Consider the following 222,219-nt stretch of genomic DNA (forward strand, 5'->3'; position numbering starts at 1 on the left):
GATATCGATCAAGCGAAACAATCCAAAAGCCATGGCCGTTACGGCAAGGCATGGTTATAGCCTTGCCCAATATGCAGGCGCGCGTCAGACGCGCCGGAAACCGCAGGAGTCGAGCCTTGAGGGCCATCGAGACATTTCCCAACCTCGTCACCATGTTCTTCGCCCGCGCGCAAGAAAAGGGCGACGCACCTTTCCTTTGGCGCAAGAGCGGCGGCCAATGGCACTCGCTGAGCTGGACGGAAACGGCGCGTCAGATCGCCGCGCTCGCCGCCGCCCTCAGGGCGCAGGGGCTGAAGCCCGGCGATCCGGTGATGCTGGTCAGCGAGAATCGCCCAGAATTCTGCATCGCCGACCTCGCCATCATGGCGGCGGGCTGCATCACCGTGCCGACCTACACCACCAACACAACGCGCGATCACCAGCATATCCTGACCGACAGCGGCGCGCGCGCCGTGATCGTCTCGACCGCCAAGCTGGCGCAGGTGCTGATGCCCGCCGTGATCCGCTCCCAGGCCAGCTTCGTCATCGGCATGGAGCCGCTGCGCGGTGCGCAGGGCACATGCGCCTGCCATCTCTGGAGCGACCTGCTCGCGGCGCATGAAAACGATCCGGCGGCGGACGTGGACGCCATCGCCGCCGTCCAGACCGCGACCCGCAATGACCAGGCCTGCATCATCTACACCAGCGGCACCGGCGGCGCGCCGCGCGGCGTAATGCAGCATCATGGCGCGATCCTCGCCAATATAGAGGGCGCGGGCAAGATCGTGGCGGAGGATTTCGGCTGGGGCGACGAGGTGTTCCTCTCCTTCCTTCCCCTCTCCCACGCCTATGAGCATAGCGGCGGCCAGTTCCTCCCGATATTGCTGGGCGGGCAGATATATTATTCGGAGGGGCTGGAAAAGCTCGCCTCCAATATCGAGGAAGCGCGGCCAACCATCATGGTCGTCGTCCCCCGCCTGTTCGAAGTGCTGCGCACCCGCATCATCAAGTCGATCGAGAAACAGGGCAAATTTCCTTCCTATCTGCTGGGCCAGGCGCTGCGCATCGCGGCGAAGGAGCAGGCGGGCAAGGGATCGATCCTCGACCTGCCGATGAAGGCGCTGCTCTCGCGCACCCTCGTCCCCAAGATTCGCGCACGCTTCGGCGGCCGGATGAAGGCGCTGGTGTCGGGCGGCGCGCCGCTCAATCCCGATGTGGGCCTGTTCTTCGACGCCATGGGCCTGATGCTGCTCCAGGGCTATGGCCAGACCGAGGCCGGGCCGGTGGTAAGCTGCAACCGCCCCGCCGCCGGCATCGCCATGGACACGGTCGGCCCGCCGCTCGACGGCGTCGAGGTCCGAATCGCCGAGGATGGCGAGATTCTGGTGCGCGGCGAACTGGTCATGCACGGCTATTGGCGCAATCCAGCGGAAACCGAAAAGGCGCTCAAGGACGGCTGGCTTCATACCGGCGATATCGGCGAGATCGACGAACGCGGGCGCATCCGCATCACCGACCGCAAGAAGGATCTGATCGTCAACGACAAGGGCGACAATGTCTCGCCGCAGAAGGTCGAGGGCATGTTGACGCTCCAGGCGGAGATAGGCCAGGCCATGGTCCATGGCGACCGGCGCCCCTATCTGGTCGGGCTGATCGTCCCCGACGCCGAATGGACCCGCGAATGGGCAGAAGAACAGGGCATTGCGGCGGATGCGGTTGCGTCCAACGCGGCCTATCTGGCGGCGCTGCGCGCGGCGGTGGACCGGGTGAATGACGACCTGTCGGTGATCGAGCGCGTCCGCCGCTTCATCCTGGCCGACGAGCCCTTCACCATCGAGAATGAGGAAATGACCCCCTCAATGAAGATTCGCCGTCATGTGATCCGCAAGCGTTACGCGGATCGGCTGGATGGGCTATATAGGGGGTGAGCGTCAAATAGGCCGGTTGCACCGGCCGCATTGCCGAAAAATGGTGGTTTTCGGGTGAGCTTCACACCATGGTTTTTGCCGGCCCTGTGGCGAATAGGATAAGGGTCTGGAGCGGAAATAGTCAGTCGATTACGACCGGAAGCGGACGTAAGAGAACCGTTCGGCCCTTCGACTTTGCTCGGGAGAGCCTGTCGAAGCCCCACCCTTTTCTTCAAGCCCTGTGTTTTGAAGAGGAAGAGAAGCCCTTCGACAAGCTCTGGGCGAACGGAGGATAGAAAGCCGGTCCGTCCCCTAATCCAGCCCTTTCCGTCATGCTGACGGAAGTCAGCATCCAGGATTGTGGAGAGCGATTCTGGACCCCGATATGCGCCAGGACGACAGAGCTGGGCAAGCATCGCTCCCCACCCTACCCAGCAGCCAGAGGTACCCGTGCGCTCTAACTCCGGTGCGGCCAGGCGCCGGATGCGTTGCCCGGACAGTCATGCGCCGCCTCGCGCGGATGGGGCAGGCCGCAGGTGCGGCAGGTGGTGTAGTCGCCGGGCTTCAAACCATGGCCCACCGTCACCCGCTCGTCGAAGACATAGCAATCGCCCTGCCAGCGGCTGTCGGCCTCCGGCATTTCCTCCAGATAGCGCAGGATGCCGCCCTTGAGGTGATAGACGTCGTTGAAGCCGCGCGCCTTCACCAGCGCGGTCGACTTCTCGCAGCGTATGCCGCCGGTGCAGAACATCGCGATTTTCGGCGTGCGGCCCTGCGCCTTCAGGTCGGCGGCGAAATCGTCGAACCAGCCGGGAAATTCGCGGAAGGATCGGGTGGCCGGGTCGATCGCATTTTCGAACGTGCCACAGGCGACTTCATAGGCATTGCGGGTGTCGATGAGAATCGTGTCGGGATCGGCGATCAGCGCGTTCCAGTCGGCCGGGTCGAGATGGGTGCCCGCTTGGGTTGCGGGGTCGAGGTCGCCCGCCCCCAGCGTCACGATCTCCGCCTTCACCTTGATCTTCATCCGGGCGAAGGGCGCCCTGGGCGCTTGCGCATATTTGACGTCGAGGTCGGCGCAGCCGGGCAGGGCGCGGATATGGGTGATCAGTGCAGCGACGGCGTCGGCGCTGCCCGCGACCGTGCCGTTGATCCCTTCTCCCGCCACGATCAGCGTGCCGCAGGTGCCAAGGTCGGCGCACAGCGCCTTGAGGGTGGCGGCAATGGCCTGCGGATCGGCAAAGCGGGTGAAATGATAGAGGGCGGCGACGCTATGGGACATGGCGGTTCCTATAGGCGCTCGGCCCGCCTCTTGAAAGCCGGGGCGGACGGGCGCATAGGCGGGACATGGTTCCCCTTTCGTTCGCAGGCCACGCCTTCATGGCGCTGCCCGAAGCCGCGCTTTACTGGCCGGATCGGAGCGCGTTGCTGGTCGCCGATCTGCATTTCGAGAAGGCGAGTTGGTATGCCCGTTTCGGCCAGTTCCTGCCTCCGCATGACAGCCAGGCGACGCTGGATCTGATCGAGGCGCTGGTCGCGCGGACCGGCGCGCGCGCGGTCTATTCGCTGGGGGACAGCTTTCATGACGATGATGGCGCTGCCCGACTCGACCCAAAAGCGCGGGATCGGTTGATTTCCCTTACGGAAATGCTGGACTGGACCTGGATAACCGGTAATCATGATGCCGGTGTCACGATCATGCCGGGGGGACGGCGCGTGGCGGAGGCGGAGGTCGAGGGAATCTGGTTGCGGCATGAGGCGGACCCGGACGATCCACGACCCGAAATTTCCGGCCATTTCCACCCCAAGCTGCGCCTGTCCTTACGCGGCCGGCATGTGTCGCGGCGCTGCTTCGTGGGATCGGCGACCAAGCTGATTCTGCCCGCGCTCGGCGCGCTGACGGGGGGACTGGATGCGGGTCATGGGGAAATTCGCCGCGTGGTGGGACCGGATGCGACTGCTTTGGTGCCGGTCGCGGACCGGCTGCTGCGCTTTCCCCTATCGTAAGCCGACGCTACGGAAACCGGAAATTAATGCGTTGCCGTTGGGCAACAAGACATGATTATCTGGCCGCTTCGCCTTTCGGAACGCGCTGAAAAGCTGGGCTATCTTGCCTTGTGCCTGCTGTGGCAGCATAATCACCCACATCCCGACGTGGCACAAAGTCATGCGGGCCAGGAGAGGATCGGACCATCATGACAGACAAGAGTCTCTGGCTGACGACCGTTGGCGCCGTTGCACTGGGCATGACGGCGCCCGCACTGGCGCAGGATAATCCCGCCCCCCAGACCGCTGCGGAGGAGCCGGGCGCCGACATCATCGTAACCGCCACCCGCCGCGCCAGTCCCCTGTCCGACGTGCCGATCGCCGTGTCGGCCGTGGGCGCACAGGCGATGCAGAATAGCGGCGCCAGCGACATCCGCACCCTGAACCAGCTGGCTCCCTCGCTGCTCGTGTCCTCGACCGGGTCCGAAGCCAACGCCTCCGCCCGCGTGCGCGGCATCGGCACGGTCGGCGACAATCCAGGCCTGGAAAGCTCGGTCGCGGTGTTCATCGACGGCGTCTATCGCTCGCGCACCGGCGCGGGTCTCAACGAACTGGGCGAGATCGAACGGGTCGAGGTGCTGCGCGGGCCGCAGGGCACTTTGTTCGGCCGCAACGCATCGGCGGGCCTTATCAACATCATCAGCAAGGCGCCGGAAAGCACGTTCCACGCCAAGGGCGAAGTCACTTACGGCAATTATGACTATTGGCGCCTGTCAGGCCGCGTCACCGGTCCGGTCGCCGACGGCATCGCCCTGGCGCTGGACGGCGTCTGGAGCAAGCGTGACGGCTTCTACAAGCTGGTCGACGGCACCGGCGCCAAAGTCGGCGACACCAATGACCGCGACCGCTATTTCCTGCGCGGGCAGGCGCTGATCGAACCGAATGACGCCCTCTCGATTCGCCTGATCGGCGACTATACCAATCGCGACGAAAGCTGCTGCGGCGCGGCCTTTATCGAAACGCGCGAGCGGCGCCCGGCGGCGGGTGGCGGCTACAACACCGCCCCGTTCAACCGCATCGCGACGCTTCTGGCCGCACAGGGCGCGGTCTTCGCCGCCGATCCCTATGATCGCGACCTGACGATCACGCCGGGCCGCAACTATGTGAGCAAGCTCAAGGACTGGGGCGTGTCGGGCGAGATCAACTATGATCTGGGCGGCGCCAAGCTGACCAGCATCACCGCCTATCGCGATTACAAGAGCCGGGACTATGGCGATTATGACTATGGCGGCGCCGACCTGCTGTATCGCAGCCCCGAAAATTATCGCCAGTTCAAGACGTTCACGCAGGAACTGAGGGCGCAGGGTTCGGCCTTCAACGATGTGCTCGACTGGCTGATCGGCGGCTATTACGCCCATGAAAAGCTGACGCTGGAGGACAATATCGTCTTCGGCGCCGATTATGGCCGCTTCACCGCCTGCCGCCTGATGGCGGGGGCGGGGGTCAACAGCAATCTGACCCCGGCGCAACTGGCCGCCTGCGGCAGCGGGCTGGCGACGCAGGCGCTGATCACCGGCACGCAGGCGCAGCTCAATGCGGGCCTGATCGCGGCCGGTCTTCCGGGCGCGCAGGCGGGCGCGATCTCCACCGGCCTCGGCAACGGGTTGCGTGCGCTGGCGGCGATCCCCTCGGGCACGGGCGACGTCGCTTCCATCTATCGGCAAAAGAGCGAGAACTGGGCGCTCTTCACCCATAATATCATCCATGTCACCAAGCGGCTCGATCTGACGCTCGGCCTGCGCTACACCCATGAAAGCAAGCGTTTCTCGGCGGATTTCAACAACAACAACGCGACCTGCGCGGCGTTGCAGGCGTCCAGCCTGCGCGCCATCGCGACCAATCCCCAATTGGGCAGCGCAGCGGCGCTGGCGGGCGGCATATTGACGCTGGGCTGCCTGGGTAACAGCTCGACCGGCCTCAACGCGCTCGACCTTAACGACAAGATCACCGACGGCGAATTTTCCGGCACGGCAGTGCTGTCCTGGAAGCCGATCGACGACCTGCTGCTTTATGGCAGCTATTCAAAGGGCTATAAGGCGGGCGGCTATAATCTCGATCGCTTCCAGCTCGGCTCGACCGGCCTCAACCCGGTTCCCGCTGTGTTCGCACCGCGCAGCAATGCCGATGTGACCAGCCTGCGCTTCGCCGCAGAGAAGGTCGACGCCTTCGAGATCGGCCTGAAATACAGCCAGCCCAAATGGAGCGCGAACATCGCCGCCTTCCGGCAGGAGTTCAAGAATTTCCAGCTCAATACCTTCAACGGCACCGGCTTCGTCGTGCAGAATATCAACGGCTGTGACAGCGCGCTGAGCGCCGCGCGCACCTGCGACAGCGGTGATGTGGGGCCGGGGCTGATCAGCCAGGGCGTGGAACTGGAACTGTCGGCGACGCCGGTGCGCAACTTCCGCGTGTCGGGCGGCTTCACCTATGCCCGCGCCAAATTCGCCAACCGGCTGGTCGGCAGCAGCGACGGCAGCGTGCCGCTCGACCCGGCGCTGTTCCTGTTGCCCGGATCGATCAACAGCAACGCGCCCAAGCTGGTGACGACCGCCAGCGCCGCCTGGACGCCGGAGATCGGTTCATCGGGCCTGTCCGCGCTCTTCTATGTCGATGGCCGCATGACCAGCGACTATAATACGGGTTCCGACCTGTTCCCCGAAAAGCGGCAGGAAGGTTATGCCATTGTCAACGCCCGCGTCGGGCTGCGCGGGCCGGACCAGCGCTGGTCGATCGAATTCTGGGGTCAGAATATCTTCAACCAGGATTATACCCAGGTCGCTTTCTCCAGCCCGCTCCAGTCGAGCAGTCCGGCGACTTCCACCACCGGCCAGTTCGCATTGGGCGCGCCGATGGCGAACCAGCTCATCTCGGCCTATCTGGCCGAGCCACGCACCTACGGCATCACCCTGCGCGGGAGTTTCTGACCATTCCTCTCCCGCTCGCCGGATCCTTGCGAGAGGATTGGAGGCGAGCGGGAGACGGCCTTTCCCCGAACAAGGCGGTGCCGACGCGAATGTCGGTCGCGCCCAGCATGATCGCGGTTTCATAATCGCCCGACATGCCCATGGAAAGGCGCGGCAGCCCTTCCTCCCGCGCCATCTTCGCCAGCAGCGCAAAGAAGGGCGCAGCCTCGATATCGGCGGGCGGCACGCACATCAGGCCCAACAGAGGGATATCGGCATCGCGCGTGGCGGCGATCAGCGCGGGCGTATCGGCGATGGCACAACCGCCCTTCTGCGCCTCCCCGCCGATATTGACCTGGATGAAGCAGGGGATGCGCTTGCCCGCCGCGTCCATCGCCTTGACGAGCGCGGTCAGCAGCGAGGGGCGATCGAGACTATGGATGACATCGAACAGGGCGACCGCCTCGGCCGCCTTGTTGGACTGGAGCTGGCCGACCAGATGCAGTTCGATGTCGGGATATTCCTCGCGCAGCGCGGGCCATTTCTCCTGGCTTTCCTGCACCCGATTTTCACCGAAGACGCGCTGCCCGGCTTCGATCAGCGGACGGATGGCATCGGCGCCGTGCGTCTTGGACACGGCGATCAGGCGGATGTCGTCGGCGGTCCGCTGCGTCAGGCGCGCGGCACGGTCGATGCTCTCGCGCAGCGTGGCGAAGCGCTCGGCGGCTTCGTCAAAGGCAGGAGAAGTGGCGGTGGTCATGCGCGCTGCTATAGGGATGGCCATGCACCACCGCCACCGCAAAAAGCTGCCCGAGCTCTGGCTGATCACCGACGAGCGGGTGCCGGACGATGTGCTGCTGGCGGCGGCGGCGCGGCTGCCAAAGGGGCGGGCGGGCATCATCTTCCGCCATTATCGGACCGGGGCCGGTGCGCGCCGGCGATTGTTCGAAGCGCTGCGTGGCATAGCCCGGCGGCGACGGCTGGCGCTGCTGCTGGCGGGCGACAGGCGGGACGCGGCGGCATGGAAGGCGGACGGCTGGCACGGACATGGTATGAAGCCGCTGCACCGGCGCATGATCCGCAGCGCGCCCGCGCATGACAGGCGAGAGATGGCAGCGGCACGGCGGGCGCGGGCGGCCATGATCCTGTTGTCGCCACTCTTCCCCACCCGATCGCATCCCGGCGCGCCAGCACTGGGCCGGGTGCGCTTTGCGGCCCTGGCGCAACAGGCCAACGAAGCGGTCATGGCGCTGGGTGGCGTGAGGGCAGAGCATCGCGCGATGTTGCGCGGCATCGGCGCGGATGGCTGGGCGGCGATCGACGGCTTGGTATAGGGTAGCACGAAGGAAGGATGGACCTTCCCCGATTTCGTCGTTTCCGCCCTATGGCAGGCTCAGAGACCGCAAATATCTTGCCGTTTGGCACAGGGCAGAATCCCGGCATCCGAATCGAACTCAGAAACAGGAGTTCAAGAACAGCAATTCTAAGATTTTACACGGATTGTGACGCCCCACTTCCTTGTTTAGGGAAAAACCCATAAAATCAAGGCTTTGGATAGGAAAGTTGGCGGAGACGGAGGGATTCGAACCCTCGGTAGCCCCTTAAGGCTACGACGGTTTAGCAAACCGCTGGTTTCAGCCACTCACCCACGTCTCCGCACGGATTTGCCCATCTCTTGCGGAGAGGAGCAGTGGCTAGGGCGCGGCTATAGCGAGGGCTTTGCGGCATGGCAACGGTCCTCAGTGTCGATTTTTTTCGCTATGCGGCGATAATCGGATTCGATCCGGCGTGGAATCGACTCGGGTCGCCGTTCGTTCATTGTCGTTTCAGCTTCGGGGCCGATAATCTGGACTATGGTTTCAAGAGCGGGCTTCCGGGGAGTATCGGGCATGATCGGCATCAATGGGCGCACAGGCGTCCGCATCGCACGCGCCGCGGCATTGGTCGCCGCGCTGGCGGGCATGGCGCTGACGCCGGTCGCGGCCTCGGCCCAGGTGCGCACCGTCGATCCCAACACCGCGATCGACGCCGACCTTGCCCCGCCGCCGCCCGCCAACAGCGCGCCGACTGATCCGGGAGTCGACCCCAGCGTCAGCACGGACAGCGGCGCCAGCTATGATCCGCCGCCGCCCGCCACCGCGCCGTCTGTCGCCACCCCGCCGTCCAGCGGCACCACCGCAACGGGCGCTCCGGTCACGGCGGATTCGCCGCCCGCCACCATTGCGCCGGGCGAGTCCTATCAACAGGACGATCTGATCGGCGCGGCTGAAGGCGTATTCGGCAAGGGCGCCGAAGGGCTGGCCGGCATCATCGAGAAGATATTGAAGGATCAGGGGCGCCCCAACGCCTATATCGCCGGGCGCGAGGCGTCGGGCGCGTTCGTCGTGGGCCTGCGCTATGGATCGGGCACGCTCAACCACAAGATCGAGGGCAAGCGCGAAGTCTATTGGACCGGCCCGTCGATCGGCTTCGATGTCGGCGGCAATGCAGCCAACACCTTCGTCCTGGTCTATAATCTCTACGACACGCAGGATCTCTATCACCGCTTCCCGGCAGCGGAGGGCACCGCTTACCTGGTAGGCGGCTTCACGGCCAGCTATCTGCGCTGGGGCAATGTGGTGCTGATCCCGATCCGCCTGGGCGTCGGCTATCGCCTGGGCGTCAACGCCGGCTATATGAAGTTCACCGAAAAGCGGAACTGGCTGCCTTTCTGACGGGTCGTCACAGCGACAGGGCGAGTTGCTCGCCCTGTTCGCCCTCCTCTTCCGCTTCCAGATTATGCACGCCCAGCCCCAGCAGCCGCGCGCCCATGCGCAGCGGCAACTGGGCCAGCAGCAAGTCCCGCCCCGCCTGTGCCAGCAGGTCCGGGGACCGCACCGGCGCTGAAAAGCTGCGCGACCGGGTGATGATGCGGAAATCCGCGAACTTCACCTTCAGCACTACCGTCCGGCCCCAGGCCTGCGCCTTTTCGATCCGGGCCCAGAGATTGGCGGCGATCCGGTCCAGTTCCGCCACCAGTGCCGCCTCCTCCACCAGATCGTCGAAGAAGGTGTCCTCGACGCTCACCGACTTGCGTTCCTGCCGCTCGCACACCGGCCGGTCGTCCTCGCCCCGCGACGCGTGATAATAATAATCGGCCGAACTGCCGAAATGCGCCTGAAGAAAGCGCATATCGCGATCGCGCAGGTCCGCCCCCGTCTCGATCCCCAATTCCTGCATCCGCCGCGCCGTCACCGGCCCCACCCCATGGATGCGCCGCACCGGCATGGCGGCGATGAAGGCCGCGCCCTCGCTTGGCCGGACCACGCAGATGCCGTCGGGCTTGTTCTGGTCCGACGCCAGCTTGGCGATCAACTTGTTGTACGAGACCCCGGCCGAGGCCGTAAGGCCGGTTTCCTCGCGGATCATCCGCCTGATCTCCTGCGCCACCTGCGTCGCCGATGCGATGCCCGGCTTGTTCAGCGTAACGTCGAGATAGGCCTCATCCAGCGACAGTGGCTGGATGATGTCGGTGAAACGGCCGAAGATGGCGCGCACCTGCGCGGAAACGGCGCGATACACATCGAAACGGGGCCTGACGAAAAGCAGATCGGGACAGAGCCGTCGCGCCCGCACGCCGGGCATGGCCGATCGCACGCCGAATTTGCGCGCCTCATAGCTGCATGTCGCCACCACCCCGCGCGGGCCACCGCCGCCCACCGCGATCGGCTTTCCGCGCAGCGACGGGTCGTCGCGCTGCTCCACCGACGCATAGAAGGCGTCCATATCGATATGGATGATCTTGCGCGGCGGCGACGGCGGCGAGTCCATGGCACCCCCCTATGCCACAGACGAGAACGAAGGGGAAACGCCAGAGTCGCGATCAGCGCAGGACGCGCAGATTATCGAGCAGCGATTCGAGATGGTCGCGGCTGAGACGGCTCCAGACATTATAGGTGCAGCGCTGACCGCCGATCCGCAGATAGGCCAGAGACTCCAGCCCCTTACCCGACGGATTCATCGCCGGATAAGGCTGCGCGCCCATCAGCCCATAGCCGGCAAAGGCGGGCGCGGGCAATTTGGGCAGATCGCGCATCGACGGCCATTGCTTCGTCAGCCGCTCACGCTGAACCCTATCGGACAGCGCGTCATCGGGCAGCAGGCCGGTCCCGGCAAAACCATAGGCGCTGCGCATACCCGGCAGGTCGAAGGCCACCGCCCAGCCACCGCCGAAATGCGCCGCCCGGGCGACGCCGCGCGCACGCCCGTCCGACACCAGGCCCAGCGGCGCGCATCGGGCGCGATTCTCCGCCCTGGCCCATTGGTCGCGGACGATCGCCTCGCCGATCAGCGGCGCCGGCCGGGCCTGCGCGCTCGGGGCTGCGCCGCACAGGACCGCCGCAAGAATCAGCCGCCGCATCGCGCCTATTTCTTGTCCTTGAGGCTGAGCAAAGCGGCGAAGGGGCTGGCCTGCTCCTCGCTCAGCACGCCGGCCTCCTTCAGATAGGCGTCGGCGTCGGGCGAGCGGGGATAGGGCGTCATCGCCAGCGCGACCGTTTCGGCCACCGCCTCGCCCATGTCGACCACCTGCCCGTCATAGCCGATCGTGTCGCAATCCTCCGCGTCCAGTTCCAGCTCCTCGCCCTCGGGCGCTGCTTCGCCTTCCACCACGAAGCGCAGCACGAAATCGGTGTCGATCGTCTCGGGCACCGGCACGCCGGTCGCGACGCAGGGCTGGGCCAGCGCCGCGCGCACCCGGCCGCGCGCCATGATCGCACCGCTTTCCTCGGTCAGGGCATAATCCGCCTCCAGCTGGTCAAGCGCCGACAGGCCGAAGCGCTGCGCCAGCGCCGCGCGCTCGGCCGCGTCGGCCTCTATATGGGTCTCGCCGGTCAGTCGCTTGACCTGGTCGGCCTTCACGGGACGGGAAAATTCGGGGCTGTTCGTCATCCAAGATCTCCTGCCAGCAGGGCGTCGCGCGTCAGGCAGCCCAGCCGGGTCCAGCGCGCGCGCAGACAGCCCTCCACATGGGCAACCGCCGCATCGGCTACATCGACGCCGCGATAGAGGTTGCGACGCAGCGCCTCGGCAAAGTCCGCGCCTTGCGTCAACGCCGCACGATAGGCGCTGATCCGTCCGCCCAGCGCGCTCATCATCCGGCCGACATGCTTGCCGACCACCACATCGCCCACGCCCTCCTGCCGCAACTGCCCGTCCATGTCGTCGACAAACAGCTCAGTGAGCCACACGCTTTCCTGCGTCGCGCCCAGTTGCTCCAGCCGGATCAGCGCCTGCGCCAATATGGCGACGATCATGTCGAAACGGCCGTCCAGCGTGTCGGGCACCGCGCCGTCCAGATACCAGTGCGGCTGCCGGCCTTCGCCGACCACGGCATGATAGAGCGGCCGCAGCCCTTCCCGCAGATCGGTGCGGCCGAAGAAGCGCTGGAGAAAGGAGGAGGAACTGGACATGGGCAAAGCGGCTTTTCATGACGGATCGGCCGTGCGCGCGCCGTCCGATGTTTTGCGCCCCTTGCCGGGGCTTGCGCATTTCCATATTGATCGCTGCGCCGCCCAATGCAATGGCGGCATCAGTTTTATCGGGTTCGCGGGACATGCCCCCGCAGGAGACGTTCATGCCTCAGTTCAGCCGCCAAAACCGCCGTGGGCGCGTCTTGATCGCCGTCGGCCTCAGCGCGCTGCTGCTCGGCACGTCCGCCTGCACCCGCATCCGCACCCATCAGGGCTATCAGGTCGACAAGCTGCTGGTGGATTCGGTCCAGCCCGGCATCGACAATCGCGCGTCGGTGGAAGGGACGCTGGGCCGCCCCAGCTTCGCTTCGCAGTTCGGTGAGCAGGACTGGTATTATGTCTCGCGCAATATGCGCGCGCTTGCCTTCTCCAATCCCAAGCCGGTGGACCAGACGGTGCTGCGCGTGCGATTCGACGCGGCCGGCAATGTCGTGGCGGTCGACCGCATGGGTCTGGAGCAGGTCGCACGCATCTCGCCGTCGGGTGACAAGACCCCGACGCTCGGCCGCCATCGCAGCCTGTTCGACGAGATTTTCGGCAATATCGGCGCAGTCGGCGCCGGCGGCATGGGCGGCCAGGGCGGTGGACCCGGCAGCGGTGGCCCGAACGGCAGCTAACCAACAAAACGCCCGGCCTCGACAGAGACCGGGCGTTTTCTTTTGGGTGCTATCAGGCAGGCAGCGGGATGAACTCGCTTTCCTCCGGCACCGGGGCGAAGCGCTGGGACTGCCAGTCGGCTTTGGCCTGCTCGATCCGGTCGGTCGAGGAGGAGACGAAGTTCCAGTAGATGTTACGCTTTTCGGGCAGCGGTTCGCCGCCCAACAGCATCAGCCGCGCGCCGCCCTTCGCCCGCAGGACGATCTCCGCGCCGGGCTTGAACAGCACCAGTTCGCCGGTCGCGAAGCCGCCGGTCTGGCCGATCACCTCGACCGCACCCGCCACGACATAGATGGCGCGTTCGACATGCTCTGCCTTGAGCTGGTAGCGCGCGCCGTCCTGCAACGCGATGTCGGCATAGACCATGTCGGAATAGGTTTTCACCGGCGACGCCAGCCCGTCGGAGCTGCCCGCGATCAGGGTGAGGCGCGCGCCTGCATCCTCGATCGTCGGAATCTCGTGCACCTTGTGATGGGCGAAGCTGGGATCGGTTTCCTCATAGCGGGTCGGCAGCGCGACCCAGGTCTGGAGGCCGAACAGCTTGCCGCCCCTGGCGCGATTCTCGTCGGAGGTGCGCTCGGAATGGACGATGCCGCTGCCTGCCGTCATCCAGTTCACCTCGCCCGGCCGGATCGGCTGGATCGACCCCACCGAGTCACGGTGCAGAATCTCGCCCTTCAGCAGATAGGTAACAGTGGCGAGACCGATATGCGGGTGCGGCCGGACGTCCAGCCCCTCGCCGCTGTCGAAGACCGCCTCGCCCATCTGGTCGAAGAAGATGAAGGGGCCGACCATGCGGCGATGCGCGGACGGGAGCGCTCGGCGCACGGAAAAGCCGTCGCCCAGATCGCGAACCGGCGGCAGGATGATCATGTCGACGCCGTCGACCTCGGAAGTGCGGATGGACATGGGTCTGGACCTTTTCGAAACGGGACTGGGAGATCAGGCGCCGAGCAGCGCCAGCGCTTCGATCTGGGCGCGGGAAAAGCCCTGCGCGGCGAGGGTAGGCACATGGCGTTCGGCGATCCGGCGGGTGCGGCCGGTTTCGCAGAGGAAATCGCGCACCGGCAGCAGATGGGTCGGCAGGGCCACCAGGGCATCCTTCTTCGGACCGATCAGCGCATCGACCGCGTGGCCGATCCGCGAGCGCAGCGAACCGGTGGCGGCGGGCTGGCCGCAACCGCAATCGGCAACGGCGGAGAGGGTGGCCTGCACGTCCTGCCATTCGGCAGGGCTGAGGCGCGGGGTTGCGATGGTCAGCATAAGCAGGGCCTCCTTTTTCGTCCTGATGCAATCCTTCTAGCCTGTCGATGCTTTGCGGATCAGAGGGATAAAATCGGTCGATTTATTCTATGAAGTTGAAAAGGGCGCGCGGGATACGCGCCCTTCCCTGATCGTCAGGCTGCGTCGACCAGCACGATCTCGCTATCCTCCAGCGCGGTGACGCGGATCACGTCGAGGTCACTGATCGCCGCCCCGTCGCGGGCATTGACGCGGACGTCGTCGATCTGGATCGCGCCGGTGGCGGGGACCAGATAGGCCTTGCGATCGCGACCGATCGGATATTCGGCGGTCTCGCCGGCCTTCAGCGTCGCCGCGACGATCCGCGCATCCGTACGGATGGGGAGCGCGTCATTGTCATTGTCATAGCCCGACGCCAGCGTCACGAACTGGCCGGACCGTTCTCCCCTGGGGAAGGGCCGGGCGCCCCAGCTGGGCGCTTCGCCGTCGCGGGTGGGGAGGATCCAGATCTGGAAGATCTTCGTCGTCACATCCTCCAGATTATATTCCGAATGGCGGATGCCGGTGCCCGCGCTCATCACCTGGACGTCGCCCGCCTCGGTGCGCCCCTTGTTGCCCAGGCTGTCCTGATGGGTGATCGCGCCTTCGCGGACATAGGTGATGATCTCCATGTCGCGATGCGGGTGCGGCGGGAAACCGGATTGCGGCGCAATGGTGTCGTCGTTCCAGACGCGCAGATTGCCCCAGTGCATCCGCTTCGGGTCATGATAGCCGGCGAACGAGAAGTGATGCTTGGCGTCGAGCCAGCCATGGTTGGCGCCGCCGAGGCTGTCGAAAGGGCGAAGTTCGATCATGTCCGTATCTCCTGCGGAACGCCGAAGGGCGACGTCCCTGTTGGAGATGGCTCTAGACCTTGCCAGCTTTCTCGTTCAGACAGATAAAATCAGTCGAACTGTTCGAGGAAATGGAAAAGTGAACAATCCCGGCACACCGACCTTCGACCAGTTGCGCATCTTCCTGACGATCGTCGACACGGGCAGCTTCGCCGGGGCGGGGCGCAAGCTCAACCGCGCCGTGTCGGTCATCAGCTATGGCATCGCCAATCTGGAGGCGCAGCTGGGCCTCAGCCTGTTCGACCGCGAAGGCACGAAGAAGCCGCAGCTGACGGTCGCCGGGCGCGCGCTGCTGGCGGAAGTCCGTTCCATCTCACACGGGATCGACGGGCTGCGCGCCAAGGTGAAGGGGCTGCTCGACGGGCTGGAGGCGGAGGTCAATCTGGCCGTCGACGTCATGCTGCCCGCTGAGCGGCTGGGCAAGGTGCTGCGCGCCTTCGCGAAGGAATTTCCCACGGTGCAGTTGCGCCTCCATGCCGAAGCGCTGGGCGCGATCGTTGCGATGGTGCTGGACAAGGACGCGGTGATCGGCCTGTCCGGCCCGCTGTCGGCCGGGGTCGAGGGAATAGAAAGCATGATGGCCGGGTCGGTGCCGATGGTGCCGGTCGCCGCGCCCGACCATCCGCTGGGTCGGATGGAAACGATTTCGCCGGGTGCAGGACGGGACCATATCCAGCTTGTGCTGACCGACCGGTCGCGCTTCACCGAGGGGCAGGATTATTCGGTATCCAGCCCCAAGACCTGGCGTCTCGCCGATCTGGGCGCGAAACATGCGCTGCTGCGCGAGGGGATAGGCTGGGGCAACATGCCGCTGCCGATGATCGAGCCGGATCTGATGGCGGGGACGCTGGTGCGGCTTGCCATGCCCGATCATAGCGGCGGCACCTATCGCTTTTCGGGCATCTGGCGGCGCGACACACCGCCCGGCCCCGCCGCCTCCTGGCTGCTCGACCAGTTCGTGTCGCTGGGCCGGGACGACCGGGAGCTGGATGGCATGGCCGATGTCTGACCAGCCGCTCGCCCGATCACTCAGGCCCATCACCCAAGGAAAGCGTCAACATGCCCGGCCGTGGCAATTGATCGGCAACCTTCTATCGTTATCAGGAAGCGATGTTTGCCCTTTTTCTCCATCCTCGATGATCCGACACCGCTTTGGCACCTTTCGCGGACTGGTGCGCCTCGCCCTTTCCTACCCGCAACTGATGCTGGGGCTTTCAGCCAGCCGCCGGCCCGATCCCGGCCGCGTGCGCCGGCTGGTGTTCGTGTGCCAGGGCAATATCTGCCGCAGCGCCTTTGCCGATGTCGCCGCACGGCGGGCAGGCCTGCGCACCGCCTCCTTCGGCCTGTCGACCACGACCGGGCGCGCGGCCCATCCGCCTGCCATCGCGGCGGCCAAGGGGCTAGGGCATGATCTTTCCGCGCATCGCGCCGTCGATCTGGCCGATTATGTGCCGGAGGAGGGCGATCTGCTGCTGGCGATGGAGGTGCGGCAATTGCATCGGCTGGCGGCCGATCCGCGCCTGGATGGCCTGCCGCGCATGTTGCTGGGCCGCTGGACCCGGCCCATGCTCCTCCATCTCCACGATCCCTATGGTCTCGACGATCCCTATATGGCGCAATGCCTGCGCCGCATCGACGCAGCGGTAACGCGGCTGGCCGTCAGTTTCCCCGGCGCACGGCTTTCCTGATCATCTGCGCCATGTCCCGCAGCCAGGGGCGGGGATCGGTCGGGCTGAAGACATAATAGCGGGTGCGCGGATCGAAAAATCCCAACAGATAGTCGAGCAGATCCGCGCCCGGCCGCCGGCGGAAAAAGGGATCGCCGATCCGGCCGGGCGTCAGCAGAACCCGAACCAGCCGCTTGGTTTCCGGCACCATATAGCGGGCGCGCAGGTCGTGGCGTGGGGCAGGCGGCGGATCGTCCTGTCCCAATATCGTGCGCCGATAGGCTTCCCACGCGAAATGGGCGCCGCAATGCCAGGCGAGCGGCAGGCTCCCCCAATAGCGGCCATTGACCTCCATCAGCCAATAATCCCCGGTCGCAGCGTCATAGCGATATTCAACCATCGCCGGCCCTTCCCATACGAGCGCCTGCAGCAGCTTTTCGGACAGCGCCATCTGCGCGGCATGATCACCCGCCGGTTCAGCCCGGCACAGGGTGGAAACTCCGCCTTCGGGCGGCCATTCGTGCAGGCGACGATGCTGGAAACGCAGGGTGGCGCGTCCTTCCTGCATGTAGAGCATCTGGCCAAGGCCCACCCCACGGCAATATTGCTGGATCATCGGCCACCGGCCCACCGGCGCATAGCGATCCAGCAGCGCCATGAGCTGCTCGGGCGTGTGGATATATTCGGTCTTCAGCCATTCCAGCCCGGCGTCGGCCAGAACCGGCATGATGTCCGGCGGATTGGCCCATTTCGCCACCAGCGGATAGCGCCTCTCCGCGATGCGGGCGGCGAAATCCTCGCCCGCCTGCGGCTGCCAGGTCTGGGGAACGCGCAGTCCCGCCCGTTCCGCCAGATCGAGCGTCTGCCGCTTGTCGATTACCCGCTCCAGCCGGTCCGGCCGCGGCACCAGCAGATGGCAGTCGCCGATGCGCGGCGGCAAAGCCGCCAGATCGATCAGGTCATTTTCGGAAATGGCGAATACGGCGCTGGCGCCGGTGCGCGCAATCAGGTCGGGCAGCCAAGTCGAGGCGGGACCGTCAGGCCGCGGGATCACCGCCGCGCAATGGCGCGACGCGGCGGCCACGGCCGTGGGATCGCGCGCGATCCCATGCACGCACACGCCATGCTCGCCCAGTTCCCGGACGATCGTTAGGCTGATCGCATTTTCCAGGCCGACGACCAGCGCAATGGGAGGATTCGTCACGCAGGAACCAGCCGTCGCTCATAGCGCCATGTCGCCCAGGCCTGCTCCGCCAGGCGCAGGCCGGTCCGCAGTCGGCTCGGCTCGACGCGCGTGATACCTGGCTTGGGCGCATCCGCGATCTCGGGCGAAAGATCGCGAAAGCCCGCGCCGCGCAGGGCGGGGATCGCCGCCGCTTCCCGGCAAAGCGCTTCGAACCGGGCCTTGACCGAGCCATTGGGGCGGCAGCGGTCGCGCGAAAGCATTTCGAAACTATGGGTCACGACGACATAGGCGTCATGCCCCTGCCGGGCGGCGTGGCGCATCCCGGCCCGCATTTCCGCCGCCGACATGGCGCAGACCTGCGCGGGACGAAAACCGCCGGGCCGATCGGCGATACCTGACACCGGCAGTTCGATCACCCCGTCCCTGCGCGACGCGCCGATCTGCCGGGGATCGGCCGATATGCGACAATCCCCGCCGATATAGGCCGGATTGACGCTGCTGTCCCAGAGGATGCCAATCGCCGCAAGCGCCCGCAACGTGTCGTCATTGGCGCCGAAATTCCCCGCCCGGAACGCCGTGATCGGCGGCGCGCCGGCGTCCTCCAGCATCCGCTTGGCGAGGTCCAGCAGGACGATCTGGTCCGCGAGCGCGAAGTCGCCGATATTGCGGCCCTGCCGTCCCTCGACCGGCGACGGCTTCGCCCAGGCGAGCCATTCGGTATGGATGTGCAATTGCACCTCATGCCCGCGTCGGACGATTGCCTGCACGACCGGCTTCAGGAAATCGGCGCCATGGACCAGCGCCGGCATCGGATCGAGGAAGAAAACCCCTTTGAGGCCATGACGATCGAGCAGATCCATCTGCCAGCCGATCCCGACCGCCTGCCCCTGCGCCTCCGCCCAGATCGACCGGCGCAGATTTTCCTCCAGGCTGATCCCCCGCTGGTGCAGCGAAGCCGAAAGTTCCGTGTCGACGGTGATGAGCAGCACGGTCATGCAGCGATCCGGTCAAGGGGCGACGCGCCCGACATAAGCAATATCGGTTAAGGAGCAGTAATATGTCCCCCGCATGTCCGACGGGTCACATATCGGAAAGATGCCGGAGCGCGTCAATCGGTCCTTTCGCCGGTCAACGCCGGCGGGCGCCGACTTCCCTCACTCCAGTTGGGAAAATTCGCCATAATTGCCCTGGAAAAAGAGCAGGGGCCGTCCCGGCCGCTCCACCTCCAGCGCGATCACCTGGCCCAGCACGATATAATGATCACCCGCCTCGTGGACCGCATCGAGCGTGCAGTCGATCCAGGCGACGACATCGTCCAGGATCGGCGACCCGTTGGCCGACACGCGATGGGCGATGCCGGCGAACTTGTCCGGTCCCGGCCCGGCGATCTGCCGACAGAGCTGCTTCTGGTCGCTGGCGAGGACGTTGACGCAGAAACGGCCGACCGTCTCGATGCGCGGCCAGCTGCTCGATGTCTTGGCGGGAAAGAAGGCGACCAGCGGCGGATCGAGCGACACGGAGGTGAAGGAGCCGACCACCATGCCCACCGGCGCGCCGTCCGCCTCCACCGCGGTCACGACGCAGACGCCGGTCGGATAGTGGCCCAGAACGCGGCGGAAGGTCGCACTATCGAAACTGGTGGCCGCGCTCATGTTCCTGGTCGCTCCCTTGGCGGATCATCGCCCTTCCCTGTGGTGCGGGACGGGAACGTTGCAAGCGAAAAAACATGGCCGACCGACAAGCAACGCTTATCTGATCGGTCGGGATCGCAGCCTCAAAGCGCGACGCCACCCGCCGCCAGCACCGCCAGGGTCAGCAGTTCCGACGCATTGGAGGACATGGTGGCGATCTGGACCGATTTTTCCATACCCACCAGCACCGGCCCGATCATGGACGTGCCGCCCAGCTCGCGCAGCAGCTTGGCCGAAATATTGGCCGATTGCAGCCCCGGCATCACCAGCACATTGGCCGGGCCGGACAGGCGGCTGAACGGATAATTTTTCATGACGGCGGGATTGAGCGCCGCGTCGGGGGTCATTTCGCCTTCATATTCGAAGTCGACGTCCCGCTTGTCCAGCACCTTCACCGCGTCGCGCACATTGTCGAGGAAGCCGCCCGGCGGATTGCCGAAATTGGAATAGGAGAGGAAGGCGATGCGCGGATCATGGCCCATGCGCCGGGCGACGGCGGCCGTGCCCTCGGCAATATCGGCCAGCTCGGCGGCCGAAGGCCGTTCATGCACCGTCGTGTCGGCCAGGAATACCGTCTTGTCCTTGGACACCATGACATGGATGCCAAAGGGGATGCGGCCCGCCACTGGGTCCATCACCCGCTTCACCTCGCGCAGGGTTTGCGCATAGGGGCGGGTCACGCCGGTGATCATGGCGTCGGCCACGCCCATTTTGACCAGCAGCGATCCGAAGATATTGCGATCGCGATTGACCATCCGTTCGCAGTCGCGGCGCAGATAGCCGCGCCGCTGGAGCCGCCCGTAAAGCAGATCGACCATGTCGGGCACCAGCGGCGAATTGACGCTGTTGTGCAGTTCGAAACTCTCCGGGTCGCGCACGCCCAGTTCCTTGAGCTTGTCCAGCACATGGGCGCGGCCGACCAGCACGGGGATGCCATAGCCATGTTCGCGGAACTGGATCGCCGCGCGCAGCACAACTTCCTCCTCCGCCTCGGCGAAGACGACGCGCTTGGGATTGGCGCGCGCCACCTCATAGGCGGTGGTGAGAACGGTGGTGGTCGGGTTGAGCCGGGCCTTGAGCGACTGGCGATAGGCGGCCATGTCCTCGATCGGCTTCTGCGCCACGCCGGTCGCCATTGCCGCTTCGGCAACCGCGGCGGGCACCACTTCCATCAGGCGCGGGTCGAACGGCGCGGGGATGATATAGTCGGGGCCGAAGCTGTGCGATCGGCCATAGGCCTTGGCGACTTCCTCGGGCACCTGTTCGCGGGCCAGATCGGCGATCGCCTTGGCCGCCGCCAGCTTCATCGCCTCGTTGATCCCCGTCGCCCGCACATCCAGCGCGCCGCGGAAGATGAAAGGGAAGCCCAGCACATTGTTGACCTGGTTGGGGAAGTCCGACCGGCCGGTGGCGACGATCGCGTCCGGGCGCACCGCCTTGGCGTCGGGCGGCAGAATTTCAGGATCGGGATTGGCCATGGCGAAGATGATCGGCCTGTCAGCCATCGACTTGACCATCTCCTGCGACATGGCGCCCGCGACGGAGAGGCCCAGGAACACGTCGGCGCCCCTGACCGCCTCGGCCAGCGTGCGCGCATCGGTCCTGACGGCATGGGCCGACTTCCACTGGTTCATGCCCTCGGTGCGGCCCTGGTAGATGACGCCCTTGCTGTCGCACATGATGACATTGTCATTCTGCACGCCCAGCGCCTTGATCAGCTCGGTGCAGGAGATGGAGGCGGCGCCCGCGCCGTTCACCACCACCTTCATATCCTTCATGTCGCGCCCGGTCAGCAGCGCGGCGTTGATCACGCCCGCCGCCGCGATGATCGCGGTGCCATGCTGATCGTCGTGGAAGACCGGGATGTTCATCCGCTCCTTCAGCGTCTGTTCGATGATGAAGCATTCGGGCGCCTTGATATCCTCAAGGTTGATGCCGCCAAAGCTCGGCTCCATCAGTTCCACCGCGTCGATGAAGCGGTCGACATCCTCGGTCTTCAGTTCGATATCGATCGAATCGACGTCGGCGAAGCGCTTGAACAGCACCGCCTTGCCTTCCATCACCGGCTTGGACGCCAGCGCCCCCAGATTCCCCAGGCCCAGGATCGCCGTGCCGTTGGAGATGACCGCGACCAGATTTCCCTTGGCGGTATAGTCATAGGCGGTCGCCGGATCGGCGGCGATGGCGCGCACCGGCACCGCGACGCCCGGTGAATAAGCGAGGGAAAGGTCGCGCTGGGTCGCCATCGGCTTCGACGCGATGATCTCGATCTTGCCGGGGCGGCCGGTCGAGTGGAAGAACAGCGCCTCGCGCTCCGAAAATTCCACATTCGACTTATCGGTCATGGCGGCCACCCATATATTGGAACGATAAGGCCGCCCTAGCGGTAAGATTATCTTGTGGGCAAGTGCGAGAAGCGCAATTTTCCTGCCACTTTGCGAAGCTCTGGTTTCGGCGGAGCGATCAGGCTATCGCCTTTGGTCCATGGCGAAATCGACCGACAACCCGGCCCCTTCCCCCGGCCAGCCGACCCCGATGATGGCGCAATATCTGGCGCTCAAGGCGGAAGCGCAGGATTGCCTGCTCTTCTACCGGATGGGCGATTTTTTCGAGCTGTTCTTCGACGACGCGAAAATGGCGGCCGCGACGCTGGACATCGCGCTCACCAGCCGGGGCGAACATGGCGGCGCGCCGATCCCGATGTGCGGCGTGCCGGTGCATAGTGCGGAAGGCTATCTGGCGCGGCTGATCAAGGGCGGGCATCGCGTCGCCATCGCCGAGCAGACCGAAACCCCGGCCCAGGCCAAGGCCCAAGCCAAGGAAAGGGGCGGCAAGGCGCTCGTGGCGCGCGCGATCGTCCGCTACGTCACCGCCGGCACGCTGACCGAGGAGACTTTGCTCGACAGCCGGCGCGACAATATGCTGGTCGCGCTGGCGCAGGTCGGCGGCGAAGGATCGGGCGAGATCGGCATCGCCGCCGCCGACATTTCCACCGGCCGGTTCGAAACGATGACCTGCCCCATCGGCGACCTGCCCGCCGAACTGGCGCGGCTGCGGCCGAGCGAGACGGTGGTGGCGGAAGGATCGACCATCGACGTCGGAGGGACGCATCCTTTCGACCGCGCCGCCTTCTCCAGCAGCCGCGCCGAAGAATCGCTCAAGCGCCTGTTCGGGGTCGCAACCCTCGACGGCTTCGGCCAGTTCGGCCGCGCCGAACTGGCGGCGATGGGCGGGCTGATCGCCTATCTCGACCATGCGGGCAAGGGCGCCCTCCCCTTTCTGGCCCCGCCGCTGCGCAAGACCAGCGGCGGCCATGTCGCGATCGACGCAGCCACGCGCGAAAGTCTGGAGATCGTCGCGACCATGGCGGGCACGCGCGCGGGCAGCCTGCTCGGCGCGATCGACCGCACCGTGACGGGCGCGGGCGCGCGCCTGTTGGGGCAGGATCTGTCGGCGCCGCTGATGGACCTCGCGACCATCGAGGCGCGGCTGGGCCTGGTCCAGCTGTTCCACGATGATATGATCCTGCGCGACCAGCTTCGCGCCGCCCTGCGCGCCCTGCCCGATATCGGCCGCGCGCTGGGCCGCGTGGCGGTGGGACGGGGCAGTCCCCGCGACCTTGGCCAGTTGCGCGATGGCCTTGGCGAGGCGCGGCTGCTGCGCGAGCGGCTGGGTCGGTTCATCGACGCGCCGCAACTCCTGCTGCAACTCCTGCCCGCGCTCGACGGCCATGGCGAACTGGTCGACGCCCTGTCGCGCGCGCTGGTGCCCGCGCCGCCGACCGAGACGGCAAGCGGCGGCTATATCGCCGACGGCTATGATCCCGCGCTCGACGAGTTGCGCCGCATGGCCGGCGACGGCCGCCGCGCCATCGCCGCACTGGAGGCGAAGTATCGTGAGCAGACCGGCATTTCCTCGCTCAAGATCCGCCATAATGGCGTGCTCGGCTATCATGTCGAGGTGCCGGCGCGCGCCGCCGATGCGCTGATGGCGCCCGACAGCGGCTTCACCCATCGCCAGACGCTGGCCGGCGTGGTGCGCTTCAACTCGATCGACCTGCATGAGGAAGCCGGGCGCGTCGCGCAGGCCGGCGCCCACGCACTGGTCGCCGAAGCCGCGCATCTGGAGGAGCTGATCAATGCGGTGCTTGACCGCAAGGCCGACATCGCCCGCGCCGCCGATGCGCTCGCGCGGCTCGACGTCGCCGCCGCGCTCGCCGAACGCGCGGCCGAAGGCGGCTGGCAGCGCCCGCATTTCGTCTCCGACCATGGCGCGGGCCAGTGCCTCGACATTGTCGGCGGCCGCCATCCGGTGGTCGAGGATGCGCTCCGCCGCGAGGGCCAGCCCTTCGTCGCCAATGACTGCCGCCTTGCCGAAAGCGACCGGCTCTGGCTCGTCACCGGCCCGAACATGGGCGGCAAGTCGACCTTCCTGCGGCAGAACGCCCTGATCGTCATCCTGGCCCAGGCAGGCGGCTATGTCCCGGCCGAGGCGGCGACGCTGACACTGGTCGACCGTCTGTTCAGCCGCGTCGGCGCATCGGACAATCTCGCCAGGGGCCGCTCCACCTTCATGGTCGAGATGGTGGAGACGGCGGCGATCCTGGCGCAGGCCACGACACGCAGCTTCGTCATCCTCGACGAGGTCGGACGCGGCACCTCCACCTATGATGGCCTTGCCCTCGCCTGGGCGGTGGTGGAGGCGGTGCATGAGGTCAATCGCTGCCGTTGCCTGTTCGCGACCCATTATCATGAGCTGACCCGGCTCGCCGAAACCCTTTCCGCGCTGTCGCTGCACCATGTCCGGGCGCGCGAGTGGAAGGGCGACCTCATCCTGCTGCATGAACTGGCGGAGGGACCGGCCGATCGCAGCTATGGCCTGGCGGTGGCGCGGCTCGCGGGCCTGCCCCCCGCCGTGCTGAAGCGCGCCAAGGACGTGCTGGCGCGGCTGGAGGCAGGCAAGGCGAAGACCGGCGGGATCGCCGCCGGCCTGGACGACCTGCCCCTGTTCGCGGCCGTCGCGGCGCAGGAGGAGGACAAAATCGATCCGCTGCGCGCGGCCATTGACGCGATCGACGCCGACGCCCTCTCGCCGCGTGACGCACTCGATCATATATATCGACTGAAACAACTGGCCGCCGACGCGGCGCACGACTAGAGACTATATATGGTCATGCAGTTTCCCGCCCTGGGAGCGCGCCGCGCGATCATCGACCGGCGCGCAATTTCCGACACGGTCAACGCCCTGGCGCTGGATCATCGGGGCGATCCGATGCGGCTGCGCGGCCTGATCGTCAAGGAATTGAAGGCGGCGCTGGACCATGGCCGGGACGAAGTGGCACGGCGGCTGGAGGCCAAGCCGACGCGCGGGCGCGAGGCGGTAAGCGCCTTCGCCTTCCTCATCGACCAGATCTTGCGCCTGCTCTACGACGCGACCACCCATCATCTCTATCCGGCGGGCAATCGCAGCACCGGCGAGCGGATCGTGCTGATCGCCGTGGGTGGTTATGGCCGGGGCGAGATGGCGCCGCACAGCGATGTCGACATCGGCTTCATCACCCCCTGGAAGCCGACCGGCTGGACCGAGCAGGTGATCGAATCCATGCTCTATTCCCTATGGGATCTGGGGTTGAAGGTCGGCCATAGCAGCCGTTCGGTCGACGAAACTATGCGCATGGCGAAGGCAGACCTCACCGTCCGCACCGCCCTGCTGGAAGCCCGCTATATCTGGGGCGACCGTATATTATATGAGGAAACCGCCAAGCGCTTCGACTGCGAGGTGATGCAGGGCAACGCCCGCGCCTTCGTCACCGAAAAGCTGGAGGAGCGCGACGAACGGCACCGGCGCATGGGCGACAGCCGCTATGTCGTCGAACCCAATGTGAAGGAGGGCAAGGGCGGTTTGCGCGATCTCCACACGCTCTTCTGGATCGGCAAATATGTGAACCGGGTGCGATCGGTGGCCGAGCTGGTCGATGTCGGCCTGCTGACCCAGGCCGAGCTGCGCCAGTTCCAGAAGGCCGAGGATTTCCTCTGGGCGGTCCGTTGCCACCTGCACACCATCACCGGACGCGCCGAGGACCGGCTGACCTTCGATCTGCAACTTGAAACCGCGACGCGGATGCACTTCACCGGACGCGCCGGCCGGTCGGGGGTCGAACGCTTCATGCGCTATTATTTCCTCAACGCGAAGACGGTGGGCGACCTCACCGCCGTGTTTCTGGCGCATCTGGACGACCAGATGGGGCCGAAGGGGCGGCGCTATATCCCGTCCATCTTCCGCAGGCCCAAGAAGCTGGACGGCTTCGTGCTGGAACGGGGTCGGCTGGCCCTGCCCAGCGACGATTTCTTTCAGGCCGACCCGGTGCGGCTGCTGGAAATCTTCGCCGCGGCGGACAAGCATGGGCTTCAGATCCATCCCAGCGCGATGCGCGCGGCCAGCCGCGACGCCGGCCTCATCACCGCGAAGGTGCGCAAGGATGCGCGCGCCAATGCCGCCTTCATGGAGGTGCTGACCTCCCCGCGCGATCCCGAGACGGTGCTGCGCTGGATGAATGAATCGACCGTGTTCGGCCGTTTCATCCCCGATTTCCGCCGCGTCGTGGCGCAGATGCAGTTCGACATGTATCATCATTATACGGTCGACGAACATACGATCCGCGCGGTCGGACTACTGGCCCGGATCGAGAAGGGCGAACTCGGGCAGGATCATCCGCTTTCGACCGAACTGATGGGGCGCCTCATCTCGCGCCGGGTTCTCTATGTCGCGGTGCTGCTGCACGACATCGCCAAGGGGCGCAGCGGCGACCACAGCATATTGGGGGCGGAAGTGGCGGAACATCTCTGCCCGCGCCTGGGCCTGACCCCCGCCGAGACCGAGACGGTCGCCTGGCTGGTGCGTTATCATCTGCTCATGTCGGCGACCGCCTTCAAGCGCGACCTCGCCGATTACAAGACCATCCTCGATTTCGTCGACGTGGTGCAGAGTCCCGAACGTCTGCGCCTGCTGCTCTGCCTGACCGTGGTGGACATCCGGGCCGTGGGTCCGGGCGTATGGAACAGCTGGAAGCGGCAGTTGCTGGGCGACCTCTATGAATCGGCCGAGGAAGTGCTGCGGCTGGGCCACAAGCAGAAGGGCCGAGGCGAGCGCGTCACCGCCAAGCAGGCGGCGTTGCGCGACGCGCTGGGCATGGACGAGGCCGCGTTCGAGGCGTTCAGCAAGCGGCTGCCCGAATCCTACTGGATCGCCGAGCCGGAGGACATTCTCGTCCACAATGCCCAGCATATTTTGGAATCGGGCGACGCCCCGCTGTCGATCGCGGCGCAATATTATCCGCAGCGCGGCGCGACCCTGGTCACGGTCTATGCGACCGACCATCCGGGCCTTTTCTACCGCGTCGCCGGCGCCATCCATCTGGCCGGCGGCAACATCATCGACGCGCGCATCCACACGACGCGCGACGGCGTGGCGATCGACAATTTCCTGGTGCAGGACCCACTCGGCGGCGCTTTCCACAGTCCCGAGCAGCTGACGCGCATCCGCAACGCGATCGAGGATTCGCTGTCCAACCGGCATCGCCTCATCACCAAATTGTCGGCGCGCCCCCTGCCCCGCACCCGCGCCGAAGCCTTCCGCATCGAACCCAATGTGCTGATCGACAACAAGGCGTCCAACCGCTTCACTGTGGTCGAGGTGAATGCGCGCGACCGGCCCGCGCTGCTGTTCAGCCTCGCCAATGCGCTGTTCCAGTCGAAGGTGACGGTCCACAGCGCCCATGTCGCCACCTATGGCGAGCGCGCGGTCGATACTTTCTACATTACCGACCTTCTGGGCGGAAAGATCGAGAGCAGGGGCCGCTTGCAGACGCTCGAACGCCGCCTGCTGGAAGCGGCCGGCGGCGAAGTGGGCGAAGCGCTGGAAATGGCATAGGGCGATAGAAATCCGTTCGTTTCGAGCGAAGTCGAGAAACGTTCTTGATGCGCTATCTGCTTCTCGACCGCGTTCGAAGCGAACGGGCGTTAAGCGGAAATCTCCATCACATCCCCCAGCGCGAGCAAGGGCAACAGCCGCAGCATGTCGTCCCACTCCACCGCGACGCACCCCGCCGTCGGACGCCCTTCGGACAGATGGAAGAAGATCGCGCTGCCCTGCCCCGGCACCGGCGGCGCGTCATTATGGCCCAGCACGACGATAATGTCATAGGCATCATCACAGCGGATCAGGCTTTCGGCGGAAAAGGGCCGCGGCAGGCGGACGGGACGATTATAGGCCGGGTCTGCAACATCGTCCGACCAGCCATCACCAGCGCGCACCCAGCGCCACGGCAGACGGATTCCCCTCGCTGTGAGCTTGCCCGGCCGCAGCAGCACGCCCCGGACCGGCCATGTCCCGATCGGCGTGCAACCGTCGCCCTCGCGCTTGTCCGCCGCCGCGCAGGCGCCGCTGCGGCCGATGGCGCAAGGCATCACGATATCGCCAAAGCTCAGGCGTCCCGCGCCACATTGGACGCGGATGACGCTCATAGCTGATGGCCGGTGCGGTCGCGCTTGGTGGCGAGATAGCGTTCATTATGCGGATTGGTGGGCAGGATGATCGGCAGCCGCTCGACCACCCTGATGCCGGCCGCTTCCAGCCCGACCACCTTGTTGGGATTGTTGGTGAGAAGACGCACCGCCCCCACGCCCAGCAGATCGAGCATCCGCGCCGCGACGGAAAAATCGCGCGCATCGATGGCGAAGCCCAGCCGCACATTGGCATCGACCGTATCGAACCCCTGATCCTGCATCGCATAGGCGCGCAGCTTGTTGACCAGGCCGATGCCGCGTCCTTCCTGCCGCAGATAGAGCAATATGCCCCAGGGCGCGTCGGCGATTCTGTGCAGCGCCTCATGCAGTTGCGGCCCGCAGTCGCATTTCAGACTGCCCAGCACGTCGCCGGTCAGGCATTCGCTGTGCAGGCGAATGACCGGCGGGGAGCTATCCCGCTTGCCGACGATCAGCGCGACATGCTCGCGCGGCTCGTCGGGGCTGCGGAAGGCCACGATCTCGGCCGTTTCGCTCGCGGAAACGGGCAGACGCGCGCGCGTCGCGACAGCGAGATGGACAGCATCATCATAGGCGGCGATGTCGTCGGCGCCGACCTCCACTTCGGCCGGGCCGTCACCCTGACGCAGGAAATAGGCGGGCAATATGCCGGCCAGCCGCGCCAGGCGCAGCGCCGCCTTGGCGGCCTGGGGGCTAGGCAGCGGACGGGCGCGGAACGGTCCCTTGAGCGGAGAAGCGAGGTCCAGCACCGGATCGGCGATCGCCGTCGCCACGTCCGCATCGATCCAGGGCGTGCGCTCGATCAGCACCGGCAGCTCGGGGTCGGCCGCCGCCAGCTGGTTGGCGAGCTTCAGCGTCTCGGCCCGCGCGGCGGAGATGAGTATGTCGGCTTCGCTGTCGGGATCGAAGCCGCCCAGCGTCACCGCGTCGGCCCCCTCGATCGCCATCAGCCGGATTGCGCCATCGGGCGCGGTCAGGCGCACCGCCCAGCCCCGGCGCAGCGCATCGATGGCGCGGGCGGCGTTACGGGCGGCGGGATCGGCGGGCATCAGAAGGCGAACTCGGTGATGATCGGGATATGATCGGACGGCTTCACCCAGTTGCGGGCCGGTTCGACCACGCGATGACTGATCGCCTTGTCCGCGACATCCTTCGTCATCCACATATGGTCGAGGCGGCGGCCGCGATCCGACGCCAGCCAGTCCTTCGCCCGATAGCTCCACCAGGTATAGAGCCGCGCCGGGGCGGGGTGGAAATGGCGGCCGATATCGACCCAGTCGTTCGACGCCTGCAAACGGCCCAATATCTCGCACTCGATCGGCGTATGGCTGACCACGTCGAGCAGTTGCTTGTGGCTCCACACGTCGCATTCCAGCGGCGCGATGTTGAAATCGCCGGTCAGGATGGTCGGCTTGTCGTCCAGGTCCGACGACCATTGGATCATCCGCTCCAGGAAATCGAGTTTCTGGCCGAACTTGGGATTGACCGCCCGGTCGGGCACATCGCCGCCGGCGGGCACATAGACATTCTCGATCCGCACCCCATTGTCGAGCCGCACGCCGACATGCCGCGCTTCGCCATTGGCCTGCCAGTCGAGCCGGTCGTCCTCATGGATCGGCACCTTGCTCATGATCGCGACGCCGTGATGCATCCGCTGCCCGTTCAGCACCTGATGGACATAGCCCAGACGCCTGAACATCTCGGTGGGGAAAATCTCGTTCACCACCTTGGTTTCCTGCAAACACAATATGTCGGGCGCTTCCTCTCGCAGCAGCTGCTCGACGATGTCGATCCGCGCGCGGACGCTGTTGATGTTCCAGGAGCAAATGGAGAGCGTATCGGCCATGCTGCTGCCCTAGGAGGCGAAGCGCCCGCGCGCAAGCGCCAGACCGACAGGACCGGCAAAGTAAGACCCCCGCTCCGGGGGCGTGGAACGGGGGTCTCGATCGCGCCCTTGAAGCGCTTCGCGGCTGGAGCTGGGGACCGGGTAACAGGGGGGAAATCCCGGTTTTGTCTCCCGCCGTGGATTTCTGATTAACCGCCCCGACATGAGCGGCGGATGAACGAAAATGAAAGTTTTTCGAACCGTCCCGCCGTGCGCTCGGACCAACCCGCCGATCGCGAGAATCAGCCGCCCGCCGAACGGCCCTTCGGCCGGGGATCGGTCCAGCGGAAGGCGGACTCGGCCACCGGCACGCCATAGCGCTGGTTGGTCAACCGCACCGCCGTCCGGTTGTTCTGCGAATCGAGCGCCACCCAGCCGTAAAGCTGAAGGCCCGCCGGGCTGCCCGGATCGCGCTTGAAGATCATGCTGATCGTGCCGAATTCGGGCCGCTTGGGATCGCGCGCCTCGATGCTCAGGATAGACGGGTCGCCGGTGGGGACCACCTTGCCATATTTCGACAGATCCTTGTTCGGGTCGAGCAGCGCGCCCAGCGGCGAATTGCCGATCGGCCAGCGCTGCACCTGCCGCACCTCATAATCGATCATGGTCAGCGCCTTACCGTCGCCCACGATCAGCAGCGGCACCCCCTTCTGATATTGGAAACGGATCTTGCCCGGCTGCTTGATGGTGAGCTGGCCGGTCAGCGTCTGACCGTTGCGGTCGGTCTGTGCGAAATCGGCCGTCATGGTCGTGACCGCGCGGATATAGGCATTGACCTGGGTCAGATCGGATTGTGTTTGACCTCCTTGGCCCGGTTGCGCGGCGACGGGCAAGGTCGGCACGACCAGGGGCGCGGCGGCAAGGGCAAGCGCGAGGGGCGCAATCATGCGCTTCATGGCGTTCAACTCCGGTTGTTCTGGAAGAGGATGGTTAGGAAATCAGGCTTGAACCCGCTGTGAACCCGGCTGTTCCGAAAATGCAAGGATTTGGGTGATGGAGGAGAGCATATGCGAACCTCGGGGCAAGCTCCATCCCCCCGCTCCCACCTCGCTTTCGGCGCCAAAAAAAAAGGCCGATCTGACGACCGGCCTGGAAAGTTTTTAGGAGAGGATGCCTGAAAGGCCCGCTCTCTATGCCGTCGGTCGGCTTATGCTGCAAATGCGAAGGACGAAATGACGATTGCGTGACATGCAATCGTCCGACTTTTCAATCGATTCAGAGAGGATTCCCATTTTCGTCGCGCAACACTTCGCGGCGGCCGACATGGTTGGGCGGGCCGACCAGCCCCTCCTCCTCCATCCGCTCGATCAGACGCGCCGCGCTGTTATAGCCGACCCGCAACTGGCGCTGGAGCCAGCTGGTCGACGCCTTCTGATTCTCGAACACTAGCTGGCACGCCTTGCGGAAGAGCTGGGCGTCGGGGCTATCGTCGCCCAGATCGACGCCGTCGAGCGCGAAGCTGCCTTCCTCCGGCTCCTCGGTGACGGCGGAGATATAGTCGGGCTGGCCCTGCGCGCGCCAATGGTCGGCGACCACGCGCACCTCGTCGTCCGAGACGAAGGGACCATGGACGCGCGTCAGCCCCTTGCCGCCGTGCATGTAGAGCATGTCGCCCTTGCCCAGCAGTTGCTCGGCGCCCTGCTCGCCCAAAATGGTGCGGCTATCGATCTTGCTGGTCACGAAGAAGCTGATGCGGGTCGGCAGATTCGCCTTGATGACGCCGGTGATGACGTCGACCGAGGGGCGCTGCGTCGCCAGGATCAGGTGGATGCCCGCCGCACGGGCCTTCTGCGCCAGCCGCTGGATCAGGAATTCGACTTCCTTGCCCGCCGTCATCATCAGGTCGGCCAGTTCGTCCACCACCACCACGATCTGCGGCAGCGGCTGGAAATCGAGCTGTTCCTCCTCATAGATGGGCTTGCCGGTTTCCGGGTCGTAGCCGGTCTGCACCCGGCGACCGAGCGGCTTGCCCTTGGCCTTGGCGGCGCGGACCTTCTCATTATAATTGGCGAGGTTGCGGACCGAGATGGACGCCATCATGCGATAGCGGTCCTCCATCTGCTCCACCGCCCATTTGAGTGCGCGGATCGCCTTGGCCGGCTCGGTGACGACCGGCGAGAGCAGGTGCGGGATGTCGTCATAGGTCGACAGTTCCAGCATCTTGGGATCGATCATGATCAGGCGTAGCTGGTCCGGCGTCATGCGGTAGAGCAGCGACAGGATCATCGCGTTCAGACCGACCGACTTGCCCGAACCGGTGGTGCCCGCGATCAGCAGGTGCGGCATCGGCGCAAGGTCGGCGATGATCGGCTCGCCGGAGATATTCTTGCCCAGGATGATCGGCAGCGTCGCTTCCTGCCCGAACTGCTCGCTGGTGATGAGTTCGCGGAAGGACACGCCCTCGCGATTGGCGTTGGGCAGTTCGATGCCGATGACGGTGCGGCCCGGAATCGTCGCGACGCGCGCCGATAGCGCCGACATGTTGCGGGCGATGTCATCCGCCAGCGCGATGACGCGGCTCGCCTTGATGCCCGGCGCCGGCTCCAGTTCATACATGGTCACGACCGGGCCGGGGCGGACCTCGACGATATTGCCCTTCACATGGAAGTCGTCGAGCACGGACTCCAGCAGGCGCGCGTTGCGCTCCAGCGCCGCCTTGTCGATCTTGCCGCCCTGGCTGGCCGGAATGGGGTTGAGCAGATCGGGCGAGGGCAGCGAGCTGTTGCCGAACAGGTCGTCCTGCGACACCGGCGCCATGGCGCGCTGTGCCGGGGCCGGCTTGGGCGTCTGGATGGTGATCGGCGGCTTGGGTTCGTTCGACACCTGCTTGCGCGGGGCGATGACGCGATCGGCCGGTTCGTCCTCCTCCTCACCGTCGGCCGCGGCAACGCCCCCGGCAAAGGCCAGGCTGGGACGCGGCAGACTGAACCGGGGCAGTGCCGGGCGGCGCAGCGCGATGATCGGCTTTTCGAGCGCCAGACTGCGATAACAGGTGAAAAGGCCGACGATCAGTGCGATGATGACGACGATGCCCTTGATCCAGGGGGCAGCGGTGGGCGTCTGCGCGATCAGGCTGGCAATGCCCTTGGCGGTGACGAGACCGATCACTCCACCCCAGCCGGCCGGTAGGCCGACCAGCGGATCGGTCTGGAACAGCGCCAGGGCGATGCCGATCAGGATGATGCCGAACAGGCATTTGCCGAACTGCGCCTTCCACCCGCTCATATCCTGGTCGCCCCAGAGGCGGCGCGCGGTGATCGCCATCAGCGGCAGGATCAACGCCACCGGCACGCCCAGCAGCCAGAGCAGGAAATCGGCGGCCCAGGCGCCGGGCGTCTGCATGATATTGGCGACATGATCGCCCGCGACCGTATTCATCGATGGATCGCTGGGGGCATAGCTCAGCAGCGCCAGCGCGAGAAACAGGGTCGCCAGCAGAAGCGTGATCGCGCCGATCAGCGCACCGCTGCGGATCAGGCTGCGCTTCAGCATTTCGCGCCATTCCGGCGAACGTTTCACGGTGCGGCCGACGGCCATAAAATTGCATGTCCCCCAAATGTTCCGGATCGGCACAATGCCTCCGGGGGTGACTCCGCGTCAAGTCTGCCGCCCTTCGGCTCGTCCCGAAGGCTTTGTTCAGGAGGCAGCCAGTGCCGTCAGCGCGTCTCCATCGACCCGCTGCACCGTCCATTCGTCCATCGGTTTCGCGCCGATCGCCCGGTAGAAGGCGATGGCCGGCGCGTTCCAGTCGAGCACCGACCATTCCAGACGGGCACAGTCACGCGCGATCGCCAGCGCGGCCAGACGCGCCAGCAGCGCCTTGCCCGCGCCCAGCCCCCGCGCCTGCGGCAGCACGAACAGATCCTCCAGATAGAGGCCCGGCCGTCCCTCGAAGGTCGAGAAATTATGGAAGAAGAGGGCGAAGCCGATCGCCGCGCCGTCATGCTCGGCGATCAGCACCTCCGCCATCGGGCGCGGGCCGAACAGGTAACGCGCCAGCGTCTCGCGATCGGTCTTCACCTCATGCGCCAGCCGCTCATAATCGGCCAGCGCGCGGATGAAGGCGATGATGATGTCCAGATCGTCCGCCCGTGCTTCCCGAATGATGATGCTCATGCCGTTCCCGCTTCCACATGGGGGATGTCCGCCCGTTTCGAACGCGCGGCGATAAGGCAGCCGGCGACGATCAGCAACGCCCCCGCGACGGTCGTGACAGTCAGCCTGTCGCCAAACACCAGCCAGCCGATGATCGCCGCCCAGACAAAGGCGCTATATTCGACCGGGATCAGCCGCTGCGCCTCCGCCCGCGCATAGGCCCAGGCCAGCGCCGCCAGCGAGGTGAAGGCGAGGGCCGCGGCGAGCAGGACCAGCGGAACGGCCTTGACGGGGGGCAGGATCGCCAGCATCGGCGCGCCCAGCGCGAAGACGCCCAGCATGACCAGATGCTGGAAGAAGGCGACCTCGATCGGGGACGCGACCTGCGCCTGCTGCCGCTGGATGACGAGGTTCCAGGCGAACAGCACCGCAGAGCCAAGGACGGCGAACGCACCGAGCAGCGCATCGCCATCATATTCGCCGCGCAGCCGGCCCGACAGGATCACGGCGACGCCCGCCAGCCCCAGCAGCGACGCGCCGATCGCTTCCCGCCCGACGCTTTCCTTGAGCAGCAGGGCAGCGAGATAAAGCGCGATGAGCGGCGCGATGAAGGACAGGGCAATGGCTTCGGCCAAAGGCAAGCGCATGATCGCCCAAAAGAACATCGCCGCCATGAAAGCCACCACCACGCCGCGCAGCAGATGAATACGCAGCACCGCCCGCGACGGCCAGCGCTGGCGGGTCAACAGCATCAGCGCGAGACCCAGCACGGTGCCGGTCACGGCGCGCCAGAAAAGAGCGTTATAGAGTCCGATGGACAGGCTCAGCCCCTTCATCGCCGCATCCATCACGGAGAAAAGCGCGACGCCGAGGCAGCAGACGGCGAAGGGAATCGCGATACCGCGAGACGACCCGTTCATGATCCGGTGGCCCGGCTTATTCCGCCGCCTCGACCTTGCCCGCGTCGGTGGTTTCGGCTTCCAGCTTCTCCGCCTCGATCGCCGCCGCCTTGGCTTCGACCAGCTTCACGATATGGTCGACCATATCGGCATCCTGGATCGTGTGGTCGGTGACGCCCGACAGATAGACCATATGCTTGCCATTGCCGCCGCCGGTCAGACCGATATCGGTTTCGCGCGCCTCGCCGGGACCGTTGACGACGCAGCCCAGCACCGACAGCGACAGCGGCGTATGGATATGCTGGAGCCGCTCCTCCAGCGCCTGCACCGTGCGGATCACGTCGAATCCCTGACGCGCGCAGGAGGGGCAGGAAATGACCTTCACGCCGCGGGTGCGGATACCCAGCGACTTCAATATCTCATAGCCGACCCGCACTTCCTCTTCCGGTTCGGCGGACAGCGACACGCGGATCGTGTCGCCGATGCCGGCCCAAAGCAGGTTGCCGATGCCGATCGCGCTCTTCACCGTGCCGCCGATCAGTCCACCCGCCTCGGTAATGCCCAGATGCAGCGGGCAATCGACCGCCTCGGCGAGCTGCATATAGGCCGCGACCGCGAGAAACACGTCGCTCGCCTTCACGGCGACCTTATAGTCGTGGAAATCCTGATCCTGGAGCAGCTTGATATGGTCGAGCGCGCTTTCGACCAGCGCCTCGGGGCATGGCTCGCCATATTTTTCGAGCAGATCCTTCTCCAGGCTGCCCGCATTGACGCCGATGCGGATCGAGCAGCCATTGGCCTTGGCCGCGTCGATCACTTCCTTCACCCGCTTTTCCGAACCGATATTGCCCGGATTGATCCGCAGGCAGGCCGCGCCGGCATCGGCGGCTTCCAGCGCGCGCTTGTAGTGAAAATGGATGTCGGCGACGATCGGCACGCGCATAGCGCGGACGATCTGCTTCAAAGCCGCAGTCGATTCCTCGTCCGGGCAGGACACGCGGATGATGTCGACGCCGGCCTCTTCGCAGCGGCGGATCTGGTCGATCGTCGCCTTCGCGTCGGAGGTCAGCGTGTTGGTCATGGTCTGGACCGTGACCGGCGCGCCCCCGCCGACGGGGACATTGCCGACCATGATCTGCCGCGACTGCCGCCGCGCAATGTCGCGCCAGGGGCGCAGGCCGGGATTATGGTCGGACATGAAAAAGGGGCTCCGTGTTCACGAAGCCCCTATAGGGATTTTTGACGCCGGTTAGAAGCTTAAGTCCTTCGTGTTTCAGCTTCGCTGAAACGTGCCGCACCGGCCCGCACCCTCACTCGGCCGCCCATCCAGGATATTCTGTGGGCGGCCGGCCGGGGGTGCGGGCCGGTGCGGTAACGTTCAAAAGCGCAGGGTTAGCGATGCGGCGACCTGGTCCGCATTGCCGCTGGTCTGCGCCAGGGTCGTCGCGGTCACGGTCGCCGGCGCGGGGAAATAGCTGTCGGGGCGGATGATGTTCGCCTTCTCGACGAAGGTATGGGCATAGCTGAGGTTGAGCGCCATCGCCTCCGACATGTTCCAGGTCGCGCCGCCGGTCAGCCACACGCGGTCGCCGTCGGGCACGCGGGTCGTGAGGTGCTGCGGATTGGTGGGCGACCGATCGAACATCGTGCCGGCACGCAGGGTCAGCGCCGGGCTGACATCATATTCGCCGCCCAGGCTGACCGAATAGCTGTCCTTATAATCCAGTTCCTTGTTGGTCGTGCCGGTGGCGGAGGTGACGGCGATGCCCTTGAACCGCGACCAGTTATACCATTTGCCGGTGATCATCGCGCGCAGTTGCGGCGTCAGCTTGTGCATCATGCTGACGGTCACGATGTCGGGCAGGTCCAGCGGCGCGGTCGCGGCAAATTCGCCATTGCCCGCCGCGATCGGACCGAGCAGGCCGGATATGGTTTGCGTGCCCTGTAATTTGTGGCTGATGCCCGATCGATAATGGACGCCGAAATTGGTGTCGCCCAGCGTGTAGAACAGGCCGGCATTCCAGCCGACCGACCAGTCGTCGCCCTTCAGCTTGGCAAAGCCGTCGGCAGGCGCGAGCGGGGAAAGCTGCGGCAGCGCGTTGGTCAGCGTCGCCTTCACATATTGGACGTCGACGCCGCCGCCGATCGACAGATTGTCGGTCAGCTTATAGGCGGCGGAAGGCTGGATATTATAGGTTTTGAGGTCGGTGTAGAGCGAGTCATAGCGACCGAAAAAGCCGTCATCATATTCCAGCTTCAGACCGAAGGGCGCGTTGACGCCCAGGCCGACCCACAGCCGGTCGCTGACCTGCGCGCTGGCGTAGAAGCTGGGGATCGGAATCACGCTTTCGAACGGCTGGCCGCCGTCATTGCCGCCGACCGGCACGCGCGCGACCGAACCGGGGATCGACCGATAGCTGCCGCGATTGGTCTGGCGCGCCGACGCCATCAACGCCGATCCACCGATCGACGTCTGGATGCCCGATAGCTGCGTCATCGCGGCCGGGTTGAAATAGATGGTCGACGGATCATCGCCCGCCGCCGCGCCGCCGGACAGCGCGCGGCCGGTTTCGATCGGCGATTGTTCCTGCAGATAGAAGCCGCCGGCGAAGGCGGGAAACGGTGCGGCCATGACCCCGGTAACAAGAAGGAAACGGCTCAGACGGCGGCTAAGGGACATGGAAAATCCTCTGCTAATGGCGACTCTATCTCATCCGGACGGTGGCGGTCCAACGCGTCTGCCCGGCTTATGAGCCATGCGGATTATCAAAGATGTCGTTAATTTCCAGTGTCAAAGCGCAGAAAATGGCCGTTCCTGCCGAGGCTTTAATGGTTAGCGCCGATTGGACGCTACGGCACTCGATGAAAGCGGCGCGCGAAAAAAACAAAAAAAAGCCGCCCGGAAGGCGGCTATGAAGTTTTAGGAGAGGATGCCTGAAAGGCCCGTTCCTTCTGCAGTGCAGCACCATTTGTCGCAAATGCGAAACATGATGGCCTGATTGCGTTTCCTGCAACCATCCGAAAAATCCAATGTTTCCCTAGCGGAAAAGTTGCATCCTGAAATGATAGCGATATTCGAAAAATCCGCCTGAAGACCGGATCAGCCCTTGATCAACCCTTTCAAGCCCGAATCAGCGAGCTGCGAATCAATTTGCGCCAGCAGCCGCGCCAGACCGGTTTCGTTCGCCGCTTCGGCGCGGGCCACCAGCGCCGCCTCCGTATTGGACGCCCGCAACAGCCACCAGCCATCGTCGGTGCGCACCCGCGCGCCGTCGATGGCGCAAACATCGGCGCCCATCGCGCGCAGCCGGGCCAGCACCTCCTCCACGACAGCGAACTTGCGCGCCTCCGGCACGGGAAAGCGCAATTCGGGGGTGATCATGCTGGCCGGCAGATCGTCGCACAGGGCGGTCACGCTGCGCGCCAGGGTCGCCACCAGGCGGATCAGGCGGACGGCCGCATAGAGGCCGTCGTCATAGCCGGGATAATCGTCGGCGAAGAAGAGATGGCCGGTCGTCTCGCCGCCCAGCGGACTACCTATCTGCTTCATTCTGGACTTTATATGGCTGTGGCCGGTCTTCCACATCTCGGGCCGGCCACCCAGCGCAGCGATACGGTCGAAGACCGTCTGGCTGGCCTTCACATCGGCGACGATCGGCGCGCCGGGGCGGTTTTCAAGCACGCCTTGGGCAAACAGGCCAAGCAGTTGATCCCCGGCGATCGTCCGGCCCAGTCCGTCGATCACGCCGATCCGGTCGCCGTCACCATCGAAAGCCACGCCGAAATCGAGCTGCTTCCCAAGGACAAGCGCGCGCAGGTCGACCAGATTCCGCTCTTTGGAAGGATCGGGATGATGATGGGGAAAATGACCGTCCACCTGGGTGAAAAGCAGATGATGCTCACCGGGCAGGAGCTGCGTCAGCTTCTCCACCACCGGGCCGGCTGCGCCATTGCCCGCATCCCAGCCGATGCGGCAGGCCGCCCCGTCGAAGCCCTGCACCAGGCGCGCGGCATAGCGGTCCATGACCTCGACCGTCTCAACGCGGCCCATGCCCGATTCCCAGTCGCCCGCCGCCGCCATGACGCCCAGGGTCTGGATGTCGGCGCCAAAGAAGGGCGCATGGGCCTGCACCAGTTTGAAGCCGTTCTGGTCGCCGGGATTATGGCTGCCGGTTATCTGTATGGCGCCGTCCACATCGCCCGTCATTTCGGCATGATATAGCATCGGCGTCGGACCGAGACCGATGCGCACGACATCGATGCCGCTTTGGATCAGCCCGTCGACCAGCGCCGTTTCCAGCATCGGCGAACTCAGCCGCCCGTCATAGCCGACCGCGATCCGTCCACCGCCACAACGGGCAATGACCGTGCCGAAACTGCGGCCCAGCGCCCAGGCGTCGGCGACATGGAGCGTTTCCCCCACCGTGCCGCGCAGATCATAATCCCGCAGCAGGCTCGGATCGAAACGATGCGTCACCGCCGCTTCTGTTCCGCGAGCAGCATATCGCGTGCGGCATTGATCTGCGCGGCGAGCGCCTCGGTCCCACCCCTGTCGGGATGAACCGAGGCGATCAGGCGGCGATGCGCGGCGCGGATCGTCTTGGCGTCGGCGTCAGGCGCCACGCCCAGCAAGGTGCGGGCCTTGGCCAGATCATCCGCACCCGGCGCGACTGGCGGCACGGCGGGACGTCTGCGCATCCTTGCCGTGGCATTGCCCTGTTTGGCGAAGAAAAGCGCCGCGCCGATCAGCAATGGGGCACCAATCACCGGTTTGCCCTTTGCCGCCAGCACCGCGCCCACCAGCGCCGCGCCCAGCGCCATGCCATCCTTTGCCGTCATGCGTTGCAGCCTTCCCGTCCAGATCAGCCAGATCGCAAGCCCGGCCAGCAACAGCGCAAGCGCGCCCATCAGGCAGCGCCGAGCATGTCCAGCGACGCAACACCGTCGCGCGTCGGCAAGGCGAAGCCCGACACCATCTCGCGCAATTCCTGCCGCGCGGCGATATGGCTGACGCCCAGCTCGCCCAGATGCCCCTTGTCGAGCAAGGTCAGGCCCGAAGGGAAAAGCTCGCGGAAGATAACACGTTCCGAAAGACCAGGTATCACGCGGAATCCCACCCGGCGCGACAATTCCATCAGCGCATCGCCCACGCGCTTCTTGTTGCGCGCGTCATGATGCTGGACACGATTGCGCAGCACCACCCAGTCGATCGTGACGCCATCCACCTTCGCCCGGGTCTTGCGCGCTTCGAAGATGAGTTCGGAATAGAAGGACAGGCGGCGGACCTTGAAGGTTTCCGGATCGACCTGACCGATCAGGTCGAAATCGACGAAACTGTCGTTCATCGGCGTGACCAGCGTATTGGCGTGCGGCGCCAGATGACGGGCATAGTCATCGTCGCGGCCGGGTGTGTCGACCACCAGGAAATCCTTGCCCTGCGCCAGCATGATGACCTGATCGTCCAGCGCGGCGATGCTGTCGCCGGTGAACACGGTATAATCGGGAATCGGCAGTTCGATGCCGCGCCGCCGCGCGGTTTCGCCGCGATTTTCCATATAGCGGGTGACGGTGCGCTGGCGCGGGTCGAGGTCGATCATACCGACACGATGGCCGAGCGTGGAAAGCGCGATGGCGGTATGGACAGCCGTGGTCGACTTGCCCGTGCCGCCCTTTTCATTGGCGAAGACGATGAGATGCGGCTGCGGATTCGCCATCGGACCCTGATAACCCCGTTGATTGTCGCAATGCGTGTTGACGGTCATGCTGGCTCAAGCCTAGCAGGACGCCCATATCATCCTGCCCTTATCGGAGCCCTTCCTCCCGTGCAAACGCTGCGTGACCTCCCCGCCCTCCGCGCCGCCGTCGACAGGCTGAAAAGCGACGGAAAACCGCTGGTTCTGGTGCCCACCATGGGGGCGCTGCACGACGGACACATGGCCCTGGTGGAGGAAGCCCGGCAGCATGGCCGTCATGTCGTGGTCTCGATCTTCGTAAACCCCAGGCAATTCGGACCGAATGAGGATCTGGCCGCCTATCCGCGGCGCGAATCCAAGGATGCGCAGATGTTGCAGGCGGCGGGCGTCGACATCCTCTGGATGCCGGGCGTCGACGTCATGTATCCTGCGGGCTACGCCACCAATATCAGCGTGTCCGGGATCAGCGAGGGACTGGACGGCGCGGCGCGGCCGGGCCATTTCGACGGTGTAGCGACCGTCGTCACCAAATTGTTCAACCAGGTGCGGCCCGACGTCGCCATCTTCGGCGAGAAAGATTATCAGCAGCTTGCTGTGATCCGCCGCTTTGTGACGGACCTCGACCTGCCGATCGAGATCATCGGTATGCCGACCCAGCGCGCCGAGGACGGCCTCGCACTCTCCTCACGCAACGCCTATCTGAGCGAGGATGAGCGCAAGGCGGCGCTGGCCCTGCCCCGCGCCCTGGGCGAGGCGAAGCGGCAGATCGAGAAGGGCGAGTCCGTAGAGGGCGCGATCGCCAGGGCGATCGCCTCGCTCGCGGCGCATGGCTTCGACCCGATCGATTATGTGAGCTTGTGCGACGCGACGACGCTGGAGCCGATGGTGGTGCTGGACCGGCCCGCGCGGTTGCTCGGCGCGGCGAAACTCGGCGCGACCCGCCTCATCGACAATATCGCGGTCGATCCGGCCTGATCTCAGGTCAGACGCTTGAGCAGGATGCAGGCGAGGACGAACAGACCGATCACGGCCCAGCCCTCCCAAGTACGCGGACCATATCCCCAGCCGATACGTTTGGGGCCAAACCAGATCCGCGGATCATTCATGCGTATCTCCACTTAACTTCGCACATTTCCCGCATATTTCGACATATAGTTCCGCGGGGCGATCCTATCTGTGAATCACCCCGCGATCATAATCGCATTTGTCCCTATAGGACAGTGGCCTGTCAGAAGGGCTTCACGATCACGCAGATCACGATCACCGCGGCGGCGACGCCGGGGATTTCGTTCAGCATCCGCAGCTTTTTGTCGCTGAAGGGACGCTCTCCCCTGGCGAGCTTCTTCGCATAGCCCGCGATCCAGCCATGATAGCCTGACAGAGCCAGCACGAAGAGCAGCTTCAGGTGGAACCAGCCGAAATGCCAGGCGCCGATCTCCACCATCAGCATCAGGCCGAAAATCCAGACCAGCGCCAGGGACGGGTTGAGGATGATCTTGAGCAGGCGCGTCTCCCGCTCGATCCAGCGCTTGTCTTCCGGTGATCCCGGCAATGTTTCCTGATGATAGACGAAAAAGCGCGGCATCATGAACAGCCCCGCCATCAGGAAGATGACGAAGATGACATGGGCGGCCTTCACCCAGAGATAAGCAGCACCAAGATAGGCCATCAGACGGAAACTCCCTGCTGCCGCACATGGCGGACGAGCGCCTCGACATGCGATATCGGCGTGTCGGGCAGAATGCCATGACCAAGGTTGAAGATATGGGGACGGTCGGCGAAGGCGGTGCGGATATTGTCGACTGCTTCCTCCACCGCGCGGCCGCCGGCGATCAGCGCCAGCGGATCGAGATTGCCCTGCACCGGCATACCCTGCGGCAGCGCCCGGTTGGCCCAATGGGGGTCGATCGTTTCATCGATGCCAACCGCATCGATCCCGGTCTCCGCGGCATAGTCGGCAAGCTTCGCGCCCGCGCCCTTGGGAAAGCCGATCACCGGAACAGCGGGATGGAGCGCCTTCAGCCTTTCGACGATACGCCTGTTGGGATGAATCACCCAGCGGTCGAACTGGAGCGGAGCCAGGCTGCCGGCCCAGCTGTCGAACAGCTGCACCGCCTCCACTCCAGCCTGAATCTGACCCGACAGATAGACCACGGTCGCATCGACGATGGCATCGATCAGCGCGGCGAAACTGTCGGTTTCGTTGTAGGCCATGCGCCGGGCCGCGCCATGATCCTTGCTGCCCTGACCCGCCACCATATAGGTGGCGACCGTCCAGGGGCTGCCGGCAAAGCCCAGGAAAGTGACATTGGGGTCCAGAGCGGCTCTCACCTGCCGGACGGTCTCGTAGACGGCCTCGAAACGGCTGAAATCGGGTTTCAGCGTCGACAGGTCGGTTTCGGCAAGGATCGGCGCGAGCCGCGGGCCTTCACCGGCCTCGAACCAGAGATGCTGCCCCATCGCATAGGGGACGATCAATATGTCGGAAAAGAGGATCGCGCCGTCGAAGCCGAAACGGCGGAGCGGCTGGAGCGTGACCTCGGCGGCGGCCGCGCTGTCATAGACGAGTTCGAGGAAACCGCCCTTCCTGGCGCGCAGTTCACGATATTCGGGAAGATAACGGCCGGCCTGGCGCATCAGCCATATGGGCGGGACGGTGGGACGATCGCCATTGAGCACGCCCAGGAGGGGCTTGTCGGCAGCGGGCGCCGGGGCGTCGAAGCTCATCAGACTCTCTCTTTAATTTAGATTCAAAGGATGATGGAGATTGTTGGTCCGTTGGCAGCGGGGTTTATGCGCTGTGCCCGCTTTTGCCAACAGCTTGACTCCAAAGGGTCACGGAACAGGGCGCGAGTCAGAGTCATTGTCCCCGTTATCCACAGGCTGTGGAAGAAAATCCGGGCCTGTTGGAGGGGTGTGGATAAGAATCCGGGCAATGGGGACGGGAAAAAGGCGGCAATTTATCCACAGATTCATCCCTTGCTTTATCCCCATGCCTCCAACAGAGATGTGCCCATGGCGCGTATCCACCTCCATCTCCTGTCCGACTCCACCGGCGAAACGCTGGAGAATATCGCCAAGGCGGCGATCGGGCTGTTCGAGAATGTCGAGGCGATCCGCCATTTTTGGCCGATGGTGCGGTCCGAGGTCCATCTCGACCGGATCATGGAGGAAATCGCCGCCAATCCGGGGCTGGTGCTCTTCACCCTGACCAATCACATGCTGCGTCGCCGGCTGGAGACGCGCTGCCGCGCGCTCGGCCTGCCGCATGTCGCCGCGCTCGACAGCGTCGCGGACGCCCTGTCCAACATATTGGGGCAGGAAACACGCACCCGGCCGGGGCGAAAGCATATATTGGACGAAGCCTATTTCGCGCGGATCGAGGCGATCCAGTTCACCATCGCCCATGATGACGGCGTGGGCCATGAAAATTGGGAGGAGGCGGATATCATGCTGGCGGGCGTGTCGCGCGCATCCAAGACGCCGACCTCCATCTATCTCGCCAATCGCGGCTACAAGACCGCCAATATCCCACTGGTGCCGGAATCGCCGCCGCCGCGCAGCCTTTTTTCCCTGCGGCATCCGATGGTCGTGGGCCTGACCGTCAGCCCCGAACGGCTGGTCCAGATAAGGCGTAACCGGCTCTTGTCGCTCAACCAGGCACCCGAAACCGCCTATGTCGACATCGACAAGGTGCAGGACGAACTGGCCTTCGCCCGGCGCATGTTCGCCGACAATGGCTGGCCGGTGATCGACATGACCCGCCGCTCGATCGAGGAGGCCGCCGCGGCGATCATCAACCTCTTCAACGACCGTGTGCTGGCGGAAGGAGAAAATGCGTGATCGTGCTGGCGTCGCAGAGCGCAAGCCGCAAGGCGCTGCTGACCGCGGCGCAGGTGCCGTTCGAGGCGCTTTCGCCGGGCGTGGACGAGGAGGCCGCCAAGGAGGCACTGCGCGCCGACGGCCTCGATGCGCGAGGACTGGCGGATGCGCTCGCCGAATTGAAGGCGCTCAAGGTGTCGCGGCGGGTGCCGGGGGGATTGGTGCTAGGGTGCGACCAGACGCTGAGCATCGGCGACGGTGAAGACCGGGGCGCGATGATCGACAAGGCGGTCGACCGCGCGGATGCCGAGCGCATCCTGCATCTGCTGTCGGGCCGGGTCCATCACCTGCACAGCGCGGCGGTGATTGCCTTGAATGGCGAGGCGATCTGGCGCCATGTCGAGCGGGTGCGGATGACGGTGCGGCCCTTGTCCGACGCCTTCATCGCTTCCTATCTCGATTCAGACTGGGACGAACTGCGCTGGTGCGTGGGCTGTTACCGGATCGAAGGGCCGGGGGTGCAGATTTTCAGCAAGGTGGAAGGCAGCCAGTTCGCGATTCAGGGCCTGCCGCTGCTACCTTTGCTTGACTTTCTGCGCGTCCGGGGCGTTTTGGCGGCATGACCGACGCCCTCCCTTACGCCGAAGTGATCGGCGATCCGATCGCGCACAGCAAATCGCCGCTGATCCATAATTTTTGGCTCAAGGCGCTGGATATCGAGGCGGAGTATAAGAAGACGCATGTGACGCCGGAGGGGCTGGCGGCCTATTTCCTGGCCAGGCGGGCCGATCCCGACTGGCTGGGCTGCAACGTCACCCTGCCTCACAAGATTGCGGTGATGGACTATACCGACGATCCGGGCGGGGTGCGCGAACGGATTGGGGCGATGAATACGATCGCTTCGGAAACCGGCGGACCGCTGATCGGCACCAATACCGATGCGGGCGGTTTCCTCCAGCCGTTGCTGCGTGACAAATGGAAGGGGCAGAGCGCAGTGCTGGTCGGCGCGGGCGGCGCGGCGCGGGCGATCCTGTTCGCCTTGACCAGCCTCGGCGTGCCCGACATCACTATCATGGCGCGCGATCCCGCCAAGGGGCAGGCGCTGCTCGACCATGCGGGGACGAAGGGTCGGGTGATCGGCATGGGTGATGCGCTCCCCGCCGCCGACCTGCTGGTCAATTCGACCTCGCTCGGCATGGTGGGTCAACCGCTGCTGGACCTCGACCTGGCGCCGTTGCCGGAGGGTGCGACCGTCTATGACATCGTCTATGCGCCGCTGGAGACGGCGTTGCTAAAGGCGGCGCGGGCGCGGGGCCTGAAAACGCTCGACGGCCTCGAAATGCTGATCGGGCAGGCAGCGCTGGCGTTCGACATCTTCTTCGACGCCGAGGCGCCCCGCGATCTGGACGAGGAATTGCGCGCGCTGCTGCTCGCGGCCGGGGAATGAAGGTCTACGGCCTCACCGGTTCGATCGGCATGGGCAAGTCGGCGGTCGCGGCGATGTTCCGGCGCGAGGGCGTGCCGCTGTTCGACGCCGACGCGGAGGTGCATCGGCTCCAGGGACCGGGCGGCCGGCTGCTCCCCGCGATCGAGGCGCGCTTTCCCGGCACTACCGGTCCTGAAGGCGTCGACCGGGCGAAGCTGGGCGCAGCGGTATTCGGCCATCCCGAGGCGCGCAAGGCGCTGGAGGGCATCGTCCATCCCGCCGTCCGGGAAGCGCGGGCGCGTTTCCTGCGCCGCCACCGCTCGCGTCCGTTCGTGATCCTCGACGTTCCGCTGCTGTTCGAGACGGGCGGGCAGAAGAGGCTGGCGGGCGTGATCGTCGTCAGCGCGCCCGCCTGGAAGCAGCGCAAGCGCGTCCTGGCGCGGCCAGGCATGAGCGTGGCGAAATTCCGCCAGATCGTCCATCTGCAAACCCCCGATGCTGAAAAGCGGCGTCGGGCGGACTATATCATCCATACGGGTACGACATTTGCCGCGACCCGCGCACAGGTCAGGCGTCTGGTCGCTTGCCTTGGCGCGAAGACAGGCAGATAAGGGTTGGCCCACAGAGTCGAATGAAGAGGGCGATGCGCGAGGTCATTTTCGATACCGAAACGACGGGATTCGATCCCGCTTCCGGCGACCGACTGGTCGAAATCGGCTGTATCGAACTCATCAACCGCGTGCCGAGTGGTCGGACCTTCCACGCTTATTATCATCCCGAGCGCGACATGCCCGTCGCAGCTTATAATGTGCACGGCTTGTCAGCAGACTTTCTGTCGAAATATCCCGTGTTCGCAAAGGGTGCGCTCGAACTGCTGGAATTTATCGAGGACAGCCCGCTGGTCGCGCATAATGCACGTTTCGACTTCGGATTCCTCAATCACGAACTGAGGCTGTGCGGCCATCCCGAAGTGGGGATGGACCGGATGATCGATACGGTCGCGATCGCGCGGCAATTGCATCCGGGCGCCAAGCATAGCCTGGATGCGCTCTGCACCCGCTACGGCATCGATCGCAGCCATCGCGTCAAGCATGGCGCGCTGCTCGACGCGGAGTTGCTGGCGCAGCTTTACATCGAACTGACCGGCGGCCGGCAGATCGGCCTTGGTCTGGCACAGGAGGAAGCGAAAGAGATCGTCAGGGTGGAACGGATGGAAATCCCCGTGGTTCGCCCTGTTCGTCCTGCGCGGGTCTTCACGGCCAGCGCGCAGGAGCTGGAACGGCACGCAGCGTTTGTCGCGACGCTGAAGGAGCCGCTCTGGCTGCAGGAGGCATAGGCCGCAGCCACGCTGCCGGCCATATGGCTCCAGGCCAACCGGGTTGCCCTCCCGGCGACCCGGCAAGAATAAGGAGAAGGCATATGGATATTCGCGTTTCCGGGCATCAGGTCGAAACGGGTGACGCCCTCAAGGAGCATGTCACCGAACGGCTGGAAACGATGGCCGAGAAATATTTCTCCCGCACGATTTCCGCCCAGGTCACGTTCCGGCCGGCCCCGCATGGCGCCTTCCATTGCGATATCGTGTGCCATGTCATGACCGGCCTGATCCTGAAGGGGGCGGGTGAAGCGCAGGAAGCGCACCCGGCCTTCGACCAGGCGTCGGACCGTATCGAAAAGCAGCTTCGCCGTTATATGCGCCGCCTGAAGGACCGCAGCATCCAGGCCGCCGCCGCGGAGGCGCAGCGGTCGAACGGTTACAGCGTCGATGATATCGACGGGGCGGGCTACACCATCTTCGCCACCGCCGCCGAGGAGGAGGAACCGGCGGATGCACCGCTGATCGTGGCCGAAACCCGGGTCGACATTCCCGAGGCCAGCGTATCCGACGCGGTGATGATGCTGGATCTGCGCAACACCAATGCGCTGCTGTTCCTCAATGCCGGCACATCGGCCTATAATATGGTCTATCGTCGTCATGACGGCACCATCGGCTGGGTCGAACCCCGCACCTGACCAAGTTTGCCCGGCCCCGTCGCCTTGACCTCAAGGGGCAGGCGGCTTATGGGGCCGGGCTTTCATTGTCCGAGGATCGCGCGAAGGAACGAACGGCGCGGCTTGGCCATTTCGGATTGACCATGGTTAACTTCAACGACATCGTTTCGCCGGAAGCGCTTGCGACAGGGCTGGCGGCGAACGGCAAGAAGGCGCTTTTTCAGAAGGTCGCTGCCCTGGCGGCTTGCGCCTATGATCTGGAAGCCGACGAAGTGGGGGATGCCCTGTTCGAACGGGAGCGGCTGGGATCGACCGGGTTCGGCGGCGGCGTCGCCATTCCCCATGCGAAGATCCCGGGTCTGGACAAGATGTGCGGTGTGGTCGTGCTGCTTGATCCCGCAGTGCCGTTCGACGCGGTGGACGAGGCGCCGGTCGATGTCGTCTTCGCCCTGCTGTCGCCCGTCGACAGCGGCGCCGAACATCTCAAGACGCTGGCGCGCGTATCGCGCTATCTGCGCGACGAAAATAACGTCGCGCGCCTGCGTGGCGCCAAGTCGACCGAAGCGCTGCACGCGCTGCTGGCGGGCGGCGAGGCGCGTGACGCTGCCTGAGGCGCCGAGCGGCGAGACGGCGCATTTTCGTGCGCTCGAAAATCTCTACCGCTCCGCCCCGATCAACGCGCTGTTCCGGTCGGAACTGACGATCCCGGAAGCCGGCCGGTCGGTCATCGATTTCGATGTCGACGAAAGCCAGTTCCACGCCGCCGGCGCGGTGCATGGCACCGTCTATTTCAAGATGCTGGACGATGCGGCCTTCTACGCGGCCAACAGCCTGGTCAGCGACCGTTTCTTGCTCACCACCGCCTTCAACCTGCTCTTCACCCGGCCGATCGGTCCGGGCCGCATCCGGGCCGAAGGGCGCTGGATCAGCGGCAAGCGCCGCGTCTATGTGGCCGAGGCGAGCCTGATCGACGACAGCGGCGAGGAAGTCGGGCGAGGCACCGGCACTTTCATGCGCTCGCAATTTCCGCTGTCATCGCTCCCCGGCTATGTCGGCTGACGCGCGGCTGACCAGCGCCATGCTGGTCGGCGCGTTGCGCAAGCGGGTCGCGACGGCGGGGGGCTTTGCCGCCATCCTTGCCAAGGGCGACGAGATCAGCGGTGTGATCCTGATCCAAACGCTTGAAAAGGGACAGGAAACAGGCCTTTTTGAGCGCGTGCCGAACTTCGACGGCGGTTATGCGTTGATGCGCTGCGGACCCTCTCCTGAAGAGGGGCCGGACGCGCTCGATCAATATATCGCGCGGCGGCGCAGGGCGGACCCCGACCTGTGGCTGATCGAACTCGACATCCCGGAAGCGGAACGCTTCGCCGCTGAAACAATCTGCTGATCGTTGACTCATCGTCACGAGCCGTGCAGAGGCGCCCAACGCCAACGCGCAGGTTGCCGAATTCGCCCATTGGGGGGCGGGCGCGGTAAACACGCAGACGGGGGGCGGCCGGTCGTCGCGAAGAATATGGGTTGAATGCGACGCCCCGGCCAAGAACCGCACGATTTTGAACCGGAATGAGTTTTCGTCTGAAAGCTGCCATCATGGCGGCCTTTGCCCTGTCCGCTGCCGCAGCGGTTTCGGCCTCTGATATGTCGGTCGCGAGCGAGACGCTCGTCACCTCTTCCTCGCTTCCCATCGAAGCCCTGAACGGACCCAAGTCCGTCACCTTCGCCGCGCCGCGCGAAGTCGCGCAGCCGCTGGCCATCGCCCCCAAGGGCGAAAACGGTTTTTCGACCGATCCCGATTTCCAGGCGAATAGCCTCGCTGCTCTGGTCGACGCCCATGGCGCACCCGAGGAGTTGGACGGCGACATGAAGTGCCTGGCCGGAGCGGTCTATTTCGAATCCAAGGGCGAAAGCCTGGAAGGCCAGCTGGCCGTTGCGCGCGTGATCATCAACCGCGCCAGGTCGGGTCGCTTCGCCGACAGCCTGTGCGGCGTCGTCTACCAGCCGAGCCAGTTCAGCTTCGTGCGCGGCCATGGTATGCCGCCGATCCGCATGGGCAGCGACAGCTGGCGCGAAGCGGTCGCCATCGCCCAAATCGCTATGGACGACAGCTGGGACAGCCGGGCCGAAGGCGCGCTCTTCTTCCACGCCCGTCGCGTGTCGCCGGGCTGGGGCAAGACCAAGCTGGCGTCGATCGACAACCACATCTTCTATCGCTGATATCGTCGCCACGTTGGCGTGGCGTGGCGTGGCGTGAAACAAGTTCAGGGCCGGTTCGGGGCATCCGAATCGGCCTTTTCTTTTGTTCCCATAATGTTCTATTATCGGGCTTATGGATACCGCCTCTCCCGACGCCTGCTCACCCTTGACCGACGGCACCGCGCTGGCGGTGGCGCGGGGGACGCTGCGTCTCTTCTTCCGCCATGACATGAGCGGCATATTAGAAGTGCCGCTGCCCAACGGCCGGCGCGCCGACATCATGGCCATCGACAGCGCCGGGCGCCTGACCATCGTCGAGATCAAGTGCAGCCGCGCCGACCTGTTGGGCGACATGAAGTGGCCCGACTATTTCGATTATTGCGACCGTTTCTTCTGGGCCGTGCCGGCGGGTTTCGACCTCAGCCCGTTCGAAAGCGAAGCTTTATGGCCAACGCGGACCGGGCTGATCGTCGCCGATCAATATGATGCCGAACTGGTGCGCCCCGCGCCGGTGGAGCCGCTGGCGGCGGCCCGGCGCAAGGCGGAGACGCTGCGCTTCGCCCGGCGTGCCGCCCGGCGATTGACGGCGCTCGGCGACCCGGACCATGCTGCGGAGCTAGGCTGGTAGCGGATCAGGGAGCGGGATGCGGACCCATCTTGAATTTCGATCGGGAGCGCTGCGCGATCTGCCGGGGACAGGACCGGCGGGCGAATTGCTGGCGCGGCAACTGGCGATCGCGCTGCCGGTTCATGGCTATCGCATCCGGAAAATCGTCGCCGAAGATTGGGGATGGTGCGTGATGCTGGAGAATTCGGGCTTCTCGCTCTGGATCGGATGCGGACCCCATGCGGATCATCCTGACGGCCATCTCTGTTTCATCACGCCGTCGAAGCCACGCATATGGAGCTGGCTTGGCCGCGTCAACACGAGCGAGGTGGTGGAGCGGCTGGCGGACGCACTCGAATCCTGCGTGCGGAAAAGCGGGGTCGCGCATCATCTGCGCTGGTGGAGCGAGGCGGAGGTGCGGGCCGGGCGAGGGTAAAATCGTCGGCCCGCACAAGAGTCAGAATACCGGACCCTGCACCGGACCTGCCGGCTTGGCCGCGCTCTTGGCGGCGTCCAGTGCTTCGATGAGGCCGGGGGTGCGGCTGTCGCGCTGGGCATAGTCGCGCGCCGACATGCCGGCGAGCGTATCGCGCTTGTCGGGGCTGGCGCCCTGTGCCACCAACAGGCGGACGATGCCGACATCGCGCAACTGCACCGCGCGGATCAGCGGAGTCTCGCCGCTGCCATTGGCCTTATCGACCTGCGCCTTGTAGCTGAGCAGCGTGCGCACGCCTTCCTCGAACCGGCCCTGCACCGCATCCATTAGCGGCGTATTGCCGTCATTGTCGGTCAGGTTGGGGTTCGCGCCCTTGGCCAGCAGGAAGGTCAGCCAGGTCGCGTCGCGGCGCGCGACGATGATATGCAGCGCATTTTCGCCGGTGGTGACGTCGCGGCTGTTGATGACGGTCGAGCCGGGCTTCTGGATCAGGTCGGTGACTTTCTGCCCGTCCTTGTCCTTTACAGCCTTCAAAAAGTTGTAATTGTCCGAAAACTGGGCCTGGGCGGGTCCGGGGACCAGCAGCGCCAGCGCGATCGAACCAAGGATAGCGGAAACATAGCTCTTCTTCATCATCGCGCCCCGTTGCATTGCAAATCGTGTCCTAGCAAGGCATGGCTAGCCATGCCATGAACAAAGACGTCGCACTTGCTGCTTTGCCGCTGCTCGCCCTGCTCGCTGCCTGCAATATGGGCGCGGGGGGCGGGGGATCAAGCGCCGACAGTGCGCAAGGCGAACTGGTCGGCGCCCGGATCGGCGCGCCTTTCACGCTCACCAATCAGGACGGCGAGCCGACCAACTGGGACGATTATAAGGGCCAGTATCGGCTGGTCTATTTCGGCTATACCTATTGCCCGGACGTCTGCCCGGTCGACCTGCAACGGATCATGCAGGCCTTCGCAAAATTCGAGAAGGATAAGCCGGCGCTGGCGGCCAAAGTGCAGCCGATGCTGATCAGCGTCGATCCCGATCGCGATACGCCCGCCGTGCTCAAAACCTATGTCGCCGCCTTCCATCCGCGCCTCATCGGCCTCACTGGCACGAAGGAGCAGATCGCCCGGGTCGCCAAGGATTTCGTGGTGATCTACAATCCCGAAAAGACCGGGCCGGAAAAGGCGGGCGGAACGACCGACTATCTGGTAAGCCACAGCCGCACGCCCTATTTGTTCGATGGCGACGGCAAGCCGGTGGCGCTGGTGCCGGTGGATGATCCGGGCACGCCGGACGCGGATGAAGGCGCGCCCGACAAGGTGCTCGCCTTCCTTGAAAAATGGGTCAAGTGACGCACTTCTGGGAAAAAACCCTCGACAAGCTCGACCGCGCCGAATGGGAAGCGCTGTGCGACGGCTGCGGCAAATGCTGCCTGCACAAGGCCGAGGATGAGGATAGCGGGCATATCTATCCCACCAACGTCGCCTGCCGCCTGCTCGACCGGCAAAGCGGCCAGTGCAGCAATTACAAGGATCGGCGCAGGTTCGTGCCCGACTGCGTGCGGCTGACTCCGACCAAGGTGAAGCAGATCAGCTGGCTGCCCCGCACCTGCGCCTATCGGCTGCGGGGCGAGGGGCTGCCATTGCCGGAATGGCATTATCTGATCTGCGGCGACCGCGAGGCGGTGCATCGTGCCGGGGAATCGGTGCGTGGCTGGACCGTGGCCGAAGCGGATGCGGGCGACTGGGAAAATCATCTTGTCGACCGCGAACTTTGAGTCCGATGCCGCGATTCTGGTCGATGGCGTCGCCGTGCCGGTGCGGGTGCGGCGATCGGCACGGGCGCGCGCCTATCGGCTGACGATCGATGGCGCGCGCGGGGAACTGCGCCTGTCGCTGCCGGTGCGGGCGAACCTCAAAAAGGCGCTGGGCTGGGCGCAGGACCATGAAGCCTGGGTCAGCGTGCAGATGGCGAAGCAGCCGGCGCTGACCCGGTTGGCGCATGGCGTGATCTTCCCGCTGGAAGGGCGCGAGGTGGAGATCATCTGGGTCGAAGGCGCGACGCGCACGATCCGGCTGGAGGGGAATCAATTGCTGCTGGGCGGCGCGGCGGAATCGGTCGGGGCGCGGGTGCAACGTTGGCTTGTCGGTCGCGCCAGGGCCGTGCTGGAGACCGAAAGCCACGAACTGGCGCGCGAACATGGGCTGATCGTCGCGTCGGTCGGCGTGGGCGATCCGCGCAGCCGCTGGGGCAGTTGCGCCTCGTCCGGCGCGATCCGCTACAGCTGGCGGCTGATCCTCTGCCCGCCGGACGTGCGGCGCGCGACGGTGGCGCATGAGCTGGCGCATTTGCTGCACATGGACCATAGCCCCGCCTTCCATGCCACGCACCGGCGCATCTATGGCGCCGATCCCCGACCCGCGCGTGACTGGCTGCGCGTCCATGGGACGGGCCTGCACCGCTATCGGGCATAGCGGCGGATGGCGCGCCGGAAACGCTATCTGACCGCAACCATGCCCGATGGCTATGTGAAGACGATCGGGCCGACGGCGGACGCCCTCACCCATTATTGGCGGATCGTCGCCGTGCTGGACAATGGTAAGACCGAGGTGTTCTGGGGCCATAGCCGCTCGCTCGCCGAAGCGAAGAAACTGAAGGGGCCGGCGGCCGACGGCGCGCGGATGCGCGGTTGGAAAAGCTATGTGTTCGAAATAGCCGAGCTGGTCGAAACACCGGATTGAGGTGGCATGGATGAGGTCTGGGAGTCTTGAGGCTGTCGGTTCGCAAGGAACGCCATCTCGGTTCGACCAATAAGGCTTCGAACGTTACGCGGAATGCGGCGACGATAGTCGAACTGATCCGACCGCTGGCACAGCCCGACAGGCCACTTGTGTAACACCGTTTGTCGAGGTTTTTCGGGAAGTTGCGGACGCATTGTGATCCGAACTATATAGCAGATACGCATTGGAAACCCTCTTCCGACGATCCCTCAACGTTCTCAATAGACTGAGAAAAATGGTGCCCAGAAGAGGACTCGAACCTCCACGACCTTGCGATCGCCAGCACCTGAAGCTGGTGCGTCTACCAATTCCGCCATCTGGGCACGGGGTAGGAGGGCGCCTCTAACGGGTGCCCCTGGGGCTGTCAACGCATTGTCCGCATTATTTTTTGGGTTCCGCGAAAAAGGCGGTTTAAGGACGGGCGGCACCGTCTGATCTAGGATATGAGCAGCTCCATGACGATCCATGATCCCGCTCCGCCTGCCCTTTTTTCCCGTCCCGACGGACTGCGTCTGGCCTATCGCCATAGCGAAGGGGCGGGGCCAACCCTGGTCTTCCTGCCGGGCTATATGTCCGACATGGAGGGGGGCAAGGCGGTCGCGCTGCACAATTGGGCGAAAGCGCAGGGGCGGGCGATGCTGCGGCTCGACTATGCCGGCAATGGCGCGAGCGACGGGCGCTTTGCCGACGGCACGCTGGCGAGTTGGCGCGACGATGTGCTGCTGCTGATCGATTCCCTGATTGCGGGACCGGTGCTGCTGGTCGGATCGTCGATGGGCGGCTGGCTGGCGCTGCTGGTCGCGCAGGCGCGGCCGGAGCGGGTGGCGGGCATCGTCGGCATCGCCGCTGCGCCGGATTTCACCCAATGGGGCTTTACCGATGCGGACAAGGCGCTGCTGCAAACCGAGGGGCGGATCGAGGAGCCGACCCCCTATGGCGACCAGCCCTATGTGACGACGCTCGGCTTCTGGGAATCGGGTCAGGCGCTGCGGCTGCTGGAGCAGGAGATCATGATCGATTGCCCGGTGCGGCTGCTCCATGGGCAGGCGGACCCCGATGTGCCGTGGGAGATCGCGTTGCAAACCGCGGCGCGGCTGCGTTCATCCGATGTGCAGACGCTGCTCGTTAAGGACGGCGACCATCGTCTTTCCCGCGACGCCGACATCGCCCTGCTGATCCGCACCGTCGCCAGCCTGCTGGACATAGTCTGATGCCCTTTTTTCTGCCGCTCCTGCTCCAGGCCTATGATCCCGAGATCGAGGCGGTGATGAACCGCAGTCGAAAGCAGAAGCAGGAGGAGCGGGCCGCCGCCGCGGCGGCGGCAACCGCGCCGACGGCTGCGAATGCGCCGGCGCGCGAGGATGGCAGGATTCCCGTGCCCGCCAAATTCGCCGCGCCGTTCCAGGCCTGTCTCGACCGGGCGATCGAATCGCCCGATGCCGGGATCGCCTTTGCGCAGAAATGGCGGATCGAAGGCGGTAGCTTCTATGCCCGTCACTGCATGGGCTTTGCCTATGCGCGCGCCGAGCGCTGGGCGCCGGCCATCGTCGCCTATGAGCAGGCGGCGGAGGAGGCCGAGCGCGGCAACGACATGGCGCAGGGCGCGCGGCTGTGGGCGCAGGCGGGCAATGCCGCACTGGCGAGCGGGGATGCGGCCAAGGCGCGGACCGATTTCGACGCGGCGCTGGCGCGCGGCCTGCCCGACGGGCTGGAGAAGGGCGAGGTGCATCTCGACCGGGCGCGGGCGCTGGTGGCGCTGGGCGACATGGAGGCGGCGCGCGATTCGCTGGATGTGGCGCTGGCGCAGGCGCCGAAGGACCCGCTGGGCTGGCTGTTGTCGGCGACGCTGGCGCGACGGTCGGGCGAGATGAGCCTGGCGCAGGCGCATATCGCCCGCGCGGTGCAATTGTCGCCCGATGACGCGTCGGTCGCGCTGGAGGAGGGCAATGTCGCCATCCTGACCGACCATGAGGATGTGGCGCGATCCGCCTGGCAGCGGGCGGTCAGGCTGGCGCCGGATTCGCCGGCGGGCAAGGCGGCGGCGGACAACCTGACGCGCCTTCCCGCCGACAGGCCGCCGAACAAGCCGGCAGGCTGATCCGGCAAGGCTTTGCCGCGAAATTCCCGGCGTCCGGCCGGTTCGCTTCGATGCGGGCCGGAAAAGACGACAGCGACATGGACAATCAAAGGCAAAAGCGCTTGCGCGATCGGCCTGCCTGTCGACGGCGCGACCGAAAGCGCTTCGCCTATTTCAGGTAGAAGTCGACGGTCGTGACGACACGCACCTTCTTGTAGGGGGTGTCGCTGCCGCCGTCGCCGCCGCCTTCGCCATCGCGCGCGTCGATCGAGAAATAGCCCTGGGTCGCGCTCTTGATGCCGCCCACGGCCGCCCCTGAATCCTTGGCGAACTGTTCGGCGGCGGCGCGCGCATCCCTGGTCGCGGCGGCGACCATGGGTGGCTTGACGTCATTGAGCTTGGTGAAGCTGTAGCGCATCCCGGACCCTTCCTGCAGCGTCACGCCGCGCCGGACGAGGTCGAATTGTTGCGTCACCGCCTTTTGCGCGCGGGCGATGTCGGTGGTGCGCAGCAGCATCCGCTGGGTGATGGTGATGGTGTTGACGCCGTTGTTGAGCCACTGGTTCACGCCCGCGCCCACCGGCTTCAGCTCGTCGGGCTTGAAGCCGAGGCTTTTGAAATAGGCCTGCAATTCTCGGGTGTTGGCGTCGATCTCCCCGCGCACCGTGGGCAGGTCGAAGCCGGTCGCCGCATAGCTGATCGACCAGGTGGCGAGGTCGGCCGTCACATCCTTTTCGGCGAGGCCCCGCACCGTGACCGAGCGATCCGCCGCCTTGGCGCGCTTGAGCCCGTCGCCCAGCAGATAGCCGCCGGCGACCACGCCGAACGCGAGCAGCGCCGCGCTGCCCAGAAGAACCTTGTCCCGCATGTCCAATGCCATGTGTCTTTCCTCTTCCGTCCGATGATGCGCGACCCTATCTATGAAGCGTATCTGACACTCCTGAGATGAACCGTTGCTTTATGGCGACGAATGGAGATTATTTTGCCCAAATATCTGCACACCATGATCCGGGTCGCCGACGTCGACAAGACCAAGGCCTTTTTCGAGCTGCTGGGCCTGAAGGAAGTGAAACGCTTCGACAGCGATCAGGGCCGGTTCACGCTCGTCTATCTGGCCGCGCCGGGCGACGAGGATGCGCAGGTCGAGCTGACCTACAACTGGCCGGCCGAGGATGGCACGCCCGCCGAGGTCTATGGCGAAGGGCGCAATTTCGGCCATATCGCCTATCGGGTCGAGAATATCTACGACACCTGCCAGACGCTGATGGACGCGGGCGTGACGATCAACCGGCCGCCGCGCGACGGTCACATGGCCTTCATCCGCACCCCCGACAATATCTCGATCGAGCTGTTGCAGGACGGGCGGCTGGAGCCGGCGGAACCCTGGGCGTCGATGCCCAATGTCGGAGCCTGGTGAGCGCCATGCTGGAGGTCGTCCGCATTCCCGTCCTCAACGACAATTATGTCTGGCTGCTGCACGACGACGCCAGCGGAGAGACAGTGGCGGTCGACCCCGCGGTGGCGGAGCCGGTGCTGGCGGCGGCGCAGGAGCGCGGCTGGGCCATCGACCAGATCTGGAACACCCACTGGCATGGCGATCATGTCGGCGGCAATGCGGCGATCAAGGCGGCGACGGGCTGCATCATTACCGGTCCGCGTGCGGAGGCCGAGAAGATCGGCACGCTCGACCGGATGGTGGAGGAGGGGGACAGCGTCCGCATCGGCGATCATGTCGCGACGGTGATGGCGGTGCCCGCGCATACGGCGGGCCATATCGCCTATCATCTGGCGCAGGATCATATCGTCTTCGTCGGCGACACCCTCTTCGCCATGGGATGCGGCCGGCTGTTCGAAGGGACGGCGGCGCAGATGTTCGACAATATGGCGCGGCTTGCGGCCCTGCCGGACGACACGAGCGTCTATTGCGCGCATGAATATACGCTCTCCAACGGCCGCTTCGCGCTGACGGTGGAGCCGGACAATGAAGCGCTGGCCGCGCGTGTCGCGGCCGTCGAGGGCGCGCGAGCGCGGGGCGAACCGACCGTGCCGACCAGCATCGGCGAGGAGCGCGAAACCAACATCTTCATGCGCGCGCGCGACGTGGCCGAACTGGCCGGGCGACGTGCGGCAAAGGATGCGGCCTGACGGTTTTTGGCCTATGATGCCGTCTTACAGGCGACAAGAGATTTGGAGAATCGCGATGCGCGCGTGGATGTGGATGGCGCCGTTGCTGCTGACGGGTTGCACCGGCAGCTATGAGGCCAAACCCCTGACGGACAAGCAGGCCGCCAAACTGGACAAGGCGCTGGCCGGCAAAGTGCCGGGCGAGAAGATGAGCTGCATCAATCGCGAGCCGCAGACCAACCTGACCGTCATCAGCAATAATGTCCTGCTCTATCGGGTCAGCAGGAAACTGGTCTACAAGAATGAGCTGATCGGCAGCTGCAACGGCCTGACCTATGGCGACACGATGATCGTGCGCAGCTTCGGGTCGCAATTGTGCCGTGGCGATTTCACGACGACCGCCAATCTGCAGACCGGGATGACGTCCGGCGCATGTGCGCTGGGCGACTTCATCCCCTATCGCGCGCCGCCCAAGTGACGCCCGGCGCCCGGCCGGCGCATTGACCGGCCTGCGCCCGCAGGATCAAAATATCGCGACCTGGCCCGGCGGGAAGGCTTGCAACGCCTTCCCTTTGCCCCTTTGATGACGGACATGCGGTCCTCGCCCCTCTTCCCCTGGCGCTATGGCATGTTCCTGGCGCTGCTCGCGATCATCGCGCCGCTGGCGCTGGTCCTGCCCTGGCATGGGGCGGTGATGGCCGGGTTCGACATTGCCGCGCTGGCCTTCATGCTCTCGGTCGTGCCGCTGATCGACGCCGATGCCGAATCGATGCGGCGCAAGGCGCAGGCGAACGACGCCAATCGCGAATTGATGCTGCTTTTGACCGGGGTCGTCAGCCTTGTGATACTGGTCGCGGTGGGCGTTGCGATCAGCCAGCATGGCGGCCCGGACGGGAAGACGATCGCGCTGCTGCTCGCGACCCTGCTGATCGCCTGGCTTTTTTCCAACCTCGTCTATGCGATGCATTATGCGCATATTTTTTACCTGCCCGGTGACAGGGGGGCAGGATCGGGGCGGGCTGGAGTTCCCGGAGACGGACGAGCCGGGCTATTGGGATTTCCTCTATTTCGCCTTCACGCTGGGCATGACCTTCCAGACGTCGGACGTGTCGGTGACGGCGACGGACATGCGCAGGACCGTGCTGTTCCAATGTCTGGCGGCGTTCCTGTTCAACCTCGGCATCCTGGCCTTCACCATCAACGTGCTGGGCGGGTGATCCCCGGCGATCGGACTTCGCCTGCCGCCTTACCGTTGATGCCGCGATGCGCGGAAAATGCCCCCGCCGCCGCCCTATTGCCTTCATGGCTTGCTTACCAATTTCTGCTAGAGACTGGCGGCCATGAGCAAGGCCGATCCCTGTCCCAAATCCGCCGTCAGCCATGGCGTCGGCGTCGCCGGCCTCATCGGGCTTGTCCTCTGGACGCTGGTGGCGCGCCATTATGGCATGAACGGCCCCAATGCGGGGCTGGCCGCCGTCGTCGCCTGCGGCCTGCCCATGGTGCTGTGGTCGCTGATCATCGACAAGGTGCATCGCCATGCGTCGACCGGGATCGACTGGCGGGCCGCGCCGCGCCCGGTGCGGGAGGTGCTGGACATCAGCATCGTCAAGGTCGCCGGGCTGTGGGGGACCTGGCTCGCGATCGCCATCTTCTACTGCATCGCGCGCTGGTACTGGAGCGGCAATTACCGCTTTTCCATGGACCTGTTCATGAATGCCGCGCCCTGGCTGCTGGCCGTGTCCATTCCCTATATATTGTGGATCGACCGGCGGCTGGTGAAGCCGAAGGATGCGTCCTACAGCTTCGGCCAATGGGTGATCGGCGGCGTGGCGGGGCAGGCGGACATGGTCCAGGTCGCGCACCATGCCCGCGCCTGGGCGGTGAAGGGCTTCTTCCTCGCCTTCATGCTGTCGATCGTGCCGGGCAATTTCACCAATGTCGTCAATTGGCGGCTGTCCGACGCGCTTGCCCATCCGGTGGCGCTGGCCGGATTCCTGATCGCGGTCATGTTCATGATCGACGTCTGCCTGGCGACGGTCGGCTATATCCTGACCTTCAAGCCGCTGGATTCGCATATCCGTACAGCCAATCCCTATCTGGGCGGCTGGCTGGCGGCGCTGATCTGCTATCCGCCCTTCGTGCTGATGGGCGGCGGCGGGCCGCTCGACTATCATGCCGGCGGCGCGGAATGGGATGTGTGGACTCAAGGGTCGACGGTGCTGCAATGGCTGCTGGGCGGCTGGCTGGTGCTGCTGACCGCCATCTATGCCTGGGCGACGGTGGCGTTCGGCATCCGTTTTTCGAACCTCACCCATCGCGGCATATTGACCCACGGTCCCTATCGCTGGACGCGGCACCCGGCCTATCTCTCCAAGAATCTCTTCTGGTGGTTTTCGGCGCTGCCCTTCCTGACCGTCAGCGGGTCGCTGACCGACATGGTGCGCAATTGCGCGATGCTGACGCTGACCAACGCGGTCTATTACTGGCGTGCGAAGACCGAGGAGCAGCATCTGTCGGCCGACCCGGATTATCGCGCCTATAGCGACTGGATGGAGCGCAACGCACCGGTCCCGCGCTTCTTCGCCTGGCTGACCGGGCGGAAGCGTGAGACGGACACAGTGGCGCAGCCGGCGGAATAGTCGCCCTCATCCAACTGCGCCTAGGCCGCAATGCGGCCAAGGCTTCGTATCCTTCTCCCGCAGGGAGAAGGATTTTCAGAAACTCTCTTCCGTGTAGATGCGGCTGAGATCGCCCTGCCATTCGCCATGATAGCGGTCGAGCAATCGTTCGGCATGGGTCTTGCCCGATGCGATCACTTCGTCCAGCGCGGAGAGATAGCCGGTTTCATTGTCGCCCGCGCTGTTGAGGCGCCCGCGCGCGGCGAGGCCCGACCGGGCGATGTCCACCACCTGCCCGGCAATGTCGCGCAACCTGCGCCCGCCGCCGATCGGCGCGTCGAGGCCCAGCTTCGGCACGGAATCGCGCAGGATCTGCCGTTCCTCCATGCTCCAGTCCTTGACCACGTCCCACGCCGCGTCGAGCGCGCCCTGGTCGTAGAGCAGGCCGACCCAGAGCGCCGGCAGCGCGCAAATGCGGTTCCACGGGCCGCCGTCGGCGCCGCGCATTTCGAGGAAGCTCTTCATCCGCACTTCGGGGAAGGCGGTGGAGAGATGATCCTCCCAATCCTTCTCGGTCGGCTTCTCGCCGGGCAGGACGGACAGCCTGCCGTCGAGGAAATCGCGGAAGGAAAGGCCCGCCGCGTCGATATATTTGCCGTCGCGGTAGACGAAATACATCGGCACATCGAGCGCATAGTCGGCATAGCGCTCATAGCCGAAGCCGTCCTCGAACACGAAGGGCAGCATACCGGTGCGGTGCGGATCGGTGTCCGACCAGATATGGCTGCGATAGGAGAGGAAGCCGTTGGGCTTGCCGTCGGTAAAGGGCGAATTGGCGAAGAGCGCGGTGGCGAGCGGCTGAAGCGCGAGGCTTACGCGGAACTTCTGCGCCATGTCTGCCTCGCTGCCATAGTCGAGGTTGGTCTGGATGGTGCAGGTGCGCAGCATCATGTCGAGGCCCAGCGACCCCACGCGCGGCATGTGCCGCAACATGATGTCGTAGCGGCCCTTGGGCATGATCGGCAGGTCTTCGCGGCCCTTGTCGGGCCACATGCCGAGCCCCAGGAAACCCAGGCCCAGCATGTCGCCGACATATTTGACCTGCTCCAGATGACGGCCGGTTTCGGCGCAGGTCTGGTGCAGATTGTCGAGCGGCGCGCCGGACAGTTCAAGCTGGCCCGCCGGCTCCAGGCTGATGGTGCCGTCGCTGCCGGACAGGGCGATGATATTCTCGCCCTCGAACACCGGACTCCAGCCATAGCGGGTCAGGCCGATCAGCAGCGTGTGGATGCCGCCCATTTCCTCATAGGAGGGGGCGTGATGATCCTTGCGATTGTAGACGAATTTCTCATGCTCGGTGCCGATGCGCCAGCGTTCCTTGGGCTTTTCGCCCTTGGAAAAGGCCGCGATCAGCTGGTCGCGGCTCTCGATGACGGGATCAACTCCCCCGGTGTCGGTTCTGGTGCTCATGCCCCGCCTTACTGCTTCCCCCACGCGCGTCAAACAAGAGCGCGCGGCCGACAGATAAGTTGCGCCTATGATCTGCGCAATAACATAGCGGAATGAAACTTAGCACCAATCTCCATTGATGGTCATCCAGGCCGCCATGGCGGCAATTGCGGCCGTTTCCGCACGCAGGATGCGCGGGCCGAGCGACACCGGCACCGCACCCGGAGTCGCGCGGATCGCCTCGCGCTCGGCGGGATCGAAACCACCCTCCGGCCCGACCAGGAAAGCGGCGGGACCGGGATGGGTGCGCAGGCTTTGTTCCAGTGGCGCACCGCCGGTTTCGTCGGCGAAAAAGAGATGGCGATCGGCGGGCCAACCTTTGAGCAGCGCGTCGAGCTTCACCATGTCGGCGAGGTCGGGCAAGGCGGTGCGACCGCATTGCTCCGCCGCCTCGACCAGATGGGCGTGCAGCCGGTCGAGATTGAGCCTGTCCACCACCGCGCGCCGGGTGAGCACGGGCTGGAGCCGGGCGACGCCCAGTTCGCACGCCTTTTCCGCGATCAGATCGATCCGGCCCTTCTTGATCGGCGCGCAGCAGAGCCAGAAATCGGGCACATGCTCCGGCGGCCTGGTCTGGCTGATGCACTCCAGCACGAGGTCGCGCTTGCGGATGTCGCGGGCGCGCGCCGCCCATTCGCCCGAACGGCCGTCGAACAGCAGGACGATATCGTCCGGCTTCACCCGCATGACGCTGATCAGATAATGCGCCGGGTTGCCGTCGACCGGCACGGCGACCCCTTCCCCCAGCTGGGTTTCGACATGGAGGCGCGGGGCGCTTTGCGGCGGCCAGGCGGGGGTTGCGGTCATTTCATCTCGTGTCTTGCCGGTTACTTGTTCTTCCCTAAAGAGAAGCATGGCCCTTCGACAAGCACCAGGCTGATGGCGGGAGGGCGAATGGAGTCGCAGTGAAGCAGACGATCGTCCCCGACAGCGAAGCGCGCGGCCTGCTCGCGCGGTTGCCGGACACGCCCCGAACCCTGGCGCAACTGGCGCGATTCGACCGGCCGATCGGCTGGTGGCTGCTCTTCTGGCCGGGCGCCTGGGCCGTGGCGCTGGCGGGGGGCGGATTCGCCCGTTGGCCGCTGATCGGCTGGCTGCTGCTGGGCAGCATCGCGATGCGCGGGGCGGGATGCGTGTTCAACGATATCGTCGATCGCGACCTTGACCGGAAAGTGGCGCGCACCGCCGCGCGGCCGCTGGCGAGCGGGGCGATGTCGGTGAAGGTGGCCTGGGCCTGGCTGCTGGCGCTCTGCCTCGTCGGGCTGATCGTGCTGCTTCAGTTGCATCTCTACGCGCAGATCGTGGCGCTGGGCAGCCTGGCGCTGGTCGCGGCCTATCCCTTCATGAAGCGGATCACCGGATGGCCGCAGGTCTGGCTCGGCCTCGTCTTTTCCTGGGCCGCGCTGGTGGGATGGAGCGAGGTCGCCGGCGCGCTGTCCCTGCCCGGCCTGCTGCTCTATGCCGGGAGCATCTTTTGGGTCGTGGGCTATGACACCATCTATGCGTTGCAGGACCGGGAGGATGACGCGCTGATCGGCATCGGGTCGAGCGCGCTGTCGATGGGGCGCCATGTGCGGGGTGGGGTGACGCTCTGCTATGCGCTGGCGCTGAGCCTGTGGGCCTGCGCGATCTGGCAGGTCCGGCCGCAGGGGCTGGCGCTCGCGGCGCTGCTGCCGATGGCGGGACATCTGCTGTGGCAGGTGGCGACGCTCAGGGAGGATGGCGTCGATCCGCTCGCCAAGTTCCGGTCCAACCGCTTTTCGGGTTTCCTGATGTTCCTGGGCTGTCTGGTGGTGGGGAGCGCTTCGCTATGACCCCGCAGCCGGGTGATGATTGCTGGCGCATCGCGCGAGCGGAGAAGGCCAGCGTCATTATCGACGCGGACAATTATTTCCGTCACGCCCGCGCGGCGATGATGAACGCGAAGCGGCGCATCATGCTGATCGGATGGGATTTCGATCCGGCGATCAGCCTGATCCGCGAGGATGAGGCGAAGGATGACGCGCCAGCCGTCATCGGCGATTTCATCACCTGGCTGGTGGAGCAGACGCCGGAACTGGAAATCTTTCTGCTGCGCTGGGACGTGGGGGCGATGAAGTCGATGGCGCGCCCGTCGCATCTGATGACGACCTTGCGCTGGATGGCGCATCCGCGCATCACCGTGAAGCTGGACAGTCATCATCCGCCCGCCGCCTCGCACCACCAGAAGATCGTGGTGATCGACGATAGTTTCGCTTTCTGCGGCGGCATCGACATGACCGGCGACCGCTGGGACACGCGCCGTCATCGTGACGAGGAGCCGGGACGGCACCATCCCGACGGGTCGCCCTATGGTCCCTGGCATGACGCCACGACGGCGCTGGCCGGGCCGGTCGCCGCGGCTCTGGGCGAGCATGGGCGCAACCGCTGGGTCGGCGCTGGCGGCGATCCGCTGGAGCCGGTCGAGGGCGTCACCGATGGCTGGCCCGACAAGCTGCCGGTGCAGTTCGAACGGGTGGATGTCGCCATCGCCCGCACCGCGCCCAAGATGGACGATCAGGAGGAACTGACCGAAATCGAGCAACTCTATCTGCATCAGATCGCGGCGGCGAAGCACCATATCTATGCCGAAAGCCAATATTTCGCCTCGCGTCGCATTGCCGAGGCGATCGCCAAGCGGCTGGACGAAGCTGACGGCCCGGAAATCGTCATCATCAATCCGGAGCAGGCCGACGGCTGGCTGGAGCAGCAGGCGATGGACACGGCGCGCGCGCGTCTGTTCGAGGCGCTGAAAAGCCATGATAGCCAAGGTCGCTTTCGCATCTATCACCCCTTCACCAATCGCGGCGTGCCCATCTATGTCCATGCCAAGATATTGATCGTGGACGACCGGCTGATCCGGGTCGGCTCCTCCAACATGAACAACCGTTCCATGCGGCTGGACACCGAATGCGACGTCTGCATCGACACGGCGCTGTCTGCCAATGACGGGCGGCAGGCGACGATCCTGAAGATTCGCGACGATTTGATCGCCGAGCATCTCGACCTGCCCGCCGAGCGGGTGTCGGCGGTGATCGCCGAGCGCGGCCTGATCGCGGCGATCGAGGAATTGCGGCAGAAGCCGGGGCGGACGCTGCGGCCTTATGTGACGCCGGACCTCAATGAGGTGCAGGCCTGGCTCGCCGACCATGAGGTGCTGGACCCCGAAGGCCCGGAAGAAATGTTCGAGCCGGTCAGCGAACGCGGCCTGTTTCGCCGGATGAAAGGCTGGTTCGGGCGGGGTTGAGCCATAGCGATTTCAAGTCAGATGAACATCTGACGACTCGGAGCCGAAGGCCGGCGTAGCGAAGTCGCGGAAAACAAAAGAAAATAGAGCCTATTCCGCTTCAATCTGATCGGAGCAGGCTTTATAGCAGCATGACTTTTGTTTGAGTCGTCATTGCGAGCGCAGCGAAGCAATCCAATGTCACCCCCTATGGATTGGTTGGGCTTCGCCCGCCTTCGGCTCGCTGCGCTCGCAATGACGAGGTAAGTCGACCTGATGTCATCCGACTCTAGAGCCGCGCCAAGGCGTCGGCGATGCGGCTGACGGCGATGTCGAAGCCGTCGGCCTGTTGGGCAAAGCCAAGCCGCATATGGGCGGGATGGCCGAAACAGTCGCCGGGGGCGAGCAGCACCCCCTGCGCCGCGAGCGCCTGACAGAAGGGGCGGCTGTCGCGGCCGTCGGCGAGCCAGGGGAAGGCTGTCGTCCCGCCATCCGGCCGCACCCAGGCGAGACGGCCGCCGGATTGCGCCACCAGCCCGTCCAGCATCGTGATATTGACCTGCGCCACCGAATGCAGCCGGGCGAGGATGGCGTCGCTCTGGCGCAGCGCCTGCGTCGCCAGCCTTTCCAGCAGCGGCGAACTGCTGATCGTGAAATAGCTGCGCGCGTCGATGACGCGCGCGCGCCGATCGGCGTCCGTGTCGATCAGCCAGCCCGTGCGCAGCCCCGGCAAGGACATCGCCTTGGACAGGTCGCTGGTGACGATGACATTGGGAATGCCCGCCGCCGAAGGCTGGGGTGCGGTGAAATAGAGGGGATGATAGACCTCATCCACCAGCAGGGGAACGCCGCGTTCGGCAAGGGCGGCCGCCAGCGCTTCGATCTCCGCGCGCGGCAGGACGGTGCCGGTCGGGTTATGCGGGGTGTTGAGGATCACCAGCACGGTGCCGGCGTCGACCTGCGCCAGGACCGCATCGGCACGCTGCGCAAAAGCGTCCGCGCGCTCGAGGCGATAGGCGCGGGTCGCCAGGCCCCAGGCCTGCGCCACCGCATCATAGGCGGGATAGCCCGGATCGGGCAGGACGATGTTCGCGCCCGGCCGCGCGCCCAGGCAGAAGAGGATGGACAGTGCCTCCGAAGCGCCGGTGGTGGCGATGACGGCGTCGGGATCGGCGCCGTGGAAGGCGGCGATCGCTTCGCGCAGCGGCCGGCTCCCTTCGGGCGGGGCATAGCTGAGGACCGTGTCGTCGATCGCCAAGGGCGTGTCGCCCAGCGCGCAGAGATCCGCGACGCTCCAGCGCGGCCCGGTGCTCGACGCCAGATTATAGGCGATGGGCGGGGTCGCGAAATCATAGGTCGACAACCAGTGATCGAGCGCGAAGGGGGGCAGGTGGACCATGGTCTTTCCTTGTTCCGTTGATGCGCGATGCTGCTGCCCGAACTAGGCAAGAACAAGGACCGGTCAGGGCAGGCTGGCCTTATTCCGCCGCCAGCAGCGCCTCCGCCCCATGGAGATTGACCGAGACGAGGCGGCTGACGCCGCGTTCGACCATGGTGACGCCGAACAGGCGATGCATCCGCGCCATGCTGACGGCATTATGAGTGACGATCAGGTAGCGGGTGTCGGTCTGCGCCACCATCGCGTCGAGCAGGTCGCAGAAGCGCTCGACATTGGCGTCGTCGAGCGGCGCGTCGACCTCGTCCAGCACGCAGATCGGCGCGGGGTTGGTCAGGAACAGGCCGAAGATCAGCGCGACGGCGGTCAGCGCCTGCTCGCCGCCCGACAACAGGGTGAGCGCGGCCAGCTTCTTGCCCGGCGGCTGGGCCATGATCTCCAGCCCCGCCTCCAGCGGATCGTCGCTGTCGATCAGTTCCAGATGCGCCTGACCGCCATTGAACAGGGTCGTGAAAAGGCGGCGGAAATGGCCGTCGACCGCCTCGAAGGCGGCGAGCAGGCGCTGGCGGCCCTCGCGATTGAGGCTGCCGATCGAGCCACGCAGCCGGTGGATGGCCTGGGTCAGCTCCTCGCTTTCGGCGCGGCTGGTCGCCTGGGTCGCTTCCAGTTCCTCCAGTTCCTGCGCCGCGACCAGATTGACCGGGCCGATCCGCTCCCGATCGGCGACGAAGCGATCATGATCGGCCTGTTCGGTCTGGGCGATGCGGATGTCGGCGCTGGCAAAGCCCAATTTCTCGGGCAGCACCGGGGGCGGGCATTCGAAACGCTCGCCCGACAGGCGGTTGGTCTCGATCCGGCGCTCATCGGCGGCTTCGGCGCGGGCGACGGCGGTGGCGCGGGCTTCGCGAGCGGCGGCGAGCGTCTCGCCCGCCTGCGCGGCGCGGGCTTCGGCGGTGCGGAGCGCGGCTTCCGCCTCCTGCTCGGCGCGGCGGGCCTGCTCGGCGGCGTCGGTCAGGGCGGACCCGTGATCGCTGAGGTCGGCGATGGCTTTTGCCAGGCTGTCGGGCTGCGCCTCGATCGCGGCGCGTTCGGTCATGATCTCCTCGGCGCGGGCGACCATGGCGGCGATGCGCTTGGCCGCCTCACCGGCGCGGGCGCGCCAGCCCTTGATCTCGGCGTCGGCGGATGCCTGCCGCTCGCGGTCGCTGGTGAGCGCACGGTCGGCCAACGCCTGGTCGGCCTGAAACTGACTGACGGCGGCGCGGGCCTTTTCGCTGGCCTGAACGAGGGTCGCGACCATGGCGCGCGTCTCGGCGCCATCGGGCACGGCGATGCGGGCCGCTTCTGCCTTCTGATGCTCGGCCTGCGCGCCGTCCCGGTCCTGCCGGATCGCCGCCAGCCGCTCCTCGATCGCCTCGCGCCGGCCGGCCAGTCGTTCAAGCGCGGTGGTCGCTTCGTCGGCGGCGCGCAGGGCGGCGCGGAGCCGCTGGTCGGCCTGCGACAGGGTGGTGCGGCCGGCCGCCAGCGCCTGAGCGGCCGCCAGTTCGCGGGCCTTGGCCTCTTCCTGCGCGGCGGCGGCGCTTTCGACTTCGGCCTGCATAGCGGGGCGTGCGGCGGCGATGGCCTCCAGCCGGTTGAGGCGGATCAGCCGTTCGGCGGCCGCCGCGCCGCCTTCGGCCGCGACATAGCCGTCCCAGCGGCGCAACCGCCCGTCGAGGGTGACGAGCCGCTGGCCCACGGCGAGCGCCTGGCCTTCGTCCTGCTCCGCCACGCCGATCTGCGCCAGACGGCGGGCCAGTTCGGGCGGGGCAGTGACATGGCCGGCAAGCGCGATCGTCCCGACGGGCAAGGCGGGGTCGGCGGGCAGAGCCTCGGCACCCGCCCAGCGGCGCTTGCCCTCAGCCCCGACCGGCGCTTCCAGATCATCGCCCAGCGCCGCCGCTAGCGCGCGTTCATAGCCCGGCGCGGCCTTCAGCCGGTCGAGCGCGCGCGCCTTGTCGCCGGCGCCGCTCTCCACCGCGCGTTTGAGCGCTGCCGCCTCGCTGTCGAGTGCGGCCAGCGCGGCACGGGCGGCGGCGAGCGCTGCTTCGGCGGCCGCCCGCGCCTCGGCGGCGGACTGGCGATCGGTTTCGGCGGACTCGATGGCAGCTTCGGCGCCATCGCGATCGGTCTTTGCCTGTTCCTGATCGGTCAGGGCAGCGGCGCGCCCGGCCTCCAGCGGCGCGGCGTCGGGCAGGGCAGCGGCTTCGGCGGCGAGCCGCGTCACATCGCGCTCGGCGCGGTCGAGATGATTGCGCGCGGCGGCAAGCGCCGCTTCGGCGACGCGCAGTTCGGCCTGTTCGGCGGCCTGCTTCGCCATCGCCCTGGCGAGGTCCAACTCGGCATCGCGTGCGCCATCCTCGGCGGCGGCGATACGCGCGGCGAAATCGGGCCGCAGCGTCTCGGTCTCGGCGATCCGCGCCTTGAGCGTGGCGATCTCCGCGGTCAGGCGGGCGATGGCGTCGGCCGCGTCATTGGCCAGCGTGCCCTCGCGCGCGCGATCCTCCTCCAGCCGATTCGCCTGTTGTGCGATGTCGGCGAGGCGGCGGACGGCCGAATCCCGCTCGGTGCGCAGCGCGGCGAGGCGATGGCCCGCTTCATTGGCGGCGTCGCGCGCGACCTGCGCGGCGGCGCGCCTGTCGGCCAATGCGGCGACGGCGGCCTGGGCGTAGGCGGCAGCGGCAAGCTGTCCTTCCTGGGCAGCGGCGACGGCGGCATCGGCCTGCTTCGCTTCGGTGCGGGCGGCCTCGGCGCTGGCATTGGCCTCGCGCCAGCGGGCGAAGAGGGTGCGACCTTCGGCAATGCGAATCTGCTCGGACAGGCGGATATAGCGTTCCGCCGCCTTGGCCTGTCGGCGCAGGGCGTTGGCGCGTATATCCATGTCCGCCAATATCTCGTCCAGCCGGGCGAGATTGGCCTCGGCGGCGCGCAGCTTCTGTTCGGCGTCCTTGCGCCGGACATGCAGCCCGGCGATGCCCGCCGCCTCCTCCAGCATGGCGCGGCGTTCCTGCGGGCGGGCGGCGATGACGGCGGCGATGCGGCCTTGACTCACCAGCGCCGGGCTGTGCGGTCCGGTGGCGGCGTCGGCGAAGATCAGCGCGACATCCTTGGCGCGCACGTCCCTGCCATTGGCGCGATAGGCGCTGCCCGCGCCGCGCTCGATCCGGCGGGTGACTTCCAGTTCGCCGTCGGCGCCGACCTCGATCGCGTTGAACAGCTCGCCCTGTTCCTGCACGGTGAGCAGCGACACTTCGGCAAAGTCGCGCTGGGGGCGGGTGGCGGTGCCGGCGAAGATCACATCCTCCATGCCCGCGCCGCGCATGGATTTGGCGCTGGATTCGCCCATGACCCAGCGAATGGCCTCCAGCAGGTTGGACTTGCCGCAGCCATTGGGACCGACGATGCCGGTCAGGCCCGGCTCGATCCGCAGCTCCGTCCCATCGACGAAGCTCTTGAAGCCGGAAAGCTTGAGCCGCTTTATCTGCATGGAAACAGACCGGGACGGCAGGCCCCGGTTTCCCTATGCGTAAGCGCCTCTATCCGTCCCCCGCGCGCCAATCAGATTCCCGCATCCTTGAGCTTGGGCTGGAGCGCGGCCCAGTTGGCGACATTGTCGACCAGCACGCCGTTGATCAGGAAGCTGGGCGTGCCCGAAATCTGATATTGGCTGTTCGCCGCCTCGACGCCCTTGGCCAGCTTTTCGGCGGCGGCGGTGTCGGTCAGGCACTGCTTCGCCTGGTCGGCGGAAATGCCGCGCTGCTGCGCATATTCGACCAGGCCCGCAATCTGCGCGATCGCGCCGAAGCGCTGCGCCGGCGGCATCTGCTCGACGGTCTTGAACTCGGCGTCCTTGCCCTGGATTTTCTCGAACATCGCGCTCTGGTTGGCGAAGAACTGTTCCGACAGCGGATAGTAGATATCCTTGCCGCCGCACTGGGCCAGCAGGGCGGTGGTCATGTCGATGGGGTCGCGCACGAAGGTGCGGAACTCGAAGCTCATCTTGCCGGTGTCGACGATCTTCTTGATCTCTTCCGACGCCTCGGCGGAGAAGTCGCGGCAATGGCTGCACGTATAGGAGCCGAACTCCACCAGCTTGAGCTTCGCATTGGGATTGCCCATCAGATAATAGCCTTCGGGCGTCTGGGCGACGGTTTCCGACCAGCGGGTGCCGACGGGCGCGGCGACGGCGGCGATCTGTTCGCCGGTCGGCTTGGCGCCTTCCTCGCTCTTGCCGCAGGCGGCGAGGGTCAGGCTGAGGGTGATGAGGGCAATGGCGGGCAAGGCTTTCACGACGGGCAAGGCTCCGATGATGGGCTATATGGAAGCGGGTTTAGATCAGTGCGCGGCGGGGGGCAATGCGGCCTGAAGGATCGCCCAGGTCGATCCCTGCACCAGCGTGCCGTTGACCACGAAGCCCGGCGTGCCGGTGATCTTCACCTTGTTCCACGCCTCGTCGGTCATCGCCAGCACCTGCTTCATCGACTGCGGGTTGGCGATGCAGGCGTCGAGCTGGGCATTGGAGAAGCCGCGCTTGTTCATCAGCGCGTAAAGGCCGGTCTTCTGCCCGATATCCTTGAGCGCGGGAATCTGATCGGTCGGCTTGGCGGCGTCGCGATCATAGGTTTCGAGCTGCTCCATCCAGGCGGTCTGGTTGGCGAACAGCGCCTCATGATTGCCCATGAACCGGGCCGGGCCGCCGCAGCGGGCGAGCAGCGCGGCGGTCAGGTCATATTTGTCGCGCACGGCGTTGCGCACCTCGACCCCGACCTTGCCGCCCTTCACATATTGGGTCTTGAGCGGCGCGCTGGCCTCGCCGACGAAATGGGCGCAGTGCGAGCAGGTGTAGCTCACATATTCGACCAGCTTGGTCGGAGCGGCGGGATTGCCCATATAATGGCCGCCGATCGGCGAGAGGACGACCCGGTTCGCCCAGTTGGCGGCGGGCGCCGCGACCAGGGCTGCGGGAAAGGCGAGCAGGGCGAGCGGCAGATATTTCTTCATGAGACGGGTCCGTAATCGAGATTGGCTGAACCTGGGCCTAATTATTTTCTGTTTTCCGCGATTTCCGAGGCGTCGGATGTTCCATCCGACTTGAAATCGCTCAGTTGATCTTGGGCAAGCCGCTGCTGCTGGCAAGCCCCTGCGCCAGCGATTCGAGCACGGCGCGCAGTTCGGGGTCGCCGATGTCGCGCAGCGAATCGCCCAGCTCGACCGGAATGGGCTTGAGGTTGCGGGGCGGGGGGCGCCGCTCGGCGGCGACGGGCGATATCTCGCCCTGGCGCATCGCGACCTTGGCGACGGCGGCATAGCCGAAGAAGCGGTTCACCCGCTCGACGATGTCGGGCAGCACATGCTGGACCATCGGCGCATGGCCGCTCATCACCGTCAACTGGAGCGTGCCGCCGGCCTTCTGCCCCACCGGGAAGCGGATCGATTCGGGCGCGCTGATACCGGCATAATGGGGGCCGACAATCTCCGCCCAGCGCGTGACGATGCTCGACTGGACGAAGCCGAACTTGCGGAAGGCGGCGCGGCCGATGTCCGGCATAAGGTCGGCGATCTGGCGCGGCGCGCCGATGCGCGGGCGTTCTTCGGTCGGGGTCTTGCGACTCTTATATTTCGGGGGGACCGGGCGTTCCGTCATGGCCCACTTAATGGCATAGGGCCGCCATGCGCGTCGAGGGTAGAGACAGAAAAATCGCGAGCGACCTGCTTGCCCATTATGAGGTCCATGCGCGACGTTTGCCATGGCGCGCGCCGCCGGGCGCGAATGCGGCCGATCCCTATCGGGTCTGGCTGTCGGAGGTGATGTTGCAGCAGACGACGGTGGCGGCGGTCGGCCCCTATTTCGCGAAATTCACCGAGCGCTGGCCGACCGTCGCCGATCTGGCCGCAGCCCAAGATGCTGACCTGATGGCCGCCTGGGCTGGGCTGGGCTATTATGCCCGCGCCCGCAACCTTCTGGCCTGCGCGCGGGCGGTGGTGCGCGACCATGAAGGGCGCTTCCCCGATACGGAGGAGGGGCTGCGCGCGCTGCCGGGGGTGGGCGCCTATACCGCCGCCGCCGTGGCTGCCATCGCCTTCGGCCGGCGGGCGGTGGTGGTTGACGCCAATGTCGAGCGGGTTGTGACGCGGCTGTTCGCGATCGATACGCCACTGCCGGGCGCGCGGCCGGAGATTCGCGCCATGGCCGACCGCATCACGCCCTATGTCCGTGCGGGGGATTTTGCCCAGGCGATGATGGATCTGGGCGCGACCATCTGCACGCCGCGCAGCCCGGCCTGCGGCATCTGTCCGCTGCGGGAGGATTGCGCCGCATTGCGGACCGCCGATCCCGCCGCCTTCCCGGTCAAGGCGGTGAAGAAGGCCAGGCCGCACCGGCTGGGCCATGGCTGGTGGATCGAGCGCGACGGCCATGTCTGGCTGGTGCGCCGCCCGGACAAAGGATTGCTGGGCGGGATGCGGGCGCTGCCCAGTTCCGACTGGAACGCCGCGCCTGACGCCACGCCGCCGATCGCCGCCCGCTGGAAGACGATCGATGAGCCGGTCGCCCATGTCTTCACCCATTTCTCGCTGGCGCTGCGCGTCCATCATGCCCATGTGGACCAGGGCGTGACGCCGGAGGGCGAAGGTCTGTGGTGGCCGGTCGCGCGGATCGGGGAGGCGGGCCTGCCGACCCTGTTCGCCCGCGCGGCCGAAGCGGTGAGGAAGGACAAGGATGCACGGGACTGACATGCGCAAGGGGACGCTGCCGAGCTTTGTCGGCGGCACGCTCGACCGGGTCGATCATATCCGCACCAATCCCGCTCTGCTGGCGGAGACATTCGCCGATCCTTCCGCCCGGCTGCTGCTGCTGGACGGGCTGGAGCCGGTCGAGGCGGACGGGCATCTGCTGCTGGAGCCGCTGCCGGCGGACGCATTGGTCGAGGACCATGTGCTGCTGGGCGTCGATCCCCAGGAGCGGCCGATCTTCGCCCGGCTGGTCGCCGACCTTGTCCCGAATCCCGCGCCCACGCCGCGCAGCGGCACCGTCGCCGATCTGGTCCCGGCCGCGGAGGTCGCGTTTTACGGCGCGGCGCGCAGCCTGCTCCATTGGCACGCGCGGCATCGTTTCTGTTCTGTCTGCGGCGTGGCCACGGCGCCGGTCAAGGCGGGCTGGGCGCGCAAATGCGCAAGCTGCGGTTCCGAACATTTCCCACGCACCGATCCGGTCGCGATCATGCTGGCCGAACATCGGGGGCGGGTGCTGCTGGGCCGCCAGCATAGCTGGCCGCCGGGCCGCTATTCGGCGCTGGCCGGCTTCATCGAGCCGGGCGAGACGATCGAGGAAGCGGTGGCGCGCGAGCTGCATGAGGAGGCGGGCATCCGTGTCCATGACGTGCGCTATGTGATGAGCCAGCCCTGGCCCTTCCCCTCCTCGCTGATGATCGCCTGCATTTGCGTGGCGGAGGATGACAGGCTCACGCTCGATTCGACCGAGATAGAGGATGCCTTCTGGTGCGACGCCGCAGGCGTTCGCGCGGCGATGGCGGGCGATCCCCACGCGCCCTTCCGCGTTCCGCCGCCCATGGCCGTCGCCTGGCATCTGCTCGACCACTGGCTGGCGGGCGTTGCCCCTTCCGACACAAGCGCGTAAGGCCATCCCCCTTCCCTTCTTCCATTCAAGGACTATCTCCGCTCCATGCTCAGCCTCGAAGAAGCCCAGTCGCGCGCGCAGGATCTGGTGAGCGCGGCGCGCCAGGCGGGCGCGGATGCGGCCGACGCCATCTATGCCTGCAATGCGTCGACCAACGTGTCGGTGCGGCTGGGCGCGCTGGAGGATGTCGAGCGGTCAGAGGGCGAGGAGATTGGCCTGCGCGTCTTCATCGGCCAGCGCTCGGCCAGCATTTCCGCGTCGGACATGAATCCCGCGACGCTGGCGACATTGGTCGACCGTTGCATCGCCATGGCGCGCGAGGCGCCCGAAGATCCCTATGCGGGCCTGGCGCCGGAGGATCGGCTGCTCAGAAAACGCCCGCCCTCGCTCGACCTGACCGATGAGGAGGAACCCGAACCCGCCGCGCTGCGCGAACGCGCGCTGATCGCGGAGGAGGCCGCGCGCAGCGTGCCGGGCATCACCAACAGCGAAGGCGGCGGCGCGGCGAGCGGCCGCAACCAGGTCGCACTGGCGACCAGCCATGGTTTTGCCGGCGCCTATGCCGGCACCAGCCATTCGACCTGGGCCAGCGTGCTGGCCGGCGCGGGCGCGGACATGCAGCGCGACCATGCCAGCCACAGCGTCCGGCACCTCGAAGATCTGGACGATGCCGAGGCGATCGGCGTGCGGGCGGGGCAGCGGGCGATCGCGCGCCTCAATCCGGTGAAGGTCGAAAGCGGCGTCATGCCCGTGATCTTCGATCCGCGTATCGGGTCCAGCCTGATCGGCCATCTGATCGGCGGCATGGTGGGGCCTGCGATCGCGCGCCGTTCGAGTTTTCTGCTCGACATGCTGGGCCAGGCGATCTTCGACGCCGGCGTCACCATCATCGACGATCCGTTGCTGCAACGCGGCCTGCGCTCGCGGCCGTTCGACGGCGAAGGGCTGCCGGTGGAGCGGCGCGCGCTGATCGACAAGGGCGTGCTGACGGGCTGGCTGATGGACAGCGCTTCGGCGCGGCAGCTCGGCCTCGAACCGACCGGCCATGCCAGCCGCGGCGGCGCCGGCGCGCCTGGCGCCAGCGTCACCAACGTCCACATGGCGGCGGGCGGCGTCTCGCCAGGCGATCTGATGGCCGACGTCAAGCGCGGTCTTTATGTCACCGAACTGATCGGCATGGGCGTCAACGGCGTCACCGGCGACTATAGCCGGGGGGCGGCGGGTTTCCTGATCGAAAATGGCGCGGTGGCGCACGCCGTGTCGGAAATCACCATCGCCGGCAACCTCAAGGATATGTTCCGCGCGCTGACCCCCGCCAACGACCTCCAGTTCCGCTACGCCATGAACGTGCCGACCCTGCGCATCGACGGGATGACCGTTGCCGGAGGCTGATCCATATTTGCGCGCCGTCGTGTCCGCCGTGGCGGATGCGGCCGATCATGCGCTGACGCTCTGGGCCAATGGGGAAACCCGCGTGCGCCAATGGGAGAAGGTGCCCGGCCACCCGGTATGCGAGGCCGACCTGGCGGTCGACGCGCTCCTGCGCCAACGGCTGGCGGCGATCGACAGCCAGGCGGGATGGCTGTCGGAGGAGACGGCGGACACGGTGCACAGGCTGGGCGTGTCGCGCGTTTGGGTGGTCGACCCGATCGACGGCACGCGCGACTATCTGCGCGGTCGCCCCGGCTGGTCGGTGTCGGTGGCGCTGGTCGAGGATGGCGTGGTCAGGCTGGGTATTCTCGCCGCGCCGGCGCGCAACGAATTGTGGATCGCGCAGGCGGGGCGGGGGGCGACGCGCAACGGTGTCCCGTTGCGCGCGGGATCGCGCACCGAACTGCCGGGCGCGCGCGTGCCCGCCGACCAGCTGCCGCGCGTCGATCGCGATCTGGTGGCGGTGGAGAAACCCAACAGCATCGCGCTGCGCATGGCGATGGTCGCCGCCGATGAAGCCGATCTGGTCGCGACGGTGCGCTGGGGCAATGAATGGGATGTGGCGGCCGCTGCGCTGATCTGCACGGAAGCGGGGGCATCCGTTACCGATGCGCTTGGCGATCCGCTCCTCTTCAACCGGCCGCAGCCGACGGCCTTCGGCCTGCTCTGTTCGGCGCCCGGCATCCATGCCGCCGCGTTGGAACGGCTGACGCCGCGCGCGCGGGACATTCTCGGCCGGGATTAACGACCAGGCGCGCAACGATGGAGGATGTCGGGGGGCAATATGTCCTTCAGCCGCGCGCGCACGACCGTCGCCCAGATTCGGTAGCCTTGCGGGTTCATATGCACACGGTCCGGCTGGTAATTGTCGCCGATCCGCCCGCCAGCCAGCAGCGGCGTGGTGATATCGGCATAATAGACGCGCGGCGCGTGCGGGATAAGGCGCTGCACCGCGCGATTGTAGAGATGCAGGTCGGGCAGATAGGCCGCGCGACGCGGGCTGGGCTTCATCGACAGCAGCAGCACCGGCACGTCGCCCAGCAATTGGGTGCGCAGGTCGAGCAGCGTCGCGAGCCGGCGGATCACGGTGCGCACCGGCACGCCATTGGCGATGTCATTCTCCCCGACATAGAGGATGATCGCCTGCGGGCGGCCCTCCTTCTCCGGGCGGATATTGCCGAAGCGGGGAATGATGTCGTCGAGCGTGGCTTTGTTGATGCCACGGTTTCGGACGATCCACGGCGCCATGTCCCGGTCGAGGCTGTCCCAGCGACGGATCGAGGAACTGCCGATGAACCAGAGCATGCAGGCCCCCGCCGACGGCTGAGCGTCCGGCAGGGCCGCCGTCGTTTGCCGATAATATTGGATGGCCTTCCAGCCGCCGAAAAAGGCGCAGATGGCGAGCAGGGGCACGGCGAACCTGGCAAAGGGGGTATCGAGCTTCGACAATCCATTCTCCGCGGAGGTCTCGATATCATCCGATTCAGGTGATGGTCTGCCGCAGGCCGCCTTAGGGTTGAATGTCGATCGGCCCTGGCCCCTCAGAGCTTCCCATATTTGGCTTCGAACCCGGCGACATCGCCTGCAGCCAGATATTTGGCCTGGTCGATCCACTGGTCGCGCACCGGCCGACCCTTGAAATTGCCGAGCTTGCCGTCGATCGCGGCGATGTCGGCGTCGGACCAGGCGGCGATCTGGGCGTAGCGGGTCACGCCCAGTTCGATCAGCAGCGTCCTGAGTTTGGGGCCGACGCCCTTGAGCTTGAGCAGATCGTCGATGTCCGCAGCCGGCGCGGTGACGGCAGGAGAAACCGGCACGGGTTCGGCGGCGACCACGGGCGCAGGCGTAGCGACCGGCTCCGGTTCAGGCTCAACCACGGCCGGCGAGGGTGGTATCGCCGCCGGACCGGCCACCACCGGCGCGGGCGCCGACGGAACTTCCACCACGGAAGCGGCGGGCGTCACCGGCGCAGTATCGACAAGGGGATGCGGGGCGGATGGCGCGACCGGCTCCGTGGGCGCGTCGATGCCGGACTTGCGCTTGCCCGACAGCAGGAACACCAGGCCGATGATGACAAGCAGCCCGACTAGCAGCCACAGGCCATAGTCCATGAAGAATTCCTGCATCGCGCACCACCTCCCTTGTTGAATGCCTTGGCCGTGTTGAGCGCCTTGGCCTGTTCGCCTGTCTCGCCCTATTTAAGGGCGCTAACGCCCGAGGGGCAAGGGCATCACGCCTTTTCGCGCGCGACCTCCCGCCAGCCGATATCGCGGCGACAGAAGCCGGTCGGGAAATCGATCGCGTCGACGGCGGCATAGGCGGCCGCCTGCGCCGCGCCCACATTGTCGCCAGTGGCGGTGACATTGAGCACGCGTCCGCCATTGGCGACCAGCACGCCATCCTTGTCCGCGGTGCCGGCATGGAAAATCTTCGCGCCATCCCGTTCCGCCGCGTCGATCCCCCGGATCGCGCCGCCCTTTTCGGGCGTGCCGGGATAGCCGTTGGCGGCCATGACGATGGTCAGCGCGGTGCGATCCGCCAGCTTCACCGGTCCCTGTCCGGCCAGCTTGCCCTGCGCCACGGCGAGCAGCAGTTGGACCAGATCGCCGTCGAAACGGGTCATCAGCACCTGGCATTCGGGATCGCCGAAGCGCGCATTATATTCGATCAGCTTCGGTCCTTCGCCGGTCAGCATCAGCCCGGCATAGAGCACGCCGGAATAAGCCATGCCCTCGGCCGCCAGCGTGTCGACTGTCGGCCTGATGATCTTTTCCAGAACTTCCGCTTCCAGTTCGGGCGTCAGCACGCGCGCAGGGCTATAGGCGCCCATACCGCCGGTATTGGGGCCGGTGTCGCCATCGCCGACGCGCTTGTGATCCTGCGCCGAACCGAAGGGCAGGATGGCGGTGCCGTCGGTCAGTGCGAAGAAGCTGGCCTCCTCGCCGGTCATATATTCTTCCAGCACCACTTCCTCGCCCGCCGCGCCGAACGCGCCGGAGAACATGGAATCGAGCGCATCCAGCGCTTCGTCGCGGGTTTCGGCGATGATCACGCCCTTGCCCGCGGCGAGGCCATCAGCCTTGATGACTACCGGCAGGGTGAAATCGTCGAGCGCGGCAATCGCGCCATCCTTGCTGGTCACACGGCTGTAGGCGGCGGTGGGAATGTCGGCACGCTTGCACAGATCCTTGGTGAAACCCTTCGACCCTTCGAGCTGGGCAGGTTTCTTGTTGGGGCCGAACACGGCGACGCCCATGGTGCGGAGGTTGTCGGCCAGGCCATCGACCAGCGGCGCTTCGGGGCCGATCACCACCAGGCCGATCGAATGGCGGATGCAGAAATCCAGCACCGCCCGATGATCGGCCGCATCAAGGTCGACCAGGGTGGCGTGCTGCGCTATGCCGGGGTTGCCCGGCGCCGCGTACAGCGTTTTGAGGGCCGGTGATTGCGCCAGTTTCCACGCCAGCGCATGTTCGCGGCCGCCGCCGCCAAGCAGAAGGATGTTCATGTCGCCCATGTCCCCGGAAATTGATGCCTATGACAGTTCGGGCCGCCTGTTAGCCGAGGAACGCGCGGGCGACAACGCGCCGCCGCTGTCGGTCAGCGAATTGTCGGGCCTGCTCAAGCGCACGGTCGAGGATCGTTTCGGCCATGTCCGCCTGCGCGGCGAGATTTCGGGCTTCAAGCGGGCGGCGTCGGGGCATCTCTATCTCGCGCTCAAGGACGACAATGCCGTCATCGACGGGGTGATGTGGAAGGGCGGCGCGCAGCGGCTCGCCTTCCAGCCGCAGGACGGGGTCGAGGTGATCGCCACCGGCAAGCTCACCACCTATCCGGGCCGATCCAAATATCAGATCGTGATCGAGCGGATGGAACTGGCCGGAGAAGGCGCGCTGATGGCGCTGCTGGAAAAGCTGAAGGCAAGACTCGCGGGCGAGGGGCTGTTCGCGCCCGAACGCAAGAAGGCCTTGCCCTTCCTGCCGCGCACCATCGGCGTCGTGACATCGCCCACCGGCGCGGTGATCCGCGACATTCTCCACCGGCTGGAAGATCGCTGCCCGACCAATGTGCTGCTCTGGCCGGTGCTGGTGCAGGGGCAGGGCGCGGCGGAACAGGTGGCGCGCGCGGTGCGGGGCTTTTCGGCGATGGACGGCAGCGGGCCGCTGCCCCGGCCCGATCTGGTGATCGTCGCGCGCGGCGGCGGTTCGATCGAGGATCTGTGGAGCTTCAACGAGGAAATCGTCGTGCGCGCCGTCGCCGACTGCACCATCCCGATCATCTCGGCGGTGGGGCATGAGACCGACACGACATTGTGCGACTATGCCGCCGACCGGCGCGCGCCCACGCCGACCGCCGCCGCCGAAATGGCGGTGCCGGTGCGGGCGGAGCTGCTGGCCGGTTTGAGCGAGATGGGTCTGCGGGCCGGGCGCGCGGTGCGCCGGGGCGCGGCGCAGGCGCGGGAGCGGCTGGAAATGCAGGCGCGGTTGATGCCCACGCCCGATATGCTGCTGGCGCCACAGCGGCAGCGGCTGGACCAGCTGTCGGATGGGCTGGTCGGCGGATTGCGCCATCGGCTTGCCGATGCGCGCGCGCATCTGGGGCAGGCGGGGGGCGCGCTGCGGCCGGCCTTGCTGACGCAGCAGCTTCAGCGCGGGCGCGAACGGCTCGACCGGCTGCGGTTGCGGCCCGACTATCTGGCGCGCGCCCTGTCCGATCGCGCGACCGCCTTCGACCGGGTGTCGCGTCATTTCGCCTCGCTCAACCCCGATCTGCCGCTGCAACGCGGCTATGCGCGGGTGATGGCGGACGGGCATCTGGTGCAGTCGGTTGCCGCGGCGCAGGCGGCGGGGCGGGTGGTGCTGCATTTCAAGGACGGAACGGTCGACGCGACGATCGGGGACGCGCCGCCGCCGCTTGAGAAGCCGGCTCCGGCCGCTATATCATCTTCACCCCGTCCCGTCCGCAAGCCGCGCGGAGCGGAGGAAGGGCAGCAACAGGATCTCTTCTCCTGACGCCCTCGCTGATAAAGGCCGATTGATCATGTTGATGTCCAACCGCGACCGCGTCGCCCGTCTCCACTATATGCCCTACAGCTTTCGGGTATTGCAGGCGGGGGATCATGTCGTCTGCGCGGTCACGGGGGCGAAGATCGCGCTGGAGGATCTGCGCTACTGGAGCATCGCGCGACAGGAACCCTATGCCAGCGCGGAGGCGTCGGCGCAGGCCGAATTGAAGGCCGCCCGCGCCGGATGAGGCGGATTGCCGTCGCGCTTTTGCTGTCCGGTTTGATGCCCCTCTCATCGGGCGGCGGCGCTGCGCCACTTGCCCGGACTGTGACCGGCGCTGATTTGCGGCTGGACGGCGCGTTGATACAGGGCGGCGCGGTCACGGGCACGGCGCCGGCAGACACGGTTGCCCTGCATCTTGACGATCAACTGGTGCCGGTCGATGCCGACGGCCGTTTCCTGATCGCCTTCGACCGGGATGCGCCGCCCAGCGCACGCCTCTCCGCACGGCTTCCCGATGGCCGGACGATCGAACGGCAACTGACCGTCGCGCCGCGCGCCTGGCGGATAGAGCGCATCAATGCGCCGCTGCGCCCGACCAGGAGCACCGAAGCCTTCATGGTTCTGCGCATACCCGAACTGGAAGCGATTGACGCCGCTCGCAAAAAGGTGACTGATGCTCGCGGGTGGCGGCAGCGCTTCATCTGGCCGCGCACCGGCCGCATTTCCGGCCTGTTCGGATCGCAGCGCATCTATCAGGGGCAGCCGGGCGCCTATCATGGCGGCGTGGATGTGGCCGGCGTGACCGGCGAGCCGGTGGTGGCGCCAGCCGACGGCGTCGTCATCCTGGCGGCGGCGGACAAGCCTTTCACGCTGGAGGGGCATTTGTTGATGATCGATCATGGCCATGGCCTCAACAGCGCCTTCCTGCATCTGTCGCGGATCGACGTGAAGCCGGGCGATCATGTGAAGCAGGGCCAGCGCATCGGCGCCATCGGCGCGACCGGCAGGGCCACCGGCCCGCATCTTCACTGGGGCATGAAATGGAATGCGGCGCGGATCGACCCGCTGCTGATCGCCGGGCCGATGTCGCAATAAGGAAAAGAGATCAGCCGACCCGCTTCATCCGCACGGCGCGGCCGCCTTCGACCTTGCCCATGAAGCTGCCCATGGCGGCGCGGCGAATCTCGATCGTCTGGCCGACCTTGGGTTCGCGGCCGGTGACGGCTTCGGTCGTCATCCATTGTGCGCCGTCCTCCAGCACGATCTGCCACTTGCCATAGCCCATGCTGCGCAGCGAGGCGATCTTCGCCTCGATATGGTTGAAGCCCTCCTCTTCCTTCACTTCTTCCTTGTCGTCGCCGTCCCCCAGGAAGGGCAGTTTGGGAAAGGCGAAGCCGAACAGGGTCTTGCGCGTCTTGTTGAGTTCGCTCTTGTCCAGCACAACCACCTCGTCGCGCTGCGACGCAGCCTCCATCGCGCCGACCTGCTGGTCGAAACAGGCGAGGCGCTGGGCATTGTCGGCGATGGCGCGGCACTGGAGCAGATTGGTGAAGATTTCAGGCTTGGGCTGCTGCCGGGGCGCCGCCACAGCCTGTCCGGCCATCAGGCAGAGGGGGACCGCCAGCACCCAGCCGCTCTTGCCGTTCATCTCCATATTCTCCTTCGCCGGAAGTCCGTGTCGCCGCATAACATGCATCCGCTGGAAGCAAGGTCAACAGGAGCGTTGCAGGCTCGCCCCATGCGCTGTGAGCCACAATCCATCCCCTTCGCCCACCATGTTTGCATTAATGCTACAGTTGTTTGGAAGCCCATGAAATAATCTTGCAATACGATCGTAAAACAGCGGCGTTCGCGGCTTGTTGCATTTATGATACAGCCTCTTCCAAAAGCGGCCTTTGTGCTTTTCCCGTGCTTTACAGCGCCCTGAACCCCGCGCAGGTTCCCGCAATCGATATGGGGGGACGCTGTCGGGCACCATTCCCTTCATATGCGAAAAGCTAATGGCGATATCCGCCAAACTCCAGAGCAAGGGACTGGACTGTGAAGACATTTTCGAAAAGGGCACTTTTGCGTGCCAGCGCCGCTCCGGCGATCCTGAGCGCGTCGCTGATCGCCACGGCCGCGTTCGCGCAGGACGCGCCGCAGGGTGCGGAAGCGCCCGCCGAAGGCGACACCATCATCGTCACCGGCTCGCTGATCCGCAATCCGAACCTGGAACGTTCGACCCCGGTCACGGCGACCACGTCCGACCAGATCGAATTGAAGCAGAACAACACCGCGGAAGAAATCCTGCGTGAAATTCCGGGCGTCGTTCCCAGCATCGGTTCAGCCGTGAACAATGGTAATGGCGGTGCATCGCTGGTCGACCTTCGTGGTCTCGGCTCTTTCCGCAACATTGTTCTGATCGATGGCGCGCGTCTTGCGCCCTCGGGCCTCGAGGGCCAGTTCGACCTCAACAATATTCCACTGGCGCTGATCGAACGCGTCGAAGTGCTGACTGGTGGCGCTTCGACCACCTATGGCGCGGATGCCATCTCTGGCGTGGTCAACTTCATTACCAAGTCGGACTTCGCCGGCCTGGAAGCCAATATCTCGAATCAGCTGACCGAACAGGGCGACGGCAATTATTTCCGTGCCGACCTGACGCTCGGTGCGAACTTTGATGACGGCCGTGGCAACGTGGTCTTTTCGGTCGGCTATCAGCAGGCGGACCCTGTCTATCAGGGCGACCGTCCTTTCTCGCAGTCCGCGATTGATTCCTTTACCGGCGCGAGCGGCGGTTCGGGTACCGCGACACCGTCGCGTTTCACCAACGTGAATCCTTCGGGTTTGGATTCGATCACCGCCGGTTGCGGTGCTGCGGGCCAGGTCGCCTGTAACGCCGTTCAGGGCCAGCGTCAGATCACTGCCGCGGGTGGTGCGTTCCGCCCGACCACGGCTTTCGACGCCTATAATTTCAATCCCTACAACATCTTCCAGACGCCCTTCGAGCGCTTCAACATGTATGGCGCAGGTCGTTACGAGGTCAGCGACGCGGTCGAAATATACACTCGCGGCGTTTTCTCGAAGAACACCGTCAGCACCATCATCGCGCCGTCGGGTGTATTCGGCATCTCGGTCGATGTTCCGCTGAGCAACCCCTATCTGTCGGCGGCACAGCGTAATGCGTTCTGCGCCTTCGACACGAATCCGGGCGTAGGATACACACCTCGCTTCAGCCAGTCGGTTTGCGACGCTGCGGCACTCGCGACCGATCCCAACGATCCCAATTATCGTGAAGTCACAACGACCGTGAATCGTCGCGCAACCGAGTTGGGTCCGCGTATCTCCGACTTCACCACGACCTTCTTCGATTACAAGATCGGCGCACGTGGCGGTATCACCGATACGATCGATTGGGATATTTCGGGCGCTTATGGCCAGAGCGAGCAGATCCAGACCCAGAAGGGCTACTGGTTGAATTCGCGTGTTCGTCAAGCTCTGCTCGCGACCAATACCACGACTTGCCTCGACGACTCGAACGGCTGCGTTCCGCTCAACCTGTTCGGCCCTGACGGTTCTATCACGGCGGCGCAGAATGCGTTCCTGAACGCAGACAGCCAGATCACCACCAAGACCACGCTGGCGCAGGTCAAGGGCATCGTGAGCGGCGACATCGGCGTGGCTTCTCCTTGGGCGTCTGACGCAATCGCCTTCGCGATCGGCGGCGAATATCGCAAATATACCGCTACCCGCGAATCCGATCTGCTGTCGCAATCGGGTGACCTCGGCGGCGCCGGCGGCGCTGCGCCGAACGTCGATGGCGGCTATGACGTCTATGAAGCCTTTGGTGAACTCATTCTGCCCCTGGTGCAGGACAAGCCCTTCTTCCAGGACCTGACCGTAGAAGCCGGCATCCGCTATTCAGACTACAGCGTCCGTGGCGGTTCGGGCTACAAAACCACGACCTGGAAGGCAGGCGGTAGCTGGACCCCGGTCGATGGCGTGAAGCTCCGCGGTAATTATGCGCACGCCGTTCGTGCGCCTAACATTTCGGAACTTTTCTCGCCGCTCAATACCGAGCTGACCAACCTGTCGGCGGACCCCTGCGCCGGTACGGCGCCGCAGCAGAACAGTAATTTGGCGGCAATCTGTATCGCACAGGGCGCGACGGCCGATCAAATCGCTGCGGGCTCGATCATCAACGATCCGGCTGGCCAGGTGAACACCACCACGGGTGGCAATCTGGCCTTAGGGCCGGAAAAGTCGAACAGCTACACGTTCGGCCTGGTGCTGCAGCCGACCTTCGTGCCGGGTTTTTCGGTGACGGTTGACTATTACAACATCAAGATCACAGGTGCGATCACCAATCCCACGCCGGATGACGTGATCAATGCCTGCTTTGGCAACATTACTGCCGCCAGTGCGACGGACCCGGCCTGTACGGTCATCCGCCGCGATCCGTCGACCGGTGGCCTCTATGGTGAACCAACGGTCGTGGGTGGCTTGTACCAGCCGCTGTCGAACCTGGGCCGATTGCAGACCGATGGTATCGACGTGGCGATCAACTATTCGAAGGACGTCGGTTTCGCCAAGTGGTCGTTGGCCGCGAACGGCAACTGGACCAATCGGTCGCGTTTCCAGGCGACCCCCACCTCGGTCAACCGTGAGTGCGTCGGCCTCTATTCGGTCAACTGCGGCTATAGCGGTTCGCTCCAGCCGAAGTTCCAGTGGTCGGTTCGCAACACCCTCTCCTTCGGCATGGCCGATGTCTCGCTGCTGTGGCGCTACATCGACGGCATGAAGTATGAGGATGGCGATGCATTCGTCGGCGAACTCAACGGCAAGCAGGTCGATTTCAACAAGATTCCGGCCGAGCATTATTTCGACCTGACCACGCGCTTCCATGCGTCGGATGAAATTACGTTCACGCTGACCGTGCAGAACCTGTTCGACAACCAGCCCAAGGTCGTCGGCAACTCGATCGGTTCGACCACCTATAATAGCGGCAACGTCTATCCGTCGACGTACGACACGCTGGGCCGTCGCTATGCGGTCTCCGCGAAGTTCCGCTTCTGATCGGTAATCAGGCTTAGGCAAAAGGAAAGGGCCGGTGGAAACACCGGCCCTTTTTTCATGCGCTATAGGGATGAGGAAAGACGGCCTCAGTTCAGCAGCGGCCGGGGCAGCGTCGTCGGAATGGCGGCGTTGGCGGCGAGCACGCCGGCCCAATGCGCGACCTTCTCCACTTCCTCGCCATGGGTTTCGAGGTCGCGCTGCGCCTGACGCGCACGCTGGCCGTCGGCAAATTCGCCGCCGCTCTTGGCGTCGCGGGCGAAGATCGGGCCGGTGACGATGGCCTCGACCGTCGCCTCGTCCATCCCCAGGCTGAACAGCCGCGCGAGAGCGGACAGACTGTCCTTCGGCCTTGCAACCAGCGTCTCGCTGTCGAGCGTTGCGACCCGATCGCCCAATTGCTCGGCCAGCATGGCGAACTGCCGTTGCTGCGCCAGCCAGCCGACGGCCGCCACCTGAATGTCCGTCAGGCCAAGATACTGGTCCGGGCCGATGCCGACGGGCGCCAGCATCCCTTCCAGCATCAGCTTCTGGAACAGGTCGCGGACCCAGAGCCGGCCCCACATACCCTTGCGCGCGATCGAGGCGAGATACATGTCGAGCGGCGCGTGCAGCAGCAGCGCGCGGGCCTGCGGTCGCAATCCCATGATGCCGGGGATCAGCGGATTGACGATGTTCGACGGCTTGATCACCACTGCCTCGCCGGGGGCGAATGGCCGGGCGAGCAGGCGCATCCCTTCGTCCAGCACCCGCGCCACTTCCGGCCCTTTCGCGCCACGATGGCGCCAGCCGATCAGGTCGTTGAGCAGCACGGGTTCCTTGAGTCCCATCGCCACGCCCGGACGGTCGAAAGCGGCGGCCAGCAGCGTCGAGCAGCAATAGGCCGAATGGAAGAGGAAATGGATTGGTCCCGGTGCAACCGCGTGCGCCATGGCGTCGGCGCGGCGCACGACCAGCGGCTCTCCCTGCTGCCCGAGATACTCGTCGGTCAGGAAAGGGATATCGCCATGCCGCCCGCGCGGGACATGCCGCATATGGAAGGCGTCATGGCCAGGGTCGTAACGGTGGGCGAGCCATTCGGCATTCGCCATGATGTCGCGGAGAGTGGGACCATTCATGATCGTCAGCCTTCGCATGGCTGGTCTGCCCACACAAGATGAGGGGATTTCGCCCACTTGCCATGACCTCCGCGTCTGATAGCCTGATCGATCAAGGCTGGGGGGCTGTATGGATGTGAATGTCGGACAGTTGTTGCAACAGGCGGCGGAAGCGCGGCGGCAAGGACGTGTCGCGGAGGCCGAACAGGCGCTGGGCGATGTGCTTCGGCGCCAGCCGGGCGAGCCACAGGCGCTCAACCTGCTGGGTCTGATGGCGCTCGATCGCAGTGATTTTGTCGCCGCGCGTACTCATTTCCGGGCAGCGGCGCAGGCCGATCCCAGGGAGGCGGCACTGTGGATGAATGTTGCGTCCGCCGAGCGCGGTCTGGCCGATGCCGAAGGGGAGCGTGACGCGCTTACCCGGGCGATTGCGATCGACCAGCGCAATTTCATGGCGCAGTTGCGGATGGCGCAGTTGCAGCAGCGGCTCAACCAGGTGCAGGCCGCTGCCGATAGCTGGGGCAAGGTGCTGGCGATGGCGGCGGGGATGAATGATGTTCCGCCCGCATTGGCGGAAACATTGGAGGTGGGGCGTGCGTTCGTTCGCGACCATAATGCCCGCTTCGCCGCCTTTGTCGAAGCGGGCGTGGCCGAGGAACTGGAGGCAGCCGACGCGCTCGCCCGGCGGCGGTTCCAGGCCTGCCTGGACCATGAATTCGGCCGGCGCTCCCTCTATCAGAATCACTGTTCCGGGTTGCACTATCCCTTCCTTCCGGCCGACGAGTTTTTCGATCGCCGGCATTTTCCCTGGATGGCGCAGCTGGAGGCGCAGGCCGATGCGATCCGCGCCGAGTTCCTGGCGCTGGTGGGGCAGGGCGGCGGGGCCGTCCGCCCCTATGTGCGGCAGGATGCAGGGACGCCGGAGAATAAATGGACGGCCCTCGACGGATCGCTCGATTGGGGCGCGGCTTTTTTGTGGGAATATGGCGTGCGGAACGAAGCGGTCTGCGCAGCCTGTCCGCAGACGGTCGCCGCCCTGGAAGCCTTGCCGCGCGCCGACATTCCGGGCCGCGCGCCTTCGGCTTTCTTCTCGCTGCTGAAGCCCCGGAGCCGGATTCCCGCCCATACCGGCGTCACCAACACCCGCGCCATCATCCATCTGTCACTCATCGTTCCACCCGGCTGCTTCTTTCGGGTCGGCGGCGAGACAAGGGCTTGGGAAGAAGGCAAGGCCTTCGCCTTCGACGACACGATAGACCATGAAGCGTGGAACGACAGTGATCATTTGCGTGTCGTGCTGATCTTCGACGTGTGGAATCCGCATTTGTCACTTGAAGAACAAAGTTTATTGAAGCAATTCTATGCCACGGCCGATGCCAGCAAGACGAAGGACGTCTCGGCGAGCATCTGATCGACGGCAGGAAAAGGACAGACGCTTCAAGAAGCGGTAAATCCGATCCGCCGCCTCTGGGAGACCTCAAGTGCGTATTTTGAAGGCAGTAATCGCATCCAGCCTGTTTGTTTTCGCCATGCCTGCGCTGGCGGAAGACAAGCCCAAGCTGGATCGCAACGATCCCAATGCGATGCGGTGCAAGCGGTTGGAAGTGACGGGTTCGCTGGTCCGCAAGGAACGCATCTGCAAGACCAACGCGGAATGGCGCGCCATCAGCGAACAGCAGAATCGGGATGCTGACGATTTGATCACCCGCAGCCGCGCGGGGATGAACCCGAACGGCTGAGATGTCAGCCCGGGATGCTCCATAGGACGGTCCGTGGCCCGCATAGGAATGGAAAAGGCCCACCGTTTCATGCGGAGGCCTTTTTCGTCAAATGACGCTCAGCTTCAGCGCGCCGTCGCCATCTTCGACCTTCACCGTCGATCCATCGGGCACTTCACCGCGCAGGATCAGGTCGGCGAGCGGGTCCTGCAAATAGCGCTGCACGGCCCGCTTCAGCGGGCGCGCGCCGTAGACGGGATCATAGCCGACCCGGCCCAGCCAGGCCCGCGCGCCCTCGGTCAGGTCGAGGACGATCTTGCGGTCCTTGAGCAGCTTGCCGATGCGCGCGACCTGAATGTCGACGATCGGCGCCATATGGCTCGCGCCAAGGCGGTGGAACAGGATCACCTCGTCCAGCCGGTTCAGGAATTCCGGGCGGAAATGGGCACGGACAATGTCCATCACCTGATCCTCGACCTTCTCGACCGGCTCGTCATCGGCGAGGCCCGCGATAAACTGGCTGCCAAGGTTCGATGTCAGCACGATGATCGTATTGGTGAAGTCGACGGTGCGGCCCTGCCCGTCGGTCAGGCGGCCGTCGTCGAGCACCTGGAGCAGGATGTTGAATACGTCGCCATGCGCCTTTTCGACCTCGTCGAACAGCACGACCTGATAGGGGCGGCGGCGGACGGCTTCGGTCAGCACGCCGCCTTCCTCATAGCCGACATAGCCCGGCGGCGCGCCGATCAGCCGGGCGACACTGTGCTTCTCCATGAATTCGCTCATGTCGATGCGCACCATCGCACTGTCGTCGTCGAACAGGAAGCCGGCGAGCGCCTTGGTCAGCTCGGTCTTGCCGACGCCCGTGGGGCCGAGGAACAGGAAGCTGCCCAGCGGCCGGTTCGGATCTTGCAGACCCGCTCGACTGCGGCGCACGGCCGTCGACACGGCCTTGACCGCGTCGGCCTGGCCGATGACGCGCTGGCCCAGCACCGTTTCCATGGCGAGCAGCTTCTCACGCTCGCCCTCCATCATCCGGTCGACGGGAATGCCGGTCCAGCGGGAGACGACCGCGGCGATATCCTCCGCCGTCACTTCCTCGCGCAGCATCGCACCGGCCGACGCGGTCTGGGCCGCCTCCAACTGCTTTTCGAGCGCGGGGATGGTGCCATATTGCAGTTCGCCCGCCTTGCCATATTCGCCGGTCCGCTGTGCCTGTTCCAACTGGATGCGCGCGGCGTCGAGCTGTTCCTTCAGCTTCGCCTCGCCCGCAATCTTGTCCTTTTCCGCCTGCCAGCGGGTGGTCAGTTCGGCGGACTGTTCCTCCAGATTGGCGAGATCGGATTCGAGCGTGGCGAGCCGGTCCTTCGACGGCTGGTCGTTTTCCTTCTTCAGCGCCTCGCGCTCGATCTGCATCTGCATGATCCGGCGATCGAGAGTCTCGATCTCTTCCGGCTTGCTCTCCACCTCCATGCGGATGCGGCTCGCCGCCTCGTCCATCAGGTCGATAGCCTTGTCGGGCAGGAAGCGGTCGGTGATGTAGCGGTTGGAGAGGGTCGCGGCGCTGACGATCGCGGCGTCGGCGATGCGGACGCCATGATGCGCCTCATATTTTTCCTTGATGCCGCGCAGGATGGAGATGGTGTCCTCCACCGTCGGCTCGCCGACGAACACCGGCTGGAACCGCCGCTGGAGGGCGGGGTCTTTCTCTACATATTTGCGATATTCATCGAGCGTGGTCGCGCCGATGCAGTGCAACTCGCCGCGCGCCAAAGCGGGCTTCAGCAGATTGCCCGCGTCCATCGCGCCTTCCGATTTGCCCGCGCCGATCAGCGTATGCATCTCGTCGATGAAGAGGACGACCTGGCCTTCCGCGCCCTTCACCTCATCGAGTACGCCCTTCAAGCGTTCCTCGAACTCGCCGCGATATTTCGCGCCCGCGATCAGGCTGCCCATGTCGAGCGCCATGAGGGTGCGGTCCTTGAGCGTATCGGGCACGTCGCCATTGGCGATGCGCAGCGCCAGCCCTTCGGCGATGGCGGTCTTGCCGACGCCGGGATCGCCGATCAGCACGGGGTTGTTCTTGGTGCGGCGGGCCAGGATCTGGATGGTGCGGCGGATTTCCTCGTCCCGGCCGATGACCGGATCGAGCTTGCCGTCGCGGGCAGCCGCCGTCAGGTCGCGGGCGAATTTCTTGAGCGCGTCGTAGCGATCCTCCGCGCCCGCCGTGTCGGCGGTGCGGCCGCCGCGCAGCGAATTGATCGCGGCGTTCAGCGCCTCGGCCTTCACGCCGGCCGCGGCCAGCGCCTTGCCCGCCGCCGTGGTGGTGGCGAGGGTAAGCGCCAGCAGCAGCCGTTCGACGGTGACGAAGCTGTCGCCCGCCTTGGCCGCGACCTGCTCCGCGCTGTCCAGCACGCGCACGGCGTCATTGTCCAGGCCGGGCGTCTGCTGCGCGCCGCTGCCGGACACGGAGGGCACCTTGGCCAGCGCCGCATCGGTTTCGCGCAGCGCCACGGCCGCATCGCCGCCCGCCGCCTTGATCAGGCCCGACGCCATGCCTTGGCTGTCCTCCAGCAGGGCCTTCAGCAGATGTTCCGGGCTGATCCGCTGATGGCTCATGCGGATCGCTACGGTCTGCGCCGACTGGAGGAAGCCCTTGGCGCGGTCGGTGAATTTTTCGAGGTTCATTGGCGTCCTATCACATGCCCACTCAAATCAGATGCAGGCGATGTAGTGTTGCTCAAAAACCACACAAGGGGCGGCGTGCGATTTCATTTGGCTGCCTTGGCGGCATCCGGCGCGAACAGGTCGCCGAAGAAATCCTTCGCGAACCATTGCGGCGGGATGTCGCCATCGGCCATGGCGCGGGTGATGCGGTAATTGGCCTCGGCGAAGCGGGCGCCGGCCTGCCAGTCGATCTTCTGGCTCATGTCGTCGCCGGGATGATGATAGGCGCCGCCCAGAAACTCACCCCAGGCCTTTTCGCCGCCATTGGCGAAACCGGTGGCGAGGAAGACGGCGGGCACGCCCTGCTTCACGAACATATAATGGTCGGAACGGACGAAGATCGTCTCCTGCGGCATGGGGTCGGGCGATAGCTTCACGCCCATCGGCGCGACCGCCTTGGCGACGATCGGACCCAGGGTCGAATGGTCTGCGCCGAAGGCGATGACGTCGGTAAAGGGATAAAGCAGCAGCGGCATGTCGAGGTCGACATTGCCGACGATCTGCCGGACCGGGACGCTGGGATGGCGCGCATAATAGTCCGCGCCGAGCAGCCCCTTCTCCTCGCCGGTGGAAGCGAGGAAGATGATCGAGCGGCGCGGCTTGTCGGGCGACTGCGCCATGGCGCGCGCGACTTCCAGCATGGTCGCGATGCCCGCGCCATTATCCAGCGCGCCATTGTTGATCCGGTCCTTTTCCGCCGGATCGCCAGGTTTCGCCGGGCTGACGCCGATATGGTCGAGATGGGCGGACAGGACGACATATTCGTCTTTCAGCTTCGGGTCGCTGCCGGGCAGGATGGCGACGACATTGGGGCTGGTGACGCGCTCGCCGATAGTGTCGGCCTTGATCGTGACGCTGGTCTTGAGCGCGAAGCCCCTGGGCTTGCCGCCCACCTTGTCCGCGACCTTGCGGATCGCGGCGATGCTGGCGGGCGCGCCGGCGAACACGGCTTCGGCGGCCGGATCGTTCAGCACCGCGGAGGCGCGAAGCCCCGGCGCGGCGTTGAAGGGGACGCCTTCGGGCGAAACCCAGGTGAAATCGGGTTCGTCCGCGAATTGCACCATGCGCGCCCAGGGCCGGGCCTTTATCGACTGGATGGTGCCAAGCGACAACATGCCGATCGCGCCATGCGCTTCGGCCACCTTGCCCTTGGTCGCGGACAGATGCGCGCCTTCCTCGCTCGGCAGCCCCTTGGGATAGCCGCGCAGGGTGACGACGATCTTCCCCTTCACATCGAGACCGGCATAGTCGTCGAGGCCGAGGCGGGCATTTTCGAGGCCATAGCCGACGAAGACCAGTGGCGCCGTGACGTCGAGATGTGGTTCGGTGGCGTTGATGCCGACGATCACTTCGCCTGCATGGGTGAAGCTTTTCGTGCCGCCCGCGCCGGAGACGGTCAGGGTGGCAGGGGTCTTGCCGAACTGCGTCTTCTGGAAGGTGATCCGCTGGAGCCAGTCGCCCATATCGCCGGCGGGTTTCAGACCCAGCCCGTCGAACTGGCTGGCGACATAGCGGGCGGCGATCTCATGCCCTTCGCTGCCGGTGTCGCGCCCCTTGAGCAGATCGTCGGCGAGAAATTCGACATGGGCGCGGACGGCGGCGGGCGAGAAGACGGGATCGGCAGAGCATTGGGCGGAGAGGGCGGCGGGCAGAACGAGGGCGGTGGCGGCAGCCAGCAGGGCCAGGCGGTTCATGAAGGCAGGTCTTTCGAATAATTGTTATGGCGAGAGGATTGCCGCCGCCCATCCCGTCTGTCCAGCCTTTGCGTATTGCGCCGCTACCACGCCTCGCTATGGTGCGGGTCATCGCGGCGCGTTCGTCGCCGCATGGTCCGTAGCTCCTGCCAGAGGCCTTTCATGACCCTTTCCCCCCAGTCGCGTTCCTCTCTGCCGCGCCGTCTGTCCCTGCTGGTCGGCCTGTCCGCGCTCGCCCTGATGCCCGCGACCCAGGCCATGGCCCAGAGTGCGAATGCCAGCGCCACCGCGAGCGTGGCGCCCGCGCCGCTCTCCAGCCTCGTGGCGAAGGTCGACATTCCCTATGAGGAGTTCCGCCTGCCCAACGGGCTGCGCGTGATCGTCCATACCGACCGCAAGGCGCCGGTGGTGGCGGTGTCGATCTGGTATCATGTCGGCTCCCGCTTCGAACCGGCGGGCAAGACCGGCTTTGCCCATCTGTTCGAGCATCTGATGTTCTACGGATCGGAAAATGCCGACGGTCCCTTCTTCGGGCGGTTGGAGGATATCGGCGCGACCGACTGGAACGGCACAACCTGGTTCGACCGCACCAATTATTTCGAGACGGTGCCGACCGGCGCGCTCGACCGGGCGCTGTTTCTGGAATCGGATCGCATGGGCCATCTGCTGGGTGCGGTGACGCAGACCAAGCTCGATACCCAGCGCGGCGTCGTGCAGAATGAAAAGCGCATGGGCGAGAACGAGCCTTATGGCCTGGTCGAATATGCCCAGCTCGCCGCGCTGATGCCCGAAGGCCATCCCTATCGCCACTCCACCATCGGATCGATGGCGGACCTGAATGGCGCGAGCCTGGCCGACGTCCAAAACTGGTTCAAGACCCATTATGGTCCCAATAATGCCGTGCTGGTGCTGGCGGGCGATATCGATGTCGCGACCGCCAAGGCCAAGGTCGGCAAATGGTTCGGCAACATCCCCGCTGGTCCCGCGCCCAAGGATGTGGACGCGACCGTCCCGACCTTGGCGAAGGATGCCGAAGTGGTGATGCACGACAATGTCGCCGCGACCCGCCTCTATCGCAACTGGGTGGTGCCGGGCGTCAACTCGGCGGACCTGCAACAGCTCGACCTCGCCATGACCGTCTTTGGCGGTCTCGGTTCCTCCCGGCTCGACAATGCGCTGGTGCGCGACGAGAAGGTCGCGGTCGCCGTCAAGGCCAGCATCCAGCCGTTCGAGAAATTGAGCCTGGCCGAGATCACGGTCGACGTGAAGCCGGGCGCGGACCCGGTGGCGGTGGGCAAACGGCTCGACCAGCTGCTCGCCGACTATCTCGCCAAGGGACCGACCGCCGACGAGGTGCTGCGCGCCGCCACCAGCCAGGCGTCGGGCACGATTTCGGGTCTGGAGAAGGTCGGCGGCTTTTCGGGCAAGGCGGTGACTTTGGCCGAGGGCGCGGTCTATTCCGACGATCCGGGCAAATATAAGAAGGATCTGGCCGTCTATGCCGGTGCGACGCCGCAGAGCGTGGCGGCGGCTGCGCGCAAATGGCTGGGCCGGCCGGTGCTGCGCCTGACGGTCGCGCCGGGCGAACGCAGCGCGGCGGACAATGCGCTGGCGGGCAATGCGAAGGCGGGTGGGGCGACGCACCAACCGGCCTTCTTCCGCAATCCCGATGCGCCGGCGCCAGCCGCCGCGACGCCGCCGGCGAAGATTGCCGAGCCGGCGATCGAGCCGGTCAAGGATCTGGATTTCCCCGATGTCGAACATGCGACGCTGAAGAACGGCATCAAGGTCGTGTTCGCGCAGCGCACCGCCGTTCCGACCTTGCGCGTCTCGGTCGCCTTCGACGCGGGCAATGCCGCTGACGACAAGGCGAAGCTGGGGACGGCGGGCCTCGCCACCGCGCTGCTGGACGAAGGCACGACGACCCGGTCGTCGGTGCAGATCGCCGAGGAGCAGGAGCGTCTGGGCGCGTCGATCAGCGCGGGCAACAGCATGGACCGCACCAATGTCGGGCTGTTCGCGCTCAAGCCTAATCTCGACGCATCGCTGGGCCTGCTGGCCGATGTGATCCGCAACCCCGCCTTCGCGCCGGCCGAGGTGGAGCGGCTGCGCGGGCAGGTGCTGACCCGGATCAAGGCGGAAAAGACCGAGCCGATGGCGATCGCCCAGCGCATGTTGCCGCCCTTGCTCTATGGGCAGGCGCATCCCTATGGCATTCCCTTCACCGGGTCGGGCACCGAAAGCGGGGTCAAGGCGGTGACGCGGGCGGACCTCACTGCTTTCCATGACAAGTGGCTGCGGCCGGACAATGCGACCATCTTCGTCGCGGGCGACACGACGCTGGCCGAGCTGCTGCCGCTGCTGGAAAAGCGTTTCGGCGACTGGAAGGCGCCGGCGGTGGCGAAGGGCGCCAAGCTGTTCCGCATGGACCGGATGATGCGCCCGGCAAAGATCGTGCTGATCGACAAGCCGCAAAGCCCGCAGTCGATGATCCTGGCCGGGGCGCTGACCAGCAAGGCGGGGACGGACAATCCGGTCACGCTGCAGACCGCCAATGAAGTGCTGGGCGGCAGCACCACGTCGCGCCTGACCATGGACCTGCGCGAGACGAAAGGCTGGGCCTATGGCGCGGGCACGGCGCTGCCGGGCGTCAAGGAAACGATCCCGCTGCTGGTCTATGCCCCGGTCCAGACCGACAAGACGGGCGAATCGATCGTCGCCGCGCGGCAGGACATCAAGGACTATCTGACGACCAAGGGCACCACCGAGGCGGAACGCAACCAGACGATCAACAGCCAGATACTGTCGCTGCCCGGCAGCTTCGAAACTTCGTCGGACCTGCTGAGCGCGATGATGCGCAACGACCTGATCGGCCGGCCCGACGATTATTACGAGACGCTGCCCAAGACCTATCGCGCCATGACGGCGGCGGACTTCGACAAGGCCGCGCGCGAGGCGATCAACCCCGACCGGCTGATCTGGGTCGTGGTGGGCGATGCGAAACTGGTGCGGCCGCAGCTTGACGCGGTGGGCCTGCCGGTGGAAATGGGAACGCTCGCTGATTGACGCGAACGTAAAGGAGAATGGATATGGCTGTAGTGGATGGCGCCTATGACTGCGTGGCCAAGACGCCGATGGGCGACCAGAAGGGTGTGTTTACCGTCATCAGCAGCGGCGATCGCTTCAACGGGACCTTCGCCGGCATGATGGGGTCGCTGGACGTGGTCGACGGCAAGGTCGACGGCGCGAAGCTGACATGGAAGATGGAAATGACCATGCCCATGCCGATGACGCTGGAATGCGAGGCCGAAGTGGCGGGCGACGCCATCACCGGCACGATGCAGCTGGGCGCGTTCGGCGCGTCGGCGTTCAACGGCACGCGGCGGGCCTGACCTTGGTTCGGGCGCGGTCGAGAGGTTCGATCGCGCCCGGTCCGGTTGCATCCTTTGCAAACAGGACAGCGAAATAGACAATCAGCAGCAATATTGATAAATTCCATTAGTTAGCTATCTAATGGATATGCCCATCACAGAGTCGAAGCGCCTGCTCGCGCATAAAATGGCCCCTGTCGCCCGTGGCTGGCGGCAGCTGGCCGACAGCGCGCTGGCGGAATTAGGCGTGTCGAACAGCGCCGGCTGGTGCCTGATCCATATCGATCGCATCGGCCCGGACGTGCGCCAGGCGGAACTGGCCGAATCGCTCGACATCAGCCAGCCCTCGCTGGTCCGCACGCTCGATCAGTTGCAGGCGGCGGGGCTGGTGGGGCGCTCACCTCATCCCGAGGACCGGCGTTCCAACATCATCGCGCTGACCCCCGCCGGGCAGGAGCTGGTCGGCCAGATCGAGGCGCGGCTGGGCGAGCTGCGCGCCGACCTGCTGCGCGACGTGCCAGACGAGGCGATCGAGATCATGGTCGAGATGCTCGACCTGCTTGCGCGCCGCATCGCCGAACGGCGGAGCCAGATGTGACCCTGCGCGTCTCGAGCGAGAAGTTCGGCGTCCCCGCCGCGCTCTTTTCCCTGAAATGCCTCGCGGCGGCCATGCTGGCGCTGTTCGTGGCGTTCAGCATCGGGCTGGAGCGCCCCTATTGGGCCTTCCTGACCAGCTATATCGTCGCCCAGCCCATGGCCGGCGCGGTGATTTCCAAGGCGCTGTTCCGGGTCGTCGGCACCTTCGTGGGCGCGATATTCTCGGTCGCGATCGTGCCCCCGCTGGTCAATGCGCCCGAACTTCTGTCGCTTGCCATGGCGTCATGGCTGGGCCTGTGCTGTTTCGTGTCGCTGCTCGATCGCACGCCGCGATCCTATATGTTCGTGCTGGCGGGCTATACCGCCTGCCTGATCGTCTTCCCCGACGTCGATACCCCCCAGACCATCTTCACCGTCGCATCGCTGCGCGTGCAGGAGATATTGATCGGCATCCTGTCGGGCAGCCTGGTCCATGGCGTCATCCTGCCCGGATCGATCACCGGCCTGTTGCTGGGCCGGGTCGATGCGATCCTGCGCGACGCCGAGCGCTGGTCGCGCGACGCCATCGCCATCGAGCCGGTGCCGGGGCTGGACGCCGAGCGCCGCCGTCTGGCGCAGGACGTCACCGAACTGCACCAGATGTCGGTGCATCTGCCCTTCGACATCAGCCGCCTCGCGCCGCGCGTGCGCACGGTAAGGGCGTTGCAGGACCAGTTGTCGCTGCTGCTGCCGCTGGGCGCGGCGGTGGAGGACCGACTGGCGCAGCTCAAGGCCGCCAATGGCGGCGTGGTGCCGGCGCGGGTCGAGGCGCTGATCGCCGATGTGCGTCTGTGGCTGGACACGCCTGCGCCCGACAATGCGACCCGCGCTGTGCTGACCCAGCAACTGATCGACCGCTGCCACGCGCTGGAGCCGGAGGCGAGCGCCGCCATGGGCTGGGGCGACATGATGCGGCTCAGCCTCTATGCCCGGCTCGCGTCGCTGATCGCGGTGCATCGCGATTGCCGCGACCTGGCCGACCAGATGGCGACGCACAGCCGCGCCGCCGTGACGCCGCGCGTCGCCGAACTGCTGGAGGGACGGCGCAACCGCGAGATGCACCGTGACCTCGCCGGCGCCGCGCGTGGCGCGTTCGCCGCCTTCATGACCGTGGCCGTGGGCTGCGCCCTGTGGATCGGCAGCGGCTGGAGGGATGGCGGCACGGCGGTGATGCTGGCCGGCGTGTTCCTGGCGCTGTTCGCGGCGTCCGACAATCCGCTGGCCCCGCTCAAGGGCTTCATGATCGGCACGATCGCCGCGTCGGCGCTGGGCGCGGTCTATGGCTATGCGATCATGCCCCGGCTGGACGGTTTCGGGATGCTGGCCATGGCCTATGCGCCGGTGCTGCTGCTGCTGGGCGCGATGATGGCGTCGCCCCGCTGGGCGGGGATCGCGCTGCCGACGCTGCTGGGGCTGGGCAGCCCGGTGCTGCTGTCCGACCGCTATATCAGCGCCTTCGGCTCCTATATCAACGGCGCTGTGGCGCAGATCGTCGGCATCTGGTTCGCGATCATCATGGCCGGACTGCTGCAATCGGCGGGGGTCGAGCGGGCGATCCGCCGCACCCTGCGCGCGGGCTGGGCGGACATCGCCAATCGCGCGACATTGATGTCGCCGCCGGACGTGCGCGGCTGGATCAACCGGATGCTCGACCGCATCGCCTTGCTCGCCCCGCGCCTGGCCGCGACGCGCCGGGACAGCGGCAAGCCGCTCTATGACGCGCTGCGCGACCTGCGCACCGGCGTGGCGATCGGGGAATTGCGGCAATTGCGGTTGGACCTGCCGGTGCAGGAAGGCGGCCCCCTTGCCGATGTGCTGCATGGCGTCAGCCGTCATTATCGCTGGCTCGATCCCGATGCGCCGCAGGCCGCCGACCTCGTGCTGCTGCGCGATATCGACGCGGCGATCGGCGATCTGGCAGCCAATCCGCGCCCGACGATCCGCCGCGAGGCGGTGCTGGGCCTCGTCAGCCTGCGCCGCAACCTGTTCCCGAACGCAGCTGGCTATCGGAGGGCCGTCGCATGACCGGAGAAATTGCCCTCGGCGGCATCTTCATCCCCACCCTTTTGCTGCTGGCGCTGGTGGCGCTGATCCTGGCCTGGGTCGTGACCCGGCTGATCGGCGCGGCCGGCCTCTATCGCTTCCTCGCCTATCGCGCGGCCGTCGACCTCAGTATCTTCATACTGATCCTCGGCGGGCTCGCCATCCTCGTCCCCACCCTTGGAATCCGTTTATGAACCGCCTTATGACCGTGCTGATCCGCAGCGCCGCCACCATCATCCTCGTCGTCGCCGCGACCGCCGTCGCGATCTGGATGTGGAATCATTATGAGCGCAGCCCCTGGACCCGCGACGGGCGCGTGCGCGCCGATGTGGTGCGGGTGACGCCGGACATCAGCGGCCTCGTCACCTCGGTCGCAGTGCGCGACAACCAGCAGGTGAAGGCGGGCGACCTGCTGTTCGTCATCGACACGCCGCGCTATTCGATGGCGCTGGAGGAAGCGAACGCCCGGATCGCCAGCGCACAGGCGACGCTGGGACAGGCGCGGCGCGAGGCGCGGCGCGACACGGCGCTGGGCGATCTGGTCGCGGCGGAGACGCATGAACAGAACCTCGCCAAGGTCGAAACGGCGCAGGCGGCGCTGGCCGAAGCCTATAGCGGGCGCGACGCCGCCGCCCTGAACCTCAAGCGCACGAAGATCGTCGCGTCGGTCAACGGCGTCGTCACCAATCTGGACCTGCATCCGGGCGATTATGTCGGCGCGGGCAGTCAGGCCATGGCGCTGATTGACGGTGATTCCCTGCGGGTCGAGGGCTATTTCGAGGAAACCAAGCTGCCGCTGATCTGCATCGGCGCGCCGGTGACGGTGCGGCTGATGGGCGAGGCGCAGGACGTGCATGGCCGGGTCGAGAGCATCGCCTATGGCATTAATGACGATAGCCGCAGCAATGCGGGCAACCTGCTGCCCTCGGTCGAGCCGACCTTTTCCTGGGTGCGGCTGGCCCAGCGTATTCCGGTGCGGGTGAAGCTGGAGAAGGTGCCGGCGGGGCTGCGGCTGATCAGCGGCCGCACCGCGACGGTGACGGTGCAGCCGGCGGCGAAGGACGCCAGGCCGGGGGACTGCCGCCATGCGTAAGAGCGTCTGGACGCCGCTGCTGGCGCTGAGCCTTGCCGCCTGCGCCACCGCCGGGCCGGACTATCGCCCGCCCGAACAGTCCGCGGCGACCGCCCCGGGGGCGATCGGAGCCTTCCATTCGGCGCAGGGCGCGCAGTTCGCCCAGGCGGAACTACCCGACCATTGGTGGCGGCTCTATGCCGACCCGCAACTCGACGCGCTGGTGGAGCAGGCGCTCAGCGCCAATGCCGATCTGCGGGCCGCTGACGCCAATCTGGAAAAGGCGCAGGCGGTGTTGCAGGAGGCTGAGGCGGGGCGAAAGATCAGCACGTCGATCAGCGGCGGCGAAACCCTGTCGCGTCCGTCGGGCGTCACCCAGCATCTGCCGGGATCGGTCAGCTATGATCTGGGCCTGAGCGCCGCCTATCCGCTGGACCTGAACGGCCGGATCAGGCGGGCGATCGAGGCGAGCGGCGCGGACGTGGAGGCGGTGGCGGCGGCGCGCGATTATGTGCGCGTCGGCGTGGCAGCGGCGACGGCGCAGGCCTATGCGCAGGTGTGCGCGGCCAATTACAACCTGACGATCAACCGCAAGGTGGTGGCGTTGCAGCGGGACACGCTGGACGCGACGCGGCGGCTGGCCAAGGGCGGGCGCGGCACGGCGTTCGACGTCAGCCGGGCGCAGGCGGCGGTGGAGGTGAGCGAAGCGTCGCTTCCCGCCTTCGAAGCGCAGCGGCAGAATGCGCTTTACCTGCTCGCCACGTTGCTGGGGCGTCCGCCGGCCGACTATCCGCGCGCGGTGGAAAGTTGCGCGGCGCTACCGACCCTGGGGCAGCCCTTGCCGGTGGGCGACGGGGCAGCGCTGATCCGGCGGCGGCCGGATATCCGTCAGGCCGAACGGAGCATTGCCGGCGACACGGCGCGGCTGGGCGTCGCGACGGCCGATCTTTATCCGCAGGTCAGCATTGGCGGGTCGATCGGCCTGACCGGGCCGCTCAAGGATTTCGGATCGGGATCATCCTTCGGCTTCAGTCTTGGGCCGCTTTTGAGCTGGAGCTTCCCCAACCGGCCGGTGGTCCGCGCGCGGATCGCACAGGCCGATGCGCAGGTGAAGGCCGATCTGGCCAGCTTCGACGCATCGGTGCTGGAGGCGCTGCGCCAGACCGAGACGGCGCTGGAAACCTATCGCCGCAATGCCGAGCAGGCCGCCGCGCTTGACCGGGCGCGCGACAGCGCGGGCGTGTCGGGGACCCAAGCGGGCAAATTGTTCCGCTTCGGGCGTGGGGATTTCCTCTCGCTGCTCGATGCGCAGCGCAGCCTTGCCAGCGCGGAAGCGTCGGCTGCGGCGGCGCGGGCGCAACTGGTGCAGGACCAGATCGCCATCTTCCTCGCGCTGGGCGGGGGCTGGAACTGATCTTCGCCAGCCGTTCTTTTCGAGCGTTTCTCGACTTCGCTCGAAACGAACGGAGTTTTTTACTGTATCGCGTCGACCAGCGTACGGGGAACGCGCAATAGCGAGCCGTGGCGCGCCCCCGCCGGCATGGCGAGGCGGGCGCTGACATCGTCCCAATGCACCATGTCGCGGGTCATCGCCGCGCCCCAGCGGCCTTCCTTATAGACGTCATAATAGCAGAGGAGCGCATCGCCGATCAGGGCCGTCATCGGCCCTTCGACCCAGGCGGGGGAGAAGGGGCTGGAGAGCGGGCCGAAGGGGCCGGTCGGGCTGTCCGCCTTTGCGAGCTGGAGCCATTTGCGGGGCGGTTCGACCGTCTCGTCCTTGACGATCAGATAGAGCCTCTTGTCCGGGCCGTGGGCGAAGGTGCCGTCGATCACGCTGAAGCCCGGATCATAGAGCGGTTCGGGCCTGGAGAATGTCTCGAAATCGGTCGTGCTGCATCGCCAGAGGCGGTGATTATAGCTGGACTCCGATGTCCCCGCCGTTTCGGTGAAGCGACCGGTGACGGTGCTGGACCAGAAGATGTCATAGCGGCCGGTGCGGGGGTCGCGGATCGCCTCGGGCGCCCAGCAATTGCGGGCGCCGGGAATGTCCCGCATCACCGGGATCGCCCTCTGCCCGGACCAGTGGATCAGGTCCGCGCTGGTGGCATGGCCGATGGTCACGCCCTCCCAGGCGGTGGTCCAGAGCAGATGATAGGTCCGGCCGTCATGGAAGAGGAAGGGATCGCGCAGCAGCTTCTTCTCGCCCACCTGCGGGATGAGGAGGCTGCGACCACCCGCAAGGGTGCGGAAGGCGAAGCCGTCGTCGCTGGCGGCGAGTTTCAGGCCGTCGGCCTCGCCCTGCTTGCCGGTGGTGAAATAGGCGAAGACCAGCGGGTCGTCCCGCCGCACCGTGCGGCCGGTCGCGCGAGCGGCGAGAGACAGAGCGCCAAGGCCGAAGGTGAAGTCGCGGCGTCTCACGGGCGTCACCGCGCGAGCCAACCGCCATCGACGGGGAGGATATGACCGTGGATATAGTCGGCGGCGCTCGATGCCAGGAACATCGCGGCCCCACCAATGTCGCTCGGGTCGCCCCAGCGGCCCGCCGGGATGCGCTCCTGGATCTGGCGGTTGCGGACCTCATCGGCTTGCAGCGCGGCGGTGTTGTTGGTCGCGATATAGCCCGGCGCGATCGCGTTGACGTTGACGCCGCGCGCCGCCCACTCGTTCGCCAGCAGCTTGGTGAGGCCCGCCACGCCGCTCTTGGAGGCGGTGTAGCTCGGCACGCGGATGCCGCCCTGGAAGGACAGGAGCGAGGCGATGTTGATGATCTTGCCCGCGCCTTGCGCCAGCATATGCCGCCCGGCGGCCTGGCAGAGGAAGAAGGTGGATTTGAGATTGGTGTCGATCACCGCGTCCCAGTCCGCCTCGCTGAAGTCGACGCTGTCGGCGCGGCGGATGATTCCGGCATTGTTGATCAGGATGTCGAGGCGTCCGAGCGTGTCCAGCGTCTCGTCGATGATGCGCTGGATCGGTTCGATGCTGGAAAGGTCGGCCGAGACGATCTCCGCCTTGCGGCCCAGCGCACGGACCTGGTCCACGGTGTCGTGCGCGGGGGTGCGGCCGACCGCGGCGATGTCCGCGCCCGCCTGCGCCAGCGACAGCGCAATCGCCTGGCCGATGCCGGTGTTGGCGCCGGTGACGATCGCCACTTTCCCGGCAAGGCTGAAGGGGCCGGTTAGATCGAAGGGGGTGGTCATCTTGCTTCTCTCCAAGAACGAGCCTGTTGTGCATCCTCCCCTGGAGGGGGAGGTGGATGGCCGCAGGCCGGACGGAGGGTGTCACCCTATCGATAGCGGGACACCCCTCCACCACCAGCTTCGCTGGCGGTCCCCCTCCCCTTACAGGGGAGGATTAAGGCTCAGCGCAGCTGGCAGATGTCCAGCACGTTCATGTCGGTATAGTCGAGATTCTCGCCGCCCATCGCCCAGATGAAGGCATAGCTTTTGGTGCCCGACCCCATATGCACCGACCAGGGCGGGGAGATGACCGCTTCCTCATTCTCTATGACGATGTGCCGCATCGCGTCCGGCTCGCCCATATAATGGAAGACGCGGTCGCCGCCCTGAAGATCGAAATAGAGATAGATTTCGCTGCGGCGGTCATGGAGGTGCGGGGGCATGGTGTTCCACACGCTGCCGGTTTCCAGCACCGTGAGGCCCATCAGCAGCTGCGCGCTTTCACACACGCCGGGGATGACCAGCTGGTAGATGGTGCGGTGGTTGGAATTGGCGAGGTCGCCGCGCTCCAGCGGGTTTGCCTGCGCCAGCGTGATCTTTTTGACCGGGCAGGCTTTGTGCGCGGGCAGCGACGCGATGTAGAAGCGGGCTTCCGCGCCTTCGAAGATCACCTCCTTCGTGCCCATGGGGACGTAGAGGCATTCCTTGTTGGCGAGGTCATGGCGCGTGCCGTCGACGGTGATCGCGCCGTCGCCGCCGATATTGACGATGCCCGCCTCGCGCCGCTCCAGAAAGGGATGGCCCGCCGCCGAGGCCGGTTCGGTCTGGTCGGGGAGCTTGAGGCTGCCACCGGCCGGCACCGCGCCGCCGATCACGAACCGTTCATTATGGCTGTAGTTGAGGACGACCTGCCCCTCGACGAACATGCCCCCCACCAGATAGCGGTCGCGCAGGGCTTCATTGTCCACGCACTCCATCATATCCGGGTGCGTCGCGTGATAGGTCTTCTCGAACACAGCTATCTCCTTCGAGGATTTTCTCCTGCTTATAGCGTGAAGGACCGCGAAAGTAAGTCGTTATTCCCGAAATATGGAATGAAGTTCTACCATGCGGTTATTAATCGCCGAGCAGGATAACGTGCAGGAAGCGCGGACCATGGGCGCCCCGGACATAGGTGCCCTCGATATCGGTGGTGCCGGACACTCCGGTGATCCAGTAATGGGCGCGCGGCTGGACGCCCGGCAGCGGGGCGTCCTCCAGCCAGGGGGCGATATCCCTGACCGCCAGCAGCACGATATGATGCAGCGTCAGGAAATTGGGGAGCATCGGCGCGGTTGGGCCGGTTTCGAAGACCAGCGATCCGGTTTCGGCGATCCCCAGCCTGGCGATGGCCAGCGTCGCGGTTTCATCGGGCGCTGCGGACTCATGGACGGTGAAGCCGGTCCAGTCGCAGGCTGTGAGGCGCGGATCGGGCGGCAGGCAGAGGGTGAGCGGTTCGCCCTGCGCCGCCAGATAGCGGGCGATGGCGGCGGGCAGATCCGCCATGGTCGCGATGGCGTCATGGCTGGCGTTGACGCTGGGGAGCGCGAGGCGGGCGAGAAATTCCGCCTCCAGCGCCGATTCGTCCACGACGGGGCGTTCGGGCGCGATCAACAGGGCGTCTGCCTCCGCCCTGATGTCGGCGGGCGCGCCATTCTTAAGGCGAGCGAGAATAAAGTCGCGGGCGCTCATTTACGGCGCTCCTTCTTATATTGAGTCATGAAGGTCTGTGCGGCGGGCTTGGGCATGTCGCGATAACGGGTCCAGCCGCCCGCGAGCGGGAGTTTCCCGATCCAGCCCCGATGGCCGAGCAGCCGCATCGCGCGCACGGCGATGCCCGTGCCGAAACGATAAAGCGCCGGGCGACGGGCGACCCACGTCCAGACGCCGAGGCCAAAGCGCATCGAGGTCGGTTCCAGCCCCTCGCGCCAGCTTTTCTCGCGCCAGCCGCGCAGCAGCGTCGGGAGCGGGATGCGGACGGGGCACACTTCCTGGCATTTGCCGTTGAGGGTGCAGGCATGGGCGAGGTCGCGGTTCCGGGGCAGGCCGTCAAGCACCGGGGTCAGCACCGCGCCCATCGGCCCCGGATAGGTGCCGCCATAGGCATGGCCGCCGATCTGGCGGAAGACGACGCAATGATTCATGCAGGCGCCGCAGCGGATGCAGCGGAGCATCTCCGCCAGCCCCTCCTCGCGCATCTTGGTGCGGCCATTGTCGACCAGGACGATGTGCATTTCCTCCGGCCCGTCGCGGTCCTGCGCGCGCTTCGGCCCGGTGTAGAAGGTCGTATATTGGGTGAGCGCCGCCCCGGTGGCCGAGCGCGCCAGCATCCGTAGCATGTGGATGGCGTGCGGCATGGAGGGCACGATCTTCTCAATCCCCGCGGTCACGATATGGACGCGCGGGGGGACGAGCGAGAGTTCGGCATTGCCTTCATTGGTGACGGTGCAAATGGCGCCCGTGTCCGCGATCAGGAAGTTCGCGCCCGATATGCCGACATCCGCGCCCAGCATCCGGGCGCGCAGTTCGCGCCGGGCGCTTTCGGCCAGGGCGGCGATCGTTTCTTCCTCATGCGGGGTGCGGTGCTTCGCCCTGAAGAGGGCCGACACCTGTTCGCGCGTCTTGTGCATGGCGGGCCAGATGATGTGCGACGGGCGCTCGTCGGCCAGCTGGATGATATGTTCGGCAAGGTCAGTCTCGACCCGGCCGATGCCCGCTTCGGCCAGCGCGTGGGGCAGGCCGATCTCCTCGCCCAGCATCGACTTGGAGCGGGCGACGGTCTTGGCGTTCGCCGCCTTGCAGAGGTCGATGACGATCTTGCAGGCTTCGTCGGCGGTGCTGGCCCAGTGGACCTTTGCCCCGGCGGCGATGGCGTTGGCCTCGAACTGTTCGAGATAGGCGCCCAGATGCGCGACGACATGATCCTTGATCGCGGCGGCGCGGTCGCGGGCGGCCTCGAAATCGGGGAAGGCGGCTACGGCCGCACTGCGCTTGGCCTCGGCCGTTCCGGTCGTGCGTGCGACCGCGGTTTTGAGGATCGGATCGGCGAGCGCGGCGGCGGCGCGCTGCTTGAAGGCGCTCATGGTTCCTCCCCGATGGCCGGGCCGTCGCCCATGCCCGCGATCAGCTCGATGGCGTGATAGGCGCGGACCTTGCTGCCCTTGCGGTTGAGCTTGCCCGCCATGTTCATCAGGCAGCCAAGATCACCCGCCAGCAGCAGGTCGGCGCCGGTGGCGTCGATGGCGTCGGCCTTCTCCCCGACGATGGCGTTGGAGATGGCGGGATATTTGACGCAGAAGGTGCCGCCGAAGCCGCAGCATGTCTCCTCGCCCTGGAGCGGGGTGAGGGACAGGCCGTCGATATGTTTGAGCAGGCGGCGCGGCTGGGCCTTGATGCCGAGTTCACGCAGCCCTGAGCAACTGTCATGATAGGTGGCTTTCGCGTCGACGCTCACGCCCTCGGGTTTCCAGCCGCACACTTCGTCCAGCCAGGCCATGATCTCGAAGGTCTTTGCCGCCACCGCCTGCGCGCGGGGAAGCCAGTTGGGGTCATGCTCGAAAATTTCGGGATAGTGGCAGCGGATCGTCCCCGCGCAGGAGCCGGAGGGGACGACGATCGCGTCATAGGGTTCGAGCGCTGCGATCGTCTGCTTCGCCAGCGCGGCGGCATGGTCCCGGTCGCCGCTGTTGAGCGCGGGCTGGCCGCAGCAGGTCTGGCCTTCGGGCACGATCACGTCGCATCCCGCCGCCTCCAGCGCGCGGATCGCGGCGAAGCCAATGCGCGGGCGCATGACATCGACCAGGCAGGTGACGAAGAGGGCGACGTTTCGGGTCATAATGTGTGGCGTTTCGCGAAGGAGAGGAAGAGGTCGGGCCAGCGCGCCGGCGCCGCCGGTTCGGGGACGAGGCCAAAGCCATGGCCGCCATTTTCGAACAGATGGCATTCGGCCGGTATGCCCTTGGCCCGCAGCGCCGCCAGCATGGACAGGCTGTTTTCGGGCGGCACCACCTTGTCGTCCAGCGCATGGGCAAGGAAGACGGGCGGCGTTTGCGCGCTCACGTCCCGATCGAGCGAAAGGCTGCGCATTCTCTCCGGCGAAGGGATCGCGCCCAGAAGCTGGGTGCGCGATCCGGCATGGACGAACGGCCCCTCCATCTGGATCACCGGATAGATATAGGCGGCGAGCGCCGCCCGGATCGGTTCGCGGTCGGTAGCGTCGACGGGCTTGTAAGTCTCCGCCTGCGTGCGGCTGGTGAGCCAGGCGGCGAGATGGCCGCCGGCGGAAAAGCCCATTACCCCGATCCGGTTGGCGTCGAACTTCTCCTTCGGCGCGAGCGCGCGGACCAGGCGCAGCGCGCGCTGCGCATCCTGCAAGGGCGCTTCGGGTCCGGCCGCCCAGCCGTCGCCGGGCAGGCGGTAGAGCAGCACGAAGCAGACATAGCCCGCCTGCGCGAAACGGCGGGCGAGGCTGTAGCCTTCATGGCCGATCGCGACGCGCAGATAGCCGCCGCCCGGAATGAACAGCATCGCCGCGCCATTGGGTTTCGCCGGGCGCAGCATGGTGAGGGTGGGTGTGACGATATGGGCGAAGACGCCGTCGTCGGGGCCGCTGTCGGGGCGGCGCAGCGTCTCCACTTCCTGCACATGGACAATCTCGCCGCCCGGCGCCTTGCCAGGCCAGATCGGGAACCGCTCGAACCCTTGCGGCAGGGGGAAGCTCTGGGCCAGCGCAGCAGTGGCGGGCGCCATGGCGGCGGTCAGGACCGCGCCGGTCAGCAGGGTGCGGCGATCGAGAAAGGTCATTGGCAGCTCGTCTTTCCCAGTGGCGTGGTGCATGTGGGGAGCGGCGCGGCCAGAGCGGCGAGGGTGGTTGCGATTTTCAGGGCGATCCCCATGCGTGACTTTCCGCTTTGTCCCATTTTTCGTCATCCCCGCGAAGGCGGGATCTTCCGTCATATCTCCAGGCGCAACGTTCGGAGATGGATTCCCGCCTTCGCGGGAATGACGAGGTTGGATTTGAGGTCCTATTGCAAATTCACATACATGCCGCCGTCGACCAGCAGCGCGGCGCCGGTGACATAGGCGGCCATGTCCGACGCGAGGAAGACGATCGGCCCGGCCAGATCCTCCGGCGCCCCAAGGCGACCGAGCGGGGTGCGGGCTTCCATATATTGGCGCTTCTCGACATCGGCCAGGTCGTCCTTGTTGATTTCAGTCAGGATGGTGCCGGGCAGGACGCTGTTGCAGCGTATGCCATGCTTGCCCAGCGCGATCGCCGTGGACTGCATCAGCGAATGCACGCCCGCCTTGGTCGGGGTATAGTGGGTCTGATATTCGCCGCCGACGAGGGCCGAGATGGACGAGACGGCGACGATCGAGCCGCCATGGCCCTGCTTCACCATCTGCTGGGCGGCGGCCTGCACCATATAATAGGCGCCGTGCAGATTCACTTTGAAGGTGCGCTCCACCACGTCGACCGGCATGTCGAGGAAGGCGTGGAAGGGGCAGATGCCCGCATTGCTGACCATCACGTCGACCTTGCCGAACGCCTCGACCGCCTTGGCCACGAAATCCTGCGCGGTCTGCGGGTCGGCGACGTCGCCTTTCACCGCGATGGCGCGCTGGCCGAGCGCCTCGATCTCCGCCACGCAACTGGTGGCCGGGCCGTCGCTATGGGCATAGTTGATGGCGACATCGGCGCCATGCCGGGCGGCGCCGATGGCGGCGGCGCGGCCGATGCCGGTCGATGCGCCGGTGATGAGGACGGTCTTGCCTTCAAGCAGCTTCATGGATCAGGCTTTCCTTGATTTGATGATTTTGAGACGTGAGCGAACGACAATCCTCCCCTGACAGGGGAGGTGGCAGGGCGAAGCCCTGACGGAGGGGTGTCCCGCTCTCGACAGGGCGACACCCCTCCACCACCAGCTTCGCTGGCGGCCCCCCTCCCCCAATGGGGGAGGATCTTCGGGAGGAGGCGAGCCAGGTCATGCCTCTAGCGCCGCACCGGGCGGCGGGGGGATTTGACGCCGGGGGTCCAGCCCAGATCGGCGCTGATCCTGTGGGCGGCGTCGCGAACCGCCTCGCTCAGCACCTGCATCCGCGCATCGTCCATATATTGGGCGGCGCTCGACAGGCTGATGGCGGCGACGATCGCGCCCGATGCGTCGCGAATCGGAGCGGCGACGCAGCGTATCTGGTCCTCATTTTCCTCCAGGTCGAAGGAACGCCCCGCCGCCACATAGCCGCGCATCCGCTCCAGCCATATGTCATAGGCGATGGGATGGGTGCCGGCGGCCTGGTCGGCATCGAACAGGCGATGCCAATTGGCTTCGGGATCGTCGAGCAGCAGCGCCTTGCCCAGACCCGTGGAGGTCAGCGGCTGGCGGTCGCCGATCCGGCTGGAGATTTCGACCCGGCGGCGGCCGGGAATCTTGTCGAGATAGAGCGCATGGTCGCCGTCCAGCCGGCCCAGATGCACCACATCCTCGCTGACGGCGGCGAGCGTTTCGAGATGGGGGCGGGCGATCTGCACCACGTCCGCCTGGCTCTGCGCCAGAAAGCCGAGCTGGAGCAGCTTCGGCCCCAGCTGATAGCCCTCGCGCAGGAGGAAGGTGAGGAAGCCGCGCTCCACCAGCGCGTTGGCGAGGCGGTGTGTGGTCGACCGGGTCAGTCCCATGCGTTCGGACAGTTCAGCCAGCTTGATCGGACCGTCGATCACCTGATCCAGCAGGTCCAGCCCCCGTTGCAGGGTCTGCGACCCCGACGCCTTGGCCGTCTCCGCTTTCTCCGGCGCCTGCACCATTGCCTCTCCCTCTCCTGATTCCCGGCTCAATTCAGGGTTTGACGATTTCTGTCTCATCTACTAATACTCTATCCCACAAAATGAGAAAAACAAGGGTGAAGGAGGGGCGACATGATAGTTTCCGATCGCGCCGGTCCCTCCCATCTCGCCCGGCATATTGCGAGTTTGACCATATATTGGAAGTATTGGCCGCTGTTTCCCACAATTTGGACAGCGGGCAGGCTCAAGGAGTGAGTGCGTGCCGATCGTGACCTTGCCGAAGATCAAATATGTCCGGGCCTTCACCGTGCGGGGGGGCGGCGCCGACTATCATGACCAGGGCGAAGGCCACTGGATCGACGATCACATCGCGACGCCGATGTCGCGCTATCCCGAATATCGTCAGTCGCGGCAGAGCTTCGGCATCAACGTCCTGGGCACTTTGGTGGTGGAGATCGAGGCGGAGGACGGAACTGTCGGTTTCGCTGTCACGACCGGCGGCGAACCGGCCGCCTATATCGTCGAAAAGCATCTCGCCCGTTTCCTCGAAGGCCGCTCGCCGACCGATTATGAGAAAATCTGGGACCAGATGTATTTTTCGACCCAATATTATGGGCGCAAGGGCCTGGTCGTGAACGCGATTTCCGGTGTCGACCTGGCCTTGTGGGATCTGCTGGGCAAGCTGCGGCAGGAGCCGGTCTATCATCTGCTGGGCGGCGCGGTGCGCGACGAGCTGCAATTTTACGCCACCGGCGCGCGGCCCGACAAGGCGAAGCAATTCGGCTTCATCGGCGGCAAGATGCCGCTGCACCATGGCCCGGCGGAAGGAATCGAGGGCCTCAAGAAGAATATCGACGAACTGGCCGACATGCGGTCCAAGGTGGGTGATGATTTCTGGCTGATGTGGGACTGCTGGATGGCGCTGGACGTCGACTATGCGACCCGGCTCGCCATCGCCGCCCATGAGCTTGGCCTCAAATGGATCGAGGAGGCGATCAGCCCGGACGATTATTGGGGCTATGCCGCATTGAAGCGCAACGTGCCCAAGGGGATGCTGGTCACGACCGGCGAGCATGAGGCGACCCGCTGGGGCTTTCGCATGTTGCTGGAAATGGATTGCTGCGACATCATCCAGCCCGATGTCGGCTGGTGCGGCGGCGTCACCGAACTGCTCAAGATCAGCGCGCTGGCCGATGCCCATGGCAAGATGGTCGTGCCGCACGGATCGTCGGTCTACAGCTATCATTTCGTCATCACCCGCCACAATTCGCCTTTCGCCGAATATCTGATGATGCACCCCGGCCCGACGGAGGTGGTGCCGATGTTCCACCCGCAGCTGATCGGCGAGCCGGTGCCGGAAAATGGCCGGCTGAAGGTCGGCGCGCTCGATGCGCCGGGCTTCGGCGTCGAACTCAATCGCGATATCGCGATGCACCGCCCCTACACCCATTGATTGCCTGAAGAGAGAATAGACCCATGAAATTCTGCCGTTTCGGCCAGCGTGGCCAGGAAAAGCCCGGTGTCATCGACAGCGAAGGCAAGATTCGCGACCTGTCCGCGGTCGTCCCCGAACTGACGATCGCGACCCTCGCCACGGCAAAGGGCGCGGACGTCGACACACTTCCGGTGGTCGAAGGCGATCCGCGCTATGGCGTGCCGGTCAAGGGCATCGGCAAGATCGTCGCCATCGGCCTCAACTATGAGGACCATGCGATCGAATCCAACCTGCCGATCCCGACCGAGCCGGTGATGTTCATGAAGGCGCTGTCCTCGCTCAACGGCCCGAATGACGAGGTGATGCTGCCCAAGGGGTCGACCCATGGCGACTGGGAAGTCGAGCTGGGCGTGGTGATCGGCGAAACCTGCCGCTATGTGCCGGAGGAAGAGGCGCTGTCCAAGGTCGCCGGCTATGTCCTCGTCAACGATGTGTCGGAACGCTTCAACCAGAAGCAGCGCGGCACCCAGTGGAGCAAGGGCAAGGGCCATGACAGCTTCTGCCCGGTCGGCCCCTGGCTGGTCACGGCGGACGAGGTGGGCGATCCGCAGAATCTGGACATGCATCTCGATATCAATGGTGAGCGGATGCAGACCGGCAACACGAAGACGATGATCTTCAATGTCGCCCAGCTCATTGCCTATGTCAGCGAATATATCACCCTTTATCCGGGCGACCTGATGATCACCGGCACCCCGCCGGGCGTGGGCGAGGGCAAGAAGCCCAATGCCATCTATCTGAAGGCCGGCGACGTCATGGAACTGGGCATCGCGAAGCTGGGCACACAGAAGCAGCAGGTCGTGGCATGGCGTCACCTGGGCGACGAGGTGCTGGGATGAGTGTCTACGCCGGTCGCTATGACGGTCGCTGCGCCATCGTCACTGGCGGCGCGTCGGGCCTGGGGAAGCAGGTAGCGGCGCGCATCGTGGTGGAGGGGGGCAAGGTGGTCCTGTGGGACCTCAATGCCGAAACCCTCGCCGCCGCCAGGGAGGAGGTCGGCGCGGTCCATGCGGTCGCGCTTGACGTGTCGGATCAGGCGGCGGTGGCCGCCGCCGCGAAGGAAAGCGCGCAGGCGCTGGGCAAGATCGACGTCCTCGTCTGCTCGGCCGGCATCACCGGCGCGACCGCCACGGTGTGGGACTATCCGGTCGACAGTTGGCAGCGGGTGATCGACATCAACCTGAACGGCCTCTTCTACTGCAACCGGGAAGTCGTGCCGTTCATGCTGCAAAATGGCTATGGCCGGATCGTCAACCTGGCATCGGTCGCGGGCAAGGAAGGGAATCCCAACGCCAGCGCCTATTCGGCCAGCAAGGCAGGCGTGATCGGCCTGACCAAGAGCATCGGCAAGGAACTGGCGGGCAAGGGGGTGATTGCCAACGCGCTCACCCCCGCCACCTTCGAAAGCCCGATCCTCGACCAACTCCCCCAGAGCCAGGTCGACTATATGCGATCGAAGATTCCGATGGGCCGCCTCGGCCTGGTCGAGGAATCAGTCGCGATGGTCTGCTTCATGGCCAGCGAGGAATGCAGCTTCACCACGGCGTCGACCTTCGACACGTCGGGCGGGCGCACGACCTTCTGACAAGTTGCGCGGCGCGACCGGCCACTCAAGAGCCGGAGTGCCGCAAGTAATCCTCACCCTATCCCGTTCGGGCTGAGCCTGTCGAAGCCCTTCACTTCTCTTCAAAAAAGGGAAGCCCCCTTCGACAAGCTGAGGGCGAACGGAGGTTTGTTACACAGGAGAGGTTGCATGATCCCCTTTGTCGATGCTCATATCCACCTGTGGGACTTGAACCACATACGCTACGACTGGCTCAGCCCGCCCTTCTCCGACGAAGGGCCGAACGGCAGCGTCGAGGCGATCGCGCGGGATTATGGCGTGGCGCAGTATCGCGCCGACCTCGCCCGCTGGAATGTCGTGGGCGCGGTGCATGTCGATGCGGGTGCGGCGGCGGAAAGCGCTCTGCGCGAGACGCGGTGGCTCGATGGACTGGCGAAGCTGGAGGGGCTGCCGACCGGCTTCGTCGCCTTCGCGGCGCTGAACGATCCCGACCTCGACGCCCTGCTGGAGCGCCAGGCGGCGCATCCCCGCGTCAAGGGCATCCGCCACATCGTCAACTGGCATCCCAGCCCGAAGCGCAGCTATGGCCCGGTCGACCTGACCGTCGATCCGCAGTGGCAGGCGGGCTATGCGCTGCTGGCCAAGCATGGCCTGTCCTTCGACCTGCAATGCTATCCGCGGCAGATGCCGGGGCTTGCCCCGCTGATCGAGGGCCACCCCGACATTCCCGTCATCATCAATCATATCGGTATGCCGGTGCTGACCGACCCTGACGGTCTGGAGGACTGGCGCAAGGGCATGAAGGCGCTGGCCGCGCTGCCCCATGTCGCGGTCAAGCTGTCGGGCATGGGCTTCATCCGCCCCGACTGGACCCGCGAGAGCGTGGAGCCGTTCATCCGTGAGGCGATCGACCTGTTCGGGACGACACGCTGCGCCTTCGCCAGCGATACGCCGACCGACAAGCTGTTCGGACCCATCGACCGCTATATGGAAGCCTATCACGCGATCGTCGCCGACTTTTCCGAAGCCGACCGCTGCTCGCTTTTCGCCGGCAACGCCAATCGCCTCTATCGCCTGGGACTTGCCCTATGACCCCCAATCCGCTGCTCGGCGTTCTGTTCCACTGGCTGGGCGGTTTCGCCTCGGCCAGCTTCTATGTTCCCTATCGCGGCGTCAAACGCTGGAACTGGGAGATTTTCTGGCTGACCGGCGGCGTCTTTTCCTGGGTGATCGCGCCCTGGTTCTTCGCCGCCGTCCAGACCAACGACCTGCTGGGGGTGATGCGCCAGGTGCCCGGATCGATCGTCGGCTGGTGCGTTTTCTTCGGTTTCCTCTGGGGCTTTGGCGGCCTGACCTATGGCCTTACCATGCGCTATCTGGGTCTGTCGCTGGGCATGGCGGTGGTGCTGGGCCTGTGCACCGTCTTCGGCACATTGATCCCGCCCATCTTCGACGGGACGTTCATGACCGAGATCGCCGGCACCCTGCATGGCCGGATCGTGCTGCTGGGCCTCGCCGTCACGCTGGCGGGGATCATCGTCGTCGCCCGCGCCGGCGCGCGCAAGGATGAGGCGCTCAGCCCCGAGCAGAAGGCCGCCGCCGTGGCCGAGTTCGATTTCAGGAAGGGCATCGCCGTCGCCATCTTTTCTGGCATCATGTCGAGCTGCTTCGCCTTCGGCCTGGCGGCGGGCGAGCCGGTCAAGGCGCTCTCCGCCGCCGCCGGCACCGGGCCGCTCTGGACCGGCCTGCCGACGCTGTGCCTCGTCATGTTCGGCGGCCTCATCACCAATGCGCTCTGGTGCGGATGGCTGATCGCGAAGAACAGATCGGCCGGGCAATGGCTGGGCACGGCGGACGCATCGGGCAGGCGCCCGCCGCTGCTGCTGCCCAATTTCCTGCTCTGCGCGCTGGCGGGCACCGCCTGGTATTTCCAGTTCTTCTTCTACACCATGGGAGAGAGCCAGATGGGGCGTTTCGGCTTTTCCAGCTGGACGCTGCACATGGCCTCGATCATCATCTTCGGCACCTGCTGGGGCTTCGCCTTTCGCGAGTGGAAGGATGCGGCGCCGGCCGTCCGCCGCATGGTGTGGAGCGGGGTCGGCCTGCTGATCTTCGCCACGCTCATCATCGGCTATGGCAACCGGCTGGCCGGCTGACGCGGAGGCTATGGGCCGTCACGGTGCGGTGGCGCCAGTCGGGATCGGCCTTTGCTTCCTCCTTGGCGGCGGCCAGCATCAGCAGCGATGCGATCATCGGAACAGCTTCAGGTCGAAGGCGGCGGCCATGGCGCGGAAACCCTCGTCATTGGGGTGGAGCGCGTCGCCGACATCATAGGGCCTGGCCATGCGCGCCGGATCGGCTGGGTCGGCGATCGCCCTGTCGAGGTCGACGAAACCGTCGGCTTCGCTGTTGTCGCGAATCCACTTGTTGACCGCCATACGGGCGGCGTCACCCTCCGCGCTCCAATAGCCCGCCCCCTTATAGGGCAGGATGGTGGCGAGGATGACCTTCACGCCCCGATCATGGGCGCGCGCGATCATCTGGCGATAGGCGCCGATCAGCGCTTCGGGCGCCAGCATCGGCTGCTGGCTGCGGGCGGCGTTGCCGAGGTCGTTGACCCCTTCGAGGATCACGACATGGGTGATGCCGGGCACGGCCAGCACGTCGCTGTCGAAGCGCGCGAGAGCATTATAGCCGTCGCCTTCGGACAGCAGCCGATTGGCGCTGATCCCGGCATTGGCGACGCCGACCGATGTCCGCCTCGCCTTTTGCAGCCGCTCGGCGAGCAGGTCGGGCCAGCGGCGGTTGCTGTCGGGGGTAGCGCGCACGCCGTCGGTGATCGAATCGCCCAGCGTGACGATGGTGGTGCCGGGCTTGCGGTTCTCCACCTCGACGCCCGAGATGATGACGCGCGGGCCAAGCATGGTCGACTCCGACAGGTTGGTCGCAGCCGTCTGGTCGCCCGGCGCGGTCCAGCCGGTGGCGGCAGAGTAGCTGTGCACCGTCGCGTCAGGCGCGCCCTGCGGCAGGTGGATGCTGATGCTGAGCCGGGTGAGCGGCTTCACCGTCATCGCGACCGGATCGCTCAGCAGCGGCGCGCGGGCGGGAATGGTCGCGCCCTGCGCCTGGTTGAAGGTCACGACATGATCCGTGCCCGGCAGCGTCTCGCCATTTTCGCCAGCGAGCGCGACATGGACCGCGCCCAGCAGCAATGGTTGGGTCGACATTTCGTTGGAGAGGCGCAGGCGGATGCGCTGGCCGCCGCTGCTGATGCGGACGACCTGGCGCAGGGTGCGGTTGCTGAGGTCCGGGCGCTTTTCCGGTGGGGCCTTCGACACGAGCGGCGCGGCCATCCAGCTGCGCGACCAGCTTTGCGCCTGCAACGGCGTGGCGGCAAGCGCGAGCAACAGCGTCGCACCAAGGATTATGGTTCGCATCTCTTTCCCCCTTCACTATGCGGTCGATCGGACCACCGGATTGTTGCCCCAGAGCCGGTCGTAGCGCCAGCCCGACAGATCCTCCACCACCTGTCCCGCGCCGGGCGAGCTGGGCGTGCGCGCGCCGCTGCGCAGATGCTCGATCTCGCGCATCAATATGTCATGGGTAGCGGGGCTGAGGCGGAAGCGGGTCGAGATGAAGATGCCGAAGGCGAGGCAGCCGACCGTGCCCACGCTTAGCAGCAGCGCCATGGTGAGGATCGCGTTCGGGCTCTGGGTTTGCGCCCCCGAGACGAAGCCGCCCGCCTGCATGATGAAGCCCACGCCGGCGACGGCGGCAGCCTGTGTCGCCTTGCGCACAAAGGTCATGACGCCCGCGAAGCTGCCCTCGCGCCGCTGGCCGGTGACGATCTCGTCCACGTCGGCCATGTAGTTGTAGGTCGCCCAGGGGATATAGTTGAGCGCCCCGCGGCCCAACCCCACGAGGATGATCGGCAGCCAGATCCAGGCGGAGGTCGCGGGCACGCCCAGCAGCCAAAGGGTGATGAGCACGAACACGCCCACGGCGAAATCGGCGGCGGCGACCTGATAGGCGCGGCTGGGGGAAGCGCGCAGCGCCAGATTGATGGCGATGATCACCGCCATGAACTGGACGATATACATGGTGCCGAGCAGGCCCGACGCGATCGCGGTGGAGCCGGCCAGCGCGAAGATCACGAAGAAGGTGAAGGCCGCGTTGAAAATATCCTGGCTGATATAGCCGCCCAGATACATGCCGAGATGCAGGCGGAAGGCCCGGATGCGCATGGTCGAGAAGAGATTGCGGTAGAGCGCCTTCAGCGCCTGCCCCGCGCCGCCCGCCTGTGTCCGCCCTGGCAGCGCCTCCAGCGATCCGGGCATATGCCGTTCCCAGCTGAGGCGGTAGAGCAGACCCGCCGTCACCATGAACAGGGCGGCGAAGATCAGCCCCATGTAGAAGAAGGTATCGGCGCTGTCGCGACCGAGCGCATTGATCAGCCAGAGTGGCAGGAAGCCCGCGAGGATGGCCGACGCCTGGCCGAAGAGGATGCGGGCGCCGGCGAATTTCGCCTTGGTGCGATAGTCGGTCGACATTTCGGCGGCCAGCGTCTCGAACGGAATGATCTCCATCGCATAGACCAGCTCGAACAGCACATAGCTGACGAGATAATAGTAAAAGCCCTGCCCCGGCAGCCACATCAGCGCGAAGCTGGGCAGCAGCGGAATGGCGGCGAGGATGAAGAAGCGGCGGCGGCCGAACCTGCGGCCCAGCCAGGTCGATCCGAAATGGTCCGAGATATAGCCGATCATCGGCGAGGCGAAGGCGTCGAGAATGCGCGCCACCGCGAAGATGGTCGCCGCCTGTCCCGCGGTAAGGCCGCAGAACTGGGTGTAGAAGATCAGCACCCAGCCTGAGATGACCGCCATCGATCCCGCGCCCAGCACGTCGTTCGAGCCATAGGCGAAGTAATTTTGCAGGCGAACCGGGCGTGGCGCGGCGCGGGCTATATCGGTCACTCTCGGCTCCTCCGCCACATTTTTCATTTCGGTCCCGGGCGGCGGCCGTCCTTCCATTTCGGCCGCCGCCCGAGCGCGATCAAGGGTCAGATATAGGTGCGCAGGAACTCGCCCAGCGCGCAGATGGCCAGGCTCTGGCCATAGGGCATGGAGGTGAGCGGGATATCCTTGTAGAATTGCAGCGTGTCGCCCATCGCGGTGCCGAAGCTGACCTGCTGCAACTCGCCGCTCTCGTCGATATTCGCCAGCACGCCGCGCACCGCCTTGATGGCGACCGCCTCATAAGGACGGGGCAGATAGCCCTTCCGCACCGCCTTCAATATGCCATAGGCGAAGCCGGCGGTGGCGGACGCTTCCAGATAGCTGGTCGGATCGACGATCAGCGTGTGCCACAGGCCGGTTTCGGCGTCCTGCGTCTCGCTGAGCGTCTTCACTTGTGCCGCCAGCGTGTCGATCAGGAAAGTGCGGAAGAAATCGCCTTCGGGTAGGTCGAGAATCTCGATGATCTCGGGGATGGCGATCGTCACCCAGCAATTGCCGCGCGCCCACAGCGCCTGCGCGAAATTGTGGCGGCCGTTGAAGTCCCAGCCGTGGAACCACAGACCCGTCCTGCTATCGTAGAGATATTTGATATGGACCAGGAACTGGCGCTTGGCCTCCTCGACATAGGCGGGGCGGTCCAGCAGCAGGCCGATCTTGGCCAGCGGCAGGACCGACATCATCAGCGTGTCGTCCCACATCTCGCCCGGATTCTCGTCATTATAGACGATATGCTGGAAGCCGCCCTCCTGGGTCTTGGGCAGGCCGTCGGGCGCCATCAGCCATTCGGCCCAGCTGTCGAGATAGGGGATATAGCGCGGGTCCGGCTCATGCTCATGGAGGTAAGCGAGCGTGATGAACGGCGCCATGGTGTTGATATTCTTGGTCGGCGTGCCCTCGGCGAAGCGATCCTCGAACCATTGCTTGATGATGGTGAGCGCCCTCTGGTCGCCGGTCTGCTCATAATAGCGCCACATGCCGAACAGGCCGACGCCATGGGTCCATTCCCAGCCGGCCCAGCCCTTGGTGTCGATGATGCGGCCGTCTTCCAGATGGAGCAGGAACTCGCCCGTCTCGTCTTTGATGTTGACGAGATTGTCCATCAGCCGGTCGATGGCGTCGACGACCTGGCTGCGCGGGACATCATGATTGAGAGCGGCCACTTATTGGATCTCCTTGAGGTCTGAAGGTGCATTTGGCGCGGCCACTTGTCTTACCGGCAGACCGCCTTTGACATTGCGCAGGGTGACGAGGCGCACGGCTTCGAGCGCATCGCCGGGCTGGCCGTCAGACGTGACGGCCAGTGCGACATGATTCTGGCCCCGATGGTTCATTATGCCCTCGGGGATGGGAAAGCTGCGCTGCGGACCGACATGGGCGATGAACTGGCCCATATTCCAGCCGTTGACGAAGATCAGCACGCGGTAGCGGATCGGGGAGCGCGGCGTGGTCGCGTCGCCGAAGCTGAGCGCGATGGTGGCATCCTGCCCCTTGGGCACGTCGAGCACGAAGCTGGTGCGATACCAGTTCGTGCCCGCCTCGGCCTGCGTCGCGGGCACGCTCGCCTTCGCCCAGCCACTGTCGTTATAGCCCGGCAAGTGCCAGCCCATGCGCTCGCCATATTGGCCGCCATTGTTGGCCGAGCCGCGCGCGATGTCGGCCAAATCCTCGCCGCCCAACCTGCCCTGGATCTTCCAGTCGATCGGCACGGCGAAGCTGCGACCGCTCGGGCCACCCTCCAGCGAGGCGGAGATGAGGCCGCGCGCTTCCTTGTGGAAATCGTCGCTGTCCAGATCCCAGTTATGGCCGTTGTTGCGCACCATGACCGACACGACATGCTCGCCGGGGGCCTGCGCCTCGGCCGGCAGGGCGAAGCGCGCGGTGCCGGTGGTGATCGGACGGGGCAGGCCGCCGGGGGTTTCGCCTTCGCCGACAAACCTGCCGTCGATCCAGGCCTGCGCCAGACCCGAACCGCCCGCACCGTAATGAAGCGAGAGCGTCTTCGCGTCCGGCGATCCGGTGAAGTGGCCGCGATACCAGACGTCGCCGTCGTGGAAGCCATAGGCGTCCATGCTCATATTGGGTTGGCCATCAGGCCGGGCGGTGATGCTGGCATAGGCGCGGTTGTCGATCGCCTGCCATGCGCTGTCGTCGAAGGCGGGGTCGGCTTCGGGCGATCCCTTGGCCATGCGCCAGTCGCTGAGGGCGGGCAGGGCGATGGCGGTGGGACCGGCAAGTGGCTGGACTGCGGCGAGGCTGTCGACCGCTGTCGCTTTGGTCGCGACCTTCGCGCCGTTCCAGCTGACGGCGCGCACCGCCTTCGCCGCCCAGATTTCGAGCGGGCTGGCCTCTGCGGTGTCGCCGGTCAGCGCCAGCGTGCCGCCCCTGATCGCCGCGCTGCGGACCAGCGCTGGGCCGCGCACCAGCACGTCCTTTTCGCGCCAGTAGCGCGTCCCTTCGGCTTCGTCGGCGAGGATCAGGGTCAGCGGTGGACGATCGCCGCCTTCGATCCGCACTACGGAGCGGCCCTGATGGGTGTAGCTGAGCTTGAGGTCGCCTTTCGCAGCGTCGAAGGCGCTGGTGACGCCGCCTTCCAGCACCGTCACCTTCGGCGCCGAAGTGTAGCGCAGCATGGTCTCGCCCGGCTCTCCGGCGCGGCCGTAGAGCAGGATGAGGTCGGCCTTGTCGATGACCTGCGCTGACTGGAGTTCGGAGGTCGAATAGACCAGCCGCTGCCCGCCCAGCGTGACGCCCGCGATCAGCCATTTGGCGTCGAAGCCGTTGAGCTGCATCGGCACGGTGTAGCGGCCGTCCGGCAGGTCGGCGGTGAAGCTGAATCGGTCGTTGGTCTGCCCGTTGGACGGCTTGTGCGTCACCATCAGGAAGCGCGCGTCACTCTCCGGGCTTTTATTGTGATAAATCTGGATGTTGGGGGAGTCGATCTCCACCGGACCGGCCGGGACCATGCCCGCCATGTCGGGGACCGAGGCGATCAGGCCGCCCAGCTGCTTCATCTCCAGCGCCTTTTCCCGCACCTCGCGCGGTTCGGAGATAGCGGAGCCATAATCATAGCTGGTGAACACCACCGGTGCGGGCAGCCAGCCCCAGCTGGTGCCGCCATAGCCCATGTAGAAGCTCTGGATGCCGATGCCGTTGGCCAGGTTGGTGCCGTAGAAGACGCGCTGGAACCGCTTGCCGCGCTGGATCGCATTGCATTCGTAGCCGCCGTTCGACCCCCAATAGTCGAACCAGCCGCCGCCGAATTCGGCGAGGAAGCCCGGCGTGCCGGGTGAGGCGGACGCACCGCCCTTCGCGCCGCCCGGGCCATAATAGCCCCAGTCGGGCGCGGCCGACCCGCGCGTCGGCTGGCCGGTGACGGTGCAGGCGCCGCCGGGATAGCCGTCAAACGCATAGAGGTCGTTGGGGCCGCGGACGACCTTTTCGATCTTGGAACTTTCGGGCACCCAGTAACCGTTGCGGCCCTGATCGTTATGGAACAGCGGCACGGTGATGCCGTCGGCGCGCGCCCGGGCATAGAGATGGTCCATATAGCGCCGCTGCGCCGGGGTGGTCAGCGCCAGCTCATTTTCGATCTGGTGCAGGATGACCCCATATTTGCGCCTGGGATCATTGTTGATCTGATGTCGGGCGATGATCGCGTTGACCTGGCTGAGCCATTCGTCGGCGGCCGCCAGATAGTCGGGATCGTCGGTGCGGGCGCGGGCGCGCTGGTTGACCAGCCAGCCGGGAAATCCGCCGCGCGACAGTTCCGCATTCACATAAGGCCCGGCGCGGGTGATGACATAGAGGCCTTCCTCCTCCGCCATCGTCAGCAGCCGGTCGAGATCGCGGATGCCGGTGAAGTCGTAGACCCCCTGTTTCGGGCTGTGATAGCTCCAGTCGAAATAGAGGGCGACGCTGTTGAAGCCGCTCGCCTTCATCTTCTGGAGGATGTCGCGCCACAGATCGGGTGAGGGCAGGCGGAAATGGTGGAATTCTGACGACCAGATCAGCATCCGCTTGCCGTCGATCATCAGCGATCGGGCATCATAGGAAATGCGGCCGAACGTCCTGACCGGAGCCGACAAGTCAGCGGTGGGCCGCGCCTGCTGCGCCAAGGCGGGCGCGGCAGGCATGGAACCGAGCAGGAGGGCGGCGACAAGGGAGCGCATGGAATCCGGCTCAGTCCATGTGGAACAGCAGGGGGAGCGGCCATTCCCTGGGCTGGTTGCCGGGCTGCACCTCCATCAGCGGCGCCATATAGTCCCACCAGCGCTGCATCACCGGATGATCGGGCAGCGTATCGCGGCTATTGTCGTCGCGCAGCTTCAGCACCGCGAACAGGCTCAGCGTGTCTTCGTCCAGGAAGATGGAATAGTCGTAGATGCCCGAATCGGACAGCAAAGTGGACAATTCCGGCCAGATTTCGTCATGGCGGCGGCGATATTCCTCGACCACGCCGGGCTTGAGCTGCATCTTGAAGGCGTGGATCGTCATGGCTTCCCCCTCTCAATCATTGGATTGAACCATATTATGGAACGCAAGGCCTATATTTGGTAACATCGTCCCATATGCCAGTCAAATGCGATATGAGCATAACCCCGAGGTTCAACTGCCCGCCGGGCGCTGATCGCTGTGGATCAGGCTGGGGACGATCGCCACGGCGCTTACTGCGGGCGGTTTCGCCGGCGTGAAGGCCGGCATCGTCACATGCGACGCCAGCTCGGGGATCTGCGCCCTGATCCGCTCCGCCACGGCGCTCGCCAGCAGCCAGGCGCCATAATTGTTGTGATGCGTCCCGTCGGCCCCGCCCTGGTTGGGGTGACTACACGAAAGTGCGTTTTACGTACGCTAAGGGTGAACGGACAGGCAACATCATGTTTGGGCGCGCGGGGTCTGTCCGCGCCGGTTCAAGTTTTGTGCGGCAGGCAACGATTTGACAGACATAGCCGGAAAAATGGTGCCGTTGGCGAGCGGGGAGCGAAATCCTACGCTCAGCCTCCGGTGCATTATCGGGACACGGATTCACGGTGCGCGGTCATGGTCGCGGAAAGTACGCCAGACAACGCCAAGGGAGAAGCTTCGGCGCATGCGGGCGGGCATCGTCATGCGACAAGAAGTGACGAGGGCACGCGCAGCGGGCGAAGCTGGCCCGGATCGGGGCGGCTTTCGACGTTCCACCGATAGTCGCCAGTGAGCGAGATATGCTCCCATCCCAACGGGGCGATATGGCGAGCGATGTCGTCGGGAATGGACAGCGCCTCGGCCACCTGCTCGATATAGCGGGTGTTCCACAGGATTATGGCGGCCACGAGCAAGTTCAGGCCGGAGGCGCGATAGGTCTGGTTCTCGAACCGTCGGTCGCGCAGTTCGCCGAGCTGGTTGAAGAAAAGCGCGCGGGCGAGCACGTTGCGCGCTTCGCCCTTGTTGAGACCGGCCTGGGTACGCCGGCGCAGGTCGAGATCGCGCAGCCAGTCGAGCATGAAGATCGAGCGTTTGATCCGGCCGACCTCGCGTAAGGCCAGTGCCAGTCCGTTCTGACGCGGATAGGCGGACAATCTGCGCAGCATCGCCGCTGCGGTCGTGGTGCCGCTGCGGATCGAGGTGGTGAGACGCAGCAGTTCGTCCCAATGGGCGGCGACATGCCCGATGGCGATCGGATCGCCGGTCATGCCGGCCAGCAGCGGCCCGGCTTCCTGGCCTGGCAGCAGATGCAGGCGCCGTTCCTTCAAGTCGCGCAGGCGCGGCGCGAAACGGTAGCCGAAGAAGGCATGAGGCCGAATAGATGATCGGATGCGCCGGCGGTGGCCGCGATCACGCGGCTTGCGAACGGATCATATTGGTCCGACACATGGGTGTAGAAGCTGACGCCGGGCACGTTGCCGTTGCGTGCGTTGATGTCGCCGATCGCAGCGCCGCGCCCGCCCGCATGGAAGAGCTGGCCGTCGCTCGATGAGGAGGTGCCGTCACCCCACAGCGCGGCCAGCGGCACGGTACGATGAACGTCGATCAGCCTTGCCAGCGCCTCACCATAGGCGGCTTCGCTGATATGCCAGTCATGGAGATGGGCGAGTTGGCGCAAGGTCGCGCCATGACAGGTGTCGGCCATCCGCGTCAGCCCGAGATTAATGCCGTCCGCCAGGATCACGGTCAGCAGCGCATTGCGGTCGTCGGCTGTGCGACCGGAGCGACGATGGGTGAAACAGTCGGAAAAGCCGGTCCAGCCATCGACTTCCAAAAGGAGATCGGTGATCTTCACGCGCGGCAGCCGTTCATAGGCGACGCGGCGCATGTCCTCCGCCTCGGGCGGCGTGATCGCTTTGAGCGGCGATATCATGAGGCCATCGCCGTCCAGGCGAACCTGGGGCAGCTCACCCTGCCTGGCAAGGACTGTCACCCGCTCGATCGCGGTGTCGACGGTGGCGCGGCGATCCGCGATAAAACTGTCGAAATCGGTGTCGATCGCCAGCGGCAGCGGTCCTCGCGCGCGCATTGCATCGAAGGTGGCAGGCGGCAGGAGATAGCTATCGAAGGCGCGATACTGACGGCTTTCTGTCACCCATATGTCGCCGGCGCGCAGGCGATCGCGCAGTTGTGTCAGCACGCACAGCTCATAGGCGGCGCGGACGACCTGACCGTCGCGCAGCACGAACGGCCGCCATGACGGCGGCACGAAGCGCAGCGGCGGCTTGTCGGGCAGGCGGCGCTGTCCGGTGCGATAGATGTCGGCTATCAGGCGCGCAGCATCGAGCAGCCCCTGCACTGCGCTGGCGCCGCGAAACTCGAAGGCATTGAGGAACGGCCCGATCACGGCCCGAAGCGAGCGCTGCCGCTCGATCAGCTCGGCCGTGCGGTCGATCGTTTCCGGCGCGATCAGCAGTTCGGCGTCGACAACTGCCGTGCCCAGCCTTTCCCAGTCGATCGCACCGATGGCGGCAAGGGAGTCGACGCCCCGCGCCCGCGCGTCGAGCAGGGTTCGGCACGATCCGGTGAGCAGGCGCAACTGCGCCTGAAGGGACCGGATCGTGCCGATCGCCTTGTCCCGGGTCCGGTTCTCGGCCCGACGCATCATGCTGCCGAGCAGCTTGTCCATCATCGTCAGCACGGCATCGGTCAGGCTTTCCTCAAGCCGGATTCCAGCTGCGGCAAGGATCGCATGACGACGCCTGTCGGGCAGTTCCGCGAGTTGCTGGGGCGTGATGCGCGCCGCCTCATCCGCGATCCGGTCGAACGCGGCCTGCGGGATCGTCGTGGCGCGCGTCCCTGCCAGACCCAGCGCGCGAACATGGTCGAGCCGTTCGATCAGTCGAAGGACGTTGCGCGGTGCCGGGGACAGGGGCGGGTTGCGCAGCCAGGAGAGCCAGGTCGCGCTCTTGCCGTTCCGCCGCGACAGCAGGGCATCGAGCCGCGCGCATTCGGGGCCGCCGAGATCCCCGGCGAGCACGTCGTGGACCAGATCATCGGCCTGCTGCCGCGATCGCCGCACGATCGCCTCGATGACTGTCACGGATGGTAGCAATAATCGTCGGTGCCGCATCTCGTCGATAATGATGCCGGCAAGCCGCGAGGGCTGGGTGACAGTCTGCGCGATCGGCATGGCAAACGCGACCAGCGCGTGGAAATCCGCGCGGCCGAAAACGGCATGACCGAAGCGGCGCGACAGGTCAGCGAGGTGAGACCGCCGTGTCTCGTCGCGCCGGGCATAGTCGCGCCATATCGCCGGCGGCACGTTCAACTGATGGGCAACGAACGCCAGGATTGGCATCGGCGGCGCTTCGCCGGCTTCCAGCACCCGCCCCGGCCAGCGGAGATACAGGAGCAGCATGGCATAGCCCAGGCGCGTGGTGTCGCCGCGCCGGGATGCGATGAGGTGGAGGTCGTCACGGGTCAAGGTGAAGTGGCGCACGATCTCGCGTTCATCGAGCGAGGGATCAAAATGGCCCGCCAGCATCTCACGGGTTAGAAGACGTCTTCTCGCCAAGGTCGAACCCATTCCATGTCGCTGTCCGTCAGACGTCCGTTGGACGGCCAGCGGCAGTATGTCCGTCAACTCTGGACCTGCGATGGCGATTCGGACAAGATCGCATGATGATGAGAAAACGGACACGATGGGGGGCTTGTGGCGCTGATCGGCTATGCGCGTGTCTCGACCCCCGACCAGAAGCTCTCGCTCCAGCACGACGCGCTCAGGCGGGCCGGATGCGACCGCATCTTCGACGATCAGGCCTCGGGCGCCAGGAGCGACAGGCCTGGCCTGATCGAAGCGCTGGCCTATCTGCGCGCCGGCGACACGCTGGTGGTCTGGAAGCTTGATCGCCTCGGCCGCTCGATGAGCCATCTGATCGAGAAGATCGGCGAACTCGCTGCGCGGGACATCGGGTTCCGTTCGCTCACCGAGAACATCGACACCACCACGCCGGGAGGCATGCTGGTGTTCAACATCTTCGGCTCCCTCGCACAGTTCGAGCGCGACCTGATCCGCGAACGCACCCAGGCGGGCCTGCGCGCCGCCCGCGAACGGGGCAGCCGGGGCGGTCGTCGTCCGGTCGTCACCCCCGATAAGCTACGCAAGGCGCGGGCGCACATCGCCGCAGGCCTCACCATGCGCGAGGCCGCCGCCCGCCTGAAAATCGGCAAGACAGCCCTCTACAAGGCGCTGGAACAAGCCTCCTCGACCGCCAAAACGTGATGTTGCCGATCCGTTCTTCGTTAGCGTACGTATACCGCACCTTCGTGTAGTCACCCCCAGAAGGCTCGGCGGAGCACATCTACGACACGCTGTACTGCGCCCGTGGCCAGGCCGAGAATCTCATCAAGCAGCACAAGACCCAGCTCGCCAGCGATCGCACATCGTGCCGATCGGCCAATGCAAACCAGGTGCGGCTCATCCTGCATACCGCCGCATACTGGCTGATGTGGCGCATCCAGCAGGCGATACCCAAGGCAAGCGCGCTCGCCGCCGCCGAGTTCGCCACGCTGCGCCTGCGGCTACTCAAGGTCGCCGCCCGCGTGATCGAAACCGCAACCCGCATCCGCATCGCCTTCGCGTCAGCCTGCCCCGATGCCAACATCTTCAAGGTTATCGCAGCTGCCTTCAGGCCTGCCCCAACGTAAACGGCGCGGCCGTGCCGCCAGCCCCATAACCTGCACTTCCAACCCGCAAGCCCATCGAACATCCGCGGTGAAATAGACGCAGTGCGATCCCTCGTCCTGATCACATACAGCCTGGCGCCGAAAAATGCGAACCGCCAGAGCGACCACCGTCACGAATAATCCGGGCTAGGGCGTCACGGACGACGCAGCAGAATGCATTTCGTGGTGTCCATCGAGGCGAACTGCTTCACGTCGGTTTTCGCCAGGCCGACGGATCGCGGAGCAATATTGATCGCGGGCCATGTCTTGCGCCCGCAATCGGAATCGGCCGAGCCACCTGACCGGGAGACGCTGTTGCGCACGAGCGTCATCGCGCCGGTCAATCGGTCTACGTTCAGCGCCACCAGCGCACCGGCTACCCGATTGTCCGAGACCGTGCCGCCTGATGTGCGGGCGGGGTACCAGGGTTCGCCGCCAATCATGATTCCATAGCCGCACTGCCGCGTAGCGCCGCAGTTGATGTCGTTGCCGGACGTGACGCTGCCGGAAAAGTTGCCGCTGCTGTTGGGCCAGGCATGCAGCATCAATTCGGCGAAGGAGGCATGGGCGAAGCTGGTCGAATGGCGGAAGATATTGCGACTAATGATGCAGTCGCGGCATCCGCCCAGGATCAGTTGGACGTCCGTATTATCGCGAAAGATATTTCCCTCGATGCGGGCGCCGCTGCTGTCGTGAATGGTGACGCCATCTGCCCACATCTGTGGCAGATTATGCGTGCCATTGGGGCCGATCGTGCTGTTGATGATCACGGGACGGGCGGCCGTGGCGACCACTTCCATCCCGGTATAGCAGCTGAAATTCCGGACGAGGGCGTTTTGCAGCCGAAAGCCCGTACCCTTGACACGGAGGCCGCCGCCCAAGGGGCGTGTGCTGTCATCGAGACAGACCTGCCTTTCCCAATCGGCGCTGCGCCCGCTATCCCCGACAATGGCGATCGAGTGCAAGGTCACGTTGGATGCGACAATTTCCAAAGGCATGTTGCCGCGCGTCGACTGAGCCGTCATCTGGCCCACCACCAGGACCGCACAGCGACTGGTGTCACCCTGACGGCAGGCTGCGGGCGAGGAAGGCGCTCGCGTCTCGATCGTTACGGGCCGACCGATCGTCAGCGGTGTACGAAGGCGATATTGACCGGGGCCGAGCGACAGGGTGGCGCCGGGAGAAAGTTGCGACAGGCAGGCGGTTATGGCCGGGGAGGCATCAGCCGGCTTGTTCGCCAGCCTGTCGAGAGCGCGGCATGCGCCAGGCAGTGCGGCGCGGGCGCTGGCCTGGCTGGCTACCGAAGCCTGCCATGCGACCAGAGTGGCCACGATCACCAACACCGCGCTGCAAACGGGCAGAACAAGAGCTGATCGGGCCTGCATCGCATTTCCTTCACGCAAAGGGCGCCGGTCGGACTTCGGGATCGGCGCCGCGTCGTCGGTCAGCGGGCCAGCGCCCCGATCCGCGCGACGGCGTTGGTCAGCAGCCGCTCCCAATGGAAGTGCGACCGGATCGCCTCGGGCGTCCCGCCTGTATAGCGCGGCGCATCGAGTATGGCCCGGACTTTCTTGCGGAAAGAGCGGGGATCATCGGCAATATGGACGTGGGGCAGGGTGGTGGCCTGTTCGAACCCGCGAAATGCCTTGGACGTTCCGACGATGGAACAGCCCGATTCCAGCGCTTCTGCGGTCTTGAGGTTCGAGCCCTCGCCCTCGACGATCGGCAGCAGCACGACATGCGCGGCGCTAACGATGGCCTGCAACTCGACCTTGTCCATCCGCCCCATCACTTCCATGCGGGCGCGGTTGAGCATCCAATATTCGTCAAACCCCGTTATCTGCATGATGAGGTCGGACACGCTGCCTACGATCAGCACACGTTCTTCCGGACGCAGAAAGGTCAGGCCTGGCGCCATCATGTCCCAGAAGCCGGCGGCATTCGGGAAATGCGCACTGCTGACGAAGACCGGGAAAGGCACGTCGATGAAGCGCCGCCAGGATTCGACGCGGGACGGCGTGCAGGAGAAAGGCTCGACCCCGTTGCCGGCGACCACCACATCGCAGCCGGGTGCATCGGCGCGATAATAGTCCGCGTCGGCATCGGTGCAGGCGATGACGAGATCAGCGCAGGCGGTCGCTTCATGTTCCAGCGTCTCGATCTCGGTGATGAGCCGTTTGCATTCGTGCCGGGCGATCTGCGTTTTGGCCAGCACACCCTGCTTCAGCCGGGATTCCACATTCTGCGAGGAATACACCAGCTTCGTGCCGGGGCGACGGGCTGCGATCTTCCGGGCGGCGTCCATCAGCCAGGGCTGCTCGCTGATGATGACGTCGATCTCATGACGTTCCGCGATCGCGGTGAGCGCCGCCAGCACATCCTCGTCGCCCGCAGCAAACAGGCCGGTGAGATAGTCCGACAGGAAATGCAGTTCTGTCTGCCAGAAGGGCGATTGCGCGCCGAAGGCGACATCGTCCTTGGTATCAGGCTCGTAATGGCCCTCGACATAGACCGCCACGGATTTGACTTGGTGGCCTGCCTTACGCAGCTCTTTGGCAATATGGCTGGCCCGAAGCTGGCCGCCATGCTGGGGCTTGCCCGTCGGATAGTTGGTGAGATGGAGTATATTCATTTTGCATCCAAGAATGTCGAGCAGAACTCGTCACCGAAATCCTGCCAAGTGCGCTTGAACAGGACCGTGTCCAGCTCGCTTTCCAGCGACTGGCGATAGGCGTCATCGTCGAGCAGGCGGACGATTTCGCCCTTCCATCCCGCGAAATCGAGGGGGTGGTAGCTAGGCATCTTGCCTTGCGTGGCTTCGACCAGAGCGCCGGTATTGGAAACCACGCAGACCTTGCCAAGCGCGGCGGCCTCTGTCGCGGCCAGACCCCAGCCCTCGAAATAGCTGGGAAAGACCGCGAAGGCGGCGCGAGCGTAGAGCTGCATCAGCAGCGCATCGCTCAGCCCCTCGCGCCAGACGATCTTGCCCGCCTTCGACGCGGTCATGCGCCAGGCGGAGCGGATGAGATCTTCGCTGCCCCATCCGCGCATGCCCACGATGAGCAGTTTAGGACACTTCTCCTCGCGTTCGGCATAAAGTTCGCGCCAGATGTCGAGCAGCAACTGGTGGTTCTTTCGCGGTTCCACCGTGCTGACATAAATAACATAGGGGCCATCCCGTTCAATTTCGTCGAGGGTGGCGCGATCCTTGTCGCCCAGTTCTAGGAGCGCGGGCGCGGGTGCCGCGAGCGGCACGACCTTGACTGGCGGCGCCGTGCGGGTAAGCCCTTCCTTCTCCCAGAAATCGCGCAGCGACTGGGCCGAAACCTCTGAAATCGCGAACACCGACTGCGCCAGGCGGGCGACGGCGCGATAATGGTGGTTGAACTGGTCGAAAAACTCCATGCCCGGCGTGAATTCGGGAAAAAGGAGCGGAATGAGATCATAGCAGGCAGGCACTATGACCCGCCCAGAACCATAAAGCTTCTCGACCTTCTCCGGAATGTTGAACGACCAGTCGCTGCCGACCGTGACGAAGCGGTCGTCGCTGGCCGGGGTGAAGCGCTGTAGATGCTTCAGCACGCCGGCAGCGGTCTTTTCCGGCTCCAGGCTGCTGACCCATTCGTCGGACATGATGTCCTTGAAGCAGCCCTGGTCCACGCTCATCCAGCGATCATGGGCGCGATCGAGATAGACCGGGACCAGTTGCTCGGGAAAGCGACTGTAGATCGCCTTCGTGATCTCGCGTTCAACGCGGATGATGCCCACGGGGCGGCGGCACCAGTCCGCCGATGTGGATATGTTAATGATGATGCGGCGGGTCATTTCCGGTTTTCCAGGATCAATTTATTGCAGAAGCGTTCGCCGACATCGTTCCAGGTGAGCGGGTGATATTGCTTGGCGATCCGCCTTTCGAGCGACTGGCGATAGGGCTGATCGTCGAGCAGCCGTTCGATTTCCGCCTTCCAGCCCGGAAAATCGAGGGGATGCAGGGCCGGCATCAGATTCTGGGTCGCCTCGCTCAGCGAGCTGGTGTTGGCTACGACGCAGACCTTGCCATGCTGCATCGCCTCGGTCGCGGCGAGACCCCATCCTTCATAGATGCTGGGGAACACCGAAAAGGCGCAATTATGGTAGAGATGCTGGAGAAGATTGTCGCTCACGCGCTGAAGGCCGTTGAGCTTGCCGCCGATATAGGCAGCCATGCGCGGCACCCTTTGCATGGTGTCGGTGCAGCCCCATCCGACATTGCCGACGAACACGAATTGCGGGCAATCCTTCCCCCGTTCGTTCCACAGGTCGCGCCAGATGTCGAACATCAGCTTGTGGTTTTTCCGCGGCTCGACCGAGCTTACGTAGAGGACATAGTCGCCCTTGGAAAACACGTCGCGCATGATCGCATGATCGCGGCTGTCGAGGATCGGAAGGCGCGAGGTGTCAGCATAACTGGCCAGCGGCACGGTGATGATCTCGGGTAGCTTGCGCTCCATCTCGGCGCCTTGCCAGAAACGGGACAGATCGTCTTTGGTGGCCTGGGAGATCGCCCAGACCTTGTTCGCGCCATGCGCCATCTCGATCAGATGCTGGCGGAATTCCTGCGAAATCTCGTCTCTCACGAGCAGTTCGGGGAACTGGACCGGCACCGTGTCGAAACAGGTCAGGATCGACTTCGCGCCCAAGGGCTTCAGATATTGCAGAACCTGGCTGGTGGGGGCATGGTCCCAGTCGAGACCCATCGAGATATAAGTATCTCCGCGCCGGATGACGGCCTCGCGCATGTGCGCGGGATCATAGGGGATGATCGCCGCGTCCGGTTCGCACCATTCGGGCGCCAGGATGCGATCGGCGTGGACCCGGTCAAGCCGCTTGAGCGATTGTGCCTGCGCATCCCAGAAGACGTAATCGACGTTGCGGAAGCGCCGCATATAGGCGGCCATCTCCCGCTCGACACGGATGATCCCGACCGGATGACTGCGCCAGTGGTTGCTGGTCGAAATATTAAACAGATAACGCGTGCTGCCGTCGCCCAGCACCTCGTCGGTTTCGGCGGTCTGCATGCTGTCCAACCGATATTCCAGCCTGCGCAACTGGTCTTGGAGAGCGTTGCCCTTGCCATGGATGGCGTCGAAAAGGCTCTGATACTGGGAAGCGTCCATGGCATGCGCGACGGGCATCGCAGGCGCGGCAGGGGGCTGAGCGGGGGATGTGTCCGTGCCGCCGGATGGCGCATAACGTTCGGGCTGGAATGCCTTTACAAGGCGTGAGCGAACAGGGTGCCTATGCCGGAAGGCGGCCTCGGCAATATCTTGGCGCTGGGACCGCATGGCGGCTTCTTTGGAGTGATAAAGGTCGGAAATGACCTGAAGGCGGTTTTTTTTCCGCTCCAGCAGATTCATGTAATGCGCGGTGCCGACGCGATCGGGTTGCCGCCCTAAGATGATCTCGAAGGCTCTTTCCACAAACGAAGCGTCATCCAGGGATAGCAGCCATTCCAGCGATCCCGGCTGAAATCTGTCAAAATAATCGTTCATGATCTCGCCTGATGATAGTTAAAATGGTGAGGCACCGGTCCCGACACCGGAAATCCATGCCTACCGTCGGTTCCCTGCTGCCGGGACAGGCGAACGAGGTCGCCATTATGGATATCTGCCATGTTACCGATCAGCCTGGATAAGCCTTGGCCGATGAAGGCGTCATTGGCGATCGAGTCATCGAAAATACATGCCGCGGCGTGGGCGGGGCAAGGGTTAAACAAAGTCGCCGATGTAGGAAAAGTCTGTAATATGGTTCGGCCTCATAATGCGGAACCTTTATATTCGAAGGTCGGCAAAGTATAATATGAAAATCGTACTTCCGCTCAAGTCGAAACGGCGTAGGCGATGCCCATCCGGCTCGATCATGGAGATGATCGAGGGCGCCTTTATCATGCAGAGGTTCTGGAATTTGCGAAATCGGCATTGACCAGATTTAGGGTGGGATGGCGGATTGCAGGCTTTGGCTGCCCGATAAAATCCGGATAGGATAATAACTTGCCTGCGTCCAGATGCGAAATCCGGTGGCTCGGCCCTCTGCCTATGCGAAGGTTACGGCTCACATTCAGGGACGCAGTTGCCAAAAAATCCGCGCGGGGCACCGCAAGGAGAAACGGATGGACGGGTTGATGATGATTCCAAGTGGCACCATTCGAGGCTGATGTTCCGTTACACTGATAATGTTGCAGGATGCTATATGGTACCAATAAGGGGAGCCTATGCCCACAGTCGCGTTCATCAGCCCCAAGGGAGACGTCGGCAAGACTACGGCCGCGCTGTTGCTCGCATCGGAAATCGCCCGCGGGGCCAAGGTCACGGTGATCGATGCTGACCCCAACCACCCGATAGCGGCATGGGGACGGGGGGGCGACGCTTCCCGAAAATCTCTCCATCGTCGCCGATGTTGACGAGGACACGATTCTCGACCGGATCGAAGAGGCCTCCGCGCAGACGCCCTTCGTCATCCTCGACCTGGAAGGCACGGCTGCCAAGATCGTGCTGTTGGCGGTCAGCCAGTCCGATCTAGTGGTGATCCCGATGCAAGGGTCGCAGCTAGACGCCGAACAGGCGGGCCGGGCGATCCGCGTGCTGAAGCAGCACGAGAAGATGACGGGCAGGGCGGTTCCCTTTGGCGTGCTGCTCACCCGTACCAGCCCGATTATCCGCACACCATATCCAAGGCGGGTTGATCGACGCCGGAGTGCCAGTCTTTACCTCGCAGTTGCACGAGCGGGAGGCGTTTCGCGCCATCTTTTCCTTCCAGAAGACGCTGGAGGATCTGAACGAGAAGGATGTGCCCAATCTCGACAGGCCATCGTCAATGCCGAACAATTCGCCGTCGAGGTGATCGAGCGGCTGCGCGACAGCCGGAGTCCGGCGGCGGCAAAAGCGGAGGTAGCGTGATGAGCAGGGCCAATCCTTTCGGCGATCTCGACGATTTCGCCGCCCCTCCGTCCTCCCGCCGGGTTGCGGCCGAAACCATCGACCAGTTGTCTCAAGCCAGCGGCTTTCCCAGTCGAAAGGCTCAGGCCGCGCCAACGGCCAAGGGCAGCGAAACGATCTCCTCGGTCTCGTCCGCCCGACAGCCCCGGCGCTACACGACCGGGCGCAATCGCCAGATCAATAACAAGGCGACCGAGGATGCGATCGGCGAACTCTATCGCATGGCGGATGATCTGAACCTACCGTTGGGCGCAGTTCTTGAACAGGCACTCGCCGCGCTCGAAGAAAAGCGCCGGAAGGGCTGAAGGCTACCGGGAAGATAGCGTGAAGGATAGCAGATAGCTGTCGTTGTAGCTGATGGTCAGCCATGGGATGGCCATTGCCGCAACTATGCCCGCCCCTACCGGGATCAGGTAGGTCTTAAGGTGCCGGCTTTAAATTAGGTTGAGCGCTTCCATGGCAGACGCCAGTGGGAATGTGCCCTCTGGTCAGCTATTGCCTCTTGCGCGCTTATTGAGGACATAGCGTGGATGGTACGCCAGACAACGCTAAGGCCGAACAATAGCGGAACGCTGTGTTGATGGCGCTTAGTCGCAGAGGATCGCTATGATGGCATACAGGCCGTCGGGGTCCCTCCATCCCAGAACAGTTTGATCGCCCAAGTCCTTTTCGGCCGGCACATCGGTGAAAAGTGCAAGGGCATCGGCAAGTGTCGGACCGGCCCCGTCCTGCAAGAGGAATTAGTCGATGCAGCGACTATACAGGTCCGCGACGTCTCCGGCGTCCGCCTCGGTAAGTTCGATCGGGCTTCCCGCCATTGTCATCGCGTTTTGACGCCAAGCACGCGCTCACCATAATCGCGCAGTTCTCCCTTCGGTCCGACATAGCGATAGAGGGTGACGCGCTCGATCCCGAGTTCCTTGCAGAGATCAGAAACGGAGGTGTCGCGCTGGGCCATGGCGGCCTGGGCGAGACGCACCTGCGCCTTGGAAAGAGCGAACTTGCGGCCACCTTTGCGGCCCCGCGCGCGGGCAGCGGCGAGACCAGCCATGGTGCGCTCGCGGATCATGTCTCGCTCGAACTCGGCAAGGGTGGCGAAAATTCCGAACACCATGCGGCCCGATGGTGTTGTGGTGTCGATCTGCGCACCCTTGCCGGTGAGGACGCGCAGGTCGATGCCGCGATCCGAAAGATTTTGCACCGTGCTGACAAGGTGGGTGAGCGTTCGGCCAAGACGGTCGAGCTTCCAGACAATCAAGACATCACCGTCGCGCAGCGATTTGAGGCAGGCCGCGAGGCCGGGGCGGTCGTCGCGGCTGCCGGATGCGCGATCATCATAGATATTGTTCGTCTGGACCCCGGCAGCGCGAAGGGCATCGTGCTGCAGGTCGAGCGACTGCGAGCCATCGGATTTCGACACGCGAGCGTAGCCGATCAGCATGGATCACAAACGAAGGTTTGAGGTGATGGTGCGGGCATAGGCATTTGAATACGCCATTGTGTATCTCAACCAGCATCGCAATCAAGCTATCTCAAACATTGAGTCGGAAAGAAAAAGGAACATGCATGCCCCGTCGCGTGACCCTGACCGATCGCCAGCGCGACGCGCTACTTCGTCTGCCGGTCGATCAGGGCGAGTTGCTGCGGCATTACACCCTCAGCGATGAGGATCTCGGACATATCCGGCAGCGTCGCAGACCTCACAATCGTTTCGGCTTCGCGCTGCAATTGTGCGTGTGCGTTACCCCGGTCGGGTGCTGGTGCCAGGCGAAGTGATCCCGGCGCCAGTGACGGATTTTATAGCTGCCCAGCTCGGGCTGAGCAGCGATGATCTGCTTCCCTACGCCATGCGCGAGGAAACGCGACACGAACATCTGGCGGACCTGCGCAGAATCTATGGCTACCGCGCCTTTTCAGGTCGCGGCGCCCGCGATCTGCGTGAATGGATCGCGCGGGAGGCCGAGACGGCAACGTCGAACGAGGATCTCGCCCGTCGCTGTGTCGTGGAATGCCGTCGCTTACGGACGATCCTGCCTGCTCCCTCAACGATCGAGCGGCTGTGCGCCGACGCATTGGTCGATGCCGAGCGCCGGATCGAGGTTCGTATCGCTGGACGGATCACGCCCGCCCTTGGCGAGAAGTTGGCCGCCTTGCTGGAGGATACGATGGACGGCCGCGTCATCCGCTTTGTCTGGCTGCGGCAATTCGAGGTAGGCGCGAACTCCGCCGCCGCTAATCGGTTGATGGACCGACCGGAATATCTCCAGGGCCCTGATCTTCCCGCAGACCTCGTGGCCGACGTGCCCGCACACAGAGTGGCCCGGCTGCGTCGGCAGGGTGAGCGCTATTATGCCGACGGCATGCGCGACCTGCCCGAAGAAAGGCGGCTAGCGATCCTGGCTGTGTGTGCGCTGGAATGGCGGGCATCGCTGGCTGATGTCGTGGTGGAAACCCATGTTCGCGGAAGGTTCTCACATCGCGTACGTAAAACGCACTTTCGTGTAGTGACCCCTGGTTGAAGGCGGTCCGCGCGACCTCCGGTCCCAGCGCTTCATAGATGGCCCGGCTGTCGGCGTTGAGATCGATCAGCGGCACGCCCTCCTGCGCCGCGACCTTGCGCACTGCCGCCGCATAGGCGCCCAGCGTGTCCCTGATCTTCCCCTGCGCATCGAAATTGCGCCGCTCGGGCGATGTCACCAGCACGGGATGCGCGCCGCGCCGCCGCGCCTCGGCGATATAGGCGCGGAGCCAGGCCGGATAGGTGATGGCCGGATCGACATAGGTTTGCGGCCATTCCTGCTTCTGGTCGTTATGGCCGAACTGGATGAACAGCCAGTCGCCCGGCTTCATCCCCGACAGCAGCTTGTCGAAGCGCAGGTCGGTCAGGAAGGATTTGAGCGTCGCCCCTGACTTGGCGTGATTGGCCACCGCGACCTGGTCGTCCAGCAGTGCGGGGAGCATCTGGCCCCAGCTGGCGGCCGGCTCGGCGAACTGGTCGGTGACGGTGGAGTCGCCTGCCAGATACAGGGTCGGCGCCTCGACCGGCGTGATCGTCACCGAGGCGACCTGTGGCTTGCCGAGAAATTCCAGCGTCAGCCTGTCGTCCCATGTATATTCCTGCGCGTCGCGCGGGGTGAGCCGCACCTGCCGACCGCCAGGCGCATTGGCGGGCGGTGGGGACAGGGCGGGCGTGCGGATGTTGACCAGGAAGCTGCGTTCGACGAACTGCCCCTTGCGGGTGGCCATATTGCGCAGCATCAGCCGCCGCGCCTCCGCCTTGACCGTGGTGTCGCCCGCCGCGCGCGCATTCCCCAATCGCAGCGTGACACGATAATTGCCCTCCGGCAGCGCCATCGAGAAGAGATAGTCGGACGCGGTGCCGCCCGGCTCCATGCCATGGCCGCCCGCCTGATAGAGCTGCCGGCGCAGCGGCGACGTATCGCTCAGGTCGAATGTCTGCGGGCCGGGAGCGGCGGCCGCCGCCATCAGGAAGAGGAGAGGGGTTAGCGGCATGGCGCGATGACCCTGTCAGCGAAAAGCAAAGTGGGGAAATGCGCCGCGACGGGCACATTTCCCCGAGACAGCCGCCCGTGCAGAGGCGGTGATTCGTGCGTAAGGGTGCTCTATCCATAAATTGGATTTCTGGGCCATATTAAGGGATTTTATGCCTCAGGCTCATCCTCTTCAACTAAAATTTCATTATGTAGAATATGTGTCCATATAATGATTTGAGAAGCGCGGACTCGGGGAGTGGGCTATAATCTAGTGCGATGTCTGGCAGGGGACGGAAATGGGGATGACGAGTTCATCCGTGGCATCCCCGCCTCGCCCGGCAGCGACCTTCAGGGCAATGCCAGGACCTTTTGCATGGATGCGTCGGCCAGCTAATACCAAGGTTCGATGAGATTGGCTCATCAAACCTTGGTCAAGCCCGCGCGGCGCTTGAGCGAAACCCGCTTGTGATCGGTCGAAGACCGAGCACGATGGTATAAGTCACCGACCGTCTGAAGATCATCATCGAAACAAAAGGGCGCGGCCACCCCGGTGGTCCGCCCTTTTGTTCGGGATGCGGAACTATCGGCGCGGCCCGCTATAGCCCACCGCGCCGCCGATCTNGTCACCGACCGTCTGAAGATCATCATCGAAACAAAAGGGCGCGGCCACCCCGGTGGTCCGCCCTTTTGTTCGGGATGCGGAACTATCGGCGCGGCCCGCTATAGCCCACCGCGCCGCCGATCTGTTCGGCCGAGCGCATCACCTGTTCGGCCAGACCCGGTCGCAGTTCGTCGGTCAGATAATGGGCCGCGCTGGCGATCGAGATGGCGATGCAGATATTGCCTTTGGCGTCGCGGATGGGCACCGCGACGGAGCGAACCCCGTCGCCCAGTTCGCTGTCGTGGAGCACCTCGCCCCGTGCCTTGTGCACGCGCATTTCGTCCAGAAAGGCGTCAATCTGCGCGCGGTCGGCCTTGCCGCCCTTGGCCTCGACATAGAGCCGTTCCCAGCTCGCCTCATCCTCGTCCAGCAGCAGCGCCTTGCCCAGGCCGGTTTCGGCGATCGGGCGGCGGTCCCCCGGCGCGGTCGCGACGCGCAGCCGCTGCGTGCCGGTGACGCGGTCGAGGTGGCGGGAATAGTCGCCCTCGCGCTTGCCGACGAAGACGCAGAAGCCGGTGCGTTCGGACAGCAATTCCATGAAGGGCCGGGCGACGCGCACATAGTCGATCTGCTCGGTCGCGAGCACGCCCAGTTGCAACAGCTTGGGACCGAGCGCGAAACCGTCGCGCGTCACCGACAGATAGTTGCGCGAGCGCAGCGCCTGCACCAGCCGGTGGGCCGTAGTCTTGCTCATGCCCAGCTTGCGGGCGAGGTCGGCGGCGCGGATCGGGCCATCGATCACCTCGTCCATGATGTCGAGCGCGCGCATCAGCGTCTGTGTGCCCTTGACCCCCTGTTCCTGTTTGTCGTCCATATCCTGCATGGTCATCCCAATCCTGAAGGGCGTCCCACATATCGGGGGCGTCCCATATATAGGAAGCATATCGACCATAAGGGGGCGCTTGTCAGCAGCTTTGTTGCGCGCATGTAAAAGGCCCGCCGGTCGCGGGACCGGCGGGCCTTGTCAGGATTGGCGCAAGAGCGCGATCAATATTGGATGGTGACGGTCACGGCGCGGCGGTTCTGCGCCCAGGCCGCTTCGTCCGATCCCAGCGCGGCCGGGCGTTCCTTGCCATAGCTGACGGTGGTGATGCGGCCCGGATCGATGCCGAGCGAGGCGAGATAATTTTTCGCGGCGTTGGCGCGGCGTTCGCCCAGCGCGATGTTGTAGTCGCGGGTGCCGCGTTCGTCGGCATGGCCCTCGATCGTGACGCGGGTGCTGGGGTTCTGCTGGAGCCAGGCGGCCTGGCTCTGGAGCGTCGCCTGATCCTCCGCATCGACATCATATTGGTCGAGGCCGAAGAAGATGCGGTCCGACGCGACCGAGGCGATGAAGTCTTCCTGGCTGCCCTTGACCGGGCCGGAGGGCGTCGTGGGGCCGGTCTGCGCGGTGGTGTCGCCGGTGCCGCCGGGGGCCGGGGGCAGTTCGGCCGGCGGCTTCTTCGAACAGGCGGCGAGCGCGATGATGGCGGTCGCCATCAACAGGGTCCGGGACAATTTCATCGGGATGTCTCCTTATTGCGCTGTCCGCCGTCCGCGTGGGACGGCGACAGGGTCTGTGAACTTCGTTACGCTGTCAAGACGATTGGGTTCCGTCCTGGCATGGGAATAGCCCGGAATCTCAGGGCAGCAGCGGACCCCAGGCCGGGTCGGAGCCGCTGAGCGGGGTCGGGATGCGGCGTTCGTTCACGCCGGTCAGGTCGACCTGCCACACCTGGCTGCTGCCTTGCCTGCCGGGCGTGGTGCGGAAAAATTGCAGCACGCGGCCATTGGGCGACCAGGTCGGCTGTTCATCCTGCCAGCCATTGGTCAGGATGCGCTCATTGTCCCCGGATGGGGACATGACCGCGATCTTGAAGTCGCCCGACAGCTTGGTGAAGGCGATCAGGTCGCCGCGCGGCGACCATTCGGGCGTCGCATAGCGGCCGCCGCCATGGCTGATGCGGCGCTGGCCCGACCCGTCGGCGTTCATGACATAGATTTGCTGCCCGCCCGACCGGTCGCTTTCGAACACGATCTGGCGGCCGTCGGGCGAATAGCTGCCGCCCACGTCGATGCCCGGCGAGTTGGTGAGGCGCACCGGTGATCCGCCGCTGGCCGACACGCGGTAGATGTCGGTATTGCCCGCCACCGCCATGGAGAAGAGGATGCTGCGGCCATCGGGCGACCAGCGCGGGGCGAAGGTCGCATTGTTGCTTTCCGTCACCAGCTTCTGCTGGCCGGTGCCGATGTCATAGACATAGATGCGCACGCGGCTGCCCAGATAGCTGACATAGACGATCGACTTGTAATCGGGCGAGAAGCGCGGCGTGAGCGCGATCGACTGGCCGTTGGTGATGAAGCGGTGGTTGGCGCCGTCCGAATCCATGATGGCGAGCCGCTTGACGCGATTATTCTTGGGACCGCTTTCGGCGATATAGGCGATGCGGCTGTCGAAGAAGGGGCTTTCGCCCGACAGGCGGGCATAGATGGCGTCGGCGCATTTATGCGCGGCGCGGCGCCAGTCGCGCGGGGCGACGACATAGCCCTGGCGGGTCAGTTCCTGTTTCAGCGCCACGTCATAGAGATAGCAGCCCACGGTGATGTCCGCCTCGCCGCCGGTGGTGCGCACGAAACCCTGCGCCAGCGCCTGATAGGCGCTCCATTTGTCATATTGGGGGAAGGTCACTTCGGGAAAGGCGATGGCGGGCAGGCCGCCCGGACCCGACGGGTCGAACAGGCCGGAGCCCTTGAGGTCCGAGGCGATCACCTCGGCGATCTTGCGGCCCAGTTCGCTGGCGGTGCCGGCGGGGGTGCTGACATCCTGCTGCGCCGGCAGCGGCGGCACGGCGATCTTCAGATTGCTGTCGATCTCGCCGGTGACGTCGACCGACAATTGCGCCATGGCGGGCGGGGCCAGGACGGCGACGGAAAGGGCGACCGTGGCGAGAGCCAGGCGGCGGAGGAGAGTCGTCTTCATCGGTTCAGCCTCGCGTCAAAGCGGAGTGGCCGCAGCCATTTCCACTGGTCATAATATTCGGGCGGGAGATTGCGGAACGGCGCGGCGAGCTTGACCGCCTGGATGGCGCGTTCCGCGTGGAGTTTTGCCTGCGGCTGGTTGCTGGCGGTGACGCCGAGCTGGTCGATCACCTCCGGTGCGCCGATCAGGCCGCCATTCTTGTCGAGCCGGACCTCCAGCAGGGTGACGAGCTTGTCGGCGTCGGCGCCCGAGGGCGCGCGCCAGTGGGGCTTCAGCTGCCGGCGGATTTCGGCGTCGAGCGCCTGTTTCTGCGCCGGTCCCATGGCCGCCGCAGGGGGGGGCGCGGGCTTGCGTGGCGCGTCCTCGCTGGTGTCGATGCCCTTGAGGAAATCCTTGCCCAGCAATGATCCCTTGGGCTTGTCCGCCTTGCCCGCGCCCGATGCGCGCGCGGGCGCGTCACTTTTCGCCTTGGCGGCGCTCTTGGTCGCCGGCCTGGATGGCGTGGCGGCCTTGGGCTTTTCGGGCGCGGGTTTGGTCTTGGGGGCGGGCTTTTCCGGCGCCGGTTTCGGTTTGGCCGGGGTCTTGGCCACTTCCTTCTTCGGCGGGGTCGGCTTTGGCCTGGGCTGTTCCTTCACCGGCTTGGGCGGTGGTGGTGCCGGGGTCGGCCTAGGTCGGGGCTGGGGCGGCGCGGGCGTCGGTTCAGGCTCCGGCTCCGGCTCGGGCAGGGGCGCGGGCTTGGCGTCCTCGGTCGGGCCTTGTTCCGGCGCGACGCTGGGCGGGGGCGGCTGGGTCGAGATTTGCGGCGCGGTCGATTGCAGCGCCACCTCGTCCACCAGGCTCACGTCCATCGGCGGCGATTTCAGCTTCAACGGGTTGGGCGTAGCCAGGAACCCGGCCGAAAGCAGTCCGAACAGCAGGACGTGTCCCGCCGTCGCGACGCCAAGACCGATTTTTTCCGCGCGATCCATGTGGCTGACCTATGGCCCCTATTCTGAACCGCCGCTGTCCGAACCGGCACCCGCGCCGGCATCGGTGCTGACCAGCGAGACCTTGTTCAGCCCCGCCCGGTTAAGCTCGCCCATCACCCGCATCACCCGGCCATAGTCGAGCGCGGTGTCGGCGCGCAGGAATATCTGCTGCGGTTCGGGCTTGCCGGCGTTGGCAGAGGCGATTTCGGCCAGGCGGTCGGGCAGGTCGGCGTCGCTCACCTGGCTGTCGTCGATGAAGATGCCGCCGTCGCGGTCGATCGACAGCACGGTCGGCTTGGCGTCCTGATCCAGCCCCTTGGCGCGGGTTTCGGGCAGGTTCACCGGCACGCCCGTCACCAGCAGCGGCGCCGTCACCATGAAGATGATCAGCAGCACCAGCATGACGTCGACCAGCGGCGTCACGTTGATGTCCGCCATCGGCGCGCGGTTGCGCCCGCGACGGCCGGAAGGGGGACCGGACATCGCCATTAGCGCGCCCTCCCCGTCATGCCAGAGAAAATCGCTTTCATCGCTGCGCCTCCAGCTCACGGCTGAGCGTCGAATAGAAGCCGTCGGCGAAGCGGGTCAGGCCCGATTCCAGCCGGTTGATGCCATGGCTGAAGCGGTTGTAGGCGATGACCGCCGGGATCGCCGCGAACAGGCCGATGGCGGTGGCGAACAGCGCTTCGGCGATGCCCGGCGCCACGACCGCGAGCGAGCTGTTCTGTTCGGCGGCGATCGAGGTGAAGGCGCGCATGATGCCCCAGACCGTGCCGAACAGGCCGACGAAGGGCGCGACCGAACCGATGGTGGCGAGGATGTTGAGCCGATCCGAAAGCCGGTCGACCTCGGCCGCGATCGTGCTGGACATCGAGGTCGACAGGCGGTCGCGCGTCCCTTCGCGGTCGATCACCTTCTGCGCGGTCGAGCGGCGCCATTCGGTGACGCCGGCGGCCATCACCTTGGCGGCCGGAAATTCGGACTTGCCGCGCGATTCATAGAAGCGGTCGATATCCTCCGCCTTCCAGAAATCGGCTTCGAACTTGCGGCTTTCCTTGCTCGCCCGGCGCAGGGTGAAGCTGAAGCCGATGATCATCGCCCAAGTCCAGATGCTGGCCAGAAGCAGGCCGATCATCACCCCTTTGACGACGATGTCGGCCTGGAGGAACAGGGCGAGCGGGGAAATGGTCGCGGCGTCGGTCATCGCGCCGGCAGGCAGGTTGAGGGTCATGGGTGGATGTCTTCCCCTTGGCAAAGGCGAGTGAAAATGTCGGTCCAGGCTTTGGGTTGCCGCTGCGGACGGCCCTGGGGCGTCAGCCAGGCGACGGTGATGGTGGCGTCGGTCAACTGTTCCGCGCCGCGCATGACTGACTGATGAATGACGCAGCTCGCCGCGCGCACGTCGGCCACGCGGCTGACCACCATCAGGTCGTCGTCCAGCCGCGCCGGACGGCGATAGCGGATCTGGAGGTCGGTGACGGCATAGACGCCGCTGCCGCCTTCATGCTCGCCGCGCTGGTCGATGCCGGCGATGCGCAGCATGTCGGACCGGGCGCGCTCCATGTAGCGGAGATAATTGGCGTGGTAGACGAGGCCCGACAGGTCGGTGTCCTCGAAATAGATGCGCAGCGGGAAATGATGCACGGCGGCGGCGAAGCGTCCGGTCGCCGGCGCTGGCATCAATTCGGAAACAGGCATGGCGGGCTTTTAACCATGGCGGCGGCCCGGCGCAAAGCCGGAAATCACGCAACCGCACCAATCCGTCGGTTGCAGCCGCACAATTCATCGCCTCCCTGAATCCATGGGTTCCCCGCACTGGCCGTCGGGCGACGGCGCGGTTAAGGGGGAGGGGACGATTCAACATGGAGAGACAGGGCATGACGGATATTCGCACGGTGGGCGTGATCGGCGCGGGTCAGATGGGCGCGGGAATCGCGCAGGTCGCGGCGCAGGCGGGTTATGACGTCATTCTTTCCGACATCGACCTGCCGCGCGCGGAAAAGGGGCTGGCGGGCATCGCCAAGCTGCTCGCCCGCGCGGTCGAGAAGGAAAAGATGACGAAGGCCGACGCCGATGCCGCGCTTGCCCGGATCAAGCCCGCAGGCGACATCGCGCCGCTGGCCGGCGCGCAGTTGGTGATCGAGGCCGCGACCGAGCGCGAGGAGGTGAAGCGCGCCATTTTCGCCAATGTCGGCAAGATACTGGCGCCGGACGCCATCCTCGCCACCAACACCTCCTCCATCCCGATCACCCGCCTGGCGCAGGCCGCGCCCGATGCGGGGCGCTTCGTCGGCGTCCATTTCTTCAATCCCGTTCCGGTGATGGTGCTGGTGGAGGTCATTCGCGGCCTCGCCACTACGCCCGAGACGGTGGCCGCGGTGGAAGGCTTCGCTGGAAAGATCGGCAAGACGACCGTCCATGCCTTCGACGCACCGGGCTTTGTGGTGAACCGCATCCTGCTGCCGATGCTGAATGAGGCGGTGTTCGTGCTGGGCGAGGGCGTGGGCAGCGTCACCGACATCGATCAGGGCTGCAAGCTGGGGCTCAACCATCCGATGGGGCCGCTGACGCTGCTCGACTTTGTCGGTTTGGATACGGCTCTGGAAATATTGAATGTTTTCCTCAGCACCACCGGCGATCCCAAATATCGCCCCGCGCCGCTGCTGGTGAAATATGTCGAGGCGGGCTGGTACGGCCGCAAGACCGGGCGCGGCTTCTACGACTATTCGGGGCCGGAGCCGGTCCCGACCCGCTGATCCGTCTTCCCGATCCGGCTGGCTCGGAAACATTTCCGAACGACGCTCAGCCGCGCCGAAATCGCGCCGGGCGGGCGGCGCATGACCTTCGATCGCCAACTATGCCCGTCTAGGGGCGACGCTGGGCGGGCAACCGGGCGACTGCATGTCGCCCGGCGGGGCTGCCTGGCACGCATAGTTGGACGAAAACATTAACGGGCCGGCGGTAGGATAAGCCTGTCGGCATCGTTGAGAAAGAAGAGGTCGTACATGGCTAGGCTGGTAGGAACCAACCTCAAGAACAGCATCAAGGGGACTTCACAGAATGACAGCATCTCGGGACTGGACGGCGACGACCAGATCTGGGGTGGTCTGGGCGACGATTATATGGAGGGGAATGCCGGGAACGACACCCTCTATGGCGAGGCCGGGAACGACCGGCTCGATGGCGGCCTGGGCAATGACTATCTTCATGGCGGGACCGGCAACAATATCGTGTCGGGCGGCGATGGCGCCGATACGATCGAGACATATGACGGCCATGACCAGATATTGGGCGACGCCGGCAACGACATCATCCGTTCGGGCGGCGGCCGGGACTATCTCGACGGCGGGACCGGCGATGACCTGATCTATGCCGGTGCGGGCGATGACGGATTCATCAACGAGATCAACCCCGCCACCGGCAAGCTGACCACCCAGGCGGTCGGCGGCGGCGCCGGCAACGACCGCATCTATGGCGAGGACGGCAATGACAAGCTGAAGGGCCAGTCGGGCGACGACCATGTCTATGGCGGCGTCGGCAATGATCGTGTCGACGGCGGCGATGGCAACAACTACCTCACCGGCGACGCGGGCGACGACATCATCGTGTCCGAATGGGGGCTGGACAGGCTCTATGGCGGCGATGGCCGCGACAATCTCCAGTCCGGGGCGGGGAATGATTTCCTCGACGGCGGCAATCAGGACGACATGATGAGCGCCGAGGATGGCAATGACATCCTCTATGGCGGCGAAGGCAATGACATCCTTTATGGCGGCCTGGGCGCGGACGAACTGCATGGCGACGGCGGGATCGACAAGATCTTCGGCGAGCAGGGCGCGGACAGGATGTGGGGCGGCGCCGGGGGCGACTGGTTCATCTTCAAGGGCGCGGGCGCGCTCGATGGCGGCGACAGGATCGTCGATTTTCAGGACGGGTCCGACCGTATCGTGCTGGAGAAGCTGGGCGTCACCAAATTCTCGTCCAGCGGCGCGGCGGGCACCGTCTTCGCCCATGACGGCGCGGCCGGCCATGTCATCCTCGATGTCGTGACCTCCGCCGGGGCGGAATTCAGCATAGACGTCGCCAGCGTCAACACGACGCTGACGGCCAGCCATATCTCCGGCGCGGACTTCATCTTCGCCTGAATGTGATGCTTCCGGGATGCCGCGCCTTCCGATGCGGCGGGCGTGGTATCCCATCCTGCCCCCTTACCGGGGATAGGCGCGGTCCATATGGACGAGGCTCTTGACGATCAGCCGCTCCAGCACTGCCCTGTCGATCTGGTCGAGGCGCTTGACATAGAGGCAGCCCTTGCCGCGCCGATGCTTTCCCAGCGGCGCGAAATCCGCGTCGTCCAGTCCGGCGAGATAGAAGACCAGCTCGGCCTTGCGCGGGGAAAAGCCGATCCGGCACATATCGCCCTCGCGCCCGCTGTCATAGCGATAATGGTAGCGGCCAAAGCCGATGATGCTTGGTCCCCACAGGCGCGGCGGTTCGCCCGACAGGCGCGCCATCAGCGCCATGACCGTCCTGCCGTCGGCCTGGCGCTCGGCGGGTTCGACCCGCGCCAGAAAATCCTCGACCGCCGCGTCGGTTTCGACCGTCTTGTTGACCTGCGTCATGGCTTGCCTTCTCCGCCTGCCTCGCCTAGAGGCTAGCGCGTCATCTGGGGAGTAGCCAGCCGTCCGCGTCATGCGGACGGGCCATGCGTCAACATATTTGGCCGAGAGGTCATGGCGTATGGGGGGCGGCAACATGCCGCATCGGGCGAGACCAATGGCATCGGCGCTTTTCTGTCCGGCCGGGCGGGAGGCGGCGGTGGCATTGCGTCTGTCAACCTTCGCCCGGCCCCGGAACAGTCAGATGGAAGCTCTCCTTACCTCCGCCGCGCTGGTCGCGCTCGCCGAAATGGGCGACAAGACGCAGCTGCTCGCCATGCTGCTCGCCACCCGCTTTCGCAAGCCGGTGCCGATCATCCTGGGCATCCTGTTCGCCACCCTCGCCAATCATTTCCTCGCCGCGCTGGTCGGTCATTCGATCGCCGGCGTGCTGACGCAGCCCTGGTTCCGCTACTTCATCGCCGCTTCCTTCATCGGCATGGCCGGCTGGACGTTGATCCCCGATTCGATCGACGAGGACGGGCCGTTGAAGGCGCCGTCGAAGGCCAGCGTGTTCGTCACCACGCTGGTCGCCTTCTTCCTGGTCGAGATGGGCGACAAGACGCAGGTGGCGACCGTGGCGCTGGGCGCGCGCTTCGACAATCTGCTGGGGGTGACGGCGGGCACGACGCTGGGCATGATGATCGCCAATGTCCCGGCCGTGCTGTTCGGCGAGGCGCTGGCGCGCAAGGTGCCGATGCGGGCGTTGCAGGTCGGTGCTGCGCTGCTGTTCCTGGGGCTGGGCCTGTGGATGCTGGCTGACCTTCAAGGCTGGATCGGATAGGATAGAACGGGTTGTCAGCGGGTGGCGGCTGTTGCAAGGGGATGCGCAGTCATTCCCCTTGGCGAAAGATATGGGACGCGCGTGATGAAGGACAGTCTGGTTACGATCTTCGGCGGCGGCGGCTTTCTGGGCCGTCAGGTCGCCCAGGCGCTGATGGCGCGGGGCGCGCGCGTGCGGATCGCGCAGCGCGATCTCGCCAGCGCGGTGAAGGTGAAGTCGCTCGGCAATCTGGGCCAGACCCAGTTCGTCGCCGCCGACATCCGCAAGCCCGCCACGGTCACGCGCGCCATCACCGGCAGCGACATCGTCATCAACCTGGTCGGCATCCTGTCCGGCGATTTCGACGCCTTCCATCATGAAGGCGCGGCCAATGTGGCGAAGGCGGCGGCTGCGGCCAGCGTCGATGCGCTGGTCCATGTCTCGGCGATCGGTGCGGACGCCGCCAGCCCGTCGGCCTATGGCCGGTCGAAGGCGGCGGGCGAGGAGGCGGTGAAGGCCGCCTTCCCGACCGTGACGATCATCCGCCCGTCGATCATCTTCGGGCCGGAAGACCAGTTCCTCAACCGCTTCGCCCAGATCATCAGCTCGGCGCCGGTGATCCCGGTGATCAGCGCGGCGACCAAGTTCCAGCCCGTCTATGTCGCCGACGTCGCGCAGGCGATCGCCAATGCGGCCGAGCAGCCGGGCGTTCATGGCGGCAAGACCTATGAGGTCGCCGGCCCGCAGGTGATGAGCATGAAGCAGATCAATGGCTGGATCGCCAAGACGATCGGCCGCGACCGGCCGCTGGTCGAGGTGCCCGGCGGGTTCGCGTCGCTGCTCGCCATGCTGCCCGGCGGTCCGATCACCCGCGACCAGCTCGCCATGCTGGGCCGCGACAATGTCGCGGCGGCAGGGGCTGAAGGACTGGAGGCGCTGGGCGTCGCCCCCACGCCGCTGGGGTCGGTCGCCGACAAGTGGATGGTTCGCTACCGCAGGCATGGCCGCTTCGCCGGCCGGGCCAAGGCCTGAACGATTCGACCCGCTCGACGGGCCGATCATCGACCGCGACCGGCCGTGCCGGGCGTCCTTGTCTTTTCGCTGCACTGCGGCATGGTGCGGCTCCAATCTCCTTGCGCCTTTCGACCCTCCCCTTGTTCAAGGGGGAGGGTTTGGCGCGCCTAGCCCCATCCAGCCCCATCGAGGATCGCACACCCCCATGGACATGCACTATCTGACGGTCATCCTGCTCGGCATCGTGGAGGGGTTGACCGAATTTCTGCCCGTGTCCTCGACCGGCCACCTGATCCTCGCGAGCGAGCTGCTGGGCTATGACGCATCCACCTGGGCGATGTTCAACGTCGTCATCCAATTGGGCGCGATCCTGGCGGTGGTGGTGCTTTACTGGCGCACCTTCTGGGCGGTGGGGATGGGCCTGCTGCGCCGCGAGCCGGTGAGCTGGCGCTTTCTGCGCAATCTGCTGCTCGCTTTCATCCCGTCCGCCGTCATCGGCCTGGCGCTGCACGACTATATCGAAGTGCTGCTGGGCGCCCCACACGTTGTGGCCTGGGCCTTGATCGCGGGCGGCATCGCCATCCTGTTGATCGAGCGGGCGGTCAAGGAACAACGCTTCCACGGCATTGCCGATATCCCGCTGGCGCGTGTGCTGGGCATCGGCCTGATCCAGTGTATTTCCATGATCCCCGGCGTCAGCCGGTCCGGCGCGACGATCATGGGCGCGCTGACGCTGGGCGTCGAGCGCCGCACGGCGGCCGAGTTCAGCTTCTTCCTCGCCATCCCCACCATGCTGGGCGCGACCACGCTGGAACTGCTCAAGAAAGGCGATCAGATCACCAGCGCGGCGGTGGGCTGGGGCAGCATCGCCCTGGGCTTCGTCGTCTCCTTCTTCGTGGCGCTGCTGGTCATCAGATGGTTCGTGGGACTCGTGTCGAAACATGGTTTCGCGCCCTTCGCCTGGTACCGAATCGTCGCCGGCGTGGCGGCTCTGATATGGCTGGCCGCCAGATAGTGCCGGATCGGCCATAATATCGGCCCTATATTTGCGATTCGTTCGCAACAAGAAAGCAAAAGTCCAAATAATAGGTCATAATAACTTACCTAAATGGCAAAAACCGCGTGACTCTGCGGGTTTTCCTGTTATGCGCGCTTCAGCAACATAGACAGGGACGCAGGTCATGGGCGACAATCCGATGCTGAAATTCGTGGGCCTGGGTCAGGCCTACCCGGAAAAGCGCGCGGCCGACGATCGCGCCGAGGATTTTCTGGAAATCAGCCGCAGCTTCATCCTGGACAGGGCGGAGGAGCAGGCGTCGCGCTGCTCGCAATGCGGCGTGCCCTATTGCTCGACCCATTGCCCGCTGCACAATCATATTCCCGACTGGCTGCGCCTGACTGCCGAGGGGCGGCTGCGCGAAGCCTATGAGCTGAGCAACCTCACCAGCACCATGCCGGAAATCTGCGGCCGCATCTGTCCGCAGGATCGCCTGTGCGAAGGCAATTGCGTCATCGAATTTTCCGGCCATGGCGCCGTCACCATCGGCAGCGTCGAAAAATACATCACCGACACCGCCTGGAAGGAAGGCTGGGTCGAGCCGCTCGTCCCCGGCAAGCCCACCGGCCAGTCGGTCGGCGTCATCGGCGCGGGTCCGGCGGGCCTGACCACCGCCGAATATCTGCGCGTCGCCGGCTATGAGGTGCATGTCTACGACCGGCACGACCGCGCCGGCGGGCTGCTGACCTATGGCATTCCCGGCTTCAAGCTGGAGAAGGACGTGGTCATGCGCCGCATCCAGCGCCTCAAGGACGGCGGGATCGTCTTCCATGAAAGCTTCGAGGTCGGCCGCGACGCGACGATGGAGCAGCTGCGCGAGAAGCATGACGCGGTGCTGATCGCCACCGGCGTCTACAAGCCGCGCGACATCAAGGCGCCGGGCGTCGGCGCGTCGGGCGTGGTCAAGGCGCTCGACTACCTCACCGCCTCCAACCGGGCGGGCTTTGGCGACGCCGTGCCGGAACATGAGGACGGCACGCTGCTGGCGACGGGCAAGAATGTCGTCGTCATCGGCGGCGGCGACACCGCGATGGACTGCGTCCGCACCGCCATCCGCCAGGGCGCGGCGTCGGTGAAGTGCCTCTATCGCCGCGACCGGGAGAATATGCCCGGGTCGCAGCGCGAAGTCGCCAATGCGGAAGAAGAAGGCGTCGAGTTCGTCTGGCTGACCGCGCCGATCGCGTTCGAGGGCACCGAGCATGTGACCGGCGTCAAGGTGACGAAGATGCGCCTTGGCCAGCCCGACGCTTCGGGCCGCCGCGCCCCCGAACCCGATCCGGGCAGCGAACATACGCTGGACGCCGATCTGGTCATCAAGGCGCTGGGCTATGACCCGGAGGAACTGCCCCGCCTGTTCGGCGCGGAAGACCTGTCCGTCACCCGCTGGGGCACGTTGCGCGTCGATCACAAGACGATGATGACCAGCATGGACGGCGTGTTCGCGGCGGGCGACATCGTGCGCGGCGCGTCGCTGGTGGTCTGGGCGATCCGCGATGGGCGCGACGTGACGGAGCATATGCACCGCTATTTGCGCGCCAAGGCGAAGGCGGGCGAGAGGGTGGTGGCGTGATGCGCGTCGCGCTTTTCATCCCGCTTGCGCTCCTTGCTGCTCCGCTAGCCGCCCAGCCCGCGGCGGAGAAGCCTCAGATCGCACAAACCCCGGCGCATCTGGCGCTTGCTGACGAATTGGTCGAACTTGCCCGCGTCGGTGAGCTTCAGATGTCAGTGATCCCGCAGATTGTCGAGATGATCATGCCTATGGTCGTTCGTGGCAACGAAGGACAGGCAGATCAGGTACGGCGCATCGTTTCCGAAGAAATGCAACGAGCTTTCGCAGCGAAGCTGCCTGAAATGGTCAGGGTTACGCGAGATGCCTACGCCAATCATCTTACGGACCAAGAATTGCGCGACCTGACGGCCTTTTATCGCACCGCTTCGGGCCAGCAATTCATCGCCATGATGCCGACAATTACCGCTGAGAGCATGAGCGCGGGCGCGGACGTGGGTCGCGCCGCGGCTCAAGCCGCCCTTCCGGTTATCATTGACCGCCTGCAAAAGGCCAACCTAAAGGTTCCATCCCGGTCATGAACAACTATATCGCAACCGAAGCCGAACGCGCTCGCATCGCTGCCGAGGGCATGTATCACCCCGACCTCGAAGGCGACGCCTGCGGCGTGGGCCTGGTCGCCGCGACCGACGGGCGCGCCAGCCGCCGCGTGGTCGCGAGCGCGATCGATGCGCTCAAGGCCGTATGGCATCGCGGCGCCGTGGACGCGGACGGCAAGACCGGCGACGGCGCAGGCATCCATGTCGACCTGCCGGTCCGCTTCTTCGACGACTGCATCGCCGACAGCGGGCACAAGCCGCTGCCCAACCGCCTCGCCGTCGGCATGGTCTTCCTGCCGCGCACGGACCTGAGCGCCCAGGAAACCTGCCGCACCATCGTCGAGGCGGAGATCATCGACGCGGGCTACACCATCTATGGCTGGCGGCAGGTGCCGGTCGACGTGTCCGTGATCGGCGAGAAGGCGCAGCGCACCCGCCCCGAAATCGAACAGATCATGATCGCCGGGCCGATGCCCGAAGAACGCGACATGGCCGAGTTCGAGAAGGATCTCTACCTGATCCGCCGCCGCATCGAGAAGAAGGTGATCGCGAGCCAGATCAACGACTTCTACATCTGCTCGCTGTCGTGCCGCTCGATCATCTACAAGGGGCTGTTCCTCGCCGAATCGCTGTCGGTCTTCTACCCCGACCTGCAGGACGAACGGTTCGAGAGCCGCGTCGCCATCTTCCACCAGCGCTATTCGACCAACACCTTCCCGCAATGGTGGCTGGCCCAGCCGTTCCGCACCCTCGCCCATAATGGCGAGATCAACACGATCCGCGGCAACCAGAACTGGATGAAAAGCCACGAGATCAAGATGGCGAGCCTCGCCTTCGGCGAGCAGTCGGAAGATATCAAGCCGGTGATCCCCGCCGGCGCGTCCGACACCGCCGCGCTCGACGCAGTGTTCGAGGCGATCTGCCGTTCGGGCCGCGACGCGCCGACCGCCAAGCTGATGCTGGTGCCAGAGGCTTGGCAGGCGGAAAGCGCCGAACTGCCCAAGGCCCATGCCGACATGTATGAATATCTCGCCTCCGTGATGGAGCCGTGGGACGGCCCCGCCGCGCTGGCGATGACCGACGGCCGCTGGGTCGTGGCGGGGGTCGACCGCAACGCGCTGCGCCCGCTGCGCTACACGCTGACCGGCGACAATCTGCTGATCGTGGGGTCGGAAACCGGCATGGTCGTCGTGCCCGAAACCACCATCGTCAAGAAGGGCCGCATGGGTCCGGGCCAGATGATCGCCGTCGACCTGCAGGAAGGCGAAATCTATGACGACCGCGCGATCAAGGACCAGATTGCGGGCGAGCGTCCCTATGGCGACCTGATCAAGGACTTTCTGACCGTCGACGATCTGGCCGACGCGCCGAGCGCGTTGCCGTCCTGGGACAAGGCGGAACTGACCCGCCGTCAGGTCGCCGCCAACCTGACGCTGGAGGATATGGAGCTGATCCTCAGCCCCATGGTCGAGGATGCGAAGGAAGCCATCGGGTCGATGGGCGACGACACACCGCTCGCCGTCATTTCCGACAAGCCGCGCACGATCAGCCATTTCTTCCGCCAGAATTTCAGCCAGGTCACGAACCCGCCGATCGACAGCTTGCGCGAACGGCATGTGATGAGCCTGAAGACGCGCTTCTCCAACCTCCACAACATATTGGAGGAAGGGGCGCAGAGCAGCCATGTTCTGGTGCTGGAATCGCCGGTGGTGACGAGCGCCGAATGGGCGCGGCTGAAGGCCTATTTCGGTCCTGCCGTGGCCGAGATCGACTGCACCTTCCCCGCGACCGGCGGGCAGGAGCAGCTGCGCGCCGCGATTCGCCGCATCCGTGAGGAGGCCGAGCAGGCGGTGCGCGAGGGCCGCACCGAAATCTTCCTGACCGATGAGGGCGTCGGCGCCGACCGCGTCGCCATCCAGGGCGTGCTGGCGGCGGCGGCGGTCCACACCCATCTGGTCCGCAAGGGGCTGCGCAGCTACGCATCGATCAACATACGTTCGGCCGAAGCGCTCGACACCCATTATTATGCGGTGTTGATCGGCGTCGGCGCGACCACGGTGAACGCCTATCTGGCCGAGGCGAGCATCGCCGACCGTCACGCCCGTGGCCTGTTCGGCGACTTGAGCTTCGACCAGTGCGTCGAGCGTTACCGGGTGGCGATCAACGAAGGCCTGCTCAAGATCATGTCCAAAATGGGCATCGCGGTCATCAGCTCCTATCGCGGCGGCTATAATTTCGAAGCGGTCGGCCTGTCGCGCGCGCTGGTCAACGATCTCTTCCCCGGTATGCCGGCGAAGATTTCGGGCGAAGGCTATGCCTCGCTCCATTACAGCGCGATGCTGCGCCATGAGGCGGCGTTCGATGCGGCGGCGGTGCGCCTGCCGGTCGGCGGCTTCTATCGCCAGCGCAATGGCGGCGAGGCCCATGCCTATTCGGCGCAGTTGATGCACTTGCTCCAGACGTCGGTCGCGACCGACAGCTATTCGACCTATCTGCAATTCTCGCGCGGGGTGCGCGATTTGCCGCCGGTCTATCTGCGCGACCTGCTGGAGTTTAATTTCGCGCGCGAGGCGGTGCCGATCGACGAGGTGGAAGCCACGACGGAGATCCGCAAGCGCTTCGTGACGCCGGGCATGTCGCTGGGCGCGCTCAGCCCCGAAGCGCATGAGACGCTGGCGATCGCGATGAACCGCATCGGCGCCAAGGCGGTGTCGGGCGAGGGCGGCGAGGATGCGAACCGCTTCAAGCCCTATGAAAATGGCGACAACGCCAATTCGGTGATCAAGCAGATCGCTAGCGGCCGCTTCGGTGTCCATGCCGAATATCTGGGGTCGGCCGAGGAGATCGAGATCAAGGTCGCGCAGGGCGCCAAGCCCGGCGAGGGCGGCCAGCTGCCCGGTTTCAAGGTGACCGAGTTCATCGCCCGCCTGCGCCATTCGACGCCCGGCGTGACTTTGATCTCGCCGCCGCCGCACCATGACATTTATTCGATCGAGGATCTGGCGCAGCTCATCTACGACTGCAAGATGATCAATCCGCGCGCGCGGGTCTGCGTGAAGCTGGTCAGTCAGGCGGGCATCGGCACCGTGGCGGCGGGCGTGGCCAAGGCCCATGCCGACGTCATCCTGGTCGCCGGCCATGTCGGCGGCACCGGCGCGTCGCCCCAGACCTCGATCAAATATGCCGGCACGCCCTGGGAAATGGGCCTGTCCGAAGCCAATCAGGTGCTGACCCTCAATGGCCTGCGCCACCGGGTGAAGCTGCGCACCGATGGCGGCCTCAAGACCGGCCGCGACATCGTGATCGCCGCGATCCTGGGCGCGGAAGAGTTCGGCATCGGCACGCTGTCGCTGGTGGCCATGGGCTGCATCATGGTGCGCCAGTGCCACAGCAACACCTGCCCGGTCGGCGTCTGCGTGCAGGACGAGAAGCTGCGGGCGAAGTTCACCGGCACGCCGGAGAAGGTCATCAACCTTATGACCTTCATCGCCGAGGAAGTGCGCGAAATCCTCGCGCGTCTGGGCTATCGCAGCCTGGACGACGTGATCGGGCGGACCGAGCTGCTGAAGCAGGTCAATCGCGGCGCCGAGCATCTGGACGATCTCGACCTCAACCCGATCCTGGCCAAGGTCGATGCGCCCGACGACCAGCGCCGCTTCAGCCTGGAGGGCCGCAACCCGGTGCCCGAAAGCCTGGACGCGCAGATGATGAAGGATGCGCGCGCGGTGTTCGAGCGCGGCGAGAAGATGCAACTCACCTATACGGTGCGCAACACGCATCGCGCCGTGGGCACCCGCCTGTCCGCCGCCGTAACCGAGAAGTTCGGCATGTCGACGCTGGCCGACGGCCATCTGACCGTCCGCCTGCGCGGCTCGGCCGGCCAGTCATTGGGCGCCTTCCTCTGCAAGGGCATCAAGCTGGAAGTGTTCGGCGACGCCAACGACTATGTCGGCAAGGGATTGTCGGGCGGCATCATCTCGGTGCGCACGACCGTATCCTCGCCGCTGTCGTCGAAGGACAACACCATCCTCGGCAACACCGTGCTCTACGGCGCGACCAGCGGCAAGCTGTTCGCGGCGGGGCAGGCGGGCGAACGCTTCGCCGTCCGCAACTCGGGCGCGCAGGTGGTGGTCGAAGGCTGCGGCGCGAACGGCTGCGAATATATGACCGGCGGCACGGCGGTGATCCTGGGCCAGACGGGGGCCAATTTCGGCGCGGGCATGACCGGCGGCATGGCCTTCATCCTCGACGAGGATGGCAGCTTCCCGACGCGTGCCAACCCCGAAAGCATCATCTGGCAACGGCTGGAAAGCGCGCATTGGGAGGCGGAGCTCAAGGCCCTTATCGCCCAACATGCGGTGGCGACCGACAGCAAATGGTCGAACACCATATTGGACGACTGGGATCGCTGGCGCCGTTACTTCTGGCAGGTCTGCCCGAAGGAAATGGTGAACCGCCTCGCCCATCCGCTGAGCGATGCGCCGGCGGAGGTGGTCGCGGCGGAATAAGCCGGCCTACAGGCCTTTATTTTGGGGGCTGGTCGGAACGATGGGGGGCGACGGCTCCGCATGGGTCCGGCCGGCCCCTTCCTGTGTCGGCGCTATCGCCACGGGCACCGGCGGCGGCGCCGCGGGCGCGCTGTCGGCGAATGGCGCTATATTGGCTGGAAGCGGAGGCACGGGGGTGGGGGGCGCGGCGCCCGCCGGTGGCGTCGCTTGCGCGTCGGCCAGATAATCCTGCACGACCGGATCGTCGCTGCCCGAAATCATGCCGTCGCCATCCAGCCCCGCCATCTGCGCCGCATAATGGCGATCGGCGAGCGTCGGGCCGCATCCGGTGCAGTGAATCTCGGTCGGGCCGGGCTTATCGATCGGCGCCTGTGTCGCCTCGCTGGCCTGCAGGGCGCCATAGGGAGCGTCCGCTCTTTCCGGCGATGAACGCTGCGGACTGGTGACATAGCCGCCCAGCGCCAACCCCATGGCCGCCGCCGCGGCCATCGTCGTTGCTGACAGCATCCACAGTCGCATCGCTTGTCCTCGCTCCTATGCCGGGGAAGGAACAACTCCCTTTGCGACAATCATAACGCGGATGCAGATCACTTGTTGCATGACCCAAAAGCCTTTGCTAAGGGCCGCCTCCTACCAAGGCACCGGCCCCGCCGGTTTCCTGTTTGATGTGCGGTCATGGCGGAATTGGTAGACGCGCAACGTTGAGGTCGTTGTGGCCGAAAGGCCGTGGAAGTTCGAGTCTTCTTGACCGCACCAGACAGCCATAAATCTCTGATGTAGAAGTAAATTTATCCCTTCGGGGACAAATTCTTGCGGTTTTTCCGGTGCTTTGGGGAAGGCCCCAAATATGGCGGCAGTCACTTCGGTCACTGTGAGACCCATTTTCGCGACGCAACGACCCGCCTGTCTCCCTGCAATTTCGACCAAGCATCATGTTGGTCCAAGTGAACCAGTGGCCGCCTGCGTGGAACTTTCATTAAAGTATGTTCCCGACTCCGATTATGTTACCACAAAGGCGGGGCGCAGGCCCGTTCGAGCTAAACGCATAATATATTGCACAGCGGGCAACCGGAATTCACAGCCGATGTGCGATGCAGGCCGGCGTTGAAGGCATATTGAGGCCATATAATGGGAGAGAGACGTGGATCTTGGCGTTTCGGGCAGGGCTTATATCATAATAGGCGGATCGCGCGGAATGGGGTGGGAAACCGCCAAGATAATCGCGCGTGAAGGTGGGCGGGTTGCAATCATCAGCCGATCCCCCGATGTGGAAGCGGTGGCCCGCTTTGCCGACGAGGTCGGCTCAGAAATGCTCGCATTGGCCGCCGATGTGCTGGTGGAGGGTTCGGTCGAAAAGGCCGTTGAGCATGTTATTGCGAAATGGGGCGAGATACGCGGCCTTGCCGTGACGCATTTTCTTGCATCTCGATCTGAACCGTTTCTCGATATCTCTGAAAAGGATTGGCTGAGCTTTCACAACGATATTGTGATGGGGACGGTCAGAAGCTGTAAAGCAATTATACCCAATATGGTGCAAGCGGCAGGCGGTCAGATTGTTATTCTGAGCGCCTATTCCGCTCGAGCGCCGAAGTCCTATCTTTTTCCTTATGCTGTTTATAAGGCAGCCTTGATAAATCTCACTAAAAATCTTGCTAAAACATACGGACAATTGGGCGTCAGAACAAATTGTGTTTGCCCTGGAGCGATATTGACTGAGAGATCAAAATATAGAATATTAGAAATATCAGAATCTACCGGATATACTCAGGAAGAGTCTGAAAAAATCCTTTTGCGTGATACAATGAAATTGAATACGTCTCAAGAAAGATTAGGTCGTGCTAACGAGGTTGGCGAAATGATTGCTTTTCTTCTTTCAGAACGTGCGGCATATACGAATGGTCTTATTGCCAATGTCGATGGCGGCACTGACTTTTAATATTATATTCGCCAGGAATGATGGACTGTTTGGAAAATGCGCGAAAGAGCGCTTTTTCGATACGGATGCGCCTAAGGTGCATATCCAAACTGACTCCGAGAGTCAGATCGGACAATAGCATTATAGTTGCATTTCAATTTTGAGATGTGCTTGTTTGGCCGCGGCCTGATGCGCGCCCCTCCAACATGACCATGACATAGGCTGGTTTGATAGTAAGCGGAGCTGCAGCCCTTTCGTCAAACTCGTTCAGTTTGGGGCTCGAGCCTCCTGCCAGCAAGATAGAGCAGCAGCGCGGCGCCGAAATTCAGCGTTACAACGAGCGCCATGGCCGTTCCCAGCGTGCGATTGCCTCCCAGAGCGTCGCTGACCGCGCCGGTCATCAAGGGACCGAGGCCGGCGCCGAGGAGATTGGTCGACAATTGGTAGATGCTGACCGACATGCCCCGTTCGTCCGGACGAACGGCGGCCACCAATTGGGTGGTCGTTGGCCCAGCCCAACCGCCCATGGCCAGCCCGAACAGAATGGCGAAGATGATGCTGGTGGCCGTCGACTGGGTGAAGATCATGGCCCAGCCAAGTGGAACCGTGGCCGTCAGGGCGAGACTGGGATAACGCCAAATATGTTGTGGTCGATCAACTGAGAGATATTTTACGAGCGGACCCGACATCGCCGATCCGACAGCCTTGGCGGCGCCGAGCGCGACGGTAACGATGAGCCCTGCCTGGACAAGGGATAAATGGTGGTGACGCAGGAAGAAGGCCGCCATCCATGTCCACATCGAAACCTGAGCGATCGAGGCCAATGTTGCAGCGCCCACGGTTCGACGGAAGGCGACATTACGGAGAAGCGTGAAGCTCGTCTTTTGCCCCGTCCGTTGCGCAGATTCCGTCGTGTCATGGGGGATGTCGGGAACAGTCGTCATCAAAAGCAATGCGAGAATGAAACCCGGCAGACCCGCGAACAGGAACGCCGCCTGCCATCCCCCCCAATTCACGATCAAGGCTCCCACGCCGAACATGAGCATCGTGCCCAGCGGAATATGCAGATAATAGAGGCCGAGCGCCGTCGGTCGGTCCCGGTCACGAAATGCCGACGCGATCAGGGATACCGACGCCGGCGCGCCCGCTGCCTCTGCGGCACCGACGCCCAGCCGCAACATGAAGAGTGACCAGAAACTGGTCGCAAAGGCGCCAAGCGCGGTAAGGACGCTCCAGATGCACACCGCAATTCCGAGAACATATTTCCGCGACAGCCGGTCGACCAGCCAGCCCATTGGCAAAACCATAAGGCTGAGGCCAAGCGCATGAGCGAGCCCTCCAATCGCCCCGACAGCCGCGTCTGTCAGCCCGAATGCCGCCTTTAGCGGTTCGACAATCAACGAAGGCACGGCGCGGTCGACCTGATTGAAAAGCATGATCGTGGACAACAGGATTAGGAGATACCAACGCGAACCCACGCCCATATCGACCCATTCATTGGGGTTCCCGACCACCTTCCGCTTTGTGTGCATGGCGCCTCTCCCCCTTTTACGCGCCATGTTGTGCCGGCGCTCCTGTCAGGCAGATATTGGGAAAATCACTATCATTGATTTTACCTATGGTACATAGGGATATGAATGACGATAGATCGTCTATTCAGGAGTTAGGCTAAATTGATACGCGCCAGAAACCCGCAGAAGCTGACAAAGCGCCGTGCAGCGAATGTGAAGTGGCTTTCGGGGCGTGCATTCCGGGGGAGTGGATGAAGGGCCCTGGCGCGAAACTGCGAACCTCTTGCAGGATGCGGGCGGCGCGATTGACCTGACATGACCTCTTACACTAAAAGATAGATATGACAGACAAGGAAGCTTTCGAGCAAAAAGCGTCAGAGCTGCGCGCTCAGATAAAAGCTCTCAATCGTTGTCTTTTCAATGTACTTCCATCTCGTATTGGAATTTCTTTTAGACGACTTCAAATGCTTGTAGCTATCGAGCGCTCGAACGGAAAAATTACTCCGGGTCAGCTATGTGATCAGCTGGAAATGAACAATGCGAATGTAGCTGCCGTACTGCGATCTCTTGAATCCATGGGATTGACGGTCCGACGGAATCATCCTGATGATGGCCGCAAGATTTTCATCGAGTTGACCCAGGAGGGATTGCAAGCGGTTCGTAGTTTTCGACATGACTATTATGAATGGTTTGCAGATCTGATTCTCTCGAATCTTTCAGTGAGTGAGCAGGAAACATTGTTCGAAGCTGGTCGGCTCATGCAGCGCTTATCAAACAGTGCGGCAATATTGGAGCAGCAGAAGCAGGGGAGCACGCCCAAAAGGCGGCATCTGTCAGATTCCGACCTCGCCGATGTGGGCCCCTGGATCGAAGATGCACGGCTCCCGGATTAGCTCTGCCGATTCGCGGGCACGCATGGATGCAAATGTCAGAATCGGACCACTAGAGCATTTATCCGATCAGATTGAATCGGATAATGCTCTAATTTTCCTTTGTTTTCCGTATTTTCCGAGTCGTCAGATGTTTCCATCTGACTTGAAAATGCTCTATAGCAGCCGAGCCGATGCAATCGGATCGGAATCTGCTCTGGCCATCGCCCGCCGGATGATCGCGCCGGTTATTCGGGAAGCGCGAACACCCAGAGTTGCGCGCGGCCTGGGGGAGGAACCTGCAATCTCGGCATCAGGCCAGCAAGCCCCTGGATATGTGGCGATCCACCGCCAGTAGCGATCGCAATATATTGGCGCCCGGCGATGGCGTAGCTGATCGGGAATCCGGTTGGCAGGTTGCTCAGGCGCACGGACCAGAGATATCTGCCCGTTGCCGCGTCCATTGCGCGGAACCGGCGGGCCACATCGCCGTGAAAGGCGAGGCCGCCGCCGGTGGCGAGTATCGCCGAACTATTGGGCTCAGCATTGCGCACCGTCCATAGCGTCTTGCGGTTCATCAGGTCAAAGGCCGCTATCCTGCCGATCTTGCCATCGCGGGATAGAGGCGTGACGCGAGGGGAGTAGCCCGTGGACAACACGGCGCGTGCGCCTGCAGCGGCAGGCTCCCATTCATAGCAAATTTCCTCAAGGGGCACGACAAGCACTTTTGTTGCGGGATAAACCGCGCTGCTGGGCCAGTTGCGCCCGTAGCCGCAGATGCGGCGGGCTTTGCCCGCTTCGGGCCGGAGGGCCGGATCGACGGTCTTTTCTCCCGTCCGCGCATCGATATGCGTGACAAGGTTCTGAAGATCGAAGTCCTTTGAAAATTCATATTGCCCGGTTGTCGCGTCGAGCACATCGAAGATCGCGGGCTTCCCGCCCGTGACAATCTGCATGCCTTCTCCCGCTTTCGGCTCGATGACGATTCGTTCGAAGGCCCAGTCCAGATCCCATTGGTCGTTGCGCATATGCTGGTAGTACCAACGCAGCTTTCCCGTCACAGGATCGAGCGCGACAGTGCTATCCGTGTAGAGTGCATCGATATTGGCGCCCGGCCGCGAGGGCTGGGTAAGCGGCGCCGTGTCATAGGTCGGCGCCACGCCGAAATAGGCCAGTCCGATGTCAGGCGCGAATGAGCCTGCAATCCAGACCGCCCCGCCGCTCCGGGCAGTTGCGGGCAGCCCATTCCAGCTGTCACCGCCGGCCTCGTTCGGATGTGCGACCGTGTTGAACCGCCATAGCGTCTTTCCGGTCTCCACATCATATCCAGCGATGAAGCCGCCACCGGGCTGACGCGCCGACGCGCCCGAAACGCCCTGGAGTACGACGCCGCGGGCGACAAGCGGTCCCGCGGTGGTCACCCACCGGCTGTGATAGTCGACGATCTCGCTTTCCCATTTCACGGTGCCGGAGGAAATGTCGATCGCCACCAGGCGCATGTCGGGCATCGCCGCGATCAGCGCGTCGCCCCAAAGAGCCATGTTGCGCTTTGTCAGATTCTGCGGGCTGAAATCCTTGAGATCGGCCGGGAGCGACCTGCTGTAACGCCAGAGTAGATCGCCGCTTCGCGCATCAAATGCCTGGACCGTGCCGCCGATCTGGATGAACAGCGCGCCGTCGTGCATCAACGGCGCTGCTTGTACCGGCCCGTCGGGGAGTTCGGCGGTCCAGACCAGTTGCAGCCGCGAGACGTTCCCGGGCGTGATTTGGCTAAGCGGACTGTAACCGCTCTGCCCGTAAGTTGCACGCCAATGGAGCCATTCCTCCGCAGGCGGCTGTTCCAGGAGAGCCTGCGACACGGGCCGCAGGTGACGGGCGTGTGCCGTGGCCTGGGTTAGGCCCTTCTCTCGTGGACCATTTCCCATCGCGCTCCCAGCCGCCGCGGCAATTGCCGGCTCGGCGGCGCCGAGTGCCCCGAGAATCTTGTTCTGCTTCAGGAGAAAGGCGCGAAGATCATAATTCTCTGGAGCATCTTCCTTTTGCTGTGCGCCAGGCGGCATGGTCGCGATCTTGCGTAACAAGGCGGTGACACCGAGCTTGCTCCACCTCGTAGCGAATGCACGCCCCTTGAGTGCAACCGCGAACTGTCCGTCGTCCAAGTTCGGACCATGGCAGCTCGCGCATTTCTGCTGATAGACCCGCTTGCCTGTTGCAGGGTCGCCGGGCGGCGGCGATGCGCTTCCGGCCCGGCTGGTGCCGATCGTCCAGCTGGCCGACAGCGTCAGAATCGCAAATGCTGTCGGCAAAAAAGCACGCTGCATCAGCACGGCCGCCCCGGCGTGAGCGCTTCGACAAGGCCGTCGAGATCGGATTCGCCCTCCAGCGATAAAATGATCCCGCAAGCCCTTTTCGCGCATGGCTCGTCGATCCGATCGGCCGTAAAGTTCACGAACTTTTGCGTCAGTTCCTCATCCGACATGACCGTATCGGGCGACCATGGATCACCTTTGGTATAGTCCGCACGGCGATGCAAGACCCGGCCGTTCGCCTTTATCGTCATCGAGACCGGGCACAAACGATAGAGATTGCCATCGTTCAGCTGCGCCTCGACCGCCGCGACGGTACTGTCGTCGAGGTGCACATCGACCCTTTCCATGAACGCGGCAACGCGCGGATCCTCCCGCAGCGCCAGCCTGTGCCAGCCGGGACCCGGCGGCACCCCCAGCGCCGCAACCGCCAGCAGATAGGGAAGGCAGAATTGCGTGTCGATCTCGGTTCTGAAACTTCGCGTGCCCAGACCCTGGCGAAAGCCCGTCGGGTTGAGCCCGGCATCGACATGCTCGATATCCTCGATGGCTAGCCGATATTCCTCGATGAGATCGACGAACAACGCAATGGCGGCGTTGCAGTGCCGGTTTGCCGGATAAGGCTTGAAGGCGTCCTCGTCGATCAGCCAGCGCTCGCCCAGACCCGATGTCAGAAAGTCCCATTCGTAGCCAAGCGCGCCGGCCAGTTTCCAGAAGCCATTGTCGCCATCCAGGATCGTCAGATCGCCGGTGAACCCCGCTTGCGCGAGCAGCGCCGCCTTGATGCCGCCCTCGGCAAGGCTCCCCTGCATCACATATTTGGACATGGGCACGGAGGGATCGGGCGCATCCCTGCGCCGAAGGAAGCGTCCGCTGGTGGGAATGGGCGCGATGTGCCCCGCTATGCCCAATGCCTGATTCATCCGCACGGCATCCAGTCCGAGCAGGCGGCCGGCCGCCACCGCGGCACCAAATATGCCCCAGCTCAGTCCGGTCGTTGCGGCGTGGACGAGATTGCCCTGATCGTCTCGCTCGTGCCGGCGCAGGGCGAGGCCGATGCGCGCCGCCACCTCATAGCCGGCCGTCGCCGCAGTGAGAACGTCGCGACCCGAGGCGCCCAGCCATTCGCCGATCGCGAGCGCCGGCATCACTACGGCGCAGCCATGATGGCCGTGGTTCAGCAGGATATGGTCAGCATCGAGCGCGAGTGACGCTTGGCCGTTCGCAAAAGCGGCATTGACAACCGAACTTTTGGTCCGCGTGCCCAGGATCGTCGCCTGCGGATGGCCGCCCAGAGTGTCGGCGACCTCCGCCGCGATCCTGCCGCCGTCGGTCGATAGTCCACCAATTGCGCATCCAACAGAATCCAGGATCAGCCTTTTGGCGGCATGGGCGGTCTGCGCGGGCAGGCTGTCATAATTGATCTCGCAAGCGAAGCTCGCCATGCGTGGCGTGTAGAGCATGGCGTCTTGAGGAGATCGCGCAGGCTGTTCGGGCATCGTCATGCCTGATGCACGATCACCCGGTCGCCCTGCCTCTCGAACCGTGCCTTCAATCCTGCTTCGGCCGTGATCCGCGTGACGTAATCGGCGACCTGATCGAACAGCGGATCGTCGGCCGCCAAAATCTGGGGCTGCCCGTCATTGTTGATATAGGTCGGCAGATACGATGTCTCCACGATCTCGCCGCCCTTCAGCACAAAGCGGGCGATCATCGTCTGCCGGGCATCGGCGTGAAAAGGATAGCTTGGGGTATCCGGGCGGTAGGCGACGCCATAGGCGCCATGATTGGACACCATCTCTTTTATCGCATCGCTGCCGGCTTCAACTGGCGCGCCTTGACTCGGCAGCATGTAGGTGTCGATCAGGAAGTTGCCGAGACCGTAGAAGATCGGCTTGCCCTTATAGATCTCAACGCCCTTGAGGATGTGCTGATGGTGCCCCATGACAATGTCGGCACCCGCATCGATGGCGTCACGGGCGATCTGCATCTCATATTCGGCGATGGTCACTGGCGTGAAGTGGATGCCCCAGTGCGGAGATATGACGACGATGTCCGCGAGTTCCCGCGCTCTTTGTATATCTTCGCGCAGGGCAGCCATGTCCTCCGGTTTGCACTGACTGCGGATGCGTGGCTTGGACGCGGGCTGCTCATGCTCGATCTGCTCATAATAGGTGAAGATGTTGAGCGGCGTGATCCCGGCCTTGTTTCGGGCGGCTGCGTATCCGGGGAACAGTATCGAATTGTAGCAGAGAAAGGCGACACGGGTGCCCTTGGCTTCATAGATGATCGGCCTGCGGGCTTCGTCGAGGTCGTTACCAGCGCCGCCGATCAATATGCCGGCATCCTGCAAGCGCTGCCTGGTCTCGCGAAAGCCGCCATAGCCAAAGTCGAAACTATGGTTGTTGGCGAACGACATGACATGGAACCCCCCGTCGACAAGCGCCGCCACATTCTTGGGAGGGCAAAGCGTCCCTTGCCCTCGCGCGGATGGATTGCGGTCATAATTCGCTTCTGCGTAGATGGCCTCGCAATTGCCGAACATGATGTCGGCTTTACGCATCCTGTTGCGTGCTAGAGCGAAAGCAGAGAGCGGCTCCTCTCGTCTGATCATGACATCGCCGACACCGAGCAGTTCTACTTCGGTCTGCATGGACAATTTCTCCTGAAATGGAAGGTATCTTTTTTCTTTAGAAGGATGATAAATATCATCCACCGTTTAATTTGAAGCGGAGTTCGAAACCATAAAATCTAGGCTGAGCGACATAGCCCATATTGTACCCGAGACTGGAATCGAAGTTATAGAAATTGGTGAAATATCGCTTATCGGTGATGTTCTTGCAGAACAGCGCGACACTTAAGTTCGGGTTACTATCGGTTTGATAGGATATCCGTGCATCCCACAGCCCGAACTTCTTTTGGGTTACCGTATCGTCATAGATCGCTTCGGGACGGTAAACGACGGTGCTTTGCCAGCTATAGTTGGTGTGGAATTCCAGTTCGCCGCCGCCGATCGGCTGGCGATAGCTACCATTCAGGCTGAACTGATATTCCGGGACTGGAAAGGGATCGTTCGACCGATCACCCAGTGCAGCATCAAAGAAAGTCCCATAGCGTGCATGAACCCAGCCGAACGAGCCCCCAAGAGACAGACGTGAAACGGGACGGGCAGTCACTTCAAGTTCAGCGCCATAGATCTTGGCCGTGGCTGCATTATTGTTACGTGTTACCAAAACATTGTTCAGGATAACGGCAACTGTCCGTTGAATATCCTTGTAATTGGTATAATAGGCGGCGCCGTTGACCCGCAGGCGACGATCGAGCAGGTCGCTCTTGAAACCGAGTTCATAGTCGGTGGCAAGTTCGGGCTTGAACGTCGTGAACGCATCGGCATTGCCGGTGGCCTTCGCATTGACGCCTCCCCCGCGAAAGCTGCTGCTGGTCTTGGCATAGAGCAGCACATCAGGGTTGACCTGATAGTCCAGGCTAACGAGGTAGGACGGCTTCTTGGCGCTGGTGCCCAGAAAGGTCTCGCAGACCGGCGGGTTGGTCAGCAGCGAGTTGGGGATGGAACAGCCGCGTGCCGAACGGTTGCGCAGCCATGCGTCCTGCGTGATCTTGGTATAGCGCAATCCGCCCGTCAGTTTCAGCCGATCGGTGAGACGATAATTCGCCTGAACAAACGCGGCGTAACTGACATTCTTGATCGTGAAGTTCGAAACGTTCGGGCTTGACGAAGACGCCAGCGGAATCTGGACGGTGACGCCGCCCTCGTCGCCCTTCTCGTGGCTGTAGAACAACCCCATGATGAAGGACAGTGGATTGTCCTTGCCGTTGAGGAGTTGAAGCTCCTGTGTGAACTGCTTGGAATAGACATAGGCGGACGGCTTCAGGATGTTGAAGATAGTGGTGTCATAGTCGAGCTGCTCGTTCCTATCCATTGAACGATGCCCGGTGATCGAGCGGAAGGTCAGATCCCCGACGTCAGCGGAGAAATCGGCGGAATAGCCCCTCAATCGAAGATGAGCGAACGTCGGAAAAACGCCCCGCATATCATAGGGGCTGCCATTGGGCAGCACCGACTGGGCCTTGAAGGCCTCATAGGCCGCCTCGAATGCCGTTCTTGATGGTGTGCCAGTCGGTGGAGCCAGCCCCAAGGCGCGGGCGATTTCGGTCAGGGGGGACGCAAGGCCGTTGATCGGCGAGCCGGACGCATTGAAGGCGAGCGGATTAATATGGGTGATTACGGTATTGGGGCCATCGGTCCGAAACCGATCATAGTCTGTGGAAAGGAAAAGCCGCACAGAGTCGGAAGGCTCCCAACGCAGCGACGCGCGGTAAGCGAAGTCGCTCACATTCCCCAATCGCTGACCAATGCCATTGCGGCCGAAACCGTCCCTCATCACATTCTGAACCGCAAAGCGGATCGCGAGCTTATCCGTGACGATCGGAACTGACACCGCTGCCGTGAACCTTAGGAAGCCGTTCGATCCTGCTGAACCCTCGGCGAAGCCGCCAACTTCGGACAGGTTGGGTCGCTTGGATGTCAACAACAGGGCGCCGCCGGTCGTATTCTTGCCAAAAAGCGTGCCCTGGGGTCCTTTTAACACCTCGACCGCCTGAAGGTCGAGAAAGGCGGCACGCAGTCCCACCTGACGTGGTATGTTCACGTCATCGATGTAGATAGCGACTGAAGGGTCGGCGTAGAGCTTGCTGTCGGACTGCACTTGCCCGCGAATGCTGATCGCCGCAGCCGTAGGACCACTGGCACCGGTAGCGATGAAAAGGGAGGGGGCTTGCCCCTGAAGATCCGCGATCTCCACCACTTCCGCCCGTCTAAGCGCTTCGTCGTTTAATACGGTGATGGCGAGCGGCACCGTTTGCGCGCGCTCCTGCACGCGCCTGGCGTATACCACGATATCCGCCACGCCCTGCGAAGGAGCGCTTGTTCCCTGAAGCTCATCACTGGTCGGTTGCTGCGCGAACGCCGGTTGCGTGGCGAGCATCAAGGCGGACGCAGCAAGAAGCTTGCATTGCACTTTCTGCATTTTCCCCTCCAGGCCTGCTTTTGTCTTTTAGGCAACGTCCTAGAAATGTCTTTATGTATCTATCATAGGTAATTTGTTTCAACAAGGCAATTGATATGCCCCCGGCTGAGTGTTCCAGGCCCGCCAATTCACGCAATGCTGCCGCAATGCTCCGCCTTCAGATGCGCTGCGGGCCATTTCTCCCCAGGGCCCGGATTGGGTGACAAGGAGTATGTTCATGCGTTTTCATCTGCTTGCGGTCGCGGCCTCGGTCGCAATCGCCACCGGCGCTTCGGCGCAATCCACCGCCGAAGGCGGATTTGGCGGCATCAAGGTCGGCGCCACGATCGACTATCGCTGGCTCCATGCCGATTATGACCTGCCGGCGATCGGCGACGACATCGACGAGAATCGCGGCGGAGTCGGCTTCCGCGGGCATCTGGGCATGGACAGGCAGATCGGCGGCGCCGTGGTCGGCGTGGAAGGCGGCATCGGGCGCGGCGGCGCGCGCGTCCGCGAACGCGGCCCGGGCGGCGACTATTCGTTGAGGCCGGGGTGGAACTGGGACATTTCGGGGCGGGCCGGATTCCTCATGTCGCCGTCCGCGTTGGTCTATGGCCGTGCGGGTTACAGTTGGCTGCGCGTGCGCGAAGACATTCACGGCGCGACCCCGGCCACGCCCGACCGTCGCTTTCGCGGGACCGAGGGCGGCTTTCTCTTCGGCGGCGGCATCGAAGCCGCGATCTCACCGGGCATGTTCGGGCGTGTCGAATATAATCGCGCAGATTATGGCGACGGGCTAAGCACATCGCGCGCGCTGGCAGGGTTTGCGATCGGCTTCTGACGGTGAAACCGATCGGGTGAGCCCAACCGATAATCGGCAGTGAAAGAAAAGACATGCGTATCTTGCTGATTGAAGATGAGGCTGAACTGGCGACGACGCTGCGCGGCGCGCTCGAACGCGAGGGCAATGTCGTCGACCATGCCGGTTCCATCGCGGTGGCCGACGAAGCGGCGCATGGAGGCGCCCATGATCTGATTTTGCTCGACCGTACATTGCCGGACGGCGATGGGCTCACCCTGATCCCGGATTTGCGCACGCATAATCCGGGGGTGCCGGTGATCGTCCTCAGCGCGCGCACCGAGCTTGGGGACCGGATCGCCGGCCTCGACGGCGGCGCTGACGACTATCTGCCGAAGCCTTTCGCGTTTCAGGAACTGCTCGCCCGTATGCGCGCGCTCCGCCGCCGCCCGGCGGACCTGACCCTCGACGCCGTCCGTGTCGGCTCGCTGGTCTATGACCTGGTCAATGACGAAGCGTCGGTCGGCGGCACCCCGCTCGAACTCCCGCGACGCGAACTCCGCGTGCTTGCCGCGCTGATGCGGCGACAGGGGCGAACCATATTGCGCGAGTCGCTCGAACAGGCGGTCTATGGCTTCGACGACGAGATTCAGTCCAACACGCTCGATTCGCATGTTTCGCGGTTGCGGCGCAAACTCGGCGACGCCGCAGCGGGCGTCGAGATCCACGCCATCCGCGGCGTCGGCTATCTGCTGCGCGGCATCGCCTGATGCGGCGGCGGCAACCCTCGCTCAAGCGGCGGCTCATCGTCCAGCCGCTCATGCTCCATCTCGCCGTCCTGCTTCTCTTCTTTGTCGCGATCTCCGCTTGGCTCATGCGGGCTGTGGACGGCGGCGCCTATGCCGATGATGCGGTCACCGCCATCGCCGCACAAGCGGTGGTCAGCGACGCCGACGGCAATTTGCGCGTGCGGATGACGCGCGATCTCGCGGAGGCGCGCGCCGAAGTGCCTGAACTATGGTTCATCGCCGTCGATGATATGGGCCATCGCGCCGCCTTCGGCCCGGTGCCGCCCCAATATGAAGCGCTGAACGGCGCGCTGGCGAATTTGTCGTTCGCCGATCTCAGGGGGCAGTCGCCGCCCTATCATCTTTCGGCGGCACTGCGCCGGGAACATGGCCCCGCCGGCCGGCTCACGATCCTGGCGCATGGCGGAATCCTGAGCATTACATTCGCGCTTCTCGCGCTTTCGAACATCTTCATGCTTCCGATACTCCTGCTGCTGGTGCTCGTCTCGGTGATCGCGACGCCATGGATCGTGCGGCGTTCGCTTGCCAGCGTAGCGAAGATCGCGCGCGAGGCGGAGATGATCGATTTCGACCGGCGTGGCGCGCGTCTGTCGGACGAGGAGGCGCCCCGTGAGATCGTGCCGCTGATCGAGGCGGTGAACGGCGCGCTGCTTCGTCTCGATGTCGGCTATCAGCGCCATCGCCGCTTCATCGCCGATGCCGCGCACGAACTGCGCACGCCGATCGCGATCCTGCGCATCAAGATCGACACCGACGCTGCGGCCGGGCGCCTGCTGGGGCGCGACGTCGCGCGTCTGTCGAACCTTGCCGAACAATTGCTCGATCTCCAGCGCCTCGACTATGACGCGCCGATCGAGCCGATCGATCTGGCGAGCCTGGCGCAGCGCGTCGCGGCGGACCTGGCGCCCCTGGTCATCGCTTCCGACCGGGAGATCGAGGTTCTGATCGATGACCCGATACCCGTGATCGGCAACCCCGGCGCGATCGAGCGTGTGGTCGTCAATCTGGTGCAGAACGCGATCGAACATGGCGGCGCACGCGCGACGATCCGCGTGTCCGGCCGCACGATCGAGGTCGAGGATGACGGCCCGGGCATCCCGGCCGATGAACGCGACCGCGTGTTCGAGCCTTTTCACCGGCTCCGCCCGCGAAGCAGCGGAACCGGCCTCGGCCTAGCACTGGTGCGGCAGGTGATGGAACGCCACCATGGCCGGGTTGTGATCGACGATGCGCCGGAAGGCGGCGCGCGCGTACGGATCGAATTTCCTGCCCCTTGACCGGGCGCGCGCACAATGTTCGCGCAATCCAACGCTGCTCTAGTTCCTGCATCGCCAATCGTGGCGAATGATCAGGAGGACGATATGTCTGGTAAATTGATGCGGACGCCCTTGCTCGCGGGGGTGCTCGCGATGCTCGGCGCGACGATCGTCCCGGCGGGCAGCGCCGAGGCGCGGGATCGCCGGGATTGGGATAATCGTCGCTGCTATGGTCTGGAAGGATCGGCGCGCGCCGACTGCGAGCGCGACCGCTGGCGCGACGAACGCCGGCGCGACCGCGAACGCGAACGGCGCAAGGATGCCAAGACCGACGGGATCGTCGCCGGTGTGATCGGCACCGCCGTGGTTGGTGGATTGATTGCAGCCGCGGCATCGAGCGGCAAGAAGAAGGACAAGGAGAGGCGGCGCTACTGCCTGTCGCGCTATGGCAATTATGACGAACGCACCGACAGCTATCGCGCAAGCGATGGCCGGTGGTATCGATGCGAGTGACATCGTCGCTGATCGAAGCCATCGCGCTGAAGATCGCGCGCGCCGCACGCCCCCTGAACCGCTACTCGGATTTCAGGGGGCGCGCATGTCGTTCCGAATTCTGGCGTTTCACGGCGCTCGCGATCGGCGCGATATCCTGCGGAGGGGCCATGGACATGCTCATCTTCGGGTCGGCCGATCTTGGCCCTCTGCCCTTCTACACCATTATCCTCGCACTGGCATTGGCGCCCCCGTTGCTGGCTGCCGGCGCTCGCCGGCTGCATGATGCGGGCAAAAGCGGCTGGCTCATGCTTGGACTGCTGGTCCCGGTGATCGGCTGGCTGCTGCTCCTGCACCTATGGGCGCGCCCCTCCGTCATTTCCGGCCGGGCGCGAGGCGGTTGGCGGCGGTGAAGAATGAATGGCGTTCCCCGCGCGTGCCGCGAGCCGACGGCGAAGCGCCGTCGCGTTGGACGGGACCAAGAATGTGGTCGCGAACGCATGGTCTTTCGACCAACCGCTTGAATATGTCGTCGCTGAGCTTAGGATATGCCACCAAGCCGGCGCATTCAAAGCGTCGCGTAGTGCACATGGCGGTCGACCGCCAGAAATGAAGAAACGACACCAAGTCTATTGCCCCGCCATGTCTTGCACTAGTGCATTCGAAACATGGCTGACACGACTGTGGACATGGTGCTCCGAAATGTCGTGCGACCCATAACTTACTTACCGAAATATTCATTTTCCGGGATTCCGCGCCCTATGCTACTCTTGGCTGGCAAATGGGTTTGCGCAGATAACGTCATCGATCGCGTTTCGTGTTTAAGGTCTGGCTGCGCCGCCGGGCGGGCGAAGGAGATGTCGATGAATAAGAAGATGCTGTTCGTCGCAGGTGTCTTTGGCGCCTGTCTTTTCGCCATTCCCGCCATGGCCCAGGCCCAGGACGATAATATCGGAGCCGCGATGGAGCGCGACGCTCAGGCCAGGCGCGATTCGATGGAGCGCGACGCTCAGGCGATGCGCGACTCTGACACCAGCGCCAAAGCATTCGACAAGGACGGCAATCCCGACAGCGCCTTTGGTGAAGAATCCAGCAGTGATAGTGTCAGCGGCAACAGTTCATCGCGGAGTTCGTCCAGTAGCGCGTCGTTCGGCTTCGGGGAACGGCGCGGCAGGGGCAATGGTTCGTGGTCGGTGGATTCGGTGCTCGGCAGATGGACTCTCGGCGACAAGAACGGTCCTTCGACCTGCACGTTGACGCTATCGTCCGACGAATCCTTCGGTCTCAGACAGGCATGGACGAATGTCGGGTGTCCTGACGGGTTTTTCTCGGTCAACCGCTGGCGTGCTGCGGGCCGCGACCTTCAACTTACCGACATGGGCGGCAATGTGATCGGCAGCTTCCGCCAAGTCGGACCCGGCCGCTTTGAGGGCTGGCGCAATAAGGACGGTGCGCCCATGTTTCTCACGCGCTAGAGGCAATTGCCCATGCTCCCTCTCCGCGCCATCGCTTCGGCAGCCGGCAAGGTGCGCGCGTGAAGCATGGGCGTGCGGTGATCGGCGGCAAATGGCGGAGAGGGAGGGATTCGAACCCTCGGTACCCTCGCGGGCACGCCGCATTTCGAGTGCGGTGCATTCGACCACTCTGCCACCTCTCCGCAGAAGGTCCGGCGCCTGGCCGTCCCGGTCGAGGGGCGGCCATTAGCGAATGAAATCATGCTTGCCAAGCCGTCCATCAGGTATTTTTCTTGTGTCGGCCGGGCAGAGTCCTAAATTGGTCACATGAGAGACACGATTCAGATTTTCGGCGCCGGCGTTACTGCTCCGCCGATCGTCCATGCCCGCTTCAATATCGGCGATGTGGTCAAGCACCGCATGTTCGGTTTTCGTGGCGTCGTGTTCGATATAGACCCGGTCTTCGCCAACAGCGAGGAATGGTATGAAGCGATTCCCGAACATGCCCGGCCGGACAAGCAGCAGCCCTTCTACCATCTGCTCGCCGAAAATGGCGATTCCAGCTATGTCGCTTATGTCAGCCAGCAGAATCTGGTGTCGGACGACAGCGATGAGCCGGTGGACCATCCCGCCATCACCGACATGTTCGGCGCCTATGCGAACGGCAAATATCGCCTGCGACCGCTCCACCGTCACTAGAGCATCGTGCGAAAAAGTGGGAACCGGTTTTTCACAAAAACGATGCGACAACAAAGAATTAGCGCGCGCGATCTGCATCCGATTTAACGCAGCGCGCTCTAGGCGCCTGCTGGGGCCGCTCGCCGGCAGTCCCGGCATGTTGCTGGTCGTCGGCGCATTATTGTCTTGCGCCTGGGCGGCGAGGGCCGCGCCGCCGCCCAATGCCGATCCGGTCTTCCCCTTTTCGCGGGAGATAGAAGCTTTTGCCAAGGCGAACACCACCGGCCCGCCGGTGCGTGACGCCACCCTGTTCCTGGGCAGTTCCAGCATCCGCCTGTGGGACATAGCCGGCAGCTTCCATGATATCGGCACGGTCAATCGCGGCTTTGGCGGCGCCACCACCGCGCATGTGCTCCATTATTACAAGCGGCTGCTGCCGTCCGTTCCGCCACGCTCGATCATCGTCTATGTCGGCGAGAATGATCTTGCCGCCGGCATGTCGCCTGACATGGTCGGGCGCGACATATTGACGTTGCTCAAGAAATTGCGCGTCGATTATCCGCGCGCGCGCATCGCCTTCCTGTCGCTGAAGCCCAGTCCCATCCGCTGGACGCTCCATCCCAAAATGGTGCAGGTCAATGCCGCCGTCGCCGCGCGCGCCGAGGCGGAGGGCTTTGCCTATCTCGACGTCGGCTCCGCTCTGCTGGCGGCCGACGGCCTGCCCGATGCATCGCTTTTCCGTCCCGACGGTCTGCACATGAACATGCGCGGCTATCAACGCTGGACCGGACTGGTCGACGCCTGGCTCGACCGTGTCGCCCCGCCCCGCGACGGGACAGAAAGCCATAGCTGAACCACTTTCCGATTGATCCACGGCCAAGCAACATTATTACCAGCCGATCGATATAAGCGGCAAGCCAGGGGAATGAAGGTGATGATGGACGTTAAGGGCCGGGGGCCGCAGGCCAGCGGAATGGCCGAACTGACGCTGCGTGGCGTCATTCTGGGCGGGCTCATCACCCTCGTCTTCACCGCGGCGAATGTCTATCTGGGCCTCAAGATCGGCCTGACCTTCGCGACCTCGATTCCCGCGGCGGTCATCTCCATGGCGGTGCTGCGGCTGTTCGCGACCGGCACGATCCTGGAAAACAACATCGTCCAGACCATCGCCTCGGCCGCCGGGACGCTCTCGGCGATCATCTTCGTGCTGCCGGGTCTGGTCATCATCGGCTGGTGGCAGGGCTTCCCCTATTGGCTGAGCGCCTTCACCATCGCCACGGGCGGCATATTGGGCGTCATGTATTCGGTGCCGCTGCGCCGCGCGCTCGTCACCGGCTCCGACCTGCCCTATCCCGAAGGCGTCGCCGCCGCCGAAGTGCTGAAGGTCGGCGCCGGTTCGCGCGAGGGGCTGGAAGAGAATAAGCGCGGCCTGGCCGCCATCGTCGCCAGCGCCGTGGCCGCAGCCGGCTTTTCCATCGTCGCCAAGACCAAGATCATCGCGGAGGAAGCCGCGACCTTCTTCAAGTTCGGGGCGGGGGCGACATCGGTGTCGACCAGCTTTTCCATGGCGCTGATCGGCGTCGGCCATCTGGTCGGCCTGTCGGTGGGCGTCGCCATGTTCATCGGCCTGCTGATCAGCTGGACCGGCCTCGTCCCCTATCTGACCGCCCCGCTGCTCGCCGGCGCGGACCTGTCCGACATCGTCGGCACCGCCTTCCGCATGAAGGCGCGCTTCATCGGCGCGGGCACGATCGGCGTCGCCGCGATCTGGACCCTGCTCAAGATCCTTGGCCCGATCGTCAGCGGCATCCGCTCCGCACTGGCTGCCAACGCCACCCGCAAGTCGGGCAATGCCGCCAGCCTCGACATTACCGAGCGCGACCTGCCCATCTCCATCGTCGGCGGCACCATCCTGGCCGCGCTGCTGCCGATCGGCGTGCTGCTCTGGATCTTCGCGCAGGGCGGGCCGATCGCCACCAATCCGGTGCCGGTGATCGCGCTGACTTTGGCCTATGTGCTGGTGGCGGGCATCGTCATCGCATCGGTCTGCGGCTATATGGCGGGCCTGATCGGCGCATCGAACAGCCCGATTTCGGGCGTCGGCATCCTCGCCGTGCTGGGCGCGTCGCTGCTGCTGGCGGCGATCTACGGATCGGGTCATAACGACCCGTCGCAGACCCAGGCGCTGATCGCCTATGCGCTGTTCACCACCGCGATCGTCTTCGGCATCGCGACCATTTCCAACGACAATCTCCAGGACCTCAAGACCGGCCAACTGGTCGGCGCGACTCCGTGGAAACAGCAGGTGGCGCTGGTGCTGGGCGTCATCTTCGGCGCGCTGGTCATCCCGCCGGTGCTGGACCTGTTGAACAGCGCCTTCGGCTTTGCCGGCGCGCCGGGCGCCAAGGCGAGCGCGCTGCCCGCGCCGCAGGCCGCGCTCATCTCGGCGCTGGCCAAGGGCGTGCTGGGCGGCGATCTCGACTGGAACCTCATCGGCATCGGCGCCGGCATCGGCATCGTGGTCATCCTGATCGACGAACTGCTGGGCAAGGCCGGCAAGCTGCGCCTGCCGCCGCTCGCGGTCGGCATGGGCATCTACCTGCCGATGGCGCTGACCCTGCTGATCCCGGTCGGCGCGCTGATCGGCCATGTCTATAACCGCTGGGCGCTGCGCCAGAGCAACCCGGAGTTCGCCGAGCGCATGGGCGTGCTGATGGCGACCGGCTTCATCGTCGGCGAAAGCCTGTTCGGCGTCGCCTTCGCCGGCATCGTCGCGGGCACGGACAGTGACGCGCCGCTGGCGTTGGTGGGCGAAAGTCCTTGGGCGGTGCCGCTCGCCGTGCTGATCTTCGCCGGCGTGATCGCGGGTCTCTATGCGCGCCTCAAGCGCTGGGCTTCCGACCCGCTGGCTTGAGGCGCGTGCTGATGTGGAGTTTCGACCATTCCAGGACATTCCTTCTCCCTTGAGGGAGAAGGATACGGAGCCTTGCCGCAAAGCGGCTAGGCGGAGTTGGATGAGGGGGATTGGCGGTAGGTCGGCGCGATTGCGCAAAATGGCATCCCCCTCACCCAGCTACGACTAGGCAGCAAGCTGCCAAGTCTTCACATCCCTCTCCCTCAAGGGAGAGGGAAAGAATGTCCGCTTACCACCCCTACCCGCTGTTCCGCAGCGCGGTGGCGATCGCGTTGATCGACAGTTCGATGCCTTCCTTGATGCGCGGATCGTCCTCGCCAGCGCGGTGGCGCTTCAGCAGTTCCACCTGGAGCAGGTTCAGCGGCTCGATATAGGGCAGGCGCAGCCGGATCGAGGTGTCGAGCGCCGGGCTTTTCTCCAGCAGGCGCGACTGGCCGGTGGCGGCGAGCAGCCCGTCATGCGCCTGCGCCCATCCTTCGCGGATGCGGCCGAACATTGCCTCGCCCGCCGCCTGATCCTCGACCAGCGGCAAGTAACGGGCGGCGATGCCCAGGTCCGACTTGGCCAGCACCATCTCCAGATTGGCGAGCGCCGACTTCAGGAACGACCAGTGCTGCGCCATGTCGGCCAGCAGCGCCTTGTCCTCGAAGGCGGAGAGCGCATGGCCCACGCCATACCAGCCCGGCAGCATGACGCGCGCCTGCGCCCAGCTGAACACCCACGGAATGGCCCGCAGATCCTCGATCGCGCTGCTCTTGGTGCGGCTGGCGGGGCGCGATCCGATCTTGAGGCCGGAAATCTCCTGGATCGGGGTCAGTTCGCGGAAAAATTCCTTGAATCCATCGGTGCCGTAGACGAGGTCGCGATAGGCGGCGAAGGCGTTCTTCGAAAGTTCGTCCATCGCGCCGGCGAAACGGGCGGCGTCCTTCTGCGAAATGGCTTCCGGCTCCAGGCTGGCGAGCAGGGTGGCGCTGGTCATCGCTTCCAAATTGGTCATGGCGACGTCGCGCGTGCCGAACTTGGCGGCGATCACCTCGCCCTGTTCGGTGATGCGGATGCGGCCCTGCACGCTGCCCTTGGGCTGGGCCTGGATCGCGGCAAAGGCGGAGCCGCCGCCGCGCCCGACCGCGCCGCCGCGCCCGTGGAACAGCTGCATCGCCGCGCCCGCCTCGGCAAAGACCGGCTCCAGCGCCTGGCTCGCCTTGTACAGGCCCCAGGTGGAGGTGATGTAGCCGCCATCCTTGTTGCTGTCGGAATAGCCGATCATCACTTCCTGATGGCCGCGATCCTTCACCACTCCGGCGATTTCGGGCAGGCCGAAATAGGCGGTCATGATGCTGGGCGCGGCTTCAAGGTCGGCGATCGTCTCGAACAGCGGAATCGCCATGATCGCGGCCCGCGGCGGCGCGCCGTCCGCGCCCGCGCGCCAGAGGCCCGCTTCCTTGAGCAGGATGTTCACCTCCAGCAGATCCGACACGCTTTCGGCCTTGGAGATGATATAATGGGTGATGCTGTGCGGCCCGTAGGTGCGATGCGCCTCCGCCGCGGCGTTGACGATCGCCAGTTCGGACGCGGTTTCCTCGCAATAGGCGGAAAAGCGCCCGCCCAGCGGCCGGTTATTCGCCAGTTCCCGGCGCAGCAGCGCGATGCGCGCATATTCGTCGAGCGCCAGATAGTCCGCCTCGACCCCGGCGACCTTGAGCAGTTCGGCCACCACCCGCTCATGCACGGCGCTGTTCTGGCGCATGTCGAGCGTGGCGAGGTGGAAGCCGAACGTCTCGACCGCGCGGATCAGCCGACCGAGCGCACCGCCGGTCGACAGCGCGCCATCGCCCTCGCTCGCCAGCCCCTGCGCGACGAGGACCAGATCATGGCGCAGGTCGGTCGGATTGGCATAGGCCTCTCCCTTCAGCGCCGAGGGACGCGGCGGCGCCTTCCCCACCAAGGCGGCATAGGTGGCGGCGAGCCGCGCATAAATGCCCGACAGCGCGCGGCGATAGGGTTCGTCCTGCCGGCTGGGCGAAGCGTCGCCGCTGGCCTCCGCCAGGTCGAGCACCGCCTGCGGCACATGGGCCAGCTCGGTCGATAGCGACAACTCCGCGCCCAGCCTGTGCACGCCATCCATGTAGAAGGCCAGCGCCGCCTCGCATCCGCGTCCCAGCGCGGACCGCAATTGCGGCGCCTGCACGAAGGGGTTGCCGTCGCGGTCGCCGCCGATCCAGTTGCCCACGCGCAGGAAGCTGTGCGGCCGCGCGCCCAGCACCCGCTCCCAACGCGCATAGAGCGCGGGCAGCACCGGCAGGAAAATGTCGCGGAAATAGGTCAGGACATTGTCGATCTCGTCCTGCACGAACAATTTTTCCCGGCGCAGCGGGCGCGTCTGCCACAGCAGCGCGATCTGGCGGAAGATCGCCTCGTCCAGATTTTCGCCATCGTCGGTTTCGGTGCGGCCGGCGTCCTTTAGATGCATCAGGTCGGCGATGCGGTTCTTGTGGTCGATCATGCTCTTGCGCCGCACCTCGGTCGGGTGGGCGGTGAGCACCGGCACGATCAGGCTGTGCGACAAAAGCTCCAGCACGGCGTCGCGGCCGACGCCTTCGGCCTCCAGCTTCGCGACCGCCGACGCGACATCCGCGCCCGGCTCGGCCGCCACGCCCTGCCGGTCCTCGGCCAGATTGGCGAGCATTGAGAAGAGCATGAAACCGCGCGTGAAATTCAGCGTGTCGTCGAGGCTGAGCGCATCCAGCCCGGTATCGGTCAGGTCCGCGCCCTGCACCCCACGCGCCCGATCGACCGATGCGGAGCGGATATATTCGGTCTGTTTGTAGAGATTGTCTCCGCCATAGGCGCGAATGACGTCGCCCAGCAGGCGCCCCAGATAGCGGATATCGGGATTCTGCGTGATCGCAGGGGCTGCTTGTGTGGATGCCAGAGTCGCCATAGGGCTTCGATGCTGCATCGCAACAAGGCGAGCGTCAAGCGAATCCGGTTTTTGGTGGCGATACAAAACGCTAGCAATTGCGATGTTGCAAAGGTTTGCTTATCCACTTCGACGCTGCCGCCCGCCGATGACAACGGGCTTGCGCCTTGCCCTGCCTATGCGCCAAAGACGCTTCGTGACCGCCAGCATCAGCATAGGAACCGACAGCCACGGCAAGGACGTGCTGGTCGATGTGGAAGAATTGCTCGCCACCCGTCTGCTCGTCCAGGGCAATTCGGGGTCGGGCAAGTCGCATCTGTTGCGCCGCCTGCTGGAGGAAAGCGCCGCCATGGTGCAGCAGGTGGTGATCGATCCCGAAGGCGATTTCGTGACGCTGGCCGACGAATATGGCCATGTGGTGATCGACGCGGGCGACTATAATGAGCGTGAGATCGTCAAGATGGCGGCCCGCATTCGCGAGCATCGCGCGTCGGTGGTGCTGAGCCTCGATGCCCTCGAACTCGAAGCGCAGATGAAATGCGCCGCCTCTTTCCTGTCGACCCTGTTCGACGCGCCGCGCGACCATTGGTATCCCGCCTTGGTGGTGGTGGATGAAGCGCAGATGTTCGCGCCGGTCGCCGCCGGCGACGTGTCGGACGAGGCGCGCCGCCTGTCGCTGGCCGCCATGACCAACCTCATGTGCCGGGGCCGCAAGCGCGGCCTGGCCGGGGTGATCGCGACACAGCGGCTCGCCAAGCTCGCCAAGAATGTCGCGGCCGAAGCATCCAACTTCCTGATGGGGCGCACCTTCCTCGACATCGACATGGCGCGCGCGGCCGACCTGCTGGGCATGGAGCGGCGGCAGGCGGAACAGATCCGCGATCTGGAGCGCGGCCGCTTCCTGGGGCTTGGCCCGGCGATCGCGCGGCGGCCGGTCGCGGTGAAGATCGGCGCGGTCAAGACCGGCACGCGCGGCGGCACCCACAAGCTGATGCCGCCCCCGGTTACGACCGGCGAGGATTTTCAGGAACTGCTGTTCGCCAGGCATGAGGAAGAAGCGCTGCCGCCTCCCCCGCCGCGCGCCGAGCCGCCGCCGCGTGCCGCAGAGGAGATCATGCGCGCGCTGGCCGACACGCCGTCGGCCAGGCCCGCCGCGCCGGAACTGGATTTCGGCGAGAATGAGCCGGTCGTCATCGCCGTGCTGGAGGATATCGTCGCGGACCTTGGCGACGCCGCGCCCGGTGTGTCGGCGCTCTATCAGGATTTCGGCGTGCGCTGCCGGATGAAGGGGCTGAAGCGCTCCCCGCTCGACCTGCCCGCCTTCCGCAAGCGCTTCGCCATGGCGCAGGCCGGGATGGCCGACGCCGACGATCCCCGCTGGCAGGATGCGATGCGCGCCGCCGAGCCGGTGCCGGAAGATATGCTGGCCCCCTTCCTGCTGATCGCGCGCGCGGCGCTGGACGGGCAGCCCTGCCCGGACGACAGCCTGCTGGCGCGCGCCTATGGCACCAGCTCGCCGGGGCGCGTGCGGCGGCTGATCGACTATATGGAAAAGCTGGGCGTCATCGTCGCGCGCACCGATTTTTCGGGCAAGCGCTCGATCGGTGTGCCGGGTCTGGGCCTCTCGACCGCGGCGGCGGACGGATGAACGGGTATCGGACACTACAGCCGTTCGCTTCGAGCATAGTCGAGAAGCCTTCGCGCTGCCCATGTCTCGACTATGCTCGACACGAACGGCGATAGGGACGTTTCACATTGATCTATAGCGCTCCCGCCATCCTTTTCGTCTGCCTTGGCAATATCTGCCGATCACCGCTGGCCGAAGCCGCCTTGCGGGCGGAGGCGGAGCAGGCGGGGCTGGATGTCATGGTCGATTCCGCCGGAACGGGCGACTGGCATGTCGGCAGCCCGCCCGACCCGCGCGCGCAAGCGGTGGCGCTGCGCCACGACATCGACATTTCCGGCTATCGCGGACGGCAAGTGACGGCTGGGGATTTCCGCCGCTTCACCCACATCTTCGCGCTGGACGGGGACAATCTGCGCAACCTGCGTCGCATCCGGCCTGCGGACGGCACGGCCCGCCTGCAATTGCTGATGGACCTGGTGCCGGGGCGGGAAGGGAGCGGCGTCACCGACCCCTATTTTGGGGACGATGCCGGGTTCGACGTCACCTGGGACGATGTGACGCGCGCAGCCAGGGCGATCGTGGCGCAGCTCTCGACCTGACGTTCACCGCAATGTGAACCAGCATCCCGCTTTTTAGGATTTTCTTGATCAATTTCCCAATCTGGCCGGATTGGCCTGACCAGAACGGGGGAGGGCAAGGCTCGCGAAACGGGGACGAGCGGAGCAGGAGGGGCGGCGCGCTGGTTGGCCTCATCCTGCTGACAATGGCTTCGCAATTGTCCATGTCGGTGTCGGCTTTCGCCCATGATGGCTCCGACGCGATCTCCTCTCCCCGTTCGCCCTGAGCCTGTCGAAGGGCTCTTCTTCCTTCAAGGGAAGGAACAGGCTTCGACCGGCTCAGCCCGAACGGCTCCTACTTACGGCTCCCGCTCCAGAACCTGATTCAGAGCGTGACGCCGCGCTTCCAGATGGCGATGTCGCGCTCGCCGGATGCGGCAAGGCGACGGCATCGTCAACGATCAGACGGGCAGGGTGAAGACGATCGGGGCGGTGAACTCAATGCGCTCGCCGGGCAGTTCGGCCGGCGCGCGGGGATAGGGCGAGGCGCGGCGCAGCATCGCCTCGGCCTCCTCGTCCAGCGTGGCATTGCCCGATCCCTGGATGACGGCGCCCTCCAGCAACATGCCGGCGCGGTCGAGGACGAAGCGCACCTGCACCTGCCCCTCCTCCCGTCGCATCCGGGCGCGGCGCGGATAGATTTTATGGGCATAGAGCCAGGAGCGGACCCTGGCGGCATAGCTGCGGCTGGCGCCGGGCGGCGCCTTGACGTCGAGCCCGTCGGCCGCGCCCCGCCGGGCGGGGGATAGCGCGGGTGGAGAGGCGGCGGCGACCGCTTGCCGCGCGGGCTGTGACGGCGACGCCGCGGAACTGGCAGCAGGGGCCGCCGGCTGGACCGGCATGGGGAGGGAAAGGCGCGACGGCGCCGCGACGACCGGCGGCACGACGGCGGCAACCGCCGCCGGCTGCGGCGCGGGCAGCGGATCGACAGGCGGGGGCGGGACGGCGGCGGGTGTATCAGGCGCTGCCGTCTCCGCCTCTTGCCTACCCTGCTCCACCCCCTTGAGCAGGGCCAGCGACAGGACCGTCAGCGCCGGGGACTCGGTGCGGCGGCTGACATGCCCCATGCCAAAGTTGAGCAGCGCCGCGATCAGCAGCCCGTTGACCAGCAGCGACGCCACCGCCGGTCCACCGATGCGGAAAGGATGGGCTGCCCGCGCCATGGCGTCAGAAGCTGTTCGCCACGGTGAACTTGAAGCTCTGCCCCTCCGCCGCGAGCGAGGAGAGATGGCGGCGATATTGTTTGTCGAAGACATTATCCACGGCGATGCGGAATTCGAACCCCTTGGCGGGGCCGCTCTGCGGCTTGAAGGCGAAGAAGAGATTGTGGACGCTGTAGCCGGCCGTCGGCAGGCCCGATCCAACGGAGGAGAAGGGACCGGTCGTCACCTTGTCCTGCCGTTCCGCAAACTCGCCGGTCCAGCCGCCCGACAGGCCGGTGCCCGCATCGGCATAGCCCAGGGTCAGGCGATAGTCGTTGGCCGGAATGGTGTTCAGATAATCACCGGTCAGCCGGTTCTTGCCATCGATGAAGGAGGCGTTGCCGCGCGCGAAGAAGCCGCCGATGCCATATTCGGCCTCGACCTCCAGCCCCTTGAAGCGCGAGCGATTGATGTTCTGGAAATAGGGCGTCCCCGCCGCCGCCGCGACATTGACGATCAGATCCTTGACGTCGTTCTGGAACAGGGTGGTCTTGGCGCGGAAGCGGTCGCCCTTGCCCAGCGCATCGTCGAAGGACAAAGTGAAGCCGACTTCATAATTGTCCGATTTCTCGGGCCGCAGGTTGGGATTGTTGGGCCGGGTTGCGGAGCGGGTGAAGATTTCATCCACATTGGGCATACGCACGGTGCGCGCCACCGATCCGAACAGGCCGAACCAGGGGGTGACATTATAGAGCGCGGCGAGCTTGGGCGAAACGCCGCTGTCCGTCACATTGTCGGTCAGCACCGTGCCGCCGACGACCGTGGCGCCTGGCTTCAGCTTGGTCCAGTCGACGCGGACGCCGGGCATGATCGTCAGCTTGTCGGACCAGACGATCTCCAACTGGCCGTACAGGCCATAGCGATCCATGTCGCCTTCGGGGTGTGTGCCAGCCCCCGGCGTCACCGTGCCGTCGAAGGCGACGCGCGGGTTGCGCCGTTCCTGCGTGCTCCACTGGCCGCCCAGGATCAGGAAGGTCGTCCAGTCGCCGCCCAGATCGAACTCGCTGGTGTTCTGGACCTTCGCCTGCCAGCTTTCATAGGAGAAGTCGGAATAGGCAAGCGGCCCCAAGAAGGTGGTTTCGGTCTGGTGCACCTTCGACAGCGAATAGGCGACCTGCGCCTCGACATTGAAAATCTTGCTGCCGTTGAAGTCGTTGACATAGCCCAGCACGGCGGTCTTGTCGTGGACGCGGCGGCGCATCAGGCTGTTGCCGGTCGCGGCCGAAACCTGATCATAGACCTGCGGCGCGTCGCTGATCCAGTCCTGATAGGACGCCCAGATCGCGTGCTTTTTATTGCCGCCGATCGAGACGCGACCCTTGACCAGCCAACTGTCGGATTCGGTCGCGGAGGCCGCGACCGTCTGCCCATTGCCGCTCTTGTAGTCGTCGCTCCGGCGATAATTATAGCTGCCCAGCAGTTCGACCCCCTCGACCGGTTGCGCGGCGACGATGCCGGACAGGGTATGCGCCTCCGCATTGGTTTCGGTCGCGGCCTTCAGGCGCACCGCCAGCGGATCGCCGTCGCTCAGAAAGTCGGACGCATCCTTAGTCGTGAAATTGATGACGCCCGCCAGCGCGCCCGCGCCATAGAGGGTGGAGGAAGCGGGACCGCGCAGCACTTCGACCCGCTTGTAGAGTTCAGGCTCGGAGAACAGCGCGCCCATGCGATATTGTTCGTAAAATTTGGTGACGCCATCGACCGTCAGCAGGATGCGGTTGTCGCTGTCGCCGATCGCCGTGCCCATGCCGCGGATGTTGAAGCCTTGCCCCAGTTGGCCGACGCCGCCCTGGACGTTGACGCCCGGCATCCCTTCCAGCAGGTCGCCGATGGTGGTCGCCTGAATCTGGTCGATATCCTCCTGGTCAAGGGTGCTGACCGCCTGCGGCGTGTCGATCGCGACCTTTTCCGTGCCGGCGGAAATGACCATGCGGTCGAGCGTCATGCGCGTCGTTTCCGGCGCGTCGGCCCCCTCCTGCGCCCAGGCCGCGACCGGCGCGGCGATCAGCGCGGTTCCCAGCAACAGCGACAATCTGGTCTTCATGGTGTGCGGCCCCCTATTCGATGATGTGGCGGGGCGTGGACGGCCCCGAATGGCGTCGCACCTAACAGCTATAAATGATATTGCAAGTGAGTCTCATTAGTTATAGCTGCCAAGCCAGAAAGGGGACTTCATGAAACCATTGCGATTCCGTTCCGCCGCCCTGCTGCTGGCCCTCATCGGCGCTTCCACCGCGCAGGCGCATATGCCCTATGTGCTGCCGACCCTGTTCGACCTTGGCAAAGGCGATCATGTCACCGTCCAGTCGGCCTTCACCGAGGATGCCTTCTTGCCCGAGGTCGCGATGCGCGACGCGCCCTTCCATCTGGTCGGCCCGGATGGGAAGGATCTGCCGACCGGCCCCGTCACCCATTTGCGCGACCTCAGCATCTTCGAAGCGGCGATCCCCGCCGACGGCACCTATCGCGTCACCAGCGGCCAGCGCGCCGGGCGCAAGGGCAAAATGTTCAGGGCAGGCAATGAATGGAAGATGCGCGGCGAGGGCGGCGAACCGCCCGCCAATGCCGAGCAGGTCGACGTGCAGAGCATGACTCTGGCCGACGCCTATGTGACGCGCGGCCAACCGAGCGATGCGGCGTTGAGGCCCTGGGGCAAGGCGCTGGAGATCCAGGCGATCACCCACCCCAACGGCATCGTCGCGGGGTCGGACGCCAGCTTCGCGCTGCTGTTCGACGGCAAGCCGCTGCCCGATGCCGACATCACCCTGTTCCGCAGCGCCGGCCTTTATGACGGGCGCAAGGTGGTGGCGCAGGTGAAAAGCGGCGCCGACGGCCGGTTCAGCCTGAAGCCCGAGGATGCCGGCACCTATCTGATCCTGGTGCGCCATCGCGGCGCCGCGCCGGCCGGGTCCGAGACGCCCTATCGCAGCTACACCTACACTTTGACCTTCGACGCGGCCTGATCGCCGCGTCCCTTCCAGTTTACGGAGACAGTATGAAAATCCATCTGCCGCTCACCGCCGCCCTGCTTGCGATCGCCGGCACGGCCACCGCCGCACCGCATGAAGGATCGGCCTTCATCCATGACTATGACGCCGACCATGACGGCCAGGTCACGCGCGCCGAGTTCGACGCCGGCCGCGTCGCCCGCTTCAAGGCGACCGATGCCAATGGCGACGGCTGGGTGTCGGAAGAGGAATATGTCGGCGAATATCAGGCCCGACTGGAGCAACAGCTTGCCGCGTCCGACCGCAGCGAGGAAAAGAAGACCGAAGAACGCCAGCGCCAGATGCGCCAGGCGCATGTCCGCTTCGGCGTGCTGGACAAGGACAAGGACGGCAAGATGATCCAGGCCGAATATGACGCCTCGGGCGCGCGCGCCTTTGCCGAGCAGGATAATGACAAGGACGGCATCGTGACGGCGACGGACGCCGCCGCCACGGCCGCGCGTCAGCTTGCGGCGCGGGAAAAGGCCGATCGGTAATCCGTCCACATGGAAGAGGGCGCCCGGCATGGCGGTCGGCGCCCTTTCCCGCGCTCGCCAAAAGCCCGATCCGAATCGATCGGGCCGCGGGCGGGGGAAATTGTCGTCGCTATCCACTTTTCCAGCGGCCGATCGCCAACTCAGCTCGCTCCTCCGATCGCTCCCGGCGTCAGCGCCAGGGAGAGCAGGATGAGGGCAAGGCCGATATAGGCCCACGCGCCCATGCCTTTCCAGGCGAGCTTGAGGCCGTCGTCCGATTGCGACGATCGGGCTAGCCGCATGGCGTAGATCATGGTTCCGGTCACTGCCATGGCGGTCAGCGCCGCACCGAACAGGAACCAGATCAGTTTCGTCCACAGTCCGCCGAACGTGCCGAAATGCAGCGGATCGGCCATTTCCGATATGCGTTGATGGACGTCAAGATCGCGCCCGTCCAACCGGGCGACGACCCGGTGCGTCGCCGGATCGACCGCGACGGCGTTGGCGCGGTCGCGCACGAGCCAGGCGGACGACTGGCCCAGGAAGACAACGCCTCCATCCTCCATGAAGCGAATCTCGCGGATGTCGAGGCTGGGGTCCGTTCGCTCGGCCAAGGCGACCAGCCGGTCCAGCCTCTCGCCGGTGGGAAAAGGACTCGTCGCGACTTTGGGCAATTGGGGCACGGCAGCCTGTCCGCCCAATGTTTCCACCAGATACCAGATGCCCGTCAGCGCGATCAGCGTTACGAACCACAGGCTCCACAGCCCCATCAAGCGATGCAGATCGCCGGTGAATCGGCGACTGTCCCCGCCGCGGGGCGCGCGAAAGAAGCCGCGCCACCATTTCTTGTAGGTGACGACGCCCGATACCAGCGAAACGGCCAGCAAGAGGGCCAGGGAGCAGACGATCGGTATGCCGATCTTCGTGGGCAGCATCAGATGCCGATGCACCTGCCGCAGGAAGCGATGGGCATTAGCCCAGCCATGCCTGCCCGTGACCCTGGCCGTCCAGGGATCGACATAGATGCGCTCGGGCGCACCCTTGCCGCGATTGACCCAGGCCTCGGCGGTGAACCAGGGGTCGATCGGCGCAAAAAGTGTCTGAAGTCGGGCTTCCGGCGCGGCCTGAGCGGCGGCTGCGGCCCAGGCGCCCCATGATGCGACCGGCTCCGGCCGGGGCGACACCCGCATCGCAGGCGTCGCCAGCCAGTCGATTTCATGCGCGAAGACCGCGAGCGTGCCGGTCGCCAGAATGAAGGTGAGGAAGATCGACAATTTAAGGCCGATCCAGCTATGCACGACCCACCAGAGCGAACGGCCCTTTTTTGCGTGCGCCTTGTTCATGGTCAGAATTTGAAACGAAGTTCGGCCAGGAAAGTGCGGGGCTCACCGGGGAAATGGCCGGTCTGGGCCGTGAAGCCGGATGCGGCATAGGCCTTGTCGAAAATATTGTCGACGCGCAGCATCAGCTCTGCAAAGCCCAGCCCCTTGGTGATCGAGGCGTCGAAGATGGTGTAGGACTTCACCTCCTGTCCTGACAGGCTGATGCGCTTCGACACATATTCTCCGCCCAGGGCGAAGGCTGCGTCGATCGCGGGCACCTGATATCGGGTCCAGAAGCCCAGCTTGTGCTTGGGCGCGTTGGCGAAGCGGTTGCCCACGGCATTGGTGATCGCCTGCCCGGCAATTGTGCCGGTGATTTTCGTGTCGTTATAGCCGTAATTGACGAGCGCCACCCAATTGGGGGTGATGTCGGCCGACAGGTCAATCTCGAAGCCCTTGCTTGTCACCTCGCCGATCGGGCGGAGTTGGTCCTGACCATTGACCGGCGGCAGGCTGCTGTCCGGCTGAAGGATGTTCTTGCGCACGATACGGTAGGCGGCCAGATTGGCCTGTAGCCTGCCGTCGAACAGGTCGGTCTTGATGCCGCCCTCGAACTGGTCGCCTGTGACGGGCGCGAAGGGGCCGCCCGCGTCGTTGGTCTGGCTGGCGGCCGCCTGCGGCTCAAAGCTCTGCGACCAGCTCAGATAGACAGAGACATCCTTGCGCGGCTTGTAGATGGCGCCTGTGCGGAAGGTGATATCGTCATCCTCATAGGAGGCTGCGTTCACGACGCGATCCTCGAATTTGTCATAGCGCACGCCGCCGACCAGCATGAAAGCATCGCTCAGGCTGATCTGGTCCTGCAGATAGGTGCCTGTGCGCTTCGTGCGGGTATCCGTGACCGTGAAGGGCAGAAGCGCGGCCCGCGCGACGTCGCGCGCGCTCCTGGTATAGACGGGATTGCTGAGGCTGAGCGGTGTCACACCAGCGCGCAGGATCCGCGAATTGAGCACACTTGTCTCGTCATACCAGTCCGCGCCCGTCTGGAACTTATGTTCCATGCCGAGCAGGTGGACACGCGCCGTCAGATTGGCGGCGAAGGACAGGCCATCGACATCGCGGATCTGATCGCGGAACTCGCGCGCCACCAGGTCGGTGCTGCCAGCCACAAGGCCACGCGGCTCATGATATTGCTGGGTCTCGGTCGCCTTGAAATAGCGCACGCCGGCATCGAACATGATCCCGTCGCCGATCGCGGTCGCGTACCGCGCCTGGTAGGCCTGCGATTTCAGATGCAGGAAATCGGTCGGTTCATTCGCATTCCAGCGAATGTCGGTAAGGAAATTACCGTCATTGTCCGTCAATATGCCGCGAAGGCGATTGGCCTGCAGATCATTGTCGTAGACCGTCGCCTGCAGCGTCAGCTTGCCGCCTTCGTTGGTCTTGATGGCGATACCGCCGTCGCCGATCAGCGATATGCTCTTGGTGTTGCGGCGATAGGGGTTCATTGCCTCATAAAAGCCGCCGAGGCGGTAGGTGACGACGCCATCCTTGTCGATCGGACCCGTCGCTTCGGCCGATATGCCACGCCGGTCATAATTGCCCGCAGTGGCGACCATGCGCATCGCGGTTGCGTCGCCGGGGACCTTGGAAACATAGTTGATGATGCCGCCGGGGGATCCTGGTCCGAAGAAGAGGCCGGCCGGGCCTTTCAGCACTTCCACGCGCTCGATATTAAACAGTTGGGGCACGGAAAAGCCGATGAACGGATTGCCGCGCATACCATCATAAAAGGACTGATCCTGCCGGAAGCCGCGGAAGGTGACGCCTGCATAGCTGAAAAAGCTCACCCCCGAGATGTTGCGATAGATATCGGTCGCGTCGCGCGCGCCCTGGTCGGCGAAAAGGTCGCTGTTGATGACTTGCACGGCCTGGGGGATGTTGAGCGGATCCTCGGCGGTCTTTCCGACGGTTGTCGTCTCGGTGCGATAAAGGCGCTGCGCGCGACCAGTAACGATGATCTGGTCGCCTTCGGCCATGGCGGCCTCCGGTGCCGCAACGGGCGCCTCCTGGGCAAGAGCCGCTGATGCGCATAGGGAAGCGGACGCAAGCAGCGCCGTGCGAAAAATGGACAAGTGATCCCCTCATTCGAATCGCTAATGATAGTTATTCGCGCTACGTATTCTGGGTCGAAAACGCAAGCTGGCGCCGCACCCTGCCGGGCGGGAAAGGAAAGCTGCGTTCCTGACGGCATCCCCTGGCGCGCGATGGTTGACGCGCGCTGAGCGGTGGGCTGGCGGACTCAACTGATCCAGTCGATCCCAAGCGATGACAGCGTTGCTTGCGAGACTCCCGCGACAGGAAGAAGGGGGGCCGGATCGCCGAGAAGGGGCACCTGCTCCGATGGCTTCTCGAAAAGGCTCTGCTTGCCGCATCGACCGGCCTGCGTCGTCGTGCATAACTCACCATATACAAAAATACTTTCATCAACAAAAATACTGTGGTAGCCAATGCGATATCGAGCGCCGACTTATGCGGCGGCGGGAGGGGAGAGCGCATGGCCAGACTTGTGGCTTTTCAAGCCAGCCAATTCGTTGAGGGGAGACAGGCCCCCGGTCGTGCGGCCGTCGATATGTGTCGCGACCGCCAACATAGAAAATCGAGGGGAGAGAAGATCATGAAACGCTTCACGACGGCCTGTTCATTGACGGCGCTGATCGCCACGTTGGCGAGCGCGGGCATCGCCCATGCCCAGTCGGCGCCCGACGAGCCGGCCGGCGCGGCCGATGCCGTTTCAAGCGACATCGTCGTTACCGGATTCCGCCGCTCGCTCGACAATGCGAACAAGATCAAGCGCGACTCCGCGATCATCAGCGACACCATCGCGGCAGAGGACATCGGCAAATATCCCGACAACAACATCGCCGAGTCGCTGCAGCGCGTGACCGGCGTCCAGATCACTCGCTTCCGCGGCGAAGGCAGCGCCATCAGCATCCGCGGCCTCAGCCCGAGCTTCGTGTCGACCCAGGTCAATGGCCACCAGATCGTCAGCGGCGGGGGCCGGGCCTTCAATTTCCTTGATCTGTCGCCGGATTTCGTCAGCGCCGTGGAAGTGCAGAAGTCGCCTACCGCCGAGATGGAGGATGGCGGGCTGTCGGGCACAGTCAATATCCGTACGCCGCAACCGCTCGATACCGGCAAGACGACGATCGCCGGGCGCCTGGAGGGGGTTTACAACGCCAATCGCGAGAAAGCGGGTCCGCGCGCCTCGATGATCGGCACCTGGGTGAATCAGGATCGCACCTTCGGCATCAATTTCGGCGTCGCATATGAGAAGCGCAAGCTCCTTTCCTACGACCTGCAATCCTATGGCGCGGAGACCGCGAACGAAAGCCCGGCGGCGACAGCCAGCGGATCGGGCAAGGTTCCCCCGGTCGACTATAATGGGGACGGCGATTATCTCGACACCTATGCGTTCGACCACGCGCAGTCCTATTATATCCGTTTCAACGACCGCACCCGCTTCTCGCTCACCAGCGCCGTCCAGTGGAAGCCGTCCGACACGGTCGAATTCTTCGCCAACGGTCTCTATTCCTATTTCCGCGATGAGGATGTCGGGCTGGATTCGGCGATCCGCTGGACCAACATCGCGCCGGCCACGCCGGGCGGGCAATATGGCATCACCGGCAGCACGATCGATACCAGCTTCAACGACGTGCTGCTGGGCGGCGCCCAGGGTTTCGTCACGAGCATGAGCGCCCGTGGCGTCGATTTCCGGGCCGACGCGCAGCCGGTACATAATACCAACCGCGTATATTCGAGCACGGTTGGAACCAAGCTGGATTTCGGCCGGCTCAATGTGAAGCTGGAAGGCGACTATTCGCTCGGCAAATCCTTCAGCTCCTCCTTCTATCCCGGCGTCATCGGTCGCGCCGACGCGACCATCACCCATCCTGACGGCCTGGGCGGCGGACCGGCGGTCACGTTCGACAGCGGCTATGATCCGCTGGACGCCTCGACCTTCGCCTTCAACAATCTGAACGAAAATAAGAGCTACAACAGGGACCGGATGATCGAGGCCAAGCTCGATCTGACCTATGATCTGGGTTCGGGCTTCCTGCGCTCGATCAAGGCCGGCGGGCTCTATTCCGACCGCCACTTCACCTTCCGGCAATTCACCGCCAACACCACCGCGCAGGATCTGGCGAGGCTGTCCAACGGCCAGCTCGTCTATCAACCCACGGTCGAGGGAGGCAGCGTCAACGCCGCCCCGATCCTTTCGGTCGCCTCGTACAATACCGGCGTTCCCAATTTCCTGCCGTCGTTCCTCTATTTCGATTTCAACAAATTCTTCTCGATCATCCCGCGGTCGACGCTGGAGCAGAACTCGCCACTGACCGAGCAGCTGGCTTCCGGCCTCGACGTGCGGGAAAAGACGGCAGCCGGCTATGCGATGGTCAATTTCCAGGGCATGTCGGATCGCCTGTCGGGCAATGTCGGCGGACGCTTCGTCCACACCGAACTGGTCTCCAAGGGCTATGGGGCCGATTTAGACGCGATCCAGATCGCGGCGGACGGAGTGGGGACGATCGTGCCGGCGAGCGATCAGCTCCGTGCTGAGAGCAGCTATGATTATTTCCTGCCCAGCCTGAACCTGCGATACGAGCTGACCCCTTCGCTGCTGGTGCGTTTTGCCGCGGCGCGGGTGCTGGCCCGGCCGGAATTCGGGCAACTGGGCGTGGGGCTGACCGTCAATGCGAACGTGTTGTCGATCTTCTCCGCCAATCCGTATCTGAAGCCCTACAAAGCCAACCAGCTTGACCTGTCGTTCGAATATTATCTGCCGCATTCGGGCCTGATTTCGCTGGCGTTCTTCTACAAGGACGTGAAGGACTTCATCGTCAACGGCCAGACCCTGGATACCCGAACCGCGACGAAGGCGGACGGTTCCACCGTGACCCTGACCTTCCGGCGCAACCAGCCGATCAACCTGGAGGATGTGAAGATCAAGGGCATCGAGTTCGGCGCGCAGGTCCCGTTCACCTTCCTGCCCGGCGCCCTCAACGGCTTCGGAGTCTTCGGCAACGCGACCTATATCGACGCGCCGAAGGTTCCCGCGGAACAGGACGGATTGCCGTTCCCTCTGCCGGGCGTCTCGAAATTCTCCTACAATATTGGCGCCTTCTTCGAGAAATGGGGTGTCGGCGCCCGGGCCTATTATAACTGGCGCGGCAAGTATGACACGGGCGAGGGGAATTATTTTGGCGACCGCGAATATGAGAATGCCTATGGCCAGCTCGACGGTTCGATCAGCTACGATATAACCCCCCAGGTCACCATGTCGCTGGACTTCGAGAATCTGACCAACAGCATACGTCGTCACGTCAACAATTTCGGCCTCGACCGGCAATATCTGAAGACCGGCCGGCGCTTCGTCTTCGGTGTTCGCGCAAAGATATAGACAAAAATATCCCAAGGGCGGCAACTACCGCCCTTGGGCAAAGGGAGACATCATGCGCCATTCCCGCCGGACAGCGCCCGGACTTTCGCACATTGCGCGCTGGCTGGCGCTGTTCCTCCTTTCGCTCGGCCTTACGCCCATTTCGGCCGCGCCACCGGCCCGCCATTGGGTCGCGGTGTGGACATCGGGCCAGGTCGCGGCAACCCCGACGCACTGGCTCGAAACGGTTCCGCTGGAAGGCCGCACCTTTCGCGAACTTGTGCACATCAGCGCGGGCGGGCGGCTGTTCCGGGTCCGGCTTTCCAACGCCTTCGGCCAGCAATCCCTGGAAATCGCGGCGGCGGGCATCGCGATGGGCCGGGGGCCGGGCAATAGTGCGATTGTGGCGGCGACGCGGCGCTCCCTCACCTTTTCGGGCCAGACGGCCGTGACTCTCTCCCCCGGTCACGACGTCTGGTCCGATCCGGTATCGCTGGCGGCCCCCGCGCGCTCCACGCTCGCCATCAGCATCCGCGTGACGCGCGCGCCCACCATCCTGACGGGGCATGGCGACGCGCGGGCGACCAGCTTCCTCGCGCCCGGCGATCAGGTCGCATCCGCTACACTGGCCGACGCCGAACCGATAGGTCACTGGTATCACCTCTCCGCAGTCGCCGCGCTGAAGGACGGCAAGTCGGGGGCGGTGCTGGCGCTGGGCGATTCGATCACCGACAGCTATATGTCGACGGTCGACGGCAACGACCGCTGGCCCGACATCCTTGCCGAACGGCTGGCCGAAAGCGGCAGGCCGGGCCTGACGGCGGTGGTGAATCAGGGGATCGGCGGCAACCGAATCCTGACGGACATCATCGGCCCGCGCCTGCTCGACAGGCTCGATCGCGACGTCTGGTCGATACCGGGGGTGAAGACGATCATCCTGCTGGAGGGCGTGAACGATCTGGGTTCCCTGACGCGCGAGCAGCCGGTGTCCGCGCAACGACACGAACGCTTCGTGGAGACGCTGATCGATGCCTATCGGGTCATCATCGCGCAGGCCCGTTCCCGTGGCATCCGAATCGTCGGCGGCACGATCATGCCCTATGGCGGATCGGACTATTATCATCCCGACGGCGCCAACGAGGCGGATCGCCAGCAGGTCAATCGCTGGATACGGACGCCCGGACATTTCGACGCGGTGATCGATTTCGACGCAGCGGTGCGCGATCCCGCCCAGCCGGACCGGTTGCTTCCGGAATTCGACGGCGGGGATCATATCCATCCCTCGGTCGCCGGCTATCGCAGGATGGCTGAGGCGATCCCGCTCGCGCTGTTGTACGACCAGAAAAGGCTCAGATGATCAGCGCCCCGATCTGATCCGGTCCCAGCACCAGCGGTCGTCCGGGGGGCAGGTGGACCTCGATCGTCCTGCCGCCAAAGCTGATCCGCCGCAGACCCGCGCGCGCTGCCACCAGTTCGACATGACGCGGGCGGCCGCCGCTCCAGCCGATCGTCACCGTGACGTCGCCCCTGGCCTTGAGGCCACGCACCTCGCCAGCCTCCCAGACGGTGGGGAGCGCGGGGAGAAGCGCGATCTCGCCCCGGTGCGATTGCAGCAGCATTTCGGCGACGGCGGCCGTGCCGGCCATATTGCCGTCGACTGCGAAGATATCCTCAGTCGCGCCGGCGATTCCTCCGCGCGAATAGGTTAGCAGGCCATCGTCCGCGTCGCCGGTTATCAGGCCGCGCAGATGCCGTTCGGCCTCGTCGCCATCGCGCAGCCGGGCATGATAGGCGATGAAATTGGCCCGGCTCCATTCGGTGTCCTCCCAGTCGCTCTGCGCCAGCCTGCGCGCGATCGTCGTGCTGGCGGCCTTGGCAAGGTCGGGGGTCCGTTGCGGGTCGATCTGCGCATAGGGATAGAGCGCGATCAGATGCGAGGTGTGGCGATGGCTCGGCTGGGCGTCCTCGACATCCTCCAGCCATTCCTGGAGGCGCCCGTCCCGACCGACGCGCAGTGGGGGCAGCCGGTCGCGGGCGGCTTCCAGCCGCGTCCTCAACGCCGGCTCGATGCCGAGCAACACGCTCGCCTCGATACAGGCGGAAAAGAGCTGGCGCACGAGCACCAGGTCGCAGGTCGGCCCCATGCTGTTGGCGATCGCGCGCCCGGTCGCAGGCGATTTGAATGCATTTTCAGGCGAAATTGACGGGCCCGTCACCAGCTGGCCGGTCCTGGGATGCTCGGCGAGATAGTCGAGGAAGAAGTCGGCCGCGCCGCGCAATACCGGCCACGCCGTTTCGCGCAGGAAGGTTCGGTCCTCGCGGAACTGAAAATGGTCCCACAGGTCAAGGGCCAGCCACAGGCCGCCGCCGACGAAGATGCCCCAGCCATTTCCCCAGCCGGGCGCGGTGAAGCCCCAGGGATTGGATACGACATGGGCCACCCAGCCGCGCGCGCCGTAGAGTGTGCGCGCCGTCGCCGCGCCATGGCGGCTGAGACGATCGAGGAACGGCCAGAGCGAGGCATGGCATTCGGACAGGTTGGCCACCTCGCAGGCCCAGTAATTCTGCTGGGTGTTGATATCCAGGTGGAAATCGTTGGACCAGCCCATCGCCGCCGCGCGTCCGTCGTTCCAGATCCCCTGTAGCGCCAGGGGCAAGGGCGAATCCGGGCGCGATCCGGCGATGGTGAGATAACGGCCGAAATCGAAGAACAATGCGGCAAGGTCCGGGTCGGGCGTGCCCGCGGCCAGGCGTTGCCGGCGCTTGTCGGTCGGGAGCGCGGCTGCGGCGGCGCCGCCGAGCGAGAGCGATGCACGGTCGAACAATGCTTTATGATCGGCAACATGATCGGCGCGCAGCCGGCGATATCCCTTGGCGGCCGCAGCTTCGACGGCGGCCTGGGCAGCCGTCGCCGGATCGGCATGGCTCATGTCGGTGGCGATGCCGACCAGCAGCGTCAGCGACGTGGCCGTTTCCACGGCAATTTCCCCCGCCGTTGCGGTCAGGCGGCCGCCTTCGACAATCGCCCTGACGGCCGCGGCCACGCGAACGCCGTGCTTGCCGTCGCTGTGGACGGTTTCGAGCGCCTGCCCTTCGAACAGCAGCGTATCGGAGCGCAGGGTCGAAGCCGTTCCGGGCAGATGGGGCGGGGCGATGCGGATCCGGGCGCCGAACCGCGCGCCGGCCCCGCCCGAGAAGTGCAGCGCGATGATCCCATCGGGGTGCGAGGCGAAGGCTTCCCGCCGGTATGCGACGCCTTTGACCCGATATTCCACGCCCGCGATCGCCTGCGCAAGATCGAGCCAGCGGCTATAATCGTCCACCGCGCCGTCATGGCCGAGGTCGATATCGAGGAAGCCGAGCGGAAGCGCGGTGCCGAACTGCTCCTCCCGGCCCAACAGATGCTTTTCGCACAGCGCATCGGCTTCGTCGAAACGGCCGGCGAACATCAGCTCGCGGATCGGTCCGATATGCGTGCGGGCGTTCGGATCGACGGATTGGCGGGGTGGCGCGCCCGACCAGATAGTGGATTCCGACAGGTGAATACGTTCCTGCCCGATGCCGCCGAACAGCATCCCGCCCAGCCTGCCGTTGCCGATCGGCAGGGCCTGCAGCCAGCGCTCGGCCGGTTGGCGATACCAGAGCCGGCGGCCGACCGGCGCCGGCGCCGTTTTGGCGATCCCCGGAATGAATGCTGTGGCGGTCGCCCCGGCGATGAAGGTCCGGCGGCTGGTTCTCATGCGACTGCCTCCAGCTCTCGCGCTCCGGCCAGGAGCGGGCGGGAGATCGACGCCCCCATTCGGACAGTTGCTTGCACTGGATTTCCTCCCACGCCGTTCGTTCGATTGTACCGTCCAGTCCGTCTGCCTGGCACGGCGATTGGGACCCGTTGAAATTCACTGGTGAAAAGTGCCACACAGGTGATAAGCATCGGCAGGCTGCGATCGCGCGCTACAGGGAAGGCGCGGCGCCCAGATATGACAGGAGCAAGCCCGTGGCGCGCCAGACCGGGAAAGAAGACCGGAGCGAGACCGAAGACAAGCCCCTCTACACGGCGCCGGCGCTGGAGAAGGGGCTCGACATACTCGAACTGCTGGCGCGCGAGGACCATCCGCTGACGGCCGGCGCGATCGTTCAAAAGCTGGGCCGCTCGCACGGGGAGCTGTTCCGCATGATCCAGGTTCTCGAACGGCGGGGCTTCGTCGCGCAGGGTGACAGCGGTTACAGCCTCACCAGCCGCCTGTTCGAGATCGGGCTGGAACGGCCGCCGCTGCGCAATCTTGTCGAGATCGCGCTGCCCATCATGCGCGAACTGACCTACGAGACGGGCCAGTCCAGCCTGCTCGCCTTTCATTCCATGGGCGAAATGGTCGTCGTGGCGCGCATGGAGTCGATGGAACAGATCGGCTTCACCGTGCGCGTGGGCTATCGCAAGCCGCTCTATCAGACCACTTCGGGCGCCACCTTGTTCGCGTTCCAGCCGCCGCATATTCAGGCGGAGTGGGAAAGCTATTTCGATCCCAGGCTCAAGAAGACGGAACTGGGCGCCTTCCGCGCGACCTGCGAGGCGATCCGGGCTCAGGGCTATGCCGAGCTTCCGAGCGCTTTCATCGACGGCATCACGGACCTGTCCGCGCCGATCATCCGGGGCGACCGGGCGGCGGCGGCGATGGCGGTTCCCTTCGCCCATTCGCGCCTTGCGAAGGTGAGCAAGGAGGTGGTGATCCGGGCGTTGCGCGCCGCCGCCGCCCGCGTCGCATCGGAACTGGTGCCGAGCGACAACCGGCTTTAGGCCGGGGCGGTTCAGGCGCCGATCCGGCATCCCGCCCCGGCCTCCATGTCCGACTTGTAGGTCAGCAGGAACTCGCGGTGGCCGAGGTCTTCGGAGACTGTCGATGCCCCGCGCGCGACGGAGAGAAGCCGGTCGAAAATATCTCCGGCGACATCGTCCAGCGTGGCGCGTCCCTCCAGGACGGCGCCCGCATTGATGTCCATGTCGCCGGACATGCGGCGATAGGTTTCCGGGTTGGCGCAGACCTTGAGAACGGGCGAGATTGCCGAACCCACCACCGATCCCCGGCCGGTCGTGAACAGGATCGCATGAGCGCCGCAGGCGATGAGTTCGATGATCTCCGCATTGTCGGCGATATTGGGAAAGCCGAATTTCGGCGCGCCCGACGGGACGACATCGAGCAGCCAAAGCCCCGGCGAAGGCGGGCGTTCGGCCGGGCGGATGACGCCGCAGATCGGCCGGGTGCCGGATTTGGCATAGGCGCCGGCCGATTTTTCCTCCTGGCTGCTCAATCCCCCGTCGGCATTGCCGGGCGCGAAGCTGCCCAGGCCCATGGCGCGATAATAGCCGTCCGCCTGCGCGATGGCGGCGCCGATGGCGGCCGTGGCTTGCGCGGTGGCGCCGCGTCCGGCCATATGGCCCTCGCAGCCGATCATCTCGCCCGTTTCCTCAAAGATGCAGGTGGCCCCGGCGTCGACCAGACGGTCGAAGGCGCGTCCGACCGCCGGATTGGCGGTGATCCCGCTGGTTCCATCCGATCCGCCACAGATCGTCCCTATGACCAGGTCGGAAACGCCGATGTCGACGCGGGCGAACAGGGCGTCGGCCTGTCGGCGCATTCGGGCGACCGCCTCGACACCGGCCACGATCGCCCCCCGGGTGCCGCCGGCTTCCTGGATCACCACGGTCTCGACCGGACGGCCGCTGGCCGCGATGGCCGAGGCGAGCGCCGCGCGGTCGAACCCTTCGCAGCCCAGCGAGAGCAGCACCACGCCGCCGACATTGGGATGGGTGGCGAGCGCCGTCATCAGGTCGAGCGCATAGCCGTTGGGATAGCAGCCGGGAAAGCCGACAAGGTGGATGCTGTCGTCGCGCGCGCCATCGACGACCGCGCGCGCGACATGATGCGCGCACTCGACGAGATAGGCGACGATGATCACATTGCGGATGCCCTTGCGCCCGTCGGCGCGCAGCCAGCCCGGTCCGGTCATGGCTGCCCCCGTTCGCCGCGATGATGGGCGGGCAGATAGTCGCTGGCCATGTTGTGGACATGCACCCAGCCGCCCGTCGTCACCGGCCGGGTCATCGATCCGATCGGCATCCCATATTTGACGACTTTCTCGCCGACGGCGAGGGAGCGCAGCGCCAGCTTGTGGCCGAGTGCGACGGGTTCCCCGGCGATCAGTTCCAGGCCGGCGACGCGCAGCCGCTCGCCTTGCGCGATGTCGCGGCAGCATATCGCGACATTGTCCGCCTCGTGCAGGCGCACCAGGCCTTGGGGCGGCGCGTTCATGGCGCGTCGCCCGGAACCGGGGCGGCCGCGTGGAGCAGGCCCGCCTCTTTCAGATCCGACCAGAAACCGGCGGGAATCCGCGTTTCGTAAAGCCGCATTGTCTCGGCCACCCGCGCCGGCGTCTCGATGCCCGGTATCACGCTCGCGACCAGGGGATGGGCAAGCGGAAACTGGAGGGCCGCCGCGGCCAGCGAGATGGCGTGACGGTCGGCGATCGCTTCCATCGCCGCCACCCGCTCGACGATGGCCGCGGGCGCCGCGCCATAGTCGTAATGCGCCGGTTTCCCCGCACGCACGCCACTGGCGAGAATGCCGCTATTATAGGGGCCGCCGACGACGATCGAGACGCCGGCCCCGGCGCAGGTGGGAAAGAGGCGGTCGAGCGGTTCCTGTTCCAGCAGCGTGTAGCGTCCGGCGAGCAGGATCACGTCGGGCCGGGCGACCGAAAGAAGGTCGAGGCAGGCTTCGATCTCGTTCACGCCCGCACCATAGGCGCCGATCGTGCCGGCGGCGCGCAACTGCTCCAGCGCCTCCAGCCCGCCCTCGTCCACCAGTTGGCGCCACATCGCCGCATGACGCTCGCCATGGGTCAGCCGGCCGATGTCGTGAATATAGAGTATGTCGATACGCGGGATGCGGAGGCGTTCGAGGCTCTCGCGGTGCGAGCGCAGGATTGCGTCGTAGCGATAGTCGAACATCGGCGCGAAGGGCATGGCCGAGCGGAAGCCATAGCGTTCGCTGCCGTCCGTGACGCTGGCGTCGGGGACGAGCAGGCGTCCGACTTTGGTGGAGACGACCGGCGCCGCGCGGTCGCGCAGGGCCAGTCCCAGCCTGGTCTCGCTCAGGCCCAGGCCATAGAATGGCGCGGTATCGACATAGCCGATGCCGGCAGCCAACGCCTGCTCGACGGTGGCCAGCGCCTCGGCTTCGGAAACCTCCCGATAGAGGTTGCCGATCGGTGCGCCGCCAAAGCCAAGCTCGGTCAGCCGCAAGCCGGTCGATCCCAGCGGCCGCGTGGGGAGGGGGTGGGGCGTGTCGCCGGCCATATATGCTACCGGGTCGGTCACAGGCCGATGCCCAGCCGGTGGGGAAATGGGCGGCGATCGGCGTCGACGAAGGCGATGGGCGCGGTGTCCGTCATGCCGCGGTCCATCCGCCATCGATGGCGATGACGGAACCGGTTGTGTAGGCGCTCTCGTCGGACGCGAGATGCAGGGCCAGTTGGGCGATCTCCTCGGGGCGGCCGATGCGGCCCATCGGCTGACGCGCAACGAATGCCCGGCGCGCCTCTTCGGCATTTCCCGTCGCCGCCAGCCGTTCGTCGAGCGAGGGCGACTGGACGGTTCCCGGGCAAATGACGTTGCACCTTATGCCCTGCCCGATGAAGTCCACGGCGATCGAGCGCGAGAGACCGGCGACGGCGGCCTTGGACGCGCAATAGGCATAGCGGCCGGCAACGCCGATCATGGGGCCGGCGACCGAGGCCATGTTGACGATCGATCCCCCGCCACGGGCGATCATGGCGGGCAGGAAGGCGCGGATCATGCGTGTCGTCGAACGCACGTTGAGATCGAAGGAGAGGTCGAAGCCGGCATCGGTAAGATCGAGGATCGTGCCGGCATCGACATAGCCCGCGCAATTGAAAAGAACGTCGATTTCCGTCTCACCCCCGGCAAGCCCGGCGATGGCGTCGCCGTCGAGCAGGTCGATCCGCGCGGTGCGGCATCCCGTCAGCGTCGCCAGCGCGGCTTCGTTGATGTCGAGGGCGAGGACATCGGCGCCTTCGCGCGCGAAAAGCTCGGCGCTCGCGCGGCCGATGCCCTGGCCCGCCGCGGTGACGATCGCCCGCTTGCCCTGAAGACGCCCCGTCATGCCGCGACGAATCCCTGTTCCACGCTGCGCTTCCCGATTTCGGCGAAGTCCCAGGCGATCCCAAGGCCCGGGCGATCACTGGGTATGGCGCGGCCCTGCTCGACCCGCATCGGCTCGGTCGTGATGGAATCAAGCTGCGGGATATATTCCACCCAGCGCGCATTGGGTACGGCCGCGCAGAGCGCGACATGCAGTTCCATCAGGAAGTGCGGCGCGACCGCCACGTTGAAACATTCGGCGAGGTGGGCGACCTTGATCCAGGGCGTGATGCCGCCGATGCGGCCGGCATCGACCTGGACGACCGAGCACGCTCCCCGTTGCAGATAGTCGCGGAAATGCAGGTGGCTGTAGAGGCTCTCTCCCACCGCGACCGGGATCGTGGTGGAACGCGACAGGCGCACATGCCCCTCGATATCATCGGCGGGCAACGGCTCCTCCAGCCAGCCGATATCGAGTTCCGAATATAGATGGGCGCGGCGGATCGCCTCGTCGACGGCAAAGGCCTGGTTCGCATCGGTAAAGATCTCGAATTCCCCGCCGACGGCGTCGCGCACGGCGCTGAGTCGCGCCATGTCCTCGCGCGGGGGCCGGCCGATCTTGATCTTGGCGCCGGCGAAACCCTGGGCCTTGGCCCGCAGCGCGTCGTCGCGCAGCGCCTCGGCGTCGAGATGGAGCCAGCCGCCTTCGGTCGTGTAGAGGGCGACGCTGTCCTGCGTCCCGCCCAGCAGGCGGTGGAGCGGAAGCCTGGCGCGCTGGCAGCGCAAATCCCACAGGGCGGTGTCGATCGCGGCGAGCGCGATGGAGGTGATCGCGCCGACCGTGGTGGCATGGGTCAGGAAATGAAGGTCGCGCCAGATCCGCTCGATGGCTTCGGCGTCCCGGCCCAGCAGGGCAGGGGCGAGCGTGCGTTCGATCAGGCGCATCACCGAAGGCCCGCCGGTTCCGATCGTATAGCTGTATCCCGTGCCGACGACGCCGTCGCTGTCGGTGATGCGGACGATCGGCGTTTCCTGACTCGCGAAGGCCTGGATCGCATCCTCCCGCCGCACCTTCGGCAGCAGGTCGACCATGGTCCAGTCCACTCGTGTGATTTTTGCCAAACGATATCTCCTTGCATTCAATGGGCGGAGGCGACGGCGGCGCCGGTTCGGCCAGAGCGCACGGCCGCCACGCAATAGAGGAAGACCACGATGAAGCCGGCCAGCGGGACGCAGTAGGCAAGCGCGATGGTCGCCTGATCGGAAATCCAGCCCATCGCGGCGGTCAGCGCGGCGCCGCCGGTGATCGCCATGATCATCAGCGCCGACGCCGGCTTCGAATATGCGGCGTTGCCGTGCAACCCGATCGCGAAGATGGCGGGGAACATGACAGACATCAGGAAGCTGACCCCGATCAGCGCGGCGATGCCGGATGGGCCGGGGAGGGCTATGGCAACGACCGTGAGCAGCGCGGCGCCCGCGGCGAACGCGCTACCGATCTGGGCCGACGAGTAGCGCCGCAACAGCGCGAGCGAAACGAAGCGGCCAGCCAGAAAGGCGACGAGCGAGCAGGTGAGGAGCGTCGCCGCCAGCCGCTCGGGCATTCCCGGCGAGGCGACCTGCGCATAGCGGATGAAGAAGCTCCAGACCCCGATCTGCGTGCCGACATAGAAGAACTGGGCCACGACGCCGTAGCGGAAGATCCGGGACCGCAGCAGTTGTCCGATGCCGGACAGCGCCCGGCCCTGCCGGCGATCGGTCGCGGCGGCGGGGAAGGGCGTCGCCGCCACCAGCGCACCGATGGAAAGGACGACGAGCGCGATCACCAGATAGGGAATCTGGACCGCATGGGCTGCCGCGATCCGGTAGGCGGCGTCGGTCGATGCATGGGCGACGGCTGCCGGCTCGTCGCCGGAGAATATGAACTGCCGTCCGACGAGGACACCGGTGATCGCGCCGAGCGGATTGAAAGCCTGGGCCAGGTTGATGCGCCATTCGGCGCGTTCGGGCGAACCCAGTACGACGACGATGCCGGTCCCCGCCGTCTCCAGAAAGGTCAGTCCGCAGGCGATGATGAACAGCGCGCCCAGGAAGGCGCCATAGGTCATCGCCTCCGCCGCCGGCCAGAACAGCAGAGCCCCGGCGCCATAGAGGCACAGGCCGGTGACGATGCCCCGCTTGTAGCCATAGCGCTGCATGAACATCGCGACCGGAATCGGCATGATCAGATAGGCGAGGTAGAAGCTCGACTGCACGAAGCTGGACTGGAGGTCGCTGAGCGCGAACGCCTTTCTGAACTGGGCGATCAGAATGTCGTTCAGATTGTGCGCCATGCCCCACAGGGCATAGAGGCTGATGGTCAGCACCAGCGCAAGGCTGATACCCTGCCGCCATTCCCGCCGGGGAGCGTCGAGGGACGGGGCGAGAGTCATGGCAGGCGGCCCTCCGCAGCTTTCTGCGGCATCGCCTTTCGACAGGGTTTGCTGTTTGCGCGGGTCATTGGTGTCCCGTCCTCTCCCGTCCGTGCGCATAGGGTGGCAGCCTTCATATGGCAAACTTTCGCATACGAAAAGAAATTTGTATATAAAAATACATTCGGGATTCGGAATGTCGCTTCCACTCTCGCATCCCGAAATATTTGCGACGTAAAGGCTACCGGCTTGCTGCGTCGAGGGGAGACGGGCAACATGGGGCCAACGGGCCTCCCGCCCGCCATGCTTGCGAGTATTCCTGCCCATGCTTCCTTCCGCGATCCCGGCGACGAACCCCTTTCCTTCGACGCGCAGGCGGAAGCGCTAGGGCGCGCCGCGCATGTGGGTGCTGCTCGGCATTGCGGTGATCGTCGCGGGATTCGTCCTGCGCTTCCATCCGCTGCTCGTCATCCTCGCTTCGGCCATCGTCACCGGTCTGACGGCGGGGCTTGATCCGCTCGCCATCCTCGCCGCCTTCGGCAAGGCGTTCAACGAGGCGCGCTATGTTAGCATCATCTGGATCGTGCTGCCGGTGGTCGGCCTGCTGGAGGCGAATGGCCTTCAGGAGCGCGCGCGCGGCCTGATCGCCCGGATGCGCGGCGCGACCGTGGGCCAGTTCCTGGCCTTCTACATGCTGCTGCGGCAGGGGCTGGCGGCGGTCGGCCTGACAACGGTGGCGGGCCATGCCCAGACGGTGCGCCCGCTGGTCGCACCGATCGCGGAGGCGGTGGCGGAGGCGCAGGCGGGCGGGCTGGACGAGGAAGAGCGCGAGGAGGTGAAGGCCTGGGCCGCGGCGACCGACAATATCGGCCTCTTTTTCGGCGAGGACATTTTCCTCGCCATCGGCTCCATCCTGCTGATCAAGGGGCTGCTGGAACAATATGACATCCTGCTGGAGCCGCTCCAGCTGTCGGTTTGGGCGATCCCGACCGCCATCGCCGCCTTCCTGATCCATGGCTTCCGCCTGTGGATGCTGGACCGGCGCCTGAAACGGCGGCGCAGGGAGGCGCAGCCATGATCACGCTCCATTGGGTCTATGCGCTGACCGGCGCGATCTTCGCGGCGTTCGCCCTGCTGGGCGCGCGCGACCGGAGCAATCCGCGCTGCTGGTGCAATGCGGCCTTCTGGGGGCTGCTGGCGGTCAGCATGTGGGCGGGCGACCGGCTGGGCGATGTCGGCAATGGCCTGCTGGTGCTGGGCCTCATCGGTCTGGGCGCGCTGGGCGGCCTCGGCCGAGGCGACGGCGTGGTGCCGCCGGAGACACGGCAGGCGCGCGCCGACCGGTTCGGCAACCGCCTGTTCGTCGTCGCGCTCATCATTCCCGCGACCGCGCTGACCGGCACCTTCCTCTTCAAACAGGCGCCGGACTGGTTCGACGGCAAGCAGACGACGCTGATCGCGCTGGCGCTGGGGGTGCTGATCGCCATGACGGTGGGCTGTATCTGGCTGCGCGCCGGTGCGCAGGTGCCGTTGCAACAGGGGCGGCGGCTGATGGACTGTATTGGCTGGGCCGCGATCCTGCCGCAGATGCTCGCCAGCCTGGGTGCGGTGTTCGCGCTGGCGGGCGTGGGGGAAGCGGTCGGCGGCATCGTGCAACAGGCGATCCCGCAGGGCAGCCTGATCGGCGCGGTGATCGCCTATGGTCTGGGCATGGCCCTCTTCACCATCGTCATGGGCAATGCCTTCGCCGCCTTCCCGGTGATGACGGCGGCGATCGGCGTGCCCCTGCTGATCCATCGCTATCATGGCGATCCGGCGATCATCTGCGCCATCGGTATGCTCACGGGCTTCTGCGGCACGCTGATGACGCCGATGGCCGCCAACTTCAACCTTGTCCCCGCCGCCCTGCTGGAGCTGAAGGATCAGCATGGCGTCATCAAGCGGCAGGTCGGCACCGCGCTGCCGCTGCTGATCGTCAACATCCTGCTCATCTACTGGCTGGCTTTCCCATGACCCTCCTGACCCAGGACATTGCCGGCCGCTTCGCGTCGCTGACGCTGTCGCATCTCGGCAAGCGCTATCCCTTCAAGATGGACCTGATACTGAACGGGCCGGACGATGCGCGCGAACCGGCGGAGCATCATCCGATCTTCCACGGCAGTTTCGACTGGCATAGCTGCGTCCATGGCTGGTGGCAGATGATGCGGCTGTTGCGCCTCTTCCCCGATCTGCCGCAGGCAGCGGCGATCCGCGCCCGCGCCGACGAAATGCTGACACCGGACAAGGTGGCGGGCGAACGCGCCTATCTCGCCCGGCCGATGAGCGCCGGGTTCGAGCGGCCCTATGGCTGGGCCTGGCTGCTCGCGCTGCACCAGGAACTGGCGCGGCATGACGCGCCCTGGGCGGTGGCGCTGGAGCCGCTGGCGACCGATTTCGCCGCACGCTTCCATGGCTTCCTGCCGAAGCTCACCTATCCGCTGCGCGTCGGCACCCACTTCAACATCGCCTTCGCGCTGACGCTGGCGCTCGGCTGGGCGCGGGACCGCGACCCGGCGCTGATCGCCCTGATCCGGGAGCGGGCGCTGCACTGGTTCGGGCAGGACCGCGCCTGCCAGGCCTGGGAGCCGGGCGGCGACGAATTTCTCTCCCCCGCCTTGTGCGAGGCGCTGCTGATGAGCCGCCTGCTGGAGCCGGGCGATTTCGCCGACTGGTTCCATGGCTTCCTGCCGCATCTGGCGGGGGGAGAACCGGCGACGCTTTTCACCCCCGCCACCGTATCCGACCGTAGCGACGGCAAGATCGCGCATCTGGATGGATTGAACCTCAGCCGCGCCTGGTGCTGGCGGGCGATCGCAGTTGCGCTGGGGGATAGCGACCCGGTCGCCGCTCGCGCGCAGGCGGCCGCGCGCGTCCATATCGATGCCAGTCTGCCCCATGTCGCGGGCGACTATATGGGCGAACATTGGTTGGCGACCTTCGCGCTGCTCGCACTGGAATGAGCTATTGGAGCGCGCTGCGTTAAATCGGAGGCAGGACGCGCGCTCTCATTATTTGTTGTCGTATCGTTTTCGCGCAAAACCGGTTCCCACTTTTGCGCACGATGCTCTAGTGTGGTGGATTTGAAATACGCCTCATTGTAGCGGCTAGGCTCGGAGCGTATTTCAAATCCATAAACCACACTAGAATCATATATTTGCTAGTGACCCTGATGAATCTGAAGTTCGTTCAGCGCCTGCCCCACTATGTGACGAACTTCAGATTCGGGTCACTAGCTGCTCACCGCATGGACGAACATATAGCCTTCGTTGCGGATGGTGCGGATGACCGGTCCGGTGAGGCCAGAAGCGGCGAGCTTGCGGCGCAGGCGGCATAGCTGGACGTCGATCGACCGGTCGAAATGCTCGCTCGTCCGGCCATGGACCTCATCGAGCAGTTGCGATCGGTCCAGCACCTGGCGCGGATGTGCGATGAAGGCGCGGAGCAGCTGGAACTCGCCGTCCGACAGCAGAACGGACATGCCGGCGGGGTCGTACAACTGCCCGGTCTGCAAGTCGACCCGCCAGCCGGCAAAGCGGACGGCGCCGGCCGCCGGCACGGGCTTGCCCGGCGTCTGCCCGCGCAGGGCGGTGCGGATGCGGGCCAGCAGTTCGCGCGGATTGGCGGGCTTGCTGAGGCAATCCTCGGCCCCCATTTCCAGCGCCGCGATCCGGGTCGCCTCCGTGCAGGCGGCCGAATGGAGGATCACAAGCAGCCGATGCTCCGTCACCAGTTCGCGCAGCAGCGCGCCGCCATGATCGGCCTGCACCAGCGGATCGAGCACCACCAGCGCATAATCCTTCTGCCCCAGCATCGCGCGCATCGCGCCCGCCGTGGCGGCGGCATCGACGGAAAAGCCATATTGGGCGAACAGGTCGGCCAGCCGGGCCGTCAGCGGGGCGTCGTCATCGACGATGAGCAGGCGTCTATGCAGGGCGATCATCGCGGCAATGACGCTGCCGCCAGCGCACAACCGTCCCCGATCGGGCAGCCCCGTCCTGCCAGCGCAACCGTGCGGCCGGGATACACCCTCCGCGCCGAGCAGCCTTTCCATGTTCCGTTCGTGTCGCGCGCGTTCCCGACTCGCTCGACACGAACGGATATAGCGCTCAGTCGCGCAGCAATTCGTTGATGCCGGTCTTGGACCGGGTCTGCGCGTCGACGCGCTTGACGATCACGGCGCAATAAAGGCTGGCGCCGGGCGTGCCGTCGGGCAGCGGCTTGCCGGGCAGGTTGCCGGGGACGACGACCGAATAGGGCGGCACTTGCCCGATGAAGACCTCACCGGTGGTGCGGTCGACGATCTTGGTCGACATGCCGATGAACACGCCCATCGACAGCACCGAACCCTTGCCGATGCGCACGCCTTCGACCACTTCCGAACGCGCGCCGATGAAGCAGTCATCCTCGATGATGACCGGGTCGGCCTGGAGCGGTTCCAGCACGCCGCCGATGCCGACGCCGCCCGACAGATGCACATTCTTGCCGATCTGGGCGCAGCTGCCCACCGTCACCCAGGTGTCGACCATCGTGCCTTCGTCGACGAAGGCGCCGATATTGACGAAGCTGGGCATCAGGATGACATTCTTCGCGATATGCGATCCGGCGCGGGCGAAGCTGCCCGGCACGGCGCGGAAACCGGCGGCGCGGAAGGCCGCCTCGTCCCAGCCGGCGAACTTGCTCGGCACCTTGTCCCACCAATGGCCCGCGCCCGGACCATTGTCGATCATGCTGTTGTCGTTGAGGCGGAAGGAGAGCAGCACCGCCTTCTTCGCCCACTGGTTGACCTGCCAGCCATCCGCGGTCGGCTCGGCGACGCGCAGTTCGCCCTTGTCGAGCAGCGCCAGCGCCTTGTCGACCGCCTGGCGGACCTCGCCCTGGGTCTGGAGGTTGACGTCGGCGCGGTCTTCCCAGGCGGCGTCGATAATGGCGATCAGGTCATTTGGCAGGTCTTGGCTCATGGTTCAGTCCCCAATGATGTCGGCCAGAAATGGCGTCAGATGGTCGGTTTCGAAATCGATGAAATCGGGATGATGATCGTGATTGCCCGCTTCCGATCCGTTATTGACCCAGATGGTGGTCATGCCGATCGCCTTGGCGGGCTTCAGGTTGCGGGCCATATCCTCGAAGAAGGCGGCGCGGGTCGGATCGACCCTGTGCACCCGGCATAGTTCGGCATAGCCCGACGGATCGGGCTTGGGCACATATTGGCAGGCGTGGATGTCGTGGATCAGCTCGAACGCGCCGGTTAGGCCGAGCCTGTCCAGCACCCGCCCGGCATAGGCGGCATCGCCATTGGTGAAGATCAGACGGCGGCCCGGCAGCGCGGCGATGCGACTGTTGAGGTCGCTGTCCATTTCGAGCCGGTCCATCGATATGTCATGGACATAGTCGAGAAATTCGCGCGGCTCGATGCCATGATGGTGCATCAGGCCCGACAGGGTCGTGCCATGCTCCATGAAATAACGCTTCTGCGTCTGGCGCGCGATCACCGGGTCGCAGCCCAGCAACGCCTGGATATATTCGCCCATCTTCACGTCGATCAGCGCGAACAGGTCCGCCTTCGCCGGATAGAGCGTATTGTCCAGATCGAAGATCCAGGTGTCGACATGGGCCACATCCGCGCGCATGGCCGCGCCCTAATCCCCTGTGGCGGAGAGGGCAAGCGCGGAAGAAATCAGAGTTTACCTACCATCATCGTCATCCCCGCGCAGGCGGGGATCCATCTCCTGACCTTTCATCCTGTTGCGCGGTTTGGAGATGGGTTCCCGCCTCCGCGGGAACGACGGCGATTATTTGATCAGCCGCAGCCCGGCGCTTCGCTGTCCTGATAGAAACGCTGCACCGCGGCCCAGCCCTCCTCGGCCGTCTCCACCCAGGTCAGCAGGTTGAGGTCGGTCGGCGAAATCACGCCCTCGTCGGCCAGCGCGTCGAAATCCACCACGCGGGTCCAGAATTCCTTGCCGTAGAGCAGGATCGGGATCGGCTTCATCTTGCCGGTCTGGATCAGCGTCAGCAGTTCGAACATCTCGTCGAACGTGCCGAAGCCGCCGGGGAACACCGCCAGCGCGCGGGCGCGCAGCAGGAAGTGCATCTTGCGCAGCGCGAAATAGTGGAACTGGAAGCTCAGCTCCGGCGTGACGAAGCGGTTGGGCGCCTGTTCGTGCGGCAGGACGATGTTCATGCCGATGGTGGTCTGGCCGACATCCACCGCGCCGCGATTGGCTGCCTCCATGATCGAGGGGCCACCGCCCGAGCAGACGACGAAATGGCGGCATCCCGCCGCATTCACCGGATATTGGGCGGCGATTCGCGCCAGCTTGCGCGCTTCTTCATAATAATAGGCCTTCCTGCCCAGATTTTCGGCGACGCGCCTCTGTTCGGGCGTCGTCGCCGCGTCGATCCGCGCCTGCACCTGATCCGGTTCGGGAATACGGGCCGACCCGTAGAAGACAAAGGTCGATTCGATCTTCGCCTCATCCATCAGCAACTGGGGCTTGAGCAATTCCAACTGGAAGCGGACGGGGCGCAGATCCTCGCGCAGCAGAAATTCATTGTCCTGGAAGGCCAGCTTATAGGCTGCGCTCTGCGTCTGGGGCGTATCGAGCTGTTTGCGGGCGTCATGGGCCTCTTCGCGGGCCGGGCGGAATTTGCGTTCTTCAATTTCTTTTTTCGTCATTCGCACCAACCTAGTGCGCGGCAATGACAAAACCAAGTCCGGATCGCGGCAAATGCGGCGGATCGCCCCTCAGCGGCAGAAGCCGCCCTTTCCTCCCATGTCGAAATGGAAATGGTCATGGTGCGCGGCGTTATAGTCGGGGCTGAGCACGGTGTTGAAGCGCTTGCAGGCGCTGGCGTGGATCAGGCTGAGAAACTGGCGGGTCTGCTTGTCGCCGTTCCAGTCCTTCTGGATGCTGATCCGCCGCCCGTCGGACAGGATGAAGGCGGACACGTCGATCGCATTGCTGTGCGCATGTTCGCTGAGTTTTCCGCTGCCCGCGATCGGCCGGCAATTATAGGTGCCGAACGTCTCGATCTTCTCTATCTCCGCGCCCAGTATCAGCCGCGCGGCGGGCTGCACGCCATAGCGCGCCCAGGCAGCGAAATTGGCGGCAAGGTTGCAGGTCATCGCGCCCAGCCCCGTGGCCGGCACGCCGATGTCGAGCAGCTTGACGCTGCCGATCGCGCTGCATCCGCCGCCGAAATTCTGGTCGGGCAAGGGGGTGAAGGACACCGCCTGCGATTGCAGCCGGGCGAAACATTGCCGCGTTTCCAGCGCCGGACGGGCGGGCGCGCGAACCGGCTTGGACGCGCGCACGACCTTGCCGCGCGGCACCAGGTCGCCGCCGCATCCCGCCAATGTCATCGTGCCAGCCAACAGCACGGCACAGGCCGCACCACGCAGCTTGCCCTTCGCCCGCTCTACCATGAATCAAGCATTTACCACCGGAAGCAAGACGGTGGGTTAACGGCGTCAACCATTCGTCGCATTTGGACATTCGGCTTGACTCTTTCCGGGATGCCATTAGTGCCGCCGACGGGCCACGCGGTCCCAACGCCGCGCAGCTCTCTGTAAGGAGAAGCATGACATGACTGAACTGACTGCCGTTGACGCCACCATTGCGCCTGCTGAAAAGCCCGCCAATCGTCCGGCCCGTCCCTTTTTCTCTTCCGGTCCCTGCGCCAAGCCTCCGGGCTGGGACGCCGCCAAGCTGAGCACGGACTCGCTCGGCCGCTCGCACCGCGCCAAGATCGGCAAGACCCGTCTCGCCTACAGCATCGACCTGATGCGCGAGCTGCTGAACCTGCCCGACACCCATCGCATCGGCATCGTGCCCGGCTCCGACACCGGCGCCTTCGAAATGGCGATGTGGACGATGCTGGGCGCCCGCCCCGTCACCACGCTCGCCTGGGAAAGCTTCGGCGAAGGCTGGGTGACGGACGCCGCCAAGCAGCTCAAGCTCGACCCCACCGTCATCCGCGCCGATTATGGCCAGTTGCCGGACCTCTCCACCGTCGATTTCTCGAACGACGTGCTGTTCACCTGGAACGGCACCACCTCGGGCGTGCGCGTGCCGAACGCCGACTGGATCCCGGCCGACCGCGAGGGCCTGACCTTCGCCGACGCCACCAGCGCGGTGTTCGCCTATGACATCGACTGGGCCAAGATCGACGTCGCCACCTTCTCCTGGCAGAAGGTGCTGGGCGGCGAGGGCGGCCATGGCGTGCTGATCCTCGGCCCGCGTGCGGTCGAGCGTCTGGAAACCCACACCCCCGCCTGGCCGCTGCCCAAGGTCTTCCGCCTGATGGCGAAGGGCAAGCTGGCCGAAGGCGTGTTCAAGGGCGAAACCATCAACACCCCGTCGATGCTGGCGGTCGAGGATGCGATCTTCGCGCTGGAATGGGGCAAGTCGCTGGGCGGCCTCCAGGGGCTGATCGCGCGCAGCAACGCCAATGCGGCGGCGCTGAACAGGATCGTCGCGGAGCGCGACTGGCTCGGCCATCTCGCCGCCGACGAAGCGTCGCGGTCCACCACCAGCGTCTGCCTGACGGTGGAAGGCGCGGACGAAGCTTTCATCAAGGCCTTCGCCGCCCTCCTCGAAAAGGAAGGCGCCGCCTATGACGTCGCGGGCTATCGCGACGCTCCGGCGGGCCTGCGCATCTGGTGCGGCGCGACCGTCGAAACCGCCGATATCGAGGTGCTGGGGCCATGGCTCGACTGGGCCTATGCCCAGATTTCGGCTTCGGCCAAGGCTGCCTGAACCCAATTAATGTCGTCATTCCCGCGCAGGCGGGAATCCATCTCCGGCCCCATCCTGCTGTGCGACGTCGGGAGATCCCCGCCTTCGCGGGGATGATGGGCAAATAAGGAATCGAAAAATGCCCAAGGTACTTATCAGCGACAAGATGGACCCCCGCGCCGCCGCGATCTTCCGGGAGCGTGGCGTCGAGGTCGATGAAATCACCGGCAAGACCCCCGAAGAACTGATCGCCATCATCGGCGACTATGACGGCCTCGCCATTCGCAGCTCGACCAAGGTGACGAAGGCGATCCTCGACGCTGCCACCAATCTGAAGGTCATCGGCCGCGCCGGCATCGGCGTCGACAATGTCGACATCCCGGCCGCCTCGGCCAAGGGCGTGATCGTGATGAACACCCCGTTCGGCAACTCGATCACCACCGCCGAACATGCGATCGCGCTGATGTTCGCGCTGGCGCGGCAACTGCCCGAAGCCAATGCCCAGACGCAGCAGGGCCTGTGGCCGAAGAACGGCTTCATGGGCGTGGAAGTCACCGGCAAGACGCTGGGCCTGATCGGCGCGGGCAATATCGGCTCGATCGTCGCTGCCCGTGCGCTCGGCCTCAAGATGAAGGTCGTCGCCTTCGATCCCTTCCTGACCCCGGAACGCGCCATCGAAATGGGCGTGGAGAAGGCCGATCTCGACACGCTGCTGGCCAAGGCGGACTTCATCACGCTGCACACGCCGCTGACCGACCAGACCCGCAACATCCTGTCGAAGGAAAACCTCGCCAAGACCAAGAAGGGCGTGCGCATCATCAACTGCGCGCGTGGTGGCCTGATCGACGAGGCGGCGCTGAAGGAAGCGCTGGATTCGGGTCAGGTGGCGGGCGCCGCGCTCGACGTGTTCCAGACCGAACCGGCCAAGGAATCGCCGCTGTTCGGCACGCCGAACTTCATCTGCACCCCGCATCTGGGCGCGTCGACCGACGAGGCGCAGGTCAATGTCGCGCTCCAGGTCGCCGAACAGCTCAGCGACTATCTGCTCGACGGCGGCATCACCAATGCGCTGAACGTGCCGTCGCTGTCCGCCGAGGAAGCGCCCAAGCTGAAGCCCTATATGGCGATCGCCGAAAAGCTGGGCAGCCTGGTCGGCCAGCTTGAGGGCGACGCCATCACCGGCGTCGCGGTCGAGGTCGAGGGCCATGCCGCCGAACTCAACCAGAAGCCGATCACCGCGGCGGTGCTCGCCGGCCTGATGCGCGTCTATTCGGATACGGTGAACATGGTCAACGCGCCCTTCCTGGCGAAGGAACGCGGCCTCGACGTGCGCGAAGTCCGTCACGACCGCGAAGGCGACTATCAGACCCTGGTCCGCGTCACCGTCACCACCGCGAACGGCGACAAGTCGGTCGCCGGCACACTGTTCGGCCACGCCCAGCCGCGCCTGGTCGAACTGTTCGGCATCAAGGTCGAGGCCGATCTCGACGGCCAGATGCTCTACATCGTCAACCAGGACGCGCCCGGCTTCATCGGTCGCCTGGGTTCGACGCTGGGTGAAGCGCAGGTCAATATCGGCACCTTCCACCTTGGTCGTCGCGACCAGGGCGGCGAAGCCGTGCTGCTGCTGTCGGTCGACGGCACCGTGGCCGAACCGCTGCGCTGGGAAATCTGCAACCTGACCGGCGTGAAGACGGTGAAGCTGCTGCGCTTCGCGTAAGGTCTGAAAAGCCCTCCCCCCTCGGGGGGAGGGTTTGGGAGAGGGGGAACGCCCGTGCGGATCGATCCAACGCTGAAAGATCGCGCTCGATCGATGCGTGCCAATCCGACTCCCGCTGAACAAAAACTTTGGCAGGCGTTACGTGCCAACCGCTTCGAAAATCAGCAGTTCACACGGCAGACGATCATCGCGCCCTATATCGTCGACTTTGCCTCAAAAGCGGAGCGCCTCATCATCGAAGTCGATGGGGATACACATTCCGCCGAAGATCGCTATGACGCGCGGCGAACAGAGTTTCTGCAATCGCTGGGGTATCATGTGATCCGCTTTGCCAATCCCGATGTGATGGGGAATATCGAGGGCGTGCTGAGTGCGATTGCGCAGGCGTTGCGCGATTCCCCCTCTCCCCAGCCCTCCCCCCAAGGGGGGAGGGAGTAAAAGGTGCCGAGCATGATCCCGCCAAGCCTCCTCCCGGAGGGCCTCTCCGACCGCCTGCCGCCGCAGGCCGAAGCCTCCGCGCGTCTGGCGCGCCGCGTGCTCGATACGGTCGCGACCCATGGCTATGAGCGGGTCATGCCGCCCCTCGCCGAGTTCGAGGATACGCTGACCCAGCGCCTCAAATCGATGCGCGCGCAGGATCTGGTCCGCGCCGTCGACCCCGTGTCGCAGCGCAGCCTGGCCTTCCGCCCGGACATGACGGCGCAGGTTGGCCGCATCGCCGCCACCCGCCTGCGCGCCGCGCCGCGCCCGCTGCGCCTCTCCTATGCCGGCCCGGTGATCCGCCAGAAGGCGAGCCAGCTTCGTCCCGAGCGCGAGAAGATGCAGCTCGGCGCCGAACTGATCGGCAGCGACAGCGCCGCCGCCGCGGTCGAGATCGTCAATATCGCGATCGAGGCGTTGCAGGCGGCCGGCGTCGCCGGCATCACCATCGACTTCACCCTGCCGGACCTGATCGACACGCTGGCTGCCGGCCCGCTGCCGCTCGCGCCGCAGGACATAGAGGCGGTCCGCTCCGAACTGGACGCGAAGGACGCCGGCGCGCTGGCGGCCATCGGCCCGGCAGCGGCCGCCTATCTGCCGCTGATCGAGGCCACCGGTCCCTTCCACGCCGCGATGGAGCGGCTGGAGGCGTTCAACGCCAGCGTGGGCGGCGCGATCGACAGCCGCATCGCGGGCCTGCGCGCCATTGCGAAGCCGATCGGCTGGGACATCACGCTGACGCTCGATCCGACCGAACGGCACGGCTTCGAATTCCAGAACTGGTTCGGCTTCTCCATCTTCGCCGAGGGGTTCATCGGCGAAATCGGCCGCGGCGGCAGCTACGCCATCGCGCGCGCGGATGGCGCGGACGAGCCGGCCATGGGCTTTTCCCTCTATCCCGATCCGTTGATCGACGCCGGGTTCGGCGACGAAAGCCCCAGACGCCTGTTCCTGCCGCTTGGGGCTGATACGGCCCGCGCGGCCGAACTGCGCGCCGAAGGCTGGCATACCGTCGCGGCGTTGTCCGAAGGCGAGGATGGCGCGGCGCAGCGCTGCTCGCACTGGCTGGATGGCGGGGAACCGCGCGCCTACTGATCGCGCGTCAGCGACCGGCCAGTTGGCGGAAGATCGGCCGCACCGTGGCGCAGGCGGGCGTTCCGTCCTTGCCGGTGCCGTTCACGACGGTTTCGATGACGTCGCCTGTCTCGATGGCCCGCGCCAGCAGATCGACATCGATGTCGTGAATGTCGATCTTCATCCGGCGCGACCAGGGGGATGACGGGTCGCCGGCCAATTGACCGACCCGGATATAGACGAAGCGCCGCACCGGGCCTTCGCGGCGCACCTGGTCACCGAAATATTTGGGGCCTGGCGCGACGCGGATCGGCAGGTCGAACAGCAATGGCTCGCCGGCGCGGGAGACTTTCGGATCGAGCGGCTTTTCGTCCTTGGCCTGAAGGCTGTGGCGCACCCCGGCGACCGGCTGATCGATGATGATCCGCAATAAGATGTCGATCTGATCTGCTTTCGCCATGTTTTTTTGTAGCGCGCGCGCAGGCGGGGGGAAAGCTTGTCCTGCTTTCCCGTCTCATGGCCTTGACGCGCCCGCCCCGCAGGGCTAACGCGCGCCCCGCATAGGGTGCCCATGATCATATCGGGGCGGCCATTGATCCCACCGGCATGTCGAGTCCCGTCGAAGGGCATGGCCGGTCCGCGCGGCGGGCGGAGGACTGTATCTGTGGCAAATGTGACTGTGATCGGCGCTCAATGGGGTGACGAAGGCAAGGGCAAGATCGTCGACTGGCTGTCGGAGCGCGCCGACGTCGTCGCCCGCTTCCAGGGCGGCCACAATGCCGGCCATACGCTGGTGGTCGGCGAAAAGGTCTACAAGCTTTCGCTGCTCCCGTCGGGCATCGTGCGTGGCACGCTGTCGGTCATCGGCAATGGCGTGGTGCTCGACCCCTGGCACTTCCGCGACGAGGTGGCGAAGCTGAAGGGGCAGGGCGTGGAGATCACGCCCGACAATCTCCAGATCGCCGAAACCTGCCCGCTGATCCTGCCCTTCCACCGTGATCTCGATGGCCTGCGCGAGGATGCGTCGGGCGCCGGCAAGATCGGCACCACCCGTCGCGGTATCGGCCCGGCCTATGAGGACAAGGTCGGCCGCCGCGCCATCCGCGTCTGCGACCTTGCCCATCTGGATGACCTGGACCTTCAGATCGATCGCCTGACCGCCCATCATGACGCTTTGCGTGCCGGTTTCGGCGAGCCGCCGATCGACCGCGCCGCGCTGATGGCCGAACTGACCGACATCGCCCAATTCATCCTGCCCTTCGTCAAGCCCGTCTGGCTGACGCTCAACAAGGCGAAGTCGGAAGGCAAGCGCATCCTGTTCGAAGGCGCGCAGGGCACTCTGCTCGATATCGACCATGGCACCTATCCGTTCGTCACCTCCTCCAATACGGTGGCGGGCACGGCGGCGAGCGGCACCGGCCTTGGCCCCAATGGCGCGGGCTTCGTGCTGGGCATCGTCAAGGCCTATACCACCCGCGTCGGCGCTGGTCCCTTCCCGACCGAGCAGGAGAATGACGTTGGCCAGCGGCTCGGCGAACGCGGCCATGAATTTGGCACCGTCACCGGCCGCAAGCGCCGCTGCGGCTGGTTCGACGCCGTGCTGGTGCGCCAGTCGGTCGCCGTGTCGGGCGTCACCGGCATCGCGCTTACCAAGCTGGACGTGCTGGACGGGTTCGAGGAACTGAAAATCTGCACCGGCTACCGGATCGGCGAGCAGACATTCGACTATCTGCCCGCCCATGCGCAGGACCAGGCCAAGGCGGAACCGATTTACGAGACGATCGGCGGCTGGAGCGAAACCACCGCCGGTGCGCGCAGCTGGGCCGCTCTGCCGGCGCAGGCGATCAAATATATCCGCCGGATCGAGGAACTGATCGGCTGTCCGGTCACGCTCGTTTCCACCAGCCCGGAACGGGACGACACCATCCTCGTCCGTGATCCCTTCGCGGATTAAGGGGGATGGCAGGCGAACGCTTCGAGCGGCACAAGCAGCCCTGGACCGCGGACGAGATCCAGAAGCTGCACACTTTGGCCAAGAAGGGCATGGCGCTCAAGGCGATCGCCAAGGCGCTGACCCGCAGCGAGGAATCGGTCAAGGCCCGCGCCAAGCAGGACGGGCTGAATATCGCGAAATTGCGGTGACACCATAGATCGTCATTGCGAGCGTAGCGAAGCAATCCATGAAAGCGCGATGGATTGCTTCGCTACGCTCGCAATGACGAACCATTGAGCTGCGGCTCTTCAAATGCGAAGACCTCCCCGCACCAACAGGGAAGGCATCGCATGGCGCTCGACATCCTCATTCTCTACGGCTCCTATCGCCGTGGCCGGCTCGGCATCCGCCTGGCCGACTATCTGATCCGCGGCTTTGAGGGGCTGGGCCACAAGGCCCAACTGGTCGATGCCAAGGTGATCGACCTGCCCATGCTCGACCTGCGCTATAGCGACTATCCGGTTGGGGAGGCGCCCGCCGCCATGGCGGCGCTGGCCGATCGCCTCGCCGCCGCCGACGCCTTCGTCTTCGTCGCGGGCGAATATAATCGCGGTATGCAGCCGGGCCTTAAAAATCTGGTCGACCATTATCTCAAGGAGTTCGATCGCCGACCCGCCGCCATCGCCAGCTATTCGATGGGCCGTTTCGCGGGGGTCAACAGCCATGCCGACTGGACAGTGACGCTGTCGGCCATGGGCATGGCGGTGGTGCCGGAACGGCTGAACGTCGGCCAGATCGGCCAGACACTGGACGAGCAGGCCCAGCCGCAGGGCGAAGGCGGCGCAGCGCTGGAGCGTGGCTTTGCCGGCTTCGCGCAGGGCCTTATCTGGTGGGCCGAAGCCGCGAAGGCCGCCCGCTGAACTTGCCGTCGATCCACACCAGAACATAGCCCGCCAGCACGAAGCCGGTCGCGATCAGCAGCGCGTTGAGCAGCACCTGCCCGATGCCCAGCTTCGCGACATTGATGAAGGGATAGGCATATTTGCCCTCCACCAAGCCGCGCAGCAGGGCGTAGGGCAGATAGGCGGCCGGAAACAGCGCCCATATCCACGGATCGCGCCGGCTGAGCCGCCCCTTGCGCGCGAAGAGCAGCCACCAGAGCGGCGCCAGCAGCGGCGTGACCTTGTGCATCAGCGTGTCGGCCAGCAGCGCTCGGCCGCTCAGCGACACAAGGCCGCGTAGCAGAAGGCCGTAGATGATGCCCACCAGCAATATCGCCAGCAGCACCCCGCCCAGCCAGCGCGGCGTCACCCGCTGACCAAGGGCCATCGCGGTGAAGGTCAGCGCGACCGCGCCATTGGTCAATATGGTGAAGAAGCGCAGCAAGACCCATAATGTCTCGCTGACGGACCCATTTTGCGCGAAGGTCGCCTCGAATTGCATGGACAGGCCAGTCACCGCCGTGATCGCGACGATGCCGGCCCCGATCCGCCCAAGCCTGTCCTTCATGCCCGCGTCCACTCCCGCCCGTCTTCCTCGCCCGCCGATATCACGGTCGCGGCCACCAGATCACCCGTCACGTTGAGCGACGTGCGGCACATGTCGAGAAAACGGTCGACCCCCAGCACCAGCCCGATGCCCTCGGGCGGGATGCCCACCATGCCCAATATCATCGCCACCACTGGCAGCGATCCGGCGGGCACGCCGGCCGTGCCGACCCCGCCCAATATGCACACCAGCATCACCATGACCTGCTGGGTCAGGTTGAGGTCGATGCCGAAAAATTGCGCGAGGAAGATGACCGTTATCCCTTCGAACATCGCCGTGCCATTCTGGTTGGCGGTGGCGCCGATGGTCAGGACGAAGCGGGCGATGCGGCGCGGCAGATGCAGTTTCTCCTCCGCCACGCGGATGGCGGTGGGCAGGGTCGCGTTGGAGGAAGCGGTGGCGAAGGCCATGACGCTCGCTTCCTGCACCGCCGCGAAGAAGCGGAGCGGCGAGCGGCGCGCCAGAAAGGCGATCAGCAGCGAATAGACGCCGAACATCTGGAGACCGAGCGCCAGCAGCACCACCCCGACATAGGCCGACAGGCGGATCAGCAGATCCCAGCCGAACTGGGCGGCCAGGTTGAACATGAAGCAGGCGATGGCGACCGGGGCCAGGCGGATGACGATGCCGATCAGCCGCATCGTCACCTCGAACAGCCCCTCCATCGCAGTCAGCAGCAGCTTCGACTGCTCGGTCTGGACCAGCACCAGTCCGATGCCGAAGAAGAGGGCGAAGACCATCACCGCCAATATGTCATTGTCCGCCATCGCGCCGATGATGTTGTCGGGGATGATGGCGATCAGCGCCTGCATACCGGTCGGCGTGTCGGCGCCCCGGTCGAGGATCGCCTTCGCGCCTTGGCCGGCATCCGCCAGCATCGCCTGCGCCTGGGCGGGATCGACCCCGCCGCCGGGGCGCAACAGGTTGACGAGGATCAGGCTGATGGCGACCGCGATGCCCGACACGACCAGCGTATAGACCAAAGTCCGCACGCCCACCCGGCGCAGCGAGCGCATCTCGCCCATTTCCGCGATGCCCACGATCAGCGCCGACACCAGCAAGGGGATGACCAGCATGAACAGCAGCCGCAGGAAGACCTGCCCGACCGGCCCGGTGACATAGGTGGTGACGGCGTCGACCCAGCGCGCGTCCGGCGCGGTCATATAGACGGCGAGGCCCCCCAGCAGTCCGGTCAGGAAACCGGCGAGCATCTGCCACTGGAGCGAGAGCGCCTTTCTCTTCTCACCATCCTGAGGTGCATCGTCGGTCATGGACGTCTCCCGCTGAGCCTCTTTTCAACGAGCCATCATCCTGCGGGTTGCGTGCGGCGCGATATTTCGTTTCGCTATGGCATCAAGGGAGCATTGCCGGGCCATCAGGCGTTGCCCCGGTTCATCATCAGGAGTTTCGCATGATCGTCGATGCCGTTCCCAGTATGCGCCGGATCGCATCCGAAATATGGAAACCGTTGACCATCCTGTTCGTGTGGGACTGCGCGGTCACGATCGCTTATTATATGCTGCCCTTCAAGGCGCCCTCGCTGCCGCTCACCATCTTCGGGTCGGCGCTGGCGCTGTTCCTCGGTTTCCGGTCCAACAGCGCCTATCAGCGCTGGTGGGAGGGACGCGTGCTGTGGGGCGCGATGATCAACGCCTCGCGCAGCCTGGCGCGTGGGGCGCGCAATTTCCTGCCCGACCCGGAAGGACGCGACCTGAAGCGCGAGATCGTCAAGCGCCAGATCGCCTATGTGAATGCGCTGCGCTGCCAGCTGCGCCGCCAGCCGATCGGCGAGGAGGTGACGGCCTTCCTGCGGGAGGAGGACAAGGGCAAGGCGCTGGCCCGCGCCAATCCGGCGAACGGCCTGCTCGACAGCACGGGGCGGCGGATCGACATCGCCCGGCAGGAAGGCTGGCTCGACACCATCCAGCAGACGCAGATGGAGCGGGTGCTGGTCGACATCGCCAATGCGCAGGGCGGCATGGAGCGGCTGAAGAATACGCCTTTGCCCTTCCAATATCGCTTCATCCCGACCGCCTTCACCCATCTTTTCTGCATATTGCTGCCAGTCGGGCTGGTGGAATCGCTGGGCTTCGCCACGCCGCTGGGATCGACGGTGGCGGGCCTCATGTTCCTTGCGGTGCTGCGGATCGGCGATGATCTGACCGATCCCTTCGCCGACAGCGTGCACGATGTGCCGCTGACCGCCATGTGCCGCACGATCGAGATCGACCTGCTCCAGTCGATCGGCGATCCCGCGCCCGATCCGGTCCAGCCGGTGCGGGGAGTGCTGTGGTAGAGGCAAAGCCCTAAAAACATCCGTTCGCTTCGAGCGAGGTCGAGAAGCGGTCAGAACAACGCTTCCTGTTTCTCGACACGCTCGAAACGAACGGCGGCAGCTTTCATCCCTTCCGTTCGTCGTCGACCATATCGGCGGCGAGTTCCAGCCCGGCGCGGCCGTGTGCGGGCGTGCGCGAGGGCGCTTTGGGATGGGGCACGTCGATCGGCTCCTCGACCTCCAGCATGCCTTCCCATTTGGTGATGACGGAGGTGGCGATGGCGTTGCCGAGCACATTGGTCGCGGTGCGGCCCATGTC

196 protein-coding genes, 4 tRNA genes, 7 pseudogenes and 1 riboswitch are annotated in these 222,219 nt (G+C 65.0%); of the genes and pseudogenes, 102 read left to right on the forward strand and 105 right to left on the reverse strand.

The features are described from left to right. The first annotated feature begins 152 nt into the window (after positions 1 to 152). On the forward strand, positions 153 to 1,907 hold the full coding sequence (locus tag AC58EF_RS09595) for an AMP-dependent synthetase/ligase (RefSeq protein WP_497276124.1): 1,755 nt from the start codon (positions 153 to 155) through the stop codon (positions 1,905 to 1,907). Positions 1,908 to 2,343: 436 nt separating this feature from the next. Here the strand turns inward: AC58EF_RS09595 and trhO are convergent, their stop codons facing one another. Then, positions 2,344 to 3,168, reverse strand: a complete 825-nt coding sequence (trhO, locus tag AC58EF_RS09600; RefSeq protein ID WP_497275907.1) for an oxygen-dependent tRNA uridine(34) hydroxylase TrhO — start codon at positions 3,166 to 3,168, stop codon at positions 2,344 to 2,346. A gap of 65 nt (positions 3,169 to 3,233) precedes the next feature. On the opposite strand from trhO, the gene pdeM reads away from it, so the two are divergent. Together pdeM and AC58EF_RS09610 are read left to right on the forward strand one after the other, a co-directional pair. Continuing rightward, complete coding sequence (gene pdeM, locus AC58EF_RS09605; protein WP_497275908.1) at positions 3,234 to 3,893, forward strand: ligase-associated DNA damage response endonuclease PdeM; 660 nt, start codon at positions 3,234 to 3,236, stop codon at positions 3,891 to 3,893. Positions 3,894 to 4,081: 188 nt separating this feature from the next. Further along, a complete protein-coding gene (locus tag AC58EF_RS09610) occupies positions 4,082 to 6,856 on the forward strand; it encodes a TonB-dependent receptor (RefSeq protein ID WP_497275909.1) in 2,775 nt (924 codons plus the stop codon). On the opposite strand, the gene AC58EF_RS09615 is transcribed toward AC58EF_RS09610, so the two are convergent. Beyond that, entirely contained in the window at positions 6,834 to 7,595 is a 762-nt protein-coding gene (locus AC58EF_RS09615; protein WP_497275910.1) for a YggS family pyridoxal phosphate-dependent enzyme, read from the reverse strand. The two genes, AC58EF_RS09610 and AC58EF_RS09615, sit on opposite strands and share 23 nt — an antisense overlap. A 22-nt stretch (positions 7,596 to 7,617) precedes the next feature. On the opposite strand from AC58EF_RS09615, the gene AC58EF_RS09620 reads away from it, so the two are divergent. Further along, positions 7,618 to 8,169: a thiamine phosphate synthase gene (locus AC58EF_RS09620; protein ID WP_497276126.1), complete on the forward strand. Its 552-nt coding sequence runs from the start codon at positions 7,618 to 7,620 to the stop codon at positions 8,167 to 8,169. A 230-nt stretch (positions 8,170 to 8,399) separates the two neighbouring features. Here AC58EF_RS09620 and AC58EF_RS09625 read toward each other — a convergent pair. Beyond that, positions 8,400 to 8,491: transfer RNA gene (locus AC58EF_RS09625), tRNA-Ser, on the reverse strand. 233 nt (positions 8,492 to 8,724) lie between these two features. Between AC58EF_RS09625 and AC58EF_RS09630 the strand changes: the two genes are divergently transcribed. Then, positions 8,725 to 9,549 (forward strand): DUF1134 domain-containing protein, encoded by an 825-nt coding sequence (locus AC58EF_RS09630; protein WP_497275911.1) that lies wholly within the window; start codon positions 8,725 to 8,727, stop codon positions 9,547 to 9,549. A 7-nt stretch (positions 9,550 to 9,556) separates the two neighbouring features. Here AC58EF_RS09630 and dinB read toward each other — a convergent pair whose 3' ends face one another. From dinB to AC58EF_RS09650, 4 genes are read right to left on the reverse strand one after another with little or no spacing between them, the layout of a single operon-like run. Next, a complete protein-coding gene (dinB, locus tag AC58EF_RS09635) occupies positions 9,557 to 10,645 on the reverse strand; it encodes a DNA polymerase IV (RefSeq protein ID WP_497275912.1) in 1,089 nt (362 codons plus the stop codon). A gap of 52 nt (positions 10,646 to 10,697) precedes the next feature. Beyond that, the gene (locus AC58EF_RS09640) at positions 10,698 to 11,234 is read right to left on the reverse strand and encodes a hypothetical protein (protein WP_497275913.1); all 537 of its coding nucleotides are present in this window, start codon (positions 11,232 to 11,234) and stop codon (positions 10,698 to 10,700) included. A gap of 5 nt (positions 11,235 to 11,239) precedes the next feature. Further along, the gene (locus AC58EF_RS09645; protein WP_497275914.1) at positions 11,240 to 11,764 is read right to left on the reverse strand and encodes a DUF177 domain-containing protein; all 525 of its coding nucleotides are present in this window, start codon (positions 11,762 to 11,764) and stop codon (positions 11,240 to 11,242) included. Further along, positions 11,761 to 12,285, reverse strand: a complete 525-nt coding sequence (locus AC58EF_RS09650) for a ubiquinol-cytochrome C chaperone family protein (protein WP_497275915.1) — start codon at positions 12,283 to 12,285, stop codon at positions 11,761 to 11,763. The genes AC58EF_RS09645 and AC58EF_RS09650 overlap by 4 nt, the downstream gene beginning before the upstream one ends. A gap of 164 nt (positions 12,286 to 12,449) precedes the next feature. On the opposite strand from AC58EF_RS09650, the gene AC58EF_RS09655 reads away from it, so the two are divergent. Further along, entirely contained in the window at positions 12,450 to 12,962 is a 513-nt protein-coding gene (locus AC58EF_RS09655) for an outer membrane protein assembly factor BamE (RefSeq protein WP_497275916.1), read from the forward strand. A gap of 52 nt (positions 12,963 to 13,014) precedes the next feature. Here AC58EF_RS09655 and AC58EF_RS09660 read toward each other — a convergent pair whose 3' ends face one another. The 3 genes from AC58EF_RS09660 to AC58EF_RS09670 all read right to left on the reverse strand — a co-directional run bounded on the left by AC58EF_RS09660 (position 13,015) and on the right by AC58EF_RS09670 (position 15,098). Beyond that, on the reverse strand, positions 13,015 to 13,911 hold the full coding sequence (locus AC58EF_RS09660; protein ID WP_497275917.1) for a pirin family protein: 897 nt from the start codon (positions 13,909 to 13,911) through the stop codon (positions 13,015 to 13,017). Positions 13,912 to 13,944: 33 nt separating this feature from the next. Further along, on the reverse strand, positions 13,945 to 14,265 hold the full coding sequence (locus tag AC58EF_RS09665) for a hypothetical protein (RefSeq protein ID WP_497275918.1): 321 nt from the start codon (positions 14,263 to 14,265) through the stop codon (positions 13,945 to 13,947). A gap of 134 nt (positions 14,266 to 14,399) precedes the next feature. Further along, positions 14,400 to 15,098, reverse strand: coding sequence for a pirin family protein (locus AC58EF_RS09670; protein ID WP_497275919.1), 699 nt, complete (start codon positions 15,096 to 15,098; stop codon positions 14,400 to 14,402). 118 nt (positions 15,099 to 15,216) lie between these two features. On the opposite strand from AC58EF_RS09670, the gene AC58EF_RS09675 reads away from it, so the two are divergent. Continuing rightward, the gene (locus AC58EF_RS09675) at positions 15,217 to 16,146 is read left to right on the forward strand and encodes a LysR family transcriptional regulator (RefSeq protein ID WP_497275920.1); all 930 of its coding nucleotides are present in this window, start codon (positions 15,217 to 15,219) and stop codon (positions 16,144 to 16,146) included. A 127-nt stretch (positions 16,147 to 16,273) separates the two neighbouring features. Continuing rightward, positions 16,274 to 16,825 (forward strand): arsenate reductase/protein-tyrosine-phosphatase family protein, encoded by a 552-nt coding sequence (locus AC58EF_RS09680; RefSeq protein ID WP_497275921.1) that lies wholly within the window; start codon positions 16,274 to 16,276, stop codon positions 16,823 to 16,825. Here the strand turns inward: AC58EF_RS09680 and AC58EF_RS09685 are convergent. From AC58EF_RS09685 to AC58EF_RS09700, 4 genes are all read right to left on the reverse strand, one after another. Beyond that, entirely contained in the window at positions 16,797 to 18,008 is a 1,212-nt protein-coding gene (locus AC58EF_RS09685) for a carboxylate--amine ligase (protein WP_497275922.1), read from the reverse strand. The genes AC58EF_RS09680 and AC58EF_RS09685 overlap by 29 nt on opposite strands. Continuing rightward, on the reverse strand, positions 18,005 to 18,985 hold the full coding sequence (locus AC58EF_RS09690) for a polysaccharide deacetylase family protein (protein WP_497275923.1): 981 nt from the start codon (positions 18,983 to 18,985) through the stop codon (positions 18,005 to 18,007). Before AC58EF_RS09690 ends, AC58EF_RS09685 begins: the two co-directional genes overlap by 4 nt. Positions 18,986 to 19,144: 159 nt before the next feature. After that, positions 19,145 to 19,642 carry a flavin reductase family protein gene (locus AC58EF_RS09695; RefSeq protein ID WP_497275924.1) on the reverse strand — a complete coding sequence of 166 codons (498 nt, stop codon included), beginning with the start codon at positions 19,640 to 19,642 and terminating at the stop codon, positions 19,145 to 19,147. A 122-nt stretch (positions 19,643 to 19,764) separates the two neighbouring features. Further along, a complete protein-coding gene (locus AC58EF_RS09700; RefSeq protein WP_497275925.1) occupies positions 19,765 to 22,026 on the reverse strand; it encodes an NADP-dependent malic enzyme in 2,262 nt (753 codons plus the stop codon). A 139-nt stretch (positions 22,027 to 22,165) separates the two neighbouring features. Here AC58EF_RS09700 and mutS point away from each other — a divergent pair, with 139 nt between their 5' ends. Together mutS and AC58EF_RS09710 are read left to right on the forward strand one after the other, a co-directional pair. After that, positions 22,166 to 24,838, forward strand: a complete 2,673-nt coding sequence (gene mutS, locus AC58EF_RS09705; protein ID WP_497275926.1) for a DNA mismatch repair protein MutS — start codon at positions 22,166 to 22,168, stop codon at positions 24,836 to 24,838. 9 nt (positions 24,839 to 24,847) lie between these two features. Beyond that, on the forward strand, positions 24,848 to 27,610 hold the full coding sequence (locus AC58EF_RS09710) for a [protein-PII] uridylyltransferase (protein ID WP_497275927.1): 2,763 nt from the start codon (positions 24,848 to 24,850) through the stop codon (positions 27,608 to 27,610). 89 nt (positions 27,611 to 27,699) lie between these two features. On the opposite strand, the gene AC58EF_RS09715 is transcribed toward AC58EF_RS09710, so the two are convergent. The 12 genes from AC58EF_RS09715 to AC58EF_RS09770 all read right to left on the reverse strand — a co-directional run bounded on the left by AC58EF_RS09715 (position 27,700) and on the right by AC58EF_RS09770 (position 40,817). Further along, positions 27,700 to 28,203, reverse strand: a complete 504-nt coding sequence (locus AC58EF_RS09715) for a L,D-transpeptidase family protein (RefSeq protein WP_497275928.1) — start codon at positions 28,201 to 28,203, stop codon at positions 27,700 to 27,702. Then, positions 28,200 to 29,273: a GTP cyclohydrolase II gene (gene ribA / locus AC58EF_RS09720; RefSeq protein ID WP_497275929.1), complete on the reverse strand. Its 1,074-nt coding sequence runs from the start codon at positions 29,271 to 29,273 to the stop codon at positions 28,200 to 28,202. Before ribA ends, AC58EF_RS09715 begins: the two co-directional genes overlap by 4 nt. Beyond that, positions 29,273 to 30,070 (reverse strand): exodeoxyribonuclease III, encoded by a 798-nt coding sequence (locus AC58EF_RS09725; RefSeq protein ID WP_497275930.1) that lies wholly within the window; start codon positions 30,068 to 30,070, stop codon positions 29,273 to 29,275. Before AC58EF_RS09725 ends, ribA begins: the two co-directional genes overlap by 1 nt. Before the next feature lie 281 nt (positions 30,071 to 30,351). Continuing rightward, complete coding sequence (locus tag AC58EF_RS09730; protein ID WP_497275931.1) at positions 30,352 to 31,005, reverse strand: LolA family protein; 654 nt, start codon at positions 31,003 to 31,005, stop codon at positions 30,352 to 30,354. Positions 31,006 to 31,324: 319 nt separating this feature from the next. Beyond that, a complete protein-coding gene (locus tag AC58EF_RS09735) occupies positions 31,325 to 33,646 on the reverse strand; it encodes an FtsK/SpoIIIE family DNA translocase (protein WP_497275932.1) in 2,322 nt (773 codons plus the stop codon). 99 nt (positions 33,647 to 33,745) lie between these two features. Beyond that, positions 33,746 to 34,225, reverse strand: a complete 480-nt coding sequence (locus AC58EF_RS09740) for a GNAT family N-acetyltransferase (RefSeq protein WP_497275933.1) — start codon at positions 34,223 to 34,225, stop codon at positions 33,746 to 33,748. Then, on the reverse strand, positions 34,222 to 35,124 hold the full coding sequence (locus AC58EF_RS09745; protein WP_497275934.1) for a DMT family transporter: 903 nt from the start codon (positions 35,122 to 35,124) through the stop codon (positions 34,222 to 34,224). The genes AC58EF_RS09740 and AC58EF_RS09745 overlap by 4 nt, the downstream gene beginning before the upstream one ends. A gap of 16 nt (positions 35,125 to 35,140) precedes the next feature. Further along, a complete protein-coding gene (ispG, locus tag AC58EF_RS09750) occupies positions 35,141 to 36,301 on the reverse strand; it encodes a flavodoxin-dependent (E)-4-hydroxy-3-methylbut-2-enyl-diphosphate synthase (RefSeq protein ID WP_497275935.1) in 1,161 nt (386 codons plus the stop codon). A gap of 180 nt (positions 36,302 to 36,481) precedes the next feature. After that, positions 36,482 to 37,783 carry an OmpP1/FadL family transporter gene (locus AC58EF_RS09755; RefSeq protein WP_497275936.1) on the reverse strand — a complete coding sequence of 434 codons (1,302 nt, stop codon included), beginning with the start codon at positions 37,781 to 37,783 and terminating at the stop codon, positions 36,482 to 36,484. Between the two features lie 420 nt (positions 37,784 to 38,203). Then, positions 38,204 to 39,580, reverse strand: a complete 1,377-nt coding sequence (gene pgmG / locus AC58EF_RS09760) for a phosphoglucomutase/phosphomannomutase PgmG (RefSeq protein WP_497275937.1) — start codon at positions 39,578 to 39,580, stop codon at positions 38,204 to 38,206. Then, positions 39,577 to 40,011 carry a J domain-containing protein gene (locus AC58EF_RS09765; protein WP_497275938.1) on the reverse strand — a complete coding sequence of 145 codons (435 nt, stop codon included), beginning with the start codon at positions 40,009 to 40,011 and terminating at the stop codon, positions 39,577 to 39,579. The genes pgmG and AC58EF_RS09765 overlap by 4 nt, the downstream gene beginning before the upstream one ends. Beyond that, entirely contained in the window at positions 40,011 to 40,817 is an 807-nt protein-coding gene (locus AC58EF_RS09770) for a division plane positioning ATPase MipZ (RefSeq protein ID WP_497275939.1), read from the reverse strand. Before AC58EF_RS09770 ends, AC58EF_RS09765 begins: the two co-directional genes overlap by 1 nt. A gap of 108 nt (positions 40,818 to 40,925) precedes the next feature. Between AC58EF_RS09770 and panC the strand changes: the two genes are divergently transcribed. Beyond that, entirely contained in the window at positions 40,926 to 41,771 is an 846-nt protein-coding gene (panC, locus tag AC58EF_RS09775; protein WP_497275940.1) for a pantoate--beta-alanine ligase, read from the forward strand. A gap of 2 nt (positions 41,772 to 41,773) precedes the next feature. Here the strand turns inward: panC and AC58EF_RS09780 are convergent, their stop codons facing one another. The 3 genes from AC58EF_RS09780 to hemE form a co-directional block, all read right to left on the reverse strand. After that, positions 41,774 to 41,902, reverse strand: coding sequence for a hypothetical protein (locus tag AC58EF_RS09780; RefSeq protein WP_497275941.1), 129 nt, complete (start codon positions 41,900 to 41,902; stop codon positions 41,774 to 41,776). A 122-nt stretch (positions 41,903 to 42,024) separates the two neighbouring features. Next, complete coding sequence (locus AC58EF_RS09785; protein ID WP_497275942.1) at positions 42,025 to 42,465, reverse strand: CopD family protein; 441 nt, start codon at positions 42,463 to 42,465, stop codon at positions 42,025 to 42,027. Beyond that, on the reverse strand, positions 42,465 to 43,523 hold the full coding sequence (hemE, locus tag AC58EF_RS09790) for a uroporphyrinogen decarboxylase (protein ID WP_497275943.1): 1,059 nt from the start codon (positions 43,521 to 43,523) through the stop codon (positions 42,465 to 42,467). Before hemE ends, AC58EF_RS09785 begins: the two co-directional genes overlap by 1 nt. 288 nt (positions 43,524 to 43,811) lie before the next feature. Between hemE and AC58EF_RS09795 the strand changes: the two genes are divergently transcribed. The 12 genes from AC58EF_RS09795 to AC58EF_RS09850 all read left to right on the forward strand — a co-directional run bounded on the left by AC58EF_RS09795 (position 43,812) and on the right by AC58EF_RS09850 (position 51,275). Then, positions 43,812 to 44,639: a pyruvate, water dikinase regulatory protein gene (locus AC58EF_RS09795; RefSeq protein ID WP_497275944.1), complete on the forward strand. Its 828-nt coding sequence runs from the start codon at positions 43,812 to 43,814 to the stop codon at positions 44,637 to 44,639. Continuing rightward, on the forward strand, positions 44,636 to 45,241 hold the full coding sequence (locus AC58EF_RS09800; protein WP_497275945.1) for a Maf family protein: 606 nt from the start codon (positions 44,636 to 44,638) through the stop codon (positions 45,239 to 45,241). Before AC58EF_RS09795 ends, AC58EF_RS09800 begins: the two co-directional genes overlap by 4 nt. After that, the gene (gene aroE / locus AC58EF_RS09805; protein WP_497275946.1) at positions 45,238 to 46,065 is read left to right on the forward strand and encodes a shikimate dehydrogenase; all 828 of its coding nucleotides are present in this window, start codon (positions 45,238 to 45,240) and stop codon (positions 46,063 to 46,065) included. The genes AC58EF_RS09800 and aroE overlap by 4 nt, the downstream gene beginning before the upstream one ends. After that, positions 46,062 to 46,655: a dephospho-CoA kinase gene (gene coaE, locus AC58EF_RS09810; RefSeq protein ID WP_497275947.1), complete on the forward strand. Its 594-nt coding sequence runs from the start codon at positions 46,062 to 46,064 to the stop codon at positions 46,653 to 46,655. The genes aroE and coaE overlap by 4 nt, the downstream gene beginning before the upstream one ends. A 32-nt stretch (positions 46,656 to 46,687) precedes the next feature. Further along, a complete protein-coding gene (dnaQ, locus tag AC58EF_RS09815) occupies positions 46,688 to 47,380 on the forward strand; it encodes a DNA polymerase III subunit epsilon (protein WP_497275948.1) in 693 nt (230 codons plus the stop codon). Positions 47,381 to 47,463: 83 nt separating this feature from the next. After that, on the forward strand, positions 47,464 to 48,057 hold the full coding sequence (gene hpf / locus AC58EF_RS09820; protein WP_497275949.1) for a ribosome hibernation-promoting factor, HPF/YfiA family: 594 nt from the start codon (positions 47,464 to 47,466) through the stop codon (positions 48,055 to 48,057). A gap of 122 nt (positions 48,058 to 48,179) precedes the next feature. Next, entirely contained in the window at positions 48,180 to 48,647 is a 468-nt protein-coding gene (locus AC58EF_RS09825; RefSeq protein WP_497275950.1) for a PTS sugar transporter subunit IIA, read from the forward strand. Then, positions 48,634 to 49,095, forward strand: a complete 462-nt coding sequence (locus AC58EF_RS09830; protein WP_497275951.1) for a PaaI family thioesterase — start codon at positions 48,634 to 48,636, stop codon at positions 49,093 to 49,095. The genes AC58EF_RS09825 and AC58EF_RS09830 overlap by 14 nt, the downstream gene beginning before the upstream one ends. A 19-nt stretch (positions 49,096 to 49,114) precedes the next feature. After that, positions 49,115 to 49,426, forward strand: a complete 312-nt coding sequence (locus AC58EF_RS09835) for a DUF1491 family protein (protein ID WP_497275952.1) — start codon at positions 49,115 to 49,117, stop codon at positions 49,424 to 49,426. A gap of 176 nt (positions 49,427 to 49,602) precedes the next feature. Continuing rightward, on the forward strand, positions 49,603 to 50,253 hold the full coding sequence (locus AC58EF_RS09840) for a cell wall hydrolase (protein WP_497275953.1): 651 nt from the start codon (positions 49,603 to 49,605) through the stop codon (positions 50,251 to 50,253). Positions 50,254 to 50,365: 112 nt separating this feature from the next. After that, the gene (locus tag AC58EF_RS09845) at positions 50,366 to 50,860 is read left to right on the forward strand and encodes an MmcB family DNA repair protein (protein ID WP_497275954.1); all 495 of its coding nucleotides are present in this window, start codon (positions 50,366 to 50,368) and stop codon (positions 50,858 to 50,860) included. Between the two features lie 16 nt (positions 50,861 to 50,876). Then, entirely contained in the window at positions 50,877 to 51,275 is a 399-nt protein-coding gene (locus tag AC58EF_RS09850) for a hypothetical protein (protein WP_497275955.1), read from the forward strand. Positions 51,276 to 51,296: 21 nt separating this feature from the next. Here AC58EF_RS09850 and AC58EF_RS09855 read toward each other — a convergent pair whose 3' ends face one another. Then, the gene (locus AC58EF_RS09855) at positions 51,297 to 51,908 is read right to left on the reverse strand and encodes an ankyrin repeat domain-containing protein (RefSeq protein WP_497275956.1); all 612 of its coding nucleotides are present in this window, start codon (positions 51,906 to 51,908) and stop codon (positions 51,297 to 51,299) included. A 41-nt stretch (positions 51,909 to 51,949) separates the two neighbouring features. Between AC58EF_RS09855 and AC58EF_RS09860 the strand changes: the two genes are divergently transcribed. The 4 genes from AC58EF_RS09860 to AC58EF_RS09875 are packed head-to-tail and all read left to right on the forward strand — an operon-like array spanning position 51,950 to position 54,007. Then, positions 51,950 to 52,618, forward strand: coding sequence for an SCO family protein (locus AC58EF_RS09860; RefSeq protein ID WP_497275957.1), 669 nt, complete (start codon positions 51,950 to 51,952; stop codon positions 52,616 to 52,618). After that, positions 52,606 to 53,043 carry a YcgN family cysteine cluster protein gene (locus AC58EF_RS09865; RefSeq protein ID WP_497275958.1) on the forward strand — a complete coding sequence of 146 codons (438 nt, stop codon included), beginning with the start codon at positions 52,606 to 52,608 and terminating at the stop codon, positions 53,041 to 53,043. Before AC58EF_RS09860 ends, AC58EF_RS09865 begins: the two co-directional genes overlap by 13 nt. Next, positions 53,000 to 53,740: a M48 family metallopeptidase gene (locus AC58EF_RS09870; RefSeq protein WP_497275959.1), complete on the forward strand. Its 741-nt coding sequence runs from the start codon at positions 53,000 to 53,002 to the stop codon at positions 53,738 to 53,740. The genes AC58EF_RS09865 and AC58EF_RS09870 overlap by 44 nt, the downstream gene beginning before the upstream one ends. Before the next feature lie 6 nt (positions 53,741 to 53,746). Continuing rightward, positions 53,747 to 54,007: a hypothetical protein gene (locus AC58EF_RS09875; RefSeq protein WP_497275960.1), complete on the forward strand. Its 261-nt coding sequence runs from the start codon at positions 53,747 to 53,749 to the stop codon at positions 54,005 to 54,007. A 275-nt stretch (positions 54,008 to 54,282) separates the two neighbouring features. Here AC58EF_RS09875 and AC58EF_RS09880 read toward each other — a convergent pair. Continuing rightward, positions 54,283 to 54,369, reverse strand: a tRNA-Leu gene (locus tag AC58EF_RS09880). Positions 54,370 to 54,501: 132 nt separating this feature from the next. Between AC58EF_RS09880 and AC58EF_RS09885 the strand changes: the two genes are divergently transcribed. Both AC58EF_RS09885 and AC58EF_RS09890 read left to right on the forward strand, forming a co-directional pair. Further along, positions 54,502 to 55,257: an alpha/beta fold hydrolase gene (locus AC58EF_RS09885; RefSeq protein WP_497275961.1), complete on the forward strand. Its 756-nt coding sequence runs from the start codon at positions 54,502 to 54,504 to the stop codon at positions 55,255 to 55,257. Then, positions 55,257 to 56,144, forward strand: a complete 888-nt coding sequence (locus tag AC58EF_RS09890) for a tetratricopeptide repeat protein (protein ID WP_497275962.1) — start codon at positions 55,257 to 55,259, stop codon at positions 56,142 to 56,144. The genes AC58EF_RS09885 and AC58EF_RS09890 overlap by 1 nt, the downstream gene beginning before the upstream one ends. A 148-nt stretch (positions 56,145 to 56,292) precedes the next feature. On the opposite strand, the gene AC58EF_RS09895 is transcribed toward AC58EF_RS09890, so the two are convergent. After that, positions 56,293 to 57,003 (reverse strand): SIMPL domain-containing protein, encoded by a 711-nt coding sequence (locus AC58EF_RS09895; protein WP_497275963.1) that lies wholly within the window; start codon positions 57,001 to 57,003, stop codon positions 56,293 to 56,295. A 102-nt stretch (positions 57,004 to 57,105) separates the two neighbouring features. On the opposite strand from AC58EF_RS09895, the gene AC58EF_RS09900 reads away from it, so the two are divergent. The 5 genes and pseudogenes from AC58EF_RS09900 to AC58EF_RS09920 all read left to right on the forward strand — a co-directional run bounded on the left by AC58EF_RS09900 (position 57,106) and on the right by AC58EF_RS09920 (position 60,886). Beyond that, positions 57,106 to 57,540, forward strand: a complete 435-nt coding sequence (locus tag AC58EF_RS09900; protein ID WP_497275964.1) for a VOC family protein — start codon at positions 57,106 to 57,108, stop codon at positions 57,538 to 57,540. 5 nt (positions 57,541 to 57,545) lie between these two features. Continuing rightward, positions 57,546 to 58,268, forward strand: coding sequence for a hydroxyacylglutathione hydrolase (gene gloB / locus AC58EF_RS09905; RefSeq protein ID WP_497276128.1), 723 nt, complete (start codon positions 57,546 to 57,548; stop codon positions 58,266 to 58,268). A gap of 55 nt (positions 58,269 to 58,323) precedes the next feature. Then, positions 58,324 to 58,725 (forward strand): hypothetical protein, encoded by a 402-nt coding sequence (locus AC58EF_RS09910; RefSeq protein ID WP_497275965.1) that lies wholly within the window; start codon positions 58,324 to 58,326, stop codon positions 58,723 to 58,725. Positions 58,726 to 58,839: 114 nt separating this feature from the next. Next, positions 58,840 to 59,464: pseudogene (locus AC58EF_RS09915) on the forward strand (DUF1345 domain-containing protein). A 123-nt stretch (positions 59,465 to 59,587) separates the two neighbouring features. Then, positions 59,588 to 60,886, forward strand: coding sequence for a methyltransferase family protein (locus AC58EF_RS09920; RefSeq protein ID WP_497275966.1), 1,299 nt, complete (start codon positions 59,588 to 59,590; stop codon positions 60,884 to 60,886). Positions 60,887 to 60,961: 75 nt separating this feature from the next. Here AC58EF_RS09920 and AC58EF_RS09925 read toward each other — a convergent pair whose 3' ends face one another. Further along, complete coding sequence (locus AC58EF_RS09925) at positions 60,962 to 62,335, reverse strand: glutamate--cysteine ligase (protein ID WP_497275967.1); 1,374 nt, start codon at positions 62,333 to 62,335, stop codon at positions 60,962 to 60,964. Between the two features lie 99 nt (positions 62,336 to 62,434). Then, positions 62,435 to 63,181, reverse strand: a complete 747-nt coding sequence (locus tag AC58EF_RS09930) for a 16S rRNA (uracil(1498)-N(3))-methyltransferase (protein WP_497275968.1) — start codon at positions 63,179 to 63,181, stop codon at positions 62,435 to 62,437. 98 nt (positions 63,182 to 63,279) lie between these two features. Between AC58EF_RS09930 and ubiA the strand changes: the two genes are divergently transcribed. Both ubiA and AC58EF_RS09940 read left to right on the forward strand, forming a co-directional pair. Beyond that, complete coding sequence (gene ubiA / locus AC58EF_RS09935) at positions 63,280 to 64,188, forward strand: 4-hydroxybenzoate octaprenyltransferase (protein WP_497275969.1); 909 nt, start codon at positions 63,280 to 63,282, stop codon at positions 64,186 to 64,188. Beyond that, positions 64,185 to 65,639, forward strand: coding sequence for a phospholipase D-like domain-containing protein (locus AC58EF_RS09940; RefSeq protein WP_497275970.1), 1,455 nt, complete (start codon positions 64,185 to 64,187; stop codon positions 65,637 to 65,639). Before ubiA ends, AC58EF_RS09940 begins: the two co-directional genes overlap by 4 nt. Before the next feature lie 268 nt (positions 65,640 to 65,907). Here the strand turns inward: AC58EF_RS09940 and AC58EF_RS09945 are convergent, their stop codons facing one another. The 5 genes from AC58EF_RS09945 to AC58EF_RS09965 form a co-directional block, all read right to left on the reverse strand. Beyond that, a complete protein-coding gene (locus AC58EF_RS09945) occupies positions 65,908 to 67,017 on the reverse strand; it encodes a pyridoxal phosphate-dependent aminotransferase (protein WP_497275971.1) in 1,110 nt (369 codons plus the stop codon). Between the two features lie 79 nt (positions 67,018 to 67,096). Then, complete coding sequence (smc, locus tag AC58EF_RS09950) at positions 67,097 to 70,540, reverse strand: chromosome segregation protein SMC (RefSeq protein WP_497275972.1); 3,444 nt, start codon at positions 70,538 to 70,540, stop codon at positions 67,097 to 67,099. Positions 70,541 to 70,611: 71 nt separating this feature from the next. Next, entirely contained in the window at positions 70,612 to 71,343 is a 732-nt protein-coding gene (locus AC58EF_RS09955) for a DsbA family protein (protein ID WP_497275973.1), read from the reverse strand. Positions 71,344 to 71,388: 45 nt separating this feature from the next. Further along, positions 71,389 to 72,054 (reverse strand): thioredoxin domain-containing protein, encoded by a 666-nt coding sequence (locus tag AC58EF_RS09960; protein ID WP_497275974.1) that lies wholly within the window; start codon positions 72,052 to 72,054, stop codon positions 71,389 to 71,391. Between the two features lie 100 nt (positions 72,055 to 72,154). Beyond that, positions 72,155 to 72,697, reverse strand: a complete 543-nt coding sequence (locus AC58EF_RS09965) for a DUF721 domain-containing protein (RefSeq protein WP_497275975.1) — start codon at positions 72,695 to 72,697, stop codon at positions 72,155 to 72,157. Between the two features lie 26 nt (positions 72,698 to 72,723). Here AC58EF_RS09965 and AC58EF_RS09970 point away from each other — a divergent pair, with 26 nt between their 5' ends. The 4 genes from AC58EF_RS09970 to AC58EF_RS09985 are packed head-to-tail and all read left to right on the forward strand — an operon-like array spanning position 72,724 to position 76,865. Beyond that, positions 72,724 to 73,785 (forward strand): A/G-specific adenine glycosylase, encoded by a 1,062-nt coding sequence (locus tag AC58EF_RS09970; RefSeq protein WP_497275976.1) that lies wholly within the window; start codon positions 72,724 to 72,726, stop codon positions 73,783 to 73,785. Beyond that, positions 73,772 to 74,689: an NAD(+) diphosphatase gene (nudC, locus tag AC58EF_RS09975; protein WP_497275977.1), complete on the forward strand. Its 918-nt coding sequence runs from the start codon at positions 73,772 to 73,774 to the stop codon at positions 74,687 to 74,689. The genes AC58EF_RS09970 and nudC overlap by 14 nt, the downstream gene beginning before the upstream one ends. A gap of 45 nt (positions 74,690 to 74,734) precedes the next feature. Continuing rightward, a complete protein-coding gene (locus tag AC58EF_RS09980) occupies positions 74,735 to 76,081 on the forward strand; it encodes a TldD/PmbA family protein (RefSeq protein WP_497275978.1) in 1,347 nt (448 codons plus the stop codon). Further along, a complete protein-coding gene (locus tag AC58EF_RS09985; protein WP_497275979.1) occupies positions 76,068 to 76,865 on the forward strand; it encodes an inositol monophosphatase family protein in 798 nt (265 codons plus the stop codon). The genes AC58EF_RS09980 and AC58EF_RS09985 overlap by 14 nt, the downstream gene beginning before the upstream one ends. On the opposite strand, the gene AC58EF_RS09990 is transcribed toward AC58EF_RS09985, so the two are convergent. The 3 genes from AC58EF_RS09990 to purD form a co-directional block, all read right to left on the reverse strand. After that, complete coding sequence (locus AC58EF_RS09990; RefSeq protein WP_497275980.1) at positions 76,862 to 77,569, reverse strand: GDSL-type esterase/lipase family protein; 708 nt, start codon at positions 77,567 to 77,569, stop codon at positions 76,862 to 76,864. The genes AC58EF_RS09985 and AC58EF_RS09990 overlap by 4 nt on opposite strands. Before the next feature lie 92 nt (positions 77,570 to 77,661). After that, positions 77,662 to 78,246 carry a helix-hairpin-helix domain-containing protein gene (locus AC58EF_RS09995; RefSeq protein WP_497275981.1) on the reverse strand — a complete coding sequence of 195 codons (585 nt, stop codon included), beginning with the start codon at positions 78,244 to 78,246 and terminating at the stop codon, positions 77,662 to 77,664. 104 nt (positions 78,247 to 78,350) lie between these two features. Beyond that, positions 78,351 to 79,628: a phosphoribosylamine--glycine ligase gene (gene purD / locus AC58EF_RS10000; protein ID WP_497275982.1), complete on the reverse strand. Its 1,278-nt coding sequence runs from the start codon at positions 79,626 to 79,628 to the stop codon at positions 78,351 to 78,353. A 7-nt stretch (positions 79,629 to 79,635) separates the two neighbouring features. Between purD and xseA the strand changes: the two genes are divergently transcribed. The 3 genes from xseA to AC58EF_RS10015 are packed head-to-tail and all read left to right on the forward strand — an operon-like array spanning position 79,636 to position 82,224. After that, positions 79,636 to 81,132 (forward strand): exodeoxyribonuclease VII large subunit, encoded by a 1,497-nt coding sequence (xseA, locus tag AC58EF_RS10005; protein ID WP_497276130.1) that lies wholly within the window; start codon positions 79,636 to 79,638, stop codon positions 81,130 to 81,132. A gap of 28 nt (positions 81,133 to 81,160) precedes the next feature. Further along, positions 81,161 to 81,373 (forward strand): DUF2093 domain-containing protein, encoded by a 213-nt coding sequence (locus AC58EF_RS10010; protein WP_497275983.1) that lies wholly within the window; start codon positions 81,161 to 81,163, stop codon positions 81,371 to 81,373. A 35-nt stretch (positions 81,374 to 81,408) separates the two neighbouring features. Next, positions 81,409 to 82,224: a M23 family metallopeptidase gene (locus tag AC58EF_RS10015; RefSeq protein ID WP_497276131.1), complete on the forward strand. Its 816-nt coding sequence runs from the start codon at positions 81,409 to 81,411 to the stop codon at positions 82,222 to 82,224. Between the two features lie 10 nt (positions 82,225 to 82,234). Here AC58EF_RS10015 and AC58EF_RS10020 read toward each other — a convergent pair whose 3' ends face one another. Then, positions 82,235 to 82,777, reverse strand: coding sequence for a hypothetical protein (locus AC58EF_RS10020; protein WP_497275984.1), 543 nt, complete (start codon positions 82,775 to 82,777; stop codon positions 82,235 to 82,237). Between the two features lie 392 nt (positions 82,778 to 83,169). Here AC58EF_RS10020 and AC58EF_RS10025 point away from each other — a divergent pair, with 392 nt between their 5' ends. Continuing rightward, positions 83,170 to 86,187, forward strand: coding sequence for a TonB-dependent receptor plug domain-containing protein (locus AC58EF_RS10025; protein WP_497275985.1), 3,018 nt, complete (start codon positions 83,170 to 83,172; stop codon positions 86,185 to 86,187). A gap of 86 nt (positions 86,188 to 86,273) precedes the next feature. Here the strand turns inward: AC58EF_RS10025 and AC58EF_RS10030 are convergent, their stop codons facing one another. Further along, positions 86,274 to 87,320: a hypothetical protein gene (locus AC58EF_RS10030; protein WP_497275986.1), complete on the reverse strand. Its 1,047-nt coding sequence runs from the start codon at positions 87,318 to 87,320 to the stop codon at positions 86,274 to 86,276. A gap of 91 nt (positions 87,321 to 87,411) precedes the next feature. On the opposite strand from AC58EF_RS10030, the gene AC58EF_RS10035 reads away from it, so the two are divergent. Both AC58EF_RS10035 and AC58EF_RS10040 read left to right on the forward strand, forming a co-directional pair. Then, entirely contained in the window at positions 87,412 to 88,692 is a 1,281-nt protein-coding gene (locus AC58EF_RS10035) for an aspartyl/asparaginyl beta-hydroxylase domain-containing protein (protein ID WP_497275987.1), read from the forward strand. 76 nt (positions 88,693 to 88,768) lie between these two features. Then, a complete protein-coding gene (locus tag AC58EF_RS10040) occupies positions 88,769 to 89,020 on the forward strand; it encodes a hypothetical protein (protein WP_497276132.1) in 252 nt (83 codons plus the stop codon). Positions 89,021 to 89,107: 87 nt separating this feature from the next. On the opposite strand, the gene clpB is transcribed toward AC58EF_RS10040, so the two are convergent. Both clpB and AC58EF_RS10050 read right to left on the reverse strand, forming a co-directional pair. Further along, positions 89,108 to 91,687 (reverse strand): ATP-dependent chaperone ClpB, encoded by a 2,580-nt coding sequence (gene clpB, locus AC58EF_RS10045; RefSeq protein ID WP_497275988.1) that lies wholly within the window; start codon positions 91,685 to 91,687, stop codon positions 89,108 to 89,110. A gap of 83 nt (positions 91,688 to 91,770) precedes the next feature. Continuing rightward, the gene (locus AC58EF_RS10050; protein ID WP_497275989.1) at positions 91,771 to 93,420 is read right to left on the reverse strand and encodes a M28 family metallopeptidase; all 1,650 of its coding nucleotides are present in this window, start codon (positions 93,418 to 93,420) and stop codon (positions 91,771 to 91,773) included. A gap of 162 nt (positions 93,421 to 93,582) precedes the next feature. On the opposite strand from AC58EF_RS10050, the gene AC58EF_RS10055 reads away from it, so the two are divergent. From AC58EF_RS10055 to AC58EF_RS10085, 7 genes are all read left to right on the forward strand, one after another. Further along, positions 93,583 to 96,486, forward strand: a complete 2,904-nt coding sequence (locus tag AC58EF_RS10055) for a M16 family metallopeptidase (protein WP_497275990.1) — start codon at positions 93,583 to 93,585, stop codon at positions 96,484 to 96,486. Between the two features lie 23 nt (positions 96,487 to 96,509). Beyond that, on the forward strand, positions 96,510 to 96,812 hold the full coding sequence (locus AC58EF_RS10060) for a hypothetical protein (RefSeq protein ID WP_497275991.1): 303 nt from the start codon (positions 96,510 to 96,512) through the stop codon (positions 96,810 to 96,812). A gap of 127 nt (positions 96,813 to 96,939) precedes the next feature. Next, positions 96,940 to 97,389 carry a MarR family winged helix-turn-helix transcriptional regulator gene (locus tag AC58EF_RS10065; RefSeq protein WP_497275992.1) on the forward strand — a complete coding sequence of 150 codons (450 nt, stop codon included), beginning with the start codon at positions 96,940 to 96,942 and terminating at the stop codon, positions 97,387 to 97,389. Continuing rightward, a complete protein-coding gene (locus AC58EF_RS10070) occupies positions 97,386 to 99,452 on the forward strand; it encodes an FUSC family protein (RefSeq protein WP_497275993.1) in 2,067 nt (688 codons plus the stop codon). The genes AC58EF_RS10065 and AC58EF_RS10070 overlap by 4 nt, the downstream gene beginning before the upstream one ends. Continuing rightward, the gene (locus tag AC58EF_RS10075) at positions 99,449 to 99,664 is read left to right on the forward strand and encodes a DUF1656 domain-containing protein (protein WP_497275994.1); all 216 of its coding nucleotides are present in this window, start codon (positions 99,449 to 99,451) and stop codon (positions 99,662 to 99,664) included. Before AC58EF_RS10070 ends, AC58EF_RS10075 begins: the two co-directional genes overlap by 4 nt. Next, a complete protein-coding gene (locus AC58EF_RS10080) occupies positions 99,661 to 100,563 on the forward strand; it encodes an efflux RND transporter periplasmic adaptor subunit (protein WP_497275995.1) in 903 nt (300 codons plus the stop codon). The genes AC58EF_RS10075 and AC58EF_RS10080 overlap by 4 nt, the downstream gene beginning before the upstream one ends. Next, complete coding sequence (locus tag AC58EF_RS10085; protein ID WP_497275996.1) at positions 100,556 to 101,956, forward strand: efflux transporter outer membrane subunit; 1,401 nt, start codon at positions 100,556 to 100,558, stop codon at positions 101,954 to 101,956. The genes AC58EF_RS10080 and AC58EF_RS10085 overlap by 8 nt, the downstream gene beginning before the upstream one ends. Before the next feature lie 59 nt (positions 101,957 to 102,015). On the opposite strand, the gene AC58EF_RS10090 is transcribed toward AC58EF_RS10085, so the two are convergent. The 9 genes from AC58EF_RS10090 to AC58EF_RS10130 all read right to left on the reverse strand — a co-directional run bounded on the left by AC58EF_RS10090 (position 102,016) and on the right by AC58EF_RS10130 (position 110,616). Beyond that, positions 102,016 to 102,960, reverse strand: coding sequence for a glycoside hydrolase family 43 protein (locus AC58EF_RS10090; protein WP_497275997.1), 945 nt, complete (start codon positions 102,958 to 102,960; stop codon positions 102,016 to 102,018). Between the two features lie 5 nt (positions 102,961 to 102,965). Beyond that, complete coding sequence (kduD, locus tag AC58EF_RS10095; RefSeq protein ID WP_497275998.1) at positions 102,966 to 103,739, reverse strand: 2-dehydro-3-deoxy-D-gluconate 5-dehydrogenase KduD; 774 nt, start codon at positions 103,737 to 103,739, stop codon at positions 102,966 to 102,968. Positions 103,740 to 103,900: 161 nt separating this feature from the next. Then, the gene (gene kduI, locus AC58EF_RS10100) at positions 103,901 to 104,734 is read right to left on the reverse strand and encodes a 5-dehydro-4-deoxy-D-glucuronate isomerase (protein ID WP_497275999.1); all 834 of its coding nucleotides are present in this window, start codon (positions 104,732 to 104,734) and stop codon (positions 103,901 to 103,903) included. Positions 104,735 to 104,834: 100 nt separating this feature from the next. Then, positions 104,835 to 105,449 carry a LutC/YkgG family protein gene (locus AC58EF_RS10105; RefSeq protein WP_497276000.1) on the reverse strand — a complete coding sequence of 205 codons (615 nt, stop codon included), beginning with the start codon at positions 105,447 to 105,449 and terminating at the stop codon, positions 104,835 to 104,837. Further along, positions 105,446 to 106,840, reverse strand: a complete 1,395-nt coding sequence (locus AC58EF_RS10110) for a lactate utilization protein B (RefSeq protein WP_497276001.1) — start codon at positions 106,838 to 106,840, stop codon at positions 105,446 to 105,448. The genes AC58EF_RS10105 and AC58EF_RS10110 overlap by 4 nt, the downstream gene beginning before the upstream one ends. Continuing rightward, positions 106,837 to 107,592 (reverse strand): (Fe-S)-binding protein, encoded by a 756-nt coding sequence (locus AC58EF_RS10115; RefSeq protein ID WP_497276002.1) that lies wholly within the window; start codon positions 107,590 to 107,592, stop codon positions 106,837 to 106,839. Before AC58EF_RS10115 ends, AC58EF_RS10110 begins: the two co-directional genes overlap by 4 nt. Continuing rightward, entirely contained in the window at positions 107,589 to 108,560 is a 972-nt protein-coding gene (locus tag AC58EF_RS10120) for an alpha/beta hydrolase (protein ID WP_497276003.1), read from the reverse strand. Before AC58EF_RS10120 ends, AC58EF_RS10115 begins: the two co-directional genes overlap by 4 nt. 221 nt (positions 108,561 to 108,781) lie before the next feature. Further along, positions 108,782 to 109,546, reverse strand: coding sequence for an L-rhamnose 1-dehydrogenase Lra1 (gene lra1, locus AC58EF_RS10125; protein ID WP_497276004.1), 765 nt, complete (start codon positions 109,544 to 109,546; stop codon positions 108,782 to 108,784). A 203-nt stretch (positions 109,547 to 109,749) separates the two neighbouring features. After that, on the reverse strand, positions 109,750 to 110,616 hold the full coding sequence (locus AC58EF_RS10130) for an IclR family transcriptional regulator (RefSeq protein ID WP_497276005.1): 867 nt from the start codon (positions 110,614 to 110,616) through the stop codon (positions 109,750 to 109,752). 190 nt (positions 110,617 to 110,806) lie between these two features. Between AC58EF_RS10130 and rhmD the strand changes: the two genes are divergently transcribed. The 5 genes from rhmD (at position 110,807) to rhaT (ending at position 115,753) form a co-directional block, all read left to right on the forward strand. Beyond that, complete coding sequence (rhmD, locus tag AC58EF_RS10135) at positions 110,807 to 111,991, forward strand: L-rhamnonate dehydratase (RefSeq protein ID WP_497276134.1); 1,185 nt, start codon at positions 110,807 to 110,809, stop codon at positions 111,989 to 111,991. A gap of 23 nt (positions 111,992 to 112,014) precedes the next feature. Then, positions 112,015 to 112,872 (forward strand): 2,4-didehydro-3-deoxy-L-rhamnonate hydrolase, encoded by an 858-nt coding sequence (locus AC58EF_RS10140; RefSeq protein WP_497276006.1) that lies wholly within the window; start codon positions 112,015 to 112,017, stop codon positions 112,870 to 112,872. Beyond that, on the forward strand, positions 112,869 to 113,618 hold the full coding sequence (locus AC58EF_RS10145) for an SDR family NAD(P)-dependent oxidoreductase (RefSeq protein ID WP_497276007.1): 750 nt from the start codon (positions 112,869 to 112,871) through the stop codon (positions 113,616 to 113,618). Before AC58EF_RS10140 ends, AC58EF_RS10145 begins: the two co-directional genes overlap by 4 nt. A gap of 168 nt (positions 113,619 to 113,786) precedes the next feature. Then, a complete protein-coding gene (locus AC58EF_RS10150; protein ID WP_497276008.1) occupies positions 113,787 to 114,689 on the forward strand; it encodes an amidohydrolase family protein in 903 nt (300 codons plus the stop codon). Beyond that, positions 114,686 to 115,753, forward strand: a complete 1,068-nt coding sequence (gene rhaT, locus AC58EF_RS10155) for an L-rhamnose/proton symporter RhaT (RefSeq protein WP_497276010.1) — start codon at positions 114,686 to 114,688, stop codon at positions 115,751 to 115,753. The genes AC58EF_RS10150 and rhaT overlap by 4 nt, the downstream gene beginning before the upstream one ends. On the opposite strand, the gene AC58EF_RS10160 is transcribed toward rhaT, so the two are convergent. The 7 genes and pseudogenes from AC58EF_RS10160 to AC58EF_RS10190 all read right to left on the reverse strand — a co-directional run bounded on the left by AC58EF_RS10160 (position 115,722) and on the right by AC58EF_RS10190 (position 126,590). Beyond that, positions 115,722 to 115,850, reverse strand: coding sequence for a hypothetical protein (locus tag AC58EF_RS10160; protein WP_497276011.1), 129 nt, complete (start codon positions 115,848 to 115,850; stop codon positions 115,722 to 115,724). The genes rhaT and AC58EF_RS10160 overlap by 32 nt on opposite strands. Beyond that, positions 115,847 to 117,034: an SGNH/GDSL hydrolase family protein gene (locus tag AC58EF_RS10165; protein ID WP_497276012.1), complete on the reverse strand. Its 1,188-nt coding sequence runs from the start codon at positions 117,032 to 117,034 to the stop codon at positions 115,847 to 115,849. The genes AC58EF_RS10160 and AC58EF_RS10165 overlap by 4 nt, the downstream gene beginning before the upstream one ends. 15 nt (positions 117,035 to 117,049) lie before the next feature. Next, on the reverse strand, positions 117,050 to 118,570 hold the full coding sequence (locus AC58EF_RS10170; RefSeq protein WP_497276013.1) for an MFS transporter: 1,521 nt from the start codon (positions 118,568 to 118,570) through the stop codon (positions 117,050 to 117,052). Between the two features lie 86 nt (positions 118,571 to 118,656). Continuing rightward, entirely contained in the window at positions 118,657 to 119,772 is a 1,116-nt protein-coding gene (gene bglB, locus AC58EF_RS10175; protein WP_497276014.1) for a beta-galactosidase BglB, read from the reverse strand. Further along, a complete protein-coding gene (locus AC58EF_RS10180; RefSeq protein ID WP_497276016.1) occupies positions 119,773 to 122,781 on the reverse strand; it encodes a glycoside hydrolase family 35 protein in 3,009 nt (1,002 codons plus the stop codon). A gap of 10 nt (positions 122,782 to 122,791) precedes the next feature. After that, positions 122,792 to 123,106: an L-rhamnose mutarotase gene (locus tag AC58EF_RS10185; protein ID WP_497276018.1), complete on the reverse strand. Its 315-nt coding sequence runs from the start codon at positions 123,104 to 123,106 to the stop codon at positions 122,792 to 122,794. 608 nt (positions 123,107 to 123,714) lie between these two features. Continuing rightward, positions 123,715 to 126,590, reverse strand: a pseudogene (locus AC58EF_RS10190) (Tn3 family transposase). A gap of 138 nt (positions 126,591 to 126,728) precedes the next feature. On the opposite strand from AC58EF_RS10190, the gene AC58EF_RS10195 reads away from it, so the two are divergent. Together AC58EF_RS10195 and AC58EF_RS10200 are read left to right on the forward strand one after the other, a co-directional pair. Beyond that, positions 126,729 to 127,298 carry a recombinase family protein gene (locus tag AC58EF_RS10195; protein ID WP_497276019.1) on the forward strand — a complete coding sequence of 190 codons (570 nt, stop codon included), beginning with the start codon at positions 126,729 to 126,731 and terminating at the stop codon, positions 127,296 to 127,298. A 62-nt stretch (positions 127,299 to 127,360) separates the two neighbouring features. Beyond that, positions 127,361 to 127,723 (forward strand): annotated as a pseudogene (locus AC58EF_RS10200) (transposase); the annotation flags it as partial. 173 nt (positions 127,724 to 127,896) lie between these two features. On the opposite strand, the gene AC58EF_RS10205 reads toward AC58EF_RS10200, so the two are convergent. The 5 genes and pseudogenes from AC58EF_RS10205 to AC58EF_RS10225 all read right to left on the reverse strand — a co-directional run. Continuing rightward, entirely contained in the window at positions 127,897 to 129,126 is a 1,230-nt protein-coding gene (locus tag AC58EF_RS10205; protein ID WP_497276021.1) for a right-handed parallel beta-helix repeat-containing protein, read from the reverse strand. A gap of 59 nt (positions 129,127 to 129,185) precedes the next feature. Further along, entirely contained in the window at positions 129,186 to 130,373 is a 1,188-nt protein-coding gene (locus tag AC58EF_RS10210; RefSeq protein ID WP_497276022.1) for a glycosyltransferase family 4 protein, read from the reverse strand. After that, positions 130,370 to 131,566 carry a glycosyltransferase family 4 protein gene (locus tag AC58EF_RS10215; protein WP_497276023.1) on the reverse strand — a complete coding sequence of 399 codons (1,197 nt, stop codon included), beginning with the start codon at positions 131,564 to 131,566 and terminating at the stop codon, positions 130,370 to 130,372. Before AC58EF_RS10215 ends, AC58EF_RS10210 begins: the two co-directional genes overlap by 4 nt. Further along, entirely contained in the window at positions 131,563 to 132,897 is a 1,335-nt protein-coding gene (locus AC58EF_RS10220; RefSeq protein ID WP_497276135.1) for a glycosyltransferase family 4 protein, read from the reverse strand. Before AC58EF_RS10220 ends, AC58EF_RS10215 begins: the two co-directional genes overlap by 4 nt. A 180-nt stretch (positions 132,898 to 133,077) precedes the next feature. After that, positions 133,078 to 133,272 (reverse strand): annotated as a pseudogene (locus AC58EF_RS10225) (DUF4214 domain-containing protein); the annotation flags it as partial. Positions 133,273 to 133,991: 719 nt separating this feature from the next. Between AC58EF_RS10225 and AC58EF_RS10230 the strand changes: the two are divergent. The 3 genes from AC58EF_RS10230 (at position 133,992) to AC58EF_RS10240 (ending at position 135,020) form a co-directional block, all read left to right on the forward strand. Beyond that, a complete protein-coding gene (locus tag AC58EF_RS10230) occupies positions 133,992 to 134,180 on the forward strand; it encodes a ParA family protein (RefSeq protein ID WP_497276024.1) in 189 nt (62 codons plus the stop codon). A gap of 88 nt (positions 134,181 to 134,268) precedes the next feature. Then, positions 134,269 to 134,676: a P-loop NTPase family protein gene (locus tag AC58EF_RS10235; protein WP_497276025.1), complete on the forward strand. Its 408-nt coding sequence runs from the start codon at positions 134,269 to 134,271 to the stop codon at positions 134,674 to 134,676. Continuing rightward, positions 134,676 to 135,020 (forward strand): hypothetical protein, encoded by a 345-nt coding sequence (locus tag AC58EF_RS10240; protein ID WP_497276027.1) that lies wholly within the window; start codon positions 134,676 to 134,678, stop codon positions 135,018 to 135,020. The genes AC58EF_RS10235 and AC58EF_RS10240 overlap by 1 nt, the downstream gene beginning before the upstream one ends. Before the next feature lie 515 nt (positions 135,021 to 135,535). On the opposite strand, the gene AC58EF_RS10245 is transcribed toward AC58EF_RS10240, so the two are convergent. After that, a complete protein-coding gene (locus AC58EF_RS10245) occupies positions 135,536 to 136,156 on the reverse strand; it encodes a recombinase family protein (RefSeq protein ID WP_497276028.1) in 621 nt (206 codons plus the stop codon). 125 nt (positions 136,157 to 136,281) lie between these two features. On the opposite strand from AC58EF_RS10245, the pseudogene AC58EF_RS10250 reads away from it, so the two are divergent. Continuing rightward, positions 136,282 to 137,177: pseudogene (locus AC58EF_RS10250) on the forward strand (DUF4158 domain-containing protein); the annotation flags it as partial. Positions 137,178 to 137,223: 46 nt separating this feature from the next. Here the strand turns inward: AC58EF_RS10250 and AC58EF_RS10255 are convergent. From AC58EF_RS10255 to AC58EF_RS10290, 8 genes and pseudogenes are all read right to left on the reverse strand, one after another. After that, positions 137,224 to 138,228 (reverse strand): annotated as a pseudogene (locus AC58EF_RS10255) (rhamnogalacturonan acetylesterase); the annotation flags it as partial. Positions 138,229 to 138,913: 685 nt separating this feature from the next. Continuing rightward, on the reverse strand, positions 138,914 to 139,699 hold the full coding sequence (locus AC58EF_RS10260; RefSeq protein ID WP_497276030.1) for an IclR family transcriptional regulator: 786 nt from the start codon (positions 139,697 to 139,699) through the stop codon (positions 138,914 to 138,916). 158 nt (positions 139,700 to 139,857) lie between these two features. Continuing rightward, positions 139,858 to 140,373, reverse strand: a complete 516-nt coding sequence (gene pal, locus AC58EF_RS10265) for a peptidoglycan-associated lipoprotein Pal (protein WP_497276031.1) — start codon at positions 140,371 to 140,373, stop codon at positions 139,858 to 139,860. Between the two features lie 118 nt (positions 140,374 to 140,491). Continuing rightward, entirely contained in the window at positions 140,492 to 141,829 is a 1,338-nt protein-coding gene (gene tolB, locus AC58EF_RS10270; RefSeq protein ID WP_497276033.1) for a Tol-Pal system beta propeller repeat protein TolB, read from the reverse strand. After that, positions 141,826 to 142,797, reverse strand: a complete 972-nt coding sequence (gene tolA / locus AC58EF_RS10275) for a cell envelope integrity protein TolA (protein ID WP_497276035.1) — start codon at positions 142,795 to 142,797, stop codon at positions 141,826 to 141,828. The genes tolB and tolA overlap by 4 nt, the downstream gene beginning before the upstream one ends. Before the next feature lie 18 nt (positions 142,798 to 142,815). Continuing rightward, on the reverse strand, positions 142,816 to 143,286 hold the full coding sequence (tolR, locus tag AC58EF_RS10280; protein WP_497276137.1) for a protein TolR: 471 nt from the start codon (positions 143,284 to 143,286) through the stop codon (positions 142,816 to 142,818). Between the two features lie 37 nt (positions 143,287 to 143,323). Further along, positions 143,324 to 144,028, reverse strand: a complete 705-nt coding sequence (gene tolQ / locus AC58EF_RS10285) for a protein TolQ (RefSeq protein WP_497276036.1) — start codon at positions 144,026 to 144,028, stop codon at positions 143,324 to 143,326. Further along, a complete protein-coding gene (locus tag AC58EF_RS10290) occupies positions 144,025 to 144,495 on the reverse strand; it encodes a YbgC/FadM family acyl-CoA thioesterase (RefSeq protein WP_497276038.1) in 471 nt (156 codons plus the stop codon). The genes tolQ and AC58EF_RS10290 overlap by 4 nt, the downstream gene beginning before the upstream one ends. A gap of 179 nt (positions 144,496 to 144,674) precedes the next feature. On the opposite strand from AC58EF_RS10290, the gene AC58EF_RS10295 reads away from it, so the two are divergent. Both AC58EF_RS10295 and AC58EF_RS10300 read left to right on the forward strand, forming a co-directional pair. Continuing rightward, entirely contained in the window at positions 144,675 to 145,553 is an 879-nt protein-coding gene (locus tag AC58EF_RS10295; RefSeq protein WP_497276039.1) for a 3-hydroxybutyryl-CoA dehydrogenase, read from the forward strand. Between the two features lie 249 nt (positions 145,554 to 145,802). Continuing rightward, positions 145,803 to 146,942, forward strand: a complete 1,140-nt coding sequence (locus tag AC58EF_RS10300) for a calcium-binding protein (RefSeq protein WP_497276040.1) — start codon at positions 145,803 to 145,805, stop codon at positions 146,940 to 146,942. Positions 146,943 to 147,005: 63 nt separating this feature from the next. Here the strand turns inward: AC58EF_RS10300 and AC58EF_RS10305 are convergent, their stop codons facing one another. Further along, positions 147,006 to 147,419, reverse strand: a complete 414-nt coding sequence (locus AC58EF_RS10305; protein WP_497276042.1) for a DUF1801 domain-containing protein — start codon at positions 147,417 to 147,419, stop codon at positions 147,006 to 147,008. Positions 147,420 to 147,452: 33 nt separating this feature from the next. Beyond that, positions 147,453 to 147,643, forward strand: a riboswitch (yybP-ykoY riboswitch). A 17-nt stretch (positions 147,644 to 147,660) separates the two neighbouring features. On the opposite strand from AC58EF_RS10305, the gene AC58EF_RS10310 reads away from it, so the two are divergent. The 6 genes from AC58EF_RS10310 to gltB all read left to right on the forward strand — a co-directional run bounded on the left by AC58EF_RS10310 (position 147,661) and on the right by gltB (position 156,903). After that, positions 147,661 to 148,239 (forward strand): TMEM165/GDT1 family protein, encoded by a 579-nt coding sequence (locus AC58EF_RS10310; protein WP_497276043.1) that lies wholly within the window; start codon positions 147,661 to 147,663, stop codon positions 148,237 to 148,239. 84 nt (positions 148,240 to 148,323) lie between these two features. Next, the gene (locus AC58EF_RS10315) at positions 148,324 to 149,250 is read left to right on the forward strand and encodes a complex I NDUFA9 subunit family protein (protein ID WP_497276044.1); all 927 of its coding nucleotides are present in this window, start codon (positions 148,324 to 148,326) and stop codon (positions 149,248 to 149,250) included. Between the two features lie 187 nt (positions 149,251 to 149,437). Next, positions 149,438 to 150,247: an undecaprenyl-diphosphate phosphatase gene (locus AC58EF_RS10320; RefSeq protein WP_497276045.1), complete on the forward strand. Its 810-nt coding sequence runs from the start codon at positions 149,438 to 149,440 to the stop codon at positions 150,245 to 150,247. Positions 150,248 to 150,413: 166 nt separating this feature from the next. Further along, positions 150,414 to 151,859, forward strand: a complete 1,446-nt coding sequence (locus AC58EF_RS10325) for an NAD(P)-dependent oxidoreductase (protein ID WP_497276046.1) — start codon at positions 150,414 to 150,416, stop codon at positions 151,857 to 151,859. Continuing rightward, positions 151,859 to 152,377: a DUF2059 domain-containing protein gene (locus tag AC58EF_RS10330; protein WP_497276048.1), complete on the forward strand. Its 519-nt coding sequence runs from the start codon at positions 151,859 to 151,861 to the stop codon at positions 152,375 to 152,377. Before AC58EF_RS10325 ends, AC58EF_RS10330 begins: the two co-directional genes overlap by 1 nt. Continuing rightward, on the forward strand, positions 152,374 to 156,903 hold the full coding sequence (gene gltB, locus AC58EF_RS10335) for a glutamate synthase large subunit (protein WP_497276050.1): 4,530 nt from the start codon (positions 152,374 to 152,376) through the stop codon (positions 156,901 to 156,903). The genes AC58EF_RS10330 and gltB overlap by 4 nt, the downstream gene beginning before the upstream one ends. Positions 156,904 to 156,909: 6 nt before the next feature. Here the strand turns inward: gltB and AC58EF_RS10340 are convergent, their stop codons facing one another. Then, a complete protein-coding gene (locus AC58EF_RS10340) occupies positions 156,910 to 157,422 on the reverse strand; it encodes a hypothetical protein (RefSeq protein WP_497276051.1) in 513 nt (170 codons plus the stop codon). Between the two features lie 150 nt (positions 157,423 to 157,572). Between AC58EF_RS10340 and AC58EF_RS10345 the strand changes: the two genes are divergently transcribed. Both AC58EF_RS10345 and AC58EF_RS10350 read left to right on the forward strand, forming a co-directional pair. Then, positions 157,573 to 157,659, forward strand: a tRNA-Leu gene (locus AC58EF_RS10345). Positions 157,660 to 158,044: 385 nt separating this feature from the next. Beyond that, positions 158,045 to 158,839, forward strand: coding sequence for an SDR family NAD(P)-dependent oxidoreductase (locus tag AC58EF_RS10350; protein ID WP_497276052.1), 795 nt, complete (start codon positions 158,045 to 158,047; stop codon positions 158,837 to 158,839). Positions 158,840 to 159,075: 236 nt separating this feature from the next. On the opposite strand, the gene AC58EF_RS10355 is transcribed toward AC58EF_RS10350, so the two are convergent. Continuing rightward, entirely contained in the window at positions 159,076 to 160,302 is a 1,227-nt protein-coding gene (locus AC58EF_RS10355; protein WP_497276054.1) for an MFS transporter, read from the reverse strand. Positions 160,303 to 160,670: 368 nt separating this feature from the next. On the opposite strand from AC58EF_RS10355, the gene AC58EF_RS10360 reads away from it, so the two are divergent. Further along, on the forward strand, positions 160,671 to 161,222 hold the full coding sequence (locus tag AC58EF_RS10360) for a MarR family winged helix-turn-helix transcriptional regulator (RefSeq protein ID WP_497276055.1): 552 nt from the start codon (positions 160,671 to 160,673) through the stop codon (positions 161,220 to 161,222). Between the two features lie 224 nt (positions 161,223 to 161,446). Here the strand turns inward: AC58EF_RS10360 and AC58EF_RS10365 are convergent, their stop codons facing one another. The 4 genes from AC58EF_RS10365 to AC58EF_RS10380 are packed head-to-tail and all read right to left on the reverse strand — an operon-like array spanning position 161,447 to position 168,552. Next, a complete protein-coding gene (locus AC58EF_RS10365; protein ID WP_497276056.1) occupies positions 161,447 to 163,615 on the reverse strand; it encodes an outer membrane protein assembly factor BamB family protein in 2,169 nt (722 codons plus the stop codon). Continuing rightward, positions 163,519 to 165,009, reverse strand: coding sequence for an MmgE/PrpD family protein (locus AC58EF_RS10370; RefSeq protein WP_497276057.1), 1,491 nt, complete (start codon positions 165,007 to 165,009; stop codon positions 163,519 to 163,521). Before AC58EF_RS10370 ends, AC58EF_RS10365 begins: the two co-directional genes overlap by 97 nt. Next, entirely contained in the window at positions 165,006 to 166,220 is a 1,215-nt protein-coding gene (locus AC58EF_RS10375) for a CapA family protein (RefSeq protein WP_497276058.1), read from the reverse strand. The genes AC58EF_RS10370 and AC58EF_RS10375 overlap by 4 nt, the downstream gene beginning before the upstream one ends. Continuing rightward, on the reverse strand, positions 166,213 to 168,552 hold the full coding sequence (locus AC58EF_RS10380; protein ID WP_497276060.1) for a TonB-dependent receptor: 2,340 nt from the start codon (positions 168,550 to 168,552) through the stop codon (positions 166,213 to 166,215). The genes AC58EF_RS10375 and AC58EF_RS10380 overlap by 8 nt, the downstream gene beginning before the upstream one ends. 217 nt (positions 168,553 to 168,769) lie before the next feature. Here AC58EF_RS10380 and AC58EF_RS10385 point away from each other — a divergent pair, with 217 nt between their 5' ends. The 6 genes from AC58EF_RS10385 to AC58EF_RS10410 all read left to right on the forward strand — a co-directional run bounded on the left by AC58EF_RS10385 (position 168,770) and on the right by AC58EF_RS10410 (position 173,365). Beyond that, the gene (locus AC58EF_RS10385) at positions 168,770 to 169,375 is read left to right on the forward strand and encodes an outer membrane protein (RefSeq protein ID WP_497276062.1); all 606 of its coding nucleotides are present in this window, start codon (positions 168,770 to 168,772) and stop codon (positions 169,373 to 169,375) included. Between the two features lie 53 nt (positions 169,376 to 169,428). After that, positions 169,429 to 170,103, forward strand: coding sequence for a response regulator (locus AC58EF_RS10390; protein ID WP_497276063.1), 675 nt, complete (start codon positions 169,429 to 169,431; stop codon positions 170,101 to 170,103). Next, a complete protein-coding gene (locus tag AC58EF_RS10395) occupies positions 170,103 to 171,419 on the forward strand; it encodes a sensor histidine kinase (RefSeq protein WP_497276064.1) in 1,317 nt (438 codons plus the stop codon). Before AC58EF_RS10390 ends, AC58EF_RS10395 begins: the two co-directional genes overlap by 1 nt. A gap of 84 nt (positions 171,420 to 171,503) precedes the next feature. Next, positions 171,504 to 171,911, forward strand: a complete 408-nt coding sequence (locus AC58EF_RS10400; RefSeq protein ID WP_497276066.1) for a hypothetical protein — start codon at positions 171,504 to 171,506, stop codon at positions 171,909 to 171,911. Further along, the gene (locus tag AC58EF_RS10405; RefSeq protein ID WP_497276067.1) at positions 171,902 to 172,303 is read left to right on the forward strand and encodes a DUF805 domain-containing protein; all 402 of its coding nucleotides are present in this window, start codon (positions 171,902 to 171,904) and stop codon (positions 172,301 to 172,303) included. The genes AC58EF_RS10400 and AC58EF_RS10405 overlap by 10 nt, the downstream gene beginning before the upstream one ends. 255 nt (positions 172,304 to 172,558) lie before the next feature. Beyond that, entirely contained in the window at positions 172,559 to 173,365 is an 807-nt protein-coding gene (locus AC58EF_RS10410) for an AprI/Inh family metalloprotease inhibitor (protein ID WP_497276068.1), read from the forward strand. A gap of 92 nt (positions 173,366 to 173,457) precedes the next feature. Here the strand turns inward: AC58EF_RS10410 and AC58EF_RS10415 are convergent. Next, positions 173,458 to 173,547: transfer RNA gene (locus tag AC58EF_RS10415), tRNA-Ser, on the reverse strand. Between the two features lie 124 nt (positions 173,548 to 173,671). Between AC58EF_RS10415 and hspQ the strand changes: the two genes are divergently transcribed. From hspQ to AC58EF_RS10430, 3 genes are all read left to right on the forward strand, one after another. Then, positions 173,672 to 174,043, forward strand: coding sequence for a heat shock protein HspQ (gene hspQ / locus AC58EF_RS10420; protein WP_497276069.1), 372 nt, complete (start codon positions 173,672 to 173,674; stop codon positions 174,041 to 174,043). A gap of 136 nt (positions 174,044 to 174,179) precedes the next feature. Next, the gene (locus AC58EF_RS10425; protein WP_497276070.1) at positions 174,180 to 174,875 is read left to right on the forward strand and encodes a GDSL-type esterase/lipase family protein; all 696 of its coding nucleotides are present in this window, start codon (positions 174,180 to 174,182) and stop codon (positions 174,873 to 174,875) included. A 120-nt stretch (positions 174,876 to 174,995) separates the two neighbouring features. Then, positions 174,996 to 176,936 carry an OPT family oligopeptide transporter gene (locus AC58EF_RS10430; RefSeq protein ID WP_497276138.1) on the forward strand — a complete coding sequence of 647 codons (1,941 nt, stop codon included), beginning with the start codon at positions 174,996 to 174,998 and terminating at the stop codon, positions 176,934 to 176,936. A 238-nt stretch (positions 176,937 to 177,174) separates the two neighbouring features. Here the strand turns inward: AC58EF_RS10430 and ppc are convergent, their stop codons facing one another. Continuing rightward, positions 177,175 to 179,877 carry a phosphoenolpyruvate carboxylase gene (gene ppc, locus AC58EF_RS10435; protein WP_497276071.1) on the reverse strand — a complete coding sequence of 901 codons (2,703 nt, stop codon included), beginning with the start codon at positions 179,875 to 179,877 and terminating at the stop codon, positions 177,175 to 177,177. Between the two features lie 175 nt (positions 179,878 to 180,052). On the opposite strand from ppc, the gene AC58EF_RS10440 reads away from it, so the two are divergent. Together AC58EF_RS10440 and AC58EF_RS10445 are read left to right on the forward strand one after the other, a co-directional pair. After that, a complete protein-coding gene (locus AC58EF_RS10440) occupies positions 180,053 to 181,504 on the forward strand; it encodes a helicase HerA domain-containing protein (RefSeq protein WP_497276073.1) in 1,452 nt (483 codons plus the stop codon). A gap of 107 nt (positions 181,505 to 181,611) precedes the next feature. Continuing rightward, positions 181,612 to 182,082: a low molecular weight protein-tyrosine-phosphatase gene (locus AC58EF_RS10445; RefSeq protein ID WP_497276074.1), complete on the forward strand. Its 471-nt coding sequence runs from the start codon at positions 181,612 to 181,614 to the stop codon at positions 182,080 to 182,082. Positions 182,083 to 182,501: 419 nt separating this feature from the next. Here the strand turns inward: AC58EF_RS10445 and AC58EF_RS10450 are convergent, their stop codons facing one another. Both AC58EF_RS10450 and AC58EF_RS10455 read right to left on the reverse strand, forming a co-directional pair. Then, entirely contained in the window at positions 182,502 to 183,263 is a 762-nt protein-coding gene (locus AC58EF_RS10450) for an energy transducer TonB (protein ID WP_497276076.1), read from the reverse strand. 4 nt (positions 183,264 to 183,267) lie between these two features. Next, positions 183,268 to 185,346 (reverse strand): TonB-dependent receptor domain-containing protein, encoded by a 2,079-nt coding sequence (locus AC58EF_RS10455; RefSeq protein ID WP_497276077.1) that lies wholly within the window; start codon positions 185,344 to 185,346, stop codon positions 183,268 to 183,270. A gap of 130 nt (positions 185,347 to 185,476) precedes the next feature. On the opposite strand from AC58EF_RS10455, the gene AC58EF_RS10460 reads away from it, so the two are divergent. Further along, positions 185,477 to 186,265, forward strand: coding sequence for a DUF4198 domain-containing protein (locus AC58EF_RS10460; protein ID WP_497276078.1), 789 nt, complete (start codon positions 185,477 to 185,479; stop codon positions 186,263 to 186,265). Between the two features lie 32 nt (positions 186,266 to 186,297). Beyond that, on the forward strand, positions 186,298 to 186,786 hold the full coding sequence (locus AC58EF_RS10465; protein WP_497276079.1) for an EF-hand domain-containing protein: 489 nt from the start codon (positions 186,298 to 186,300) through the stop codon (positions 186,784 to 186,786). Between the two features lie 140 nt (positions 186,787 to 186,926). On the opposite strand, the gene AC58EF_RS10470 is transcribed toward AC58EF_RS10465, so the two are convergent. Both AC58EF_RS10470 and AC58EF_RS10475 read right to left on the reverse strand, forming a co-directional pair. After that, positions 186,927 to 188,108, reverse strand: coding sequence for a PepSY-associated TM helix domain-containing protein (locus AC58EF_RS10470; RefSeq protein ID WP_497276081.1), 1,182 nt, complete (start codon positions 188,106 to 188,108; stop codon positions 186,927 to 186,929). Between the two features lie 2 nt (positions 188,109 to 188,110). Beyond that, the gene (locus AC58EF_RS10475; RefSeq protein WP_497276082.1) at positions 188,111 to 190,126 is read right to left on the reverse strand and encodes a TonB-dependent siderophore receptor; all 2,016 of its coding nucleotides are present in this window, start codon (positions 190,124 to 190,126) and stop codon (positions 188,111 to 188,113) included. A 638-nt stretch (positions 190,127 to 190,764) separates the two neighbouring features. Between AC58EF_RS10475 and AC58EF_RS10480 the strand changes: the two genes are divergently transcribed. Both AC58EF_RS10480 and AC58EF_RS10485 read left to right on the forward strand, forming a co-directional pair. Beyond that, a complete protein-coding gene (locus AC58EF_RS10480) occupies positions 190,765 to 193,548 on the forward strand; it encodes a TonB-dependent receptor (RefSeq protein WP_497276083.1) in 2,784 nt (927 codons plus the stop codon). 52 nt (positions 193,549 to 193,600) lie between these two features. Then, on the forward strand, positions 193,601 to 194,884 hold the full coding sequence (locus AC58EF_RS10485) for an SGNH/GDSL hydrolase family protein (RefSeq protein WP_497276085.1): 1,284 nt from the start codon (positions 193,601 to 193,603) through the stop codon (positions 194,882 to 194,884). Here the strand turns inward: AC58EF_RS10485 and AC58EF_RS10490 are convergent. Further along, complete coding sequence (locus tag AC58EF_RS10490) at positions 194,877 to 197,267, reverse strand: glycoside hydrolase family 95 protein (protein WP_497276086.1); 2,391 nt, start codon at positions 197,265 to 197,267, stop codon at positions 194,877 to 194,879. The genes AC58EF_RS10485 and AC58EF_RS10490 overlap by 8 nt on opposite strands. A 254-nt stretch (positions 197,268 to 197,521) precedes the next feature. Between AC58EF_RS10490 and AC58EF_RS10495 the strand changes: the two genes are divergently transcribed. Then, positions 197,522 to 198,319 (forward strand): IclR family transcriptional regulator, encoded by a 798-nt coding sequence (locus AC58EF_RS10495; protein ID WP_497276087.1) that lies wholly within the window; start codon positions 197,522 to 197,524, stop codon positions 198,317 to 198,319. Between the two features lie 11 nt (positions 198,320 to 198,330). On the opposite strand, the gene AC58EF_RS10500 is transcribed toward AC58EF_RS10495, so the two are convergent. From AC58EF_RS10500 to fucP, 6 genes are all read right to left on the reverse strand, one after another. Continuing rightward, entirely contained in the window at positions 198,331 to 199,530 is a 1,200-nt protein-coding gene (locus tag AC58EF_RS10500; protein ID WP_497276088.1) for a UxaA family hydrolase, read from the reverse strand. Next, positions 199,527 to 199,832, reverse strand: coding sequence for a UxaA family hydrolase (locus AC58EF_RS10505; RefSeq protein ID WP_497276089.1), 306 nt, complete (start codon positions 199,830 to 199,832; stop codon positions 199,527 to 199,529). The genes AC58EF_RS10500 and AC58EF_RS10505 overlap by 4 nt, the downstream gene beginning before the upstream one ends. Beyond that, positions 199,829 to 200,899: an aldo/keto reductase gene (locus tag AC58EF_RS10510; protein ID WP_497276090.1), complete on the reverse strand. Its 1,071-nt coding sequence runs from the start codon at positions 200,897 to 200,899 to the stop codon at positions 199,829 to 199,831. The genes AC58EF_RS10505 and AC58EF_RS10510 overlap by 4 nt, the downstream gene beginning before the upstream one ends. Positions 200,900 to 200,969: 70 nt before the next feature. Next, complete coding sequence (locus AC58EF_RS10515; RefSeq protein WP_497276092.1) at positions 200,970 to 201,704, reverse strand: SDR family oxidoreductase; 735 nt, start codon at positions 201,702 to 201,704, stop codon at positions 200,970 to 200,972. Continuing rightward, positions 201,701 to 202,804, reverse strand: a complete 1,104-nt coding sequence (locus AC58EF_RS10520; protein WP_497276094.1) for a mandelate racemase/muconate lactonizing enzyme family protein — start codon at positions 202,802 to 202,804, stop codon at positions 201,701 to 201,703. The genes AC58EF_RS10515 and AC58EF_RS10520 overlap by 4 nt, the downstream gene beginning before the upstream one ends. Before the next feature lie 17 nt (positions 202,805 to 202,821). Continuing rightward, positions 202,822 to 204,114, reverse strand: coding sequence for an L-fucose:H+ symporter permease (fucP, locus tag AC58EF_RS10525; protein WP_497276095.1), 1,293 nt, complete (start codon positions 204,112 to 204,114; stop codon positions 202,822 to 202,824). A gap of 379 nt (positions 204,115 to 204,493) precedes the next feature. On the opposite strand from fucP, the gene AC58EF_RS10530 reads away from it, so the two are divergent. From AC58EF_RS10530 to AC58EF_RS10540, 3 genes are read left to right on the forward strand one after another with little or no spacing between them, the layout of a single operon-like run. Beyond that, positions 204,494 to 205,171, forward strand: coding sequence for a DUF969 domain-containing protein (locus tag AC58EF_RS10530; protein WP_497276097.1), 678 nt, complete (start codon positions 204,494 to 204,496; stop codon positions 205,169 to 205,171). Next, positions 205,168 to 206,106 carry a DUF979 domain-containing protein gene (locus AC58EF_RS10535; RefSeq protein ID WP_497276098.1) on the forward strand — a complete coding sequence of 313 codons (939 nt, stop codon included), beginning with the start codon at positions 205,168 to 205,170 and terminating at the stop codon, positions 206,104 to 206,106. Before AC58EF_RS10530 ends, AC58EF_RS10535 begins: the two co-directional genes overlap by 4 nt. Further along, a complete protein-coding gene (locus AC58EF_RS10540; protein ID WP_497276099.1) occupies positions 206,103 to 207,092 on the forward strand; it encodes a DUF2891 domain-containing protein in 990 nt (329 codons plus the stop codon). Before AC58EF_RS10535 ends, AC58EF_RS10540 begins: the two co-directional genes overlap by 4 nt. 269 nt (positions 207,093 to 207,361) lie before the next feature. Here AC58EF_RS10540 and AC58EF_RS10545 read toward each other — a convergent pair whose 3' ends face one another. From AC58EF_RS10545 to AC58EF_RS10565, 5 genes are all read right to left on the reverse strand, one after another. Beyond that, positions 207,362 to 208,183 carry a winged helix-turn-helix domain-containing protein gene (locus AC58EF_RS10545; RefSeq protein WP_497276102.1) on the reverse strand — a complete coding sequence of 274 codons (822 nt, stop codon included), beginning with the start codon at positions 208,181 to 208,183 and terminating at the stop codon, positions 207,362 to 207,364. A gap of 55 nt (positions 208,184 to 208,238) precedes the next feature. Next, positions 208,239 to 209,078 (reverse strand): 2,3,4,5-tetrahydropyridine-2,6-dicarboxylate N-succinyltransferase, encoded by an 840-nt coding sequence (gene dapD, locus AC58EF_RS10550; protein WP_497276139.1) that lies wholly within the window; start codon positions 209,076 to 209,078, stop codon positions 208,239 to 208,241. A 15-nt stretch (positions 209,079 to 209,093) separates the two neighbouring features. Beyond that, positions 209,094 to 209,759, reverse strand: a complete 666-nt coding sequence (locus AC58EF_RS10555) for a pyrimidine 5'-nucleotidase (RefSeq protein ID WP_497276103.1) — start codon at positions 209,757 to 209,759, stop codon at positions 209,094 to 209,096. 170 nt (positions 209,760 to 209,929) lie between these two features. Continuing rightward, complete coding sequence (locus AC58EF_RS10560) at positions 209,930 to 210,808, reverse strand: LOG family protein (protein WP_497276104.1); 879 nt, start codon at positions 210,806 to 210,808, stop codon at positions 209,930 to 209,932. A 69-nt stretch (positions 210,809 to 210,877) separates the two neighbouring features. Then, complete coding sequence (locus AC58EF_RS10565; protein WP_497276106.1) at positions 210,878 to 211,558, reverse strand: extensin-like domain-containing protein; 681 nt, start codon at positions 211,556 to 211,558, stop codon at positions 210,878 to 210,880. Between the two features lie 160 nt (positions 211,559 to 211,718). On the opposite strand from AC58EF_RS10565, the gene AC58EF_RS10570 reads away from it, so the two are divergent. The 4 genes from AC58EF_RS10570 (at position 211,719) to AC58EF_RS10585 (ending at position 216,165) form a co-directional block, all read left to right on the forward strand. After that, a complete protein-coding gene (locus AC58EF_RS10570; protein WP_497276108.1) occupies positions 211,719 to 212,891 on the forward strand; it encodes a phosphoserine transaminase in 1,173 nt (390 codons plus the stop codon). Between the two features lie 118 nt (positions 212,892 to 213,009). Further along, positions 213,010 to 214,590 (forward strand): phosphoglycerate dehydrogenase, encoded by a 1,581-nt coding sequence (gene serA / locus AC58EF_RS10575; protein WP_497276109.1) that lies wholly within the window; start codon positions 213,010 to 213,012, stop codon positions 214,588 to 214,590. Positions 214,591 to 214,644: 54 nt separating this feature from the next. Beyond that, entirely contained in the window at positions 214,645 to 215,028 is a 384-nt protein-coding gene (locus AC58EF_RS10580; protein WP_497276111.1) for an endonuclease domain-containing protein, read from the forward strand. Between the two features lie 12 nt (positions 215,029 to 215,040). Then, positions 215,041 to 216,165 (forward strand): ATP phosphoribosyltransferase regulatory subunit, encoded by a 1,125-nt coding sequence (locus tag AC58EF_RS10585; protein ID WP_497276112.1) that lies wholly within the window; start codon positions 215,041 to 215,043, stop codon positions 216,163 to 216,165. A gap of 7 nt (positions 216,166 to 216,172) precedes the next feature. Here AC58EF_RS10585 and AC58EF_RS10590 read toward each other — a convergent pair whose 3' ends face one another. Further along, positions 216,173 to 216,604: a DUF5990 family protein gene (locus AC58EF_RS10590; protein WP_497276114.1), complete on the reverse strand. Its 432-nt coding sequence runs from the start codon at positions 216,602 to 216,604 to the stop codon at positions 216,173 to 216,175. Positions 216,605 to 216,808: 204 nt separating this feature from the next. Here AC58EF_RS10590 and AC58EF_RS10595 point away from each other — a divergent pair, with 204 nt between their 5' ends. The 3 genes from AC58EF_RS10595 (at position 216,809) to AC58EF_RS10605 (ending at position 218,997) form a co-directional block, all read left to right on the forward strand. Further along, positions 216,809 to 218,098 carry an adenylosuccinate synthase gene (locus tag AC58EF_RS10595; protein WP_497276115.1) on the forward strand — a complete coding sequence of 430 codons (1,290 nt, stop codon included), beginning with the start codon at positions 216,809 to 216,811 and terminating at the stop codon, positions 218,096 to 218,098. A 5-nt stretch (positions 218,099 to 218,103) separates the two neighbouring features. After that, complete coding sequence (locus tag AC58EF_RS10600) at positions 218,104 to 218,286, forward strand: hypothetical protein (RefSeq protein WP_497276116.1); 183 nt, start codon at positions 218,104 to 218,106, stop codon at positions 218,284 to 218,286. A 141-nt stretch (positions 218,287 to 218,427) separates the two neighbouring features. Further along, the gene (locus AC58EF_RS10605) at positions 218,428 to 218,997 is read left to right on the forward strand and encodes an NADPH-dependent FMN reductase (RefSeq protein WP_497276117.1); all 570 of its coding nucleotides are present in this window, start codon (positions 218,428 to 218,430) and stop codon (positions 218,995 to 218,997) included. Here the strand turns inward: AC58EF_RS10605 and AC58EF_RS10610 are convergent. Together AC58EF_RS10610 and AC58EF_RS10615 are read right to left on the reverse strand one after the other, a co-directional pair. Then, positions 218,960 to 219,586 carry a Pr6Pr family membrane protein gene (locus AC58EF_RS10610; protein ID WP_497276118.1) on the reverse strand — a complete coding sequence of 209 codons (627 nt, stop codon included), beginning with the start codon at positions 219,584 to 219,586 and terminating at the stop codon, positions 218,960 to 218,962. The two genes, AC58EF_RS10605 and AC58EF_RS10610, sit on opposite strands and share 38 nt — an antisense overlap. Then, positions 219,583 to 220,896 (reverse strand): dicarboxylate/amino acid:cation symporter, encoded by a 1,314-nt coding sequence (locus tag AC58EF_RS10615; protein ID WP_497276119.1) that lies wholly within the window; start codon positions 220,894 to 220,896, stop codon positions 219,583 to 219,585. Before AC58EF_RS10615 ends, AC58EF_RS10610 begins: the two co-directional genes overlap by 4 nt. 140 nt (positions 220,897 to 221,036) lie before the next feature. Here AC58EF_RS10615 and AC58EF_RS10620 point away from each other — a divergent pair, with 140 nt between their 5' ends. Continuing rightward, a complete protein-coding gene (locus tag AC58EF_RS10620; protein WP_497276120.1) occupies positions 221,037 to 221,921 on the forward strand; it encodes a bestrophin family protein in 885 nt (294 codons plus the stop codon). Positions 221,922 to 222,024: 103 nt separating this feature from the next. Here the strand turns inward: AC58EF_RS10620 and AC58EF_RS10625 are convergent. Continuing rightward, positions 222,025 to 222,219, reverse strand: a pseudogene (locus AC58EF_RS10625) (dicarboxylate/amino acid:cation symporter); the annotation flags it as partial.

This window comes from Sphingobium sp. WR1 (genome assembly GCF_059693745.1).

What these genes read in the sequence shown, in the direction of transcription:
- AC58EF_RS09595 (WP_497276124.1), top strand. Translation starts at nt 153, where the DNA reads ATGTTCTTCGCCCGCGCGCAAGAAAAGGGCGACGCACCTTTCCTTTGG.
- trhO (WP_497275907.1), bottom strand. Translation starts at nt 3,168, where the DNA reads ATGTCCCATAGCGTCGCCGCCCTCTATCATTTCACCCGCTTTGCCGAT.
- pdeM (WP_497275908.1), top strand. Translation starts at nt 3,234, where the DNA reads ATGGTTCCCCTTTCGTTCGCAGGCCACGCCTTCATGGCGCTGCCCGAA.
- AC58EF_RS09610 (WP_497275909.1), top strand. Translation starts at nt 4,082, where the DNA reads ATGACAGACAAGAGTCTCTGGCTGACGACCGTTGGCGCCGTTGCACTG.
- AC58EF_RS09615 (WP_497275910.1), bottom strand. Translation starts at nt 7,595, where the DNA reads ATGACCACCGCCACTTCTCCTGCCTTTGACGAAGCCGCCGAGCGCTTC.
- AC58EF_RS09620 (WP_497276126.1), top strand. Translation starts at nt 7,618, where the DNA reads ATGCACCACCGCCACCGCAAAAAGCTGCCCGAGCTCTGGCTGATCACC.
- AC58EF_RS09630 (WP_497275911.1), top strand. Translation starts at nt 8,725, where the DNA reads ATGATCGGCATCAATGGGCGCACAGGCGTCCGCATCGCACGCGCCGCG.
- dinB (WP_497275912.1), bottom strand. Translation starts at nt 10,645, where the DNA reads ATGGACTCGCCGCCGTCGCCGCCGCGCAAGATCATCCATATCGATATG.
- AC58EF_RS09640 (WP_497275913.1), bottom strand. Translation starts at nt 11,234, where the DNA reads ATGCGGCGGCTGATTCTTGCGGCGGTCCTGTGCGGCGCAGCCCCGAGC.
- AC58EF_RS09645 (WP_497275914.1), bottom strand. Translation starts at nt 11,764, where the DNA reads ATGACGAACAGCCCCGAATTTTCCCGTCCCGTGAAGGCCGACCAGGTC.
- AC58EF_RS09650 (WP_497275915.1), bottom strand. Translation starts at nt 12,285, where the DNA reads ATGTCCAGTTCCTCCTCCTTTCTCCAGCGCTTCTTCGGCCGCACCGAT.
- AC58EF_RS09655 (WP_497275916.1), top strand. Translation starts at nt 12,450, where the DNA reads ATGCCTCAGTTCAGCCGCCAAAACCGCCGTGGGCGCGTCTTGATCGCC.
- AC58EF_RS09660 (WP_497275917.1), bottom strand. Translation starts at nt 13,911, where the DNA reads ATGTCCATCCGCACTTCCGAGGTCGACGGCGTCGACATGATCATCCTG.
- AC58EF_RS09665 (WP_497275918.1), bottom strand. Translation starts at nt 14,265, where the DNA reads ATGCTGACCATCGCAACCCCGCGCCTCAGCCCTGCCGAATGGCAGGAC.
- AC58EF_RS09670 (WP_497275919.1), bottom strand. Translation starts at nt 15,098, where the DNA reads ATGATCGAACTTCGCCCTTTCGACAGCCTCGGCGGCGCCAACCATGGC.
- AC58EF_RS09680 (WP_497275921.1), top strand. Translation starts at nt 16,274, where the DNA reads ATGATCCGACACCGCTTTGGCACCTTTCGCGGACTGGTGCGCCTCGCC.
- AC58EF_RS09690 (WP_497275923.1), bottom strand. Translation starts at nt 18,985, where the DNA reads ATGACCGTGCTGCTCATCACCGTCGACACGGAACTTTCGGCTTCGCTG.
- AC58EF_RS09695 (WP_497275924.1), bottom strand. Translation starts at nt 19,642, where the DNA reads ATGAGCGCGGCCACCAGTTTCGATAGTGCGACCTTCCGCCGCGTTCTG.
- AC58EF_RS09700 (WP_497275925.1), bottom strand. Translation starts at nt 22,026, where the DNA reads ATGACCGATAAGTCGAATGTGGAATTTTCGGAGCGCGAGGCGCTGTTC.
- mutS (WP_497275926.1), top strand. Translation starts at nt 22,166, where the DNA reads ATGGCGAAATCGACCGACAACCCGGCCCCTTCCCCCGGCCAGCCGACC.
- AC58EF_RS09710 (WP_497275927.1), top strand. Translation starts at nt 24,848, where the DNA reads ATGGTCATGCAGTTTCCCGCCCTGGGAGCGCGCCGCGCGATCATCGAC.
- AC58EF_RS09715 (WP_497275928.1), bottom strand. Translation starts at nt 28,203, where the DNA reads ATGAGCGTCATCCGCGTCCAATGTGGCGCGGGACGCCTGAGCTTTGGC.
- ribA (WP_497275929.1), bottom strand. Translation starts at nt 29,273, where the DNA reads ATGCCCGCCGATCCCGCCGCCCGTAACGCCGCCCGCGCCATCGATGCG.
- AC58EF_RS09725 (WP_497275930.1), bottom strand. Translation starts at nt 30,070, where the DNA reads ATGGCCGATACGCTCTCCATTTGCTCCTGGAACATCAACAGCGTCCGC.
- AC58EF_RS09730 (WP_497275931.1), bottom strand. Translation starts at nt 31,005, where the DNA reads ATGAAGCGCATGATTGCGCCCCTCGCGCTTGCCCTTGCCGCCGCGCCC.
- AC58EF_RS09735 (WP_497275932.1), bottom strand. Translation starts at nt 33,646, where the DNA reads ATGGCCGTCGGCCGCACCGTGAAACGTTCGCCGGAATGGCGCGAAATG.
- AC58EF_RS09740 (WP_497275933.1), bottom strand. Translation starts at nt 34,225, where the DNA reads ATGAGCATCATCATTCGGGAAGCACGGGCGGACGATCTGGACATCATC.
- AC58EF_RS09745 (WP_497275934.1), bottom strand. Translation starts at nt 35,124, where the DNA reads ATGAACGGGTCGTCTCGCGGTATCGCGATTCCCTTCGCCGTCTGCTGC.
- ispG (WP_497275935.1), bottom strand. Translation starts at nt 36,301, where the DNA reads ATGTCCGACCATAATCCCGGCCTGCGCCCCTGGCGCGACATTGCGCGG.
- AC58EF_RS09755 (WP_497275936.1), bottom strand. Translation starts at nt 37,783, where the DNA reads ATGTCCCTTAGCCGCCGTCTGAGCCGTTTCCTTCTTGTTACCGGGGTC.
- AC58EF_RS09765 (WP_497275938.1), bottom strand. Translation starts at nt 40,011, where the DNA reads ATGGGCGCGCTTGCGCTGTTGCTGGCCGGGCTTGCGATCTGGCTGATC.
- AC58EF_RS09770 (WP_497275939.1), bottom strand. Translation starts at nt 40,817, where the DNA reads ATGGCGAATCCGCAGCCGCATCTCATCGTCTTCGCCAATGAAAAGGGC.
- AC58EF_RS09780 (WP_497275941.1), bottom strand. Translation starts at nt 41,902, where the DNA reads ATGAATGATCCGCGGATCTGGTTTGGCCCCAAACGTATCGGCTGGGGA.
- AC58EF_RS09785 (WP_497275942.1), bottom strand. Translation starts at nt 42,465, where the DNA reads ATGGCCTATCTTGGTGCTGCTTATCTCTGGGTGAAGGCCGCCCATGTC.
- hemE (WP_497275943.1), bottom strand. Translation starts at nt 43,523, where the DNA reads ATGAGCTTCGACGCCCCGGCGCCCGCTGCCGACAAGCCCCTCCTGGGC.
- AC58EF_RS09795 (WP_497275944.1), top strand. Translation starts at nt 43,812, where the DNA reads ATGGCGCGTATCCACCTCCATCTCCTGTCCGACTCCACCGGCGAAACG.
- aroE (WP_497275946.1), top strand. Translation starts at nt 45,238, where the DNA reads ATGACCGACGCCCTCCCTTACGCCGAAGTGATCGGCGATCCGATCGCG.
- coaE (WP_497275947.1), top strand. Translation starts at nt 46,062, where the DNA reads ATGAAGGTCTACGGCCTCACCGGTTCGATCGGCATGGGCAAGTCGGCG.
- dnaQ (WP_497275948.1), top strand. Translation starts at nt 46,688, where the DNA reads ATGCGCGAGGTCATTTTCGATACCGAAACGACGGGATTCGATCCCGCT.
- hpf (WP_497275949.1), top strand. Translation starts at nt 47,464, where the DNA reads ATGGATATTCGCGTTTCCGGGCATCAGGTCGAAACGGGTGACGCCCTC.
- AC58EF_RS09825 (WP_497275950.1), top strand. Translation starts at nt 48,180, where the DNA reads ATGGTTAACTTCAACGACATCGTTTCGCCGGAAGCGCTTGCGACAGGG.
- AC58EF_RS09835 (WP_497275952.1), top strand. Translation starts at nt 49,115, where the DNA reads ATGCTGGTCGGCGCGTTGCGCAAGCGGGTCGCGACGGCGGGGGGCTTT.
- AC58EF_RS09840 (WP_497275953.1), top strand. Translation starts at nt 49,603, where the DNA reads ATGAGTTTTCGTCTGAAAGCTGCCATCATGGCGGCCTTTGCCCTGTCC.
- AC58EF_RS09845 (WP_497275954.1), top strand. Translation starts at nt 50,366, where the DNA reads ATGGATACCGCCTCTCCCGACGCCTGCTCACCCTTGACCGACGGCACC.
- AC58EF_RS09850 (WP_497275955.1), top strand. Translation starts at nt 50,877, where the DNA reads ATGCGGACCCATCTTGAATTTCGATCGGGAGCGCTGCGCGATCTGCCG.
- AC58EF_RS09855 (WP_497275956.1), bottom strand. Translation starts at nt 51,908, where the DNA reads ATGAAGAAGAGCTATGTTTCCGCTATCCTTGGTTCGATCGCGCTGGCG.
- AC58EF_RS09860 (WP_497275957.1), top strand. Translation starts at nt 51,950, where the DNA reads ATGGCTAGCCATGCCATGAACAAAGACGTCGCACTTGCTGCTTTGCCG.
- AC58EF_RS09865 (WP_497275958.1), top strand. Translation starts at nt 52,606, where the DNA reads ATGGGTCAAGTGACGCACTTCTGGGAAAAAACCCTCGACAAGCTCGAC.
- AC58EF_RS09870 (WP_497275959.1), top strand. Translation starts at nt 53,000, where the DNA reads ATGCGGGCGACTGGGAAAATCATCTTGTCGACCGCGAACTTTGAGTCC.
- AC58EF_RS09875 (WP_497275960.1), top strand. Translation starts at nt 53,747, where the DNA reads ATGGCGCGCCGGAAACGCTATCTGACCGCAACCATGCCCGATGGCTAT.
- AC58EF_RS09885 (WP_497275961.1), top strand. Translation starts at nt 54,502, where the DNA reads ATGACGATCCATGATCCCGCTCCGCCTGCCCTTTTTTCCCGTCCCGAC.
- AC58EF_RS09890 (WP_497275962.1), top strand. Translation starts at nt 55,257, where the DNA reads ATGCCCTTTTTTCTGCCGCTCCTGCTCCAGGCCTATGATCCCGAGATC.
- AC58EF_RS09895 (WP_497275963.1), bottom strand. Translation starts at nt 57,003, where the DNA reads ATGGCATTGGACATGCGGGACAAGGTTCTTCTGGGCAGCGCGGCGCTG.
- gloB (WP_497276128.1), top strand. Translation starts at nt 57,546, where the DNA reads ATGCTGGAGGTCGTCCGCATTCCCGTCCTCAACGACAATTATGTCTGG.
- AC58EF_RS09910 (WP_497275965.1), top strand. Translation starts at nt 58,324, where the DNA reads ATGCGCGCGTGGATGTGGATGGCGCCGTTGCTGCTGACGGGTTGCACC.
- AC58EF_RS09920 (WP_497275966.1), top strand. Translation starts at nt 59,588, where the DNA reads ATGAGCAAGGCCGATCCCTGTCCCAAATCCGCCGTCAGCCATGGCGTC.
- AC58EF_RS09925 (WP_497275967.1), bottom strand. Translation starts at nt 62,335, where the DNA reads ATGAGCACCAGAACCGACACCGGGGGAGTTGATCCCGTCATCGAGAGC.
- AC58EF_RS09930 (WP_497275968.1), bottom strand. Translation starts at nt 63,181, where the DNA reads ATGACCGCAACCCCCGCCTGGCCGCCGCAAAGCGCCCCGCGCCTCCAT.
- AC58EF_RS09940 (WP_497275970.1), top strand. Translation starts at nt 64,185, where the DNA reads ATGACCCCGCAGCCGGGTGATGATTGCTGGCGCATCGCGCGAGCGGAG.
- AC58EF_RS09945 (WP_497275971.1), bottom strand. Translation starts at nt 67,017, where the DNA reads ATGGTCCACCTGCCCCCCTTCGCGCTCGATCACTGGTTGTCGACCTAT.
- smc (WP_497275972.1), bottom strand. Translation starts at nt 70,540, where the DNA reads ATGCAGATAAAGCGGCTCAAGCTTTCCGGCTTCAAGAGCTTCGTCGAT.
- AC58EF_RS09960 (WP_497275974.1), bottom strand. Translation starts at nt 72,054, where the DNA reads ATGAAGAAATATCTGCCGCTCGCCCTGCTCGCCTTTCCCGCAGCCCTG.
- AC58EF_RS09965 (WP_497275975.1), bottom strand. Translation starts at nt 72,697, where the DNA reads ATGACGGAACGCCCGGTCCCCCCGAAATATAAGAGTCGCAAGACCCCG.
- AC58EF_RS09970 (WP_497275976.1), top strand. Translation starts at nt 72,724, where the DNA reads ATGCGCGTCGAGGGTAGAGACAGAAAAATCGCGAGCGACCTGCTTGCC.
- nudC (WP_497275977.1), top strand. Translation starts at nt 73,772, where the DNA reads ATGCACGGGACTGACATGCGCAAGGGGACGCTGCCGAGCTTTGTCGGC.
- AC58EF_RS09980 (WP_497275978.1), top strand. Translation starts at nt 74,735, where the DNA reads ATGCTCAGCCTCGAAGAAGCCCAGTCGCGCGCGCAGGATCTGGTGAGC.
- AC58EF_RS09995 (WP_497275981.1), bottom strand. Translation starts at nt 78,246, where the DNA reads ATGCAGGAATTCTTCATGGACTATGGCCTGTGGCTGCTAGTCGGGCTG.
- purD (WP_497275982.1), bottom strand. Translation starts at nt 79,628, where the DNA reads ATGAACATCCTTCTGCTTGGCGGCGGCGGCCGCGAACATGCGCTGGCG.
- xseA (WP_497276130.1), top strand. Translation starts at nt 79,636, where the DNA reads ATGTCCCCGGAAATTGATGCCTATGACAGTTCGGGCCGCCTGTTAGCC.
- AC58EF_RS10010 (WP_497275983.1), top strand. Translation starts at nt 81,161, where the DNA reads ATGTTGATGTCCAACCGCGACCGCGTCGCCCGTCTCCACTATATGCCC.
- AC58EF_RS10015 (WP_497276131.1), top strand. Translation starts at nt 81,409, where the DNA reads ATGCCCCTCTCATCGGGCGGCGGCGCTGCGCCACTTGCCCGGACTGTG.
- AC58EF_RS10020 (WP_497275984.1), bottom strand. Translation starts at nt 82,777, where the DNA reads ATGAACGGCAAGAGCGGCTGGGTGCTGGCGGTCCCCCTCTGCCTGATG.
- AC58EF_RS10030 (WP_497275986.1), bottom strand. Translation starts at nt 87,320, where the DNA reads ATGCGAAGGCTGACGATCATGAATGGTCCCACTCTCCGCGACATCATG.
- AC58EF_RS10035 (WP_497275987.1), top strand. Translation starts at nt 87,412, where the DNA reads ATGGATGTGAATGTCGGACAGTTGTTGCAACAGGCGGCGGAAGCGCGG.
- clpB (WP_497275988.1), bottom strand. Translation starts at nt 91,687, where the DNA reads ATGAACCTCGAAAAATTCACCGACCGCGCCAAGGGCTTCCTCCAGTCG.
- AC58EF_RS10050 (WP_497275989.1), bottom strand. Translation starts at nt 93,420, where the DNA reads ATGAACCGCCTGGCCCTGCTGGCTGCCGCCACCGCCCTCGTTCTGCCC.
- AC58EF_RS10055 (WP_497275990.1), top strand. Translation starts at nt 93,583, where the DNA reads ATGACCCTTTCCCCCCAGTCGCGTTCCTCTCTGCCGCGCCGTCTGTCC.
- AC58EF_RS10060 (WP_497275991.1), top strand. Translation starts at nt 96,510, where the DNA reads ATGGCTGTAGTGGATGGCGCCTATGACTGCGTGGCCAAGACGCCGATG.
- AC58EF_RS10065 (WP_497275992.1), top strand. Translation starts at nt 96,940, where the DNA reads ATGCCCATCACAGAGTCGAAGCGCCTGCTCGCGCATAAAATGGCCCCT.
- AC58EF_RS10075 (WP_497275994.1), top strand. Translation starts at nt 99,449, where the DNA reads ATGACCGGAGAAATTGCCCTCGGCGGCATCTTCATCCCCACCCTTTTG.
- AC58EF_RS10080 (WP_497275995.1), top strand. Translation starts at nt 99,661, where the DNA reads ATGAACCGCCTTATGACCGTGCTGATCCGCAGCGCCGCCACCATCATC.
- AC58EF_RS10085 (WP_497275996.1), top strand. Translation starts at nt 100,556, where the DNA reads ATGCGTAAGAGCGTCTGGACGCCGCTGCTGGCGCTGAGCCTTGCCGCC.
- kduD (WP_497275998.1), bottom strand. Translation starts at nt 103,739, where the DNA reads ATGACCACCCCCTTCGATCTAACCGGCCCCTTCAGCCTTGCCGGGAAA.
- AC58EF_RS10105 (WP_497276000.1), bottom strand. Translation starts at nt 105,449, where the DNA reads ATGAGCGCCCGCGACTTTATTCTCGCTCGCCTTAAGAATGGCGCGCCC.
- AC58EF_RS10110 (WP_497276001.1), bottom strand. Translation starts at nt 106,840, where the DNA reads ATGAGCGCCTTCAAGCAGCGCGCCGCCGCCGCGCTCGCCGATCCGATC.
- AC58EF_RS10115 (WP_497276002.1), bottom strand. Translation starts at nt 107,592, where the DNA reads ATGACCCGAAACGTCGCCCTCTTCGTCACCTGCCTGGTCGATGTCATG.
- AC58EF_RS10120 (WP_497276003.1), bottom strand. Translation starts at nt 108,560, where the DNA reads ATGACCTTTCTCGATCGCCGCACCCTGCTGACCGGCGCGGTCCTGACC.
- lra1 (WP_497276004.1), bottom strand. Translation starts at nt 109,546, where the DNA reads ATGAAGCTGCTTGAAGGCAAGACCGTCCTCATCACCGGCGCATCGACC.
- AC58EF_RS10130 (WP_497276005.1), bottom strand. Translation starts at nt 110,616, where the DNA reads ATGAGACAGAAATCGTCAAACCCTGAATTGAGCCGGGAATCAGGAGAG.
- AC58EF_RS10140 (WP_497276006.1), top strand. Translation starts at nt 112,015, where the DNA reads ATGAAATTCTGCCGTTTCGGCCAGCGTGGCCAGGAAAAGCCCGGTGTC.
- AC58EF_RS10145 (WP_497276007.1), top strand. Translation starts at nt 112,869, where the DNA reads ATGAGTGTCTACGCCGGTCGCTATGACGGTCGCTGCGCCATCGTCACT.
- AC58EF_RS10150 (WP_497276008.1), top strand. Translation starts at nt 113,787, where the DNA reads ATGATCCCCTTTGTCGATGCTCATATCCACCTGTGGGACTTGAACCAC.
- rhaT (WP_497276010.1), top strand. Translation starts at nt 114,686, where the DNA reads ATGACCCCCAATCCGCTGCTCGGCGTTCTGTTCCACTGGCTGGGCGGT.
- AC58EF_RS10160 (WP_497276011.1), bottom strand. Translation starts at nt 115,850, where the DNA reads ATGATCGCATCGCTGCTGATGCTGGCCGCCGCCAAGGAGGAAGCAAAG.
- AC58EF_RS10165 (WP_497276012.1), bottom strand. Translation starts at nt 117,034, where the DNA reads ATGCGAACCATAATCCTTGGTGCGACGCTGTTGCTCGCGCTTGCCGCC.
- AC58EF_RS10180 (WP_497276016.1), bottom strand. Translation starts at nt 122,781, where the DNA reads ATGCGCTCCCTTGTCGCCGCCCTCCTGCTCGGTTCCATGCCTGCCGCG.
- AC58EF_RS10185 (WP_497276018.1), bottom strand. Translation starts at nt 123,106, where the DNA reads ATGACGATCCACGCCTTCAAGATGCAGCTCAAGCCCGGCGTGGTCGAG.
- AC58EF_RS10205 (WP_497276021.1), bottom strand. Translation starts at nt 129,126, where the DNA reads ATGCAGGCCCGATCAGCTCTTGTTCTGCCCGTTTGCAGCGCGGTGTTG.
- AC58EF_RS10210 (WP_497276022.1), bottom strand. Translation starts at nt 130,373, where the DNA reads ATGAATATACTCCATCTCACCAACTATCCGACGGGCAAGCCCCAGCAT.
- AC58EF_RS10215 (WP_497276023.1), bottom strand. Translation starts at nt 131,566, where the DNA reads ATGACCCGCCGCATCATCATTAACATATCCACATCGGCGGACTGGTGC.
- AC58EF_RS10220 (WP_497276135.1), bottom strand. Translation starts at nt 132,897, where the DNA reads ATGGACGCTTCCCAGTATCAGAGCCTTTTCGACGCCATCCATGGCAAG.
- AC58EF_RS10230 (WP_497276024.1), top strand. Translation starts at nt 133,992, where the DNA reads ATGCCCACAGTCGCGTTCATCAGCCCCAAGGGAGACGTCGGCAAGACT.
- AC58EF_RS10240 (WP_497276027.1), top strand. Translation starts at nt 134,676, where the DNA reads ATGAGCAGGGCCAATCCTTTCGGCGATCTCGACGATTTCGCCGCCCCT.
- AC58EF_RS10245 (WP_497276028.1), bottom strand. Translation starts at nt 136,156, where the DNA reads ATGCTGATCGGCTACGCTCGCGTGTCGAAATCCGATGGCTCGCAGTCG.
- AC58EF_RS10260 (WP_497276030.1), bottom strand. Translation starts at nt 139,699, where the DNA reads ATGACCATGCAGGATATGGACGACAAACAGGAACAGGGGGTCAAGGGC.
- pal (WP_497276031.1), bottom strand. Translation starts at nt 140,373, where the DNA reads ATGAAATTGTCCCGGACCCTGTTGATGGCGACCGCCATCATCGCGCTC.
- tolB (WP_497276033.1), bottom strand. Translation starts at nt 141,829, where the DNA reads ATGAAGACGACTCTCCTCCGCCGCCTGGCTCTCGCCACGGTCGCCCTT.
- tolA (WP_497276035.1), bottom strand. Translation starts at nt 142,797, where the DNA reads ATGGATCGCGCGGAAAAAATCGGTCTTGGCGTCGCGACGGCGGGACAC.
- tolR (WP_497276137.1), bottom strand. Translation starts at nt 143,286, where the DNA reads ATGGCGATGTCCGGTCCCCCTTCCGGCCGTCGCGGGCGCAACCGCGCG.
- tolQ (WP_497276036.1), bottom strand. Translation starts at nt 144,028, where the DNA reads ATGACCCTCAACCTGCCTGCCGGCGCGATGACCGACGCCGCGACCATT.
- AC58EF_RS10290 (WP_497276038.1), bottom strand. Translation starts at nt 144,495, where the DNA reads ATGCCTGTTTCCGAATTGATGCCAGCGCCGGCGACCGGACGCTTCGCC.
- AC58EF_RS10295 (WP_497276039.1), top strand. Translation starts at nt 144,675, where the DNA reads ATGACGGATATTCGCACGGTGGGCGTGATCGGCGCGGGTCAGATGGGC.
- AC58EF_RS10300 (WP_497276040.1), top strand. Translation starts at nt 145,803, where the DNA reads ATGGCTAGGCTGGTAGGAACCAACCTCAAGAACAGCATCAAGGGGACT.
- AC58EF_RS10305 (WP_497276042.1), bottom strand. Translation starts at nt 147,419, where the DNA reads ATGACGCAGGTCAACAAGACGGTCGAAACCGACGCGGCGGTCGAGGAT.
- AC58EF_RS10310 (WP_497276043.1), top strand. Translation starts at nt 147,661, where the DNA reads ATGGAAGCTCTCCTTACCTCCGCCGCGCTGGTCGCGCTCGCCGAAATG.
- AC58EF_RS10315 (WP_497276044.1), top strand. Translation starts at nt 148,324, where the DNA reads ATGAAGGACAGTCTGGTTACGATCTTCGGCGGCGGCGGCTTTCTGGGC.
- AC58EF_RS10320 (WP_497276045.1), top strand. Translation starts at nt 149,438, where the DNA reads ATGGACATGCACTATCTGACGGTCATCCTGCTCGGCATCGTGGAGGGG.
- AC58EF_RS10325 (WP_497276046.1), top strand. Translation starts at nt 150,414, where the DNA reads ATGGGCGACAATCCGATGCTGAAATTCGTGGGCCTGGGTCAGGCCTAC.
- AC58EF_RS10330 (WP_497276048.1), top strand. Translation starts at nt 151,859, where the DNA reads ATGCGCGTCGCGCTTTTCATCCCGCTTGCGCTCCTTGCTGCTCCGCTA.
- gltB (WP_497276050.1), top strand. Translation starts at nt 152,374, where the DNA reads ATGAACAACTATATCGCAACCGAAGCCGAACGCGCTCGCATCGCTGCC.
- AC58EF_RS10340 (WP_497276051.1), bottom strand. Translation starts at nt 157,422, where the DNA reads ATGCGACTGTGGATGCTGTCAGCAACGACGATGGCCGCGGCGGCGGCC.
- AC58EF_RS10355 (WP_497276054.1), bottom strand. Translation starts at nt 160,302, where the DNA reads ATGGGCGTGGGTTCGCGTTGGTATCTCCTAATCCTGTTGTCCACGATC.
- AC58EF_RS10360 (WP_497276055.1), top strand. Translation starts at nt 160,671, where the DNA reads ATGACAGACAAGGAAGCTTTCGAGCAAAAAGCGTCAGAGCTGCGCGCT.
- AC58EF_RS10365 (WP_497276056.1), bottom strand. Translation starts at nt 163,615, where the DNA reads ATGCGCGAAAAGGGCTTGCGGGATCATTTTATCGCTGGAGGGCGAATC.
- AC58EF_RS10370 (WP_497276057.1), bottom strand. Translation starts at nt 165,009, where the DNA reads ATGACGATGCCCGAACAGCCTGCGCGATCTCCTCAAGACGCCATGCTC.
- AC58EF_RS10380 (WP_497276060.1), bottom strand. Translation starts at nt 168,552, where the DNA reads ATGCAGAAAGTGCAATGCAAGCTTCTTGCTGCGTCCGCCTTGATGCTC.
- AC58EF_RS10385 (WP_497276062.1), top strand. Translation starts at nt 168,770, where the DNA reads ATGCGTTTTCATCTGCTTGCGGTCGCGGCCTCGGTCGCAATCGCCACC.
- AC58EF_RS10390 (WP_497276063.1), top strand. Translation starts at nt 169,429, where the DNA reads ATGCGTATCTTGCTGATTGAAGATGAGGCTGAACTGGCGACGACGCTG.
- AC58EF_RS10395 (WP_497276064.1), top strand. Translation starts at nt 170,103, where the DNA reads ATGCGGCGGCGGCAACCCTCGCTCAAGCGGCGGCTCATCGTCCAGCCG.
- AC58EF_RS10400 (WP_497276066.1), top strand. Translation starts at nt 171,504, where the DNA reads ATGTCTGGTAAATTGATGCGGACGCCCTTGCTCGCGGGGGTGCTCGCG.
- AC58EF_RS10405 (WP_497276067.1), top strand. Translation starts at nt 171,902, where the DNA reads ATGCGAGTGACATCGTCGCTGATCGAAGCCATCGCGCTGAAGATCGCG.
- AC58EF_RS10410 (WP_497276068.1), top strand. Translation starts at nt 172,559, where the DNA reads ATGGCTGACACGACTGTGGACATGGTGCTCCGAAATGTCGTGCGACCC.
- hspQ (WP_497276069.1), top strand. Translation starts at nt 173,672, where the DNA reads ATGAGAGACACGATTCAGATTTTCGGCGCCGGCGTTACTGCTCCGCCG.
- AC58EF_RS10425 (WP_497276070.1), top strand. Translation starts at nt 174,180, where the DNA reads ATGTTGCTGGTCGTCGGCGCATTATTGTCTTGCGCCTGGGCGGCGAGG.
- AC58EF_RS10430 (WP_497276138.1), top strand. Translation starts at nt 174,996, where the DNA reads ATGGCCGAACTGACGCTGCGTGGCGTCATTCTGGGCGGGCTCATCACC.
- ppc (WP_497276071.1), bottom strand. Translation starts at nt 179,877, where the DNA reads ATGGCGACTCTGGCATCCACACAAGCAGCCCCTGCGATCACGCAGAAT.
- AC58EF_RS10450 (WP_497276076.1), bottom strand. Translation starts at nt 183,263, where the DNA reads ATGGCGCGGGCAGCCCATCCTTTCCGCATCGGTGGACCGGCGGTGGCG.
- AC58EF_RS10455 (WP_497276077.1), bottom strand. Translation starts at nt 185,346, where the DNA reads ATGAAGACCAGATTGTCGCTGTTGCTGGGAACCGCGCTGATCGCCGCG.
- AC58EF_RS10460 (WP_497276078.1), top strand. Translation starts at nt 185,477, where the DNA reads ATGAAACCATTGCGATTCCGTTCCGCCGCCCTGCTGCTGGCCCTCATC.
- AC58EF_RS10465 (WP_497276079.1), top strand. Translation starts at nt 186,298, where the DNA reads ATGAAAATCCATCTGCCGCTCACCGCCGCCCTGCTTGCGATCGCCGGC.
- AC58EF_RS10470 (WP_497276081.1), bottom strand. Translation starts at nt 188,108, where the DNA reads ATGAACAAGGCGCACGCAAAAAAGGGCCGTTCGCTCTGGTGGGTCGTG.
- AC58EF_RS10475 (WP_497276082.1), bottom strand. Translation starts at nt 190,126, where the DNA reads ATGGCCGAAGGCGACCAGATCATCGTTACTGGTCGCGCGCAGCGCCTT.
- AC58EF_RS10480 (WP_497276083.1), top strand. Translation starts at nt 190,765, where the DNA reads ATGAAACGCTTCACGACGGCCTGTTCATTGACGGCGCTGATCGCCACG.
- AC58EF_RS10485 (WP_497276085.1), top strand. Translation starts at nt 193,601, where the DNA reads ATGCGCCATTCCCGCCGGACAGCGCCCGGACTTTCGCACATTGCGCGC.
- AC58EF_RS10490 (WP_497276086.1), bottom strand. Translation starts at nt 197,267, where the DNA reads ATGAGAACCAGCCGCCGGACCTTCATCGCCGGGGCGACCGCCACAGCA.
- AC58EF_RS10500 (WP_497276088.1), bottom strand. Translation starts at nt 199,530, where the DNA reads ATGACCGGACCGGGCTGGCTGCGCGCCGACGGGCGCAAGGGCATCCGC.
- AC58EF_RS10505 (WP_497276089.1), bottom strand. Translation starts at nt 199,832, where the DNA reads ATGAACGCGCCGCCCCAAGGCCTGGTGCGCCTGCACGAGGCGGACAAT.
- AC58EF_RS10515 (WP_497276092.1), bottom strand. Translation starts at nt 201,704, where the DNA reads ATGACGGGGCGTCTTCAGGGCAAGCGGGCGATCGTCACCGCGGCGGGC.
- fucP (WP_497276095.1), bottom strand. Translation starts at nt 204,114, where the DNA reads ATGACTCTCGCCCCGTCCCTCGACGCTCCCCGGCGGGAATGGCGGCAG.
- AC58EF_RS10530 (WP_497276097.1), top strand. Translation starts at nt 204,494, where the DNA reads ATGTGGGTGCTGCTCGGCATTGCGGTGATCGTCGCGGGATTCGTCCTG.
- AC58EF_RS10535 (WP_497276098.1), top strand. Translation starts at nt 205,168, where the DNA reads ATGATCACGCTCCATTGGGTCTATGCGCTGACCGGCGCGATCTTCGCG.
- AC58EF_RS10540 (WP_497276099.1), top strand. Translation starts at nt 206,103, where the DNA reads ATGACCCTCCTGACCCAGGACATTGCCGGCCGCTTCGCGTCGCTGACG.
- AC58EF_RS10545 (WP_497276102.1), bottom strand. Translation starts at nt 208,183, where the DNA reads ATGGAAAGGCTGCTCGGCGCGGAGGGTGTATCCCGGCCGCACGGTTGC.
- AC58EF_RS10555 (WP_497276103.1), bottom strand. Translation starts at nt 209,759, where the DNA reads ATGCGCGCGGATGTGGCCCATGTCGACACCTGGATCTTCGATCTGGAC.
- AC58EF_RS10560 (WP_497276104.1), bottom strand. Translation starts at nt 210,808, where the DNA reads ATGACGAAAAAAGAAATTGAAGAACGCAAATTCCGCCCGGCCCGCGAA.
- AC58EF_RS10565 (WP_497276106.1), bottom strand. Translation starts at nt 211,558, where the DNA reads ATGGTAGAGCGGGCGAAGGGCAAGCTGCGTGGTGCGGCCTGTGCCGTG.
- AC58EF_RS10570 (WP_497276108.1), top strand. Translation starts at nt 211,719, where the DNA reads ATGACTGAACTGACTGCCGTTGACGCCACCATTGCGCCTGCTGAAAAG.
- serA (WP_497276109.1), top strand. Translation starts at nt 213,010, where the DNA reads ATGCCCAAGGTACTTATCAGCGACAAGATGGACCCCCGCGCCGCCGCG.
- AC58EF_RS10585 (WP_497276112.1), top strand. Translation starts at nt 215,041, where the DNA reads ATGATCCCGCCAAGCCTCCTCCCGGAGGGCCTCTCCGACCGCCTGCCG.
- AC58EF_RS10590 (WP_497276114.1), bottom strand. Translation starts at nt 216,604, where the DNA reads ATGGCGAAAGCAGATCAGATCGACATCTTATTGCGGATCATCATCGAT.
- AC58EF_RS10600 (WP_497276116.1), top strand. Translation starts at nt 218,104, where the DNA reads ATGGCAGGCGAACGCTTCGAGCGGCACAAGCAGCCCTGGACCGCGGAC.
- AC58EF_RS10605 (WP_497276117.1), top strand. Translation starts at nt 218,428, where the DNA reads ATGGCGCTCGACATCCTCATTCTCTACGGCTCCTATCGCCGTGGCCGG.
- AC58EF_RS10610 (WP_497276118.1), bottom strand. Translation starts at nt 219,586, where the DNA reads ATGAAGGACAGGCTTGGGCGGATCGGGGCCGGCATCGTCGCGATCACG.
- AC58EF_RS10615 (WP_497276119.1), bottom strand. Translation starts at nt 220,896, where the DNA reads ATGACCGACGATGCACCTCAGGATGGTGAGAAGAGAAAGGCGCTCTCG.
- AC58EF_RS10620 (WP_497276120.1), top strand. Translation starts at nt 221,037, where the DNA reads ATGATCGTCGATGCCGTTCCCAGTATGCGCCGGATCGCATCCGAAATA.